The 225245-nt window shown below is 71.2% G+C and carries 216 protein-coding genes, 4 tRNA genes, 4 pseudogenes and 1 riboswitch (2 of these 225 cut by a window edge); of the genes and pseudogenes, 91 read left to right on the forward strand and 133 right to left on the reverse strand.

Translation table 11 applies throughout. The features are described from left to right. A protein-coding gene (locus tag HNP84_RS01970) for a sensor histidine kinase (RefSeq protein ID WP_312923412.1) crosses the window boundary here: on the reverse strand, nt 1–467 show its 5' end (the start). 1312 nt of this gene lie to the left of the window's left edge; 467 of the gene's 1779 nt are visible here — the first part of the coding sequence; it begins with the start codon at nt 465–467; the stop codon falls past the left edge of the window. Between the two features lies 1 nt (nt 468). Continuing rightward, complete coding sequence (locus HNP84_RS01975) at nt 469–1143, reverse strand: response regulator transcription factor (RefSeq protein WP_185047559.1); 675 nt, start codon at nt 1141–1143, stop codon at nt 469–471. A gap of 135 nt (nt 1144–1278) precedes the next feature. Here HNP84_RS01975 and HNP84_RS01980 point away from each other — a divergent pair, with 135 nt between their 5' ends. After that, complete coding sequence (locus HNP84_RS01980; RefSeq protein ID WP_185047560.1) at nt 1279–1734, forward strand: hypothetical protein; 456 nt, start codon at nt 1279–1281, stop codon at nt 1732–1734. Nucleotides 1735–1766: 32 nt separating this feature from the next. Here HNP84_RS01980 and HNP84_RS01985 read toward each other — a convergent pair whose 3' ends face one another. Beyond that, entirely contained in the window at nt 1767–2867 is a 1101-nt protein-coding gene (locus HNP84_RS01985) for an Rv3169 family protein (protein ID WP_185047561.1), read from the reverse strand. A 122-nt stretch (nt 2868–2989) separates the two neighbouring features. Then, on the reverse strand, nt 2990–3487 hold the full coding sequence (locus HNP84_RS01990) for a hypothetical protein (RefSeq protein WP_185047562.1): 498 nt from the start codon (nt 3485–3487) through the stop codon (nt 2990–2992). A 520-nt stretch (nt 3488–4007) separates the two neighbouring features. On the opposite strand from HNP84_RS01990, the gene HNP84_RS01995 reads away from it, so the two are divergent. Beyond that, entirely contained in the window at nt 4008–4544 is a 537-nt protein-coding gene (locus tag HNP84_RS01995; RefSeq protein WP_185047563.1) for a peptidylprolyl isomerase, read from the forward strand. Between the two features lie 188 nt (nt 4545–4732). Beyond that, complete coding sequence (locus HNP84_RS02000; RefSeq protein WP_185047564.1) at nt 4733–5617, forward strand: rhomboid family intramembrane serine protease; 885 nt, start codon at nt 4733–4735, stop codon at nt 5615–5617. Nucleotides 5618–5654: 37 nt separating this feature from the next. On the opposite strand, the gene HNP84_RS02005 is transcribed toward HNP84_RS02000, so the two are convergent. After that, nucleotides 5655–5900: a cell division protein CrgA gene (locus HNP84_RS02005; protein WP_185047565.1), complete on the reverse strand. Its 246-nt coding sequence runs from the start codon at nt 5898–5900 to the stop codon at nt 5655–5657. Nucleotides 5901–6052: 152 nt separating this feature from the next. Between HNP84_RS02005 and HNP84_RS02010 the strand changes: the two genes are divergently transcribed. Then, nucleotides 6053–6646: an anthranilate synthase component II gene (locus tag HNP84_RS02010; protein WP_185047566.1), complete on the forward strand. Its 594-nt coding sequence runs from the start codon at nt 6053–6055 to the stop codon at nt 6644–6646. Between the two features lie 104 nt (nt 6647–6750). Here the strand turns inward: HNP84_RS02010 and pknB are convergent, their stop codons facing one another. The 7 genes from pknB to HNP84_RS02045 form a co-directional block, all read right to left on the reverse strand. Continuing rightward, the gene (gene pknB, locus HNP84_RS02015; protein WP_185047567.1) at nt 6751–8628 is read right to left on the reverse strand and encodes a Stk1 family PASTA domain-containing Ser/Thr kinase; all 1878 of its coding nucleotides are present in this window, start codon (nt 8626–8628) and stop codon (nt 6751–6753) included. 82 nt (nt 8629–8710) lie between these two features. Beyond that, nucleotides 8711–10264, reverse strand: a complete 1554-nt coding sequence (locus tag HNP84_RS02020; protein ID WP_185047568.1) for a serine/threonine-protein kinase — start codon at nt 10262–10264, stop codon at nt 8711–8713. Further along, a complete protein-coding gene (locus HNP84_RS02025) occupies nt 10261–11718 on the reverse strand; it encodes a peptidoglycan D,D-transpeptidase FtsI family protein (RefSeq protein WP_185047569.1) in 1458 nt (485 codons plus the stop codon). The genes HNP84_RS02020 and HNP84_RS02025 overlap by 4 nt, the downstream gene beginning before the upstream one ends. Then, nucleotides 11715–13094: an FtsW/RodA/SpoVE family cell cycle protein gene (locus tag HNP84_RS02030; protein ID WP_185047570.1), complete on the reverse strand. Its 1380-nt coding sequence runs from the start codon at nt 13092–13094 to the stop codon at nt 11715–11717. Before HNP84_RS02030 ends, HNP84_RS02025 begins: the two co-directional genes overlap by 4 nt. Before the next feature lie 104 nt (nt 13095–13198). Then, nucleotides 13199–14563, reverse strand: a complete 1365-nt coding sequence (locus HNP84_RS02035; protein ID WP_185047571.1) for a Stp1/IreP family PP2C-type Ser/Thr phosphatase — start codon at nt 14561–14563, stop codon at nt 13199–13201. After that, on the reverse strand, nt 14560–15027 hold the full coding sequence (locus HNP84_RS02040) for an FHA domain-containing protein FhaB/FipA (RefSeq protein ID WP_185047572.1): 468 nt from the start codon (nt 15025–15027) through the stop codon (nt 14560–14562). Before HNP84_RS02040 ends, HNP84_RS02035 begins: the two co-directional genes overlap by 4 nt. Nucleotides 15028–15044: 17 nt before the next feature. Then, nucleotides 15045–15785, reverse strand: a complete 741-nt coding sequence (locus tag HNP84_RS02045) for an FHA domain-containing protein (RefSeq protein WP_185047573.1) — start codon at nt 15783–15785, stop codon at nt 15045–15047. Nucleotides 15786–15876: 91 nt separating this feature from the next. Here HNP84_RS02045 and HNP84_RS02050 point away from each other — a divergent pair. Next, nucleotides 15877–15959 (forward strand) — tRNA-Leu (locus HNP84_RS02050). An 805-nt stretch (nt 15960–16764) separates the two neighbouring features. Here the strand turns inward: HNP84_RS02050 and HNP84_RS02055 are convergent. The 3 genes from HNP84_RS02055 to HNP84_RS02065 are packed head-to-tail and all read right to left on the reverse strand — an operon-like array spanning nt 16765 to nt 20968. Further along, nucleotides 16765–18549, reverse strand: a complete 1785-nt coding sequence (locus HNP84_RS02055; protein WP_185047574.1) for a sialidase family protein — start codon at nt 18547–18549, stop codon at nt 16765–16767. Between the two features lie 5 nt (nt 18550–18554). Continuing rightward, on the reverse strand, nt 18555–19589 hold the full coding sequence (locus HNP84_RS02060; protein WP_185047575.1) for a CNNM domain-containing protein: 1035 nt from the start codon (nt 19587–19589) through the stop codon (nt 18555–18557). Next, complete coding sequence (locus HNP84_RS02065) at nt 19586–20968, reverse strand: hemolysin family protein (protein WP_185047576.1); 1383 nt, start codon at nt 20966–20968, stop codon at nt 19586–19588. Before HNP84_RS02065 ends, HNP84_RS02060 begins: the two co-directional genes overlap by 4 nt. Nucleotides 20969–21714: 746 nt before the next feature. Between HNP84_RS02065 and HNP84_RS02070 the strand changes: the two genes are divergently transcribed. The 5 genes from HNP84_RS02070 (at nt 21715) to HNP84_RS02090 (ending at nt 25474) form a co-directional block, all read left to right on the forward strand. Further along, complete coding sequence (locus HNP84_RS02070) at nt 21715–22815, forward strand: LCP family protein (protein WP_312923420.1); 1101 nt, start codon at nt 21715–21717, stop codon at nt 22813–22815. A gap of 110 nt (nt 22816–22925) precedes the next feature. Then, a complete protein-coding gene (locus HNP84_RS02075) occupies nt 22926–23486 on the forward strand; it encodes a DM13 domain-containing protein (protein ID WP_312923422.1) in 561 nt (186 codons plus the stop codon). A 62-nt stretch (nt 23487–23548) separates the two neighbouring features. Beyond that, nucleotides 23549–24160 carry a TenA family protein gene (locus tag HNP84_RS02080; RefSeq protein WP_185047577.1) on the forward strand — a complete coding sequence of 204 codons (612 nt, stop codon included), beginning with the start codon at nt 23549–23551 and terminating at the stop codon, nt 24158–24160. A 94-nt stretch (nt 24161–24254) separates the two neighbouring features. Next, complete coding sequence (locus tag HNP84_RS02085; RefSeq protein ID WP_185047578.1) at nt 24255–25133, forward strand: Fpg/Nei family DNA glycosylase; 879 nt, start codon at nt 24255–24257, stop codon at nt 25131–25133. A gap of 17 nt (nt 25134–25150) precedes the next feature. Beyond that, complete coding sequence (locus HNP84_RS02090; RefSeq protein WP_185047579.1) at nt 25151–25474, forward strand: rhodanese-like domain-containing protein; 324 nt, start codon at nt 25151–25153, stop codon at nt 25472–25474. Nucleotides 25475–25835: 361 nt separating this feature from the next. Here the strand turns inward: HNP84_RS02090 and HNP84_RS52455 are convergent, their stop codons facing one another. Beyond that, entirely contained in the window at nt 25836–26135 is a 300-nt protein-coding gene (locus HNP84_RS52455; RefSeq protein ID WP_246517703.1) for a hypothetical protein, read from the reverse strand. On the opposite strand from HNP84_RS52455, the gene HNP84_RS02095 reads away from it, so the two are divergent. Continuing rightward, nucleotides 26124–26384, forward strand: a complete 261-nt coding sequence (locus HNP84_RS02095) for a UTRA domain-containing protein (protein WP_312923564.1) — start codon at nt 26124–26126, stop codon at nt 26382–26384. The genes HNP84_RS52455 and HNP84_RS02095 overlap by 12 nt on opposite strands. On the opposite strand, the gene HNP84_RS02100 is transcribed toward HNP84_RS02095, so the two are convergent. Next, nucleotides 26363–26791, reverse strand: coding sequence for a hypothetical protein (locus HNP84_RS02100; RefSeq protein ID WP_185047580.1), 429 nt, complete (start codon nt 26789–26791; stop codon nt 26363–26365). The genes HNP84_RS02095 and HNP84_RS02100 overlap by 22 nt on opposite strands. A gap of 608 nt (nt 26792–27399) precedes the next feature. Between HNP84_RS02100 and HNP84_RS02105 the strand changes: the two genes are divergently transcribed. Then, entirely contained in the window at nt 27400–27792 is a 393-nt protein-coding gene (locus HNP84_RS02105) for a RidA family protein (protein ID WP_185047581.1), read from the forward strand. Between the two features lie 4 nt (nt 27793–27796). Here HNP84_RS02105 and HNP84_RS02110 read toward each other — a convergent pair whose 3' ends face one another. The 4 genes from HNP84_RS02110 to HNP84_RS54675 all read right to left on the reverse strand — a co-directional run bounded on the left by HNP84_RS02110 (nt 27797) and on the right by HNP84_RS54675 (nt 30212). Further along, the gene (locus HNP84_RS02110) at nt 27797–28789 is read right to left on the reverse strand and encodes a DUF5937 family protein (protein ID WP_185047582.1); all 993 of its coding nucleotides are present in this window, start codon (nt 28787–28789) and stop codon (nt 27797–27799) included. Between the two features lie 162 nt (nt 28790–28951). Next, a complete protein-coding gene (locus HNP84_RS02115) occupies nt 28952–29188 on the reverse strand; it encodes a DUF6289 family protein (RefSeq protein WP_185047583.1) in 237 nt (78 codons plus the stop codon). 386 nt (nt 29189–29574) lie between these two features. Further along, nucleotides 29575–30027, reverse strand: a complete 453-nt coding sequence (locus tag HNP84_RS02120; protein ID WP_185047584.1) for a DUF6463 family protein — start codon at nt 30025–30027, stop codon at nt 29575–29577. Next, nucleotides 30024–30212 (reverse strand): DUF2867 domain-containing protein, encoded by a 189-nt coding sequence (locus HNP84_RS54675; RefSeq protein WP_312923565.1) that lies wholly within the window; start codon nt 30210–30212, stop codon nt 30024–30026. The genes HNP84_RS02120 and HNP84_RS54675 overlap by 4 nt, the downstream gene beginning before the upstream one ends. A 75-nt stretch (nt 30213–30287) precedes the next feature. Between HNP84_RS54675 and HNP84_RS02130 the strand changes: the two genes are divergently transcribed. Further along, nucleotides 30288–30836 (forward strand): TetR/AcrR family transcriptional regulator, encoded by a 549-nt coding sequence (locus HNP84_RS02130; protein ID WP_312923425.1) that lies wholly within the window; start codon nt 30288–30290, stop codon nt 30834–30836. A gap of 160 nt (nt 30837–30996) precedes the next feature. Here the strand turns inward: HNP84_RS02130 and HNP84_RS02135 are convergent, their stop codons facing one another. The 3 genes from HNP84_RS02135 to HNP84_RS02145 form a co-directional block, all read right to left on the reverse strand. After that, on the reverse strand, nt 30997–32385 hold the full coding sequence (locus HNP84_RS02135; protein ID WP_185047585.1) for an MFS transporter: 1389 nt from the start codon (nt 32383–32385) through the stop codon (nt 30997–30999). Then, nucleotides 32382–33470, reverse strand: a complete 1089-nt coding sequence (locus HNP84_RS02140) for a MerR family transcriptional regulator (RefSeq protein ID WP_312923427.1) — start codon at nt 33468–33470, stop codon at nt 32382–32384. The genes HNP84_RS02135 and HNP84_RS02140 overlap by 4 nt, the downstream gene beginning before the upstream one ends. Before the next feature lie 69 nt (nt 33471–33539). Further along, complete coding sequence (locus HNP84_RS02145; RefSeq protein WP_185047586.1) at nt 33540–34019, reverse strand: hypothetical protein; 480 nt, start codon at nt 34017–34019, stop codon at nt 33540–33542. A gap of 141 nt (nt 34020–34160) precedes the next feature. Then, nucleotides 34161–34272, forward strand: a riboswitch (TPP riboswitch). Between HNP84_RS02145 and HNP84_RS02150 the strand changes: the two genes are divergently transcribed. Both HNP84_RS02150 and HNP84_RS02155 read left to right on the forward strand, forming a co-directional pair. Continuing rightward, nucleotides 34263–35624 (forward strand): purine-cytosine permease family protein, encoded by a 1362-nt coding sequence (locus HNP84_RS02150; protein WP_185047587.1) that lies wholly within the window; start codon nt 34263–34265, stop codon nt 35622–35624. Its footprint overlaps the riboswitch before it by 10 nt. Before the next feature lie 84 nt (nt 35625–35708). Then, nucleotides 35709–36068 carry a DUF4190 domain-containing protein gene (locus HNP84_RS02155; protein WP_185047588.1) on the forward strand — a complete coding sequence of 120 codons (360 nt, stop codon included), beginning with the start codon at nt 35709–35711 and terminating at the stop codon, nt 36066–36068. Between the two features lie 121 nt (nt 36069–36189). Here the strand turns inward: HNP84_RS02155 and HNP84_RS02160 are convergent, their stop codons facing one another. Then, nucleotides 36190–36960, reverse strand: a complete 771-nt coding sequence (locus tag HNP84_RS02160) for an SGNH/GDSL hydrolase family protein (protein ID WP_221335738.1) — start codon at nt 36958–36960, stop codon at nt 36190–36192. Between the two features lie 111 nt (nt 36961–37071). On the opposite strand from HNP84_RS02160, the gene HNP84_RS02165 reads away from it, so the two are divergent. From HNP84_RS02165 to HNP84_RS02175, 3 genes are read left to right on the forward strand one after another with little or no spacing between them, the layout of a single operon-like run. Continuing rightward, complete coding sequence (locus tag HNP84_RS02165; RefSeq protein ID WP_185047589.1) at nt 37072–37746, forward strand: response regulator; 675 nt, start codon at nt 37072–37074, stop codon at nt 37744–37746. Continuing rightward, nucleotides 37743–39134, forward strand: coding sequence for an ATP-binding protein (locus tag HNP84_RS02170; protein ID WP_185047590.1), 1392 nt, complete (start codon nt 37743–37745; stop codon nt 39132–39134). The genes HNP84_RS02165 and HNP84_RS02170 overlap by 4 nt, the downstream gene beginning before the upstream one ends. Further along, nucleotides 39131–39613 carry a hypothetical protein gene (locus HNP84_RS02175; RefSeq protein WP_185047591.1) on the forward strand — a complete coding sequence of 161 codons (483 nt, stop codon included), beginning with the start codon at nt 39131–39133 and terminating at the stop codon, nt 39611–39613. The genes HNP84_RS02170 and HNP84_RS02175 overlap by 4 nt, the downstream gene beginning before the upstream one ends. On the opposite strand, the gene HNP84_RS02180 is transcribed toward HNP84_RS02175, so the two are convergent. After that, complete coding sequence (locus HNP84_RS02180; protein WP_185047592.1) at nt 39614–40864, reverse strand: acyltransferase family protein; 1251 nt, start codon at nt 40862–40864, stop codon at nt 39614–39616. A 148-nt stretch (nt 40865–41012) separates the two neighbouring features. Further along, nucleotides 41013–41567, reverse strand: a complete 555-nt coding sequence (locus tag HNP84_RS02185; protein WP_185047593.1) for a methylated-DNA--[protein]-cysteine S-methyltransferase — start codon at nt 41565–41567, stop codon at nt 41013–41015. A 209-nt stretch (nt 41568–41776) separates the two neighbouring features. Here HNP84_RS02185 and HNP84_RS02190 point away from each other — a divergent pair, with 209 nt between their 5' ends. Next, nucleotides 41777–43585 carry a PAS domain S-box protein gene (locus tag HNP84_RS02190; protein WP_312923434.1) on the forward strand — a complete coding sequence of 603 codons (1809 nt, stop codon included), beginning with the start codon at nt 41777–41779 and terminating at the stop codon, nt 43583–43585. Nucleotides 43586–43765: 180 nt separating this feature from the next. Further along, entirely contained in the window at nt 43766–44215 is a 450-nt protein-coding gene (locus HNP84_RS02195; RefSeq protein WP_185047859.1) for an ATP-binding protein, read from the forward strand. 61 nt (nt 44216–44276) lie between these two features. Here HNP84_RS02195 and HNP84_RS02200 read toward each other — a convergent pair whose 3' ends face one another. The 3 genes from HNP84_RS02200 to HNP84_RS02210 are packed head-to-tail and all read right to left on the reverse strand — an operon-like array spanning nt 44277 to nt 45549. After that, the gene (locus tag HNP84_RS02200) at nt 44277–45011 is read right to left on the reverse strand and encodes a YidC/Oxa1 family membrane protein insertase (protein WP_185047595.1); all 735 of its coding nucleotides are present in this window, start codon (nt 45009–45011) and stop codon (nt 44277–44279) included. A gap of 56 nt (nt 45012–45067) precedes the next feature. Further along, the gene (locus tag HNP84_RS02205) at nt 45068–45355 is read right to left on the reverse strand and encodes a DUF6412 domain-containing protein (RefSeq protein ID WP_221335739.1); all 288 of its coding nucleotides are present in this window, start codon (nt 45353–45355) and stop codon (nt 45068–45070) included. Nucleotides 45356–45381: 26 nt separating this feature from the next. After that, the gene (locus HNP84_RS02210) at nt 45382–45549 is read right to left on the reverse strand and encodes a hypothetical protein (protein ID WP_185047596.1); all 168 of its coding nucleotides are present in this window, start codon (nt 45547–45549) and stop codon (nt 45382–45384) included. A 154-nt stretch (nt 45550–45703) separates the two neighbouring features. On the opposite strand from HNP84_RS02210, the gene HNP84_RS55815 reads away from it, so the two are divergent. Together HNP84_RS55815 and HNP84_RS02220 are read left to right on the forward strand one after the other, a co-directional pair. Next, nucleotides 45704–46423, forward strand: coding sequence for a response regulator transcription factor (locus tag HNP84_RS55815; RefSeq protein ID WP_185047597.1), 720 nt, complete (start codon nt 45704–45706; stop codon nt 46421–46423). A 30-nt stretch (nt 46424–46453) separates the two neighbouring features. Then, nucleotides 46454–47572, forward strand: a complete 1119-nt coding sequence (locus HNP84_RS02220; protein WP_185047598.1) for a sensor histidine kinase — start codon at nt 46454–46456, stop codon at nt 47570–47572. A 45-nt stretch (nt 47573–47617) separates the two neighbouring features. Here the strand turns inward: HNP84_RS02220 and HNP84_RS02225 are convergent, their stop codons facing one another. Beyond that, on the reverse strand, nt 47618–48073 hold the full coding sequence (locus tag HNP84_RS02225) for a hypothetical protein (protein ID WP_246517705.1): 456 nt from the start codon (nt 48071–48073) through the stop codon (nt 47618–47620). A gap of 235 nt (nt 48074–48308) precedes the next feature. Here HNP84_RS02225 and HNP84_RS02230 point away from each other — a divergent pair, with 235 nt between their 5' ends. The 3 genes and pseudogenes from HNP84_RS02230 to HNP84_RS57030 all read left to right on the forward strand — a co-directional run. Further along, nucleotides 48309–48659 (forward strand): STAS domain-containing protein, encoded by a 351-nt coding sequence (locus HNP84_RS02230; protein WP_185047599.1) that lies wholly within the window; start codon nt 48309–48311, stop codon nt 48657–48659. A gap of 22 nt (nt 48660–48681) precedes the next feature. After that, nucleotides 48682–49407: a glycosyltransferase family 2 protein gene (locus HNP84_RS02235; protein WP_185047600.1), complete on the forward strand. Its 726-nt coding sequence runs from the start codon at nt 48682–48684 to the stop codon at nt 49405–49407. 481 nt (nt 49408–49888) lie between these two features. Then, nucleotides 49889–50944: pseudogene (locus HNP84_RS57030) on the forward strand (MptA/MptB family glycosyltransferase); the annotation flags it as partial. Nucleotides 50945–51134: 190 nt separating this feature from the next. Here the strand turns inward: HNP84_RS57030 and HNP84_RS57035 are convergent. After that, nucleotides 51135–53471, reverse strand: coding sequence for a hypothetical protein (locus HNP84_RS57035; RefSeq protein WP_246517706.1), 2337 nt, complete (start codon nt 53469–53471; stop codon nt 51135–51137). A gap of 51 nt (nt 53472–53522) precedes the next feature. On the opposite strand from HNP84_RS57035, the gene HNP84_RS02245 reads away from it, so the two are divergent. The 4 genes from HNP84_RS02245 to serS all read left to right on the forward strand — a co-directional run bounded on the left by HNP84_RS02245 (nt 53523) and on the right by serS (nt 57711). Continuing rightward, nucleotides 53523–54845, forward strand: coding sequence for a glycosyltransferase 87 family protein (locus HNP84_RS02245; protein WP_312923439.1), 1323 nt, complete (start codon nt 53523–53525; stop codon nt 54843–54845). Nucleotides 54846–54870: 25 nt separating this feature from the next. Further along, the gene (locus HNP84_RS02250; RefSeq protein ID WP_185047862.1) at nt 54871–55311 is read left to right on the forward strand and encodes a DUF4446 family protein; all 441 of its coding nucleotides are present in this window, start codon (nt 54871–54873) and stop codon (nt 55309–55311) included. Between the two features lie 156 nt (nt 55312–55467). After that, nucleotides 55468–56388 (forward strand): prephenate dehydratase, encoded by a 921-nt coding sequence (gene pheA, locus HNP84_RS02255; protein ID WP_185047602.1) that lies wholly within the window; start codon nt 55468–55470, stop codon nt 56386–56388. 60 nt (nt 56389–56448) lie between these two features. After that, nucleotides 56449–57711: a serine--tRNA ligase gene (gene serS / locus HNP84_RS02260; protein ID WP_185047603.1), complete on the forward strand. Its 1263-nt coding sequence runs from the start codon at nt 56449–56451 to the stop codon at nt 57709–57711. Here serS and HNP84_RS02265 read toward each other — a convergent pair. Then, on the reverse strand, nt 57708–58910 hold the full coding sequence (locus HNP84_RS02265; RefSeq protein WP_185047604.1) for a beta propeller repeat protein: 1203 nt from the start codon (nt 58908–58910) through the stop codon (nt 57708–57710). The genes serS and HNP84_RS02265 overlap by 4 nt on opposite strands. 52 nt (nt 58911–58962) lie before the next feature. After that, nucleotides 58963–59511 carry a TetR/AcrR family transcriptional regulator gene (locus HNP84_RS02270; RefSeq protein WP_185047605.1) on the reverse strand — a complete coding sequence of 183 codons (549 nt, stop codon included), beginning with the start codon at nt 59509–59511 and terminating at the stop codon, nt 58963–58965. 81 nt (nt 59512–59592) lie between these two features. On the opposite strand from HNP84_RS02270, the gene HNP84_RS02275 reads away from it, so the two are divergent. After that, nucleotides 59593–60852 (forward strand): FAD-dependent oxidoreductase, encoded by a 1260-nt coding sequence (locus HNP84_RS02275; RefSeq protein WP_221335740.1) that lies wholly within the window; start codon nt 59593–59595, stop codon nt 60850–60852. A 128-nt stretch (nt 60853–60980) separates the two neighbouring features. Here HNP84_RS02275 and HNP84_RS02280 read toward each other — a convergent pair whose 3' ends face one another. Then, nucleotides 60981–61184: a cold-shock protein gene (locus HNP84_RS02280; protein ID WP_185047606.1), complete on the reverse strand. Its 204-nt coding sequence runs from the start codon at nt 61182–61184 to the stop codon at nt 60981–60983. Between the two features lie 219 nt (nt 61185–61403). Between HNP84_RS02280 and HNP84_RS02285 the strand changes: the two genes are divergently transcribed. Next, entirely contained in the window at nt 61404–62210 is an 807-nt protein-coding gene (locus HNP84_RS02285) for an HAD family hydrolase (RefSeq protein ID WP_185047607.1), read from the forward strand. A gap of 14 nt (nt 62211–62224) precedes the next feature. Here HNP84_RS02285 and HNP84_RS02290 read toward each other — a convergent pair whose 3' ends face one another. Both HNP84_RS02290 and HNP84_RS02295 read right to left on the reverse strand, forming a co-directional pair. After that, the gene (locus tag HNP84_RS02290; protein WP_185047608.1) at nt 62225–62761 is read right to left on the reverse strand and encodes a bacterial proteasome activator family protein; all 537 of its coding nucleotides are present in this window, start codon (nt 62759–62761) and stop codon (nt 62225–62227) included. 15 nt (nt 62762–62776) lie between these two features. Then, nucleotides 62777–63733 (reverse strand): NAD(P)H-quinone oxidoreductase, encoded by a 957-nt coding sequence (locus tag HNP84_RS02295; protein ID WP_185047609.1) that lies wholly within the window; start codon nt 63731–63733, stop codon nt 62777–62779. A 224-nt stretch (nt 63734–63957) separates the two neighbouring features. Between HNP84_RS02295 and HNP84_RS55820 the strand changes: the two genes are divergently transcribed. Then, nucleotides 63958–66123, forward strand: a complete 2166-nt coding sequence (locus tag HNP84_RS55820) for a MinD/ParA family ATP-binding protein (protein ID WP_312923444.1) — start codon at nt 63958–63960, stop codon at nt 66121–66123. Nucleotides 66124–66172: 49 nt separating this feature from the next. On the opposite strand, the gene HNP84_RS02305 is transcribed toward HNP84_RS55820, so the two are convergent. Beyond that, nucleotides 66173–66541 carry a TetR family C-terminal domain-containing protein gene (locus HNP84_RS02305; RefSeq protein WP_376771811.1) on the reverse strand — a complete coding sequence of 123 codons (369 nt, stop codon included), beginning with the start codon at nt 66539–66541 and terminating at the stop codon, nt 66173–66175. A gap of 18 nt (nt 66542–66559) precedes the next feature. Here HNP84_RS02305 and HNP84_RS02310 point away from each other — a divergent pair, with 18 nt between their 5' ends. After that, a complete protein-coding gene (locus HNP84_RS02310) occupies nt 66560–66928 on the forward strand; it encodes a VOC family protein (RefSeq protein WP_246517767.1) in 369 nt (122 codons plus the stop codon). Between the two features lie 108 nt (nt 66929–67036). Here HNP84_RS02310 and HNP84_RS02315 read toward each other — a convergent pair. Continuing rightward, nucleotides 67037–67126 (reverse strand) — tRNA-Ser (locus HNP84_RS02315). 326 nt (nt 67127–67452) lie between these two features. Between HNP84_RS02315 and HNP84_RS02320 the strand changes: the two genes are divergently transcribed. Beyond that, on the forward strand, nt 67453–68925 hold the full coding sequence (locus HNP84_RS02320; protein WP_185047610.1) for a BtrH N-terminal domain-containing protein: 1473 nt from the start codon (nt 67453–67455) through the stop codon (nt 68923–68925). A 514-nt stretch (nt 68926–69439) separates the two neighbouring features. Here HNP84_RS02320 and HNP84_RS02325 read toward each other — a convergent pair. The 3 genes from HNP84_RS02325 to HNP84_RS02335 form a co-directional block, all read right to left on the reverse strand. After that, entirely contained in the window at nt 69440–70318 is an 879-nt protein-coding gene (locus tag HNP84_RS02325; protein WP_185047611.1) for a TIGR03943 family putative permease subunit, read from the reverse strand. Between the two features lie 5 nt (nt 70319–70323). Beyond that, nucleotides 70324–71475, reverse strand: a complete 1152-nt coding sequence (locus HNP84_RS02330; RefSeq protein WP_185047612.1) for a permease — start codon at nt 71473–71475, stop codon at nt 70324–70326. 97 nt (nt 71476–71572) lie between these two features. After that, on the reverse strand, nt 71573–72442 hold the full coding sequence (locus HNP84_RS02335; RefSeq protein WP_185047613.1) for an NUDIX hydrolase: 870 nt from the start codon (nt 72440–72442) through the stop codon (nt 71573–71575). A gap of 45 nt (nt 72443–72487) precedes the next feature. Here HNP84_RS02335 and HNP84_RS02340 point away from each other — a divergent pair, with 45 nt between their 5' ends. Beyond that, entirely contained in the window at nt 72488–73759 is a 1272-nt protein-coding gene (locus HNP84_RS02340) for a hypothetical protein (protein ID WP_185047614.1), read from the forward strand. Here HNP84_RS02340 and HNP84_RS02345 read toward each other — a convergent pair. The 6 genes from HNP84_RS02345 to HNP84_RS02370 all read right to left on the reverse strand — a co-directional run bounded on the left by HNP84_RS02345 (nt 73692) and on the right by HNP84_RS02370 (nt 77892). Next, complete coding sequence (locus tag HNP84_RS02345) at nt 73692–74261, reverse strand: hypothetical protein (RefSeq protein ID WP_185047615.1); 570 nt, start codon at nt 74259–74261, stop codon at nt 73692–73694. The two genes, HNP84_RS02340 and HNP84_RS02345, sit on opposite strands and share 68 nt — an antisense overlap. After that, entirely contained in the window at nt 74258–74827 is a 570-nt protein-coding gene (locus HNP84_RS02350; protein WP_185047616.1) for a hypothetical protein, read from the reverse strand. Before HNP84_RS02350 ends, HNP84_RS02345 begins: the two co-directional genes overlap by 4 nt. Next, nucleotides 74824–75417: a hypothetical protein gene (locus tag HNP84_RS02355; protein WP_185047617.1), complete on the reverse strand. Its 594-nt coding sequence runs from the start codon at nt 75415–75417 to the stop codon at nt 74824–74826. Before HNP84_RS02355 ends, HNP84_RS02350 begins: the two co-directional genes overlap by 4 nt. Nucleotides 75418–75761: 344 nt before the next feature. Further along, nucleotides 75762–76031: a hypothetical protein gene (locus tag HNP84_RS02360; protein ID WP_185047618.1), complete on the reverse strand. Its 270-nt coding sequence runs from the start codon at nt 76029–76031 to the stop codon at nt 75762–75764. After that, nucleotides 76028–76429, reverse strand: coding sequence for an ATP-binding protein (locus HNP84_RS02365; protein ID WP_185047619.1), 402 nt, complete (start codon nt 76427–76429; stop codon nt 76028–76030). The genes HNP84_RS02360 and HNP84_RS02365 overlap by 4 nt, the downstream gene beginning before the upstream one ends. A 275-nt stretch (nt 76430–76704) precedes the next feature. Beyond that, a complete protein-coding gene (locus tag HNP84_RS02370) occupies nt 76705–77892 on the reverse strand; it encodes a helix-turn-helix domain-containing protein (RefSeq protein WP_185047620.1) in 1188 nt (395 codons plus the stop codon). 470 nt (nt 77893–78362) lie between these two features. Between HNP84_RS02370 and HNP84_RS50935 the strand changes: the two genes are divergently transcribed. Next, entirely contained in the window at nt 78363–79547 is a 1185-nt protein-coding gene (locus tag HNP84_RS50935) for an HNH endonuclease (protein WP_221335741.1), read from the forward strand. A 46-nt stretch (nt 79548–79593) separates the two neighbouring features. On the opposite strand, the gene HNP84_RS52480 is transcribed toward HNP84_RS50935, so the two are convergent. The 3 genes from HNP84_RS52480 to HNP84_RS02390 form a co-directional block, all read right to left on the reverse strand. Beyond that, on the reverse strand, nt 79594–79863 hold the full coding sequence (locus HNP84_RS52480; RefSeq protein WP_246517707.1) for an ankyrin repeat domain-containing protein: 270 nt from the start codon (nt 79861–79863) through the stop codon (nt 79594–79596). Between the two features lie 125 nt (nt 79864–79988). Further along, the gene (locus tag HNP84_RS55825) at nt 79989–80699 is read right to left on the reverse strand and encodes a M15 family metallopeptidase (RefSeq protein WP_312923452.1); all 711 of its coding nucleotides are present in this window, start codon (nt 80697–80699) and stop codon (nt 79989–79991) included. A gap of 88 nt (nt 80700–80787) precedes the next feature. Further along, nucleotides 80788–81711 carry a helix-turn-helix domain-containing protein gene (locus tag HNP84_RS02390; protein WP_185047623.1) on the reverse strand — a complete coding sequence of 308 codons (924 nt, stop codon included), beginning with the start codon at nt 81709–81711 and terminating at the stop codon, nt 80788–80790. 44 nt (nt 81712–81755) lie between these two features. Between HNP84_RS02390 and rplK the strand changes: the two genes are divergently transcribed. Both rplK and HNP84_RS02400 read left to right on the forward strand, forming a co-directional pair. Then, nucleotides 81756–82184 (forward strand): 50S ribosomal protein L11, encoded by a 429-nt coding sequence (gene rplK, locus HNP84_RS02395; RefSeq protein WP_185047624.1) that lies wholly within the window; start codon nt 81756–81758, stop codon nt 82182–82184. A gap of 375 nt (nt 82185–82559) precedes the next feature. Beyond that, nucleotides 82560–83741 carry an ATP-binding protein gene (locus tag HNP84_RS02400; RefSeq protein WP_185047625.1) on the forward strand — a complete coding sequence of 394 codons (1182 nt, stop codon included), beginning with the start codon at nt 82560–82562 and terminating at the stop codon, nt 83739–83741. 1063 nt (nt 83742–84804) lie between these two features. Here the strand turns inward: HNP84_RS02400 and HNP84_RS02405 are convergent. Together HNP84_RS02405 and HNP84_RS02410 are read right to left on the reverse strand one after the other, a co-directional pair. Further along, nucleotides 84805–85647, reverse strand: coding sequence for a MauE/DoxX family redox-associated membrane protein (locus HNP84_RS02405; RefSeq protein WP_185047626.1), 843 nt, complete (start codon nt 85645–85647; stop codon nt 84805–84807). Between the two features lie 8 nt (nt 85648–85655). Next, a complete protein-coding gene (locus HNP84_RS02410; protein ID WP_185047627.1) occupies nt 85656–86687 on the reverse strand; it encodes a hypothetical protein in 1032 nt (343 codons plus the stop codon). A 385-nt stretch (nt 86688–87072) separates the two neighbouring features. Here HNP84_RS02410 and HNP84_RS02415 point away from each other — a divergent pair, with 385 nt between their 5' ends. Together HNP84_RS02415 and HNP84_RS02420 are read left to right on the forward strand one after the other, a co-directional pair. Continuing rightward, nucleotides 87073–87786 (forward strand): SigE family RNA polymerase sigma factor, encoded by a 714-nt coding sequence (locus HNP84_RS02415; RefSeq protein WP_312923570.1) that lies wholly within the window; start codon nt 87073–87075, stop codon nt 87784–87786. 82 nt (nt 87787–87868) lie between these two features. Further along, nucleotides 87869–89506: a long-chain fatty acid--CoA ligase gene (locus tag HNP84_RS02420; RefSeq protein WP_185047628.1), complete on the forward strand. Its 1638-nt coding sequence runs from the start codon at nt 87869–87871 to the stop codon at nt 89504–89506. Here HNP84_RS02420 and HNP84_RS02425 read toward each other — a convergent pair. Further along, a complete protein-coding gene (locus HNP84_RS02425; protein WP_312923456.1) occupies nt 89487–89996 on the reverse strand; it encodes a MarR family winged helix-turn-helix transcriptional regulator in 510 nt (169 codons plus the stop codon). The genes HNP84_RS02420 and HNP84_RS02425 overlap by 20 nt on opposite strands. A 105-nt stretch (nt 89997–90101) precedes the next feature. Here HNP84_RS02425 and HNP84_RS02430 point away from each other — a divergent pair, with 105 nt between their 5' ends. The 3 genes from HNP84_RS02430 to HNP84_RS02440 all read left to right on the forward strand — a co-directional run bounded on the left by HNP84_RS02430 (nt 90102) and on the right by HNP84_RS02440 (nt 91600). Then, a complete protein-coding gene (locus tag HNP84_RS02430) occupies nt 90102–90665 on the forward strand; it encodes a YceI family protein (protein WP_185047630.1) in 564 nt (187 codons plus the stop codon). A 175-nt stretch (nt 90666–90840) separates the two neighbouring features. Continuing rightward, nucleotides 90841–90930, forward strand: a tRNA-Ser gene (locus HNP84_RS02435). A 181-nt stretch (nt 90931–91111) separates the two neighbouring features. Beyond that, nucleotides 91112–91600, forward strand: coding sequence for a hypothetical protein (locus HNP84_RS02440; RefSeq protein WP_185047631.1), 489 nt, complete (start codon nt 91112–91114; stop codon nt 91598–91600). Nucleotides 91601–91640: 40 nt separating this feature from the next. Here HNP84_RS02440 and HNP84_RS02445 read toward each other — a convergent pair whose 3' ends face one another. Continuing rightward, nucleotides 91641–92486, reverse strand: a complete 846-nt coding sequence (locus HNP84_RS02445) for an NAD(P)H-binding protein (protein ID WP_185047632.1) — start codon at nt 92484–92486, stop codon at nt 91641–91643. An 82-nt stretch (nt 92487–92568) separates the two neighbouring features. Between HNP84_RS02445 and HNP84_RS02450 the strand changes: the two genes are divergently transcribed. Further along, nucleotides 92569–93171, forward strand: coding sequence for a TetR/AcrR family transcriptional regulator (locus HNP84_RS02450; RefSeq protein WP_312923459.1), 603 nt, complete (start codon nt 92569–92571; stop codon nt 93169–93171). A gap of 14 nt (nt 93172–93185) precedes the next feature. Here the strand turns inward: HNP84_RS02450 and HNP84_RS02455 are convergent, their stop codons facing one another. From HNP84_RS02455 to HNP84_RS02465, 3 genes are all read right to left on the reverse strand, one after another. Continuing rightward, nucleotides 93186–93899 carry a DUF8817 family protein gene (locus HNP84_RS02455; RefSeq protein WP_185047634.1) on the reverse strand — a complete coding sequence of 238 codons (714 nt, stop codon included), beginning with the start codon at nt 93897–93899 and terminating at the stop codon, nt 93186–93188. A 70-nt stretch (nt 93900–93969) separates the two neighbouring features. After that, the gene (locus HNP84_RS02460) at nt 93970–94557 is read right to left on the reverse strand and encodes a PadR family transcriptional regulator (RefSeq protein WP_185047635.1); all 588 of its coding nucleotides are present in this window, start codon (nt 94555–94557) and stop codon (nt 93970–93972) included. Nucleotides 94558–94684: 127 nt separating this feature from the next. Beyond that, complete coding sequence (locus HNP84_RS02465) at nt 94685–95059, reverse strand: hypothetical protein (RefSeq protein ID WP_185047636.1); 375 nt, start codon at nt 95057–95059, stop codon at nt 94685–94687. A 386-nt stretch (nt 95060–95445) separates the two neighbouring features. On the opposite strand from HNP84_RS02465, the gene HNP84_RS02470 reads away from it, so the two are divergent. After that, nucleotides 95446–96057, forward strand: coding sequence for a hypothetical protein (locus HNP84_RS02470; protein WP_185047637.1), 612 nt, complete (start codon nt 95446–95448; stop codon nt 96055–96057). A 145-nt stretch (nt 96058–96202) separates the two neighbouring features. Here the strand turns inward: HNP84_RS02470 and HNP84_RS02475 are convergent, their stop codons facing one another. The 6 genes from HNP84_RS02475 to HNP84_RS02500 form a co-directional block, all read right to left on the reverse strand. Continuing rightward, entirely contained in the window at nt 96203–96490 is a 288-nt protein-coding gene (locus tag HNP84_RS02475) for a hypothetical protein (protein WP_185047638.1), read from the reverse strand. Next, a complete protein-coding gene (locus tag HNP84_RS02480) occupies nt 96490–96840 on the reverse strand; it encodes an ArsR/SmtB family transcription factor (RefSeq protein WP_185047639.1) in 351 nt (116 codons plus the stop codon). The genes HNP84_RS02475 and HNP84_RS02480 overlap by 1 nt, the downstream gene beginning before the upstream one ends. 225 nt (nt 96841–97065) lie before the next feature. Next, nucleotides 97066–97671, reverse strand: coding sequence for a hypothetical protein (locus tag HNP84_RS02485; protein WP_185047640.1), 606 nt, complete (start codon nt 97669–97671; stop codon nt 97066–97068). 180 nt (nt 97672–97851) lie between these two features. Further along, nucleotides 97852–98322, reverse strand: coding sequence for a protein-tyrosine phosphatase family protein (locus HNP84_RS02490; protein WP_185047641.1), 471 nt, complete (start codon nt 98320–98322; stop codon nt 97852–97854). A 1067-nt stretch (nt 98323–99389) separates the two neighbouring features. Next, nucleotides 99390–100007, reverse strand: a complete 618-nt coding sequence (locus HNP84_RS02495; protein WP_185047642.1) for a TetR/AcrR family transcriptional regulator — start codon at nt 100005–100007, stop codon at nt 99390–99392. A gap of 379 nt (nt 100008–100386) precedes the next feature. Then, nucleotides 100387–102342 carry a hypothetical protein gene (locus HNP84_RS02500; protein WP_185047643.1) on the reverse strand — a complete coding sequence of 652 codons (1956 nt, stop codon included), beginning with the start codon at nt 102340–102342 and terminating at the stop codon, nt 100387–100389. Between the two features lie 1204 nt (nt 102343–103546). Here HNP84_RS02500 and HNP84_RS02505 point away from each other — a divergent pair. From HNP84_RS02505 to HNP84_RS02515, 3 genes are read left to right on the forward strand one after another with little or no spacing between them, the layout of a single operon-like run. Next, a complete protein-coding gene (locus HNP84_RS02505) occupies nt 103547–104083 on the forward strand; it encodes a SigE family RNA polymerase sigma factor (protein ID WP_185047644.1) in 537 nt (178 codons plus the stop codon). A gap of 58 nt (nt 104084–104141) precedes the next feature. Next, nucleotides 104142–105860, forward strand: coding sequence for a hypothetical protein (locus HNP84_RS02510; protein ID WP_185047645.1), 1719 nt, complete (start codon nt 104142–104144; stop codon nt 105858–105860). Nucleotides 105861–105870: 10 nt separating this feature from the next. Next, complete coding sequence (locus tag HNP84_RS02515; protein WP_185047646.1) at nt 105871–106365, forward strand: MaoC family dehydratase; 495 nt, start codon at nt 105871–105873, stop codon at nt 106363–106365. Here HNP84_RS02515 and HNP84_RS57040 read toward each other — a convergent pair. The 3 genes and pseudogenes from HNP84_RS57040 to HNP84_RS02530 form a co-directional block, all read right to left on the reverse strand. Then, nucleotides 106311–106526, reverse strand: a pseudogene (locus HNP84_RS57040) (response regulator transcription factor); the annotation flags it as partial. The gene HNP84_RS02515 and the pseudogene HNP84_RS57040 overlap by 55 nt on opposite strands. Before the next feature lie 702 nt (nt 106527–107228). After that, nucleotides 107229–107687 (reverse strand): annotated as a pseudogene (locus tag HNP84_RS02525) (response regulator); the annotation flags it as partial. Continuing rightward, on the reverse strand, nt 107680–108870 hold the full coding sequence (locus tag HNP84_RS02530; protein WP_185047647.1) for a sensor histidine kinase: 1191 nt from the start codon (nt 108868–108870) through the stop codon (nt 107680–107682). The pseudogene HNP84_RS02525 and the gene HNP84_RS02530, both read right to left, overlap by 8 nt. 173 nt (nt 108871–109043) lie before the next feature. Between HNP84_RS02530 and HNP84_RS02535 the strand changes: the two genes are divergently transcribed. After that, nucleotides 109044–109116: transfer RNA gene (locus HNP84_RS02535), tRNA-Arg, on the forward strand. Here the strand turns inward: HNP84_RS02535 and HNP84_RS02540 are convergent. The 8 genes from HNP84_RS02540 to HNP84_RS02570 form a co-directional block, all read right to left on the reverse strand. Beyond that, nucleotides 109082–110224, reverse strand: coding sequence for a site-specific integrase (locus HNP84_RS02540; RefSeq protein WP_221335742.1), 1143 nt, complete (start codon nt 110222–110224; stop codon nt 109082–109084). The two genes, HNP84_RS02535 and HNP84_RS02540, sit on opposite strands and share 35 nt — an antisense overlap. Next, nucleotides 110221–110406, reverse strand: a complete 186-nt coding sequence (locus tag HNP84_RS02545; protein WP_185047648.1) for a helix-turn-helix domain-containing protein — start codon at nt 110404–110406, stop codon at nt 110221–110223. The genes HNP84_RS02540 and HNP84_RS02545 overlap by 4 nt, the downstream gene beginning before the upstream one ends. Beyond that, the gene (locus HNP84_RS02550) at nt 110403–111737 is read right to left on the reverse strand and encodes a replication initiator (protein WP_185047867.1); all 1335 of its coding nucleotides are present in this window, start codon (nt 111735–111737) and stop codon (nt 110403–110405) included. Before HNP84_RS02550 ends, HNP84_RS02545 begins: the two co-directional genes overlap by 4 nt. Nucleotides 111738–111873: 136 nt before the next feature. Next, nucleotides 111874–111996 carry a hypothetical protein gene (locus HNP84_RS54680; RefSeq protein ID WP_281395992.1) on the reverse strand — a complete coding sequence of 41 codons (123 nt, stop codon included), beginning with the start codon at nt 111994–111996 and terminating at the stop codon, nt 111874–111876. A 4-nt stretch (nt 111997–112000) separates the two neighbouring features. Continuing rightward, entirely contained in the window at nt 112001–112162 is a 162-nt protein-coding gene (locus HNP84_RS02555; protein WP_185047649.1) for a hypothetical protein, read from the reverse strand. A gap of 126 nt (nt 112163–112288) precedes the next feature. Beyond that, the gene (locus HNP84_RS02560) at nt 112289–112870 is read right to left on the reverse strand and encodes a DUF2637 domain-containing protein (RefSeq protein WP_185047650.1); all 582 of its coding nucleotides are present in this window, start codon (nt 112868–112870) and stop codon (nt 112289–112291) included. 18 nt (nt 112871–112888) lie between these two features. After that, on the reverse strand, nt 112889–114208 hold the full coding sequence (locus HNP84_RS02565) for an FtsK/SpoIIIE domain-containing protein (protein ID WP_185047651.1): 1320 nt from the start codon (nt 114206–114208) through the stop codon (nt 112889–112891). After that, on the reverse strand, nt 114201–114530 hold the full coding sequence (locus HNP84_RS02570; protein WP_185047652.1) for an SCO3933 family regulatory protein: 330 nt from the start codon (nt 114528–114530) through the stop codon (nt 114201–114203). The genes HNP84_RS02565 and HNP84_RS02570 overlap by 8 nt, the downstream gene beginning before the upstream one ends. 91 nt (nt 114531–114621) lie before the next feature. Here HNP84_RS02570 and HNP84_RS02575 point away from each other — a divergent pair, with 91 nt between their 5' ends. Then, entirely contained in the window at nt 114622–114990 is a 369-nt protein-coding gene (locus HNP84_RS02575) for a GntR family transcriptional regulator (RefSeq protein WP_185047653.1), read from the forward strand. On the opposite strand, the gene HNP84_RS02580 is transcribed toward HNP84_RS02575, so the two are convergent. Continuing rightward, nucleotides 114950–115141, reverse strand: coding sequence for a hypothetical protein (locus HNP84_RS02580; protein WP_185047654.1), 192 nt, complete (start codon nt 115139–115141; stop codon nt 114950–114952). The two genes, HNP84_RS02575 and HNP84_RS02580, sit on opposite strands and share 41 nt — an antisense overlap. Further along, nucleotides 115138–115353, reverse strand: a complete 216-nt coding sequence (locus tag HNP84_RS02585) for a hypothetical protein (protein ID WP_185047655.1) — start codon at nt 115351–115353, stop codon at nt 115138–115140. Before HNP84_RS02585 ends, HNP84_RS02580 begins: the two co-directional genes overlap by 4 nt. Before the next feature lie 152 nt (nt 115354–115505). Between HNP84_RS02585 and HNP84_RS02590 the strand changes: the two genes are divergently transcribed. The 3 genes and pseudogenes from HNP84_RS02590 (at nt 115506) to HNP84_RS02600 (ending at nt 117282) form a co-directional block, all read left to right on the forward strand. Beyond that, nucleotides 115506–116240 carry a helix-turn-helix domain-containing protein gene (locus HNP84_RS02590; protein ID WP_185047656.1) on the forward strand — a complete coding sequence of 245 codons (735 nt, stop codon included), beginning with the start codon at nt 115506–115508 and terminating at the stop codon, nt 116238–116240. A 3-nt stretch (nt 116241–116243) separates the two neighbouring features. Beyond that, nucleotides 116244–116719: pseudogene (locus HNP84_RS02595) on the forward strand (NUDIX domain-containing protein). A gap of 68 nt (nt 116720–116787) precedes the next feature. Beyond that, nucleotides 116788–117282 (forward strand): hypothetical protein, encoded by a 495-nt coding sequence (locus HNP84_RS02600; protein WP_185047657.1) that lies wholly within the window; start codon nt 116788–116790, stop codon nt 117280–117282. Nucleotides 117283–117290: 8 nt separating this feature from the next. Here the strand turns inward: HNP84_RS02600 and HNP84_RS02605 are convergent, their stop codons facing one another. From HNP84_RS02605 to HNP84_RS02615, 3 genes are all read right to left on the reverse strand, one after another. Next, nucleotides 117291–117854: an HD domain-containing protein gene (locus tag HNP84_RS02605; protein WP_312923471.1), complete on the reverse strand. Its 564-nt coding sequence runs from the start codon at nt 117852–117854 to the stop codon at nt 117291–117293. Between the two features lie 66 nt (nt 117855–117920). After that, a complete protein-coding gene (locus HNP84_RS02610; RefSeq protein ID WP_185047659.1) occupies nt 117921–118412 on the reverse strand; it encodes a GntR family transcriptional regulator in 492 nt (163 codons plus the stop codon). Between the two features lie 1681 nt (nt 118413–120093). Continuing rightward, entirely contained in the window at nt 120094–120564 is a 471-nt protein-coding gene (locus HNP84_RS02615) for a hypothetical protein (protein ID WP_185047660.1), read from the reverse strand. Between the two features lie 509 nt (nt 120565–121073). On the opposite strand from HNP84_RS02615, the gene HNP84_RS02620 reads away from it, so the two are divergent. Next, a complete protein-coding gene (locus tag HNP84_RS02620) occupies nt 121074–122144 on the forward strand; it encodes a hypothetical protein (protein WP_185047661.1) in 1071 nt (356 codons plus the stop codon). Here HNP84_RS02620 and HNP84_RS02625 read toward each other — a convergent pair. Both HNP84_RS02625 and HNP84_RS02630 read right to left on the reverse strand, forming a co-directional pair. Beyond that, nucleotides 122084–122596 (reverse strand): hypothetical protein, encoded by a 513-nt coding sequence (locus HNP84_RS02625; RefSeq protein WP_185047662.1) that lies wholly within the window; start codon nt 122594–122596, stop codon nt 122084–122086. The two genes, HNP84_RS02620 and HNP84_RS02625, sit on opposite strands and share 61 nt — an antisense overlap. Before the next feature lie 249 nt (nt 122597–122845). Then, on the reverse strand, nt 122846–124720 hold the full coding sequence (locus HNP84_RS02630) for a DUF2075 domain-containing protein (protein WP_185047663.1): 1875 nt from the start codon (nt 124718–124720) through the stop codon (nt 122846–122848). Nucleotides 124721–125182: 462 nt separating this feature from the next. On the opposite strand from HNP84_RS02630, the gene HNP84_RS02635 reads away from it, so the two are divergent. Both HNP84_RS02635 and HNP84_RS02640 read left to right on the forward strand, forming a co-directional pair. Continuing rightward, nucleotides 125183–127048: a DNA/RNA helicase domain-containing protein gene (locus HNP84_RS02635; RefSeq protein WP_185047664.1), complete on the forward strand. Its 1866-nt coding sequence runs from the start codon at nt 125183–125185 to the stop codon at nt 127046–127048. Between the two features lie 174 nt (nt 127049–127222). Then, a complete protein-coding gene (locus tag HNP84_RS02640) occupies nt 127223–127990 on the forward strand; it encodes a DUF6461 domain-containing protein (protein ID WP_185047665.1) in 768 nt (255 codons plus the stop codon). 1 nt (nt 127991) lies between these two features. Here HNP84_RS02640 and HNP84_RS02645 read toward each other — a convergent pair whose 3' ends face one another. Further along, nucleotides 127992–128372, reverse strand: coding sequence for a hypothetical protein (locus HNP84_RS02645; RefSeq protein ID WP_185047666.1), 381 nt, complete (start codon nt 128370–128372; stop codon nt 127992–127994). Between the two features lie 238 nt (nt 128373–128610). Here HNP84_RS02645 and HNP84_RS02650 point away from each other — a divergent pair, with 238 nt between their 5' ends. Then, a complete protein-coding gene (locus HNP84_RS02650) occupies nt 128611–128799 on the forward strand; it encodes a hypothetical protein (protein WP_185047667.1) in 189 nt (62 codons plus the stop codon). Nucleotides 128800–129003: 204 nt separating this feature from the next. Here HNP84_RS02650 and HNP84_RS02655 read toward each other — a convergent pair whose 3' ends face one another. Continuing rightward, nucleotides 129004–130110: a CPBP family intramembrane glutamic endopeptidase gene (locus HNP84_RS02655; protein WP_185047668.1), complete on the reverse strand. Its 1107-nt coding sequence runs from the start codon at nt 130108–130110 to the stop codon at nt 129004–129006. Continuing rightward, entirely contained in the window at nt 130107–130658 is a 552-nt protein-coding gene (locus HNP84_RS02660; protein WP_185047669.1) for a PadR family transcriptional regulator, read from the reverse strand. Before HNP84_RS02660 ends, HNP84_RS02655 begins: the two co-directional genes overlap by 4 nt. 144 nt (nt 130659–130802) lie before the next feature. Here HNP84_RS02660 and HNP84_RS02665 point away from each other — a divergent pair, with 144 nt between their 5' ends. The 3 genes from HNP84_RS02665 (at nt 130803) to HNP84_RS02675 (ending at nt 134899) form a co-directional block, all read left to right on the forward strand. Then, nucleotides 130803–131561, forward strand: coding sequence for a 3-hydroxybutyrate dehydrogenase (locus tag HNP84_RS02665; protein ID WP_246517708.1), 759 nt, complete (start codon nt 130803–130805; stop codon nt 131559–131561). A gap of 47 nt (nt 131562–131608) precedes the next feature. After that, entirely contained in the window at nt 131609–133471 is a 1863-nt protein-coding gene (locus tag HNP84_RS02670) for a helix-turn-helix domain-containing protein (protein ID WP_185047671.1), read from the forward strand. Nucleotides 133472–133570: 99 nt separating this feature from the next. Further along, nucleotides 133571–134899 (forward strand): MFS transporter, encoded by a 1329-nt coding sequence (locus HNP84_RS02675; RefSeq protein ID WP_185047672.1) that lies wholly within the window; start codon nt 133571–133573, stop codon nt 134897–134899. Between the two features lie 71 nt (nt 134900–134970). Here HNP84_RS02675 and HNP84_RS02680 read toward each other — a convergent pair whose 3' ends face one another. The 4 genes from HNP84_RS02680 to HNP84_RS02695 all read right to left on the reverse strand — a co-directional run bounded on the left by HNP84_RS02680 (nt 134971) and on the right by HNP84_RS02695 (nt 138802). Next, nucleotides 134971–136617, reverse strand: coding sequence for an amidase (locus HNP84_RS02680; protein ID WP_185047673.1), 1647 nt, complete (start codon nt 136615–136617; stop codon nt 134971–134973). Continuing rightward, nucleotides 136614–136913, reverse strand: coding sequence for a hypothetical protein (locus HNP84_RS02685; RefSeq protein WP_185047674.1), 300 nt, complete (start codon nt 136911–136913; stop codon nt 136614–136616). Before HNP84_RS02685 ends, HNP84_RS02680 begins: the two co-directional genes overlap by 4 nt. A 107-nt stretch (nt 136914–137020) precedes the next feature. Next, nucleotides 137021–137638, reverse strand: a complete 618-nt coding sequence (locus HNP84_RS02690; RefSeq protein ID WP_312923479.1) for an SRPBCC family protein — start codon at nt 137636–137638, stop codon at nt 137021–137023. Nucleotides 137639–138436: 798 nt separating this feature from the next. After that, the gene (locus HNP84_RS02695) at nt 138437–138802 is read right to left on the reverse strand and encodes a winged helix-turn-helix transcriptional regulator (RefSeq protein ID WP_185047675.1); all 366 of its coding nucleotides are present in this window, start codon (nt 138800–138802) and stop codon (nt 138437–138439) included. A gap of 72 nt (nt 138803–138874) precedes the next feature. On the opposite strand from HNP84_RS02695, the gene HNP84_RS02700 reads away from it, so the two are divergent. Beyond that, nucleotides 138875–139540: an NAD(P)-dependent oxidoreductase gene (locus HNP84_RS02700; protein WP_185047676.1), complete on the forward strand. Its 666-nt coding sequence runs from the start codon at nt 138875–138877 to the stop codon at nt 139538–139540. A 94-nt stretch (nt 139541–139634) separates the two neighbouring features. Here HNP84_RS02700 and HNP84_RS02705 read toward each other — a convergent pair whose 3' ends face one another. From HNP84_RS02705 to HNP84_RS02745, 9 genes are all read right to left on the reverse strand, one after another. Continuing rightward, nucleotides 139635–140165, reverse strand: coding sequence for a hypothetical protein (locus tag HNP84_RS02705; protein ID WP_185047677.1), 531 nt, complete (start codon nt 140163–140165; stop codon nt 139635–139637). 29 nt (nt 140166–140194) lie between these two features. Further along, nucleotides 140195–140845, reverse strand: a complete 651-nt coding sequence (locus tag HNP84_RS02710; RefSeq protein WP_185047678.1) for a response regulator transcription factor — start codon at nt 140843–140845, stop codon at nt 140195–140197. Further along, complete coding sequence (locus HNP84_RS02715; protein ID WP_185047679.1) at nt 140836–142074, reverse strand: sensor histidine kinase; 1239 nt, start codon at nt 142072–142074, stop codon at nt 140836–140838. Before HNP84_RS02715 ends, HNP84_RS02710 begins: the two co-directional genes overlap by 10 nt. A 71-nt stretch (nt 142075–142145) precedes the next feature. After that, nucleotides 142146–142826, reverse strand: a complete 681-nt coding sequence (locus HNP84_RS02720) for a dienelactone hydrolase family protein (protein WP_185047680.1) — start codon at nt 142824–142826, stop codon at nt 142146–142148. 14 nt (nt 142827–142840) lie between these two features. Then, entirely contained in the window at nt 142841–144151 is a 1311-nt protein-coding gene (locus HNP84_RS02725) for an erythromycin esterase family protein (RefSeq protein WP_185047681.1), read from the reverse strand. 70 nt (nt 144152–144221) lie between these two features. Continuing rightward, nucleotides 144222–145220: a LacI family DNA-binding transcriptional regulator gene (locus tag HNP84_RS02730; RefSeq protein WP_185047682.1), complete on the reverse strand. Its 999-nt coding sequence runs from the start codon at nt 145218–145220 to the stop codon at nt 144222–144224. Nucleotides 145221–145254: 34 nt separating this feature from the next. After that, a complete protein-coding gene (locus HNP84_RS02735) occupies nt 145255–146133 on the reverse strand; it encodes a carbohydrate ABC transporter permease (protein WP_185047683.1) in 879 nt (292 codons plus the stop codon). Nucleotides 146134–146136: 3 nt separating this feature from the next. After that, a complete protein-coding gene (locus HNP84_RS02740) occupies nt 146137–147027 on the reverse strand; it encodes a carbohydrate ABC transporter permease (protein WP_185047684.1) in 891 nt (296 codons plus the stop codon). Beyond that, entirely contained in the window at nt 147024–148340 is a 1317-nt protein-coding gene (locus HNP84_RS02745; protein ID WP_246517709.1) for an ABC transporter substrate-binding protein, read from the reverse strand. Before HNP84_RS02745 ends, HNP84_RS02740 begins: the two co-directional genes overlap by 4 nt. A gap of 169 nt (nt 148341–148509) precedes the next feature. Here HNP84_RS02745 and HNP84_RS02750 point away from each other — a divergent pair, with 169 nt between their 5' ends. The 4 genes from HNP84_RS02750 (at nt 148510) to HNP84_RS02765 (ending at nt 153631) form a co-directional block, all read left to right on the forward strand. Then, entirely contained in the window at nt 148510–150561 is a 2052-nt protein-coding gene (locus tag HNP84_RS02750) for a beta-galactosidase (RefSeq protein WP_312923486.1), read from the forward strand. Between the two features lie 16 nt (nt 150562–150577). Next, nucleotides 150578–151699 carry a glycoside hydrolase family 53 protein gene (locus HNP84_RS02755; RefSeq protein ID WP_185047687.1) on the forward strand — a complete coding sequence of 374 codons (1122 nt, stop codon included), beginning with the start codon at nt 150578–150580 and terminating at the stop codon, nt 151697–151699. A gap of 94 nt (nt 151700–151793) precedes the next feature. After that, nucleotides 151794–152870 carry a winged helix DNA-binding domain-containing protein gene (locus HNP84_RS02760; RefSeq protein WP_185047688.1) on the forward strand — a complete coding sequence of 359 codons (1077 nt, stop codon included), beginning with the start codon at nt 151794–151796 and terminating at the stop codon, nt 152868–152870. A 2-nt stretch (nt 152871–152872) separates the two neighbouring features. After that, nucleotides 152873–153631, forward strand: a complete 759-nt coding sequence (locus HNP84_RS02765; protein WP_185047689.1) for an SDR family NAD(P)-dependent oxidoreductase — start codon at nt 152873–152875, stop codon at nt 153629–153631. On the opposite strand, the gene HNP84_RS02770 is transcribed toward HNP84_RS02765, so the two are convergent. After that, nucleotides 153561–154496, reverse strand: coding sequence for a DMT family transporter (locus HNP84_RS02770; protein ID WP_185047690.1), 936 nt, complete (start codon nt 154494–154496; stop codon nt 153561–153563). The two genes, HNP84_RS02765 and HNP84_RS02770, sit on opposite strands and share 71 nt — an antisense overlap. 69 nt (nt 154497–154565) lie before the next feature. Between HNP84_RS02770 and HNP84_RS02775 the strand changes: the two genes are divergently transcribed. Continuing rightward, entirely contained in the window at nt 154566–155465 is a 900-nt protein-coding gene (locus HNP84_RS02775; protein WP_185047691.1) for a LysR family transcriptional regulator, read from the forward strand. On the opposite strand, the gene HNP84_RS02780 is transcribed toward HNP84_RS02775, so the two are convergent. The 4 genes from HNP84_RS02780 to HNP84_RS02795 all read right to left on the reverse strand — a co-directional run bounded on the left by HNP84_RS02780 (nt 155408) and on the right by HNP84_RS02795 (nt 159152). Next, nucleotides 155408–155860 carry a lamin tail domain-containing protein gene (locus HNP84_RS02780; protein WP_185047692.1) on the reverse strand — a complete coding sequence of 151 codons (453 nt, stop codon included), beginning with the start codon at nt 155858–155860 and terminating at the stop codon, nt 155408–155410. The two genes, HNP84_RS02775 and HNP84_RS02780, sit on opposite strands and share 58 nt — an antisense overlap. Nucleotides 155861–155947: 87 nt before the next feature. Next, on the reverse strand, nt 155948–156757 hold the full coding sequence (locus HNP84_RS02785; protein ID WP_185047693.1) for an alpha/beta fold hydrolase: 810 nt from the start codon (nt 156755–156757) through the stop codon (nt 155948–155950). A 53-nt stretch (nt 156758–156810) separates the two neighbouring features. Then, a complete protein-coding gene (locus tag HNP84_RS02790; RefSeq protein ID WP_185047694.1) occupies nt 156811–157305 on the reverse strand; it encodes a DnaJ family domain-containing protein in 495 nt (164 codons plus the stop codon). Nucleotides 157306–157394: 89 nt separating this feature from the next. Beyond that, nucleotides 157395–159152, reverse strand: a complete 1758-nt coding sequence (locus HNP84_RS02795) for a SpoIIE family protein phosphatase (protein WP_185047695.1) — start codon at nt 159150–159152, stop codon at nt 157395–157397. A 187-nt stretch (nt 159153–159339) separates the two neighbouring features. On the opposite strand from HNP84_RS02795, the gene HNP84_RS02800 reads away from it, so the two are divergent. After that, the gene (locus HNP84_RS02800; protein ID WP_185047881.1) at nt 159340–159588 is read left to right on the forward strand and encodes a hypothetical protein; all 249 of its coding nucleotides are present in this window, start codon (nt 159340–159342) and stop codon (nt 159586–159588) included. Here the strand turns inward: HNP84_RS02800 and HNP84_RS02805 are convergent. Then, nucleotides 159577–160722 carry an ROK family transcriptional regulator gene (locus tag HNP84_RS02805; RefSeq protein WP_246517710.1) on the reverse strand — a complete coding sequence of 382 codons (1146 nt, stop codon included), beginning with the start codon at nt 160720–160722 and terminating at the stop codon, nt 159577–159579. The two genes, HNP84_RS02800 and HNP84_RS02805, sit on opposite strands and share 12 nt — an antisense overlap. A 142-nt stretch (nt 160723–160864) precedes the next feature. Between HNP84_RS02805 and xylA the strand changes: the two genes are divergently transcribed. The 4 genes from xylA to HNP84_RS02825 all read left to right on the forward strand — a co-directional run bounded on the left by xylA (nt 160865) and on the right by HNP84_RS02825 (nt 166826). Then, a complete protein-coding gene (gene xylA, locus HNP84_RS02810; RefSeq protein WP_185047697.1) occupies nt 160865–162016 on the forward strand; it encodes a xylose isomerase in 1152 nt (383 codons plus the stop codon). 10 nt (nt 162017–162026) lie between these two features. Then, nucleotides 162027–163415, forward strand: a complete 1389-nt coding sequence (gene xylB, locus HNP84_RS02815; protein ID WP_185047698.1) for a xylulokinase — start codon at nt 162027–162029, stop codon at nt 163413–163415. A gap of 148 nt (nt 163416–163563) precedes the next feature. After that, on the forward strand, nt 163564–164259 hold the full coding sequence (locus tag HNP84_RS02820; protein WP_185047699.1) for a DUF998 domain-containing protein: 696 nt from the start codon (nt 163564–163566) through the stop codon (nt 164257–164259). A gap of 32 nt (nt 164260–164291) precedes the next feature. After that, the gene (locus HNP84_RS02825) at nt 164292–166826 is read left to right on the forward strand and encodes a nitrate- and nitrite sensing domain-containing protein (RefSeq protein ID WP_185047700.1); all 2535 of its coding nucleotides are present in this window, start codon (nt 164292–164294) and stop codon (nt 166824–166826) included. Here the strand turns inward: HNP84_RS02825 and HNP84_RS02830 are convergent. From HNP84_RS02830 to HNP84_RS02845, 4 genes are read right to left on the reverse strand one after another with little or no spacing between them, the layout of a single operon-like run. After that, complete coding sequence (locus HNP84_RS02830) at nt 166820–167395, reverse strand: GTP-binding protein (RefSeq protein WP_185047701.1); 576 nt, start codon at nt 167393–167395, stop codon at nt 166820–166822. The genes HNP84_RS02825 and HNP84_RS02830 overlap by 7 nt on opposite strands. Beyond that, entirely contained in the window at nt 167376–167747 is a 372-nt protein-coding gene (locus tag HNP84_RS02835) for a DUF742 domain-containing protein (RefSeq protein WP_185047702.1), read from the reverse strand. Before HNP84_RS02835 ends, HNP84_RS02830 begins: the two co-directional genes overlap by 20 nt. Then, the gene (locus tag HNP84_RS02840; RefSeq protein WP_185047703.1) at nt 167744–168148 is read right to left on the reverse strand and encodes a roadblock/LC7 domain-containing protein; all 405 of its coding nucleotides are present in this window, start codon (nt 168146–168148) and stop codon (nt 167744–167746) included. The genes HNP84_RS02835 and HNP84_RS02840 overlap by 4 nt, the downstream gene beginning before the upstream one ends. Continuing rightward, a complete protein-coding gene (locus tag HNP84_RS02845) occupies nt 168145–171123 on the reverse strand; it encodes a sensor histidine kinase (protein ID WP_185047704.1) in 2979 nt (992 codons plus the stop codon). Before HNP84_RS02845 ends, HNP84_RS02840 begins: the two co-directional genes overlap by 4 nt. 173 nt (nt 171124–171296) lie before the next feature. Between HNP84_RS02845 and HNP84_RS02850 the strand changes: the two genes are divergently transcribed. Continuing rightward, a complete protein-coding gene (locus HNP84_RS02850; RefSeq protein WP_185047705.1) occupies nt 171297–172097 on the forward strand; it encodes an SDR family NAD(P)-dependent oxidoreductase in 801 nt (266 codons plus the stop codon). 725 nt (nt 172098–172822) lie between these two features. Here the strand turns inward: HNP84_RS02850 and HNP84_RS56670 are convergent. After that, the gene (locus HNP84_RS56670) at nt 172823–172993 is read right to left on the reverse strand and encodes a FitA-like ribbon-helix-helix domain-containing protein (RefSeq protein WP_376771813.1); all 171 of its coding nucleotides are present in this window, start codon (nt 172991–172993) and stop codon (nt 172823–172825) included. 87 nt (nt 172994–173080) lie between these two features. On the opposite strand from HNP84_RS56670, the gene HNP84_RS02855 reads away from it, so the two are divergent. Together HNP84_RS02855 and HNP84_RS02860 are read left to right on the forward strand one after the other, a co-directional pair. Next, a complete protein-coding gene (locus HNP84_RS02855; RefSeq protein ID WP_185047706.1) occupies nt 173081–174163 on the forward strand; it encodes an acyltransferase family protein in 1083 nt (360 codons plus the stop codon). Between the two features lie 36 nt (nt 174164–174199). Next, nucleotides 174200–174814, forward strand: coding sequence for an HD domain-containing protein (locus tag HNP84_RS02860; protein WP_221335745.1), 615 nt, complete (start codon nt 174200–174202; stop codon nt 174812–174814). Between the two features lie 32 nt (nt 174815–174846). Here the strand turns inward: HNP84_RS02860 and HNP84_RS02865 are convergent, their stop codons facing one another. Further along, nucleotides 174847–176724 (reverse strand): FAD-dependent oxidoreductase, encoded by a 1878-nt coding sequence (locus HNP84_RS02865; protein ID WP_246517711.1) that lies wholly within the window; start codon nt 176722–176724, stop codon nt 174847–174849. 173 nt (nt 176725–176897) lie between these two features. On the opposite strand from HNP84_RS02865, the gene HNP84_RS02870 reads away from it, so the two are divergent. Continuing rightward, nucleotides 176898–177098 carry an NfeD C-terminal domain-containing protein gene (locus tag HNP84_RS02870; RefSeq protein WP_185047707.1) on the forward strand — a complete coding sequence of 67 codons (201 nt, stop codon included), beginning with the start codon at nt 176898–176900 and terminating at the stop codon, nt 177096–177098. A gap of 29 nt (nt 177099–177127) precedes the next feature. Further along, nucleotides 177128–178498, forward strand: a complete 1371-nt coding sequence (locus tag HNP84_RS02875) for an SPFH domain-containing protein (protein ID WP_185047708.1) — start codon at nt 177128–177130, stop codon at nt 178496–178498. Nucleotides 178499–178615: 117 nt separating this feature from the next. On the opposite strand, the gene HNP84_RS02880 is transcribed toward HNP84_RS02875, so the two are convergent. The 3 genes from HNP84_RS02880 to wecB form a co-directional block, all read right to left on the reverse strand. After that, nucleotides 178616–179536, reverse strand: a complete 921-nt coding sequence (locus HNP84_RS02880; RefSeq protein ID WP_185047709.1) for a DUF1707 SHOCT-like domain-containing protein — start codon at nt 179534–179536, stop codon at nt 178616–178618. Between the two features lie 150 nt (nt 179537–179686). Next, complete coding sequence (locus HNP84_RS02885; RefSeq protein ID WP_185047710.1) at nt 179687–181723, reverse strand: glycosyltransferase family protein; 2037 nt, start codon at nt 181721–181723, stop codon at nt 179687–179689. A gap of 78 nt (nt 181724–181801) precedes the next feature. Continuing rightward, nucleotides 181802–182938: a non-hydrolyzing UDP-N-acetylglucosamine 2-epimerase gene (gene wecB, locus HNP84_RS02890; protein WP_185047711.1), complete on the reverse strand. Its 1137-nt coding sequence runs from the start codon at nt 182936–182938 to the stop codon at nt 181802–181804. Between the two features lie 118 nt (nt 182939–183056). On the opposite strand from wecB, the gene HNP84_RS02895 reads away from it, so the two are divergent. From HNP84_RS02895 to hisC, 6 genes are all read left to right on the forward strand, one after another. After that, nucleotides 183057–184661: a glycosyltransferase gene (locus tag HNP84_RS02895; protein ID WP_221335746.1), complete on the forward strand. Its 1605-nt coding sequence runs from the start codon at nt 183057–183059 to the stop codon at nt 184659–184661. 115 nt (nt 184662–184776) lie between these two features. Then, on the forward strand, nt 184777–186039 hold the full coding sequence (locus HNP84_RS02900) for a nucleotide sugar dehydrogenase (protein ID WP_185047713.1): 1263 nt from the start codon (nt 184777–184779) through the stop codon (nt 186037–186039). A 12-nt stretch (nt 186040–186051) separates the two neighbouring features. Next, nucleotides 186052–187140 carry a glycosyltransferase gene (locus HNP84_RS02905; protein WP_185047714.1) on the forward strand — a complete coding sequence of 363 codons (1089 nt, stop codon included), beginning with the start codon at nt 186052–186054 and terminating at the stop codon, nt 187138–187140. Between the two features lie 55 nt (nt 187141–187195). Further along, the gene (locus HNP84_RS02910; RefSeq protein WP_185047715.1) at nt 187196–189004 is read left to right on the forward strand and encodes a DUF4434 domain-containing protein; all 1809 of its coding nucleotides are present in this window, start codon (nt 187196–187198) and stop codon (nt 189002–189004) included. A gap of 78 nt (nt 189005–189082) precedes the next feature. Further along, nucleotides 189083–189742 (forward strand): NUDIX hydrolase, encoded by a 660-nt coding sequence (locus tag HNP84_RS02915; RefSeq protein ID WP_185047716.1) that lies wholly within the window; start codon nt 189083–189085, stop codon nt 189740–189742. Nucleotides 189743–189763: 21 nt separating this feature from the next. Next, complete coding sequence (gene hisC / locus HNP84_RS02920) at nt 189764–190825, forward strand: histidinol-phosphate transaminase (protein ID WP_185047717.1); 1062 nt, start codon at nt 189764–189766, stop codon at nt 190823–190825. 111 nt (nt 190826–190936) lie between these two features. On the opposite strand, the gene HNP84_RS02925 is transcribed toward hisC, so the two are convergent. Further along, on the reverse strand, nt 190937–191875 hold the full coding sequence (locus HNP84_RS02925) for a hypothetical protein (RefSeq protein ID WP_185047718.1): 939 nt from the start codon (nt 191873–191875) through the stop codon (nt 190937–190939). Nucleotides 191876–191882: 7 nt separating this feature from the next. Next, a complete protein-coding gene (locus HNP84_RS02930; RefSeq protein ID WP_185047719.1) occupies nt 191883–192443 on the reverse strand; it encodes a peroxiredoxin-like family protein in 561 nt (186 codons plus the stop codon). A gap of 143 nt (nt 192444–192586) precedes the next feature. On the opposite strand from HNP84_RS02930, the gene sigJ reads away from it, so the two are divergent. Beyond that, nucleotides 192587–193456 carry an RNA polymerase sigma factor SigJ gene (gene sigJ, locus HNP84_RS02935; RefSeq protein WP_185047720.1) on the forward strand — a complete coding sequence of 290 codons (870 nt, stop codon included), beginning with the start codon at nt 192587–192589 and terminating at the stop codon, nt 193454–193456. A gap of 76 nt (nt 193457–193532) precedes the next feature. On the opposite strand, the gene HNP84_RS02940 is transcribed toward sigJ, so the two are convergent. Beyond that, nucleotides 193533–193970, reverse strand: a complete 438-nt coding sequence (locus HNP84_RS02940; RefSeq protein WP_185047721.1) for a helix-turn-helix domain-containing protein — start codon at nt 193968–193970, stop codon at nt 193533–193535. Nucleotides 193971–194044: 74 nt separating this feature from the next. Between HNP84_RS02940 and HNP84_RS02945 the strand changes: the two genes are divergently transcribed. After that, nucleotides 194045–194887, forward strand: a complete 843-nt coding sequence (locus tag HNP84_RS02945; RefSeq protein WP_185047722.1) for a class I SAM-dependent methyltransferase — start codon at nt 194045–194047, stop codon at nt 194885–194887. An 81-nt stretch (nt 194888–194968) separates the two neighbouring features. Here the strand turns inward: HNP84_RS02945 and HNP84_RS02950 are convergent, their stop codons facing one another. Together HNP84_RS02950 and HNP84_RS02955 are read right to left on the reverse strand one after the other, a co-directional pair. Further along, nucleotides 194969–195169: a DUF397 domain-containing protein gene (locus tag HNP84_RS02950; protein ID WP_185047723.1), complete on the reverse strand. Its 201-nt coding sequence runs from the start codon at nt 195167–195169 to the stop codon at nt 194969–194971. After that, nucleotides 195160–195987, reverse strand: a complete 828-nt coding sequence (locus tag HNP84_RS02955; RefSeq protein ID WP_185047724.1) for a helix-turn-helix domain-containing protein — start codon at nt 195985–195987, stop codon at nt 195160–195162. The genes HNP84_RS02950 and HNP84_RS02955 overlap by 10 nt, the downstream gene beginning before the upstream one ends. Before the next feature lie 323 nt (nt 195988–196310). Between HNP84_RS02955 and HNP84_RS02960 the strand changes: the two genes are divergently transcribed. Continuing rightward, on the forward strand, nt 196311–196754 hold the full coding sequence (locus tag HNP84_RS02960; protein ID WP_185047725.1) for a hypothetical protein: 444 nt from the start codon (nt 196311–196313) through the stop codon (nt 196752–196754). 201 nt (nt 196755–196955) lie between these two features. Continuing rightward, a complete protein-coding gene (locus tag HNP84_RS02965; protein WP_185047726.1) occupies nt 196956–197435 on the forward strand; it encodes a hypothetical protein in 480 nt (159 codons plus the stop codon). 11 nt (nt 197436–197446) lie between these two features. Here HNP84_RS02965 and HNP84_RS02970 read toward each other — a convergent pair whose 3' ends face one another. From HNP84_RS02970 to HNP84_RS02985, 4 genes are all read right to left on the reverse strand, one after another. Then, nucleotides 197447–199417 carry a hypothetical protein gene (locus HNP84_RS02970; protein ID WP_185047727.1) on the reverse strand — a complete coding sequence of 657 codons (1971 nt, stop codon included), beginning with the start codon at nt 199415–199417 and terminating at the stop codon, nt 197447–197449. A 31-nt stretch (nt 199418–199448) separates the two neighbouring features. Beyond that, complete coding sequence (locus HNP84_RS02975) at nt 199449–199757, reverse strand: hypothetical protein (protein ID WP_185047728.1); 309 nt, start codon at nt 199755–199757, stop codon at nt 199449–199451. Nucleotides 199758–200881: 1124 nt separating this feature from the next. After that, nucleotides 200882–201067, reverse strand: a complete 186-nt coding sequence (locus HNP84_RS02980) for a DUF397 domain-containing protein (RefSeq protein ID WP_185047871.1) — start codon at nt 201065–201067, stop codon at nt 200882–200884. 205 nt (nt 201068–201272) lie between these two features. Continuing rightward, nucleotides 201273–204476 carry a DEAD/DEAH box helicase gene (locus tag HNP84_RS02985; RefSeq protein ID WP_185047729.1) on the reverse strand — a complete coding sequence of 1068 codons (3204 nt, stop codon included), beginning with the start codon at nt 204474–204476 and terminating at the stop codon, nt 201273–201275. Between the two features lie 485 nt (nt 204477–204961). Here HNP84_RS02985 and HNP84_RS02990 point away from each other — a divergent pair, with 485 nt between their 5' ends. The 3 genes from HNP84_RS02990 to HNP84_RS52495 are packed head-to-tail and all read left to right on the forward strand — an operon-like array spanning nt 204962 to nt 206615. After that, nucleotides 204962–205153 carry a hypothetical protein gene (locus HNP84_RS02990; protein ID WP_246517712.1) on the forward strand — a complete coding sequence of 64 codons (192 nt, stop codon included), beginning with the start codon at nt 204962–204964 and terminating at the stop codon, nt 205151–205153. After that, on the forward strand, nt 205150–206397 hold the full coding sequence (locus HNP84_RS52490; RefSeq protein WP_246517713.1) for an ATP-binding protein: 1248 nt from the start codon (nt 205150–205152) through the stop codon (nt 206395–206397). Before HNP84_RS02990 ends, HNP84_RS52490 begins: the two co-directional genes overlap by 4 nt. Beyond that, nucleotides 206361–206615: a hypothetical protein gene (locus HNP84_RS52495; protein ID WP_246517714.1), complete on the forward strand. Its 255-nt coding sequence runs from the start codon at nt 206361–206363 to the stop codon at nt 206613–206615. The genes HNP84_RS52490 and HNP84_RS52495 overlap by 37 nt, the downstream gene beginning before the upstream one ends. Nucleotides 206616–206631: 16 nt before the next feature. Here HNP84_RS52495 and HNP84_RS03005 read toward each other — a convergent pair whose 3' ends face one another. The 9 genes from HNP84_RS03005 to purD form a co-directional block, all read right to left on the reverse strand. After that, the gene (locus HNP84_RS03005; protein WP_185047730.1) at nt 206632–207867 is read right to left on the reverse strand and encodes a TIGR02679 family protein; all 1236 of its coding nucleotides are present in this window, start codon (nt 207865–207867) and stop codon (nt 206632–206634) included. Further along, entirely contained in the window at nt 207864–211946 is a 4083-nt protein-coding gene (locus HNP84_RS03010; protein ID WP_185047731.1) for a TIGR02680 family protein, read from the reverse strand. Before HNP84_RS03010 ends, HNP84_RS03005 begins: the two co-directional genes overlap by 4 nt. Continuing rightward, the gene (locus HNP84_RS03015; RefSeq protein WP_185047732.1) at nt 211946–213097 is read right to left on the reverse strand and encodes a TIGR02678 family protein; all 1152 of its coding nucleotides are present in this window, start codon (nt 213095–213097) and stop codon (nt 211946–211948) included. The genes HNP84_RS03010 and HNP84_RS03015 overlap by 1 nt, the downstream gene beginning before the upstream one ends. Next, nucleotides 213094–214626, reverse strand: a complete 1533-nt coding sequence (locus HNP84_RS03020; protein WP_185047733.1) for a TIGR02677 family protein — start codon at nt 214624–214626, stop codon at nt 213094–213096. Before HNP84_RS03020 ends, HNP84_RS03015 begins: the two co-directional genes overlap by 4 nt. Nucleotides 214627–214764: 138 nt before the next feature. Further along, nucleotides 214765–215718: an EamA family transporter gene (locus HNP84_RS03025; protein ID WP_185047734.1), complete on the reverse strand. Its 954-nt coding sequence runs from the start codon at nt 215716–215718 to the stop codon at nt 214765–214767. Nucleotides 215719–216291: 573 nt separating this feature from the next. Beyond that, nucleotides 216292–217581, reverse strand: a complete 1290-nt coding sequence (locus tag HNP84_RS03030; protein ID WP_185047735.1) for a GTP cyclohydrolase IIa — start codon at nt 217579–217581, stop codon at nt 216292–216294. 198 nt (nt 217582–217779) lie between these two features. Beyond that, nucleotides 217780–219048 carry a UDP-N-acetylglucosamine 1-carboxyvinyltransferase gene (murA, locus tag HNP84_RS03035; protein WP_185047736.1) on the reverse strand — a complete coding sequence of 423 codons (1269 nt, stop codon included), beginning with the start codon at nt 219046–219048 and terminating at the stop codon, nt 217780–217782. A gap of 172 nt (nt 219049–219220) precedes the next feature. Further along, entirely contained in the window at nt 219221–220057 is an 837-nt protein-coding gene (locus HNP84_RS03040) for a phosphoribosylaminoimidazolesuccinocarboxamide synthase (RefSeq protein WP_185047737.1), read from the reverse strand. A gap of 52 nt (nt 220058–220109) precedes the next feature. Then, complete coding sequence (purD, locus tag HNP84_RS03045) at nt 220110–221372, reverse strand: phosphoribosylamine--glycine ligase (RefSeq protein WP_185047738.1); 1263 nt, start codon at nt 221370–221372, stop codon at nt 220110–220112. A 118-nt stretch (nt 221373–221490) separates the two neighbouring features. Between purD and HNP84_RS03050 the strand changes: the two genes are divergently transcribed. Both HNP84_RS03050 and corA read left to right on the forward strand, forming a co-directional pair. Further along, the gene (locus HNP84_RS03050; protein WP_246517780.1) at nt 221491–222360 is read left to right on the forward strand and encodes a TIGR04222 domain-containing membrane protein; all 870 of its coding nucleotides are present in this window, start codon (nt 221491–221493) and stop codon (nt 222358–222360) included. Nucleotides 222361–222812: 452 nt separating this feature from the next. Beyond that, nucleotides 222813–223949 carry a magnesium/cobalt transporter CorA gene (gene corA / locus HNP84_RS03055; protein ID WP_185047740.1) on the forward strand — a complete coding sequence of 379 codons (1137 nt, stop codon included), beginning with the start codon at nt 222813–222815 and terminating at the stop codon, nt 223947–223949. Between the two features lie 99 nt (nt 223950–224048). Here the strand turns inward: corA and HNP84_RS03060 are convergent, their stop codons facing one another. Both HNP84_RS03060 and HNP84_RS03065 read right to left on the reverse strand, forming a co-directional pair. After that, nucleotides 224049–224978 (reverse strand): glycerophosphodiester phosphodiesterase family protein, encoded by a 930-nt coding sequence (locus tag HNP84_RS03060; RefSeq protein WP_312923506.1) that lies wholly within the window; start codon nt 224976–224978, stop codon nt 224049–224051. A gap of 67 nt (nt 224979–225045) precedes the next feature. Beyond that, nucleotides 225046–225245: the 3' portion of a phytanoyl-CoA dioxygenase family protein gene (locus HNP84_RS03065; protein ID WP_312923509.1), read on the reverse strand. 517 nt of this gene lie beyond the right edge of the window; 200 of the gene's 717 nt are visible here — the last part of the coding sequence; its start codon lies off the right edge, out of view; its stop codon occupies nt 225046–225048.

Genomic DNA, 225245 nt, shown 5'->3' on the forward strand with positions numbered 1-225245 from the left:
AGGCCGGGGATGCCGGGCAGCAGCAGCTTGTTCAGGGTGGCCAGCGCATCGTAGGAGGGGGCGAGGGAGGACCTGGCCTCCACCGCGAGCGCCGGCTGCCAGGCCGTGCCGGCCGGGAGGGGCAGCGTGGCGGTCACGAACCCGTCCCGCTCGGCGGTAGCGGGGGTGGGGGCCGCCTCGGCGCCGGCCACGACACGCACGTCCGGATCGACGAGGGTGATCGAGCTGACGAGATGAGGGTACGCGGGGGTCGCCGGGTGGGCGGTGCCGGGAGCCATCGTGGTCGCGACCTGCACGGCCGCCTCCGCGCGGCGTACGGCCTCCGCGCCGGCGCTGTCGTGCAGGCTGCCGCGCAGGGCCAGCACCAGCACGAGCGCCGAGACGCCCAGGGCCGCCGCGACCACCAGCGTGGCCGCCACCGTGGCACGCAGCCGCACCGACGCGTGCGAGGGCAGGGGGAGCCGCACGTCAGTTCCCCGCTTCCAGCCGGTAGCCGGCGCCGCGCACCGTGACCAGGGAGTTCCGGCCGAACGGCACGTCGATCTTGCGGCGCAGGGCGCTGATGTAGACCTCCACGATGTTCGGGTCGCCGTCGTAGGCGAAGTCCCACGCCTGGGCCAGCAGCTCGCTCTTGGACACCACCTCGCCCACCCGCCGGGCCAGGCCGTGCAGCACCGCGAACTCCTTGGGCGTCAGCGGGATCTCCACCTCACCGCGGCGGCAGCGCATCCCCGCCGGGTCCACGGTGAGGTCGCCCACGCTGATCGAGACCGGGCGCTCCCGGCCGCCGCGCCGTACCAGGGCGCGCAGCCGCGCCACCAGCACCACGTAGGAGAAGGGCTTGGACAGGTAGTCGTCGGCGCCGGTGTCCAGCGCCTCGGCCTCGTCGTACGCGCCGTCCTTCGCGGTGAGCATCATGATCGGCGTCCAGTTGCCGGCCTCGCGCAGCCGCCGGCACACCGCGTACCCGTTCAGCCTCGGCAGCATCACGTCCAGGACGATCACGTCGTAGTCGTTCTCCGTCGCCATCCACAGCCCGTCGCGGCCGTCGTAGGCGAGGTCCACCGCGAACCCCTCGCCGGCCAGGCCGCTCTTGACCAGATCGGCGAGCCGGCGTTCGTCCTCGACCAGCAGTACACGCATGGCGCAAGACTGCCGCAGCGTACCTAAAGCGAACCTGAAGACGATCTCGGCCGCGTTCAGCCCCGCTTCAGGTGCGCCCCGGCAGGCTCGGCCCCGTTCGGCACATCCATCGCCTTTTTCACAGGAGGACGAGACATGCTCAAGCGACGTGTGGCCGCGGTCGGCGCGGCGGCCGGGTTCCTGCTCATGACCGTGCTGGTCGGCGCGAGCGCGGCCAGCGCCGACCCTTCCCCATCCTGGGCCAAGACGGAGACGGCCGAGATCGTCTGCGTGGACCAGGACGGCAAGAAGGTCGAGCCGTCCGTGACGGTGGCGCTCCCGTCCGGCGAGCACGGCGAACTCGCCAAGGCCGGCGAACTCGCCAAGGCCGTCGAGCCCGGCAAGGCTGTCGAGGCCGGCGAGGCCACGAAGGTCGTCATCGAGGACGGCGAGGCGGTTCCCGACGCCGTCCAGGCGGTCCCCGCCGTCCCGGCGACCCCCGGCGAACCGGGCCGGGCCGGTGAGGTCGAGCCCTCCAAGACCATCCCCACCGACGAGCCCGTCAAGGTCGAGCTCAAGAAGGGCATCGCCTGCGTGGCGGCGAAGAAGTGAACCGGCGCTGAGACCGCGCGGCGGGCCGGGGGTCAGCCTGCGGGGAAGGACGGGTGCGGGCCCAGCGCCCAGTACTCGTACAGGCCATGTCCCACCAGGCCGTCGTACTCGAACCGGCCCACCGCGTCCACCATGCCCCACATGCGCGCCGCGTCCTCGGGGAGCCGGTACGTGACGCCCTGCACCACCGGCTCCGGACCCTGCCACATGCCGTGCCGCCAGTCCTGCTCCAGGCCGTAGCCGGTGCCCACCATGAGGTGCACCGGCAGGATCGGGGTGCAGTGCACGTCGAACGGCTTGCCGCCGGGCGGAGTGAAGGTGATCACGGCCGAGGTGACGTCCCTGGTGCCGGGCGCGTACTCGGGGCGGTACTCGGGACGGCCCAGGTACTCGGTCTCGTAGTCGGTCTCCTCGCGGCCGGTGCCGAACCCCCACACGCGCACCGCCTCCTCCAGCAGCCGCCTGCCCCGGTGGTCCTCCTGGAGGATGCACAGGATCGCGTGGTCCTCGAACTGCATCGGGGCGTAGAGCCAGTAGAAGGTGCCCGGGTCGGTGGCCTGGATGCCGGGCGGCTCGGGCTCGCCCACCGGGCGTACGCCCCAGGAGCGGTCGCGCGTGCCCCACCAGCGGTCGGGGGTGACCTCGAAGCGCCGTTCGCCCACCTGGATGGTCCCGGTCCAGGTGCCGGTCTGCGCCAGGCGTACCGAGTCGAAGATCACTCGTTCCCGGCGGCGCAGGAAGTGCCGCGGCTCCAGCGTCGCCGGGATCGCGCCCTCGAAGGTGAGGTCGAAGGCCAGACCGTGCTCGGTGGGCTCCAGGACCACTCGGAGCCGCCTGAGCCCTTCCAGCACCTCGACCCGGAACGGGCCCACGCGGGTGTCCATGCGGTCGGGGCCCAGCTCGCGCGAGGCTCGTACGACGCGGTGCAGATCGGCGGTCCGTACGCAGGCGAAGGCGTCGGTGACCCCCAGGTTCGGGTACTGGCCGAGGCCGACGATCAGCATCAGCTCGTCGGAGCGGGGGTGGCAGTTGAAGTAGTACCGGTCGTAGAAGTTGCGGTCGGAGGTCGCCACGTGCCGCATGACCTGGGCCGTCTGGTGGATCGGGTGGTCGTCGAGCGGTGACAGCGTCATCGGTGCTCCACAGGTGGGGGTGTGGCACCGGTTCTAACAAGCGCTTGGTGCGGAGTCAACGGGGGCCCGCACGAAAGCGGCCCGCGGTCCATTCGACCGGCGGGCCGCCTCGCGCGAACCGATCAGGACATCTTCTTGGAGATCTCCTCGGCCTGCCGATCCGCGGCCGTTCCCGCCGTCTCGGCCTTCTCGGAAATCCGCTCCCCCGTCTGCTCGGCCTTCTCGCCCATCCACTGGGACGCGTCGGCCGCGCTGTCCCTCATCGTGTCCGTCCACTGCTGGGCGTTCTTGCGGTACATGTAGAAACCCGCGGCGCCCAGCGCGAGGCCGCTCAGCAGGACCAGCATCGGCCACCGCCTCGACCTCACCGGTTTCGGGTCGATCCGCCTCGCGGCGTCGGCCAGCATCGCGCTGACCCGGGGGGCGAGCTGTTCCTCGACCGTGTGCGCCGCCCGGTCCAGCCTGGGCGCGGCCCAGGATCTGGCATTGACGATCCGCTCCGCGGCCATGTCGCGAGCGTCCGAGGCCATCGGCCCGACCCGCTCAGTGGCGTGCGCCATCCGTTCGGTGGCATGCGCCATCTGGGCCTGCATCCGGCCCAGCCACGTCTTCGGTACCATCACCTCGACGCGGCGATTCCTCATACTCAGGGACACGACAACCTCCCCTGTCGTTGGGGCCCCGCATCGACACCTTCCCCCTAGAAAGGGAAACACACGCGTGCTTATGGCGCATGCTCCGCATGCGCGGGGCTTGGGCGCCTCCAGGGTCGTGTCTTCCCTCGTCGGTCGCGAACCCTCCTTCGTCGGGTTCACGCCCTCCTCAGTCCAGACACGACCCGCGCCCAAGCCCCCACAACCCACCTACCTGAACCTGACTCTGGGGCGCCCAGGTGACCCCCTCACCACCCGCCTGCCTCAACTGGGGTGGGGCCCGCCTGGCTGAACTGGGGTGGGGCCCGCCTGGCTGAGCTGGGGTGGGGTGCTCGTGTGGCATCCGCAACCTGGCGAAGGTGCTCGCGGGCCCGCGGTGTGGGTAGGGCGCGTGGGAGGATGACGTGAGCGGTCGAAGGCCGCACTTGTAACACAACCATTACAGCCTGCGCGATCAGGCGAAAATCTCAAAGGGGGCAGCCTCCCCGTGGCTGACAAACTCTTCGCTACGCTCCGCACCAACCACGGCACCATCAAGGTCGAGCTCTTCCCGAACCACGCGCCCAAGACGGTGCGCAACTTCGTGGAGCTGGCCGAGGGCACGCGGGAGTGGACCCACCCCGAGACCGGGGTGAAGAGCACCGACAAGCTCTACAACGGCACGATCTTCCACCGGGTGATCTCCGGCTTCATGATTCAGGGCGGCGACCCGCTGGGCCAGGGCATCGGCGGGCCGGGCTACGAGTTCGACGACGAGATCCACCCCGAGCTGTACTTCAACCGGCCCTACCTGCTCGCCATGGCCAACGCGGGCAAGCGCATGGGCCACGGCACCAACGGCTCGCAGTTCTTCATCACCGTCGTGCCGACCCCGCACCTCAACGGCAAGCACACCATCTTCGGCGAGGTCGTCGAGGGCGCCGACGTCGTGGACCGCATCTCCAAGGTCCCCACCGGCCGCATGGACCGCCCGGTCCAGGACGTGGTGCTCGAAGAGGTCACCATCCAGCGCACCCAGGCGTGACGCCGCCGGGTCCCGGCGCGCCGCGGCACGGCGTGCGCGCCGGGACGGGCCGCACCGCCGACCCGGCCGCGCCCCGGGGCGCGGCCGAGGGGCGTCGCCGGAGCGGCGCGGCATGCGCCGTTGGCGAATAGGCTGTGGGAGGACGACGCACGGGCCGAACGCCCAGCCGAAAGGGCCATGAGCACGCGATGACCACCCAGCCACCCATGCCGCCGGCGCAGCCCGAGCAGCCCGACGCGGGGGCCGTGCCGACCTGCTACCGGCACCCCGACCGCGAGACCTACGTCAAGTGCCAGCGTTGTGAGCGGCCGATCTGCCCCGACTGCATGCGCGAGGCCGCGGTGGGCCACCAGTGCGTCGAGTGCGTGCGCGAGGCCAACCGGGGCGTGCGGCAGGCCCGCGCGGTCTTCGGCGGCGGCCACGTCACCAGCCCCAGGGTCACCTACACCCTGCTGGCCGTGAACATCCTGGCCTACCTCGCCGAGGTCGTCAGCACCGACTGGGTGCTGAACACCTTCGCCATGCAGTCCTACCGCGTCGGCCTGCTGGGCGAGTGGTGGCGGCTGATCACCAGCGCGTTCCTGCACGCTCCGCCCACGGGCGGCGGCTTCGGCCTGACCCACATCCTGTTCAACATGTGGGCGCTGTACGCCGTCGGCCCCGAGCTGGAGCGCCGCCTCGGCGCGCTCCGCTTCGCCGCGCTCTACCTGATCTCCGCGATCGGCGGGTCGATCGGCGTCTACCTGCTGGGCATCAGCGCCGTCGGCGCGTCGGGCGCGATCTACGGCCTGTTCGGCGCGCTGTTCGTGGTCAGCAAGCGGCTCGGCTACGACCCGCGCGGCGTGCTGTGGCTGATCGGCATCAACGTGGTGCTCACCTTCCTACTGCCCGGCATCAGTTGGCAGGGCCACCTCGGCGGGCTGGTGACCGGCTCGCTGGTGGCCGTGGCCTTCGCGTACGCGCCGGAGAAGAACCGCTCGCTGGTGCAGTGGGGCGGCGCGGGCGCGATCCTGGCCGTGCTGGTGCTGCTCGTGGCGGTGTTCCCGCCCTCCCTGTTCCTGGTGGGCGGATAGAGCTTCCCCAGGGTGTGGATAAAGTCTGTGGAAACCACTAACGCCAGCGGGTGGAAAGCACCACACCGAAGATGATGAAAGCGAACCCGACCGCGAGGTTCCAGTTGCCCAGGGAGCTGATCCCGGGCACGTTGGGCGCCACGTAGTACGTCGCGATCCACAGGATGCCGATGATCCACGCCGCCACCATGGTGGGCGCGAGCCAGCGGGGGCTGACCTTGACCTGCTGCGACTTCTGCGGCGGGGTGTAGACCGCCTTCTTGCGAACCTTCGACTTCGGCACGGGGTGACTCCTGGTATGGGCCAGAGGGACCCGGATCGCCCTCTCGGCTCTGTCAGCTAGCGTAATCGCTGTATGCGAAGACCGCTGTAAGGATAGTCGCCGCAGGTGGCCTGTGGCGATCCCACCCGGGTGTCGTGGTGTCGGAGGGGCCGATGAGCAGGGTGCTGGTGGTGGACAACCACGACAGCTTCGTGCACACCATCGTGCAGTATCTGCGGGCGCTGGGGGCCGAGTGCGACGTACGCCCCCGCGATCTCGTCGCGGTCGCCGACGCCACGGCGTACGACGGGGTGCTGGTCAGCCCGGGACCGGGCGCGCCCGAGGACGCCGGGGTGAGCGTGCCGCTGGTGACCGCCTGCGCGCGGGCCGGGGTGCCCCTGCTGGGCGTGTGCCTGGGCCACCAGGCCATCGCGGTCGCGTACGGCGCCACCGTCGCGCGGGCGGCCACGCTGATGCACGGGCGCACCAGCCGCATCTCCCACGACGGCGAGGGCGTCTTCCGCGGCCTGCCCTCACCCGTCACCATGACCCGCTACCACTCCCTCGCGGTGCGGGCCGGCACCGTGCCCGGCGAGCTGGCCGTGACCGCCGTCGCCGACGACGGCGAGATCATGGGGCTGCGCCACCGCTCCGCGCCGATCGAGGGCATCCAGTTCCACCCCGAGTCGATCCTGTCGGAGCACGGCCACACGCTGCTGCGGAACTGGCTGAGCGAGATCCGCGAACCCGTCGCCGGAAAGCTGTAACACCCGGCCCCGCCGAAACGACATTGTGGTGAGGGCCTCCGCCGTTGCCCCCGAGCGGCGGAGGCCCTCTCGTCGTCTCCAGAACCTGTCAGAACCCCGTCAGGCTAGAACCCGAGGTCGCCGCCGTCGCCGCCCGGGTTGTCCAGGTCGCCGCCCGGGTCCTCGAAGGTGGGCTCGTCGGTCGGCTCGGTGAAGGTGGGCTCGTCGGTGGGCTCGCCGAAGGTCGGCTCCTCGGTCGGCTGGGTGGGCTGCTCGGGGCCGGTGGACACGATCACCGTGATCGTGGTCCTGCCGCTGAGCTTGCTGCCCGCCGGCGGGCTGGTGGCGATCACGTTGCCCTGGGGCACGGTGTCGCTGGGCTGCTCCTGGGTGCGGACCCGGAACCCGGCGTCCTCAAGGAGCTGCTTGGCGTCGTCCAGGGTGTAGCCGGTGACGTCGGGCACCTCGATGCGGTCGGCCGGGACGTAGATGCGCACCGTGGCGCCCTCGTCGGCCTTCTCGCCGGGCTTCGGGTCGGTCTGGTAGACCCGGTCGGGGGTGCGGTTGACCGCCCGCGTGACCACGGTCACCTCGAAGCCCTTGGCCTTCAGCGCCGCCTCGGCGTCGGCGGGACTCTGGCCCACGACGTTGGGCACCTCGACCTGCTTGACGCCCTTGGAGACCTTGAGCTGGACCTCCGAGCCCTTCTCGACCTCGGTGCCGGCCGCGGGCTCGGTGCCGATGACCGTGCCCTTCTCCACGTCGGAGTTGAACTCCTGGACCACGGTGACCTTCAGCCCCATGTCGACCAGGGTCTTCTCGGCCGCCGCGGCCTGCTGCGTGGTCAGCACCGGGATCTTCACCTTCACGCCGCCGGTGTCGCCCGGCGAGCTGAGGAAGGCGTAGCCGACGCCGATGAACGCGCCGATGATCAGCAGCGGGATCAGGATCCACGCCGCGGTCTTCACCGCCGTGTTGCCGCCCGACGCGCGCCGCCGGCCCCCGCCGCCGCCCGCGACGCGGGTGCCGGTGTCCTCGGGGCCGTACTGGTAGTCGGCGATCGCGCCGGTGCGCTGGGTGGCCGGGCCCGGGGCGACCATGGTGCGGGTGGCGTTGGCGTAGGAGTTGTTGTTGCTGATCGCCATGGTCTGCGCGTCCACCGGCATGCCGGACATCGCCCGCTGCAGGTCGGCCCGCATCTCGGCCGCGCTCTGGTAGCGGTGGGCCGGGTCCTTGGCCATGGCCTTGAGCACGATCGCGTCGGCCCACTTGGGGATCTCGGGGTCGATCTGCGAGGGCGGGATCGGGTCCTCGCGCACGTGCTGGTAGGCGATGGCCACGGGGGAGTCGCCGGTGAACGGCGGCTGCCCGGTCAGCAGCTCGTACAGCACGCACCCGGTGGAGTAGATGTCGCTGCGGGCATCGACCCGCTCGCCGCGCGCCTGCTCCGGCGACAGGTACTGCGCGGTGCCGATGACCTGGGCGGTCTGCGTCATGGTGGCGGCGGAGTCGGCCATGGCGCGGGCGATGCCGAAGTCCATCACCTTGACGTCGCCGTTGCGGGTGAGCATGACGTTGGCCGGCTTGATGTCGCGGTGCACGATGCCGCCGCGGTGGCTGTAGTCGAGCGCCCGCAGGATGCCGTCGACCAGCTCGCCGGCGCGCTCGGGCAGCAGGCGGCGGTCGGCGCGCAGCAGGTCGCGCAGCGTGCGGCCGTCGACGAACTCCATGACGATGTACGGCACCGGCGTGTTGTCCATCATGTCTTCGCCGGTGTCGTAGACCGCGATGATCGACGGATGGTTCAGTGACGCCGCCGACTGCGCCTCACGACGGAAGCGGGCCTGGAAGGTCTGGTCGCGGGCAAGGTCCGAGCGGAGCGTCTTGATCGCGACCACTCGGTCCAGGCGGATGTCCCGGGCGCGATACACCTCGGCCATGCCGCCGCGCCCGACCACGCCGTCGAGCTCGTAGCGACCACCGAGAAGCCGAGGCTGAGTCATTTCCTGCACAGTCCCTTACCGTTCATCTTGGGTGCCGGCGCGCCCACGGGCCACCGGTGTCCATCATCGACCCCGCGTCGCATCACGTCTCCCCGTTCGGCGGGTTGTTATCACCCGGGTCCGGAGTGGTGCCTGGTGTCATGCTGGGCGATTGGGTCTGTGTGGGCGTTGGTGTCGGGGTCGGGGTGGGGGTTGGCTTGCGAGTCGGCGTCCGGGTGGGGGTAGCCGACTTGCTTACGGTAGCCGAACGCGACGGCGAGGGACGCGGCGACTTGACCGGAGGAATGGAGGTCCTCGTCCGCGAAGGCTTGGCCTTGCTCGGCTTCGGCGACGGTGACCTGCTGATACGCGTGGCCGGCGACTCCTCGGGCCCGCTGCCGCCGCCCGCGGGCGATGTGGGCAGACCCGTCATGGCGAGTGCGCCGAGGCCGACCGCCGCGGCACAGCCCGCCGCGGCGAAGATCACGGTCGTACGCCGCCGCCTGCCGCGCCTGCCGGCGGGCTCGGGGGCGTACGAGGGCTCGGGGGCGTACGAGGGGGAGGGCTCCCGGGGCGCCTGGACGCGCGGCATCGGCGCCGTCTTGGCCACGTTGCCGGTCACCTCGGGGGCCGGGACCGGCGAGGGGCGCCCAGGGGGCAGAGGGGGCACAGGCGGCGTCGGTGGCACCGGTGGCACCGGCGGCACCGGGGGCACCGGGGGCGTGGCCGGCCGGGAGCCGGTCTCCGGCTGCGCCATCGGCCGGTCGGTCGTCGCGGGGCGGCGGATCTTCCACCCGGAAGGGTCGGTCAGGTTGCTCAGATCGACGCCGCCGCCCGTGGCCAGCGTCTCGCGCAGGACGTACGCGCGGTCGGCCATCTCGCGCGCGCTGCCGGGCCGGCTGCCGGGGTCCTTGGCCAGCGCGGACATGACCAGCGCGCGCACCTCGGCCGGCACGTCGCCGGGCAGCGGGGGCGGCGGCTCGTTGAGGTGCTGCAGCGCGATCGTGACCTGGTTGTCGCCCGGGAACGGCAGCCGCCCGGCCAGGCACTCGTAGGCCACCACGCCCAGTGAGTACAGGTCGGTGGCCGGCGTCAGCGGGTAGCCCGCGGCCTGCTCCGGGCTGACGTACTGGGCGGTGCCCATCACCGTGCCGGTACGCGTGACCGGCGCGGCCTCCATCGACCGCGCGATGCCGAAGTCGGTGATCTTGATCAGGCCGGTCGCGGTCACCAGCAGGTTGCCCGGCTTGATGTCGCGGTGGATGATGCCCGACGCGTGCGCGGCCTGGAGCCCGCTGGCCGTCTGGTGCAGCACGTCCAGGGTGACCTCGGGGCTCAGCCGCGGATTGCGCGCCAGGATCGACGACAGCGGCTCGCCGGGCACCAGCTCCATCACGAGGTACGGCACCCCGTCGTGCTCGCCGTAGTCGTAGACCTGCGCGATGCCCGGGTCGCTCAGCCCCGCAGTGATCCGCGCCTCGGAGCGGAACCGCTGACGGAACTCCGGGTCGCCGGCGACGTGGCGCCGCAGCACCTTGATCGCGACCTCGCGGCCGAGCAGCTCGTCCCTGGCCCGCCAGACCTCGCCCATACCCCCGGTCGCGATCCGCGCGACCAGGAGGTATCGGTTCCCGAGCAGGGGGCCGGGCGAGGTCATCGATTCAGCACCGCCTCCATGACACTCTTGGCGATGGGCGCGGCGGTGACGCCGCCGGAGGCGTCGGTGCCCGCGCTGCCCGACTCCACGATGACCGCGACCGCGACCTTCGGGTCCTCGGCGGGGGCGAAGGAGATGAACCACGCATGCGGGGCCTGGCCCTCGGAGGTCTCGGCGGTGCCGGTCTTGCCGCCGACCTGCACCCCGTTGATCTGGGCCGCGGTGGCGGTGCCGTTCTGCACCACGCTGACCATCATCTCGCGCAGCTTGGCGGCGGTCTCCTCGCTGACCGCCTCGGTCCACTCCTCGGGCTCGGCGCTCTCGACCTCGCCGCCCTCGGCGTCGGCGATCTTGTTCACGAGGTACGGCTTCATGACCACGCCGTTGTTGGCGATGCCGGCGGCGACCATGGCCATCTGCAGCGGCGTCGTACGGTTGCTGCGCTGGCCGATCGACGCCTGCGCCAGCGCCGCGTCGTCCTCCTGCTTGCCGAAGTCGCTCGCCACGACCCCCATCGGGATCTCCAGCCGCTCGCCGCCGACGCCGAACTTCTCCGCCTGCGCCACCATCGCGTCGTACCCGAGCTCCATGCCGATCTTGCCGAACGGCGTGTTGCACGAGCGCTCCAGGGCGAACACCAGCGTCACCCGGCCGGCGCCGCACGCCGCGCCGCCGGAGTTGGGCAGGTCTGCGGTCGTGTTGGGCAGGTCGAGCACCTGCGGCGCGTCCACGATGGTCTGCGGGTCGCGGCTGTCGTCGTCCTCCAGATACGCCGCGGCGGTGACGACCTTGAACGTCGAGCCCGGCGGGTAGGTGCGGTCGATGGCCCGGTTGAGCAGCGGCTGGTTCTTGTCCTCGGCCAGCCTGTCGTACAGGCTGAACACGTCCTTCTTACTGGTCGTGGACAGCTTGTTCGGGTCGTACGACGGCAGCGACACCATGGCCAGGATCGCGCCGGTCTTCGGGTCGAGCGCCACCACCGCGCCGCGCTTGCCGCTGGCCCGCAGCGCGTTGTACGCCGCCTCCTGCGCCTTGGGCAGCAGGGTGAGATCGACGTTCGCGCCCTTGCTCGCCTTGTTGGTGAACAGGTCGATGCTGCGCCGGATCAGCAGGTCGGGGCTGCTGCCGTCGAGGAGCTGGTCCTCCGTCTGCTCGATGGCCGACTCGCTCTCGGGCGAGAAGAAGCCCGTGACGTGCGCGTACATCGGGCCCTCTGGGTAGCGCCGCTGGAAGCGGAACCTGTTGTCGCCCGTGTCGACGGACTCGGCCAGCACCTTGTCGCCCGCCGTGATCCGGCCGCGCTCGATCTCGTAGCGGGCGTAGAAGTTGCGGGTGTTGCGCGCGTCGTCGCGCAGGTCCTCCGCCCGCACCGCCTGGAGGTAGTTGACGTTGATCATCAACAGGCCGAACATCACCAGGCAGGCCACTGCGGCGCGCTTGAGTGGGCCGTTCATCGCTGAAACACCTGCGTCAGTCCTTCGTCCTGGATTGCCTGCGGCGGGGGCCTGCGGGCCGCGTCTGACATGCGTACCAGCAAGGCGATAAGAATCCAGTTAGCCAGCAGCGCGGAGCCGCCCTGCGACATGAACGGCGTGACCAGGCCGGTGAGCGGGATCAGGTTGGTCACGCCGCCCACGATGATGAAGATCTGCCAGGCCAGGATGAACGACAGGCCGCCCGCGAGCAGCTTGGAGAACGGGTCGCGGGCCGCGATGGCGGTGCGCAGGCCGCGCTCGACGATCAGCGCGTAGACCAGCAGCAGCGCCATCAGGCCGGTCAGGCCCAGCTCCTCGCCGGCCGCGGTGAAGATGAAGTCGGAGAACGACAGCGGGATGGTCTCGGGGTGTCCCTGGCCCAGGCCGGTGCCCAGGATGCCGCCCGAGGCCATCGCGAACAGGCCCTGCATGAGCTGGAAGCTGCTGCCGTACGTGCGCTCGTACAGGGCGGGGTCCTCGGGGTTCAGATAGACCTCGAAGCGGTCCTGCACGTGGCTGAACGCGAGCCCGGCCAGGATCGCGCCGCCGACGAAGAGCAGGATTCCGATCAGCACCCACGAGGTGCGCTGGGTGGCGATGTAGAGCATCGCGATGAAGGTGCCGAACAGCAGCAGCGACGAGCCGAGGTCCTTCTGCAGGATCAGCACGCCCAGGCTGACCGCCCAGGTGATGAGCACCGGGCCGAGGTCGCGGGCGCGGGGGAGGTCGATGAACAGCAGGCGGCGGCCCGCCAGCGCGAGCACGTCGCGCTTGGCCACGAGGTAGCCGGCGAAGAAGACGACCAGGGCGAGCTTGGTGAACTCGCCGGGCTGCAGGGAGGAGAAGCCCAGGTTGATCCAGATGCGCGCGCCGTTGCGCTCCTCGCCGATGAACGGCAGCAGCGGCGCGATCAGCAGCGCGAGGCCGACGAATCCGGCGGTGTAGGTCATCCGCTGCAGCGCGCGGTGGTCGCGCAGCACGATCAGCGTGACCGTGAACATCACGATGCCGGCCCCGGTCCAGAAGAGCTGGGTGCTCGCCGAGGCGAGGTCTTCGCCGCCCTCCTGGATGCGGTAGATCATCACCAGGCCGATGCCGTTGACCAGGGTGACCAGGGGGAGGATCAGCGGGTCGGCCCACGGGGCGAACTTCGCCAGCACGAGGTAGGCGGCGAGCATCAGGCCGCCGAGGCCCAGGCCGTATCCGAGCATGCCGGCGGGGATCTGGTCGTCCAGGGCCAGGCCCACGTTGGCGTAGGCGAGCATGACGATGCCGACGGCGAAGGCGAGCATGAGAAGCTGCGCCCCGCGCCGCTTCGCGGGCAGCGGGACGGGATTGCCGCCGACGGCGCTCATCGGCGCCCTCGCCCGGCGCGCTGGGCCACGCCTCGGGGCGGCGTGTCCGCGCTCGTTCCTGTTGTCGTGGTCTCGCTCGTCGTCGCTCGGTGCACCGAACTCACCTAGGGGGACCTCGTCGTCTGGGGGTCGGGGCTGGCCACCTGCTGCTCGGCCTGCTGTTCAGGCTGCTGCTCAGCCTGCTGTTCGGCTTGCTGCTCGGCCTGCTCGGCCTGCTCGTTCTGGCGCCCGGTCGGCTGCTTGGGGGCGGGGCTCGCGGACGCCTTGAGCTCGTTTATCTTCTTCAGGCCCTCATCGACGCTGGTGACCGGGATGCCGTCGCGCACCTGGCCCTGCTGGAAGGCGCTCAGGGCCGAGACCGACTGGCCGGTGGCGCGTACGACCTGGAAGAACTGCAGCGGCCCCACCTCGGCGTCGATGCCGCGGAAGACCACGATCTCATCGCCTTTGGTGCCGATGAAGAACTGGTCCTGGGTCCACTGGTAGCCGAAGTAGCCCCCGACGGCGACCACGGCGACCGCCAGGCCGAAGACCGTCGCCAGCACCGGCCAGACGCGGCGGCGCCGTCTGACCGGCCGGGCGGCGACCGCCTCGGCCATGGGGGATTCGAGGTCGTCGTCGGTGATCACCGGTTGCGGCGCGGTGATCGTGGCGGCGCGGGCGCCCGGGAGGTCCGGTGGTCGCAGCCGGTTGGCGCCGGCGGCGCCCACCACGGCGGCGTCGCCGGTGGTCATCGGCGTGCCGTCCTCCACCTCGATGACGTCGGCCACCACGCAGGTGATGTTGTCGGGCCCGCCGCCCCGGTTGGCCAGGTCGATCAGCGCCCGCACGACGTCTTCGGGCTCGTCGAGCGTGGTGAGCGTGTTGTGCAGGGTCTCGGCGCTCACCACCCCGGACAGGCCGTCGGAGCACAGCAGGTAGCGGTCGTCCACCTGGGCCTCGCGCAGGGTGAGGTCGGGATCGACCTCGCCGCTGCCGTCGAGCGCCCGCAGCAGGATCGACCGCTGCGGATGCGTGGCGGCTTCCTCGGGCGTGATCCGGCCGTCGTCCACCAGGGACTGGACCAGTGTGTGGTCATGGGTGATCTGGTACAGCTCGCCGCGTCGCAGCAGGTAGGCGCGCGAGTCGCCGACGTGCACGAGCGCGACCTGGGTGCCGTTCCAGAGCATGGCGGTGAGCGTGGTGCCCATGCCCTTCAGGCTGGGATCCCGGCCGACCATCTCGTGCAGTTTGCGATTGGCGTCGCGCACCGCCGCTTCGATGGCGCTGAGCAGATCACCCCCGTGGGTGCCCTCTTCCAGAGAGGCCATTGCGGCGATGGCGACCGAGCTGGCCACCTCACCGTGAGCATGCCCGCCCATGCCGTCGGCGACGGCGAGCAGGCGGCCGCTTGCGTACGCCGAGTCCTCGTTCCCTTCGCGGAGGAGGCCGACGTCCGAGCGGGCGGCGTAGCGGAGTGCGATGGTCATTTGCGCAATTCAATGACGGTCTTGCCGATGCGGATCGGAACACCGAGCGGCACCGGGGTCGGGCGGGTGACTTTGGAGCGGTCGAGATACGTGCCGTTTGTCGAACCGAGATCTTCCACGATCCACTGACCGTCCTGAGGGAAGAGCCGGGCATGCCGGCTCGAAGCGTAGTCGTCGCTGAGAACCAGCGTGGCGTCATTCGCCCGGCCGATGGTGATGGGCGTCTCCGTGAGATTGATGATGGTGCCCTGCAGGGGGCCACCGGTGACCACCATCTGCCGTGGCTCCCCCTTCTTGGGCTTGACGGTGGGTCGCGCGGCGGCCTTGGCCGCCTTGCGTGCGGGTGCGGTCGCGGTTCGCGGTCCGAACAAGTCTGTCCGGATCACACTGACCGCGGCAATCACAAAGAACCACAGCACCGCCAGGAAGGCGAGCCTGATCAGCAGCAGCGTGAGCTCGGACATGGACCGTTTGTCTACCTCTAATCGCGCCGGAAAACCAGAGTCGTGCGCCCCAACGTCACGCGAGTGCCGTTCTGGAGCTCGACCCGGCGTACCGGCTGGCCGTTGACGAAGGTGCCGTTGGTGGAGCCCAGATCGACGAGCGCGACCTGCTGCCCCTCCACCCGCAACTCCGCATGATGACGGGACACGCCTGGATCGACCAGTCGAAGATCGCAATCGGTGCCGCGCCCGAGCAGAGTCACCGGCGTGGTGAGCTCGAACGAACGCTGCCCCTGCGGGTCGTCCTGCGTGGACACGAGCAGCCTGGGCCGCCCGTTGAAGGCGTGGGAGCGACCCTGCGGCACGTCGCTCACCGGCTGGCGGATCTCGTCCTGCTCGACCGTCGCTCCGCGGATCACCCCCGAGCGGATGCGGAAGAGGCCGACCGCCAGGTCATCCGCGGTCTCGAACCGGACCCGGACCGGTCCCACGAAGGAGTAGCCCTGCTCCTTGGCGTACTCCCTGGCGAGGTTGGCCAGCTCGTGGCTGATGCTGTCGGCGTACACCTCCAGCCGCTCGCTGTCGGTCGTGGACAGCTCGACCACGAAGTCGTTGGGCACGAGCGTGCGCCCCTGAGCCACGATGGCGGCCCGCTCGTCCATCTCCCGCTGCACCGCGCTGGCGACCTCGACCGGCTGAAGGTCAGATTTGAACGCCCGCGCAAAGGCCCCCTCAACCAAGCCTTCGAGCCGTCGCTCGAAGCGCTGAAGGACTCCCACCGGGTACCTCCCTTCCTCCATCGTCTGTAGGGATCGTATCCGGGTTCAGCACCATCGGCGGTTCCGTGCTACTGTTTCTCAGCACCCACAAGGGCGGGTGGCGGAACGGCAGACGCGCACGGTTCAGGTCCGTGTGTCCGAAAGGACGTGAGGGTTCAAATCCCTCCTCGCCCACTCGAATGTAGCCCCGGCGTCCGGGAAGCCTCGCTTCCCCCGCCGGGGCATTCTCGTTCCGTGACCTGGTGCGCATCGCCCGGGTTGGACGTCCGGGCCCCGTGCTCAGGTTCCCGCCGCACGCCGGCGCGCCGTACACGCCCGGTGGCGGCGGGGCCGCAGTTACGTCCGGGACCACGGTCGAGATCGGCGCCCAGATCCGCACCGAGATTTGACGTGCCGCCGGGCCGCGCGTGACCGGAGGGCGCGTGATCGGCCGTTGCGCGACCGGCGCGACCGGGTAGTGCGGCGCGACCGGGTGGCGCGGTGCGACCGGGTGGCGCGGTGCGACCGGGTGGCGCGGTGCGACCGGCCCGCGCCCGGCCGCCCGTTGCGCGGCCGGGCCAGGCAGGGGGCCGAGGGCTCCCGGCAGGGCGCCGGGGGCTCCCGCGGGCATTCTGCGGGCTCGCAGGGGCGCGCGGAGGCCGATGGGGCGACCCCCGTACGCCGCCGCGTGGCCCCGCCGCCGGGGTAAGTTGCCGGCGGGGCTGGGCTGTGCGGGCGGCGGGGTCATGTCGGCGGCCGTTCGCGGGTGACGGGGTGGGGGGTGGTGCGATCGTGGATCAAGGTAGTGCGTCGGTCCCTATGTTTGAAGCCCCGGACGGGTCCGTACGGGGCCTGATTTTTTGGTGATGGCCGGTCACTGCCACCTTTCACGGTCTTTGTAACGTAAGTCGCTTGAGTCGGGCTTTCGGATCGCTTGCAGCACACAGTGATCGCGCTGTGCCGGCCCGTCTTCGTTACGCCCATAGTGAAACGGCGCCGGTCACGGCGCGCCGGTGGCGGCCGAATAGAGCTCGATCTCGTTCAGCATCGCGCACCGGGGGCCGATCTCCGCGTCGCACGGGGTCGTCGCAGTGGTTATGATCTTGATGTGCCGGATCGCCCGTGATCGGGGTGGTTCCGGGGTGAAGTAGTCCATGGCGTAACCCGTGTGGGCCTTCACCGTCACGACCGGCCGGCCCCAGTGCCCGCCATCGGCCGACACGTAGACCTCGGCGTCCGCCGGATGCCCGGGGCGCAGGCTGAGCCCGATCCGGCCGAGTGCGACCCCGCGGCGAAGGTGCAGCACGACCTCACCGCGTGCCGTCGCGCCGACCGCGCTCGACCAGTACTCCGTGCTGCCGTCGAACGCGCCGCCGATCCCGGTGCGCGGGCGCGCCGCGGCGGCGGGCGTGCCCGGGGGCGGCCACGTCATCGTGGTCTCCACGGTGAGCCCGCCCCGCCGGAGCAGGCCGGCGAGGTCGATCCTGGCGGCCGGAGGGCCGGCGAAGGGAGTGTGGACGCGGACGTGCCGCCGCAGGATGCCGTACGCGGTGCCGTGCTCGAAGCGGCCGTCGCGCGGGCACATGCGCTCGTCCGGCCGCCCGTCGTGCCGCAGGCCGGGCAGCTTGCAGTTGTCGAACACCTGGATCAGCCGGTGCGGCCCGAGCGGCGCGATCCCGCTGTAGCCGGACGTGCCGTGCGTGTCCCGCACCCCGTCCCGGTTGTGGTACGTCACCCGCTGCGGCTCCCAGCGCTCGCCCGCGCCGTCCGTGGAGACCGCCAGCCAGACGTCCGGGCGTCCCGCGCTGAGCACCAGCACCCCGTTGGGCATCAGCAGCAGCTCCGGGTCCACGCCGGGGACCAGGCAGGAGCCGTCGTCGAAGACGAGCGGCGCGGGCGGCGTCCAGGTGGCGCCGCGGTCGCGGGAGCGGGTGGTGAACAGCGCCGAGTACGCCCCGCCGTCGCGCCGCAGCACCGCGAGCAGGCTGCCGTCGGCCACCTGGGCGACCGTGGCCTCGTTGTACTCGTAGCCGCCGCCCGACACCGCCAGCACGCCGCGCCTGGTGAAGGTGCGGGCGCCGTCGGTGCTCGCGTAGACCTCCGGCTGCTGCAGCGCCGACCCGGCGTACCGGGCGTAGAAGGTCTGCAGCAGGGTGCCGTCGGCGAGCTGGACCGGCGAGCCGTGCGCCACGCCCCAGCTCGACAGGGTGCCCGGCGTCGTCAGGACGGCCTGGCCCGGCTGCCAGGTCCTGCCGTCGTCGGACGAGACGCTGACGCCCAGCCTGTTGGTGTGGGCGTCCACGGCGGTGGAGTAGTAGTCGGCGGCCAGCAGGCGGCCGTCGTGCAGCCGCACGGGCGCGTTGCGGAACGGCGACCCGCGTACCGGGCCGAACGTCTCCCCGCCGTCGTGCGACACCGTCATGCCGCTGACCTGGGGGACCACCGAGTCGGCGTTCCGCGAGAACGACGCGATCACATCGGTGCCGCGCGTGCCGTCGGGACGTACGACGCCGATGGCCGCGACCCCGGGGAACCCGGCGTACCCCTCCGGCTCGGCCTCGGCGATCCAGCGGGGGGAGTTCTCGGCCGAGAGGGCCTGGCCGTCCTCCGTGCCGGGAACCTCCGGGCCGACCGAGCAGTACGCCCGCGGCTCCGCCCGCGCCGGCACCGGGCGGGCCGCGTACGCCGCGGGCAGGCACAGCAGCACGGCGGCGGCGTACGCGGGCACGACGCGGGGTGGCACCGAGCGGGGGCGGGGCGGCAGGGCGCGGTAGCGGGTCGGCACGGGCGTCAGCGGGTCGTGGCGGCCGAGGTGTCGAGCAGCTCGCCGAGCAGGTCGGTCAGGCTCACCATGCCGACCACCGCGCCCGAGGCGCCGGTGACCAGGCCCAGGTGCGCGTGGGCGTCCTGGAGCACGGTCACGGCCTCGGGGATCGGCGTGCCCGGCTGGATCGACGGGATCGGCCTGGCCAGCGCGGCCGGGTCGGCGCCCGGCTGGGTGAGCGCGTCGCGCACGTGCAGCACGCCGATCACGTCGTCGGGCCTGCCCCGGTTGACCAGCAGCCGCAGGTGGCCGCTGCTGCTGGCGACCCGGCGCACGGTGGCGTGGGCGGCGCCCGCCGGGACGGCCGCGGCCTCGGCGATCGGCAGCATCAGCCGGCCCACCGGCTGCTGCTGCACCCGCAGCGCCCGGGTGAGCAGGTCGTGCTCGGCCCGGTCCAGCAGGCCCATCCGGCCCGACTCGCCGACCAGCATCGCGAGCTGCTGCGGCGTACGGGTGGTGGCCAGCTCGTCGCGCTGGTGCACCCCGAACAGGCGCAGCAGCGCGTTGGTCGAGCCGTTCAGCAGCGCGATCAGCGGCCGTACCGTCCTGGTGAAGGCGCGGAACGGCAGCGCCAGCCACAGCACCGCGGTCTCGGGGTGGGTCAGCGCCCACGACTTGGGCGCCATCTCGCCCACCACCATGTGCAGGAACGTGATCAGCGCGAGCGTGATCGTCAGCGAGATCGGGAGCTGCAGCGACCCGGGCACCCCGGCCGCGGCGAACACGGGCGCGAGCGCGTGCTCGATCGCGGGCTCGGTGACCATGCCCAGGCCGAGCGTGCACAGCGTGATGCCGAGCTGGGCGGCGGCCAGCATGAGCGAGAGCTGCCTGCCGCCGCGCGCCGCGGCGCGGGCGGCGGCCCTGACCAGGCGCCCGCCGCCGCTCGCGGTCTCCTCCAGCCTGTGCCTGCGGGCGGAGACGAAGGCGAACTCGGCGGCGACGAAGAAGGCGTTGCCCGCCAGCAGCAGCACGCCGAGGAGGATCGCCGGCATGAGGCTCATCGGCGTGCTCCCGCCGCGCTCGCGGCCTCGACCGGCACGGCCGGTACGGCCGGGGCCAGCCGCACCCACTCCGGGACCCGCCGGTGCACCGACAGGACGGTGAGCTCGGCCCGCTGGGCGGGCGCGTCGTCGTCCTCAAGCGGGTCGGCGTCGGGGGCGAGGGTCACGGTGAGGGTGTCGCCGGGCTCGGGCATGCGGCCGAGCAGGGCCAGCACCAGGCCCGCGACGGTCTCGTAGTCGTCGCTCTCGGGCAGCGACAGCCCGGTGGCGCGCTCGACCTCGTCCACGCGCAGCGTGCCGGGGAGGTCCCAGGCGCCGTCGTCGCGGCGGGCGGGGCCGGGCGGCTCGGGGTCGTTCTCGTCGATCAGCTCGCCGACCAGCTCCTCGGCGAGGTCCTCGACGGTGATCACGCCGGCCAGGCCGCCGTACTCGTCGATGACGCAGGCCATGTCGTCATGGGCGGTGCGCATCCGGTCGAGCACGGCCGGGAGCGGCAGCGTGGCGGGCACCAGCAGGGCCGGCCGGGTGATCTCGGCGACGGGGGTGCCGTCGGGCACGCCCTCGGGGCGCGCCAGCAGCTCCCGGACGCCGGTCACCCCGGTCACGCCGTCGTCGCCGAGGACCGGGTAGCGCGAGTGGCCGGAGACGCGCATGGCGTCGAGCAGGTCGGCGACCGTGGCCTCGGCGCGCAGCAGCACCACGCGGGGGCGCGGCACCATCACGTCCTCGGCGGTGTGGTCGCCGAACTCCAGGGCCCGGCCGAGCAGGTCGGACAGGCGCGGCGGCAGCTCGCCGGACGCGCCCGACTCGGCGATGATCCGCGACAGCTCCTCGGGGGTGGCGCCGTGCTCGATCTCCTCCACCGGCTCGACGCCGACGCGGCGCAGCAGCCGGGTGGCCGAGGAGTCGAACAGCCGGATGACCGGGCCGGCGACGGCCAGGTACACCAGCGTGGAGCCGGCCAGGAACTTCGCGACGGGCTCCGGGCGGGCGATGCCGAGGTTCTTGGGGGCGAGCTCGCCGAGCACCATCTGCACGGCGGTCGCGACGATCACGCCGATCGCCACGGCCACGCCGGTGACGGCGGCGGACGGCAGGCCCCAGGCGGTCAGCCACGGGCGTACGGCGTCGGCCACCGCGGGCTCGGCGAGGAAGCTCACCAGCAGCGCGGTCACGGTGATGCCGAGCTGCGCGCCGGAGAGCATGAACGACAGGCGCTCCGTCACCTTCAGCGCGCGTGCGGCGGAGGAGTCGCCGGCCTCCGCCTGCTCGCGGAGAATGCCGCGGTCGGCGGCGACGAAGGCGAACTCCTGGGCGACGAAGTAGCCGGTGGCGGCGGTGAGGAGGAGGAGGGCCAGCAGGCCGAGGGCGATGCTCACCGGAGGCGCACCGCCATGTGAGGCGAGAAATCAGATGATCTAGGTCCCGTGCGCGCGCACGGGCAGGTACTCCACGGGTCCTGACTGGACACGAGCGTCCTTCCACTGGGTGAACACGTCGCCGGAGCGACGGCTGGGTCTCGCCAAAGCTAACGAGGCGGACCGCCGCGGTTGTTTCCGCGCCGCCGGTGTTTTCCCATGCGAGGGTCGCGCCGGGGCCTCAGGTGACCGTGGCGGGCCGCGGATGGCGTGATGAAGGCGGGTTGCAAGCGCTCTGCGTACTTTTGCGTTGGAAAGACTTTGCCGACACGCGAGCGTCGGAGACCGGGCCCGCGTAGCGTCGAAGTGACGGCGGGTTTCGCCACGTGCGCGGAACGTCGGACTTGCCGGGACCCTTGCGTATTGTCGGAATCCTTGACTGAAAGAACGGGACGGAAGACGTGGCTGACTGGCGGGAGAGCGGGCGGCGGTCGGGTGAAGACGACCGCACGCGCAGAATGCGCGCGCCGGAGCCCGGCATCGGGCTGCCGGCCTATCCGGTCCAGGGCCCGGCGGGTCCGGGCGGGCGTTCCGGAGGACCGGGCGGAGCCGGGCGTCCGGCGCCGGAGGCGGTCGCGCCCACGGTGGTGCAGCCGGCCTTCCCGGGCCCGCCCCCGTCGCAGGTCCCTCCCGGCCCGTCCGGCCCTCCCGGCCCTCCCCCCGGCCCTTCCGGCCCCGGCAGAGAGGCATTCGATGACGGACGGCGCGTGGCGACCTCGCGCGTGTACGGCAAGGAACGTTCCGGGCGCAGCCCGGTGCGGCCCCTGCCCGGCCAGGGCGGCCCGCCCGAGGCCGGCGCGTTCGGGCCCGCCGGCCCCGGCGCGGGCGGCCCGGTGAGGCCGCGCAGGCGGCGGCGCCCGCTGCGGATCGTCGTCACCGTCGTCGCGGTGCTGCTCGTGCTGCTGCTGGTCGGCGCGGTCGGCGGCTACTTCTGGATCAACTCCAAGCTGGTCTCGATCCCCGGCGTGCTCGACGACTACGAGGGCCGGCCGGCCGACACCCCGGGCACCAACTGGCTGCTCGTGGGCTCCGACAGCCGCAAGGGCCTGTCGGCGGCCGAGCGCCGCAAACTCGCCACGGGGCGCGCGGCCGGGCAGCGTACCGACACGATGATGCTGCTGCACATCCCCGAGGGCGACGGCCGCCCGACCCTGGTCAGCCTGCCCCGCGACTCGTACGTGACCATCCCCGGCAAGGGCCGCAACAAGCTCAACGCCGCCTACGCCTTCGGCGGCTCCCGGCTGCTCGTGCAGACCGTGGAGACGGTCACCGACATCCGCATCGACAACTACATGGAGATCGGGTTCGCCGGGTTCGTCGACATCGTGGACGCGATCGGCGGGGTGAACATCTGCGTCAAGCAGAACATCAAGGACCCCAAGGCCGGCATCAACCTCAAGAAGGGCTGCCAGGACATGGACGGCGGCACCGCGCTCGGCTACGTCCGTACGCGCGCCACCGGCGCCCTGCCCGACCTGGACCGCACCCAGCGGCAGCGGCAGTTCTTCGGCGCGGTCGTGAAGAAGGCCGCCAGCCCCGGCGTGCTGCTCAACCCGTTCACCTCGCTGCCGCTGGCCTCGGCCGCGGCCGACTCGGTGACCGTGGACGACGGCACCGGCGCGTTCGACCTGCTCTCGCTCGGCCTGGCCATGGGCGACGGCCCGGTGACCACCGCCGTGCCGGTCGGCTCGACCCCGACCCTGCCCGGCGTCGGCTCGGTGGTGCAGTGGAACCGCGAGAAGGCCCTGCGCCTGTTCGAGGCGCTGGAGAAGGATCAGGCCGTGCCGAAGGACGTGCTGAACAACTAGCCGCTCGCGAGCGTCCAACAGACGTAAGCATCACGTAATCGAGACAGGGAGCCGGCGGCGCCATCCGCGTGCTGTTGTAGTCCCAGGGTCGCGTCCATGGAGGGGTTACCGTGAACAGCATCAAGGTGATGGCCCGTCACCCGATCACCTGGGCCGTGCTCGTCATCCTGGCGGTGGCGTTGGCCGTCGCGCTCTACCTGTTCCAGCCGTGGCGGCTGTTCACCACGGTCGAGGTCAACGAGGCGCTGCCGGTCACGGGCGGCAGCGCCGAGCCCGCGGCCCCCGGCGAGTCGGCGCCGCCGTCGCCCGAGCCCGCGGCCAAGCTCAAGACCCTGTCGCAGGGCGAGTTCATCTCCCACGAGCACCGCACCTCCGGCGTGGCCAAGGTGATCGAGCTGCCCAGCGGCGAGCGGGTGCTGCGGATCGAGGACCTCGACACCTCCGACGGCCCCGACCTGCGCGTGTGGCTGAGCGACCAGCCGGTCAAGGAGGGCACCGACGGCTGGTTCAACCTCGACGACGGCAAGTGGGTCGAACTGGGCGAGCTGAAGGGCAACCGGGGCAACGCCAACTACCCGATCCCCGAGGGCACCGACCTCGACTCGCTGAAGAGCGTGACGATCTGGTGCAAGCGGTTCAGCGTCTCCTTCGGCGCCGCCACGCTCGCGTAGCGTCCGGTGTCGTCCGGGCGGAGGTCTTGGGCACCAAGACGATCATCTGAGAATCTTGGTGTATGCGCCTATCCGAGGAATTGCACGCGATCGGCCGTCCGTTGCTCGGCGCACAGCTCGCGCATCCCACGGTCGCCGGCATCGCCCGGGGCGACCTGCCCGAGGCCGTCTTCCGGTCCTGGCTGGAGCAGGACTACCTGTTCCTGCTCGACTACGTGCGGGTCTTCGCCAGGCTCGCCTGGCAGGCCCCCGACGCCCACCTCGGCGACCTGGTGGACCTCGCGCACGCGACCCTGCACGAGGAACTGGACCTCCACCGGTCGCTGTCGGCCGAGTTCGGGGCCGACCTGGAAGGGGCGAAGAAGGGGCCGGCCTGCGCGGCGTACACCGAGTTCCTGCTCACCGCCGCGGCCGACTACGGGGAGGGCCTGGCGGCGCTGTACCCGTGCATGTGGGGCTACTCCACGCTCGGCGGCATCCTGATGGAGGCCCCGCCGAACGAGCCGCGCTACCGCAGGTGGGTCGATACCTACGCCGACCCCGGCTTCGCCGCCCTCGCCGCCCGCATCGGCGAGATGATCGACGAGGCCGCCCCCGACCCCGACCGCGCCAAGTCCCTGTTCCGCTCCGGCATGGCCCACGAGCTGGCGTTCTGGGACGTGCCCCGCCCGTAGCCCCGCCTTCCGCGCTCCCGCCCCCGATCACAGGGAGTGGCGGACCGAGCCGGTCCGTACGAAAGCGCCGGACCGGCCGACATATCGTGGAGGAATGCCAGAACTCCCGGAGGTGGAGTCGCTCGCCGACTTCCTGCGCGCCCACGCCGTCGGCCAGACGGTCGCGTCCGTCGAGGTCGTGGCCTTCCAGGCGCTCAAGACCGTCGATCCCCCGGTGACCGCCCTGGGCGGGCTCACCGTGACCGGCGTCGCCAGGCACGGCAAGTTCCTCGACCTCGACTGCGACGGCCTCCACTTCGTCACCCACCTCGCCCGGGGCGGCTGGCTGCGCTGGCGCGACGACCTCAGCGCCGCCAAGCCCGTACGCCCCGGCAAGGGCCCCCTCGCCGTCCGCGTACGCCTCGCGCCCGGCGACGACGGCAGACAGCCCGGCTTCGAGCTGACCGAGGCGGGCACCCAGAAGCGCCTGGCCGTCTACGTGGTGGGCGACCCCGCCGAGGTCCCCGGGGTGGCCTCGCTCGGCCCCGACCCCCTGGCCCCCGACTTCACCCCCGACCGCCTCAAGGCGATCGTCAGCGGCAACCGTACGCAGATCAAGGGCCTGCTCCGCGACCAGAAGGTCATCGCCGGCATCGGCAACGCCTACTCCGACGAGGTCCTGCACGCCGCGAAGATGTCCCCCTTCAAGATCGCCTCATCGCTCACCGACGCCCAGATCGCCGACCTGCACGAGGCCATCGTCACCACCCTGCAAGACGCCGTGGAGCGCTCACGCGGCCTGGCCGCAAAGGACCTCAAGAGCGAGAAGAAGTCCGGCCTGCGCGTCCACGGCCGTACCGGCGAGCCCTGCGACGTCTGCGGCGACACCATCCGCGAGGTCTCCTTCGCCGACTCCTCCCTCCAGTACTGCCCCACCTGCCAGACCGGCGGCAAGCCCCTCGCCGACCGCCGCCTGTCCAAGCTCCTCAAGTGACCCGGGAAAATAGACCCATGAACATCCCAGAGGTGCCCGCCGCGGGCGTCCCGGCCGACGCGTACCTGCTCGACGTACGCGAGCTGGACGAGTGGCAGGCCGGCCACGCCCCCGGCGCCACCCACATCCCCCTGAGCGAACTCCAGCACCGCGTGGGCGAGATCCCCCAGGACACCGAGGTCTACGTGATCTGCCGAGTAGGCGGCCGAAGCGCCCAGGCGACGATGTGGCTCAACCACCTGGGCCACCAGGCGCTCAACGTGGAGGGCGGCATGCAGTCCTGGGCCGCCGCCGGCCGCGAAATGACCAGCGAAACCGGCACAGACCCCTACGTCGCCTGAAGCCCTGTCACCGCCGGCGCGCTCCGCGCGGAAACCGCCTTCGCTCCGCTCACCCGCCTTCTCCAGGGTCGGGCTTCGCCCGACCCCCACCCGGTGCCCCTCCACCCACCACCCGCCTGGCGCCCACCCGGCCCGCGCGCTGACGCGCGCGGCAATCGCCTTCGCTTCGCTCAACCGCTCTTATCAGGTCGGGCTTCGCCGACGCTCGCGCCCCAACCCGAACGCCTACCCCAAGAACCGGGGCTAAGGAAGCGACAGAAGACCCCGAACGCGGCGAGCCACAAGGCCACTCGCAGTGACACACCGATCAGGCACCGTCGGCAGCGGCACAGATCGGAGCCGCCTCGCAGTGACGCACAGGTCAATGCCCCCTCGCCGTCCCGCCGAGCGAAGGCACCCCCAGTGACGCGGCCACCATCCGTCGTGCCCAGGCGGTGAACTCCACGTCCTCGCGGCTTCCGGCGTCCGCCTCGCTCATCAGCATCGCCGCCTGCCGGATCTCGGCCAGTGCGACATCCGTGACGGCCCGTACCACGATCGGCTGCACGTCCTCCGGGGCGATTCGCGGATCGTCGGTCCGCAACCCACCGGCCGACCGGCCCAGAGCGCCGACTCCTACTTCCTCGCCGCCCAGGTCGAAGGGACGCGAATCGCCCGTCATGAGGAGATCCCGGGCGGCGTGCACACCGAACTCGCCGAGGCTCTCGGCACCCCGCTCACCGGCGCGGTGGAGGAGCTCGTCTCGCGCATGCCGACACCGGCCGAGACCGAGCTGCTGCACCTGCCGCCCGGCACGCCGGTCGTGGAGCTGACCCGGGTGATTCACGCCGGCGAGCGTCCTGTGGAGGTCACCCTCTGGTTGTTCGACGCGTCGCGGCACAGGTTCGTCTATGAGGTTCCCATCGACTGACCGGAGCCTCGTCGCGGGACTGCTGGGCACCGGTGTCGTACGTGCCTGTTCGGGCAGCACACGACGCCGACCGTGATGAACCGGCCGCCCGTCAGCCACTCGCCCCACTGCACGTCCACCCCGCGCGCCAGCAGGTCGCGCGCCTGCTCAAGCCGCTCGTCCAGCCCGATCCGATCCGGATGCAGGAACAGCCCTTCGGCGGCCTTGTACTGTTCGGCCAGCCACGCCGTCGCGTCCTGGACCTGGCTGAAGGTGCCCGCGATCCGGGAGGCGGGCTTCACCAGCCAGTCCCCGGTCCGCATCGGCGGCAGCGGGGAGGTCGCGAACTCCGGCGAGTCCGGACGGCGTTCCGCCTCCCTGCCGCGGTCGTCCCCGGGGCCGATCCAGGTGTAAGCATGCCAGTGCATGGGACGGCGCTCCCGTACAGTCGTAGGGGGCGGCCCCTGCTTGCCATCATCAGGCGGGGACCGCCCGGCAGTGGATGATCGCTAGACGGTCAGCCCGGCGGCGCGCAGCTCGTCCCCGATCAACCGCAGCGTCCCGGGTTCTTGCTGTCGCGCAGCGCGAACGCGTCGTCGAGACGGCCGGCGGCGCGATTTCCACGCAGCTCTCCATCTCCTCCTCGTCCTGGTTGCCCCCGCACAGGCGGCGGAAGCGCCCAGGCGTGGTGTCAGGCTGGTAAAGATCCCGCATGGAAATCTCCTCTCGATTCGGCTCCGGTCCCGGAGCGGCGGCGCGGCCCCAGGCGCGGTCACGCCGGGGGAGCTTTGGCGGCCGGTGTAGGTGCGCTCACCCAGGGAGCCGCGCGGCCGGACGCCGGGCCGACGCGACCGGCACTTCGGGGTCTTCAGTCCTGTGCCACAAGCGCACCGGACCGGGGGGCGCAATTGCGCCGAGAGCGCCTCGGATTCCCTGGTGCCTTTGCCGGGCCACCTGGGACCGGGCCTCCCCGAACGATTTGATGAATCCTCACAGTATTTGTGAATGGTGTGGCCGCGTATCTATCGTCGCCGCCATGGAAACGTCCCTGATACAGCCGATCGATCCCGCGACGCTCCCCGACGCGACGGGCAACTACGCGCATGGCACCTTGGTGGCCGGTGTCCGCCGCGCTGTGTTCGTCAGCGGTCAAGTCCCATGGGCCGGGCAGGGCGCGGTTCCCGAGGACTTCGACTCCCAGTGCCGCTTGACGTGGCACAACGTTTTCGCCGTACTGGCCGAGGCCGATATGGGCGTACGAAACCTCGCCAAGGTCACGACGTATCTCTCCGACCGCATGTACCGGGAAGCCAACAGTCGCATCCGCCAGGAGATTCTCGGAGACCACCGTCCTGCTCTCACCGTCGTCATCGCCGGCATCTATTCCGAAGAATGGCTGCTGGAAATCGAGGCGATCGCGGTCGAGTGACCGATTACCCGATGTGCGCGTCCAGCAGGTGCCGGCCCAGCGGAGTCAGCTCGTGCCGGGCCGTTCGTGCCACCCGGGTGGTGACGACCAGCCCGGCACGTCGCAGATTCGCCACATGTGTCGAGGCGGTTGCCGGCGTGACGCCTAACGCGGTGGCAAGGTCCGTGGTGCCGCAGCCGGGGCGATCGGCGAGAGCCCGCAATACCGCCGCCCGGCGCTCACCGATCGCCCCGGCCAGACGCCCATCCGGCCAGCCGCGTCCACCGGTGTCACGCCAGAACGCCCCGGCCGTGCGCGCCGGATAGAAGAGCATCGGCTGCTGCCGGTCGTTGAGTTGCCGGTGCACACCATCGGTCAGGAACATGCTCGGCACCAAAACCAGCCCGCGACCGCCGAGGGCGAAATCGGGCGCGCTCGGCCCGTCGAATCCCAGATGCGGATACTCCCAACGCACATGTGGAGGGCACAAAGTGGCGAGCATGGCGTCCAGGCCATGCTGCGCCGCGAGCCGTGCGCGATAGGCCACATCCGCCGCCAACTGGGCGTGCAGCCGTGGCCAATCGGCGGCCAGCACCGCTTGGTGGAACGCCGTGAAAGCGTGCCTCAACGTTCGCCGGCCGCGGTCGGGATGGTGCAGCAGCGTGTGGACGACCACCGGAACGGTCTCCAGTACGCCGGCGAACGCGGCCGTGTCCTGTTGCACCGGCACGGATGGGTCGTCAAGCGCCGCGTGGAGTTCGTCCTCGAACGACATCGGGTCGTTAGCAGGCTGCGGCGTCAGAAAGTCCGGCAGATGCCGGGTGTGCGCCGAGCACAGTGTCACCACCGGCCGAGCCGCCGCGGGCAACCCCGCACGACTGGCATGACGCCAGGCGGCCAGGCCGGGCGGCGGTTTCGGCAGGCCGAGGCCACGCGCCGCTTTCAGCGTTTCCTGAAAGGGCAGGATGGCGAATCGGACACGACCGAGGTCCGAGTCGGAGAACACCAGGCGCGGCATACGGCGGAGATTAGCGACATCCTTGTCGCGCAACAGCGGGAACTCGGGATGCCGTCGTCCGGGGACGATCCGCTGGACGAGCCGAAGCCCAAGCCCAAGCCCGCCACGCCGTCGCCAGGGAGCCGGCAGGGCCGCCGGTCGTGCCCTGCCGGCTGTCCTTCGTCAGGCGCAGGGGCTCGCGGACCACGTGATGTAGCCGGTGACCCTGCCCCAGGTCGAGACCTCGCCGTCACAGAACTCCGTCTTGACGCCGACCAGGTTGGTGCGGGCGGGGTCGGAGAAGTACTGGGTGTTGCACATGTAGCCGGCCCGGCAGATGGGGGCGGCCTGCGCGGCGGTCGGTACGGTGGCGAGCACGGCACTCGCCAGGGCGGCGACGGCCAGCACACGTCGGATCATCGATGGTCCTTCCTGAGTACTGAACAGCACCAAGGGTTCGCGGCTTCGTGGGCGCCCCAGCCGATGATCAAAATATGCGTCGTGCGCGAAGAAAAGGCAAGAGGGGCTCGTATTCGTCAGGTCCATATTGTTCTGCATGGACATATCCGGCCGGCCGAGCGTGCATCACAGCAGCTCAACGCTTACTTCGGCGACTCTCCGGGTAATTCGGGGCGTCACAAAGTGATTTTCGTGCCCCGCCGGACACGGTTTTCGGCTCAGCCTCCCGCGCCACGGTCATCGCATTATGCAGACAATCCCGCCACTCCTCCTCGCGGCGTCCGCGCCTACCCCGGCATCGGCGCCTGCCACGCCTCGAAGTGGGCGGTGGAAGGGCTAAGCGCGGCTCAGGCGTCCAAGCGGCGGCGGGCGGACGCTCGCGGCCGATCCTTCTGTCGTGCCGCGACGATGATGAGTGCCCCGGCGACGATTCCGGCGAAGAACGGGGATGGCACGAGAAGGACGCCGCCCACCGCACACCATGCCGCGAGGCCCCAGCCGATCGCGGCGGGCACGGCCACCCCGCGTCCGGCGAGGTGCCAGGTCAGGCAGCCCAGGAGAATCAGGGGCACGGCGAAGCTTCCCGGGCCGGCCCAGAAGGTGACCTCGTTCTGCAAGAACTCCGCCGTCCGTGCGGCGCCCTCGTCCGCGAGCACGAGCGGGACGGCCGCCCATATCCCCCGGTCCACCCAGCCGCTGATGTCGTCCCAGGCGACGAGGGCCAGCAGGGTCGGGTGCCCTATGCCCAGCACGAGCATGATCCCGCTCGCCCAGCGGAGCAGCCGCTTCGTGGAGTTCATCGTGACGTCCCTTCTCGGTGCTCCGCCCCCGCCCGGTCGCGCCAGGCTCGTTCCCATTGCCGGGTCAGGGCCGGGTAGACGATGAGGTGCCGGAAAGGCGCGATGGCGGCCATGTAAAGCCGTCCGAACCAGGCAGGCGGTCGCGGAGCGAGGCGAGTCGTGGCACGGTTCGACCCCTCATCTATACGGTGCCGTACATTTCGTTATGTACGGTAACGTATAGATCGGACGCGATCAACGGAGGTGGCCGGATTCCTGCTGTGGCGCGCACGACACGAGCCCGCTGGATAGAGGCGGGCCTCGAAGCCCTCGCCGAGGGAGGACCCGACGCCGTTCGCGTCGAGGTGCTCGCCGCCAAGCTCGGCGTGACGAAGGGCGGGTTCTACGGGTACTTCGACGGCCGTCCCGCGCTGCTCGCCGAGATGCTCGACGAGTGGGAACGCCGCTGCACGAAGGAGATCATCGCCCAGGCCGACGCCGAGGGCGGCGACGCCGTCGCGAGGATCCGGCGCGTCGGTCAACTGAGCTTCTCCGAAGACCTGCACCGGATCGATCTCGCGGTTCGGGCCTGGGCCCGCCACGATCCGTCCGTCGCGGCACGCCTGCGCCGTATCGACAACGAGCGGATGGAGTTCCTGCGCAGGATGTTCGGCGCGTTCATCACCGACCCCGACGAGGTCGAGGCACGCAGCATCCTGGCGTTCGCGCTCGCGATCGGCCGCCACTTCATCGCCGTGGACCACCCCGGGCACACCAAACGGGAAGCCATCGAACTCGCCGGAGCACACCTGCTGCGCCCGCAGGCGTGACCGCCGGGCGCATCCCCGCGCGGGAGGAGGCGGCGGGACGACGTGGCGGGATGACGTGGCGTTCGCGCAGGTTCCGGCCCCTCCTCAGCCCCGCCTTCACCCCCTCAAGGAGAGTGGGCGGGCATGGCGGCGAAGGCCGGCCCTGGGCGGGTGGGCGGGGTCAGGCGTAGCGGCGCAGTTCCGGGGACGCCCATGCGATCGCGGCCACGGTCACGATGGTCAGCAGGCCGCCGGCGCAGATGACCGGCTGGGGGCCGAGGATCGGGGCCGCGGCGCCGTGCAGGAGGTTGGCGATCTGGGGCCCGCCGATCGTGACGACGGTGAGCGAGCCCTGGATCCTGCCGCGCATGGTGTCGTCGGTGTGCGCCTGGGAGATGGCGTTGCGGAAGGTGCTGAGCATGAAGTTCGCCGCGCCGCCGAGGACGAGTGCCGCGAGGGCGAGCCACAGGTGTGCGGCGAGGCCGAGGAGCACGACGGTGCCGCCCCAGGCCGCGGCGGCCGCCGCCATCAGGGCGCCGTGGCGGCGGGCGCGGGTGAACGTGCCGGACAGCAGGCCGGCCGCGAAGACTCCGGCCGGGTAGGCGGCGTAGAGCAGCCCCAGCTCCGGTCCGCCTTCCGGTGGGCCGCCGTAGGTGTGCTGGGCCAGTTCCGGGAACAGGGCTATCGGCATGCCGAAGACCATCGCGGCGAGGTCCACCGCCAGCACCGCCACCAGCAGCCGGCTGGCGGCCAGGTAGCGGAAACCGGCCAGTATCCGGTTGAGCGGGGTGCGGTTCGGGGCGGTCGGTACCTGGGCGCCTTGCGGGGTGTGGCTCGGGGCGGTCGGTACCTGGGCGCCTTGCGGGGTGTGGTTCGGGTCTGCCTGTACTCGCGCGAGCGGGGTGTGGTCTGGGGCGGCCGGGGATCCCGGGTGGGGTGGCATCGGGGGCAGTTTGGCGACGGCCCATACGGCGCTCAGCAGGGCGACGGCGTCCAGCAGGTACAGCGTGCGGAGCCCGGCGACCGGGATCAGGACGCCGGCCAGCACCGGTCCCAGGATCGCCCCGGTGTAGCGGACCAGCGAGCTGAGGCTGTTCGCCGCCGGGAGCAGTTCCGCCGGGACGAGGCGGGGGACGGCCGCGCCCATCGTGGTCATGATGGCGCCGAAGGTCAGCCCCTGACAGGCGACCAGCACCATCAGGAGGGGAACGGAGCGGGCGTCCAGTGCCGCCTGGGCCCACAGCGCCGCGTACGTCAGGGCGAGCCCGCAGTGGGCGGCCAGCAGCACCCCGCGCCGGTCCCCGACGTCGGCGAGGACGCCGCTCCACAGTGCCGCCACGACCAGCGCGACGAGCGACACCGCGGCGGAGGCGCCCACGGCGGCCGAGGAGCCGGTCATCATGAAGAGCTGCGTCGGTACGGCGACCACGCTGAACGAGCCGCCCACCGCGCAGATCGCCGAGGCCGCCCACAGCCGCCGGTACGCCGGGACGGCCAGCGGGCGGCGATCGACCGTATAGGCCCCCAGCGACCGGGCCGCCCCCCGCGATCGGGCCGTCGGCCCGTTCATGTGGCCCGCTCCAGGGTCACCACGTCGGCGACCACGCAGGCGATGTTGTCCGGCGCGCCCGCGGCGTACGCACGGGAGACCAGCTCGTCGAGCACCTGCTGGGGGCCGCCCGGCCCGGCCAGCACCTCGCGCAGCGCCTCGGCCGGCACGACGGTGGACAGCCCGTCGGAGCACAGCAGGTACCGGTCGCCGGCCTCCGCGCCGTGCAGCGACAGGTCCGGTTGCGTCGTGCCCGCGCCGGTCAGCGCCCGTGCGAGCAGCGCGCGGAGCGGGTGCGAGGCCGCTTCCTCCGGGGTCAGCCGGCCCTCGTCCACCAGCGACTGCACGTAGGTGTGGTCGTGGGTGATCTGGAACAGCTCCCCGTCGCGTACGAGGTAGGCCCGGGTGTCGCCGATGTGCACCAGTGCCAGCCGGGAGCCCGACCACAGCAGCGCGGTCAGCGTGGTGACGGCCTCGCCCGAGGGCGTCGCCGCGGCGATCTCGCGTATCGCCCGGTCCGCCTCGCCGACCGCGTCGGCGAGCGCGCCGAGCAGTTCCTCGGCCGGCACGGTGAGGGTTTCCAGCGGTTTGAGCGCGTCGATGGCCGCCGCGCTCGCCAGGTCACCCGCGAAGCCACCGGCCCCGTCGGCCACGGCCAGCAGCCGAGGCCCGGCGTACGCGGTGTCCTCGTTGCTGGTACGCACCAGCCCCGACTCCGAGCGGGCGGCGTACCGGATGCCGAGCGTGGCCGTGGCCTCGTCCACGGTGCTGCCCCTTCCCGACAGGTAGTCGACGAGGAAGGTGGCCAGCTCCCCTCGGGCGGCGGTCTCGGCCAGCACCTGCTCCCAGTAGCGGGATATCTCCTGGGCCGCCGCGGCGGCCGGGAGGTCGCACACGCGCCGGATGCGCGCCAGCGGCATGCCCAGCCGCCGCAGCCAGGCGATCAGCCGGGCCCGCTCCAACTGCGCCGGATCGTAGAACCGGTATCCCGACTCGCTGTCCACCGCGGCCGGTCGCAGCAGCCCGAGCTCGTCGTACAGCCGCAGGGCCTTCGGTGACAGCCGCGCGGCGCGGGCGAACGCCCCGATCGTCAGCAACTGCCGCACCGCTCCTCCTCGTCCCCCGGCCTGCCGTGGCCGGTGCGGACGATCCTGCGGCTTCCCCCAGGGGCAAGGTCAAGCCCCGCGCCCGGAGCGCCGCGGCGTCAACGGGGCGCAGTCGGTCAGCTTGCCGGTGCCCGGCTCCCAGTTGCAGACGGAGAAGCGGATGTCCCTCACGGCGGGCTCGACCCAGATGAAGGTGCTGCGGTCCAGGCCCTTCTCCTCCGGGTCGTACGGCTCCTGCCGGCCGATGATCTCCTGCTGGCGGATGTCGTCGCCTTCCGCGTCGCAGGTCGCGTACGTGACCCGCACGGCGGCGCCGATGGCGTCGCCGCCGTGCCGGTCGCTGACCTGGCCGCTGATCGTGGCCGTGTACCGTCCGAAGCACAGCCCCTGCGGGGTCGCCTCGTAGATGGTGTGGATGCCCTCGGCGTAGCTCGCACGGTCGGTGCTGTGGCCCGCCATGGTGAGCGTCGTCGCGCTCGCGGGTGGTGCGGTCAGGACGACGCAGGACGCGGTGGCCACCAGGCAGGCCAGGATGATGCGTGAACGCATGACACTCCTTCCGGGATCGCTGGGGGCCGCTCCCTTGCTACCACCGTGGACGGGATCGTCCCTAGTACGGTCGCATCCATGGAGATTTAGCCCTCTATCGCCTTTTAGGGACTTATGGGGCATCATTAAGCCAGCCATCCATAAAACGACCGCGGGAGCTCGGGGCAACCGGGCTGAGAGGGCAGCTATGCCGCTGCCGACCGCATGAACCTGTCCGGATAATGCCGGCGTAGGGAGCGTGTGATGACGTCTGACGTCGTTTCCCCTGGCAGCACCGCATCTTCTCGCGGCGGCACGGAAGCGCCGCTCACTCTCGACCAGGCGCCGCCCAAGACGCTCGGCGCGCTCGACCAGGGGGCCTTCTGGGCCAATCTCGGGGTGAGCCTGCTCGGGTTCTCGGCCGCCGCCGCGCTGCTCATTCCCGTCCCCGGCAGTCCGTTGAGCCTGGTCGCGGCGGTGACCGCGGCGATCGTGGGCAGCCTGATCGGGACGACCATGATCGGGCTGTCGGCCATCCCGGGGGTGCGGACGGGCGCGCCCGCGATGGTGCTGCTGCGAGGGCTGTTCGGCACCCGGCTGTCGTACGTGCCGACCGTGCTGAACATGATCCAGATGCTCGGGTGGGGCGCGTTCGAGCTGTGGGTGATCGCCACCGGCGCGCAGGCGATCTTCGGGGACGGCGTCCCGTACGCCGTGTGGGTGATCGCCGCCGGGGCGCTCACGATCGTGCTCACCATCTGGCCGCTCGGCTCGATCCGGGTGCTGCGGCGGTTCGTGACCGCGGGCGTGGTCGTGTCCATGATCTGGCTGTCGGTCGCGCTGTTCCGGCAGGGGCCGCCGCTGACCGAGGGCTCCTGGCAGGCGTTCGTACCGGCCGTGGACTACGTGATCGCGCTGTCGGTGTCGTGGGTGCCGCTGGCGGCCGACTTCGCCCGGCACTCCCGCTCCGGCAGGGCGGCCTTCGCCGGGGTGGTCGGCGGGTACACCATCGCCCAGGTCGCCTGCCTCACGCTGGGCATCGTGGCGCTCGCGCTGGCGGGGTACCAGAGCCAGAAGGTGATGGACGTGTTCGTGGCCGCGCCGCTCGGCGCGCTGTTCTTCGGCATCCTGGTGCTGCGCGAGGCCGACCAGTCGTTCGCCAACGTCTACTCCACCACGATGTCGCTGCAGAACCTGGTGCCGAGGGTGGACCGGCGGATCATCTCGGTGGCCGTCGGGGTGCTGGTCACCGGCGTCGCGCTGGTGGTGGACGTGGACTCCTACACCGCCTTCCTGGGCCTGATCGGCGGGGTGTTCGTGCCGATGTTCGGCGTGCTGGCCGTGGACTACTTCCTGCTCGGCGGCGCCGCCCGCTGGGACGTCTCCGAAGGCGCGCCCTCCCGGTGGCTGATGGTCGTGCCGTGGGTGCTCGGGTTCGTCACCTGGTGGCTGCTCGCCGCGCCGTCGGAGGTGGGCTGGTGGGCGGCCGTCTGGGACGGCCTGCGCGATCTGCTCGGCGGGTTCACGCCCGCGCCGTGGATGAGCGCCGCGCTCGGGGCGTTCCTGGTCTCCGGCCTGGCCACGCTGCTCATCGGCAGGCTCGCCCCCCGGCGCCGCCTCGGCTGAGGCGGCCCGGGCGCGGGCCCTTGTCCGGCATCGGGAACTGAGGGATCGTGACGGCCTGGGGGCTCATCCAGGATCGGAGACCTCATGCACTCTCCCCACGGGGGCAACGACCCCTATTTCCCGAATCCGGCGGGTCAGCAGGCCACCTCGGGCGCCGCCGTGGCCAGCCTCATCTTCGGGATCATCGGCATCTTCGCCAGTTGGTGCCTGTTCGGCATCCCGTCCATCCTGGCCATCGTCCTGGGCCATGTGGCCGCGGGAAAGACCAGGCGCGGCCTCAGACCCGGGCACGGCATGGCGGTCGCCGGGCTCATCCTGGGCTACATCGTGGTCATCCCGGCGATCATCCTGATCGCGCTGGTCGTCGTCGGCGCCGGCCCCGAATCGCTCGCGGAGTGGGTCAACGACGGTTTCGGGTGGATCGACTCGCTGCTGAACTCCTAGAACCCTCCGGCGAACGACGAGGCCGAGGCCGTCGTGGCCGGACCGGGCGGGCCGGGAACCGGTCCGTCCGGCCTGGAAGACGGTGCGCCCTCGCGGGCCGGTTCCGGCTCGGGCGGCCTGGTCAGCAGCCCTTGAAGCGCTTGTCCGCGGACCAGCCGGTGTTGGCCCAGGACTGCGGTGGCGCGGGCGTGAAGCCCGGGTACAGCTTCGCCAGCTCCTTCAGCAGCCAGTTGGCGAAGCGGGCGGCGCCCTGCGGGCAGGTGTGGATGCCGTCGGCGCTGCGGTCGGCCACGCCGTCCTTGACGCGCTGGTACGTGTCGCCCCACACGGCGCCCGCGTCGAGGAAAGTCGCCTTGCCGGCGGAACCGGCCGCGACCTGCCGGGCGACGCCGGGCGCGCGATTCAGGTCGGCCATGTGCGGCTTGTAGAAGTCGCCGGGCTTGATCGGTGGTGAGGTGACGAAGATGAGCTTCGCCCCGGCCCCGGCCACCGTGGTCAGGAGCCTGTCGTAGGCGGCGCGCTGCTCCTGCCGGCTGCCCCAGTCGTAGGTGGTGAGCTGGTAGATCACCACGGTCGGCCGGGCGGAGGTGATCTGCCCGGGCAACTCCTTCCAGCGCCTGTCCGAGGCGGGGCCGACGACGTTCCCGCCGCCGTCGGAGGCGATGGACGTGAAGCCGACGCCGCTGGCCTTGAAGGCGGCCGCCAGGGGCAGCGCCTCGCCCGCCGCGACGGAGTCGCCGAGGAAGAGCACCTTGGACGGTCCCGGCCCGGCGGACGCGCTGGTCTCGGCTCGGGCCGGCGTGTCGCTCGCACCCGACTCGCCGGCACAGGCGGCGGTCAGCAGCAGCAGCAGCCCCGCCATGCCGAAGGCGAGGTTCCGTGTCTTGGTCATGACTTCGACAGTGCCGCCGCAGTGTCGCGGCACCTCCACCGGCATGTCGCCGTTGTGTCGCAAGTGACCACCGATACGCCCAGGTCGGCGGGCGGTGGCAATACTGGACGGGTGGCTTCGATTCTGCTCATCGAGGACGATCCTCTGGTCCGGCGCGGGCTGCAGCTCGCGTTGCGCGGGCACGGCCACGACGTCCGCACGGCCGACACCGGCGAGGACGGGCTGCGCGAAGTCCGCTCGTCCGCGCCCGACCTGGTGGTGCTCGACCTGATGCTGCCGGGCATCGACGGGGTGGAGGTGTGCCGCCGCGTCCGCGCGGCCGGCGCGGTCCCCGTGATCATCCTCACCGCGCGCGGCGACGACTTCGACGTCGTCGGCGGCCTGGAGGCGGGCGCGGACGACTACGTCGTCAAACCGGTACAGCCCACCGTGCTCGACGCGCGGATCCGCGCCGTGCTGCGCCGCGCCACCGACGCCCCGGACGGCGTTCGCGTACACCGCGACCTGCGCATCGACCTCGCGGCGCTGACGGTGACGGCGCACGGCGAGCCGGTGTCGCTGACGCCGACCGAGCTACGGCTGCTGCTGACCCTGTCCGGGGCGCCCGGCCGGGTGTTCACCCGGCAGCAACTCCTGGAAGAGGTGTGGGAGCACGACTACCTCGGCGACTCCCGGCTCGTCGACAACTGCGTGCAGCGGCTGCGGGCGAAGATCGAGGACGATCCGGGCGCGCCGGAGTACGTGCAGACCGTCCGCGGGTTCGGCTACCGGTTCGGGCCGCTGTGACCTGGCGGCCCTGGCCGCGCGGGCTGCGCGCCCGGCTGGTGGTCGCCGTCGTGCTGGTGACCGTGCTCGGTGCCACCGCGGCGGCGTGGGCGAGCGCCCGCTCGGCGCGGTCCGCGCTGGTCGACTCGGCCCGGCAGCGGCTCGCCCAGACCGTCGCCGGGCAGATCGGCGCGATCGCCCCGGAGCTGACGTATCCGCCGGACCAGGGCACGCTCGACCGGCTGCGCGCCGCCGTCGGCCCGAACACGCTGGTGACGTACCGGAATCTGCGGTCCGCCGACGACACCGGCACCGAACCGGTCACGGGCGCGCTGCGCTCGGCCGTGCGCGCCCGGCACCTGATCGCCACGCAAGTGGTCACCGCCGGCGGCCGGCCCTTCCTGCTGGTCGGCACGCCCATCGTGATCACCGCGCCGGACGGCGCGCGCACCTCGTCCGGCATCGAGGTGTACACCGGGCGCGACCTCACCGACGTCGAGGGACGGGTCGACGACCTCACCCGGTCGGCCGCCTACACCGCCGCGCTGGCGCTGCCGCTGGCGGTGCTGCTCGCGCTGCTGGCCGCGCGCAGCGTCCTGCGGCCGGTGCGCGAGCTGCGCGATACCGCCCGCCGGCTGGCCGCGGGCGACCTCGGCGCCCGCTCACCGCCCCAGGGCGCCGACGAACTGGCCGACCTCGCCGTCACCGTCAACGAGATGGCCGAGTCGCTGCAGAGGATGCAGGCTGACGCCAGGAGGTTCGCCGCCGACGTCTCCCACGAGCTGCGCACCCCGCTGAGCACGCTGATGGCGGTGGTGGACGTGCTGGCGACCGCGGCCGCCGGGATGGATTCGGACGCCCGGGAGTCCTCGCAGCTGGCGATCGCCGAGACGCACCGGCTGGTCGCGCTCGTGGAGGACCTGATGGAGGTGTCCCGCTTCGACGCCGGCACCGCGCGGCTGCGGTTGGAGGACGTCGATGTGGCGGGTGCCGTGCGCGGCTGCCTGCGCGCCCGCGGCTGGCTGGACCGCGTCGAGCTGGTCGCACCGGACGGCGTCGTCCTGCGGCTGGACCCGCGCCGGCTGGACGTCATCGTGGCCAACCTGGTCGGCAACGCGCTGAGTCACGGGGAACCGCCGGTGCGGGTGCAGGTCTCCGTGTCCCGCGACCAGGTGCGGATCGAGGTCGCCGACAGCGGGCCGGGCCTGCCCCAGGACGTGCTGCCGCACGTCTTCGACCGCTTCTACAAGGCCGACACCGCCCGCCCCCGCACGCCGGGCAGCGGGCTCGGGCTGGCGATCGCGCTGGAGAACGCCCGCCTGCACGGCGGCGACCTCACCGCCGGCAACATCGCCGGCGGCGGCGCGCGGTTCACGCTGCGGTTGCCGCGGAACCAGGAGGACGGGTGAAGCGGATCTGCGCGGTGCTGGCGGTGCCGGCGGTCCTGCTGCTCGCGGGCTGCGGGATCCAGCCGTCCGGCGTGACCGGCGGCGGCCAGGCCCCGGCCGGCGTGGCGCCCGGGGTGACGCTGTACTTCATCGACGCGCACAGCAGGCTGCAGCCGCAGTTCCGGCAGACCGGCCGCCTCGGGTCGATCTCCGAGGCGCTGGCCCTGCTGCTGACCGGGCCCGGCTACTCGGGCCTGCGCACCGGGATCGCACCGACCACGGTCACGCGGGTCGGGGTGGCCACCACACCCGGCGTGACCGAGATCCACGTGCCCTTCACGGCGAACGAGATGACCTCGCTGGGCATCGACCAGATCGTGTGCACCGCGCTGGGCGTCCACGTCCAGAGCGGCGGGTCGAGGAGCATGAAGGTGCGGATCATCTTCACCCAGAGCACCCCGGAGTCGAACAAGCTGCGGACCTGCCCGCTGATCAGGTGATCAGCCCAGCTTCGTGACGTCGATCGTGGCCGGGGCCGGTGCGGGCAGCGCCGCCCACAGCACGGCGAGGGCGATCATGACCGCGGCGAACGCCGACAGCCCGCTCCGCCCCCTGGCCCATCGGGCGCGGAACCGGATCGGATCCTCGATCAGGTACTTCGACAGCGCGGCCAGGCCGATCGACACGCCGGCCACCATCGCCGTCCACGACCATCCGCCGAGGCCCGACCGCTGCTGGGACAGCAGCACGATCACGGGCCAGTGCCACAGGTACAGGCTGTAGGAGATCAGCCCGCACCACCGCAGCGGCCGCCACGCCAGGGCCCGGGCGACCATCGCGTGCGGCGCCCGCACACACAGCCCGATCAGCAGCGCGGCGGCCAGCGAGTGCGCGAAGAGCCCGCCGGTGAACAGCCACGGCGAGTCCGTCCCGTCGGCGAGCAGCCACACCGCGCCGATCCCGACCACCGACACCGCCGACGCCACCGACACCGCCGACACGGCACCCGCCCGCCGGTCTATGGCGCGGGCCGGCGCGGCATGCACCGGACGCGTGGCGACCAGGGCGCCCAGCAGCAGCGAGAACGCGCGCGTGTCGGTGCCGGTGTAGACCCGGCTCGGGTCCGCGGGATCCAGGAGGACGATCATCAACACCAGCGAGCCGGCCGAGACCAGCGTCGCCACCACCGCGCCCCAGTGGTCCACCCGGCCCACCCGCTGTGCGCGCCGCGCCCACCACGCGATGATCGCCAGGAGCGCCGGCCACACCAGGTAGAACTGCTCCTCGACCGCGATGCTCCACAGGTGCTCGAACACCCGCTCCGACCCGAACCTGTCCCAGTAGCCGGCCGACTCCACGAGCAGGTGCCAGTTGACCAGATTCGACTGCACCCACGGGCCGTCCGAGAGCGTCGTCCGCACCAGGTCCGGCGGTCCCACCGCCCAGACCAGCACGGTGACCGAGGCGAGCATGCCCGCCAGCGCGGGCAGCAGCCGGCGGACCCGCCTGCCCCAGAACGCGGCGAGCGAGACGGCACCGGTCACCCTGACCTCTCGCAGCAGCAGATCGGTGATCAGGTAGCCGGACAGGGCGAAGAACAGGTCCACGCCGAGGAACCCGCCGGGCAGATGGCCGGTATGGAACAGCAGCACCCCGATGATCGCGACGCCCCGCAGCCCGTCCAGGGCGGGCAGATGCGGCCTGCGTACGCTGGCCGGCGCGGCCTCCTCGGTCGATTGAGCTGGCGTCATGGCGCCGAGCGTGCCGTTCCACTGTCCGGGCACCGTCCGCATGAGGTCGCAGATGTGTCGCAACGGACCACGCCGGACCGGCGGGGAAGCGGGAATCGATCCGGTTGATCGGCAGTCCGGCGCCGCCTGCGCTGAGGCGGCTGAACCCCTAGCCGGCCTCCAGGGCGAGCAGGTGGCGCTTGGCGTCGGGGCCGCCGGCGTACGGGCCGGGGGTGCCGGGCGAGTCGATGACGCGGTGGCAGGGCACGATCACGCAGACCGGGTTGACCGCGAGCGCGTTGCCCACCGCGCGCAGGGCGCGGGGACGGCCGATGCGCTCGGCCACCTCGGCGTACGTGGTGGTGGTGCCGTAGGGGACGGTGGTGAGCATCTGCAGCACCGTGCGCGCGAACGGCGTGGCGAGCTGCAGATCGACCGCCACGGTGAAGGCGCGCAGCCGCCCGGCGAAGTACGCCTCCAGCTCACGCCGCACCGGGTCGATGCGGCGCGGGTCGGGGCCGATGAACCGGCCCACCGAGCGGGTGATCCGCTCGAACACGGTGTGCTCGTCGTCGTAGCTGCACGACACCACCCCCCGGCCGGTCACCGCGACGACGAGGGAGCCCACCGGGCTCTCGACGGTGCCGAAGGCGATGTCGGGGGGCCCGTCGCCGCGATACGCGGGCGAGGTCACCCGCACCAGGGCGTCTAGGTCGCCGGACACGGGCGCTCCCCCTCTTTCGCATGCAGACAGCGCTCACCGCAGCGTATCCGACGGATCGCCACATCGGCGCCGCCCGGCCGGGCGCGCCAGGAATCCATGGGGCGACCCGGAACGCTCCGGCGAAAACGCCAAGATCCGGCCGGGAAAACGGGCACTATGGGAGGGTGGGTGACGAGAGGGCCGCGAGTGACGATGACATCGCACTGGCTGTGCTCGAAAGCTCACCCAATGCGATCGTCGCCCTCGACCGCGATCAGACGGTGCTGGTGTGGAACCCCGCGGCCGAGCGGCTGTTCGGCTGGAGCGCCGCCGAGATGGTGGGCCGGCGCTCGCCGATCGTGCCCGACGAGCTGACCGCCGAGCACAACGCGGTGCTGGAGCGGGTGCGTACGGGCGGGGAGGTGTCGCTGCGCACCAAGCGGTTCTGCCGCGACGGCCGGCTGCTCGACGTGCGGGTCGATACCAGCGCGCTGCGGGTCGGCTCGGGCACGGTCGTGGGCTATGTGTGCGTGCACCACCTGCCGCAGGACGACGCCGACGCCCGCGACTGGGGCGCCCACCGCGACCGGCTGGTCCGCCGGCTGACCGACGTGGTGGGCGACATCAACGCCGAGCTGGAGCTGCCGTCGGTGCTCGACCGGATCGTGTCCGGGCTGACCGAGCTGACCGGGGCCGACGCGAGCGGGTTCGTGCTGCTCGAAGGCGAGCGGCTGCGGCTGGTCAGCGCGCACGGGCTGCCGGCGTCGCTGCGCGGGGCCACGGCCGAGTTACACACGAGCCTGGTCGGCAAGCTGCTGCGTACCGGCAAGACCGTGATGCTGGAGACCAGCGAGCTGGACGACCTGATCTGGTCCGAGCTGCCCGGCCTGCACTCGATCGCGCTGGGCATCGCGGCCGTGGGCGGGCGGCCGTACGGCGCGCTGTACGCGCTGTTCGCCAAGCGCAAGGCCGGTCACGTCGAGCTGGAGCTGCTGGAGCTGCTGGCCGGGCACGCCGGGATCGCGGTCGGCAACGCGATGGCCTACCAGGACGCGGTGCGCCAGCGCGCCCACGAGCGCGCGGTCTTCGACGCCAGCGCCGACGGCATCGCGGTGCTCGACGGCTACGGCCGGGTGTTGCAGTGGAATCCGGCGGCCGGCGAGCTGACCGGCTACCACGCCGACGACGTGATCGGCGGGCCGCCGCCGTTCCCGCTGCCCGAGCCGGGCGAGAAGCTGAGCTTCCAGCTCGACAACGGCCGCTGGCTGGACGTCGTGTGCGCCGAGATCCCCGAGACCGGCGAGATCGTGGTGGATTTCCGCGACATCACCCGGGCCAAGGAGCTGGAGGAGGCCAAGGACCTGTTCCTGGCCACCACCAGCCACGAGCTGCGCACGCCGATAACGGTGGTGCGCGGCTTCGCCAGCATGCTCGACTCGCGCTGGGACAAGCTGGCCGACGCCGAGCGCCGCGCCGCCGTGCACACGATCGCCGAGCGGGCGCGCTCGCTGGGCTCGCTGATGGACCACCTGCTGCTGGGCTCGCGCGCGGGCGCGGAGGAGCTGGCGGTGCGGGTGGAGCCGTTCGACCTGGCCGCCCTGGTACGCGGTGCGACCCTGGGCCTGCCGGTCCTGTCCGACCGGCACCGGGTCGAGGTGGACATCCAGGACGATCTTCCCCTGGTCAGCGGCGATGCGCTGGCCACCGACATCGTGCTCGGCCAGCTCCTGGAGAACGCGTTCAAGTACTCCCCGAACGGCGGCCTGATCCGGGTCGAGGCGTGGCGCGAGGGCCAGAGCGTGGTGGTCGTGGTGGACGACGAGGGGGTCGGCATCGCCGCCGCCGACCGCGAACGCGTGTTCGAGCGCTTCGTCCAGGTGGAGAGCGGCGACCGGCGCAGGTTCGGCGGCGTGGGGCTGGGTCTGTACATCGTGCGCAGCCTCGCACGCGCTCAGGGCGGCGATGTTAGCGCCCATCCTCGCCCCGGCGGAGGGACCAGGATGAGAATGTTCCTCCGAGTGGCGGAATCCTCTACCTGACGCGAAACTCCGGCGTGGTAACGAACCGGTAACGGATAAACTGATCTATTGTCCGATGTGTACAAGCCGTAATCGGCCGGCGGTTTCCTCGACCGGCTAACGGGGCATTTCGGTCGTAGTGGGGTTGCTCCTCAGGGGGGCTTCGGAGTGCAGGGGGAGGTGAGTGCGTCGAGCGCCGTGATGTTGCCCTACGAGTTGTCCAGCGTTGCGGTCGCCCGTCAGCGCCTGTGCTCTGACCTGGAGAAATGGGGAGTGTACGAAGCCGCGATCGACGATGCGGTCCTCGTCGTGAGCGAGCTGCTCAGCAACGCGTTGCGGCATGCCCACCCGTTGCCCTCGGGCGGGGTGGGGGTGGCTTGGCGCTGGACCGACGGCCACGTGGAGGTTGCGGTGAGTGACGGAGGCGCGGCCACCGAGCCGCGGGCCGGCCGTCCCACCCTGTCCTCGCTCGGCGGGCGTGGCCTGGGCATCGTGGAGTTCCTGGCCGAGAGCTGGGGTGTGCGCCACGAGGGCGACGTGACCACGGTGTGGGCCGTGCTGCACTGTCCTCAACCCACCGTGAACGGCCACCACAGCGCGTCGGGCGGATCGGGCAACACCGAGGTGGCCGCCCTGCGCGAGTGCGGCTGACCGGCCGGGCCGTGCCCGGCCGGTCGCACCGGACGCACCGGAGCTGCTGAATCTGCCGCGCCTACTGTACCGCCGCGACTGGCTTGGGGTAGAGCAGCGCGCGCTCGCCGACCGTCCACGCCGTGGAGGCCAGCAGGTACAACCCCGCGCCCAGCGGCATCACCGCCGCCGCCAGCACCGAGCCGAACGGCAGCAGCGGCATGATCCGCCGCATCGAGTCGGCGACCCCCGCCGCGATCTGGGGCTCGCCTCCACCCGGGATGGCCGGGACCGCGAGCGCGGTGGCGTCCAGCTTCGCCCGGCGCGAGGACAGGTACGCCACCACCGTCAGCAGCGCCAGCAGCACCACGAAGACCAGCACCGGCACGCTCAGCGGGCCGAACGCGGCCACGGCCCCGGCCAGCGGCTGGCCCAGCGGCGCCCCGAACAGCACATGCGTGCTCGGCGCGGTGGTCACCTGGTACAGCAGTGCGAAGAACGGCAGTTGCGCGACCGAGGGCAGGCAGCCCGACAGCGGCGAGGCGCCCTCGCGGGCGTACAGGGCGAGCGACTCGCGCTGCAACCGCTCGGGGTTGCGGGCGTAGCGCTTGCGCAGCTTGGCCAGCTCGGGCGCCAGGCGCATCTTGGCCTTCGCCCCGCGCGCCGCCATCAGGGCCAGGGGGAGCAGCAGCACGCGTACGGCCAGTGTGAACAGGATGATCGCCACCGCGGCGGAGTTGGCCCCGGCCAGCGGCGAGATGAGGTCGGCGGTGGCGGCGAGCAGCCCGGACGCGAACGAGATGATCGAATCGAACATGGCGGACGAGCCCTTCTGTCGATAGGGGGACAGGACGACAGAACGGCGCCCGCGCGCTACGCGGGCGCCGGGCCCGCCGAGGGGGCTCTGGGGCGGGGACGGCCGGCGGCGTCGGGATCTCGTTGCCGGACGAACGTGGTACGCCGGGCGCGGTCGCGCGCCGACAGGGGCGTCCACGGATCGGCGCGCGGCTCGGCACGCAGGGCCCGCGCGGCCCAGGCCAGCAGCAGCACGCTGAGCCCCGCGACCGCGGCGCCCGCGAGCATGCCGCGGGGATCGCCGGCCGCTCCGCCCAGGACCGCCACGGCCAGGAGGAGCAGCAGGTACAGACGCGGGGCGTGCACGTTCAGCTCACCGGTGGTCGCGTGAGCTACTTGGACAGCTTGCCGTAGAGCGTGACTCCGGCCACGACCACGACCCCGATCACCGCGACGATGACCAGCAGCTTGAGCATGCCGATCAGCGCGGGGATCACCAGCCCGAACACCACATACAGGGCGAGCAGCACGCCGAGGACGGCGAGAACGATACGAGCCATGTGCCTACCGTACGTCCCACCGCCCTCCGCCGCGACGCAGATCGGCTAACGATCCACTCACTTCGGACCCTGCTTACGGAACGGTGACGACAGGACGGCACGCGGCGCGCCGGCCGTACCGTTGAGTAGGGAAACACCCGGAGGGCGGTGAGCGGTGAGCACGAGTTCGGCGGCCCGCATTCTCGTCGTGGACGACGATCCCACGGTCGCGGAGGTCGTCGCGCGCTACCTTGAGCGCGACGGGCACGATGTCGAGTGCGTGGGCGACGGGGCCGAGGCGCTGCGCCGGGCGCTCGCCGACCCGCCCGACCTGCTGGTGCTCGACCTGATGCTGCCCAAGATGGACGGCCTTCAGGTGTGCAAGAAGCTGCGCGAGCGCTGGCCGGTGCCGGTGATCATGCTGACCGCGCTCGGCGAGGAGATCGACCGCGTCGTCGGTCTGGAGACCGGCGCCGACGACTACGTCACCAAGCCGTTCAGCCCCCGGGAGCTGGCGCTGCGCGTGCAGTCGGTGCTGCGCCGGGCGCGCGGGGCGCCGGTCATGACCGGCACCGGCGTGCTGCGCGACGCCGACCTGCGGGTGGACATCGGCGCGCACGAGGTGCGCCTGGGCGACCAGGAGGTCATGCTCACCGCGCGCGAGTTCGACCTGCTCGCCTACCTGATGCGCAACCCGCGCCAGGCGTTCAGCCGCCAGGCGCTGCTCGACCAGGTGTGGGGCTGGTCGTTCGGCGACTCCTCCACCGTGACCGTGCACGTGCGGCGGCTGCGGGAGAAGATCGAGCCCGACCCGACCGCGCCGCGGCGCATCGTCACGGTCTGGGGCGTCGGCTACCGCTACGAGCCCATGGCGGCCTCCATGGACACGACGTGACCGTGGAGACGGCGTGATCCTGGAAACCACATGATCCTGGAGATCATCGCGGTCACCGCCGGGCTCGGCGTGCTGATCGCGGCCCTCGGAGTGGCCGCGATGCGGCTGCTGCGCGAGCGCTCGATCGGGGTCATGCTCGCCGTCGTCGCCGTGGTCACCGTGCTCGCCACCATCGCGGGGGTGGTCGGAATCACACTGGAGATGCTGATCGCCGACGCCTCGCGCGACATCGTGCTCAGCGTGGTGGCGGTGGGCGGCCTGGTCGGGCTGGGCGTCGCGCTGGTGCTGGCGCGCCGCGTCGTGGCCGCCAGCCGCCGCCTGGTGGACGCCGTGCGCGACGTGAGCGACGACGGCGGCTTCGTGGCCCCCACCGGGCTGCCCGCCGAGCTGGCCACCATCGCCAGCACCCTGGACGAGGCGTACGCCCGGCTCCGGCTCGGCCACGAGCGCGAGCGCGCCCTGGAGAGCGCCCGCCGCGAGCTGGTCGCCTGGGTCAGCCACGACCTGCGCACCCCGCTCGCCGGCATGCGGGCCATGGCCGAGGCGCTGGAGGACGGCGTGGTGGCCGACGAGGCGACCGTGCGCCGCTACCACGCCCAGATCCGGCTGGAGGTGGATCGGCTCTCGGACATGGTGGACGACCTGTTCGAGCTCTCGCGCATCCACGCCGGCGCGCTGCGGCTGTCGCGGCGGCGGGTGGGCCTCGGCGACCTGGTGGCCGACGCGCTGGCCGGCGTGGAGCCGCTGGCGCGGGCCAAGGGGGTGCGCCTGGGCGGCGAGGCCGACGAGGTGGTGCCCGTCGAGGCCGACACCGCCGAACTGGGCCGGGCGCTGCGCAACCTGGTGGTCAACGCGATCCGGCACACCCCCGCCGACGGCGCGGTCTGGGTGCGCGCACACGTGCACGACGGCCGGGCCTGCCTGTCGGTGACCGACGGCTGCGGCGGGATACCCGAGGACGACCTGCCGCGGGTGTTCGAGATCGCGTTCCGGGGCGAGGCGGCCCGCACCCCCACCCCCGAGGGGGGTGGGGCCGGCCTCGGTCTGGCCATCGCCCGCGGCATCGTGGAGGCGCACGAGGGCGACATCGAGGTGGTCAACGAGGGACCCGGCTGCCGCTTCGACATCCGCCTTCCCCTGTCGCAGTGACCCGGACGCCCCCTTTGTCCACAGGGGGGTGGCCACGGACAGAGGTTATCCACAGAGATTCTGTGGATAATCGGGGGGTGGGGTGCGCAGCGCGATGCTCTCCTCGGCGTCGGCCCGGCGGTGCCACCACGGCACGTCGATCGACTCGGCGATGGCGCGGAACGTCGGGCACGGCCAGCGCCACATGCAACTGCGGCAGCGCAGTATCGGGTTGGCCGGGTCGCTGGTGATCCCGCCCGCGTCGCGCGGCTGGTGCAGGTCGAGCAGGCGCAGCCCCAGCTCGCTCAGGCCCAGCAGCTCGTCTCGGGCGATTTCGAGGAAGTCGAGATCGTGGCCGGCGAGGCGGGCCCGGATCGGCACCACGCCCTCGCGGTTGATCAATGCCCGAAGCGGCAGCGTCGCCTCCCGCCACGACGTGGCCTTCTCGGTGAGGACCCGGATCACCTCCAGTCGCTCCCGCAGCCGCTCACGTTGTGGGTCCTCCGGTCTTTCGCTGTGCATCGGTGTCGTGTGGACCACCCGCCCGGACGCCCGCGCCACGCCTGTGGAGACGCCGCCGGGCACGGGCGCGGCGGCCCTGCCCCCTTTCCGGTCACGCCGGTGTCGCATACAGTAAAGCTTCGCGCACTCACCGTTTCCCTGTACTCCAAACGGGGGAGAACGGCCGAGCGACTCCGGGAGCGGGGATCTGCGAGAGAACGTGACCCGGAGCCTGAGCGGCGCTAGTGTGCCCGCTGTGGAGCTCAAGGTCTCGACTCGATCACATGCCGGGAACGTCGTAGTGGCGGTCGCCGGTGAAATCGACCTCTATACCGCCCCCCGCCTCCAGGCCGAGTTCACTCGGCTCCTCGGAGACGGGCCGTCGCGGGTGGTCATCGACATGTCCGGCGTGGACTTCTGCGACTCGACCGGAATGAACGTGCTGCTGTCCGCGCTCAAGCGGCTCAAGGAGCGCGGCGGCGCGCTGGAGGTGGCGGCCCCGCGTCCCGCGGTGCGCAAGATCCTCCAGGTCACGGGCCTCGACTCGGTGTTCGTCGTGCACGAGACCGTGCCCGAGGAGTTGCTGATCTCCGAGTCGCAGGGGTAGCCGGCGGCTACCATCGATCACCATGGACACAGCGGTGATCATTCCGGCGAAGGACGAGGCCGAGCGGATCGGCGCGACGGTCACCGCCGCCCTCTCCCTGCCGGGTGTCGATCTCGTCGTGGTCGTGGACGACGGTTCGGGTGACGCGACCGGCCGTGTGGCGAGGGCGGCCGGCGCCCGCGTGATCCGCCACAGCCGCAACCGCGGCAAGGCCGCCGCCATGGAGTCCGGCGCCGAGGCCGTGCGCCTGCTCGACCCGCCCCCCGCGGGCGACGGCGGAGCAGTCGAGGCCAGGCACCTGTTGTTCCTGGACGCCGACCTGGGCGACACCGCCCGCGCCGCCGCGGCGCTCATCGAGCCGGTGCGCAAGGGCGCCACCGACATGTCCATCGCGATCTTCGCCAACCGGGTCAGGCTCGCCGGCCACGGCTTCGTCGTCGGCCTGGCCGCCGCCGGGATCAAGCGCGCCACCGGGTGGACCCCCGTCCAGCCGCTCAACGGCCAGCGCTGCCTCACCCGCGCCGCCTTCGAGGCCGCCCGCCCGCTCGCCCACGGCTTCGGCGTCGAGGTCGGCCTCACCATCGACCTGCTGCGCCGCGGATTCCGGGTCAGCGAGGTCGAGGTGGACATGGCCCACCGCGCCACCGGCGCCGACTGGCACGCGCAGCTCCACCGCGCCCGCCAGTTCCGCGACGTGGCCCGCGCCCTCCTCGCCCGCGGCGCCCTCACCTCGATCCCGAGCATCTGACGCGCTCGGGCGTCCGACCCGCTCGGGCAACTGACCCGCTCGGGCAACTGACCCGCTCGGGCAACTGACGCGCTCGGGCAACTGACGCGCTCGGGCAACTGACGCGCTCGGGCATTCGACCTGCTCGGGCATTCGACCTGCTCGGGCATCGACCCGCTCGGGCGTCCGACCCGCTCGGGCGTTCGGCCGCTCGCGGCGTGGAGTCCGGCCCTGGAGGGTGCCGGGCTCCACGCGCGAGGCATCGCCATGGGGGGTTACCGTGATCATAACCTCCCGTGGCCGGATGATTGCTTACCGTGCGGTGACGCTTTGATGAGCGTCCCCGGCCGGCCGGAGCGCCGGCCACACAGCGCCGGTCACAGCGGCGACCAGAGCGCGGGGTGGGGGCGGGGTGTGCTGGAATGCGCTGGTGGGTTTCGAACGTGCGGCGTGGCCGGTTCGCGTGTGGGCGGGCGGCGTCGGGGGGAGCCTGGCGCTGACGGTGGCCATCGGGCTGCTCGGCCCGTCGGCCATGGTGCCCGCCCTGGACGGGGAGGCGTGGCAGCCGCCGTACTCGCTGGGCGTGCGGCCCGACGGGCATCTCGTCGTGGCGATGGCCGCGGCGGCGATCCTGCTGGGGGCCGTCGGGCTCGGCGCGGGGCTGCTCGCGCTCAGGCGGCGGGTCCCCGCGGGCGGGCTGTGGGACGCGCGGCGGCTGCTGGTGCTCGGGTGCGCGGTCGCGGGGGTGCTGGCGTTCCTGCTGCCCTCGGGCTCGGCCGACCACCTGAACTACGCCGCGTACGGGCGGATCGGCGCGCTCGGCCACGACCCGTACGCGACCACGCCCGCGATGCTGCCCGCCGACCCGGTCGCGGGGGCGGTGGAGGAGTGGGTGAACACGCCCTCGGTGTACGGGCCGGTGGCGACCGCGGTGCAGGTGGCGGCGAGCCTGGCCGGGGGCGAGTCGGTACGCCTGACCGTGTTCGCGCTCGCGCTCGCCAACGCCGCCGCCTTCGCCGGCACCGCGCTGCTGCTGCACCGCTTCACCGGGGGCGACCTGCGGGCGGCCCTGCTGTGGACGGTGAACCCGCTGGTCGTCTACCAGCTCGCGGCCGGCATGCACGTGGACACGCTGGCCGTCGTCGCCGTGGTCGCCTCGCTGGTGGTGCGGCACCGCGGGGTCCTGGCGGGGGTCCTGCTCGGGGCCGGGATCGCGGTGAAGGTGAACGTCGGGCTGGTGGCGCTGGGGCACGCCTGGGAGCTGCGCCGCTCCCGCGCCCGCCTGGCGGTGGTCGCGGCGACCGCGACCGCGACGGTGGCGGCGGCGTACGCGCTGGCGGGGCCCCACTCGCTGGACCAGATCGGCCGGGCGAGCCGGTCGGTCTCGCTGGCCACCCCGTGGAACATGGTCCAGGACGCGTTGCAGCGGCTCATCGGCCCCGGCGGGTACGTGATCTGGATCCAGGCAGGCTCGCTGGCGCTGCTCGCGCTGCTGGCCTGGCTGCTGCTGGCCGGTATGGAGCGGCACGGCGCGCCGGAGGTGGCGGGGGCGATCGTGGTCGCCTACCTGTTCGCGGCGCCGTACGCGCTGCCGTGGTACGACGGGCTCGCGTTCGCGCTGCTCGCGCTGGCCCCGGCCTCCGCGCTGGACGGGTTCCTGGTGGCCCGGCTGACCGCGCTCTCGCTGGCGTACCTGCCGGCCCGGGTGCTGGACCAGCCGCCCGACCTGCTGTGGCTGCGCGAGGTGGTCAGGGTGCGGGTCGCGCCGTGGGTTCTGCTGGCTCTGACGGTGGCTCTGGCCGTTTGGGCGTGGCGGCGGATGCGCCGGGGCCGGCGGGAGCCGGGGCGGCGAGCTGGAGCGCCCGGACCGACGCGGCCAGCGTCAGCGGCACCGCGACCGTGAGCGCCATCGCCGGGATCGCGATGCCGGAGTCGTTGGCCAGGAACCCGACGAGCGCGGTGGTCAGCACGCCGAACAGTCCGGCCCGCAGCGTGGGCGCACGGCCGTACGCGAGGGTCAGCGCCGCCGCGCCCCAGCGCGAGGGCCGGGCCAGGATCAGGTAGAGGAACGCCAGCGCGACCAGCGACAACACGGTCAGCGGCAGGTTGCCCAGCGTGCCGACCATCGCCGCCACCTTGCGGCCCAGCACCGGCCACGCCTCGCCGTCGAGCACCTGCTGGAAGAACGCCCCCAGGTGCGTACGCTCCCCGGCCGGGCGCAGCCAGTCGGCGAAGCTGATCGCGCCGATGAACGCCGCCGCGGCCACCCCGACCAGCACCAGCCGCGCCGGCGAGACCCGCCTGCCGGTGAGCAGCATCAGGAACACCGCCAGGCCGGGCACGAACGCCAGCACGCCGCCGAAGTCGGCGCCCCAGGCGGGCCAGCCGTCGGCGAAGACCGCCAGCAGCCCGTACGCGGCGCACAGCCCGGCCGCGAGCGCGCGCCTGCCCCGGGCGAGCAGGGGCCCGGCGACCCCGGCCAGGAACATGATCGTGGAGGTGGCGAACACCGCGAAGGCGATGTTGCCGAAGCCGTAGAACCGGGCGCCGGTCACCGGCTCGTACCCGGTGACCGCGTTGACCTGGAGCCGCGAGCCCGTCATGACGTCCAGCAGCAGCGCCAGCGAGGTGATCGCCGCCACGACGGTGAGCGGGCCGAGGACCGCCGAGCGCCACGGCCCGGCGAAGGCGAGCCCCGCGATGGCCCCGGCGAAGCCGAGGATGGTGGCGATCAGCCCGGCCATCGGGCTGCCCCAGCTCCACCACGGCACGAGCTGGGCCAGGAACGTCGAGATCGCGATGGCGCCGCTGACCACGGCCACGACCTGGGTGGCGACCAGCACCCGCGAGCCGCCCCAGCGCCGGCGCACGGCGACCGCGGCGAAGGCGTAGAAGAGCACCTGCACGATCACCAGCGCCAGGAAGAACGGGGCGCGGACCTCGCGCAGCACCTGGCTGGCCAGGTCGGAGTCGGCCAGCTCGGTCACGGTGGCCTGCGCGCCGCCGGGGCCGGCGCCGCCCGGGACCCACTGCCTGCCGACCACGCCCTCGGGCGCGGTCACGCCCAGCGTGCCGAGCGTGGTCGCGGTCAGGTCGGTCAGCGTGACCAGGGCGTCCTGGCGGGTGGAGGAGGCGGTGAGGTGGCCCTGCGGGTACGGCGCGCCGCTGGGCGAGGGCCCGGTCGCGATGGCGACGTGCAGATGGGCGGATGTGGAGATGTCGGAGATGCCGGCGACGAGGACCGTGGTCCGCGCCGGCAGCCGCGCCAGCAGCGCCCCGATCCTGCGGTCGGTCTCGCTCGCCGCCGCCTGCCGGGCCTGCTCGGTGGGCGGGATCGGCTCGCCGTCGCCGTCCACGCCGCCGCCGATCCACGCCTTGGCGAGGTTGTCGGCCTCCATCACGATCAGCGTGTACGGCGACAGGTCGCCCAGCGCCTCGGGCGTGGCCGCGTAGCGGGCGACGGTGCCCGACCGGTCGGCCGCGCCCAGCGCCGCGCCCGGCCCGATCGCCGCCACCCGGCCCCCGGTGTCGGCCACCGCCTGCCCCAGGGCGCCGATGGACGCGCCGAAGGACTGCTCGCGGTTGAAGCCGGCCAGGTTGCTCCAGCCCGGCACGGTGGCGCCGCCGCCGGGTGTGGCCTCGGGCAGCGGCGGCAGCCCGCACGAGGTGCCGGGCGCGCCCGCCCGCTGGCCCGCCGAGACGGTCAGCCAGCCGGCGATCGGGCAGGTGATGCTGCGGTCAGGGGGCGGGATCGCCCGGGTGGACATCGCCGCCGCGCCGCCCTCGCCCGCCAGGCGCCACAGGTTGGGCGTGCGCTCGCGGTCGATGTCGGACCACTCCAGGCCCGGCACCCCGACCAGCGCGACCCGCGCTGAGGGTGCGTGCCCGGTCAATGCGCCGCCCGAGGCGTGCGTGCCCGAGGCGTGCGTGCCCGAGGCGTGCGTGCCCGAGGCGTGCGTGCCCGAGGCGTGCGTGTCCAGGGCATGCGCGGGCAGGGCGTGCGTGTCCAGGGCGTGCGCGGGCAGGGCGAACAGGGCCGCGCCGAGCAACGCGGCGACGACCGACAGCGGCCACCATCGGCTCATGCGCCCGCGCAATCCTTGCCACCCACAGGCTCCACGGTAACCTCCGACCTCGTGACGACTGGCTCGGTACCGACCGGCCCGGCCCCGGCCGGCCCGCCGCCCGCCTCCCGGAACCCCGCACGGGCCTGGGTGTGGCTGCCCGCGCTGCTGCTCGTGGCCGCGGCGGTCGCGCCCCTGGTCGCGTACTGGCTGGGAAATCCCGACGATCAGCGGCTCGTCGATCTCGATGTGTACCGTACCGGGGGGAGGGCCCTTCTGGACGGCCGTCCGGTGTACGACTTCGTGACTCCGGCGCCGCAACTGCTGCCGTTCACCTACCCCCCGGTCGCCGCGATGCTGGCCGCGCCGCTCGCCTGGCTGTCCTGGCCCGCCGCGCAGTGGGTGTGGACGATCGGCGTCTTCGCCGCGCTCGCCGTGGCGGTCGCCTTCGCCTTCCGCCCGCTGCTGGAGGGCGTGCGCGAGCGCGGGGCCGCCTGGGTCCCGCTGCTGTTCGCCGCGCTCATGATCGCCTGCACGTACATGATGCCGGTACGCGACCAGGTGCGCTTCGGCCAGGTGGACATCCTGCTGGTCGCGCTGTGCCTGGCCGACTGCTTCGCCCGCCGCCCGTGGTGGCCCCGCGGCATGCTGATCGGCCTGGCCACCGCGGTGAAACTCACCCCGGGCGTGTTCCTGATCTACCTGCTGGTCACCGGCTTCGGCCGCGACGGCGACCCCGAGCAGCGCCGCACGCTCTACATGGCCACCTTCACGGCCACGCTGCTCACCGTGCTGCCCTTCCTGGTCATCCCGGCCGACGCCGCCGACTTCTGGTTCGGCGCGCTGCTCGACACCGGCCGGGTCGGCGCCAACAACGCCACCACCAACCAGTCCATCAACGGCATGCTGCTCCGGCTCTACCTGCCGGGATGGCTCACCACCGCGATCTGGGTCGCGCTGCTCGCGGCGGTCGCCTGGTACGGCTTCCGCCGCGCCCGCGCCGCGTACCTGTCGGGCGACCCGGCCACCGCGGTCGCGCTGACCGGCCTGATGGCCGTGCTGCTGTCGCCCGTCGCCTGGATCCACCACCTGGCCTGGATGGTCGCGGTGCTCGGCGCGCTGGCCGGGGCGGGCCGCGACCGGGTCAGGCTCCTGGTCGCCGCCGGGGCCTGGCTGTACTACGTGCTGACCATCCCGTGGTGGGGGGTCACGCTCCGGGCGGCCGAGATCCCGGTGCTCAGCCCGGTCGCGGGCCGCATCGTGCAGAACGCGTTCGGGCTGGGCGCGCTGGCCCTGGTCTGGGTGCTCGGCTCCTGGCTGCCCCGGCGCCGCGCGTCCGTGGAATCCGCCGATGCGCCCCGCGGCCGAGCCCGCGATTCGGCGGCGCCGGGCTGACACCGTCGTTACTCTTGGTAATGTGATGGTGACCATATGGGTGATCGTTGGCATGCTCGCGGGCGCGACCGGCATCGCCATCGGCCACTTCGCGCTGCGCGAGGCCAGGGCGGCGGTCGAGGAGTTCACCCGGGCCGCCTCCCGCCAGGCGGCCGAGGGCGCCAAGGCCGACCTGCGGGCCATCCGCGACGTCGCGGTGTGCCGCTACGACGCCCTGGAGGAGATGACCGGCCGGCTGTCGTTCTCCGTCGCCATGATCAACGGCCTGGGCGACGGGATCGTGCTGACCTCCATCAACGGCCGCTCCGAGACCCGCACGTACGTACGCCCGGTGCGCGGCGGGCGCGGCGTGCAGCCGCTCTCGCCGGAGGAGGAGCACGCCGTGCGCGCCGCCCGGCTCGGCCTGGGCCCCGAGGTCACCCCCGGCGCCCCACCGGCCACGCACGCCGCCGGAGCGGTGACATGAGGCCGGGGTGAGGTGAGGCCGGGGTGACATGAGGCCGGGGTGACATGAGCCGGGGGTGAAGTGGCGCCGGGTCGCAGATGAGGCCCGGGTGAAATGACCGGCCGCAGCGTGCCGAATGCCACAGACCCGGTGGGCACAGTGCCCTACCCTGGTGGTATGTCAAAACTCGCCTATCTGGGACCCGAAGGGACCTTCAGCGAGGAAGCCCTGCGGGCCCTGGCGCCGGAGGCCGAGCGTCTGCCGTGCCCCAACATCGGGGCGGCGCTCGAAGCCGCCCGGCGCGGTGAGGCCGACGGCGCCGTGGTCCCGCTGGAGAACTCGCTCGAAGGCGGCATCACGACCACCCTCGACGAGCTGGCCGGCGGAGAGCCGCTGCTCATCGCGGCCGAGCTGCTGCTCCCCGTGCGCTTCTCGCTGCTGGCCCGCCCCGGCACCGAGCTGGGCCACATCAAGCGCGTCATCACCCACAACGCCGCCCACACCCAGTGCCGCGGCTTCCTCGCCCGCGAGCTGCCCGACGCCGTCGTGATCGCCGCGGCCTCCACGGCCGGCGCGGCCCAGGAGGTCTCGCTGCCCGGCTCCCCGTACGACGCGGCCATCGCCGCCGCCATCGCCGGAGAGCACTACGGCCTGCACGAGGTCGCGGGCGGCATCGGCGACCGTGACGACACCGTGACCCGCTTCGTGCTGGTCCGCCGGCCCGGCCCGCTGCCCGAGCCCACCGGCGCCGACCGCACCTCCCTGGTGGTCTTCCTCGCCGACGACCACCCGGGCGCGCTGCTGGAGATGCTGACCGAGTTCGCGGTGCGCGGGGTCAACCTGACCCGCATCGAGTCGCGCCCCACCGGCAACGGCATCGGGCAGTACTTCTTCCACTTCGACTTCGAGGGCCACGTCGCCGACGCCCGCGTGGGCGAGGCGATCTCGGGCCTGCACCGCGTGTGCACCGACGTCCGCTTCCTGGGCAGCTACCCCCGGGCCGACGGCGTCGCCCCGCAGATCAGGCGGGGCACCGCCGACGCGGAGTTCGCCGAGGCCGCCCGCTGGCTGGCCAAGGTGCGTTCCGGCGACGTGTGAACCGGCGCGTGGCGGAATAGATGCGCGCGCCGGGGGCGAGCACGGGTAGCCTTTCGACCTGTGATTGACCTGCGTACCCTTCGTGAGGATCCCGACCGGCTGCGGGCGTCCCAGCGCGTCCGCGGCGCCGACAACTCCGTCGTCGATGTGCTGCTCGACCTCGACTCGCGCCGTCGCAGCGCCCTGAGCCGCTTCGAGTCGCTGCGCGCCGAGCAGAAGAGCGTCGGCAAGTCGGTGTCCCGCGCCTCCGGCGAGGAGCGGGCCGCGGTCCTGGAGCGGGCCAAGGAGCTGGCCGCGCAGGTCAAGAGCGCCGAGACCGAGGCCGACAAGCTCGGCAAGGAGCTCGACGACCTGCTGCTGACCGTGCCCAACATCGTCGAGGAGGGCGCCCCGGCCGGCGGCGAGGACGACTACGTCGTGCTGGAGGAGGTCGGCGAGCGCACCACGTTCGACTTCGAGCCGCGCGACCACCTGGAGCTGGGCGAGATGCTCGGCGCCATCGACATGGAGCGCGGGGCCAAGGTCTCCGGGGCCAGGTTCTTCTTCCTCACCGGCGTCGGGGCCCGGCTCCAGCTCGGCCTGCTCAACATGGCCATCCAGCAGGCGATCGAGAACGGGTTCACGCCCATGATCACGCCGGTGCTGGTCAAGCCCGAGTCGATGCAGGGCACCGGCTTCCTCGGCGCCCACGCCAGTGAGGTCTACCGGCTGGAGGAGGACGACCTGTACCTCGTCGGCACCTCCGAGGTGCCGCTCGCGGCGTACCACGCCGACGAGATCCTCGACGCCGCCACGCTGCCGCGCCGCTACGCCGGCTGGTCCTCCTGCTTCCGCCGCGAGGCCGGGTCGTACGGCAAGGACACCCGGGGCATCATCCGGGTGCACCAGTTCGACAAGGTCGAGATGTTCTCCTACGTGCGCCCCGAGGACGCCCACGAGGAGCACCTGCGCCTGCTGGCCTGGGAGAAGGAGATGCTGGCCAAGGTCGAGCTGCCCTATCGGGTGATCGACACCGCCGGCGGCGACCTCGGCACCAGCGCCGCGCGCAAGTACGACTGCGAGGCGTGGATCCCGAGCCAGGGCCGCTACCGCGAGCTGACCTCGACGTCCAACTGCACCGACTTCCAGGCCCGCCGGCTGAAGGTCCGCTACCGCGACGCCGACGGCAAGCCGCAGCACGTCGCCACGCTCAACGGCACCCTGGCCACCACCCGGTGGATCGTGGCCATCCTGGAGAACCACCAGCAGGCCGACGGCTCGGTCGTGGTGCCCAAGGCGCTGCGCCCCTTCGTCGGCCTGGACGTCCTCGAACCCGTCCGCTAGGGGTGCCGGCGGCGCCGCCACGTCATGATCGCGAAGGCCGGCGCGAGCGCCGCCGCCACCCCGGCCGCGATGAAGGTCGCCCGCTGGAACGGCGAGTGCCTTTCCAGCGGCGTGGCGGCCTCGGCCGACAGCGGCACCGGGTCCTTCTCGTCGGTGAAGCCCAGCCGCCGCCACGTGCCCGCCGTGTCGCGCACCGCCACGCCGTCACGCCGGTTCGCCACGACCACCACGTGCCCGCCCCCGGGCCGCGCCTGCACCGCCACGGACGCCGAGTACGCGTACGCGCCGTAGCCGTCGTAGACCTCCTCCACGAGGTATCGCTGCCGCTGGGGGGAGATCTCCCACACGGTCGTCCAGGTACGGCCCCCGTCGCGGCTCTCGGTGACCCGCAGCCGCTGCTCGCCCACCCGGTAGCAGTGGGCTGGCTCATCCGGCACGCACGCCCTGGTTCGGGGAACGGCGCGACGCCACGTCTCGCCGAGCGCCTCCTTCCGCGCCCAGGTCACGCCGCCGTCCCGGCTGGTCACGAGCCCGCCGTAGGTGTCGGCCACCAGCACGATCTCGCCGTCGTCGCGGACCTCGACGTGACTGGCGTCCATGAGCAGAGGCGCGGCCGTGGCGGTCACCGCGAGCACGGCCGGCGGCACCAGGAGGACGCCCCGCCGCCCGAAGGCCCGCCGGGACGCGCCGCCGCCCCGCCGTCCGCCCGCGCCGTCGCCCTGTCCGCCGGCGGCGGGGATCGAGTCCCGTGCGGCCCACCAGGCCGCCAGGAGGGCCGTGAGGGCCACGAGGTCGGTCGGGTCGGCGCGGACCCCGGAAGGCCCCACGAGCGCGCTCCAGGCCCACGAGGCGAGGGCCGCGCCGTCCTCGCTCGCCTTCACGGCCGCGAAGGCCGCCCCGACCGTGAGGATCGCCCCGGCCGCCAGGGGGCGCTCCCGTACGCGCCCGCCGAGCGGGAGCGCCATGAGCACGGCCAGCAGCGGCGGTGCCAGCACCAGGCCGGCGAAGTCGCTCAGCTTGCCGGTGACCGGCCCCGGCCATGCCTGCTTGAGCACGTGATCGTTGACCAGCAGCACGGCCAGCCCCGCCACGGTCACCGGGTGCCCCAGCCACTCCAGCGCCGCGCCCACGGCCCCGCGCCGCCCCGAGACCCCGCCCAGGGGCGTACGCCGCTCCACGTTCCGGTCGATGCCCGGCAAGTGGTCAAAGTTCCGGCAGGCGGCGCATCGTGGCGTACTCGTGATGTGCGCCTCAGGCGGTCAGGTAGCGCTGGAGGGTCGGGCCGAGCCAGGTCACGATCTGGTCGTGGGTCAGGGCCGCGACGGGCGGCAGGCGCAGGACGTACCGGCACAGGGCCATGCCGAGGATCTGGGTGATGACCAGGCCCATGCGCAGCGCGGCCTCCTCGGGGTCGGGCACGAGCCGGCGTACGACCGGGGCGAGCTGCTCGGCCATGATCTGCCGCATCCGCTCCACGGCCACCTCGCTGGTGACGGCGGTGCGCAGCAGCACCATCATGCCCTCGTCCTCCTCCCAGCGGAGCAGGAAGTGGCGGGCCAGGGTCGTGCCGACCTGGTCGCGGGGGAGCGCGGCGACGTCGGGCAGGCGCAGGTCGAAGTCGGCCGCCGCGGTGAACAGGCCCTCCTTGTTGCCGAAGTAGCGCATCACCATCGAGGGGTCGATCGCGGCGTCCGCGGCGATGGCCCTGATCGTGGCGCGGTCGTAGCCCTCGGCCGCGAAGCGCTCGCGCGCCGCGGCGAGGATCGTCGCCTTCGTCTCGGCTGAGGATCGTCGTGCCATGCCAACGAGTGTAGGCCAACGTCTGTTGACTTTCGGACCGATGCCAACATATGTTGGCCAACAACCGTTGGCATACACATCGTGGAGGTCGAGATGCTTCCGGAGACCACCGACGTCCTCGTCATCGGCGCGGGCCCGACCGGCCTGGCCGCCGCCTCCGCGCTCCTCCAGGCCGGGATCGACGTCACCGTGGTGGACGCCCAGGCCGAGGGGCGGAACACCTCCCGGGCGGCCGTGGTGCACGCGCGCACGCTGGAGGCGCTGGAACGGCTCGGCGTGTCGGAGGAACTGGCCGCGCGGGGCCTCAAGCTGTCCCGGTTCAGCATCAGGGACCGCGACAGGGTGCTGATCCCCGTCGGCTTCGGCGGGCTGCCGACGCGCTACCCGTACACGCTGATGATCTCCCAGGCCGAGACCGAGGCCATCCTGCTGGAGCGGTTCGAGAAGCTGGGCGGGCGGGTGCTGCGGCCGTACCGGCTGGTGCGGGCCGAGCAGGACGCCGCGGGCGTGACCGCGACCTTCGCCGGCGGCGGCACCGTGCGCGCCCGCTACCTGGTCGGCGCCGACGGCATGCACAGCACCGTACGCGAGCAGGCCGGCATCGCCTTCGAGGGCGACAGCTACCCGCAGTCGTTCGTGCTGGCCGACGTACGCCTCACCGGCGGGGCGCCGCGCGATGAGGTGACGCTGTACTTCTCACCCGCGGGTCTGGTCGTGGTCGCCCCGCTGCCCGGCGGCGTCCACCGGATCGTGGCCACGGTGGACGAGGCCCCGCAGGCGCCCGACATCCCGTTCGTCCAGGCCCTGCTGGACGCGCGGGGGCCGGCGAAGGAGCCCGCGGTGGTGCGCGAGATGGTGTGGAGCTCCCGGTTCCGCATCCACCACCGGGTGGCGGCCTCGCTGCGCGCCGGACGGGTGCTGCTGGCGGGCGACGCGGCCCACGTGCACAGCCCCGCGGGCGGGCAGGGGATGAACATCGGCATCCAGGACGCCCTGGCCCTCGCCGACGCCCTCGCCACCGCCCTGGAGGAGCCAGAGGCCGTCACGGAGGCCCACGTGGCCCTGGAAGGGGCCCACGCGGCGTCGAAGGGGGCCCAGGCGGCGTCGGAGGGGGCCCGCACGGCGGCCCTGGAGGCGTGTGCGGAGGCCCTGGAGGCGTACGCGGCGGCCCGCCGCCCTGTGGCGCTGAAGGTGGTCGCGCTGGCCGACAGGCTCACCGGGCTGGCCACCGTGGACGCCCGCGTGCGTCCGCTCCGCAACCTGGCACTGCGCCTGCTCGCCCGCGTCCCGGCCGTGCGGCGGCGGCTCGCCTGGAACCTGTCCGGGCTGGTCTACCGGTGAAGACACGCAACCGGTGAAGACACGGAACCGATGAGGACACGCGGCCGATGAGGACACGCGGCCGATGAAGACACGAAGGCGGGGTTCGCCCGAAGCGAACCCCGCCTTCTGTGTGTCAGTGGCTGACGTCAGAGCGCGCGGACCTGCGAGGCCTGCGGACCCTTCTGTCCCTGCGTGATCTCGAACTCGACTCGCTGGCCGTCCTCCAGGCTGCGGTAGCCGCTGCCCACGATCTCAGAGAAGTGCACGAAGACATCCGGCGCGCCGCCGTCCGGCGCGATGAAGCCGAAGCCCTTCTCAGCGTTGAACCACTTGACGGTTCCCTGAGCCATTAAAGCTCTCCCTCAGGATTTGAATCTTTGGGACTCACACCTCGTGAATCCCGGTGTGTCGTACAGCGGGGCCCCGGGGTGGCTCAGACAGTCAAGCTGGTTTTCACAACGGGATCAGCTAATACAACGCCATCACATCTAACACTATCCGGCCGCCTGGTGTTCCCGCCATCGGGAAGATTCCTCGACACGGGATCACAGGGCAGACTGGAACCTGTTATGGCACCACCGCGTATCGTCGCCACCGACCTGGACGGCACCGCGCTCCGCTCCGACGGGAGCGTCTCCGCGCGCACGGCCGCAGCCTTCGCCCGTGTCGAGCACGCGGGCGCCCTGCTCGTCTTCGTCACCGGACGGCCGCCCCGCTGGATGAAGGCGGTCGCCGACGCCGTGCGCCATCGCGGCGTCGCCATCTGCGCCAACGGCGCCCTGCTGTACGACCTGCGCGCCGAGGTCGTCATCGAGTCGCACCTCATCGAGGTGGACGTCCTGCGCGAGGTCGTCGAGTCGCTGCGGCGGCACGTGCCCGAGCTGGCGTTCTCGGTGGAGTACGAGGGCGGGTTCGCGCACGAGTCGGGCTTCGCGCTCGACGGGCTCGACCGCAACGCCGTCGCCGGGCTGCGTGTGGGGAAGACCACTCTCACCTCCCGGCCATGCGCCAAGCTGCTGGCGTTCCACCCGCGCATGGACGCCGACGCGCTCCAGGCCATCGTGGACGAGCTGGTCGGCCATCTCGTGCACGCCACCCACTCCAGCGGGCGCGGGCTGATCGAGATGAGCGCCCAGGGTGTGACCAAGGCGTCGGCGCTGGCCGCGCTGGCGCGGGCCAACCAGATCCCGCCGGACGATGTGATCGCCTTCGGTGACATGCCGAACGACCTGCCCATGCTGGCCTGGGCCGGCACCTCGTACGCCGTCGCCAACGCCCACCCGCGCGTGCTGGCCGCCGTCGACCACGTGACGACGGCCAACAACGACGACGGGGTGGCCCGGGTGCTGGAACGCCTGTACGCCGCGGCCTCCTGACCCTCTGCGGGCGCCTACAGGTAGGGGCCGGACGCGCGGGGGGCCTGGTGGTGCTGGTCGTCGCCGGCGGGAGTCATCCCGCCCGGCAGGGCCCGGCGCATCTGCTCAAGCTGCGCCCTGGCCGCCATCTGCTGGGCGAACAGGGTGGTCTGGATGCCGTGGAACAGCCCCTCCAGCCAGCCCACGAGCTGAGCGTGCGCCACCCGCAGCTCGGCGTCGCTCGGGGGAGTGTCGTCGTCGCCGGTGAAGGGGAGTGAGAGCCGCTCCAGCTCCTCCACCAGCTCGGGCGCCAGGCCGTCCTCCAGCTCCTTGATGGAGCTCTGGTGGATGTCCTTCAACCGCTTGCGGCTGGCCTCGTCGAGGGGCGCGGCCCGGACCTCTTCGAGAAGCTGGCGGATCATGCTGCCGATGCGCATCACCTTGGCGGGCTGCTCCACCAGCTCGGTGACCGAGCGCTCGTCATGCTCGCCGCCGTTGTTGTTCTCGCCACCGACCGCGACCCCCTGTGGCCCGACGACCACGATCTGCGGGGTGCTCTCCTCAGCGTTCATGAATCTCAACCTAACTCACCGAACCAGCAGGATCTTTCCGATGTGCTCCCCGGATTCCAGCACTTCGTGGGCTCGCGCGGCGTCCGCGAGCGGAATCCGGGAGTGGATCACGGGGCGGATCGCGCCGGCGCTCACCAGCGGCCAGACGTTGTCCACCACCCCTCGTACGATGACGCCCTTCTCGTCCACCGGGCGCGCCCGCAGGGTCGTGCCGTGCACCGAGGCACGCTTGCGCAGCAGCGCGCCCACGTCCAGCTCACCGCGGGTGCCGCCCTGCAGCCCGATGACGACCAGCCGGCCGCCGGTATTGAGAGCTTTGATATTTCCTGCGAGGTATTTCGCGCCAATGATGTCCAGGATGACGTCTGCCCGAATTTTCTGGGAAAAGTCGTCAGTGCGGTAGTTTACGCCCTCGTCAGCGCCCAGTTCCCGGCAGCGGGCCAGCTTCTCCTCCGACCCCGCCGTCACCGCGACCCGCGACCCGAACGCCTTGGCGAGCTGGATCGCCATCGTGCCGATCCCGCTCGCCCCGCCGTGCACCAGCAGGGTCTCGCCGCGGCGCAGCCGGGCCAGCATGAACACGTTCGACCACACCGTGCACGCCACCTCGGGCAGCGCCGCCGCGTCCTGCAGCGACACCCCCTCGGGCACCGGCATGAGCTGCTGCCACGGGACCGCCACCCGCTCGGCGTACGCGCCGCCGCTCAGCAGCGCGCACACCTCGTCGCCCACCTTGTAGCCCTCGACGCCCTCGCCGACCTCGCTGATCACGCCCGAGCACTCCAGCCCCGGGTACGGCGACGCGCCGGGCGGCGGCTCGTAGAACCCCTGGCGCTGCAGCAGGTCGGCCCGGTTCACCCCGGCCGCGACGACGTCCACGACGACCTCGCCCGGAGCGGGCTCCGGATCGGGGACCTCCCGCCAGGCGAGCACCTCGGGCCCGCCCGGCTGTGCGATGGCGATGGCATGCATGCGGTCACGCTATCCCCCTCGTCGGCCCCCGCGCGCGGGGCGTAGAGTGATTGCCGCGCCCCGCCGACGCGGGCACCCCTTCGACGCCGCCCCCGGTGCCGAAGTGCTGCCTGACGTGCTCCTCCGTGCCAACTTGGCGGTTGCCCGCGTTGACGTCACCGCGGGACGATAATCTGCATTGTGTTTGCTGCACCTTTTATGCCCAGCCCCTAGGGGGAAGCGCGGTGGCACGACACGATCGTGAAGATCCCCATTCGCTCGAAGAACAGCTCGCCTGGCTCGACGCGATCAAGGAGAACGAGGAGGCGCCGACCGGCTCGGTGACCGCCACGTTGGACGACACCGTGGTCTCGCCGTACCCGAAGGACCCCTGGGGAGCCATCCCCGCCGAGGCCGACCCCTCGCCCCCGCCCCTGTTCCGCGCCGCGGCCGACTCGGCGTACCCGGCCGCGGGCCCGGCCGAGACCGCCCCCGGCGGCGTACCGGCCGAGGAGCCCGCCCCCGAGGACGCCGACGCGGCGGAGTGGCGCGAGGCGTCCTCCAACCCCAGGGGCGCCTTCAGCACCCCCGAACCGCCCGCGCCCACGCCCTCGGCGTTCGGCGAGTCCCGCGGCGCGTTCGGCACAGAGCCCGCCTTCGGCACGGAATCCGCCTTCGGATCAGAATCCACGAGCGCCTTCACCACCGACCCCAAGGGCGCGTTCGCGATCCCCGAGCCCGGCCCCTCGGCCACCACCGGCTCCGGCACGACGACGTCCCCCGGTGACGACGCCTTCCTGGCGCCGCTCAAGCCGCTGCCCCGCCAGGAGCCGACGCGGCAGGAGACGACCGATCCGTCCCTCGCCCGCAGCGCTGCCACTGCGGCCCAGGAGCAGCACCAGCCCGCGGCGCCCAAGGCCCCGAGCAGGGGCCTGTTCGAGGAGCCGCTGCGCGAGCAGACCCCGAGCGCCCCGGCCTCCGACCCCATGCCGCCCGCGGCGTCCGCCGAGGAGCGGGGACACCTCACCGACCCGCCCGCCACCGAGTACGGTCGCGGCCGGGGCGCCGCCCACGAGGACGTCACCCGCGAGGACCTGAGCCGCGAGGCCCGCAAGGTCCGCGAGTCGCTGGGCGAGCCGGTCACCCGGAGCTGGGAGCCGGCCCAGCCCGAGGCCGGCGAGCCCGACTGGGGCCGCACGTCCCCCCGTCTCGACCCGCCGCAGCAGCCGGCCCCGCTGCCCGCCGCGCAGGCCGAGCCCACCACGCCCGCCGTACCCGCCGTGCCCAAGCCCGCCGCGCCCGCCCTGCCCCAGCAGCCCGCCGTGCCGCAGCAGGTGGAGCCGGAGCGCGAGCCGTACCAGGCCCGCCGCAGGCAGGCACCGCCGCCGCAGCAGGCGTTCGGCGCCCCGGCGCGGCAGGGCGGCGGCCGGAAGGCCGCCAAGGCCGACCTCGTCGGCGCCGGGGGCACCCCCACGGCCGACAGCCTCGACCCCGAGAGCCTGCTCCGCGGTCGGCGCAACGGCCCGTCGCGCGGCTGGCGCAAGCTCGTCTACAAGGCGTCCGCGGGCATGATCAAGCCGGGCGAGTCGCCGGAGGTGCGCCGCCGCCGTGAGCTGATCGCCCGTGCCCGCACCCCCGTCGCCACCGGGCACCACCGCGTGGCCGTGCTCAGCCTCAAGGGCGGCGTCGGCAAGACCACCAGCACGGTCGGCCTCGGCGCGACCCTCGCCCAGGTGCGCGGCGACCGCGTGATCGCCGTGGACGCCAACCCCGACCGCGGCACGCTGTCCGACAAGGTGGTGCTGGAGACCTCCGCCACCGTGCGCGACCTGCTCAACGAGCGCGGCCAGATCAAGCGCTACGTCGACATCAGGGCCTTCACCTCGCAGGCCCCCTCGCGCCTGGAGATCCTCGCCTCCGACCGCGACCCGTCGGTGTCGGAGGCGTTCAGCGCCGCCGACTACCAGGCCGTGGCGCAGGTGCTGGAGAACTTCTACTCCATCTGCATCACCGACTGCGGCACCGGCCTGCTCCACTCCGCGATGAGCGGGGTGCTCGGCCTGGCCGACCAGCTCGTCCTGGTCAGCTCCCCCTCGGTGGACGGCGCCCGCGCGGCCTCGGCCACCTTGGACTGGCTGGAGGCCCACCACTACGGCGAGCTGGTACGCGCGGCGACGGTCGTGCTGTGCAGCGTACGCCCGCGCTCGAAGTCGGCCGTGGACATCGACAAGCTGGAGGCCCACTTCGCGGCCAGGTGCCGCGCGGTGATCCGCATCCCGTACGACCCGCACTTGGAGGAGGGCGCCGAGATCGACCTCGACCGCCTCCAGGAGGCCACCCGCGACGCCTACCTCAAGCTGGCCGCCTGCGTCGGCGACGGCTTCGCGGCCCCGGCCCTGCAACCCCGCTAGCCGGTCCGGACCTTCGGGCGGTGGCGTCCGCAGCCACCGCCCGAGGCGTTCACGCGCCGCGCAGCGACTCCAGGATCCGGGTCAGGGCGGCCATGGTCTCGGGAAGGTCCTGAGGGTCGTCCGACTCGGCCAGGAACAGCGCGGCCTCGTTCACCGCGCCGGACAACAGGTGCGTCAACGGCCGTACCGGGCGGCGCGCGATGAGGCCCTGGTCCATCAGGCCGGTGAGGGCCTCGGCCAGATGGCGGGCGGAGGCGGCCTCGTCCATGGCCCGCCACTCGTTCCAGCCCAGGACCGCCGGGCCGTCGATGAGCATGATCCGGCGCACGTCCGGATCGGTGCTGGCCGTGAGGAAGGTCCGGCATCCCGCGGTGAAGTGCGTCCAGGGGTCGTCGTGCGCGTCGGCCGCCGCCGCCACCTTCCTGCCGATCTCGTCCTGAACCTCCCGCAGGACGGCCCGGAAGAGGTCCGCGAGGTGACGTTCGAGGCCGACTGGTACGTCAGCCTGCGCCGGCCGGGCGACCCGCCGTACGAGCTGGCCCTGCTCGACCACGGTCACCCGACCGTGCCCGAGGCGTACCGCAGGCCGGTCCAGGGCGTCCTGTTGAACTTCGAGGTCGAGGACGTGGACGCCGAGTGGGAACGTCTCGTCCTGGGCGAAGGGCTCACGGCCGAGCTGGATCTGCGCACCGAGGAGTTCGGCCAGCGGCACTTCATCGTGGCCGACCCCAACGGGGTGCTCATCGACGTGATCAAGGAGGTCCCGCCCGCCGCCGCGTACGCGGACAACTACGTCACGCGCTGACCACAGGGCGGCGCGGTGCTCCGCGGGGCTGGAGACCGGCCGCCTGCGACCCGGTGCCCTGAACCTCGAACTGCGTTGGACCTGTCGGGACCTGTCAGATCTCCAACGTGGCGGAGGGTGTGGGATTCGAACCCACGAGACCATCGCTGGCCTGGCCGCTTTCAAGGCGGCTGCACTAGTCCACTATGCGAACCCTCCGGGCACGACAGCCACTCTAGCGCCGCGGCGGCGGTTGTGAGGTCGGGCTGTTGCGGATGAGTCGGCTTTTGCCCCGGATGGCGTGAGGGCATACCTCCCCAAAGCTCGCCAAGCATCCTGCTGACCTGCATAATGGGCGATGGCGCGGCCCCGCGCCCGACCTCCTGACCGTACGCCCACGCCGTACGGCCCAGCGGAGGCAGAGGGGATCGATGTCCTCGGGGCGCCTGCCAGAGCGGTGATCGGGTGACATCCGGCTCTCCACGGGCGGAGCGTGTGCACGGGCGTGGGCGAGTGCGTACGCGTGCCGCCGTGACGGAGCGAAGATGACCGACCACAAGCACCTCAAGCGCCGCGTCCGCGCCCGCATGGCCAAGACCGGCGAGTCCTACACCACCGCCCACCGCCACGTGACGGCCCCACCCGCCGGCCATCGCGAGTCGTCCCTGCTCGCCCGGCTGCTCACCCGCTCCGGCGTCCACGCCTACGACGAGACGACCCTGTACGGCCTGGGCGGCGGCATCGGCTTCATGTACTTCGTGTTCGAGTACCAGGGCATGCACCCGTCACTGACGATCGTCGCCCAGGCGCACCCCGCCCCCATGATCCCCACGGCCCTGTCCCGCATCGGAGTGCCGTACGAGATCAAGCAGACGGGCTCAGCCCGGGTCGCCGAACGCACCCTCCGCGAAACCCTGGCCGAGGGCCGCCCCGCCATCTGCACCGTTGGCGCCTTCTCCCTGCCCTGGCGCCCCCGCCTGCCCTACCCGGACCCGCTGGACGTCGCCGTCCTCGCCCTGGAGGAACAGGACGGCACCACCGTCGTCCACCTGGACGACCCCCTCCCGGGCACGACGACCCCCACGAAGTGGACCATCCCCCTCCCCGATTTCATGACAGCGTGGTCGGCCCCCAAGAAGGACCGCCACCGCCTGATCACCATCCCCACCACCCCGGACGTCACCCCCGGCCCGAACGCCGCCCACGAGGCCGTAGCCGACACGGCCGCCAAACTCACCGGCCCCGTCCTGGGCAACGCCTTCGACGTGAACTTCGGCCTGTCGGGCATGGCCAAACTGGCCACCCACCTCGCCGACCGCCGCACCAAGGAGGGCTGGACCCGCAGGTTCTCCGACCCGGAGGCGTTCTTCACGGCGATGACCCGCCTGCACGCCTGCCTGGAAACCGACCACACCGCCCCCGCCGCCGGCCGCCCCCTCTACGCCGCCTTCCTGGACAGACTCGCCACGCACTCCGGCCCCACCCAAGCCCTCCACACCAACGCCCCTTCCTCTCCCGCCGCCACCCCGGAAAACACCACCCCGCCCCCACCCACACCCCGACCGGCAGGCACCCCCACGCCCTCACCGGCAGGCACCCCCACGCCCCCAACCCCCAACGCACTCCCCCCAACCCCCGCCGCACCCCCCGGGCCCGCCCGAACCACCCCCGCGCCCCAGCCCTCCTACCAGGCCGCGGCAAGGCTCTTCCACGAGGCCGGCGCCGTGTGGTCCGACATCGCCACAACCGCCATCGCCCACGAGGCGTTCACCCGATACCGCACCCACCTGGCTGAATTCCGCCAGTTCCTTCGCCAGCCCGGCACCCCGCAGCCCACCGCCGTGGCGCGCGCCCAGGACCTCTACACCCACCTGTTCGCCACAGCCGCCGCCGACGCCCACCTCCTGGCGTCCACCGAAACCCGTGCCACCATCCTGGCCACCCTCGCCGAGAAGGTCGCCCAAGCCCACCACCTTGAGTCCCAAGCCGTGGAACTCCTCGCCCCCCGCGTCCCCTGAGATCCCCGCACAGCGCCCCACGCACCGAGGCGAGGGCGGAAGATCGCCACCCCGCCCTCACCCGGACCTCGTCCACTCCCGGGCGCAGTAAGGGCAGGCGAACGGTGCGCCCGCATGCCCCTTGAGACGACCAGGACCAGCCACGAGTTCTCACGGCCTCAGGTCCGACGCGTTGCCCGCCGCCCGCCCGGCCTCACACAGCGGCAAGGACGGGCGGCCCCGCTACCGCCTTCGTGCACGCACAGGTGTTGCTCGCCCCGTGCGAGGCCACGCCACCGTCATCGTGCTCCCGGAGGCGCTGTTCGCCCCGTACGAGGTCCTCGCCATGGCCTCGTGCTCGCGCAGGTGTTGCTCGCCCCGTGCGAGGCCACGCCACCGTCATCGTGCTCGCGGAGGCGCTGTTCGCCCCGTCCGAGGTCCTCGCCACGGCCTTCGTGCTCGCGCAGGCGTTGCTCGCCTCGCGCGTCGCCACCGGTTGCTCGGCCAGGCAGGTCGCCCCCAAAAAGCCCACACCTCACTCGTACGGCTCGCTGGGCGCCTGGATCGGGTCCACGCTGATGGCGGAGATCTCCGGTGGGACCGTGCCCAGCGGCACGTTGTCCGACTTCGGGGGAATCCAGGTGCCGGTCACCTCGACCCAGGTGTCCGCAGGCGGCTGGTTCGCCCCTCTGACCGTGACCTTGAGCGGGAACGCGTCAGCCGCGCAGCACGCCAGTTGCATGCGGGTCACGTACCACTGGTTCTTCTTCTTGGCCGGGACCACGAACCCGGTGAGACGCACCTGCCGGCCGGTGAGGGTCTTGTTCTTGTCGCCCCAGGCGCGGCCGATGAACTCCCCGACGGTCATGTCGGTGGCGCGGTCGGCGGGCAACGGCTGGTACGCGACCGCCTCCGACGCCGCCGGGGGCGGGGGCGCGGTGTCGACGCGGGCCGCGGCGTACGAGCCGAGCGCGGGTGGTGAGATGAGGAACAGCGCGAACACCGGCAGGCACAGCAGCCACGCCACCTGCGGCACATGTGAGTGGTCGTGCCCCCCATGCCCGGCATGAGAGCCGGGGCCAGAAGCGGACGCGGAGGCGGAGACGGACGCGGCCGCCGAGCCCGACGTGGAGGCAGGAGCGGACGCGGAGGCCGAGTCCGACGCGGAGGCAGGAGCGGACGTGGAGACCGAGTCCGACGTTGAGGCCGTGGACGTCGCGGTGGATGCTGTCGTGTCGGCGGGCCGGCGCCAATCCCGGATCAGGCCGACCACGCCCAGCACCACCAGGACCGCCCCCGCCGCGATCAGAAAGGGCCGGAAGCCGGGTTTGACGTAGTTCAGATAGGTCGTGGAGAACGCGGAGATCCGCAGCACCGTGCCTCCGAGCAGCATGAGCACCAGGCTCTGTGACATGCGCTTCACAGCAGCACCCACCCCACCACGGCGCTGACCAGGACCGCGAGGCCGAAGGTCAGCGGAACGAACCTCACCGCGAACGAGCGGCCGAACGTGCCGATCTGGAGTGCGATGAGCTTGAGGTCCACCATCGGGCCGACGACCAGGAAGGCGAGCTGGGCCGTGGGCGAGAAGGTGTTCAGCGAGGCCGCCACGAAGGCGTCGGCCTCGGAGCAGATCGACAGCAGCACGGCCAGCAGCGCGAGCACCAGGATCGACAGCCACGGGATGCCCGCCACAGAGTCCAGCCACTCGCGCGGCACCACCACGTTGAGCGTCGCCGCGGCGAGCCCGCCCACCATCAGGAACCCGCCCGCGTGCAGCAGGTCGTGCCGCATGGCCGCGGCGAACACCGCGAGCTTCGACTCGCCCTCGTGGGCGTGCGGCCGGTTGCGCAGCCAGCCGGCCTTGCCGAAGCGCAGCCAGATCCACCCCGCGAGCACGGCCACCGCCAGCGAGGCGGCGAACCTGCCCACCACCATCATCGGCTCGTTCGGGAACGCCACCGCGGTGGCGACCAGCACGATCGGGTTGATCGCGGGGGAGGCCAGCAGGAAGGCCAGCGCCGCCGCCGGCGTGACGCCCCGCGCCATCAGCCCCGACGCGACCGGTACGGACGCGCACTCGCAGCCGGGCAGCACCGCCCCCGCGACCCCCGCCACCGGCACGGCCACCGCCGGCCGCCTGGGCAGCGCCCGGGTCCAGAACGAGGCGGGCACGAACGCGGCGATGGCCGCCGACAGCGCCACCCCGAACACCAGGAACGGCAGCGCCTGCACGCAGATCGCCACGAAGATCGTGGCCCAGGTCTGCAGCGCGGGCGAGGTCAGGTACGGCGCGAGCACCCACCGCCCGGCGAGCAGCACCACGATGACCGCGACGAACGCCCACGGGACGGCCACCCCGGCCGCCTCCCGCCGCCCCCAGTCGGCCGGTGGCACCGAGTCGTCGTCCCAGCCCCCGTCGCCCGCCCCACGCCCCGTACGCGCCCCCGACTCCTCCTCCGCAGACAGGGGCCGGCCGCCGGGACCGCCGGTGGAGCCCGGAACGTCAGAAGCACCAGGACCGCCAGAAGAGTCGTCGGGCGGCCTGTCGATGGTCACTCTGCCGGACATGCGCCTCATCCTGACAGAGCTTCGTCCCGCCCGTCCGGGAACCGACCGTTCCTGTGGATAACCCGCGCGCCCCACACGTCCCCTGTGGATAAAGGCGCTAAAGCTGGCTCAGCAGCCACCTGGGCCCGGTGACGCTGACGGCCGGGCCCACCGCGGTCACGCGCTCGCGCAGCTCCCGGTCGGCCGTCACCACCAGGACCCGCTCCCACGGCCGCCGGTCGCGCACCGCGGCCACGATGGCGTCGTCCCCGCTCCGCGGGGCGGAGATCACGCTCACCCCGTCAGGGGACTCGGCGTCGCGCGCGGCCCCCTCCACGACCGCCACGAAACGCGGATACCACGGATCGAGGGCCGCCATGTGCTCGGGCGGGGTGCGCAGGCCGTACCGCGCCAGTGCGCTCACCTCGGCGAGCAGGCGGGACGCCGCCCCCGCCCGATCCCGCCACCACCCGTGCTCCGCCCGCGCGCCCACGATGTTGGCCATGTCGAGCACGATCACCAGCGGGCACAGCAGCGGCCGGATGGCCGGCCACGTCTCCGCGAACCCCGGGTGCAGCCTGCGCTCGGTCACCTCGGCGAGCGGAATCCACCGCATCTCGGCGCTCTCGGCGTTGGCGGGCGCGGCGTCCAGCAGCGTCTGCGCCTCGGCGATGACCGTGCCGAACGACCAGCCGCCGTGGTCGTCGAGGTAGACGCCCTGCACGCGCAGCCCCTCGCCGCCGAGCGCCGCCTCCTCGCGCGCCTCGCGCAGCGCGGAGGCCACGACGTCCTCGTGACTGTCGCGCGCCCCGCCGGGCAGCCCCCACGTGCCGCCGTGATGGCTCCACCAGGACCGCTTCTGCATCAGCACGTGCGGCGTGCCGTCGTCGTCATGGTGCACCGCGAGCAGGCCCGAGGCGCCGTGCAGACCCCAGTGCCTGTGCCCTCGCCCGCACATGGCCCATCCGTCGCCGTCCTTGGCCGCCATGAATCCATCTTGCCGCAGCCAGGGCTTGGCTACGATGCATCCGGGATGGACGGCTCGCTCTCGCCGTTACGGCTGCCGTACGACGCCTTGCGGCTGGCGGCCGGGTTCTTCCTGCCCCTGGCCTTCTTCTACGCCCTCGCGGTGCTGGCCCACGACGCCGTGATCCTCCTGGCCGTCTACGTGGCCGAGCCGACCGGCTGGCGGGCGTACGCGGGATTCGGCGTGCTGAGCTTCGCGGTGCTGTTCACGCTCATGGGCTACATCGCGATGCTGAACACGCTCGGCCGCCGCGAGCTCGTGACCGAGACCTCCGTCCTCACCCTGGACGAGCGTGAACGCCGCCTCGTCGAGGCCCTCTCCCACACGCTCCTGCCGTTCCTGATCTTCTACGGCGCATGGGGCCTGTTCACCGACGACGTCAGGCGCTTCTACTCACTGTCGGTCGAGCTGGGCCCGCTCCAGGAGAAGGACGTCGTGGCCGAGGCCGAGACCCTGCTGCGCCTTTTCGACATCAACATCCTGATCGTCGTGCTCACGCTGGTCATCTTCCTGCTGAAGGTCGCGGTCGAGCGCCTGTACGCCGCCCGCCCGCTCAAGGTGCTGGGCGTGGCCACCAGCTCCCTGGAATGCCTGTGGATGTTCTACGGCATCATCTCGATCGGCAACTGGCTCGGCGAGATCCCCGGCTGGCTGAGCACCCGCGCGGCCTGGCAGGCGGCCCTCGGCCTCATCCCCGCGCAGGTCACCGAGGCGTGGCAGGCGATCACGCCGTACCTGCCCGACCCCAAGGACGGCCTGGTCCTGCCGCTGCTGTGGCTGGCGATCACCGCCGTCGTCTACAGCTCCGACGTCACCCGCGACGAAAAGGTCATCGAGGGCACCAAGGTCGAGGGCCGCGTCTCGGGCCTGTGGAACAAACTGCCCGCACACCTGCAAACGGCGACGGAGTTCCTGTCGCGCGGCATCCGCGACAAGTACGTCCCGCTGCTCAACGGCCTGCGCTTCGCCCTCGGCTCCGGCGCGGTGTTCTGCCTGACCTTCTGCGCCCTGTACGTCGCCCTCGACGCACTCGCCGACCTCGCCTTCCTCGGCGTGACCAGGCTGATCGGCCCGCACGAGATCCTGTGGTGGCAGATGTGGAACGGCGCCGCCGGCCTGCCCGTCGCCCTGGTCTTCGAGGTGCTGCGGGTGTGCCTGCTGGCCGCGGCCTTCGACCTGGCGCTCCAGCGCATCGCCGTACGCCGCGGGTCTACCGGTTCAGCCGAACCAGCCCCTGCTCCCACGTCGACACCCGCACCTCAAGCCCAAGAGACCTGAGCGCGTCCTGCGGCACGACGAAGACGGCCCGGATCGTACGCTCCTGGTTCAGCGGCAGCGGCACGTTCTCGTCGCGGTCCTTGACGATCACGCACCCGTACGCGTGCTGCCCGTCCTCCGGCACCAGATCCCGCCGAATCGTGGCCTTCCACCTGCGCCCGAGCCCGTCCACGGCGACGGCCGGACACGCGAGCCCCGCCTTGGGGTCGTCGAACCACTTCACGGCCTGCGCGGTGACCGGCTTGACGGAGTAGACGGCCACGGCGACCTTCGTACGCGGCGGGATCGGCCGGGCGCCTTGCTGCGGCACCCCCTCGGTGATGCTCTTCAGCCGCCACTCCATGCCCGCCATCACCGCCGCCCGTCCGGCCGAGGCCGTCACGATCTCACTGGCGGTCTTCGTGGAGACCTCGTACTTGTGCCGCCACGGCAGCACCCGCAACGCCACCAACGCCGGCAGGACCAGCAGCAGCCCGAGCGCGAACGCCAGATTCCGCTTCACAGCTCCCGCGTCCCCCCGATCACCAGCGCCGGCGCCGGGGCAGGCGTCCCCTTCACCCCCAGATCGATCGACGTGCCGCCGCCGAGCCACCGCAGCCCACGCTGCCCCTGCGTGAACACCTTCAACGTCACGCCCGCCACGGCCTGCGGCGGCACCTCGAACAGCAGCGGCCCGTGCACCGGCATGCCCGGCTGAAGCTCCACCTTGTCCAGCGTGCCGAGCGCGTCACTGGCGGCGTACACACTGCCCTCCGCCGTCTCCACCTCAACGCCTTGCAGTCGCAACGCCTCGGAGGTGGCCGCCGCGGTCGCCCAGACGACCATCCACACCCCCGGTGTGGTCATGGGCTCGCCCACGAACCCCAGCTCATCCTTGAACTGCACGGCCCGGGCGAACGCCACCCGCTCCGCCCGTACCACGAACTCCTCGGTACGCACCTGGCTCCCCAGCCCGCCCGCCGTCGTGATCGGCGCGTACTGCTCGGCCGGCCCCGGCGCCACCCGCTGCACCACGGCGATGACCGCCAGCAGCCCCACACACGCGACGACCCGCCACACCCGCGTCACCGCCGCACCCGCCCCGAGACGACCGCCAGATCCTCCCCGGGCCGCCACTCCGGCAGATCGGACCCGAACCCGCCCGTGTACTCCTCGTCCCGGACCCTGACGTCCACCCGCTCCGGCACAGGCACCCGCTCCGGCACCTTGTAGACGACCCGCACCGACTCCCCGAGCCCCGGATGAAGCTGCGAGCGCGAACTCCGCCCATCCCGTACGACGGTGGCGCCGCTGATGTCCCCGAACCGATTCATCTCATAGCCGCCGACCCGGACGAACAACGACGCGGTCAGATCCCGTACGGTCGCGGGCAGCCGCGACACGTTCTCCACCTTCAGGTCGAGAACCAGAAACCGCCCCGGCTCCGGATCGCCAAAGGAGGGCAGCGGGTCCACGGTGGCATAAGCCGCCCCGCGCACATCAAGCGCGAACCGCTGCCCTTCGACGATCGTCCCGAACCCGATCCGATCGACCTTCTCGGCCGCGGCCTCCAACCCACCCGCCCGCCAGACGATCGTGACCCCGACAGCGAGCAGCAGCGTCAAAGCCGCACCGACGATCCACCGCCGGCGCGAGCCACCGCCCTCCGCAGGACTCACGCGCGGCATAGTAACCGCCCACCCACTCACACCGACAAGAAACCCGCGCGCCCTTGCGCGGCCGCGTGGTGGTGCGGGCTGCTGACCCACCCGCCACCCCCGCCCTACCGGGCGGGCCCCTCACGTCCGTCGTGGCTGGGGTGCGGTGGGCGGCTGCGGGTCCGTGGCTCCGGACAGGCGTGGGCCTTTGTCCCGGCGGTCAAGCGCTCTGAGACCGTCGAGCACCCGGATGTGTGAAAGGGCATGAAAGAGCCCCGCCAGGCGCCACCTCAAGACCCTGGCGGGGCCGGCCACCCACAGCCGCGGAAGACGACACGCGGTCCATATGGGGGCGTTTCGGGGGCTCAGAGGGCGGCAGCCGCCCGGCGAGCGGTCCGGTCCTCGGTGCGCAGCTCCATCACCAGCTCCACCGCGCCCGGCCGGCCGATGATGTTCCGCAGCCCGGCGGCGCGCTGCCGCGGGGGCAGCGGATCGAGGCGGACGGCCCACCACATTGGCCCCGGCGTGATGATCCATCCCGGCCACGTCCCGCTGATGAGGTGCAGGTACAGGGCTTCCTGACAGCTCAGCGGGACCGCCCGAGGGCGGGGCATCGCGAGCAGTCCCGGGCTCATGAGACCGTCACCGCAGCCCACACCGTACGCCGATCGCGGGTGATGTAGTGCCCCCACCGGTCGGCCAACTCCTCGACGAGAGCGAGCCCATACCCGGACTCCTCCACCCGCGGCCAGCGCTTGACATACGGCCGCTGCTCGGAGCCGTCGTCGGTGACTTTCACCCCGGCGAACGCAATGCCATCGAAGTCGGTCCCCTCCACCACGGTCACCGCCACCCGTCCGCCCGGACGCTTGGAGTGACTGTGACGTACGGCGTTGGCAATCAGCTCGCTGGTGATCTGTACGAGGTCGTCGATTCGCGGGTGGCCGGCCAGCGTCTTGGCGACGAACTCGCGTCCATCACGGGCGGCGAGCGGCGTACCGGCGAACTCACACCTGCTGACGCTCACCGGCATGACGCCCTCCGCCTGAGCCGCGCCCGCACCTCGGCGAGGCTCGGCGCAGTCACGCCCTGCCCACCCCTCTTGGCCGTCCAGCCCCCGGCCGGGACGGGAGCAAAGGCCCAGTCGGGGAACTCGGCGCGTGCCTCTGAAACAAGCCGCTCCATGACCGGATCGGACTCGTTGTCAATCAGCGGAGTCATGCGTGGAACCGTACGGCTACTCACAGTAAGTGAGCCGAACAGCCCTCGAAGAACTACCGGTTCACGGCTACCGAACCCCGAGTTCGGTCAGAGGAGAATGTTGTGCCGCTGCGCAAGGAAGCGAACTTCGGGTGCCCACGAAGGGCGAGCACGACGAGCGAGGGCGTGAACCATCTCACGCAACAACGGCTTGTGATCCAGTTCCTCGGGACACTCCCGCTCGATGCGCATGAGGTAGACCAAGCTGGCGGCATCGTCCCCCAGGTCCTCGCACGCGCGTGCCACCTGTGTCAGATGGGTGGTGCGGCGCTCCAGGCTCGGCGTCGTCTGGACATCTATGTCGTCGGCGACGGTGAGCACGGCCTCCGGGTGTCCGGTGTCATGCTCGACACCGGCCATGTGGATCGCCACATTCGTTGGACTGAAGAAGGCCGGATCGTAGACGGAAGACGCGTCCACGCGGTCGGCGAGTTGCCTTGCCCTGCCGCGCAGGATCTCTCGCGCCTGGTCGTCATCGCCACCCCGGGCAGCCGCGACGGCGGTGAGCAGGTGCAAAGCACCAAAGGCCCGGATGTGCCGCTGGTCGCCGTCCCCCACGGCGGGCTCGAACATGGCGATGCCACGCTCTCCGATCTCGCGCGCGATCGTGTGCATGTCATCGCTCAAGGCCGCCTGGCCCCAGTTCCAGTGCGCCCATGCCAACATCAGCGGGTCAGCCGCCGCTTCCGCGTACCGCATCGCCCGGTCGGCGGCCAGGTGCGCGAGATCGACGCGGCCCAGATGTTTGAGCACCCCGCGAGCAAGGATGTAGGCGTCCGCGGCGGTCCGGTAACCCTTCCGCGTGCCGGCCAGGCTCACCGTCTCCGCATCGCTGATGATGCGGGGCAGATCCTGCATCAGCATCGAGTAACGGCGAGTCGAGCCGAACCAGGCGTCACGGGCGGCGGCGATGCGCTCGGCCAACTGTTCGACGTCCGGCGGCTCGGAATCGGACGAGACGCCGCGGTAGGTGAACAGGGCACGCTCGATACCGCTGATCTGCGGTCTGCCGGGCTCGTGGGTCTCGCGCGGGGCCTCGCCGAGCAGAACGGCAGTGCGTACGCCGAGCACCTTCGCGATCTCGCGAAGCATCGGAAGCGACGGGGTCCTCTTCCCCTGCTCGATGAGTTCGATGTGGCGGCTCGTGCAGCCGGTTCGCGTGGCGAGCGCAGTGGTGCTCATTCCACGCCGTTCGCGCTGCAATCGGATCATTTGCCCGGTGGTGCCCTCGGACATAGGCCCTGGCCTTCCTGAACGTCTCGTCAACGTCAGGGTATGACGCAGGACTTTGCATCGCCATCAAACGCTTGGGAGGCCCCGGTGATGACCTGACGGGAACCGTGGCCGGAAGCGAGATTAAGGACGCGGAGCCCTCGGGAACTCACCCGTACGACAGCCGCCCTCCTAAGCGAGTGCCGCAATTTCGAATCCTGCCGGCGCACTCTTATCCACCAGGCATTTTCCTCTGACCTGCGCTTTCTCTACTGTATCCCTACGGGCATGAACGGCGTCGGGCCACGATCGGCGAGCGTGAAGTCCAACGCTGATCCGAGCTTGAGTAACCGCTCGCTGTTCCACCTCTCGAATGTGACTTCGCTGAGGTAAGCACCCCCACGCCGGACCCTAACCCGCCAAGGCCGCTGTCATAGCCATCCGGTTTGCCAAGTACCCCCGAGACTGTCAGTCTCCGGACATATCATGATCCAATGGCTTTGTCCGACCTTGATCGCAAGATGGTCTTAGAGGCCATCGAGGAGTACGACCAGTTGGGCCGCGATGCCTTCCTGGAGCGGTATGGCTACCGGGAGGCGCGCGACTACTTCGTGGTCCACAACGGGCGTCGATACGACTCCAAGGCCATCGCCGGCGTGGCACACCGTGGTGTCAGCGGTCGTCCGCTTCGCCCATCGGAGTTCTCTGGAGGGGCCGCAACGGTCGGCAGGATCCTCGGCCACCTCGGGTTCCTCGTCACTCGGCAACGGGATGCGTCGCCTGCCGAGGTGTTCCTTGAGAAGATCAGGAATCTTGACACTGCCGTCTCAAACGGTCGATCCAAGCGGCACCAGCCCCTTACGCTGCTGTGGGCCCTCGGCCGCGCCGCGCGTCGAGAGAAACGCCTCGCTCCCTGGGATGTCAGCCATACTGAGATCAGTGCTCTCATCAGGGAATTCGGCTTGGACGGCGACAGGCCCAATCCCGAGTACCCGGTCTTGAAGCTCACGCACTTCGAGTTATGGACTCTGCCTGAACATCGGGAGCCGCCCCGGCCCAGTGGCAGCGCCCTTCTAGGGTGGATGCGCCGAAACCAGCCGATTTCCGGTCTACGCGAGTGGGTGTACGACCTGGTGGCGGAGAACGAGGCGGTACGGTGTCAGGCGATCGCATACCTCTTGAGCACCTACTTCCAGGACAAGGACCAAAACGCGCTGCTCACGCGCGTCGGCCTGGGGGACGTCGACAACGAGCCACCTCCGCTGCCGCAGCATGTTCGCACTCCGGACCGCCGCCCGACCACGGTCAGGAGGATCATCCGGGACAACGCGCTCTCGCGGCTGATCAAGACCTTGCACGATTACACATGCCAGGTCTGCGGAACTCGGCTGCTGCTCCCCCAGGGCAAGTACGCCGAGGGAGCTCACATCCGCCCGCTCGGCAGCCCGCACGATGGTCACGACGTGGCGGGCAACCTCTTGTGCCTCTGCCCCAACGACCACGTGCTCTTCGACCAGGGCGCGATCATCATCAAGAACGACCTCACGGTGATCGACCGGCTCACGGGCGCGCCGAGGGGCACTTTGCGCATCATCGCCGGCCACGACATCGATCCGCAGTACCTGGCGTACCACAGAGACATGTACCGAGGCGCCGCATCGCTCTCGCCTGTCCTGTGAAGACGTCGAGGAGGGATGAAGGTCGTCACTGGAGCGCAGGTAGAGGTTAGGTCTTACCAGAGTCGCGCTTGGCAAGGCGTTGGCGCTCAGCGGCCAAGACCTCTCTGACGAGTTCCGCCTCGGTGAGGTCCACCGCCTCGGGACTGGAGTCAGTCATGGCGCTGACCCGGGCGAAGTCGTCGAACCAGCCGCCCATCATCGGTCGCCAAGGATCGGCTCCGGCCGCGATGAGGGCACGGGCGTTGTCGGGACAGTTGGCGAAAACCGCCTCCCAGAGCGCGGTACGGCCGTTGTGCTCGGCGTCGACATCGTCCACGTGCCGCCGGAGCGGTCTCCTATGAGCAGGGCAGCACATTGGCGGTGCGAGGCACCAGGGAACGTTGAGAGCTGTCGAGTGACGAACCGTGACTCAGGGCCAGGGCGGTGACATTGGCCCAGGTATCAGCCGCCGCCCTTGCTGAAGTGCTGGTAGTCCTTGGTTCCCGACCAGTAGCCGCCCCATTCCCAGCCCTTCGAGGCGAAGAGTCGCACGACGCGGTCGCCGGGGTTGATGACGCCCGCGGCGTCCACCGGGCGGTCGGCGAACTTGCGGGCGTTCTTGTGGGCAACTGAGCCGTCGGCGCTCACGTACGGGTTCTCGCGCGGGTTGATGTCGATCGCCAGCCCGTACGCGTGCTTGGACCAGCTACTCGAACCCGTGGCGGCGCGGCAGTTGAAGGCGGAGGTGTTGTTCGCCTCGATGGAGTCGAAGTCGTCGCCCTTGTACTTGTCGACGAGTTCCATCTTGTAGATGGGGAAGCGCCAGGCGTACAGGCGTTTGAAGACCGACTCGATGTCGTCGGTGACGTCCTCATGGACGACCAGTTCGCCGGTGTGGGCCTTGTCGTCGAAGCCCCAGTACGTCAGCGTGACCAGCCTGAGGTCGTCGAGGCCCACCGGGCAGCCGGGGCGCCAGGAGTATCTGAGCTGGTCTCGGGTGACCTTGGACACCTTGGAGGTGAAGGCGGGCGGGCCCGTGCGGGTGGGGCTGGGTGTCGGCGTCGCCGTCGGTGTGGGTGTGACGGCAGGCGTTGGGGTGGTCTGGGTGGTGGCGCTCTGTGTGGGGGCGCAGGCGGTCACGGTGGTGGCGCATCCGAGCGCTAGGAGGGTCACAGCGCTCCTGCGGGCGGTGTGCGCCCGGGCCGGATTCGGTGTTCTTCCTCGTGAGGCCATACGTCAGCATATGCGACCGGTGAGGCGATCACCTCTCTGCGTGATCGTGGTGGCGGAGCGCGGCGCCGATCCAGCGGTGCGCCAGGGTCTCCTTGGGGGGCCAAGGGGCGTCCTGGATGGTGGCGATCAGCTCCCAGTAGCGCTCGGCGCGTTGGTCGTGTTGGTCGTAGTTGTCGCGCATGCCCTTTCTGAACGCGGCATCGAGAGGGACGTGGTACGTCTCGGCCAGGGTGGTGAGGATCTGCTCCAGTACGGGGGCCGCGGCGGGGGAGTCGGGCGGGATGCCGGCGTCCAGGGCCGCCAGGGCGTACTCCATGATCCGTGCGTTCGCCGCCTGCCACGTCGTCGGGTTCAGATCGTCGGACTGGGACCAGAAAGCGGCGCTCTGGTCGCGTAGCCGCGCCCGGAAGTCGTCGTCCGAGAGCAGCGCGGTGAGCTCCAGCCAGGCGTCGAGCTGGGCGACGGTGGGCTCGTCGGGGAGGTCGGGGACCATCGCGGCGCGCAGGCAGCGCATCCACTCCCTGGCCGCCTGGTTGCCGGCCGTCACGTCGTCCACGAAGTCCTCCACCAGCGCGGCCACCTCGGCGGCGCCCATGCGGCCCAGGGCGTTGAGGCGGTGCAGGTCCTCGTCCGTGGGGTCGTCGTGGTCGAGGATGGCGCGGAGCACGGTGCGGGTGCGTTGCAGTGACTTGATCTGGGTCTCGACCGTACGCAGGTGCAGCGCGAGCACCTCGCGCAGGTTGCGGTCGCCGAGGGCCTTGATGGTCGCCAGGTCGACGCCGATCTCCCGCAGGGCGCGGATGGCCTCCAGGCGTACGCGGTCCTCGTCCTCGTACAGGCGGTAGCCGGCGGCCGTGCGCTCGCGCTCGGGGAGCACGCCGGTGTCGCTGTAGAACCTGATCGTCTTGACGGGCAGGCCGGTCAGGTCGGATAGCCGGCCGATCGTGTACATAATCGCTTGAGCCTCCAGTAACGGGAGACTTTACCGTCCCAGGCATGGCGACGAAGAAGAAGATCAGCCGAGTTGTGAAGTTGCAGGTACGGGCGGGGGAGGCCAGCCCGGCGACGGTGGGCAAGGACCTGGGGCCGCTCGGCGTCAACCTGATGGAGTTCTGCAAGCAGTACAACGCGGCCACGCAGGAGTTGCGCGGGTTCGTGGTGCCGGCCGTCCTGACCGTGTACGAGGACCGGTCGTTCGAGCTGGAGACCAGGCAGCCCACGACGGCGTCCCTGCTGCGACACGCGGCGGGGCTGCAGGGCGGGAGCGCGCGGCCGGGGCACACGGCGGCGGGGACCATCACGCGGGAGCGGCTGCGGGAGGTCGCGCGGCGCAAGATGGCCGACCTGAACACCGCCGACCTGGACCAGGCCGAGAAGATCATCGCTGGTACGGCGCGGTCGATGGGGCTGCGGATCGAGGGCTGACGGGCGGGGCCGGAGGGGGATATATGCCGATCTTGCCGGGCGCGCAAGATCTTTAACCGGGCTTTTTGCGGAAACTCTCGCGCGCATGTTCGATGCCGCGCTACAGTCGAACGCGTCGGATCGAACAAGGGTTCGGACCACAAACGGCCTGGTGAGGGGTGTGCCATGACGGCGATCGCGTCCGAGCGGACGGTATTCGTCCCTGTGGTGCCCGCGCCTCGCGAGGCCGAGCGGGGTCCCGTTCGACCCGTGGCCCCCTCGCTTGCCCCGCCGGGAGCCACCCGGCGGGAGGAGTTTCGGAAGAAGGCGACACGCCGTAGCTATTTCTACGGAAATCTACGACGGCCGCTATACCCCGTCATAAAGTCCGAGAGCGTGGACCCCGTGCGCAACCCCTATGCCCCCGGTGCCGGGCAGCGGCCTCCCGAGCTCGCCGGCCGTGATCGTGAGCTGCAGCAGTTCGAGGTCGTGCTGGAGCGGGTCGCCCGCGGGCGGCCCGAGCGCAGCATGGTGCTCACCGGGCTGCGCGGCGTCGGCAAGACCGTGCTGCTCAACACGTTCAAGTCGATGGCCATGCAGCGGCTGTGGGGCACCGGCAAGATCGAGGCCCGGCCCGACCAGTCGATCCGGCGCCCGGTCGCGGCGGCGCTGCACATGGCGGTCCGGGAGCTGGCGCCCCGGCATCGCGCGCCCGAGCGCATCGAGGAGTTCCTGGGCGTGCTCAAGGCGTTCGCCATGCGCGACCCGTCGGCGGCCAAGGGCACCTCGCACTGGTCCCCGGGCATCGACGTGCCGGCCAGCCGCGGCCGCGCCGACTCCGGCGACCTGGAGATCGACCTCACCGAGCTGTTCGTCGACGCCGCCTCCGTGGCCACCGACCTCGGCGTGGGCATCGCGCTGTTCATCGACGAGATGCAGGACGTCCAGCCGCCCGACGTCTCGGCGCTGTGCGCGGCCTGCCACGAGCTGTCCCAGAGCGGCGGCCCGCTGATCGTCGTCGGCGCCGGCCTGCCGCACCTGCCGAGCGTGCTCAGCGCCAGCAAGAGCTACAGCGAGCGGTTGTTCCGGTACGCCCGCATCGACCGGCTCGACCGCGCCGCGGCCGACCTGGCCCTGATCGCCCCCGCCGAGCGCGAGGGCGTCGAGTTCACCCAGGAGGCCCTCGACGCCCTGTACGAGGCGGCCGACGGCTACCCGTACTTCGTCCAGGCCTACGGCAAGGTGGCCTGGGACCTCGCGCTGCGCAGCCCGATCACGGTGGACGACGTGAAGCTGGCCGCGCCCGAGGCCGAGGAGGAGCTGGCGGTCGGCTTCTTCGGCAGCCGGTACGAACGCGCCACCCCGGCCGAGCGCGACTACATGCACGCCATGGCCTCCATCGGCGACGACCCGGTGGCGACCGCCGAGGTCGCCGAGGTGCTGGGCCGTAAGCCCTCCAGTCTTTCCCCGGCCCGTGACAGTCTGATCAAGAAAGGTCTCATCTACAGCGCCGAACGCGGGCTGATCGCGTTCACCGTGCCCCACTTCGGGAAGTTCCTGCGGGCCCAGCCGGTCTAGGGCGGGCTGAGTTCAGCTCGGCATGGCTCGGCTGGGTCTGGGCTGGCTTGGCCTGGCCTTGCCTGATCTGGCCTGGGCGATGGCCTGGTCTGGCTGGTTCCGGCCTGCGCTCTGCTCAGCCCGGCTTGGCGGGTCTCCGGCTCCGGCTGGGGCCCTGGCTGGGCCTGGCTCGGCTTGGTCGGGCGGGGCTTGGTTTGGCGGGTCTCCGCTTCCAGGGGCTCCGCCTGGCAGGGCTCCGCCTGGCAGGGCTCCGCCTGGCAGGGCTCCGCCTGGCTGGCCCGGCCAAGCTGTGCGGCTGGTCCGGCGCGGCCGAGTTGATCCAGACCGGTCGGCTCGGCCGGTGGTCCAGACCGGTCGGCTCGGCCGAGTTGGTCCCGGCTGGCGTCGGCTGGTCCGGCTGGCGTCGGCTGGTCCGGCGCGGCTGGTCCCGGCCCTGTCGGGCTGGTCCGGCCACACCGGACCTGGTCGGCCAAGCTGGCCGCGGTCGGGCTCTGGTCGGCTTGGCCTGGCGTTTGCCGGTCGGTCGGCGGAGCGGCGCCTGCGGGAGCTTCTCTGCTACATATCTGGCGCCTACCGGCGGCCAGCGGGCGAGCGAGTGTGGTCGCTCCTGGTGCTCGTAGCGCTGTCATAGACCTCTATACGGCTTTCTAGAGGGGAAGCTAGAGAGCCGTATAGAGCTAAATCGTGTCCGATGCGGCTCGTGCTCACGGCCACGGGCCGCGCGGGCCGCCCGCGTGGGGCAGCCTCCCGCTGGGCCCCGCGCGGTTGGCACCGGTGCCGACAGCCCTCGCCCGGGCCCGCTCGGGCAGCCCTCCGTGCGCGCAGCACCGGCGCGGGCGGCACCGGTGCGGGCGGCACCGGTGCGGGCGGCACCGGTGCGGGCGGCACCGGTGCGGGGAGCCTGTGAGGGCAGCCCTGCCCGGGGGCGCGAGGGCAGTCCCCGCGCGGGCGGCGCCGACGCGCGCAGCACCGACGCGCGCAGCACCGGCGCGGGGAGCCTGTGCGGGCAGCCCCGCCCGGGCTCGCGCGTGCCGTCGATCGGGTTTTATATGCGCATCTAGCTTCAGGCCGATACCGGGATAGATTCCGCCAGATTCGTCACCGGCTCGCCGTCCGCCGTCACCATGGCCACCCGTACCGGCGGCCGGCGTCCGCTCAGGTACAGCGCGAACACCACGTCCACCATCTCGCCGTCCGGGGTGCGGCCGGGGAAGGAGAAGAACCGCCAGCACAGTTCGCGCCAGATGTCTGTCGGCTGCTCCGACAGCAGGAGCGGGGCGTGCGCGCGCCATGCGGCCGTGCCGCGGAGGCGGGCCAGGCCGGCCGCGGGTGGGAAGGGGCGCTGCTCGCAGGGGGCGCGGTAGCGGAGGCGGGCGATGGTCTCCTCCAGTTCCGGCGACAGGGCGGCCAGGAGCAACAGGGCGCCGCCGACCCCTGTGGCGAGCAGCGTCCACGACAGGCCCGGCGTGGGGATGAGCAGCGACAGCACCGAGGCCGGGGACCACGTGGCGGCCACCGCCATGCCGGTCAGGGCGATCGTGCGGCCGATCGAGCGCAGGCCGATCGGGCGGGCGCTCACCTCGCCGAAGCAGCCGCAGCCCACGTCGGGCCGGCGGCGGCGCAGTTCCAGCAGCACGTACGTTGCCATGGAGAAGAAGGCGATCGTGGCCCAGCGGAAGATCGGCAGCTCGGTGAAGATCAGTCCGAGGGCCAGGAGCAGTTCGCCCGCCGCGCAGCAGTACATGGCCGGGGCGCGCCAGCGTTCGCCGACCAGTACGGCCGGGCCGAGCCGGGCCAGCGCTCCGGGCTCGGCGGCGCCTCGGGCCGTGGCGATCTTCGCGATGGTGCCCATGAGCAGGAGCAGCGCCAGCACGAACACCTGCGCCGACGCGATGGTCTCTAACACGTGTGCCCTCACCCCAATCCGACCAGGGCGTTGAAGCAGCCCTTGGTCAGGTCCCCACCTAGTTCCACGAAAGAGATCGGTGACAGCTCCGCGATCCTGCCCCGCGGTGACGTGTCACATTCCACGCAGCGATCACAGAAACGTCCGGCCAGGCAGCCGCAGGCGACGATGGGCACCGTCGCCGAGCGGTCGGCGCAGACGTTCCTGATGGTCAGCATCGACCCCAGAGAAAGGTACGGGAGGCCGGTGCAGGAGATCTCGGAGTCGGCGCACCCGGTGTCGGATCGCTCCAGCATCGGGTAGCTCGCGCCGTGCTCCTCTTCATCGAAGGTGTCCGCCCAGGTGACCGCTCCGGAGAGCCGGGACTGCGCGCCGCCGTACACAGGAGGGGGTGAGGGCACGGCGGTGGCCCGGTAGGCCGGTTGCGACGTGGCGGGCAGGTACGCGATCGCGCCGTGCTCACCGCGCACGCCGATCGCGTCGAACAGGTAACCGGGCTCGAACTTCGGGTGGCGCACCTGGATGCGTCCCGAGGCCCGGTAGGGAATCCGGATGCTGCGCCGGCCCCGATGCGGGCCGCAGTCCAGCTCGACGACCTGGTCCTTGCCGTCGGCCACGATGGACAGGATGGTGCCGGTGATCCGGGTGATGTCGGACCAGATCTGCTCGGCCACCTTGCCGTCGCGCAGCGTACGGATGATCACACCGGCGCCCTGCGGCAGGTCCGCCGGAGCGATCTTGGCGCCTCGCCACGCGGTCGCCCACGGGGCGATGACCAGGCGTTCCTCGTGACCGTCCGGGGTCTCCACGATGATCAGGTGCGGGCTGACGTCCCGCACCTCCCCGACGACCGCGCGCACCGGCGCCGGGTGCGCCCGCGTGCCCTCGTCCGTGCCGGCGCTGACGCCTGCGTCACCGTACGCAGGCGCCGCGCCGCGCCGATGGACGCCGCCGGAGACGACCTCTCCGGACGTGTGCGCATTTCGGCCAAGCGCGGCTGCCGCCAGTACGCGGCGCCGGTCGGGGGTCGGGTACGTCATCGCCTTCCCATCAGGTCGCGTGGCTCCTGACATACAGCCTCACATGGCGATCCGGCGTCCCCCACCGGTATTCCCCGAAAATTGCCCCAGCAGGTGGAGGTGGTAGCAAAATACACATCCCTGGTACAAGCGGTGTCTACCGGTTTCCAGCCGTCTGGACCGAAATCGCCGCGTGGGGGTGACCGCGGACGGGGAGGGCGGCCCGTCGGTCCCGCCGCCACCGAGCTTGCGTCTTCTTTGCCGTCGGTGGGACGAAACCTGGATTCCGGATCAGCCGAATTATGGCGTGCGGCTGCGATTCTGGCCACTAGGAGTGCTCTGGCGGGGAGCCGAACGGGCGCGCCGCGAAGCGCACGAACAGACCCCTCATGACTCGGTGATCGCGATGGACCTGGACTGTGATGAGTTCCGCGCATATGTCAAGACACGGGGGCCCGCCCTGCTCCGCACCGCGTACCAGTTGACGGGTCATCCCGCGGACGCCGAGGACCTGCTGCAGTCCGCGCTGGCCAAGACGTACCTGGCCTGGGACCGGATTCAGGACCGGGCCGCGCTCGACGGGTACGTGCGGCGCGCCATGGTCAACATCAACATCTCCTGGTGGCGGCGGCGCAAGCTGGAGGAGTACCCGTCGGAGGAGCTGCCCGAGCCCCCGGCCCACGTCGCCCCGGGCAACGAGCCGATCCACGAGCGGCTGGAGGAGGCGCTCGACCGGCTGCCCGACCGCATGCGCGCCGCCATCGTGCTGCGCTACTACGAGGACATGACCGAGCCGGAGATCGCCAAGACGCTGGGGATCAGCGTGGGGACGGTCAAGAGCACGGTTTCGCGGGCCATGGCCAAGCTGCGCGGCGACCTCATCGTCCCGGGGCCGTCCAAGCCGGCGACGGCGACGATCCCCGAGCAGATCCCGCCCGTGCCGGAGCAGCGTACGCCGGACGAATCCTCCGAAAACGTGCGGTTGGCCGCCGATGCCGCCGAGGGCGTACGGTTGGCCACCGCATCCCCCGAGGGCGTACGGCTGCCTGCCGAATCCCCCGAGGGCGTACGCGTGGACGCCGATCTGAGCGGCGCCGCCGCGCCCCGCGTCCGTGGCTGACGGTTGTCCACAGCCTGTGGACAACCGTCGTATTGTCCATACGGCATTCCCGGGTGAGACTCGGATACCGGAGGTGTAGCCGATGCTCCCCACGATGCCGGACTTCCCCCTCACCATCACCGCGATCATGCGGCACGGCACCGGGCTGTTCCCCGGCCACGAAGTGATCACCTACACCGGCTCCGGTTTCCGGCGGCAGTCGTACCGCGAGCTGCGGCGGGACGCGGAGCGGCTGGCGTACGCGCTGCGCGATCTCGGTGTCACGGGCGACCAGCGCGTCGCGACCTTCATGTGGAACAACGCCGAGCACCTGGCGGCGTACCTCGCGGTGCCGTCGATGGGGGCGGTGCTGCACACGCTGAACATCCGGCTGTACCCCGAGCAACTGATCTACATCGCCGCGCACGCCGAGGACGAGGTGGTGATCGCCGACGCCACGCTGCTGCCGGTGCTCGGCCCGTTGCTGCCGCAGCTCAAGACCGTCAAGCATCTGATCGTGGTGGGGGAGGCCGGCGACGCGCTGGACGCGGCCGCGGCCGGTGTGGAGGTGCACGACTACCACGCGCTGCTCGCCGGGGCGCCGGACGCCGCGTTCGACTGGCCCGAGCTGGATGAGAACACCGCGGCGGCCATGTGCTACACCAGCGGCACGACCGGCAACCCGAAGGGCGTCGTCTACAGCCACCGGTCGACGTACCTGCACTCCATGTCCGTCTGCACCGGGAACGCGATGGGTTTGTCGGCGAATGACCGGGTGCTGCCGATCGTCCCGATGTTCCACGCCAACGCGTGGGGCTTGCCGTACGCCGCGCTGCTCGCGGGCGCGTCGCTGATCATGCCCGACCGGTTCCTCCAGGCGCCGCACCTGGCCCGGGTGATCGAGGAGGAACGGCCCACCGTCGCGGGCGCGGTGCCGACGATCTGGGGGGATCTGCTGCGGTACGCCCGGGAGCACCGGCCCGATCTGTCCTCGTTGCGCCTGGTGCCGTGCGGCGGCTCGGCCGTACCGGAAGCGCTGATGCGGGCGCTTGAGACCGAGTTCGGGGTCAATGTGGTGCAGGCGTGGGGAATGACGGAGACCTCCCCACTCGCCTCGATGGCCCACCCGCCGCAGGAGGCGGCCGACCCGTGGGCGTACCGGACGACGCAGGGGCGGATACTGGCCGGCGTCGAGGCGCGGATCGTCGGCGACGGCGACAGCCCGCTGCCGAACGACGGCGTCTCGGTCGGCGAGCTGGAGGTGCGGGGGCCGTGGGTGACCGCGTCGTACTACCGCGATGAGGACACCGAGCGCTTCCACGACGGCTGGCTGCGCACCGGCGACGTGGGGCGGCTGGACGATCGGGGCTTCGTCACGCTCACCGACCGCGCCAAGGACGTGATCAAGTCCGGCGGGGAGTGGATCTCCTCGGTCGAGCTGGAGAACCTGCTCATGGGCCACCCGGACGTCGTGGAGGCGGCGGTGATCGGCGTGGCGGACGAGCGGTGGGGCGAGCGTCCGCTCGCGTGCGTGGTCGTGGACGGCAAGACGAGCAGGGACCGGGAGGGCGCGGCGAGGCTGCGGGCCTACCTGGAGGGCCGGGTCGCGGCGTGGCAACTGCCGGACCAGTGGGCGTTCGTGGACGAAGTGCCCAAGACGTCGGTCGGCAAGTTCGCCAAGCGGGTGCTGCGGGTCATGGCGGGGGAGGGCGAGCTGACGGTCATCCGCCTGCGCCCGTAGCCACTTCTTCCTCCGTACGCTCCACGTGCTCGGCGCCCGCGGTGGCGGACGGGCGTACGACGTCGCGGATGATCCGCAGTGCTTCCAGCAACTGGTCGAGCTGCTGGGGCGTGAGCAGGCCGGTGAACCACTGTTCGATGTCCGCGATGTGCGTGGGCAGCACGCCTTCGAGCCGGGCCGCGCCGGCGTCGGTCAGCACCGCGTACGAGGCGCGGCGGTCGGTGGGACACGCCTGGCGGCGTACCAGGTCGTCACGTTCCAATCTGTCCACGACCCGGGTCACCCCGCTCGTGGACAGGTTCGTCTGCGCGGCGAGATCGCTCATGCGCAGCCTGCGATGCGGCGACCGGGCCAGCCGCAGCAGCGTCTCGAAGTCGATCTCCGACATCCCCGCTGCGACCAGGGCCGGAGTCGTCTTCGCGGTCAGACCCGCGTGCACCTCGCTCAGCAGACCGATGGCGGTCAGTCGCGGGTCGTTAAAGGGGATCACGTTCACAGTCTAGATGACGTTAGTTGACGAGCGGAATATTCCTCATGTAGAAATCTGTTGGCTCAACCATCTGCAGGACACCCACCTCTGCCTGGAGGCACAGACATGTCTACCCGCGCCTGGGAAGGCCTCACGATCCCGACGGCCGGCACCTTCAACCTTGACCCGGCCCACACCCGCATCGGCTTCGTCGTGAAGCACATGATGGTGAGCAAGGTGCGCGGCAACTTCGAGGAGTTCTCGGGGAGTGTCGTGATCGCCGAGAACCCGCTGGAGTCCAGCGCCGAGCTCACGATCAAGACCGCGAGCATCAACACCCACGCCGCCGACCGCGACGGCCACCTCCGCAGCGACGACTTCCTCGCCGCCGAGAAGTACCCCGAGATCACCTTCCGCAGCACCCGCGTCGTGGGCCACAGCGACGACGAGTTCACCGTCGTCGGCGACCTCACCATCCGCGACGTCACCAAGGAGATCGAGCTCAAGGTCGAGTACGGCGGCGCCGGCACCAACCCGTGGGGTGCGGAGCTGTTCGGCTTCTCCATCTCCGCCGAGTTCGACCGCGAGGAGTTCGGCCTGACCTGGAACCAGGCCCTGGAGACCGGCGGCGTACTGGTCGGCAAGAAGGTCAAGGTCGAGATCGAGGGCGAGGCCACCCGCCAGGCCTGAAACCGGCCATCTGACCAGCCCGAACGCGGTCATCCACAGGTTTACCCACATCCGTTGTCCACAGCCTGTGGACAACGGATGTGCCTCGCCTCACACCGCCACACGCCACCTGGCCAATCCGCTTTGCCGCACGGCGCGAAGGCCGGTACGCTGTCGTGAGCCACATCGGCTACCAGGAGGCTTCGCCTAGTCAGGTCTATGGCGCCGCACTGCTAATGCGGTTTGGGTTTACCGCCCATCCGGGGTTCAAATCCCCGAGCCTCCGCTCGACGAAGGCCCTCTCCCGGGTTCGGGACGAGGGCCTTTTTGATCTTCTTGTGTCGCCGCCCCGTACCCGCGACCGCGCGGTCCACCCCTCCCACTCGTGGGAGGACGGAAGGGTGTTGTCCCGCCAGGGCGTGACATACTCCTGCACCCGACATGATCGACGTAGTCAGGAGACTCACGTGCAGTCAGGTGCATGGCGATTACTCGCCGCTGTTCTCGCTTTACTGCCGACCATGTACTCCCCGTGCGGCTGGGACGCCTCGCCCGGTTACTGCACCATCGAACATCCGAAATCCGGGGTGGGGTTCACCGCCCTCGCGCATCTCGTTCTCGGCAACGAATCACCGACACTCTGGCCGTCCGTCTTCGAGAGCGCACTGCTCGTGCTCGCCATCCCGTTGCTGCTCGTAGCCGCTGCGATCAAGCTGCGCAGTCGTCATGCCGGCCTCGTCGCGGTCGGGGTGTTGAGCGCGTTCGGGCTGGTGAATGTCCTGGCGAACGCTCTCAGCAAGATGATCGGTGGATCGGACTACGTTCGCTACGTCCTGGGGCTTGAAACGCATGCCGTAGCAGCACCGTCCATATGGATTGGTTTGTCGATGCTCGGTGCGGCGTACGCACTCCGGCGGGCCGCCCGGCAACCTCAGGCGCAGGAGGCGCGGGCCTGACCTGCGCCGGAGCGGCCCCGGGCGGCGAGGTGGGGGCGGGTTACCGGAATGCCGCGGTGTTGCGGTGGGCCCAGGCGGCGTAGGTGTGGGGCGGGCGGCCGAGGACGAGTTCGACGTCGGGGCTGATGCGCTGTTCGGCGGGGGTGGGGGTGCCGAGGATGGCGAGGGTGGTCTCGGCCACGGGTTCGGGCATGAAGTGCAGCATCTGCGCGCGGGCCTGGTCGCGGGTCTGCTCGACGAACCGGACGGGTTCGCCGAGGGCGTCGCCGATCGCTTCGGCCTGTTGCCTGGGCGTGATGAGGGCGGGGCCGGTCAGTTCGTAGATCTGCCCGGCGTGGCCGTCCTGGAGGAGGGCCGCCGCGGCGACTTCGGCGATGTCGAGCGGGTCGATGGTCGGCAGGCCGACGTCGCCGAACGGTGCGGCGACGGTTCGCGTCGTACGGATGGATTCGGCCCAGGCGTAGGTGTTGGAGTTGAAGCCGCCGGGCCGCAGGATCGTCCACGCCATGCCCGATTGCCGCACGGCATCCTCGATGGAGCGCATGAGGGTCCCGTGGGAGGCCGACTGCGGACGGGTCGCCACCCCCTGGGAGGACAGCAACACCACCCGCTCCACGCCGCCGGCCTTGGCGACGTCGAGGATGTCGTGCGGGCTGAGCGAGTGCGCGCCGGCCCCGCCGCTCTGGAGGAACAGCGCGTCGGCGCCCTCGACGACGGGGCGCAGGCTCTCGGGCTCGGCCAGGTCCGCCCGTCTGTGCCCGACGCCCGCCGGGACGTCCGCCGGCGAGATGCCCCGGGAGGTCGCCGTCACGTGCTCGCCGGTCGCGGCGAGTGCCTGCACCAGCGAACGGCCGACGTTGCCGGTGGCTCCGGTCACCACGATCATGTCATCCTCCGAATTAGTTAGTTAGCTGACTGAGATGGAGAACATAGCACGGCCCGACGGTCGCTTGTCTATAGTCAGTCAGGTGACCAACTCAACCAGGGCGTCCGCGCGAGGGGCCGGCAAGCGGCGGCGACTGACGGCCGCGGCCGCCCGGGTCCTGCACGAGCAGGGTGTGGAGCGCACCACCATCGCCGACATCGCCGCCGCCGCCGAGGTTCCCGTCGGGAACGTGTACTACTACTTCAAGACCAAGGACGAGCTGATCCAGGCCGCCCTCACCGAGCACGCCGGGCACCTCGCCGAACTCACCGGCGAGCTCGACAAGCTGCCCGATCCGCTCCAGCGCCTCAAAGCCCTGGTCGACGCGTGGGTCGGGCAGCGCGACATCGCTGCCCGCTACGGCTGCCCGACCGGCACCCTGGCGGTCGAACTCGACAAACGTGCCGAAGGAGGACTCGACCTGGAAGCGGGCAAGGTCATCCGGCTGCTACTGGACTGGACGGAGCGGCAATTCCGTGAACTGGGCCTGCCCGACTGCGGCGATCTCGCGCTCACGTTCGTCGGCGCCTACCAGGGCATGTCCCTCCTGGCCAACGCCCTGCGCGATCCGGAGATCATGACCCGCCAAGGAGCCCGCCTGACCCGCTGGCTCGACTCCCTCGCCGACCGCGACGTCCCGCTATAGCTTTCGGTCCCAGGTCATGACAGGGCCGCCTCAAGGTCGGGCACGCCGGACAGTGGTTCGGCCAGGCGCTCTCGTTCCGAGGCGCTCAGGGGGATCTCGCGGACGCGGGTGAGCAGTTCGCGCGCCCGTTCTGGGTCGGAGAGGGTCAGGGCTATCTCGGCGCGGTAGAGGAGCGCTTCGACGAGGTCCACGTTCGGGGCGTCCTTGGCCCGTGCCAGCGCGCCGTCGAGGATCTTGGCGGCCTGCCGGTGATCGCCGTGGGAGTCGCCCATGACGACCGCGTTCTGCAGTGCGGTGGCGAGCTTGCTCGTCGCCGGTTCCCGCCCGCCGGCGTCCTCGTCGGAAGGGAAGATCCGGATCCAGTTGCCGCCCGGGTCGACGATCGTGAAGCCGGTGAGGTTGTCGACGTTCTTCCGCTTCCGGGGCCTGGTCATCCGCGGGATGCCGGAGACCAGGAGCTTGCCGTACGCCGCTCGCATGCCCGCCGCGAAGGCGCGGAAGAGCTCTCCGGTGTCGGGGACGAGGACGATGCAGGTGCCGTAGGACTCCTCCGGGTTGAAGTCCGGCATGCCGAAGAAGTGCAGGTGGATGTCTTCCCGCTGGAGGGCGAGGTACGGGTTCGGGCGGGATTGGCGATAGGTCCTGGTGAAGCCGAGTGCGGTGTAGAACTCCTCGACGTCGTCGATGGACTGGCAGGGCAGCGCCGGCACGGTCTTCTCGTTGGCCATCTCGCTCCTCGGGAGCAGTAGTCAAATTTTACTAGCTCGCGCTTCGAGTGTACTCACGGATGGCTCGTGGTCAGCGGTTGGTGCTGCCGGACGGTGCCGGTTCGGCGTCCTCGCGGTGCGTGCCCCGTTCCAGGCGCTGGATCAGGCCGCGGGTCCATTCGGCGCCGCTTGCCGAGAAATGCGTCCACAGGCGCATGATCTCGGTGATCGGCTCCCAGTCTCCGGGATCGGCGTCGTCGGGCGTCCAGTGCCGAGCGACTTCGGCCCGCCAGCCGTCGAGCGCCGTCACCCGCTCCTTGAGCAGCGCGATGGCCTCTTCGCGGGGCAGGCTGTCGAGAAAGCCGACCGCGGCCGTCAGCTCGTCGATCTTCTGGTCGTGCCTGGACAGGGCCGTACGCAGCAGGCGCAGGAACTCCGCGTCGCCTTCGCCGGTGAGCTCGTACTCCACGCGTGGCGGGCCCGCCGGGCTCGGCTCAATGTCGTGGGCGCGCAGCAGCCCCTGCTTGGCCATCTGCCTGAGGGCGTGGTAGATCGAGCCCGGCTTGGCCGTGGACCACTCGTGCGCTCCCCACGCCTCCAGGTCGCTGCGTACCTGGTAACCGTGCGCCCGGCCACGTTGCCGGATGGCCCCGAGCACCAGCAGCCGGATGGCCGACACCTGCGCCCCACCTCCACGTATCGACGGTTCGTCACCAACGGTACGCCGGATGCCCCCGGGCCCCGCACCGCATCGCCCCGGTCCGCTCGCCGAGGGGTTCGGGCGGAGCGATGCGCGCGGAAAGGTCTCAGCAGGCCCCGATGCAGTCCTTCTCGCCGAGGTTCTTGCCGTCGAAGGTGAGCGTCAACTTGCCCTTGACGACGCCTTTCTCGGGATCGGCGGACGTGACGGTCCCCGTGATCGTCGCCTTCTTGCCGTCCTGGGTCTGGCCGGAGCATTCGATCGGCGTACCGCCGTCGCTCGACGCCGATTCGGACGTGCAGTCGAGTTCGCCCGCGAGTTTGGCTCCGGACGCCTCTTCGAGGGCCACCTGACCCAGTACGCTCAACGTCCCTTCCGCGGTGCCCTGCTGTACGCCTTCCTGGACTCCCTGCTGGATACCGGAGCAGCCCGCCGTCATCGTGACGGCAAGCAGGCAGAGGCCGGCGAAGGTGAGTCTCATGTTCGCCCTTCTGTGAGTGATCGTCCGATGAGGGTGATCATCATAGCGACTCATAACCGGAAAAAATCCGGATTTGTGGCACTGGTGGGGCAGCCGCCCCTTCCGCCCGTCATCATGGCGCCGAGCGTACGGAAGCGGTCCGCGCGACCGCCTTTCCCGTGATTTCACCATCGCTTTCCCTTGGCGGTGAACTGCGGGACCGCGCGCCTGCACCGGTCGATTCCGCGTTTCTGTAAGGATCGCCACTGTCACGCCCGTATCGCCCGGACAAACGGGTCCGACCCGGGTTGCGGCAAGGATTCAGGCGCGGCCGTCGGCCGCGTTCCGGAAGGAGCGATAGCCACATGTTCACAGCCGGCACAAAAAGGTGCGCAACCTCCTGGCGCGTGCGGGGAACGAGTGCGCTCACGGGCCTGGCCGTGGCGGGGCTTTCCGCGGTTCTCGTACTGGCGCCGGCCCCACCCGTGCTCGCCTCGGCGGGCGGCACCCAGGCTGTGGCCACTCCGGACGACGACAACAACAACAAAAAGCGGAAGCGGTGCCGGCCGGACTTCTTCGTCAAGCTCGACGACCTGTCGCCGATGAATTTCTTCATCCCGCGGACCCGGTTCATCGACGGCCCCGGTGGCACGATCACCGCGACCGTGGAACGGGAGACCCGCGTTTACGCGGAAATCGAGATCGAACGCGAGCAGCAGCCCGAGCTGACCCGCAGGGACATCATCCGCAGGTTCCGCCTGATGATCAACCCGCTGCTCGCTGAGGAGCACGTGGTCAGGGCCGGCCACCAGTACACACACGAGATCAGCAAGGGCAAGTACGGCAACCTGTGGTACCGCGTCTTCGGTTACCGGGTCGGATTCACGGCCTGGCGGCAGCTCGGCACCTGCCGCCTCCACAGGGTGACCAGCGGGGTCGCCAGTGTTCCGGCCCGGGTGGAGGGCTGGAAGTACTGGGAGACCGACCACCCGGTGTTCCGCGGACGCAGACTCCACTGACCCTCGGACAGACCTTCGGCGGAGGTCACCGGCGAACGGGCGGCTCACCGCCCGCGGCCGTACGGGCCGCGTCGCCGGCGCTCGGCAGGGCGCCGGACGCGGTGGTGCTCAGGTCGCGGCGGGGTGCGGCCGCCCGTTCGCCCTTTCATTCCACCGTTCGCAGTATCTGCTCGATCGACGCCGTTCGCGCCCGCAACTCGGCCAGATCGGCCGCCATGCGCTCCTGGGTCTCGTTGCTGTTCTCCGCGAGCTGCTCGAATCGGCGTACGAGCTGCCGCAGCTCCTCGGTCTGAGCGGCGCCGAGCTTCAACTTGCGCGCTTCGAGCAGCGTCACGATGATCAGAGCGATCAGAAAAGTGCCCACGACCAGTACGGCGATGAGCAGGGCCGTCTGCGGCCAGGAGGTGGGCCCGGCCGGGGTGAGCAGGTTCATCAGGAGTGCTCCTTGGGTCCGGGACCCTGATCCGGGTCCGGCCGGGTGAGGGTCTTGGCCGCCTCGGCGAGCACCGATGCGTTCACACGCAGGTCGAAGCCGGTGACCTCGTAGTACTTCATGGCCTTGCCATCAGGGGAGAGCTCAAGGCTGCCGACGATCAACCCCGCCGCTTCGAGACGGCGCAGGTGCATGTGCAGAAGCGGACGGCTGACCCCGATCTCGCGCGCCAGGTGACTGACGTAGTCGCGCCCACCGGCGAGCGCGGCGATGATCCGCAACCGCAACGGGTTGGCCAGGGCCGCCAGCATCTCGACCAGGTCATCACCGGTCGGCCCGTCGTCCGTCACGCTTCCCCTACATATGTAAGCTTCTTGTTACACGAGGAACCGTAGCATCGCGCCGCGGACATTGACAACGGCGGGAAGGGCGGGGGATCGCGCCGCTCGGAGTCTCGGGAGAAGGGCGCGGTGCCTGGGACGGCCGGGGAATCGGCATGTGGGGAAGCACCACCGCTCTCGGGGCGGTGAATGCGTCAGAAATGGGGGGTGGGGGGTTGGGTGGATTATTCGGGGCTATGAGGTCGTGTTGGTGGGCGGGCAGAACACTCTTGGGTTCCACGGCTCGAAGAGGCCGCGCGGGTTGTTCAGGAACAGCCAGAGGTGCATCTCGTAGTGGATCGGCATGCCGTTCTCGCGAGGCTCGATCGGGCCCTGGAATTCGCGCCCGAACAGCTTCGGCCGGTCGTCCGCGGTGGCGATGCGCTGGTCGCGGTCTCTCTTGATGTATTCGACCGCGCCGAGCCTGCGCCCGCCGTTGTACGGGACGTAAACCAGGGCCTCAGGCCGGTACGGGTCCAGCTCCGGGTCCTCGACGAGCCGCTCGTTGACGTAGTGGTAGCCCATCCCTCCGATGCGCTCGCCGTTCTCGCCGGTGTACGGATACTGGGCGCACACGTCGGTCCGCCGGTAGCCGAATCGCTCCGCGACCCTGGGGTCGTCGAACTTGGACAGCGCCTTGCGCAGCTTGTACAGCCACTCCGGGGGCTTGGGGGTTCGGGTCTCCTGGATGACCGGCTGGGACTGCGGCTTTCGGTCCTGGGGTGCGGCGGACGGCGCGGCGGTGAAGGCGGCCGTTCCCGCGCATGCGGAGGCGAGCAGCAGAGCTGCGATTCTTCTCATGCCTGAGTTTTTCAGCCGACTTCGATCGGCACAAACGTCAGGACGGACCAAGATTTCGCCGCCGATACGGAAGGGCGGGGTTATTCGGAAAGCATTTCGCGCTATGCCGATTAATGCGGCTTGATGCAGGCTAATACAGCCTAATGCGGGCTAATGTAGGCTAGTGCGGGTTGATGCAGCCTATTGCTGGTGTTGCAGAAGCTGGTGGAGGAATCGGTGCTGTGCCCGGGTTTCCACTGCTTTCGCATCGTACGCCGTGCGCACCCACGTGACCGCGTCCGCCGGCGCCGTCCCCTGAAGCACGGCGAGGGCCGCCAGTGCCGTCCCCGTACGCCCGCGCCCGCCACCGCACGCGATCTCCACTCGCTCGCCGCGCTCGATGCGAGCCAGGGTGTCACGGAGCCCGGCCGCCGCCTCTTCCGGGCGCCGGGGTGGGGAGAAGTCGGGCCAGTCGATACGCAGATGTGGCCAGCCCGGTGTCCATGGCCGCAGACCGACCAGTAGCCGGGCGTACAGGTTGGGGCGGTCGAGAGGGTGGCCCAGCAGATACACCCCGAACTCCGGCGGCGGCTCCGGCAACACCCCGGCCCGCAGCCCCCGGGCCAGCACTTCACCACCGGCGGGCAGCGTCACGGTTTTCGGGCCATTCATTGGGCCGATGTTACCGGCGCCCGGATGCCCAGAGCGGACCTTTGGGAGGGCTCGGGCGGGCCCGCTGGTTGTGCGGCGGGCCCGTGGTTTGGGTGGCGGGCCAATAGGCGGGCCGCCGCGGTCCTGGGTGGGGGAGCACGACCTCTGAACCGCCTCCGCCGGGCACCACCGCCGTGCCGTCGGCTGACCCCCGGGTACCGCCGTTCTGCCGCGCTCCTGTACCGCCGCGCCTACGCATTCCCACACCCCCACCTCTGCACCGCCGTGCCGTCGCCCCTACGCATTCCTGCTCCGCCGTGCTGTCGGTTGACCCTCGGGTGCCGCCGTCCTGCCGCGCTCCTGTACCGCCGCACCTGGCATTCCTGTACGGCCGCACCCCTGCACCCCGTGCCGTCGGCTGACCCCCGGGTGCCGCCGTCCTGCCGCACTCCTGTACCGCCGCTCCTACGCACTCCCGCACCCCCTCACCTCTGCGCCGCCGCCCCTACGCATTCCTGCACCGCCGCGCTTTCGGCTAACGCCGGGTGCCGCCGTACGCCTGTACCGCCGCACCCACGCCCCCACGCACCCACGCACCTCTGCACCGCCGTGCCGCCGCCCCCACGCATTCCTGCACCGCCGCGCTTCGGCTAACCCCGGGTGCCGCCGCACGCCTGTACCGCCGCACCCACGCCCCCACGCACCCACGCACCTCTGCACCGCCGTGCCGCCGCCCCCACGCATTCCTGCACCGCCGCGCTTCGGCTAACCCCGGGTGCCGCCGCACGCCTGTATCGCCGCACCCGCGCACCCACGCACCCCTGCGCCGCCGTGCCGCCGCATCTCTGCACGGCAGCGCCGCCGTACCCCTGCACCCCGTGTCGAGCGCTGGGGGTGTCGGCTGGGGTGGTGTGGCTCACCGGGGGCTTGTGCTCCCCGCGCGGGTTTGCCTCCGCGCGCGGTCTTGTTCCCCGTGCGCGGCCTTGCCCCGCCCGGCTTGCCCGGGTTGCCCCCGCGCGGGTGCCCACCCTGCCCGTGCGGGGGAGTACGGGTTCTCCCCGGTGAACCTGCTGACCTCCGTGGCTTGGCTAGGGCGTGCGTGTGGCGGCTCCGGTGCGGGACTGGGGGGTGAGGGCTCCGGTCAGGAAGATCGCGGTGATCGCGGCGCTGGCCTGTTCGACGCCGAGTTCCCTGCCCGCCGACAGGGACGCGACGCCCTCGACCAGGCCGACGTACACCTTGAACAGTGCCTGTGTGGGGAGGTCGCGGCGGAAGGCGCCCTCGCTCGCGCCGCGTTCGAACTGCCGGCGCAGTGGCTCGATGAGCCGCCGCTCGGCCGCCGACGCGCCTGCGGGTGGGGGGTCTTCCAACGCCTTCTGGAACAGGGCGAGGCCCTGGTACTTGCTGATCGTGGCGACCACGGCCCGGGTCATGCGCGCGATGGCCACCTCGACCGGTACCTCGTCCAATTTGGCGTCCGCGATCCGGCCGGCGAGGTCGGTGAGCGCGGTCTCGGTCAAGGCCCGGACCAGGACGTCCCGGTTGGGGAAGTAGCGGTACAGGGTCGCTCTGGCGACGCCGGCCGCCGCGGCGATGTCGGCCATGCTCGCGGCCTCGCCCCGCTCGGCGAGGACGCCCGCGGAGATCTCCAGGATCCCGGCCGCCACGTGATCGCGTAGCGCCGGCCGTCTGCTGATCGCGGCCAAGCTAGAGCACCACCGCTGTCATCTGCATGTCCGTCGTGCTCTCCTCCGATCGGCCGCGGATCGGGGCAGGCGGTCACCGCCGGCGCGGCGCCGGCACGGCGGTCGCGTCGCGGGTGGTGCGAGGACCCGTGGGAAGGGGGATACGCGCACGGGGATTCCTCCGTTCTGGTCGAACGTGTGGACGAGGGACGGTGGATGCGGCGGGCACATCCCTTTCTAGTCTTACTCTAAGTCGCCGATCAGACACGATCTGTTGCACGATCGGGTGAAGATTTTCGGAGGCGGGGGCGGCCGCGTACGTACGAAAACGGCGGAGGCGGTCATATCACCCGCCTCCGCCGTCACGTCCCGCGCTCAATGCGCGGGCGCGAGTACGCGCTCAGCGCCGGCCGCAGTCGTTCGCCCGCGTCCGGTCGCCGAACCGGCTCGCGAACCAGTCCGCGACCTGCATGGCCTGGTGGAACTCGTGCATCGTGCCGCCTGTCTCGCGCTGTGGCTCCTCCTGCCGGACGTCCACCTCGGCGCCGCACAGCTTCGACCCGATCGCCTGGGGCGACAGCTCGCGCAGTTTCTCCAGATCGCCCGCCTTGTAGCCGTCCTGTAGGTACATCGACGTACCCTGCGGCTGCTCGTAGCGGTTCAGGATGGCGTTCACCGTCTCATCGACGTGCCGGAGGCCGGAGTCCTGGACGGACGGCGAGGCCGCGCCGGCGCCGGTCGCGAGGCGGGCGTCGCCGGTGGACATGTCCATGAACTGCGGCGTCCGTCCCACCTGCGCCGGGCATCCGGTACGCGCGGCGCCGATGACGACGAAGTGGCGGCCGAGCTCAGGCGCGTACGCGCGCTGGAGCATCACCGGCCACCACGGGCTCAGGGAGCGGTAGTAGTAGTACCCCCACAGACCCCATGGACCGTCGAACGGGATGAACGGGTCGCGGGGCTGGGCGTCCGCCTGGGGCCTCTGTGTGCCGAGGCCGAGGCCGAGGTCGAGGCCGAGGTCGAGGTTGAGCAGCGAACGCGACGCGGTGGTGAGGGCGGCCGAGGCCGCCGAGGTCACCGCCGCCACCGGGCTCGTCGGCGCCTCGGCCGCGGGAGCCGCGGAGGCGGAGAGAGTCCGGCTGAGCTGGCGTGCGGCGCGTACGGCGTCGAGCGCGTTCAGGCCGCTCGTCGCGTGCTCCACGGTACGCGGTGCGGCCGGGCGGCCCGGCTCGGACGCGGTCACGGTGACCGGCTCGTCCGGGATGACCACCGCGAAGCCCTTGTTCAGCAGCGCCGACACCTGGAGCGTGTCCGCCATCCGCGCACCGTACGACCACATCGGCGTCGAGGCCGTCATGGCGCCGGCGCACTCGGCCGCGTTGCCCCTCGTGTACACGACGAGCGGACGCGTGGTGGTCGGGTAGGGCGCCTGCGGCACCAGCACCTGCGCGGTCGCCGGCACGTACCTGATCTGGAACCGCCGGGATTCGGTGATCCCCAGCGGGTCGGTGGCGATCGGCTCGGCCACCCGGCTGCGGTATCTGATCAGATACACCTCCGTATCGGGGTACCAGCGCGACTGCTGCGTGGCGGCCGTGAGCATCATGGCGAGCGTGTCGGGGCGCAGCATCGTCAGCGCCTCGATGAACCGTGCCGTCTCGGGTCCGAGCAGGACGGTGAGCAGGTCCATGGGCAGGTCCCGCGCGACCGACCCGAGAGTCCGGGCCGATGCGGCGTTCTGGGCGGACGCGAGCCGCTGTGCGGACCCGGTGCCCTCGGCCGTTGCGCGGCGCTCGGCCGTGCGGTCGTCCGTGCCGGAGTCGTCGTCCGCCGGGTCGCCGCCCGGGATCACGTCCTGGACGACCTTCGTGGTCTCCTCCAGCATCGACATGACGCGGTCGGCGAACCCGCCCGTCTGCCCGCCCGCGGCCCTGGTCGCGAGCAGCCTGTCGAGCAGGGGCGCGACCGTCTTGGCCGCCTCTACCTCCGACTGAGTGGTGGTGGGGCCGGCGTTCGCCTTACGTCCCGATACGGAATGGTCCGAGGTGACCTGGCCGGACTGGCCGGACTGGCCGGGCGTTCCGGACTCGACGGCTTCCTGGAACGCGGGGTCGGCGACGATCTGGCTGATCGTGCGCGACTTGACGATGTTCTCGCGGTTCCGGCCGTCCTTGCTCCGAGGGCCCCAGAAGTCCAGCAGCTCGCCCAGCGGCCCCTGCTTGAAGGCCGGGTCGGCGGCCGGGTCCCACCTGTAGAAGGGGGTGATGTCGGCGTTCCCCCCTACGGTGGAAACGGGCGGCTCGTACGAGGCCGCAACGGCAGATGACGGATATGTGGTGACAAATGTCCCCGCCATTACCGTGCTCGTCACAACCATGGCGACCCCCCACACGGGAAGGCGTCGCGGGTGTATCATGTATCTCCTCCGGGACTGAGAATGGTCAAGCACGAAGCGGCCGTAGTCGAAAGCCTGATCACCCAATTCGACCCGAAAACGAGTGCTGTCTCGCACATCCTCCGAGTGACACTTACAGCCTAGAAAGCATTCGCGGTCACTTGTGCCGATTGTCCGCCTTGTCGTGATGGCAACGAGCGGCTGACGTGCGGAAAGCGGGCGTCCTGCCGAAGCGTGCGGTTCCTCGCGACATGGCGTTCGCGACTCCGCTTCCCAATGCCACTAATTTTGGCATGCGGGCGCATGGAGTCGCGATCCTGGCATACCTCAATTGATGCGGATTAACCCCAAACAGTTTTCCTGATATCCCCAAGAAGCAGCCTTAAGTGCCCGCTTCGGCCGCCTGTTGGTCCGCTTATTTGTGCAAATGACCCGAAATTTCGTGTGCGGTCAGGCGGGCGCGAATGTGGTGGCGGCGGGCGTACGAATGCGGGCGGCTCACGCTCAAATCCACCAGCGCATGCAATATGCCCAACTGTGCCGCCGACAACCCGAAAGGCTTGATGTCGCCGATGTCCTGATGTCCGCGCGTCCGCCCGGTCCGGGCGTCCGCGGCTCTCGATGGCGGACTGAGTCCGTACGTACCCGCCTGCGGCCGTACGAGTCAGACCGCTTCTGGTGGGCTGAAGGCGCCCGGAAGGTGCCCGAAGGCCGCCGGATGGCGCCCGAAGACGCCCGAAGACCCCCGGAATGCGCCCGGATGGCTCCCGAAGGCGGCTGAAAGAGGGCTGAAGGCGGCCGGAGGGAGGCGAGAGCTTCAGAAAGCCGTACGAACCGTGAAAGAGTCCCCGCACCGAGAGGAGCGCAGCCGCCGGATCCCCGTCCCCCGAGCCCCCTGCCCCAGGTCCCCCCTCGTAGGACCTGGGGCCCGTCCTAATCGGCGGCTAGTTGTTCGGCCTCCTCGTGCAGCGCCCACGTCAGGAGCAACTCCAGCCGGAGCTCCGCATCAAGGAGGTCGGTCACGAGGTCGCGCATCGTGGCCTCCCTGACGGAGGTTGGGCCTCCCTGGCCAGTAGGACGTGCGGGGGCCGATACAGGTTGACCGAAACCGCCAAACCGCTGGGGCCCAAGTTGCGCCCGGTGGAGAAGGTGAAATCCGATCGCGATGCAACAGAACCGACCCCACGAACGTCCTTGGGGCGTGGATTTCGAGGAGTTCGTGCGAGCTCGCGGAAGCGCGCTGTACCGCTACGGGTTCGTGCTGACCGGCAACGCCGAGGACGCAGCCGACCTCGTTCAGGAGGCGTTGCTCCGCCTGAGCGACACGTGGTCGCGCGTGCGCAGGAAAGACGATCCCGAGGGATACGTACGCACGATCATGGCGCGGCAGCACATCAGCTGGTGGCGCCGCCGAAAGCGCGAGCACCTCGTGGCCGCGGTGCCCGAAGGCACCATGACCGACGCCGGCGTCGATCGCCTCGCCGCCGACACCGGCCTGTGGGCCGAGCTGGCGGCATTACCCAGGCGGCAGCGTGCCGTCCTGGTCCTCCGCTACTACGAAGACCTGTCCGACCAGGAGATCGCCAAGATCCTCGGCATCTCGTGCGGCACCGTGCGCAGCCAGGCATCCAGAGCCCTGGCGGCACTCCGCGTACGCTCGGCGGCCCACGCCGCCGTGCTCCAGCCGGGAAAGGCGTCATGACCGACCGAGCTCCAACCGAAGCAGCCACCACGAACCGAGCTTCAGCCGGGAACGCACCATGAGCCACGACCACGACCACGACTACGACGACGAACACGACAGACACACCCAGGGCAGACGCGACCGCCCCCTCAACGGCCACGACCATCCTCACGACGGAAGCGGCCGCCCCCACAGCGGACACGGCCACGACGTCCACGACGGCCACGTCCATGACGGAAGCGGGCGCGATGGACGCGACCGCGCCGGAGACGGGCGCGACAGATACGACAGAGGCGACCGCGACGGAGGCGGTCGCGACAGGCGCGAGCACGACAGGCACGAGCACGACAGACGCGAGCACGACAGATATCGCCACGACAGCACCGAGGCCGAGCTGGTCCGCACTTTGGCGAGGGCCGCCGAGGCCGCTCCCGAGCCCATCGGCGACCTCGCGGCCATGGTGGCGGCCCGCCGCAGGACGCGTACGCGTCGGCGTGCGCAGTCCGCGCTCGCGGTCGCCGGGGTGGTCACGGTCATCGCGGCGGGCAGCGCCGTGACGGGAGTCTTCTCCAACAGGGGCGGAGAAGACCACGTCACGGCCGCCGACAAGTCCCGTACGACCGCCACCGCCACGGTCACGCCCACCGCCACGGCCACTTCCACAGGCAGCGGCGAGCTGACGGCCACCATGAGTCCTCCGCCTGCCGACGGCGCCGATGCGTCCGTCCCCAAGGCCGCCGAGGTGTGGCCCGGCGCGGTGTCCACGATCCCGGCCGCCGCCGGAGACGGATGGCGCTACCGTCCGGTGGACGCGTTGAGCCCGACCCAGATCCTGCTGTCCGCCGAGTCGTCCTTCGAGAAGGCGGGCCGGCTGGAGGTCTACGACACCGCCGCCAAGCGGGCCACCGTGCTGACGGAGCTGCCCGCGCCGGAGGGCGTCAAGGGCTACTTCGTCCAGCGCACCGAGGTGGGCCCCGGTCACATCGCCTGGTACGGCACGACGCCCAACGACGACACCGATTGGGCCGACGTGTGGGTCGTCCCCCGTTCGGGAGGCGAGCCGACCCGGCTGGCCGAGCTCACCGGCGCCCGCTCGCGGATCGACGCCATCGGCGTGTCCGAGGGCCATGTCTACTGGTCGGTGGCCTCGGGCGGGATCTACCGTGTCCCGATCTCCGGTGGCACCCCCGAGCCGGTCGCCGGCACCGAGGGGCTGCACCTGCGGGAGTATCCGTGGGCGAGCGACGTGTCGGAGTACGGCGACTTCGACAAGAACCAGACCTTGCTGGTCAACGTCGAGACCGGCGAACGGCGCCAGATCGACGCCGTGGGCCGGACCAACGTGCGGTGCGGCTCCACCTGGTGCGTCGGGACCGAGGCCGGCAGGAAGGCCGTCGCATGGCGCCTGGACGGCTCCGGCGCCCGTTCCGTGCCCGGCACTTCCCCGTTCGGCCAGGGGATCCACCTCGGCCGGTTCGTGCCCCTGAGCACCACCGGCATCTACGATCTGGCGACCGGCACGCAGGCGCGGATCGGCGCGACCCGCGACGACGGCGGGACCAGCCTGGGCCACGGCACGTCCTCCTCGCCCAGCGCCATCTTCTACTGGGAGGCCGGCACGGTGAAGACCAAGGAGGTCTGCCGCACGATCAGCGAGCGCGAGGTCGAGCAGATGGAGCTGCCCGAGGGCGCCAAGGGGCCGACCCCGGGCACCGAGGAGTGCCACCGAGAGGAGGCGCAGAAGCCGAAGGAGTACGAGGTCCTCAATCTGGCCGCGGTCCCACCGGCGGAATAAAGTTCGGGTTATGAGGATCTTCAAGGATCTGGCCGAGCTCAAGGCGGCCAAGGGCGAGCATCTCGGCTACACCGAGTGGCGTACGGTGAGCCAGGAGCAGGTCAACCAGTTCGCCGACGCGACCGACGACCACCAGTGGATTCACGTCGATGTGGAGAAGGCGAAGTCCGGCCCGTTCGGCGGCACGATCGCCCACGGCTACCTGAGCCTCGCCCTTCTCCCGTCGTTCATGACCGAGCTCTTCCGGGTCGGCGGCCTGAAGATGGGCATCAACTACGGCCTGAACAAGGTCCGGTTCCCGTCCCCGGTGCCCGTGGGCTCCCGCATCCGCGCCGGCGCCGAGATCCTCGACGTCAAGGGCACCCCGTCGGGCACGCTCTCCATCCTCCGCCTGACCGTGGAGGTCGAAGGCGCCAAGCGCCCGGCCTGCGTGGCCGAGTCCCTGTCCCTCTACGTCCCCGCCGACGACGACCCCTCACCGGAATCCGCGACAAGTTCGGAGTAGTAGATGGCCGCCTGAACCCGGCTGCGCAGCCCCAGTTTGTTCAGCACCCGGCTGACGTGCGTCTTGGCCGTGGCCTCCGCCATGTTCAGCTCGCGAGCGATCTCCGCGTTGGACAGGCCGCGTCCGACGCACGCCAGCACCTCCCACTCCCGAGGAGTGAGCGCCCCGGCCGCCCCGGCCTGTTGCTGCGCCATGCCCCCGGTGATTGCGGACGGTACGGCGGCGTCGCCATACGGCTCACCTGCCCGATATGTCCCGGTCTCGCCGTGTGAGCCGTAAGGCGGATACATGCTGGTATCGCCGGGTGTGCCGGCGGCCGGATGCATCCTGGCGTCGCCGGGTGTGCCGGAGGCTGGATGCATCCTGGTGTCGCCGCCTGTGCCCGCGGCCGGATACGTCCCGGTCTCGCTACCTGAGTCGGCGGCCGGATGGGGCCCGGCCGTGGGGCGCGCGGGAGCACCCGGTGCGGACCCGGCATGAGTCGTCCCCGCTTCCGGGCGCGCCGCGGACCCGGATGGAGGTGCACCCCCCGCCGGCGTCGCGGACCCAGATGGAGCTGCACCTCCCGCCGGCGTCGCGGCCCCAGATGCGTCCGCGCCCCCCGCTGACGCCGCCGCCCCAGATGCGCCCGCGCCCCCTGCCCGCGGCACGGATCCCGAAGCGGCTCCACCCCCTGCCGGCGCCGTGGACCCGGAAGCGACTGCGCCCCTTGCCGGTGTCGCGGACTCCGGTGGGACCGTGGCCTTCGCCGGTGCCGCGGCGCCCGGGGCCGGGCTGGGCCTCGATGCCGGGCCGGGCCTCGACACCGGCGTGGACCTCGGTGGGATCGCGGATCCAGGCAACGCCGTGCCGACACCCGCAGGTCCTGAACGCGGGCCACCCGCCCCTCTCCCTCGCTCCGTGGCGAACGCCTTGATCAGCCGCCGGGTCACCGACGGCGAGACGATGCCGTCCCCGCGCGCCACGACACGTACGGCATCGATCAGGGCCTGTGCGTCGGTGTTCTTGAGCAGGAAGCCGGCCGCCCCTGCCCGCAGCGCCCCGAACACGTACTCGTCCAGGTCGAAGGTCGTCAGGATCAGCACGTCGGTGATGCCTGCGAGCCGCTGGGTGGCCGAGATTCCATCCATCCGGGGCATCCGGATGTCCATCAGCACGACATCGGGGCGCAGTTCGTTCGCCATGGCGACCGCGGCCTCCCCGTCGGCGGCCTCGCCCACGACCTCGATGTCGTCGGCACCGCCCAGGATCAGCACGATCCCGGCCCGCACCGCCGCGTGATCGTCCGCCACCAGCACCCGTACGGGCGCGTTCTCACTCACCGGAACCACCCCTGGCGCCGCCGAGCCCCCAGAGCCCGTCCCCGCCGTCCTGAAGCGGCAATTCCCCCCGAACCCGCCACCCGTCCGAGCACGGCCCGGCCTCCAGGGTGCCCCCTACCAGCGCGGCCCGCTCTCGCATGCCCACGATTCCGGCGCCCGCTCCGGGCAACTCCCCGGGGGCACCGGCCCGGCGCACCGGATTGGCCACGGCCACCACCACGCTCCGCTCCCGGTACTCCACGATCACGCTCGCTTCCCTGCCGTCCCCATGCTTGAGCACATTGGTCAGTGCCTCCTGCACGATCCGATAGCCGGCGAGGTCCACGGCCGCGGGCAGGTCGCGGGGTGTGCCGGTGACCTCCAGGCGCACCTCGACCCCGGCCAGCCGGGCCCGCTCCACCAGTTCACCGACATCGGCGACGCGGCGCCGTACGACATCGGCGGAAGCGTCGTCGTCCCCCTCCTGCCGGAGCAACTGGATCATGGACCGCATCTCCGCCATCCCCTGAACGCCGTTCTCCCGGATGCTCTCCAGCACCTTCCGTACGGTCGCGGCGTCCAGGTCGGATCGCGACAGGACACCCGTGGCCTGTATGGCGATGGCGCTGAAGTGATTCGCGATCAGGTCGTGCAGCTCGCGCGCCATCCGTGTACGCTCCTCGTTCACCGCCGCCCGCCGGTCGAGCTCCGCCAGCCGCGCCACCTGCTCCGCCCGCGTCCGCTCGGCCTCCGCCTGCTCGCGATGTTGCCGAATGATCACCGCCGTCAGCACCGGCGTGGTCAGCACCAGCCCTGCCTGCACCGCTGCGACGGCGAGCACCCGCCAGTCCCCGGCGACCACCCAGGCCCCGGCGCCCACCACCACCGCGAGCACGGCCGTGATCCTCAGCATCCACCGGACGATCGCCCGCGGCCCGTACAGCGTGGCGGCGTACAGGTTGTCGGTGAACACCAGCACCGTCCCCAACGACGGCCCGACCACCAGATCCCCGCTGATCCCCACGAGCCCCAACCCCAATGCCACCAGCGGCGCCCGCCGCCGCACCGCGACCGCCGCACACACCGCCACCAGCGGTGGCACCAACATCCACTCCTCGACCCCGCGCCGCATGTAGGCGTCCCCCGCCAGCAGGACCAACCCCCCGGCAAGACATCCCAGGGCCAGCCACACGTCCCGCTTCATGCCTCCACCCCATCACGCCCCGGGACCACCCCGCCTCCCCACCACGCACGATCCCGCTACACCGAACGATGTACGCCGACCGGGGGCCGGCAGCAGTTGGCTCTACCACCTGAGCGCATGCGGTACAGTTGTCTTCGTCGCCCCGCCACCCAGGCGAAGGCAACACACCACCAGCGGCCGTAGCTCAATGGATAGAGCATCTGACTACGGATCAGAAGGTTAGGGGTTCGAGTCCTCTCGGCCGCGCACAGCAGAAAGGCCCGCTACTAGGGGAAACCTGGAGCGGGCCTTCGTGTTTGTCAGGACACAGGTCGTGCAGCCGGGCATGCGGTAGCGGCGCGTCCGGGTGGGCCTTGTTGTAGCGCTTGATCAGGATCGGGAAGAGCGAGCTGACCGTATCGGGATGGATCGGCTCGCCCCAGGCGGTCGTGAACACGTGGTCATCGGCTCCACGCCACTCGGGGCCGACCGCGAGTTTGTCGGCGGCCTGCATCCTGCGCTGGTCGCGGAGGACCCGGACCGTGCCGTCGTCAAGGCTGACGATGCGTTCCCTGCCGCTCTTGGTGGTCCCCTCGACGCGCTCACCGTCGATGAACGCGGCCGACCCCGTGATGACCAGCTGCTTGCCGTCGAGGTCCACGTCCGACCACCGCAGGTGGAGAAGCTCGCCGCGACGGGCCCCGGTGTAGGCCGCCAGATGGAGGAATACCCATAGCCGGTGCTCACGGGCGTGCAGGAGAAAGGCTTTGAGCTGGTCCGTCGTCCAGACAGTGCCAGGCTCGTGCGTCTCACGGCGGGGACGCTTGGCCCTCTCGACCGGGTTGGACGGAAGCAGCTCGTCGACGTTCACCGCGTCGCGGAACGCCTTCCGGAGGACGGCGTGGACGTAGTCGATGGTGCGGGAGGAGAGCGGCCGGCCGTTCCTGCCGCCACCGGCCATGAGGTCCCTGTACAGCTTCGTGATCGTAGAAGGGCGCACGGCCTGAAGGCGGAGGTCACCGACGCGCGGCTTGACGTACCGGTCGAGCAGGTACCGGTAGTCCGCGAGCGTCTTGGGCTTGATCTCGACGGCGTGAGCCTCGATCCACTCGGTGAGGTATTCGGCGACGGTGATGGTGTTGCGGTCGATGTACTCGCCGCGCCTGGCCTTGACCCGCGCCTCGTCACGGGCGGCCTTGGCGTCGTCCTCCGTGGCGAAGCCGCCTACCCAGCGGGGCCGGCTCTCGCCGGTCTCCGGGTCCCTGACGCGGACGACGTAGGACCAGGTGGTTCCGCGTTTCACCACGCCGTCGCGGAGCTTCGGGGTCTTCTTGCGGGGACGCTTGTCCGGGCTGTCTGCGGGGGTGCTGGTCATGCCGCGTCCTCCTTTTCCACGAGGCGGGTGATGTAGTCGGTCAGGGCGGTGACGGGGATGCGGCGGGAGCCGTCGATGCGGATCGAGGCGAGAGCGCCGGTGGCGAGCAGTTGGTAGAGCTTGCTGCGGGAGATGGCCAGGGCGTTGGCCGCCTCAGGGACGGTGAGGAGGAGTCGCGTCATGGGCGGCCCCCGGGCAGCGGGGTTCCGGTGAGCGCGGCTGTCAGGAGCAGGTCGCCGGCGGAGTGGCCCTTGCCGGCGTACTGCCACTCGCTGATGACCAGGACGGTGTCCTCGTCGAAGAGCGGGAGGCGGCCGGTGGTGATGTCGTCGGTGCGGGCGTGGTGTTCGCGGGCCGCTCGCAGGTCGCCGAGGGTGGGGCCGTAGTGGCGGGAGCGGGTGGAGAAGTGGCCGCGGAAGCCGAGCATGTGGGCCCACTGGGTCAGGCGGAGGTCGGCCAGGGCCTCGATGGCGCCCAGGCGGAGGCATTCGGTGATGAGGCGGCGTGCGTGGTCGCGCAGGTTGTAGGCGTCGAGGTTGTCGAGGGGGTTGACGCGGCGGTCCAGGGTGCCGACGCATTCGGCGGCTTTGGTGGCGTACTTGGCGATGTAGCCGGCGACGGCCTGTTCGGTGAGGTCGCCGGTCAGCGTGATGGGGCGGGTGTCGAGCTGGGTGCCCCACTTGAACAGGCGGGCAGGCTGGCCCTCGTGAGCGGGGACGAGGGCGCTGACGACGCGGGCGGCGTGGTGGACGGCGTCGGTCAGGGTGTCGGTGGTGGCCCAGGGCGGTGGTGGTGCGGTGGGGCCGCCGGGGCCGTCGAGGCGGATGACGGCGTGGAAGTGGACGGCGCCGCGCCGCTGGTACTCGGCGACCTTGGCGAAGGAGACGGTCAGGTGATGGCGCAGATCCTTGAGGGGCAGCCCGCCGGCCTTGGCCAGGTGGCGGCGGAGGGAGTCGGCGAAGCGCTTCCACAGCAGCGGGGCCAGAGCGTTGAACAGGACCGAGCCGGTGTAGTCGTAGCAGTCGGGGCAGAGCGGTTCGCCGAGGCGCGGGTCGTCGGGCGCGTGCTTGGTCGTGCAGGACAGCGTGTGGCCGTGCGGGCAGGTGGCGGCGTCGCGGCGGGGGTGGCAGGGCAGGGCCTTGCCGTTCTGCTCGCGGCGTGCGTGGACGGGGCCGAAGGAGGGGGCGGTGAGGGTGACGAACAGGGTCGGGTGTGCGGTGACGGTTTCCGGGACGCCTTTGCCGCCGATGAGGCCGGCGCGGATGAGGTGGTAGGTGTCGGCGCGGTAGACCTCGGCGCAGGACGGGCAGCGGGAGGCGCGGCGGGTCTTGCAGGGCAGGCGCAGAACGCCGTCAGGTTCGGTACGGGTGGTGTAGCGGTGCAGGAGCCGGCCGGTGGCCTGGTCGTAGTGTTCGACCTTGCCGCGTAGGTGGATGGGCTGGCGGCAGCCGCCGGTGCGGTGGACCTGGGCGGCCCAGCGGTCGTAGTCGGGGCTGTTGAGCCGGGTGATCATACCCGTGAGGGCGTGCGGGTTGGTGGTGCGGGCGGGCAAGATGGAGACCTCCTTTCACTCGTTCGGGTGAGGGGATGGCCCCCGACCTGGCGTTCGTCTTGGCGGATGTGCGGCCAGGCCGGGGGCGCCGCGCGTTTCAGGCGCCGTAGTCGTCGATGCCGGTGCCGTCGCAGTCGCGGCACCGCTCGCGGTCGTCGTCCAGGCCGGTGCCGTTGCAGGTGCAGCAGCGGTAGCGGATCACCGGCAGGGGTTCGGGCACGGGGTTACCTCCTTTCGCGTGGGCGGGTGGTCAGGTAGACGCGCCAGTGGTGGGGCCTGCCGCGGTCGGGGTAGACGCGGGAGACGGCGCAGATGGTGAAGTGCAGGCGGAGCCGGAACAGGGCGTCGATGATCTCGGCTCGGGTGCCGTCGATGCGGATACGCATGATCGGGTTCTCCGTTCGTGGTCAGGTGGCGGGTGCGGGATCGGGGTGGGCGTCGAGGAAGTCGGCCAGGGCGCGGAGGCCGGTGATGATGGCGGTGCGGTCGTCGGTCATGTGGGTCTCCCTTCGTCAGGTGGTGCGCAGGGTGTGGAGCAGGTCGGTGGCGAGCTGGTCGGAGACGCCGAGGCGGGTGCGCAGGGCATCGCCGGTGATGGGGGTGCCGTGCCGGGCGTGGTGTTCGTCGGCGATGCGGCGGGCGTAGTCGATCAGGGCCGGGGCCGGTCCGCTGCGGCGTTCGTTCTGGGGGACCGGAGTGGGCGCGGGGTGGGGAGTGGTGGCGCGGCGTTCCAGCATCGAGACGGCGATGAGGAAGGCGGCGGCCGGGGTGGCGCCGGTGATCCAGCCCCATACCGTCGGGTCGGCTTGTTCGAGGTTGGCGGCCAGGGACAGGGCGATGCCGCCGGTCAGGACGAGGACGGGCCAGGAGATCGGGCCGTTGCGCCGGCGGCCGGTCTGCTTGTCGCGTTGGCGTTCGCGGGCGGCCATGACGCACGTCAGGTCGATGCAGATGGCGACGGCCCAGGACATCCAGCCGGTCTGGCCGTGTTCGGTGGCGGTGTCGCGGATGTGGGTGAACGATCCGGCGCCGGCGATGGCGGCCAGGACGAGCACGGGGCCGGTGTCGAGGAGCCAGCGGGTGATGCGTCGCATCGTGCACCCTCCTTTCGGTCAGGCGTGGGCGTGTTCGGGCAGGTGGGTGGTGATCTCGTTCCAGGACGGGGTGAGGTGGGCGTGGGTGTGGGTGGCCTGTTCGGCGGTGTGCTCGGTGACGTGGAAGGAGCGGGCGCGGTACCACTGGCCGTCCTGGGAGGCGACGATGGCCACGCCGGGTGTCTCGGCGGGGATGGCGCGGGCCGAGGCGAGGGCGGCGGGGTCGAGGTCGTCGAGGGTCATGGTGGCGGTCTCGGGGTCGTTGACCCGGTGGCAGATCCGCCCGGAGCACTGTGCCCGCAGGGCGGTGACGCCGGGGCCGAGGTCGGAACCGATGCGCTGGCCGCAGCAGAACAGGTAGATGCCAAACGCCCGCCCGAGTTGGGCGACCCGGAGCAGCGCGGTCGAGGTGCGGGCGATCTCGTCCTTCTCGCTCTTGTCGGCCATCAGGTACAGCTCGGCCAGCTCGTCGACCAGGACCACGACGGGCACCGGTCGCAGCGCGGGCGGGAGTTGCCAGATGTTGCGGGCGGCGGCCTGTCGGCACACGCCCATCCGGTCGAGCATCAGCGCGACCAGGTCATCCAGCAGCCGCCCGGCTTCCTCGCGGCAGGTGGCCAGGGCCGACAGGCGTGGTGCGTACGGGGTGAACTCCACGCCGCCCTTGAGGTCGATGCCCACCAGGGCGACCGGTTGTGGGGCCAGGCCGACGATCAGGGCGTTGGCCAGATTGGACTTGCCGGACTGTGTTGCGCCGGCGTTGAGCCAGTGCGGCACGGTGCGGAAGTCGATCATCCAGGGCCGGCCGGTTTCCAGTCGTCCCACGGTGACCTTGAGCAGGTCGGTCGAGGGCGGGAGCTGGTTGACGGTGACGAGTGGGTCGCGCATGGTCGCCGACAGGACCACCCGTCCGGGGCCGGGTGAGGAGACGCGGATGGCGTGCACGCTCCAGGAGTGGGCGAGGCGTTCGGCGGCGTCGGTGTAATCGCCGGGGGTCTGGCCTTCCAGGGTGTGGAGGGTGACGCGCCAGCCGTGCCGGGTGGGCCGTGGCAGCCACATCAGCGGTTTGGTGTCCACGGCGACCCGCTGGAAGCGGCGCCTGACGCGGACGATGCCGGTCGAGGCGATCAGGCCGGGGACGGTGGTGAACCACCAGCGCTGTCGCTTCTTGGTCAGCCCGCACCCGAGCGCCACCCGCCGCCAGGACGCCCGCACCGACAGGGCGACGAGCGGGAAGGCGGCGATCAGCCAGAACGACGGGTAGTGCCAGCGGCGCCAGGCCCACAGCCCCGCCCCGATCAGGGGAAGAGCCGCGAGCCAGGCCGGCAGGTCAGGCATCGGCGGCCTCCCGCATCGGCAGGAGCGCCGAGGCGCGGTAGGAGATGCCCCAGCGGCCGGCGATCTCCCAGACGTAGCCGAGCAGGCCGACGGCGTTGATCGGGTCGCCGGCGGTGATGGGCGGTTCGCCGGTGGTGCCGATCTTGACGAGTTCGATGCGGCCGGACTCGTCCTCGACCGAGACGGTGACCTCGTAGACGGTGTTGCCGTTCTTGTCGGTCTTGATCTCGCCGGTGTCCCGGTTGAGGACGCGGGGGCGCGGGGCCTTGACGCAGGTGATGGTGAGCTTGCCGGTGTCCACCGGGATCGGGATCGTACGCATGGCGTGATGACCTCCTTGTTCGTCCTGGTCAACATAGTTAACCTAGTTGGATCAGTTGGCGTGGCTGTCTTGGTGTGGTGAGATTGACGCGATGGTCAAGCACACCGGGCGGCCCGGCTACCTCCAGATCGCCGACGATCTCCGCGCCCAGATCCGAGGCGGCGCCCTCGCGCCCGGAACCCCGCTGCCCTCCACCGCCCAGCTCGCCGAGCAGTACGACGCCTCGCTGAGCGTGGTCAAGATGGCCGTCGGCATCCTGCGCAACGAGGGCCTGGTCATCGGCCAGCAGGGCAAGGGCGTGTTCGTCCGCGACCAGGCCGACGCCTCGGCCGGCAGCGACCTGGCCGACGAGGTCGCCGAGCTGCGCACCGCCGTACAAGACCTGTCGGCGCGCCTGGCGAAGGTCGAGGAGCAGCTTGCTACGTCCACGACACGCCGTTCCGCACGTGGCAGCCGGTGACCCTGCGGGCCAGCGACGCCGGCACCCCGTCAGCCTGACGGCGCAGGGTCATGCCCCTGTCCTCACGGCGGATGCCGACCAGCACCGTCACGTACCCGGCCAGCAGCGCCACCCCGAACACCCCGGCGACGATCAGCGGAAGCCAGCTCACGTCCAGCTCACCCTCGCCGCCACGACGGTACGAGGGCCGCGCGGAGGACGCCTGGACTCGGCCCGCCGCCGCTCGCGCCGGTTCCTGGCCCGCCGCCTGTTCGCCCAGCGCTCCCGCGCCAGGCACTTGGAGCACTGCGCCTGCCCCTCGGCCAGCGCGTTGCCGCACCAGCACGAGGGCGCCCCGTCCGGAAGCTTGATCTTGCCTGTCATCGTGCGTCCCCTCCTTCTGTCGGAAGCCGTTGTGGCTGCGTGCAACCGAGAATGCGGCGGAGCGTGAGGACGAGATCACTACACGACGGGACATGTTCAAGACGTTCGGCCTACGATGTTGCGGTCTCCGGACGTCCCCACTGGCGGGTGAGATGGCGAACGAACGGCTACGCGCGGCGCTTCTGCGGAAAGGCGTGACCATCGCCGACCTGGCCGAGGCGATCGAGGTCGATCCCAAGACCGTCGAACGCTGGATCACCAAAGGCCGCGAACCGTACCGCAAACACCGCTTCGCCACGGCCTCGTACCTGGGCGTGGACGAGTCCTACCTGTGCCCCGACGCGTTGTCCCGCGACCAGGTCGCCGCGGCCTCGCACAGCGAGGTCATCGCCGTGTACCCGCACCGCTGGACCGTTCCCCGGGACGTGTGGGGACGGCTGTTCGGCGGGGCGTCCCAGGAGATCGGCGTCCTGGTCTACAGCGGGCTGTTCCTGGCTGATGACGCAGGCCTGGTGCGGCTGTTCGCCGACAAGGCGCGGGAGGGGGTGCGGGTGCGTATCCTGCTCGGTGATCCCGACTGCGCCGAGGTCGCCCAGCGTGGCGCGGATGGGGGTGTCGGCGACGGCATGGCCCCGCAGATCCGCAGCGCCCTGGTCCTGTACCGGCCGATCACGGGGCTGGAGAACGTCGAGATCCGGCTCCACGACACGATCCTGTACAACTCGATCTACCGGGCCGACGACGAATTCCTGGTCAACACCCACGTGTACGGCGCCGGCAACGCCGCCGTCCTGCACCTGCGCCGGGTGGCCGGCGGGGACATGGTCGCCACCTACGCCGAAAGCTTCGAAAGGGTCTGGGAGCGGGCTGTCCCGGTAGGGTCCTGAGCCATGGGCCGGCGCATCGACTTCCACCACGACCCCGACGCGCCCAAGGCCAACAGCCTGGTCCCGTCGGTGAACGTCATCGTCACCAACGACGCCGGCGACCTGCTGATGATCCACCGCACCGACAACGACAACTGGGCCGTCCCCGGTGGGGCCATCGACCTGGGCGAGTCCCTGCTGCAGGCCGCCGTACGCGAGACGCTGGAGGAGACCGGCATCACGTGCGAGATCACCGGCCTGTCCGGCACCTACACCGACCCGGGACACGTGATCCTGTACACCAGCAACGGCGAGGTTCGGCAGGAGTTCTCCATCGTCCTGATCGCCCGAGCCGTCAGCGGCACGCCGACCCCGAGCAGCGAGTCACGCGAGGTCCGCTGGGTCCTCGTGATCAGGTGCTCGGCCTCCACATGGACCGGTCGATGCGCATGCGGATCGAGCACTACCTGGCCGGTGTTGGCCTGCCGCATATTGGCTGATCGCCAGCAGCACCGCCATAGTTGACGCGTCCGGCACCTGTCACCACGAGATGCCGCGGGAGCGTCGCATGCAAGGCTGGTGGGCGAACTTGTTACAAGGCGCGCTCTCTGCGGTCATCGGCGGCATCGTGGCCGCAATAACTGCTTGGGCCGTGGTCACAGCGACAAGGCGCCACGAGAGACGAGCCGCACTTGAGATCGAGGCCCGTACCAGCGCGATCGAGTTCTTCCTTCTCCTTGCTGACATAGACACCCAGCTGACCAAGGCCCTCGACAACCAGGCCACAGTGCCGCACATCACCGACAGCAAGGAATGGACGCTCAAGGCATTGAAGGCTGAGATCGCCATGTTCTCTCTCGGGCAGGAGGTGGGCAACGCGTTCTCTCAGAAGATCGGCGATCTCAGGCGCGCCCTGGAGTTGGCAGAGGGAGATAACCCTCCTAAAGAGCAGCTCGTGACGGCCTCTCTGGAGGCGCTGCATGCATGCGCTGATCATCTTGCCGAGTGGCTCATGCAGGGACGCCACAGGTCGGAATCCACGCCGACCAAGGCCAAGCTCTAACACATTGATCACGCTTTCTGGTCACGGCTGCCCTTCAATGCGGCGCTGACGCTTCTCACCGCCGCGAGGATGCACGGGGTCGCTGCGGTGATCGAACGAGAGACGAGATGCTCGGCACCGTAGCGAGAGTGGATCTCCGCCAGCCGGTCGCGTACGTCCACGCGCCGGCCGTCCGGGCTGGTGGTCATGTCGCAGTAGGTCAGCGCCCGCGCCAGGTCCGGCCGTTCGGTGTCGAACTCGGCCGCCAGCACCTCGTACAGATCCCGTTGCCGTGCCTCGTTGTCCGCGCACGAGTGGTAGGCCACCAACCGGCACAGCCGTTCCTCGGCACCGGCCACGTCACGCAGGTACCGGGCGCCGTCGAGCTGATGCATGCCCGTGTCCACCAGGTCAGGGGCGTACCCGATGTCATGCAACAGACAGGCGGCGATCAGGGTGCCGGTGTCCGGGCCGAGGAGCGGCGCCAGGCTCTCGGCCCGTTCGGCGACGCCTTGGGTGTGCGCCCAGCGCCGGGGCAAGGCGGTCTCCAGCAGATCCTTGGCCAGCCCGTACGCCCACTCAACCTGTCCCACACGCCACACAATAGGCATCCGGGACCGAACCGGGTCAGACGACGCGGCCAGACGTCCCAGGACGTCTCACCCTCGCTGCTCGCCCTGCTCACGGACGAACCGGCCACGGCCATGCTCGGCCACCACCAGGCCCTCACGCTCCAGCACGGCCAGCGCTTGGCGCACCGTGTTGCGCGAAGCGGCGAAGCGCCGCCGCAGCGCGGCCTCACTGGGGATCGGGGCGCCGGCCGCGAGCGTTCCGCGCTCGATCTGCTCGCGGAGCGTCTCAGCGATCACCAGGTATCGGTACGGCGCCGCCGGCGCGGCCCCGCACACGATCCGCCCCTTGGCGGGGATGGTGACCAGCAGGCCCTCGTCCTCCAGGATCGCCAGCCCCCGCCGGACGGTGTTGCGCGCCACCCCGAAGGCGCGGCCCAACGCCGCCTCCGAGGGCAGCGCGCTGCCCGGCGGGAACTCACCCGAGGCGATCCGCTCCCGGAGCCGGTCGGCGATCTGCGGGTAGATTCGCCCTCCGGTCAGCCACCGGCCGGAAGCCGCCGGTTCAGCCGCGGTAGGCATCGACCATCTTGCTCAGATCGATGCGCAGCTCACCCTGCTCGCCCTCGCGCCACTGCGCCTCAGTCTCTCTCGAGCTCCGCTCGATGCTCTACATCTACCTTGGACGGATTTAACTTCTGAGTAAAGGAGCCACTCGCAGCTTCCGGATCGCCTGAACGCTTGAGGTAGCGGGTGCAAGCGACGCGAGTAGCACGTCAAGGACGAGGCGCTCCCACAGAACCGGAGTCTCAATCAAATTGCCAGCGAAAATCGGTACCAACCTCGCTTCTTATTCCACGCTATTCCGGTCTTGTGCCACGGTGCTGGGATGAGCCATAGGTGCGTTATAGGGGCGACAAGAGTAGGAGGCATCGTAGGGACAGTAGCGAGCTCTGTGTGATCTTCGAGAGATCGCCATACAGGCCAATCAACGCTGTTCATGTGTGCGTAAACAGCTAGATGCGCCTCGACGCTCTCCGTAGAAGCGAGTTTCGATCGGTTGTCCTGATTGGCTGTATCCGCCATAAAGGCGTCTATCCACTGCACTACAGCGTCGGCTGACCAATTCCAGACTCCACCGCCGAGCTCCATCATCAAGCCGATCCGCGGGCCATAGGGTCCTATAGGTATCGCATCAGCGCTACGGACTCCCAGAGCGCGGAGTCGGCGAGCAGTGTTGGCGCGGTGCTGAGCCCCTACTACTCCATGACGACGGTCGACATCCCATGTCTGCACCTGACACTCGTCAAACCTCGAAACGTTCCATTTTTCTAGAGTGGACAAGAGGCCTTCCGCCTGTTTGTGCAAAAGCTTCAACGGTGGCTTCGAGATTGTATGAAGAATCCACGAGTTACGCAGGCTAGATGCCTCCCAAAAGCCATCATCAAACTTTGGAAGGCTATTCAGGGTCCCAAGCGCTTCACCGTCCACATCGGAAGTGACTTCGACGGGGGCGGGCGGGCGGTCCGGGTAAATGATCTGCAAGTCGTGCATGCTTGTTCTGGACTGATCATCATGCTGGACTACCGGAACCCCGAGGGTTTGCTCAATGCTAGCTCTGGCAAGTTCTTCTGTAGGAGATAGCTGAATACGCTTCTTTGGCATGACCAAATCATACAGCATATTTTTGAAATCGCTCATCAAAACATAGCGACATTCCACGCGTAGTGGAGGAATCAGGGGGAAATCTGAGCCATCAAACAGGAAGGTGACAGATGGTGGTATTCGGACGATTGCTGACTTCGACTCTGATCAAACCATCGGTGGCAAGGTCGTAGCGACAGTAACGTCCTCACGCGCCGACGCATCGCGCCACCATCCGCACTCGCCTGACTATGGCCTCGACTAGCTGAGCAGGACGATTGCTCCGACAGGAAAGCGGACGGTCGGGCTGCCGCGCCGCTTCCGGTGCTCGGGCCTGGCGGCCCTGCGCTCCGGGTCGGCTTGCCACCGGATACGCGGGTTGCTGTGGTCTGCTGTACAGCAGGGAAGTACAGCAACGCCGCCTCACACGGCCTGATCGTCCCGTACGGCGTTACACGGTTGAGCAGCGGCGCCGACTCTCGACCGCGGCCCTCCGCTTGACTACGGATCAGAAGGTTAGGGGTTCGAGTCCTCTCGGCCGCGCAACAGAAAAGACCCTCCGGGATCATCCCGGAGGGTCTTTTTGATCTCCGTGCGGCAGCCGCATGCAGCAACGTCCTCAAACGATCCCGCAGGCGTCGCCCGGACCCTCGTCGCAGCCCTCCGGCTGACTCGGCCGCAGATCAGCGCCGCCCTCAAGCGCCACGGCCGGATCTACCACCTGCAAGTCTGGACCGAGAAGATCCATGCCGGGCTGCGCGCCGAGCACCTGCGGTAACCCGGCACCCAGGCCCTGGTGCTGCTGGCCGTGCTGGACGCCGCCTGTGCGTCGGTCACGGCGCCGGAAGAACCACCATTGCCGCCTGCGCGCACGCGACGACGCGCTCATCGCCAGCTTCCCGGCTGGGATCTGACCGGTGCTCGACTGGTCGGCGATGTCGGCGACGACCGTTTCGCCTCGCCCTCGTCCGGATCGTGATCCCGGCGGCCAACGTTCATGGGGCACTTCCTGGCCTGCTCGGCTTTCTGGCAGCGTCACCAGGCTCGCGCGTTGATCAGCCGCCACCGCCGACGCGACCCGATCTCTCAAGGGTCGAATGTATGACTCGCGTTGGAAAGATCAACCGCCATCAACACGAATCTCCACAATCGTGGTGCCACTCGACAGCCTGGCCTCACCGGAGTAGTTGCCGATCTCGTTGATCGGAAGTTCGCGAAGGCGTTTCCTTCATGCGCTGCACGATGAAATTCGCCTAGCCCGAGTGAGTGGCCTGGACGGTGGCGAGCTCTTCCGCCGGCGGGTCGAGTCTCAGCACTTCATCGCCGCGCCCTTCGATGCTTGTCCCGACCATTCTCGTGCCGCCCTCACGATCGCACTGCCGAGGGCATCCGCGTGCGCCCGTTTCGGCCTGTCCGCTGACCGTGGCGTCGATGGAAGCGGGCCTTCGGGCAATCGCACACAATGCGTTCTTCCTCAGGAATCGCCCCTCGCTTCAGAACACTTGACAGTGACTTGACTAGTGAGTGGGCGGACGGTCACCGTCAGAACGGATCGGGGATGTTCCCTTCTTCGGCGAGGGATGGAAGGGCTAGATCGCAATGAGCACCACCGATGCCAGCAAACGGTCCGGAGATCGTGATCGTGGCCGATTCGATTTGACCAACCGGCTGCTCACACAGGTCCCGGCTGACCGGGCAGGAGAATTCTGGTCGATAGGCGCCGACGGCGACGGGGGAATCGTGGTGAGCGGGGCTGAGGCTCTGATCGCCGCATTCGGGAGAGTGCGAGAGATGACCCGGCCGGTCCTGGCCGATCGGCGTCGTTACGCGGCGAACAATCGGCCGCGCGGGACGGTGCGGTTCGATCCTTGCTGGTTGGAGAGCCAGCGTGAACTGAATACGGCGACCGTGCTCACCGACTCCGGGTACATAGGAGAAGGCGATCAGGAGGCCCTGGTCGCGATCCTGGAGCAGGCGGCACGGGCCGGGGACAACGTCTGCGCTGTCTTACCTCTGCACATCTCCTGGCTCGCGGATCCGGGTGTGAAGCTATTGACCGGCGAGGTGAATCAGCACGAGGTTCCGGTGGCGCTCGTCCTGGAACACGCCCGTGACCCGCTCGGCACTCGGTACGCGGTCAGCGGGCTCAAAGACCTGCTCAGCCAAACGCAGGTGCCGGTCGGTCTCCTGTGCACGGACATCTCCGGCCTGGGGGCTATCGCCCACGGCGCGATGTGGGCCGCGGTCGGGGTTACTTCCGCCTTACGGCATCTGTACCCAGCCGACAGGAAGGGGCCTCCTTTCACAGGGGTGCGAGCGCGGCACGCAATCGTCCCGCGGTTGATGACGTTCATGAACGTTGAGCGGATCGCCGAAGGCTGGGCGCAGGTCCAGCGCCGCGACGATGTGGATGAGAACATGTGGCGCTGCTACTGCGTCGAATGCGGAAACCGCACCATGGATCGGTTCGCGGCCTGTACGGATCTCAGCCTCGCCGCCCACAACATCAGCATCCTGGACGACCTTCACCAGCAGATCACCAGCCCAGCCTCATGGGAGCGGGCGATCAGTGACGCACTGGGGTGGTACCACTGGATTCAGAACGAGTATCACCTCACCTGGGATCCACCCGCTTTCATGAACGCCTGGCTGCCCAGGTCCCGGCGTTGAACGGTCTGCTGCGACAACAGGGCGTCGTAGACGATCTCCTCCACGAGGCGGTGGGCCCATGTCCGCTCGACGCTGACGTAGGCGTCCGGGGCCTGGATCACCTCCTGGGGTTTCTCTGCGGCCAGCAGACCAAAGCCGTGATAGATGCTCTCGGCCCGTACGGCATCCCGGTGTGCGACCTTCGCGGGCAGGACGGCCACGCGGGCGCCGAAAGCGGCGAAACCCGCTAGGTTCGCCCGTGCCGACCGCCACGAGGCTCGTACGGCGACAGCTCCGCGGATACGCACTGGTGACGGCCGTTGGAGGAACGAAGGAGCGACATGTGCTCGGCAGTGCAGCAACAGAGCGTCGGCCGTAGGGATCAACCCGGCTTTCTGACGCCTGGCGTGCTCGGGCTCGTCCAGCTCGCACACCACCACCCGAAGGGTGCTGAGCGCGCGCACCGTGACCACCTGGCAACCCTGCCACCCCAGCGCGGTAAGTACGCCTGGTAGGACGCTTTGCGTGAGGGATGCAGGCTGGGGCGTCATAGCCCACCACCCTGCCCACTCCTCCAGGGCGGCGCGCCGGGCGTTGCCCAATCGTCACCTCGTTGCCGCCGGGTGGACCAGCGGCGCCCCGGCAGACGGTCAGGCGGTGCTGCTTCAGGGCAGTCGTGGCAGACGGCGAAGCGGCGGGGGAGTAGATGGCCCACGCCATTTTCACCTCTCGAGGACAGGGACGCCCAAGTCGATCAGTAGCTGGTTGGTCGCGGGGTCGACGGAGTGGAGGACGGCTCCTCGCATACCGCGAGTCGCCAGCACCCGGTAGGTGTTACGGATCACTGTGTAGAAGTCGTCTGCGTTGATCTGGTCCGGGTCCCGGTTGTAGCGGCGTTCGGCCCGCCACCCGTTCCGCCACACCAGGTCCCGCCCGATGATGACGCCGGCGTAGTCATACTCGAACCCTTGGGCGCTGTAGATACAGCCGATCTGGCCGAAGCCTGCCGGGTCGGTGGCCCATAGCCATGATGGCGGGATCCCCTTGATGTACTCGTCGGCTCTGGAGTTCCATGGGCGTCGCCAATCGCCGATGACGACGTCGTCCGGGAGCGTTCCGTCGGGATTCGGCTTGCTCCATGGCCAGCAGAATCCCGCGGCGATGCGGGCCTTGTAGTTCTCCGCCACGCGCGCTCTCAGGTAGTTCTCCATCGCCAGCGGCGTGTGGGCGACATACAGCGTGAAGTTCTCCAGTGGCTGCCAGATCGGTCGCCCTTGGCTGGGGGCGAGCATGAGCAGCCGCTCGACCCAGTCGACGTACTCGGGCGAGCCGGAACAGCGGAACTGGTGCCGCAGGTTGATGACACGCATTGTGCAGCCGAGCTGTTCGGCCCTGTTGCGGATGAGTTCGAGTGATCCCACTTCGCCACGGCGCACGACTTGGTGCTCGTCAAGCAGGAACACCGGTACGCGGGCCGCGCGGATGAGTTCGTCGATCTGCGGCGGCGGGTCGCGTAGGTCGTCCTCGTCCATCCGATCACGCGAGGTTTTGCGGATCCGGTGCGCCTCATCCGCGATGATCACTTCTATGTCGCCCGGCGTGGCGTCCGAGAAGGTGTTGAAGTAGGTGAAAGCGCCCCGCTGATTACCGGAGAGGCCCGCGTACCTCCACAGGGTCCGTGTGAAGGATCGACTGCCGGTCGCGTGGATGGCATGTACCCTCTGGCGGGTCAGTGTGCCGAGCAGTTCAACAGCGATCACGCTCTTGCCGGTGCCGGGGCCGCCGACGATGACCACGACCTCCTTGGGGGCACCCTGCCTGCTCAAGGCCACCGAGCGACGCACGTAGTCGTAAGCCTCCCGTTGTTCCTCGAGCAGCGGGAATACCGTACGTTCGCGCACGCACTGGGAGACGCGGGCCATCAGCCCTTCAGCGGGTCTGACGGGTGCCTGCAGCAGGATTTCGGCCTGTTGCGCGGCCTGCTCGCCCGACAGCCGCCGGCGAAGCAGGTCCTTGAGTTCCTGGCGGTGCTCCCCTGCACCGTACAGCTCCACCCATCTCTGCACCACGTCCTCCAGGCCCTGCACCTTGGGCCTGACGGCGTGAACCATGAGGGCGGGAGCGTTGTGCAGGTTGACGATGCCGCACAGTTTCTCATCGCGGAGCGTGGACACGTAGCCGCGTAACACCTGCAGGTAGCCCCACACCTGATTGGCCGGGTGGAGCTGCGGCGCTCCGTCGTCGCTGAGTCGCACCATGCCGGCGTCCGGCCTGACCCAGCGCCACTGCTTGTTCTCCACTACCACAACCGACATGAGGTCCGTTTGCGGGAAGGTGCCGACCAGAACCATGTCCATGCGGACGTCGGTGATCGGGGCCTTCAACTCCAGCAACACCTGCACGTCCCCGAGGCCGGCCTCTACAAGCAGGTGGACGACGGTGGGAATGCTGTTGGCCCAGGAGCGCACCTCTCGCTTGTCGGGCCTCTCCCAGAAGACTTCTCGAAAGCGTTTCTCCAGGTCGTCGCTGAAGCCGCCGCGAGCGATGGCAGCGGCGAGCTCGCCGGCACTGCTCTGATAAAGGCACTGCAACGCCACGAAAGCGCTCCTTCGAGACGACGCCGGCCTGAGGCCGGCAGGCGAGGGGGACGAAGGATGGTGCGACTATTACTTTAGTGGCGTTTGATCACTTTGAATGTGACCGATCCTGATTCGCGGTGCTCGCCCGATGAGGGGGATTCGCCGACTATGGGCGGGTCATAAGTCGGTCATCTGGGCTGGATCTATGGCTTCCGACCGTCAGCGGCGGTGAAGTCGCAGCCAGATGAGGGCCGCTCGGCTACTCGCCGCCGGGACGCTCGGAGGTGGCAGTCCCTCGGCGGGACGGCGAGATCCTGCCGCGCCTCGTTCGCTGCATCTGGTTTTCCGAGGGAAACCGCCTCCGGTAGCCTCTTGACGACCTTGTTGCGGCCCGACGGGCTTCCGCGCTTGGACGGCTGAGCGCCGTAGTGGATACGCCCCCACCCGCGCGACTCGATTCGTGCTGCCTGGGGGAAGCCTGTGACGGCATTGCGGCTGTCCGTCGAGAATCTGCTTGCCTCGCCGAACGAGGCGGTGCTCGCCGAGGTGATCAGCGAGCATGTGCGGAGGACCACCGGCCGAGGCCCCTCGCCCGCAGAGGTACGAGCGTGGGAACGCAGTCTGCCTGCCCTCGCCCGTGATCTGGCCGACGCCGGCCTGACGAAAGTCGAGATGCTGGTCGAGTACAAGCTGCCCCTGACGAGCAGGCGGGTGGACGTGGTGCTCGCCGGCGTTCATCCGCACACCGGCGACGACTCCTACGTGGTCGTGGAACTCAAGCAGTGGAACCGCGCTGAGCCGTCAGAGCAGGGTGAGCATCTGGTCATCGTCGAGGGCATGCCGGGTCGAGAGATCCTGCACCCGGCCGAGCAGGTCCGCCGGTACTGCGAGTACATGTGCGACTTCCTCGGAGTGCTCCGCGACAGGCCGCAGGCGGTGCACGGTGTCGCCTACCTGCACAACGCCATGGAACTCGACATCGATGGCCTGCGCGACCAGGTACGTGACGAACGTGCCAGGCTCTTCACCAAACAGCGCCGTGGCGAGTTCCACCGGTACCTGCGTGAACGCCTGGCCGACAAGCCTGGCGCCGAGGCCGCCGATCGTCTCCTGGAAAGCGCTGTCGCGCCGAGCAAGCAGCTCATGGCGCATGCGGCCCGGGAGATCCGGGAGCGGGAGCAGTTCACTCTGCTGGACGAGCAGCAGGTCGCGTACGAACTCGTCATGCGCGCGGTCGAGAAGGCGCGCAGGTCCGACTTCAAGCACGTCGTCATCGTCACGGGTGGCCCGGGCAGCGGCAAGAGCGTGATCGCCCTTTCGCTGCTGGGCGAGCTCTACCGCCAGGGCAGGACCGCGCTGCACGCGACCGGCTCCCAGTCGTTCACACAGACCATGCGCCGCTACCCCGGCCGTGGAAGCACCCGCGTCAAGAACCTTTTCATGTACTTCAACAGCTTCACCGCGGCCGAGCGGAACGGCCTCGACGTGCTGATCTGTGACGAGGCACATCGCATCCGCGAGACCTCGACGAACCGCTTCACGCCCGCTGCCAAGCGCACCGGCCGGAGTCAACTGGACGAGCTGATGGCGGCCGCCCGGGTGCCGGTGTTCCTCCTCGATGAGCATCAGGTGGTGCGGCCTGGTGAGATCGGCACCGTTCACGCCATCGAGACGTATGCTCGGTCGCAGGGCTACGAGGTCAGCCGGGTGTCCCTGGACGAGCAGTTCAGGTGTGGCGGCAGCCGCGTCTACGAGCAATGGGTGCTTCGCCTCCTCGGTCTCGCGGACGGAGGCCCGATACCGTGGAACGGCGACGACGACTTCGAGGTACGCCTCGTGCACTCGCCCCAGGAACTCGAGGCCGCACTGCGCGCCAAGCCGGGGACAGCCCGCATGACCGCCGGCTACTGCTGGGTCTGGAGCGAGCCCCGCCCGGACGATTCCCTGGTGGACGATGTCGTCATCGGGGACTGGTCACGGCCCTGGAACGTCAAGAAGGACCGCGCGGTCGGAGACGCCCCGCCCAGCATGCTGTGGGCCACCGAGCCGAGCGGTTTCGGTCAGGTCGGATGCGTCTACACCGCCCAAGGGTTCGAGTACGACTGGTCCGGCGTGATCCTCGGGCCGGATCTCAGCGTTCGGGATGGACGGCTGGTCACGGTGCGTGAGAACAACCGGGACCCCGCTTTCAAGAGCAAGAAGACGGTGCCGGACGCCGAGTTCGAGCGGCTGGTCCGCAATGTGTACAAGGTACTGCTCACGCGCGGCATGCGCGGCACCGTGATCTATGCGGTAGACCCGTCGCTCCGCGACTTCCTGCAGCGTCTTATCCCTGCCGAGACCTGAGCCGGTCGTCTCCCTGTCAGGCGCGCGCATCTTCTGCAGCAGGCGGTCCCGGAGCGCTGCCCGCGCGGCTGTCGGTCGGGCTCGAACGCGAGGGCTGCGCCGGTGGGTTGTCGCCGTGCTCGCGCTTGTCCTGCTGGCGGGTGGCGTGGTGGGGAGCTGGACTGGGAGGTGACTGTGACGCGGGAGGAAACGGGAGTGCGGGGGTCGGAGCGGCTGTGGCATCTTGTCCGGTCCTACGGCATGGGCGAGTGGTTCATGGCCGCGTGGGTGGAGGGCCTGGAGGTGTGGGAGGCCGCCAGGCGTCTGGGCGCGTCGGTGGCGGATGTGGACGACGGGGTCGTGTGCGCATGGACGGACGCCGTGCGTGGGCGGCCTGCCGACGGTGACGCGGGGATCGTCTGGGCCGGGCCGCTGACCGCGGGGTGGACGCAGATCATCCAGGTGCGCGGGGCCGACTGCGAGACGGGCCTGCGGGAGCTGTCGTACGGCGGGCGGGCGCTGCTGGTGAGCTGGGGCCTGAACGGGCCGCGTGATCTCGAATACGCGGTTGACGGCGAGTACGTCACGGGGCTCAGCGTGACCGTTCCCGGCGAGCGCTGGGGGAGCGACCCTCACGCACTCGACTCCTACGCCCAAGGGCTGCGGTTCGATCTCAGCGACTCCGGTTGGCGGAGCGACCCGGAGTTGCCGCCGGGGTGGCTGGAGTACTGCGCGTGGGAGGAGGCTCGGCTGGAGAACGGGGAAGACCACGGCGAGGAGGACATGCCCGGCGAGTGGCAGGACCTCGTCGCGCTCGCCTGCAACGGGTATCACCCGCCCATGGCGACGTGCCTGACGTCGGCCCTGGCGCTGGTCGGCAGGGTGACGGGCAGGGAGATCGACCGGGCCTGGATGGACCAGGCCCACACCCGCTACCTGATCCGCGGGGCGTCGGTCCGTTGACCTAGGCGCTGTCGGACTTCAGCAGGCGGTCGATGCGGCGGCTCAGGCCGCCCACCTCGCGCAGCAGGGCGTCGAGCGTCGCCTGGATCTCGGCGCGGGTGGCAGCGGACTGTTCGCGGAGCTGCCAGCGTACGCCGGCGATCTCGACGGTCACGGCCTCGGACTCGTCCTTCATCTCGGCCCGGACCTGGGCGACGTCGGCCCTGACCTCGGCGAGGCCCAGGGACAGCGCGGCCATGCCGAGCTGCATGCCGTGCATGCGATCACGGATCTCGGCCAGGAGGTCCGCCGGCGGGCCGCCCGTCTCGAAGCCGCCGAGCCCCGCAGCTTCCAGGCTGTTCATGCGGAGCTTCAGGTCGGCGACCTCTGCCTCTACGTCCACGTACCCCCGCCTCGGTCATTGACCCTACTGTCTGTGAGCACATGGTCGCAGACGAATCATGATCCTGGTGAGTCTCGGGCCAGGTCCGGGTAGGGAATTTTGCTTGGGCCCTCTTCGGTTGGGTGGGCCGGGGCGGTGGGGAAGTGTGGCCGCTCGGCAACCATTGCGTGTCGTGACTGATTTGCTACGGAGAGTGACTATGGGTGGTGCGCATGTCACCCACAGGAAGGAGAATCCCATGCGTACCCCCATCAAGATCCTCGTGCTCGGATGTGCCGCCGCCGTGGCGGTCGTCGCCGCGCCCGCCGCCGCGTCGGCGCAGGCGATCGTCTGCACCGGCAACGTGCTGAGCGACGTGGTCTCGGTGAACGTGCCGATCGTGTCGCCCGGCGCCAGCGAGTGCTCGCAGCTCACGCAGGCCGTCTAGCCGAGCGTGATCGGGTCGCCGGCGCAGCGCACAGCCGGCGACCTCGTCAGCAGCGGGGTTGGTGGGGCGTGGCATCGGGTGGCATCGCATGGCACGGCGTCGGTGGGGTGTGGCATCGGAGGGTGTGGCGTCGCATGGCGCGGACTTGGAGGGTGTGCGTTGGAGGGTGCCGCCGCTGGTGGGCGACCTTCTCGCGTGGCGGCGCTACTTGCGGGGGCTCAGGGCGTACGCCGCCGCTCCGAAGATCAGCATGCAGGCCGCCGAGGCCGGGGTGATGCCCAGCAGGGCGTCGGAGTGGCCGGTGTAGTGCAGGTGGCCGTTGAAGAGGAGCGGGGCCGAGACGGCGTTGCTGATGGTGTGCAGGACGATGCCGGGCCAGATGGAGCCCGTACGGATGCGCAGCTCGCCGAAGAGGGCGGCCAGCGGGACTATGCCCACGAGCAGCCAGGGCCAGGGGAGGGTGGTGGACGCCCGCAGGTCCGCCTCGGGGGTCCAGGCGAGGTAGAGGGGGATGTGCCAGAGCATCCAGACCAGGCCGACCAGGGCGTGCGCGGCGAGCCGGGGGACGCCCAGGGCCAGGGCGGTGCGGGTGCCGTAGCCGCGGAAGATGAACTCCTCCAGGAGGTTCTTCAGCAGCAGGGCGGGGATCGCGGTCGCGATGGCCGCCAGGAGGGGCGGTTCGCCGGGGGCGGGGGCGGCGGAGAAGGAGGCGGCCGTGGTCAGGACGGCGGCGGCGGTCGTGACGACGGCGGCGGCCGGGTAGAGGACCGTGGCGAAGGCAAACCAGCGTACGGGGTGGGCGATGCGGAGCGTCAGGCCCAGGGGGCCGGCGCCGTCGCGGTGGAGGTAGTGGAGGGCTAAGGCGGTCAGGGCCGGGAGGAGGATCCACAGGCCCTGGGCGGACGAGGCGTCGCCGAACGTCATCAACGGCCAGCCCGCGCCTGCCGCGATCACGGCCCAGACCGCGAAGTTGATCCGGGCTCGGCGGCGGGAGGCCGGCGTGGCGGCCGGTGGCGGCGCGGTGGGTGGGGGCGTGGTGGCCTGCGGCGTGGTGGCCTGCGGCGTGGTGGCCTGGGACGTGGTGGGTGGGGGCGATGGTGTGATGGGCGTGACCGGTGGGGGCGCGGTGGGTGGCGGCGTGACGGCTGAGGACGTGGTGAGCGGGGGCGTGGTCGGCGGAGGCGTGGTGGATGGGGGCGTGGTGAGCGGGGGCGTGGTGGATGGGGGCGTGGTCGGCGTGGTCGGCGCGGGCGTGGTCGGTGTGATCGGCCGCGGTGTGGTCGGCTGCGGCGTGTTGGGTGGGGATGTCATGGGGTCGCCTTCTTGGTGGCGGGCAGGAGGGCGAGGGCCTCGTCGGCCCAGCCGATCGTGGCCTGGGCGCCGTGGCGGCCGGCCGCGATCGTGATCAGGTTGTAGGGCAGGTCGGGGGAGTCGGCTTCCTGGGTGGTGACGGTCCTGGCCAGGGCGTCGTAGTCGGCCAGGCGGCGTTCCGCGTCGGCCCTGGCCTCTTCGATGAGTTCGCGGCAGCGGTCCTCGCCCAGGGTGCGGCCGAAGAACAGGCGCAGCAGGAGGCCGTTGCGCGGGGGTGTGGTGGTGATGGGTTCGCTGAGGAGTTCGTGCAGGCGGGCGGCGCCCGATTCGGTGATCTCGAAGATGGACGAGCCCGCGCGGGGGCCCTCGCGGCGGCGTACGTGGCCCTTCTCTTCCAGGGCGTTCAGGGTGGGGTAGATCTGGCCGAAGCTCTCGCTCCAGAAGTGCCCCAGTACGTCGCGGATCGCCTCGCGCAGGGCGTACGCGGTCATGGGCTGCATGCTCAGGCCGCCGAGGATCGCCATCTCGCTCTGGTCGCGTCTCGCCATGGGAGTCCCTTCTATCTGACAGATATATATCTAGCAGAGATGTTTTGATGTTGGCCAGGGTGGCATGGGCCTATATAGGCGGAGTCTCGGATGTGGGGACCTGCCACATGGGGAGAGGGGCGGCCGGTGCCTAGATTCGGGGACATGAGTGAGCTGGCGGAGCGGCGGGTGCTGGTCACCGGGGCCGGGAGCGGGATCGGGCGCGCGTGCGCGCGGCGGCTGGCCGCCGGCGGGGCGCATGTGATCGTCGTGGACGTGGACGGCGAGGCCGCGGAGAAGGTGGCGGCGGAGGTCGGCGGGACGGCCGTCGTCGCGGATCTCGGGGCGGACGGGTTCGTCGAGGCGTTCCCCGAGGGCATGCTGAGCGGCGTGGACGTCCTGGTGAACAACGCCGGGTTCCAGCACGTGGCGCCCATCGAGGAGTTCCCGCCCGAGGTGTTCTCCGCGATCATGCGGGTCATGGTGGAGGCGCCGTTCCTGCTCACCCGGGCCGTGCTGCCCGGCATGTACGAGCGCGGCTGGGGCCGGATCGTGAACATCTCCTCCGTGCACGGGCTGCGGGCCTCGCCGTACAAGGTCGCCTACGTGACCGCCAAGCACGCGCTGGAGGGGTTCTCCAAGGTCGTGGCGCTGGAGGGCGGCGGGCGGGGGGTCACCTCCGTGTGCGTCAGCCCGGGATACGTGCGCACCCCGCTCGTCGAGAAGCAGATCGCGGCGCAGGCCGAGGCGCACGGGATCGAGCCCGGCGAGGTCGTGGAGCGGATCATGGTGGCCCCGGCGGCGATCAAACGGCTGGTCGAGCCGGAGGAGGTGGCCGAGCTGGTGGCGTACCTGTGCGGGCCGCACGGGGGGTTCGTGACGGGGGTGTCGCTGCCCGTGGACGGGGGATGGACCGCTCGGTAGCACCGCGCCGCGGCGAGAACGGCGGGAACACCGGCGACAATGGCCGTATGAGCGCCCGGGTGTTTCTTGAGCTGCTGGCCAGAGAGGCGTCGGCGGTCGAGTTCGAGGGGCCCGTGCTGGCGGCCCGTACCTCGGGGGCCGATCCGCGGGAGCTGGCCGAGCTGGAGGAGGCCAAGCTCACCGCGCTCAAGGTGCGCACCCTGCTGCGCCGCCGGGCGCGGCGGGAGGCCGAGCTGTCGGCGCTGTTCGACACCGCCGGCGACCTGGCCGCGCTGCGCGACCTGGACGCGGTGCTGGAGGCCATCGTGCACCGGGCGCGGCAGCTTCTCGGCACCGACGCCGCGTACATGACGCTGCACGACCCCGACCGGGGCGACACCTGGATGCGGGTGACCGACGGGTCGGTGTCGGCGAAGTTCCGGGCGCTGCGGCTGGCCATGGGCGCCGGGCTCGGCGGGCTGGTGGCCCAGACCGCGACGCCGTACTCCACGGCCGACTACTTCGCCGACGAGCGGTTCCGGCACACCCACGACATCGACGACGCCGTACGCGAGGAGGGCCTGGTCGCCATCCTCGGCGTGCCGCTCAAGCTGGGCGGGCGCGTGATCGGGGTGCTGTTCGCGGCCAACCGGAGCGTGCGCCCGTTCACCCAGGACGAGGTGGTGCTGCTCGGCTCGCTGGCCGCGCACGCCGCCGTCGCCATCGACAACGCCCGCCTGCTGCAGGAGACGCGCAACGCGCTGGAGGAGCTGAGCGAGGCCAACCGGCGGCTGAACGCGCACAGCGCGGCCGTGGAGCGGGCCGCGCTCGCCCACGACCGGATGGCGGGGCTGGTGCTGCGCGGTGGCGGGGTGCAGGACGTGGCCGCCGTGGTGACCGAGGTGGTGGGCGGGTCGCTGACCGTGCTCGACGACGCGGGGCGGGCCGTGTTCGGTGACCTGGGCGAGGACCCGGGCGGGCTGGCCGAGGCGGCGCAGTCGTCGCGGGCGCTGGGTCGCACGGTGCGGCGCGGCGACCGGCTGGTCGCGTCCGTGGACGTCGGCGGCGAGCCGCTGTGCACGCTGGTGCTGCGCGCCGGGCGGGAGGTCGCCGACACCGACCAGCGCATCCTGGAGCGGGCCGCGCTGGTGACCGCGCTGCTGCTGCTGTTCCGCCGCACGGTGGCCGAGGCCGAGGGCCGGGTGCGCGGCGAGCTGCTGGACGACCTGATCACGCGCCCGGGGCTGGCCGGGCTGGCCGAGCGGGCCCGGCGCGTGGGCGTCGATCTGGACGCCGACCACGTCGTGATCGTGGTGCGGCACGACGGCTCGCGCGAGAGGGGCGCGTTCTGGGCCTCCTCGCGGGCCACCGTGGAGCACGGGCTGGCGGCGCAGCGGGGCGATGAGGTGGTGCTGCTGCTGCCGGGCGCCGATCCCGGGCTGCTGGCCAAGCGGGTGGCGGGCGAGCTGAGCGCGTCGCTGGGGCGTCCGGCGACGGCCGGGGCGTCGGGGCCGGTGCGGGGCGCGGGCGCGGTGCCGGCGGCGTACCGGGAGGCGCGGCGGTGCGCCGACGCGCTGCTCGCGCTGGGACGCGCCGGTGAGGGCACGAGCGCCGCCGAGCTGGGTTTCGTGGGACTGCTGGTCGGGGAGGGACGCGATATCGAGGGATTCCTCGGCTCGGCCCTCGGCCCGGTGATCGAGTACGACGCCCGCCGCGGCACCGCGCTGGTCGAGACGCTCACCGCGTACTTCGGGGCGGGCGGCTCGCTCGCGCGCACGGCCGAGGTGCTGCACATCCACGTCAACACGGTCACCCAGCGCCTGGACCGGATCGGACGCCTGCTCGGCACCGGCTGGCAGGCTCCGGAGCGGGCGCTGGAGATCCAGCTCGCGTTGCGCCTGCACCGGCTCACGGCGAAGACCCACATATAGGACGCCATGGGTGTGGGGGCGGCCACCATAGGAGCCGCGTCGATGAGTACGTACGGTGAGCCGACATCCCCCAACCGCGACTCCTTCTGGTGAGTGAAGATGGCACAGAAATCCTCGGGTACCCCAATCGGAAAGATCGTCGGTGCCAGCCTGATCGGCACCACGATCGAGTGGTACGACTTCTTCCTGTACGGCTCCGCCGCGGCGCTGGTCTTCAACACGCTGTTCTTCCCCGAGAGCGACCCGCTGACCGGCACCCTGCTGGCCTTCCTCACCTACGCGATCGGCTTCGTGGCCCGGCCGCTGGGCGCGCTGGTCTTCGGCCACTTCGGCGACCGGCTCGGCCGCAAGAAGCTGCTGGTGCTCAGCCTGCTGCTGATGGGCGCGGCGACGTTCCTGATCGGCTGCCTGCCCACGTACGCGTCCGTCGGCGCCCTGGCCCCGCTGATGCTGACCGCGCTGCGGCTGGTGCAGGGCTTCGCGCTCGGCGGCGAGTGGGGCGGGGCCGTGCTGATCGTCTCCGAGCACGGCGACGCGCGGCGGCGCGGCTTTTGGGCCTCCTGGCCGCAGGCCGGGGCGCCGGGCGGCAACCTGCTGGCCACCGCGGTCCTGGCGCTGCTGGCCGCGGTGCAGTCGGACGAGGCGTTCCAGAGCTGGGGCTGGCGGGTGCCGTTCCTGCTGTCGGGGGTGCTGGTGCTGATCGGGCTGTGGATCCGGCTGAGCATCGCGGAGTCCCCGGTCTTCCAGCAGGCCGCGGCGGCCCAGCCGGAGCGGGCGTCGCTGCCGATCGTGGAGGTCTTCCGGCACCACTGGCGCGACGTCATCGTGGCGATCGGCGCCCGCTTCGCGGAGAACGTCTCCTACTACGTGATCACGGCGTTCGTGCTGGTGTACGCGACGGAGCAGGCCAAGCTGGACAAGGGCTTCGTGCTCAACGCGGTGCTGATCGGCTCGGTGGTGCACTTCGCGTCGATCCCGGCGTGGGGCGCGCTGTCCGACCGGCTGGGCCGCCGCCCGGTCTACCTGCTCGGCGCGGCCGGGGTCGGGGTGTGGGCGTTCGCGTTCTTCCCGCTGATCGACACCGGCAACTTCGCCGCGATCACGCTGGCCGTCACGGTCGGCCTGGTGCTGCACGGCGCGATGTACGGCCCGCAGGCCGCGTTCTTCTCCGAGCTGTTCGGCACCCGGATGCGCTACTCGGGCGTGTCGGTGGGCGCGCAGCTCGCCTCGATCGTGGCCGGCGGCCTGGCGCCGCTGATCGCGGTGGCCCTGCTCCAGGCGTACGGCTCGGCGCTGCCGGTCATGCTGTACGTCGCGGGCGGCGCCGTGCTCACGCTGATCGCGGTCTACGCGGCCCGGGAGACCCGCGGCCGGGACCTGGTCACCCTGGCCGACGCCCCCGACGTGGCGGAGCGGGTCAGGCCCTGACGGCGCGGGGCCGTCAGGGCAGGGCGCGGGGCGGCCGGCCCACGCCCGCGCGCCGCGGGCGCCGAGGACGATCACTGTGCCTGCTCGGCGGCCTCCTCCGCGGTGATCCGGCCGCGCTCGGGCGCGGCGGTGCGGGCCTGGGCGGCGGGCGGGTCGGCGGGCCGCCGCCAGTGCCAGTCGGAGACCTGCTGGTACGCCGCGACCACCGACAGCAGCCGGTCCTCGGCGTACGGCAGGCCGCCCAGGATCGTGCCGATGGGCTCGCCCGAGGCGGTGAAGCCGATCGGGAAGCCGATCTCGGGCAGGCCGATGGCGTCGAACGGGGTGGGCGAGGTCTGCACGACCACGTCGCACCGGTCGAAGATCTGGTCGAGCACCCGTTCCAGGAGCAGCAGCTTGGCCCGCTGCCCGGTGACGAACTCGTTCGCGCCGAGCAGCGCGCCCTGCAGCCAGCCGATCACCGACACGCCGAAGCCGCGCAGGTCGCCGCGGAGGTAGGGCATGAACGGCTCGCTGCGCTCCGGCAGGCGTACGTTGTTGAACTCGTTGCCGGTGAGCAGGTCCCACTCGTCGGGGAACGGCACCTCCACCAGGGTCGCGCCGCGGACGCCCGCCATGGCGGCCAGGAACGCCTTCCTGGCCCGCGCGGTCTCGGAGGCGCCGTCGGCGTAGCCGGGCAGCACGCCGATCCGGGTGCTCCAGCGCAGCCTGAGCCGGTTGCCGGAGTACACCGGGGTGGCCGCGTCGATGAGGTTCGGCACCTTCGGCAGGCCCTGGGTCCGCGGGTCGTTGGCGTCCTCGCCCGCCATCGCGGTGAGCATGATCGCCGCGTCCTTGGCGTCCCGGGCCAGCGGGCCCGGGTGGTCGCGGGTGTAGCTGAGCGGGATGATCCCGTGCAGCGAGACCCGGCCCATGGTGGGCTTCAGGCCGGTGAGGTTCTGCGCGTTGGAGGGGGCGGTGATCGAGCCGCCGGTCTGGGTGCCGGTGCCCGAGGCCGCCATCCGCCCGGCGACCGAGGTGGCGGTGCCGGTGGACGAGCCGCCGGGGTTCACCTCGGGCCGGGTGGGCGTCCAGGCGTTCACGGTGGTGATCACCCCGGCCGGGGTCGTGGCCCGGGTGGTGGCCAGCGGGCCCATCTGGGTCTTGCCCAGCACGATCGCCCCGGCCGCCTTGAGCCCGGCCACCGCCGTCGCGTCGAACGCGGGCACGAAGTCCTGGAACAGGTAGGAGTTCGCGGTCGTGCGCACCCCGGCGGTGAAGTAGTTGTCCTTGATCGCGAGCGGGATGCCGTGCAGCGCGCCGCGCGGTGACCGTCTGCCGGCGGCCCTGGCCGCCTCGCGGGCCGCGTCGCCGAGCACGGTGTTGAACGCCTGGTAGGTCGCCTCGTACGCGTCGATCCGGGCCAGGTACGCCTCCGTCAGCTCCAGCGGCGAGATCTTGCGGTGGCGGATCATCCACGCGGCCTCGGCCAGCGTCAGCTCGGTCGGGTCGGCCATGGCGGCGGCGCGCGGTTTGGCGTAGGCGTTGGCGGAGTCGAGCCCCGGCCCGCCCCTGCCGTGGCCGTTGGAGCCGGAGGAAGCCCAGGCGGGGGCCGCCGCCGACACTGCCGCCGGCACCGCCGCGCCCGCGGCGCTCACCGCCGCGACCCTGGCCAGGAACGCGCGCCGGTCGAAGGCGCGGTCGAGCGGCTGGCCCTCGTTCTCGGGGGAGGCGGTCATCGGCGCCACTCCGTCGCGATCGACGGGTAGAGCATCGGCGCGCGCTGCTGCGACAGCGCCGGCTCGCCGGCGGGCCCGGTCCCGTCGGGGGCGGGCAGCCGGTACGCGGCGAGGGTGGCGACGGTGCCGCGCATGAACGAGCGCAGGGAGGCCAGGACGGTGTCGCGGCCCGGCGCGCCGGTCTCCGGATCGGCCGCGGTGCCCGGGGGGAGCTGGTCGAGGTCGATGCCGAGGACGGCGAGCCGGGCCCTGATCGCGGCGTCGAGCTCCGCGTCGGTCGGTGCGGGGGGTGTCACGAATGTTCTCCAGAGGAAAGTCCGCTTTGAGAGCACTTCACAACGGGCTCATGTCCCGGAAATCACATTCGTGTGAAACTGGAGTGACGAAAGTTGCCGATGTGTCGTTATATATCCCCGTTCTCGATGGCCGCCTTCAGCCCGGCCTGCGTCGCCTGGTGCGAGGCCACCCCGTTGGTCACGGTGAAGTCGATGAGCAGCACGCTCGCCTCGAACGTCAGGTGCTCGGTCACCCGCGTACGCCCGCCGCCCAGGTCCTGGAACACGATCCGCTGGTGCGTGACCACGTTCGGCAGGGTCCAGGTGTCGGTCTCGTAGTACAGCTCGTCGCGGTGGATGCGCTGCTGCGCGTGGGTCCGGCTGGTCACCGGGACGCCCGCCACCGGGATGTCCTCGATCGCGGTGAAGTTCACATAGCGCGTGGCGCCCTCGGTCCAGTCCTTGTGCGTGACGATCCGCTTCAGGAACGAGTGCATCCCGATGTGGTTGTTGACGTCGGAGTACGCGTCGAAGACGCGCTGCACCGGGGCGTCGATGTCGATGGAGATGTCGCGGGAGACCCGGCTGCGGCCGTCCCACGGCAGGGGCTCGGTCACCCACTCGTAGAACCGGTAGGTGTCCCAGGCGACCTGCCACGCGAGCGCCAGCGCCGCGTCGTCGTCGCTCTCGGCCCGCGCCGGGGCGGAGAACGCGGTGAACACCAACGTCAGGGCGGAGAGGGGCACGAGAAACAGCCGGGATAAACGTGAAATATGCACAATGATGGCATATATCCCACGGGACCCAATTGAAAAGGCCCTCGATCACGTGACCGGAACAGGTCGCGGGCGTGCGGTTCCCGGGCCGCACGGGGGGTGGGCTGTGGGGGTGGGGTCATCGGGATGGTGTTCAGGCGGGGCGCCGCTGGCTCGGAACAGGTCGCGGGCCTGGGGTTCCCGGGCCGCACGGGGGGTGGGCTGTGGGGGTGGGGTCATCGGGATGGTGTTCAGGCGGGGCGTCACTGACTCGGAACAGGTCGCGGGCCTGGGGTTCCCGGGCCGCACAGGGCGCGGGTCGCGGGGGTGCGGGGTCACCGGGGCCGTTCCAGGCGGAGCCCGACCGGCTTGTTCCGTGCCACCGGATTGTTCCGCGCGACCGGGTTGTTCTGCGCGACCGGCTTGTTTCGCGCGACCGGCTCGTTCCGTTTCCGCTCGCTCGCGACCTGGATGATCCTGGCCGGGTCCACGCCCGGGGCGAGGGTGAAGGAGTCGCCGGTGCCCTTATGAGCTCCGGCGTCTCGGCCGGGCCGGCCATCGCGTCGCTCAGCCTGTGGAAGATCGCTTCGGTCACTTCGCGCCGCCGACGCCTCGGGATGGGTGCGCGACTCGCTGACGAGGTCGGAGCGGGGGCCGGGCGGTCGCGGGGGCGCGCACCGTGTACGCCGGGGGTGCCCATGGCATGGACCCTGGCCCTTTCGATCACATGCGGTGGACCCGTCAGTGGTGTCTCGCCGCATCGGCCGGTATGGGGCCGCGGTGGCGGGGTCAGGAGGCGTCGTAGGCGGCGCGGGCGGAGGTGAGGGCGGGGAGGTGAGTGCGGTTCCACTCGCAGGCCACGGCCATGGGGGTGAGGAGGGAGCGGCCGAGGGGGGTCAGCTCGTACTCGACGCGGGGCGGGATCTCGTCGTACGCGGTGCGGGTGACGAAGCCGTCGCGTTCCATCGCGCGCAGTGAGGCGGTGAGGACCTTGGGGGTGATGCCGCGCAGCGGGACCAGCAGCTCGGTGAAGCGCCTCGGGCCGTCGCGCAGGCAGATGATGATCTTGCCGGTCCACTTGTCCCCGATCCTGATCGGGACGCTGGAGACGGGCCGGCAGTCGGCGAACATGTCGGGGTCGAGAGGCTCGCGCACGGCGTCATGCTACGCGCCGCCCGCCTCGGTATCGTTGCGGAAACCGACATCTCACCGCATACCTTCTGCCGCATGACAGATGAAGCGAACGGCATCGTGGTGTTCGGCGCGGGTGGCCGCGCCGGGCGGCGGGTGGTCGAGGAGGCGGCGGCGCGGGGGCGGCGGGTCACCGCGGTCGTCCGTGATGTGGCGAAATATCGGGATTTGGGGCGGTGGGGCGCCGTGGTGGCCGGGGACGTGACCGACCCCGACAGCGTCGCCGCGGTGGCCGCGGGCCACGCCGCCGCGGTCAACGCCGCCGCCCGGCTCGACGTGCCCTCCGCCGAGTTCTTCGTGGGGGCCGCGCGGGCGCTGCTCGCCGGGCTGGAGCGGGCCGGGGTCGGGCGGCTGGTCACCCTGGGCATCGGGACCACGCTGGAGACCGCGCCGGGCGTACGGGGGCTGGACGACCCGGCGCTGCCGGAGGAGGCGCGGGCGTTCTCGCTCGGGCACGCCGAGGAGCTGGAGGCGTACCGGAAGGCGGACACCCCGATCGACTGGCTGATGCTCGTGCCGCCGCCGGCCCTGCTGGACCCCGACGCGCCGCGCACCGGCCGCTACCGGATCGGCGGGGAGCGGGTGCTGGACGGGCCGCCGCTGCTGCCCGGCGCGTTCGCGTACGCGGATCTGGCGGTGGCGGTGGTCGATGAGATCACCGCCCCCCGGCACCACCGCGCGCAGGTCGCGGTCGGGTACTAAGCCCTTCCCGGCGCCGGCGTATGCACGGCTCGCGGGTCGCGGTCGGGTACTGAGCCCTTCCCGGCGCCGCCCTCCCTGCACCGCCACATGCGGGCTACTGACTGGTCGCGGCAGGGGTGGCGCAGCTCTGTGGGCGGGAGACCTCGCAGGCCGTCGCGCCGCCGACGGTTTCGGTGTGGACGCGGGTGCCGGGGGGCACGGTCAGGTCGTACTCGACCCGGCACGTCTCCGCGGGCAGGCCCGGGGCGGCCGGCTCCGCGGCCTCCGGGCAGGTCAGGGAGACGCCCATCTTGGCGCCGTCCTTCCACCACTCCGACAGCACCGGCTTGCTCAGGCTCCAGGACATCTGCCGCCGCACCCCCAGCTCCTCGGTCTCGCCCTGCCGGATACGCACCGTGACCTCGCCCTCCAGGTCCAGGTAGAGATCCTTCCCGGTGAACGCGTAGGAGTAGCTCGTCGTCTCGGTGGTCGCGCGCACCCGGGCCTCGGCGTTGGGGAGCCAGTGGAGGGCGCGGCTGCGTTCGAGCTGGATCTCCGCCCAGATCGTCAGGCTGATGACCGCCACGGTGACCACGCCGAGCGTGCCGCCGGCCACGCGCCAAGCCCTGCGTACGTTGCCGTGCATCGTTCATGCCTTTCGAGGTCGGGGCCGGATCAGGACGGGGAGATGTTCAAAAAGCGCAGGACGGCCAGGACGCGGCGGTGGTCCTTCTCCGCTCCCGAGAGCCCCAGCTTGGCGAAGATGTTGTTGATGTGCTTGCCGACCGCGCCCTCGGAGATCGTCAGGGCGTCGGCGATCCCCGCGTTGGAGCGGCCCTCGGCGATCAGCGACAGCACCTCGTACTCGCGCGGGGTCAGCAGGTCCAGCGGGTCGCTGCGCCGGCGCACCAGGAGCTGGGCGACGACCTCGGGGTCGAGCGCGGTGCCGCCGGCCGCGACCCGGCGCAGCGCGTCGATGAACTCGGTGACGTCGGCCACCCGGTCCTTGAGCAGGTAGCCGATGCCGCGGGTCTCGGTGGACAGCAGCCGGGTGGCGTACCTCTCCTCGACGTACTGCGACAGCACCACGATGGCCAGGCCCGGGTGCTGGCGGCGCAGCACGAGCGCGGCGCGCAGGCCCTCGTCGGCGTGGCCGGGCGGCATGCGCACGTCGGTGACCACCAGGTCCGGGCGGTGCTCGTCCACCGCGCGCAGCAGTCCTTCGGCCTCGGCGACCGCGGCCACGACATCGATGCCGGCCGAGTCGAGCAGCCGGATCAGACCCTCGCGCAGCAGCACGGAGTCCTCGGCGAGCACTACCCGCACGGCAGCACGGCCTCGATCGTGGTGGGCCCGCCGGCCGGGCTGTCGATGGTCAGCACGCCGTCCACCGAGCGCACCCGCTGGGCCAGGCCGCGCAGGCCGGTGCCCCGCGCGGGGTCGGCGCCGCCGCGCCCGTCGTCGCGGATCGTCACGCGCAGCCCCTCCACCTCGCGCAGCACGCTGACCTCGGCTCCGGACGCGCCGGAGTGCTTGGCGACGTTGGCCAGCGCCTCCGACACCACGAAGAACGCCACGGCCTCGACGGTGGGGGAGGCGCGGCCCGCGGCGTCCACGGTCAGGCGTACGGGCAAGGGGGCGCGCGCGGCGAGCCCGGACAGGGCCGCGTCCAGGCCCTCCTCGCTGAGCACGGCCGGATGCAGGCCGCGTACCAGGTCGCGCAGCTCCTTGAGCGCCTGCTTGGCCTCCTCGTGCGCCTGGGCGATCACCTCCCGGGCCGGCTCCGGCAGGTCCTTGAGCCCGGCGCGGGCCATGCCCAGGTTCATCGCCAGCGAGACGAGCCGCTGCTGCGCGCCGTCGTGCAGGTCGCGCTCGATCCGGCGGCGCTCGGCGTCGGCCGCGTCCACCACCTCCGCGCGGCTCTCGCGCAGGCTCTCCACCCGCTGCGCCAGCTCCTCGGCGCGGCTCGGCCCGAGCAGCGCGCGGGCCGCCAGCACGTCCAGCGAGGCCAGCCAGCGGGCCGGCCACGGCCCGGCCGCGAGCAGGGCCGTGCCGAGGACCGCGAGCGCCACGGCGAGCTCGGTCTCGCCCCGCGCCTGCACCGCCGCCGCCGACGCGAGCGAGATCAGCGCGCCGCACCAGATGCCGACCACCACGCCGAAGGAGGCCACGGCGATCGGCAGCGACAGCAGGTGGTAGCAGAACTGCCGCCAGGTGCTCCCGCTGCGCATCCGGACCAGCAGCCACTTCAGCGGGTTGCGCTGCCGGGCCGGGCGCGGCACCGGGGGGATGTCCACATCGAGCAGCGCCGAGAACCGGGCCCGCTGCACGGCCGTCAGCAGGGGGATCGCCCACAGCAGCAGCGGCACCCCCACGATCGGCACGATCAGGGTCCACACCAGCAGCAGCGAGGGCGTGATCAGGGCGAACAGCACCGCCCAGGTGGCCAGCGCGATCAGCAGGCCGGTCACCGCGTGGGCGGTCCGCATCAGCGTGAGCATGCTGTAGTGCTCGCGCACCCGGTCCCACGGGGTGGTCAGCTCGGCGTAGGTCATACCCCAACCGTAGGGAAATCCGGCGGGGGCGCGACATGAGTGAGCCATCCGGACCGATGGTGAGGCTGGCTTTACTCCCGGGGTGGCCCGCCCAGGTGGTCGCGGAACCATCCGGCGGCCAGCTCGGCCACCCTCTCCAGCGCGCCGGGCTCCTCGAACAGGTGGGTCGCGCCGGGCACGATCTCCAGCCGGGTCTCGCCGGGCAGCTTGCGCATGGCCGCCCGGTTCAGCTCCAGCACCACCGGGTCGTTCTCGCCCACGATCAGCAGCACCGGCGCGCGTACGCGGCGCAGGGCCGCGCCCGCCAGGTCGGGCCGGCCGCCGCGCGAGACGACCGCGCGCACCGGCGAGGGCTCCTCGGCCGCGGCGACCAGCGCCGCCGCCGCGCCCGTGCTCGCGCCGAACAGGCCCACCGGTCCCCCTACGCCCATGGGCCCCTCCACCCGGTCGCCGCCGCCGGCCCAGTCGGTCAGCGCGGCCACGCGGTGGGCGAGGCGGTCGATGTCGAAGCGGAACTCGGCGGTCTCCAGGTCGATGCGGTCCTCCTCGGCGGTCAGCAGGTCGGCCAGCACCGTGGCGAGCCCGGCGCGGGCCAGCTCGCTCGCCACGTACCTGTTGCGCGGGCTGTGCCGTCCGCTGCCGCTGCCGTGCGCGAAGACCACCGTCGCGTACGCGCCCGCGGGCACGGTGACGTCGGCGTCGAGCACCACGCCACCGGCCGGGAGCCGTACGGCCGTCGCCGGGGCGTTCACCGGCCCCACCCCCCTCACACGCTTGACGGATACGTCACGGGCGGTTCCTCGGCCGCCCAGCGCGCCGTGCGCTCCAGCGGCTCCACGGCGCGTGTCTCGTCGATGTGGATCACCGCGTCGAACTGGTCGGCGACGCGGGCCACGAAGTAGTGGCTCTGCCGCTCGGTGCGGGGCCGGTAGACCACGCCGATCGCCCGCTCCAGGCGGGGGGTGCGCAGCGCCTCGGCCGCCCGGCTGCCGCGCTCGAAGGTGAGCATGAACTCCTCCTGCTCGGCGTCGTGGAACAGCTCCTCCACCGAGTCGTTCAGCGCCGGGTTCACCCGCTTGAGCTGTGCCGGTCCGCCCCACTCGTCGGCCGCCGTGACCGTGCCCGCCCAGGTGGTGAAGCCGATGAGGCGGCACCGGCGCGGGTGGCGCTCGCGTACCAGCCGGCCCAGCGTGGTCTCCCCGGACGCCCCCAGCTCGGTCGCCGCGGCGTCGCCGACGTGGGAGTTGTGCGCCCACACCACGATCCGCGCCGGGCGCCCGCGCCTGCGGCCCAGGTGCGCGGCGAGCGCGTCCAGCGTGTCGGCCATGTGCTCGTCGCGCAGGTTCCAGGAGGAGACGCGGTCGCCGAACATCGCCCGGTAGTACTCCTCGGCCGCCTCGACGGTGCGGGCGTTGCGCTCGGCGTAGAACAGCTCGTCCTCGGCGGCGGCGCCGTCGCCGCCCACGTAGTCGATCGCGTGCCGGCGCAGCTCGATCAACTGCTCCACCGCCTGGTCGCGGCACTGCTCGCCGGCGCCGAACGCCGCCCTGAGCCCGTACGCCTGCCCGTCCTCCTCGTGGTCGTAGTGGTCGAAGCAGGCGTACCGCTCCCTGGCCCGGTCGGCGGCGGCGCGATCGACCCGCTCCAGGTAGGCGATGACCGCCCCGATCGACCGGTGCAGGCTGTAGAGGTCCAGGCCGTAGACGCCGGCCTTGTCCTCCTCGCGGTCGGCGCGGTCGTTGCGGGCGCGCAGCCAGCCGGTGAAGTCGAGCATGGCGGCGTTGCGCCACATCCAGGTCGGGAAGCGCCGGAAGCCGCGCAGCGCCTCCTCGGCGTCGGTGTCGCCCTCCTCGCCGCGTACGTACCTGTTCACCCGGTACGCGTCGGGCCAGTCGGCCTCCAGCGCCACCGCGTCGAAGCCGAGGCCGTCGATCAGCCGCCGGGTCATCGCGGCACGGGCGGCGTAGAACTCGTGGGTGCCGTGCGTCGCCTCGCCGATCAGGACGAACCGGGCGTCGCCCACCAACTCGAAGAGCCGCGCGTCCGACGGCACGCCTCCCGAGGTCGGCACGATCATCACAGCTCACCCCCTTACCGCGCGCCCTACCCCGGCGTGCCCTCCCCATGCGCCGGGCCAGGGGGCGTGGTCAGGTGGACTCGCGGATCACCAGCGTCGTGGGCAGTATCACCGGGCTCTCGGGGCGCTCGCCGTCGATCTGGGCGAGCAGCAGGCGTACCGCGGCCTCCGCGACGCGGGCGAGCGGCTGGCGGATCGTGGTCAGCTCCGGGTGCGTGGAGACCGCCACCGAGGAGTCGTCGAACCCGCCCACCGCGACGTCCTCGGGCACCCGGCGGCCCGCCATGCGCAGCGTGGACAGCGCGCCCGCGGCCATCAGGTCGGAGGCGACGAACACCGCGTCGATGTCGGGGACGTCCTGGAGCAGGCGGGCCATGCCGCTCTCGCCGCTGAGCCGGGTCCAGTCGCCGTGCGTGATCAGCTTCTTGGACGCCTTGCGGCCCAGCACGTCGGTGAAGCCCTCCAGGCGCTGGATGCCACCGGGGGTGTCCATCGGGCCGGTGATCGTGGCGATCCTGCGCCGGCCCTGCTCGACCAGGTAGCGGGTCATCTGCCGGGCGCCCTCGCGGTCGTCGGCGGCGGCGTACGGGATCTGCCGCTCCCGGCCGACCACCGCGCCCACCGCGACCGCGGGCACGCCCAGCTCCACCAGCACGTCGGCCATGCGGTCGCCGGCGTGGGTGGACAGCAACACCACGCCGTCGGCGTGGCCGCCGCGCACGTACCGGATGACCCGCTCCCGGTCGCCGTCGTCGCCGGCCATCATCAGCACCAGCGACACGTCGCGCTCGGCGAGCATGCGGATCGCGACCCGCATCGTGGTGCTGTAGTTCGGGTCCTCGAACAGGTGCTCCTGCGGTTCGGACAGCACCATCACGACCGAGCCGGTGCGCTGGGTGACCAGGCTGCGCGCGTTGCGGTTCACGACGTAGCCGGTCTCGGCGATGGCCCGCTCGATGGCGACCCGGGCGGCCGTGCTGACGTACCGGTCACCGTTGAGCAGCCGGGACACGGTCCCCCGCGACACCCCCGCAGCCGCCGCGACATCATGGATGGTCGGCCGTTTCATGCTTCGGATTCTCCCCGACTCACGAGTGAATCTTTTACTTCAGCGCCCCTCCCGCGAGGTCGGTGCGCCAGTAACGCTGCATGGTCAGGAACAGCGCGACCAGCGGCACGATCGAGACCAGCGCCCCCGTGATGATCAGGTTGTACAGCGACGGCTGGTTGGCCCCGGCCGCGAGCAGGGTGTACAGGCCCACGGTCAGCGGGAACTTCTGGTCGTCGCCCAGCATGATGAACGGCAGCAGGAAGTTATTCCAGATCGCTACGAACTGGAACAGGAAGATCGTCACCATGCCCGGCAGCATCAGCGGCAGCGCGACGCGGCGCAGCAGCAGCCAGTGCCCCGCCCCGTCGATCCGCCCGGCTTCGAGCAGCGCGTCGGGCACGGCCGCGGTGGCGTAGATCCGGGCCAGGTAGATCCCGTACGGGTGCAGGATCTGCGGCAGCAGCACCGACCAGTACGTGTCCGCCAGCCCCACCGCCGACATCAGCAGGTACTGCGGCACGGCCAGCACGACGGCGGGCACCAGGATGCCGCCGATCAGCATGTTGAAGACCAGGTTCCGGCCGCGGAAGTCGTACTTGGCCAGGGCGTAGCCGGAGATCGTGGAGACGGCGGTGGACAGCAGCGCGCCGCCGCCGGCGTACAGGAAGGTGTTGCCGAGCCACAGCCAGAACACGCCGTCGCGGTAGGCCGCCAGGTCGGCCAGGTTGGACAGCAGGCCGGTGCCGGGCGCGAACGCGGTGGTGGAGAACAGCTCGGCCTTGGACTTGGTGGCCGCGACCAGCACCCAGCTCACCGGCAGCAGGCAGTAGACCGCGCCGAGCAGCAGGATCGCGGTCGGCGCGATCCCGTACGCCCGCCGCCCGCGCGGGGCGGCCCGGTGCGCCGCCGTGCGCACAGCCGTCGTCGCCATGGCTCAGCCCTCCCCGAAGGCGCGGTCGCGCACGACGCGCAGGAATCCGAACGACAGCACCAGCGAGATCGCCGCGATCACGATCGAGGTGGCCGCGGCCGAGTAGATGTCGCCGGTCACGAACGCGTCCCGGTACACCTTCATCAGCGGGCTCCAGGTCGAGCTGATCGTGTTGGTCAGCGGGCGCAGGGTGGTCGGCTCGGTGAACACCTGCACGGTGGCGATGATGGAGAACACCGTGGTCAGGATGATCGCCGGGATCAGGATCGGGATCTTGATCCGGAGCGCGATCTGGACCTCCGAGGCGCCGTCGAGCCGGGCGGCCTCGTAGTAGTCGCGCGGCACCGCGCGCAGCGCCGTGTAGAGCACCAGCATGTTGAACCCCACGCCGCCCCACACCGCGACGTTCGCCATCGACAGCACCACCGTGCCCGAGCCGAGCAGGTCCACGTCGAGCACCTGGCGGATCGGGCTCAGGCTGGGCAGGTACAGAAAGCCCCACAACAGCGTGGCGGCCACGCCCGGCACCGCGAACGGCAGGAAGATCGCGATCCGGGAGAACCTGGCCAGCCGCACGTGCGCGGAGTCCAGCAGCAGCGCGAACAGCAGGGCCAGGCCGAGCATCACGACCAGCACCAGCGTGCCGTAGCCGAGGACGCGCAGCCAGCCGGCCCACAGCTCGCCGTCGCCGATCGCGGCGGCGTAGTTGTCCAGCCCGGTGAACACCTCCTGCCGGGCGCCCTTGCCCAGCCCGAGTCCGCTCACCTTGGTGCCGCGCAGGCTGAGGTAGACCGTGTAGCCGATCGGGATCGCCAGGAACAGCCCGAACAGCAGCACCGCCGGCGCCAGGAACAGGTACGGCGCCGGGGTGCGCCGGGTCGAGAGGGTGCTCATCGGGCGAGCTGGAAGCCGGCCTTGCGCATGTCCGCGACCGTGGCCTCCTGCATCGCGGCGAGTGCGGCGGAGAAGGATGACTTGTCCTGCACGGCCTTGTCGAAGGCGTCCTTGAACGCGCTGTAGGCCACGTTCACGTTCGGCCCGAAGGTGAACCCGCGCGCGGTCGCGGCGATCCGCGTGGCCTGCTCCCAGAAGTCGGGCTGGTTCTCGAAGTACTCCGGCGTGTCACCGAGCAGGGTGCCGCCCTTGGTGGCGGCCGGGTAGATCGCGGCCTCCCTGACCAGCAGCCCGAGCGCCTCGGGGTCGGTGTTCAGCCAGGTGGCGAACTTCACGGCCGCGGCCCGGTGCGGCGACTTCTCGCTGACGGCGGTGGAGGAGCCGCCCCAGAACCCGCTGTGGTTCTCACCGGCGCTCCACTGCGGCAGCGGGGCGATGGCCCACTTGCCCTTGCCCTTGGGCGCGTTGCTGGACAGCACGCCCGGACCCCACACGGCCGAGGGCCAGGTGAGCAGGGTGCCGTCGTTGAGGGCCTTGTTCCACTCCGGGGTGAAGTACGGCTGGTCGTCGATCACGCCCTCCTTGACCAGGTTGCCCCAGTAGTCGGCCACCTTGACCGTCGCCGGGTCGTTGATCGCGACCTTCCACGACTGGCCGGAGATCGACCACCACTGGGCGCCGGCCTGCTGGGCCAGGCCCGCGAACGAGCCGGGGTCCTTGCTGGAGAACGTGCCGAGGAACACCTTGGGGTCCTTCTCGCGCACGGTGCGGGCGGCCTCGGCGTACTCGTCCCAGGTCTTGGGCACCTCGATGCCGTACTTGTCGAACAGGTCCTGCCGGTAGTAGAGCATCATCGGGCCGCTGTCCTGCGGCACGGCGTACACGCCCTCGGTGCCCAGCGTGACCAGGCCCCAGATGCCCGGGGAGAACTCGCCCTTGATCGCGGCGGTCTCGGCCTTGATGTCGGCGACCGCGTCGGCGGCGACGAAGGAGGGCAGCATCTGGTACTCCGCCTGGACCAGGTCGGGCGGGTTGCCGGCCTTGGCGGCGGTGAGGAACTTGGCCGCGGCGTCGTCGCCGCCCGCCTGCTTGCTGATGGTGACCTGGATGTCGGGGTTCTTGGCGTTCCACACCGCCACGACCTTGTCCATGTTCGGGGCCCAGGTCCAGTAGGTCAGGTTCACCGGCCCGGCCGAGCCGGGGGCGGCCGGCTCGGCGGAGGAGGCGGTTCCGGTGCTGCCGCCGCCGCTGGAGCAGCCGGCGGCCAGTGCGGCGGCGAGAACCGCGGTCGTCGCGACCGCGAGACGGCTCATGCGCATACATTCCTCCGGTGGGGGTGCCGGGCATGGTTCTGTGAACGTTCACAGACTGAAATCCCGGAAACGCGGTGTCAATGCCCGTTACAACCTCGTTAACTGCCAGCGCCGAACCGGACACTGTTCCCAATCGCGTGGTCATGGTCTACTGTGCACGTTCACAGAAGTGCGTCACGAGGGGGAACGGTTGCCCGGCTATCCCGAACTGCCTGAAGGTCTCGCCTACGGCGGCGACTACAACCCCGAGCAGTGGCCGGAGGAGGTCTGGCACGAGGACGTGCGCCTGATGCGCGAGGCCGGCGTCAACCTGGTCAGCCTCGGCATCTTCAACTGGAGCCAGATCGAGCCGCGTGAGCGGGCCTTCGACTTCTCCGCCCTGGACCGGATCGTGGAGCTGCTGCACCGGGGCGGGGTGCGGATCGACCTGGCCACCCCGACCTCCTCGCCCCCGGCCTGGTTCCGGCGCCGCTACCCCGGCGCCCGGCTGGTGGACGAGGAGGGCCGGGTGGCGGGCGGCGCCTCGCGGCACACCTTCTGCCCCAGCTCCCCGGAGTACGCCGCCGCCTCCGAGCGGGTGGCCGGCGCGCTGGCCGAGCGCTACGGCGGCCACCCGGCCGTGGTCATGTGGCACGTCCACAACGAGTACGGCTGGGCGAACGCGCTGTGCTACTGCGAGACCTCCGCGCTCGCCTTCCGCGCCTGGCTGCGCGAGCGCTACGACGGCGACGTGGGCCGGCTCAACGCCGCCTGGGGCACCGCCTTTTGGGGCCTGACCTACGGCTCCTTCGAGGAGATCGAGCCGCCGCGCGCCGGGACCGTGGGCCGGCTGACCGGGCTGCAGCTCGACTACGCCCGCTTCTCCGTGGACGCCCACATCGCCAACTTCCGCCGGGAGCGCGAGGCCATCCGCCGGCACAGCGACCGCCCGGTGACCACCAACTTCATGATCCCCAACTGCAAGCCGATGGACTACTGGCGCTGGGCCGCCGAGGTGGACGTCGTCGCCAACGACCACTACCTCGACGCGGGGCGGACCGACCCGCACATCGAGCTGGCCATGGCCGCCGACCTGACCCGCTCGGTCGCGGGCGGGCGGCCGTGGATGCTGATGGAGCACTCCACCGGCGCGGTCAACTGGCAGCCGCGCAACCTGGCCAAGCGCCCCGGCGAGATGCGCCGCAACAGCCTCGCCCACGTGGCCAGGGGCTCGGACTCGGTGCTGTTCTTCCAGTGGCGGGCCTCCCGGCAGGGCGCGGAGAAGTTCCACTCCGCGATGCTGCCGCACGCCGGCACCGACTCCGAGCTGTGGCGCGACGTGGTGCGCCTCGGGGCCGACCTGCGCGGGCTGGCGGGCGTGCGCGGGGAGGAGGTCCGCGCGGAGGTCGCGCTGCTGTGGGACTGGGAGGCGTACTGGGCGCTGGAGCTGGAGTGGCGGCCGTCGGTCGATCTGGCCTTCCGGGAGCGGATCGAGGCGTACTACGAGGCGCTGTGGCGCGATCACGTGACCGTGGACTTCGCCCACCCGTCCGCCGACCTCTCGGGATACCGGGTGGTGGTGGCGCCCAGCTCGTACCTCCTCACCGAGGCCGCCGCGAAGAACCTGCACCGGTACGTCGAGACCGGCGGCCACCTCGTCGTCTCCTACTTCTCCGGCATCGTGGACGAGCACGACGTGATCCACCCCGGCCCGTACCCCGGGGCGCTGCGTGACGTGCTCGGCCTGTGGGTCGAGGAGTTCCACCCACTGCCCGAGTCGGGCACGGTCCTGCTGGACGGCACGGCTCTGCCGGACGGCACAGCTCTGATGGATGGCACGGCCCTGCCGGACGGGGCCGTCGCGGGCCGGATCTGGTCCGAGCGCGTACGCCCCGCCGGCGCCACGCCCGTGCACGCGTTCGCCACCGGCCCCGACGCCGGGCACCCCGCCGTCACCCGGCACGACCTCGGCGCGGGCGAGGCGTGGTACGTCGCCACCGCGCTCGACGGCGCACCCCTGCGCGCCCTGCTCGGCCGGGTCCTCGACGGCGCCGGCGTGACCAGGCCCCGCGGCCTGCCCGACACGCTCGAAGTCGTACGCCGGGGCGCGTACACCTTCCTGATCAACCACGGCGACGCCCCGGTCACGGTGCCCGGCGTCGCCGGAACCGCCGTGCCGGAAGGGGTCCCGTTCGACGGGACCGTCCCGGCCGGCGCGGTCACGGTCGTGCGACACCACTGATCCGAAAGGGGATGTCATGCGAAAGATCGCGACGGTGCTGGCGGCGTTATGCGCGGCCCTGACGCTCGTGCTGCCCGCCGGCGGCACGGCGTACGGGCAGGCCGGGCCGGGCAGGCTCGCCGTGCGCGGGGCCGACGTGTCCAGCCTGGCCAAGTCGGAGGCCCTGGGCGGCGTCTACCGCCACGCCAACGGCAGGCGGGGCGACGCCCTCGCCATCCTGCGCGACGCCGGGGTCACCCACATCCGGCTCAAGGTCTGGGTGAACCCGGCCGACGGCTACAACACCAAGACCCAGGTCCTGGCCGTGGCCAGGCGGGCCAAGGCGCTCGGCATGGGGCTTCTGATCGACTTCCACTACTCCGACTCCTGGGCCGACCCCGGCAAGCAGAACAAGCCGGCCGCGTGGGCGTCGCTGCCGTTCGACCAGCTCAGGCAGGCCGTCTACGACCACACCTTCGACGTGCTCGGCGCGCTCAAGGCGCAGGGCACCACCGCCGAGATGGTGCAGATCGGCAACGAGCTCAACGGCGGCCTGCTGTGGCCCGACGGCCGCTACGACAACTGGCCCGGCATGGCCGCGCTGCTCAACGCCGGCTACGACGCCGCCAAGGCGGTCTCCTCCGCCACCAAGGTCGTGCTGCACCTGGCCGACGGCGCGGACAACGGCCTGTACCGCTGGTGGTTCGACAACGCCGCCGCCCACGGCATCCGCTACGACGTGATCGGCCTGTCCTACTACCCCTACTGGCACGGCACCCTGGAGGCGTTCCAGGCCAACCTGAACGACGTCGCCGCCCGGTACGCCAAGCCGGTGCTCGTCGCCGAGACCGCCTACCCGTTCACCACCGGCGACGACGACGGCTGGACCAACATCATCACCTCCGCCGAGCCCTACCCCGGCTACCCCGCGAGCACCGGCGGCCAGTCGGCGATGACCCGCACGATCATGGACATCGTCCGCGCCGTCCCCGGCGGCCGTGGCCTGGGCGTCTTCTACTGGGAGGCCACCTGGACCGGTGTCCCCGGCAACGGCTGGGACCCCGCCGACCCGTCCTCCGGCAACGGCTGGGAGAACCAGGCCCTGTTCGGCTTCGACGACCGCGCCCTGCCCGCCCTGCGCACTCTCGGCACCGGCTGACCCGTACCGGCCGCCTTCGCCGTCATGTGGGGATGTCGTCATGTGGGGATGTCGTCATGTGGGGATGTCCTCATGTGGGGATATGGTCGCGTTTGTGCGTGTTCTCTCCCGGCGTGAGCTGACCGTCGCCCTTCTCGCCCGGCAACTGCTTCTTGATCGGGCGCGGATGCCGGTGGAGGCGGCCGTACGGCATCTGGTGGCGTTGCAGGGGCAGTACTCGCCCTCGCCCTACATCGCGCTCGCGGCGCGGCTGGACGGTTTCCGCATCGAGGATCTGGAAGCCGCGCTGCGGGCGGGGTCGGTGGTGAAGAGCTCGCTGATGCGGGGCACGCTGCACCTGTGCGCGGCGGCCGACTACCCGGCGTACGCGACGGCCTGCATGCGCGACATGCGCATGGCGATGCGGGCGCAGAACCGGGAGGCGGCGCCGTACGAGGAGAAGATCGTTGCCGGGGTGACCGAGTACCTGGCCGAGCCGCGCACCACCGACGAGATCCGGGAGCGGGTGCGTGAGCTGAGCGGCGGCACGGTCAAGGAGCATCGGCTGCTCGACTACGCGCGGTTCCTGGTGCCCGCGGTGCACGTGCCACCGTCAGGGTTGTGGGACCGGCACGGCAAGTTCTCCCTGGTCGCCTGGTCCGGCCCGCCGCTGCCGCCGGAGCCGGAGGCGATGCGGGTGCTCACCGAGCGGTACCTGGCCGCGTACGGGCCCGCGACCCGCGACGACATCGCGACGTTCGCCGGGGTGCGCCTGGGCGCGGTGGACGCGGCCCTGAAGGAGCTGGAGCCGGCGCGCTACACCGACGCCGACGGGCGCGACCTGTACGACCTGCCCGGCGCGCCGCTGCCGCCCGAGGACACCGCCACCCCGGTACGGCTGTTGGCGCGGCTCGACAGCGCCACGCTCGCCCACCGCGACCGCACCCGCATCCTGCGCCCCGAGCACCAGGAGCGGCTGATGGACATGGCCCGCGCCAAGGTCGCGCCGTACCTGGTGGACGGGCTCGTCGCGGGGATGTGGACCTATACCGCCGGGCGTGAGTCCGCCACGCTGACCGTCATTCCGTTCACCGGGCCGCCCCCCGCCGGCCTGGAACCGGAGGCCGAGCGCATGCTCGCCTTCGTCGCCCCGGCCGCCCGTGTCCGCGAGATAACCGTTCAGGAGCAGTGATCGTGCCACGCCGAGCCCTCGTCACCGGAGCCGCCCGAGGCATCGGGGCGGCCGTCGCCGCCGCCCTCGCCGCCAGGGGCGACGTGGTGGCCGTCCATTACCGCACCGACCCCGGCAGGGCCGCCGAAGTGGCCGCCGCGCTGCCGGGGGCGGGCCACGTGGCGCTCCAGGCCGACCTGACCGACCCGGACCAGGTGTGGGCCCTCGTCGCCGACGCGGTGGCCGCGCTCGGCGGCGTGGACGTCCTGGTCGTCAACGCCGGGATCTACGGCGACCACCCCATCGCCACCACCTCCTACGCCGACTGGCAGGCGCAGTGGACGGCCATCCTGCAGACCAACCTGGTCGCCGCGGCCAACCTTGCCTGGTGCGTCACCCGGCACCTGCTCGACCGGCCCGAGGGGCCGCGGGGCGGGCGCATGGTGATGGTGGGCTCACGGGGCGCGTACCGGGGGGAGCCCCGGGTCCCCGCGTACGGCGCGAGCAAGGCGGGGCTGCACGCCCTGGCCCAGTCGCTGGCGGTGGAGCTGGCCCCGCACGGGATCGCGGTGGCCGCGGTCGCCCCCGGCTACGTCGCCACCGAGATGGTGGCCGACGTGATGGCGAGCCCCGAGGGCGAGACGATCCGGGCGCAGAGCCCGTTCGGGCGGGTCGCCGAGCCGGAGGAGATCGCCGGCGCGGTGGCCTGGCTCACCTCGCCGGAGGCCGAGTGGGCGAGCGGGACGGTGCTCGATCTGAACGGGGCGTCGTACCTGCGGTGACGGGGGCCCGCCGCCGGGTGAGCACGACGCCGCCGGCCACGAGCAGCCCGCCCGCGACCGTCCGCCAGCCCAGCGGCTCGGCGAGCAGCGCCGAGCCGATGACGGTGGACCACAGCGGGGTCACGTACGTGACCGTGGAGGCCACGGTGGGCCCGGCGGCCCGGATCACGCCGAGGTTGAGGATGTAGGCCAGGCCGGTGCCGAGGGCGCCCAGCGCGACCAGCGCGGCGGCGGCGTACGGGCCGGGCCAGTGCGGGGCGCCCGCGAACGGCAGGACGACGGCCAGCTCCAGGGTGGCGCACCCGATCTGCAGCGCCGACAGCGCGGCGGCCGACTCGCTCCGGCCGGAGAAGAACCGCCTGGTGTAGGCGAACCCGGCCCCGTAGCAGATCGTGGACCCGACGCAGGCCAGGTTGCCGGCCAGTTCCCCGCCCTCCGGCAGCCGCCACACCCCCAGCATGACCAGCACGCCCGCGAACCCGGCGGCCAGCCCGAGCAGCCGCGGCGCGGTCGGCCGCTCGCCGGGCACGAGCGCCAGCGCGAACGCCAGCGTGGCCAGCGGCGTCGTGGCGTTGAACACGCCCGCCACGATGGAGCTGACCCGGGTCTCGCCGTAGGCCAGCAGCACGAACGGCACCGCGTTCAGCAACGCCGCCACCACGGCGGCGTGCCCCCACGCCTTCAGGTCGCGCGGCAGCCCGGTACGGGTGACCGCGCACACCGCCAGCAGGGCCGCCGCCCCGAAGAAGCACCGCCAGAACGCGACCCACACCGGCCCCACGCCCGCGTCCACCCCGACCTTGATCAGGGCGAAGCTGGACCCCCAGATGGCGGACAACGCGACGAATCCCGGAACCCACTTCATGCCGGAATGCTCGGTGAACCGGGAAAATGAGTCCAACAAGTAGCGACTCACGATCTATGAGCAGATCTCATGACGATGAACATCGCCCAGCTCCGGGCCTTCGTCGCGGTCCTGGACGCCGGTGGCTTCAGCGCCGCCGCCGACGAGCTCGGCATCACCCAGTCGGCGGTCTCGCACGCGGTGGCGGCCCTGGAGCGCACGCTCGGCGGCCCCGTGCTGACCCGGCACGGCCGCCCTCGCCCGACCCCCTTCGGGGAGGAGGTCCTGCCGCACGCCCGCGCGGCCGTGGCCGCCGCGAGCGCGATCCGGGCGGTGGCGGAGCGCCGCGACGGCCTCCCCTCGGGCACGGTACGCCTCGGCGCCCCGCCCAGCGTGTGCCAGGGCCTGATCCCGCGGCTGATGTCCCGGTGGAAGGCGGTTCACCCCCGGATCGACGTCGCGGTGTTCGAGGGCGAGGACGACGAGGTGGCCGACTGGCTGGCCCGCGGCACGGTGGACCTGGCCGTCCTGGTGGACCCGCCGTCCGCGGGCGGGGTCCCGCTGACCCGCGACGCCTTCCACGCCCTGCTGGCCGCCGACCACCCCCTCGCCGGCGAGCCCGAGATCGGGGCCGCCGACCTGGAGGACGACCCCTTCCTGCTGTCCACCGGCGGCTGCGAACGCCATGTCCGCGAGGTCTTCCGCCGCGCCGGAGTCCGCTTCGCCCCGGCCCATCGCATCCGCGAGCTGGCCACCCTGCTGGCCATGGTCCGCACCGGCGTGGGCGTCTCCATGGTCCCCGGCCTGACCAGGGCGATGCTGACCCCCGGCCTGGCCATGGTCCCGCTGACGGAACGCGTGACCCGCCGCCTCGTCCTCACCGCCCCGCCCACGACCCCGTGCCACCCGGCCGCGAGCGCCCTGCTGGAGGCTCAGAGACAGGACACCGAATCAGGCCCCGAACTCGCGCTCACGTCCCAGGAGCAGTGATCGATCCGCTTGCGCCCGGCGTTGTAAATCGCCGCGGTGTCCTCGTCGTTGTTCCACACATACCACTTGCGGCCCCAATACAGGGTGGTGGCGGTATCGCTGCCCTGACCGCTGCGAATGGTGAGCCGCTTGCCCGGCTTGAGCACCACGGCGCCGAAGACGTATTTGAAGCCGTTGGCGTCGCGGAGCAGGTATCCGTCCAGATTGATCGCCGTCCGCGTGGTGTTGCGGATCACGACGTACTCGCCGTTCAGGCTGGTGTTCCCGCCCCGGTCGCTCCCGGGGCTGTCGAAATACGCCTTCACGAACTGCACCTTCGGCGGCGCGGCGGCGTACGCGGGCGCGGGCGCCGCGCACCCGAGTACGACGACGAGCGCGAGGAGAAAACGGCGCACGGGGGAGCCTCCTTCGATCAGACGTCCCCCGAGTCCGCAAACTAAGACGCGATACGCCAAACCCCGGTTGTCACATATTTCACGGAATTATTCGGCGAGCACCTTGCTCAATACCGGGGCGAACTCCGCCGTGTGCGTGACGAAGCCGCCGTGGTCGCCCGGGAACTCGACCGGGGGCGTGCCGAGCAGCTCGGCCAGGGCCAGGGAGGTCCGGTAGGTGAGCAGGTGGCCGGAGGTCGCGCCCACGCCCACGACGACGCGCGACGGCCCGGCGGTCAGGGCCGCGACGTCGGGGACGTAGCGGGTGGTGCCGCGCAGCTCGTGCAGGAAGAAGTGGGCCGAGTCGGCCAGGTCCTGCTCGGAGGGCTCCTCGGGCCCGGCGGGGGCGTCCTCGGCGCTCAGGTCGTAGCCGGCGGTGGTCATGAACTGCACCCAGGCCGCCCCCGGGCCCTCGCGCCGGTAGGTCTCGATCATGTCCTCGACCCCGGCGCGCAGGTCGGCGGCGTCGGGCAGGAGCTCCAGCAGCGGCGGCTCGTGCGCGACCAGCGTACGGACGCGGTGCGGGTGCCGGGTGACCAGCGCGAGCCCGGTGACGGCGCCCCCGCTGCTGCCGAACACGTCGGCCGACTCGGCGCCGAGGGCGTCCAGGATCAGGGCCACGTCGTCGGCCCGCAGGTCGGGGGTGGAGTCCTGCTCGGGGTCGTCGAGCACGCTTCCCCCGACTCCGCGCGGGTCGTGGGTGACGACCGTACGCTCGCCCGCGAGCGCCTCGGCCAGGGGCGCGAAGGCCGTCGCGTCCATCGGCGCCCCCATGACCAGCAGCAGCGGCCCCGCGCCGCGGACCTCGTAACGAAGACGCCCGCCCGGGACGTCGATGGTGTGGGTGGTGGCGGTCATTGCCGATCCTTCCTGTTCGCTGACACACAAGGGACCGCCGCCGCCCGCCGAACTCATCGCTCCCGGCGAGATTTCATGAAAAATCTGAACAAGGGACGTCGCCTGGGGGCCGGGGGCTCCGGCTCCGGCTCGGCCGGCTCGGGCTCCGGCGGACGCGACGCCCGCCACTCCGCCAAGAACTCCTCGATGTCGTACGGCATCAGCGTGAGCGGCGGCCCGGACATCGCCTTGCGGTGCCCCTCGACGATCTTCTCGTTGATCTCGGTGAGGATCGCCCGCACGTCGTCCTCCGAGCGCGCCCGTCTGGCCGCGGCCAGCGCCTGCTCGGCCTCCTTGCGCAGCGCCAGCGTGCCCGGCAGCGGGAACGCCAGGTTCTCCTCACGCAGCTTGCGCTTGACCCACCACATCTCGTCGAACGGCTCGCCCTGGTCGGGCAGCGGCTTGCCGGCCCCGGGCAGGTCGTCGAACGCCCCCCGCTCCATGGCCTCGCGTATCTGACGGTCAGCCCAGGTCTCGAAGCTCATCCCCGGCGGCTTGCGCTTGGTCACGGACCGGCCCCCTCACACCCGGATTCGAGGACCCTTCGATGGTAGCCAGGCTCGGCGCCGCCCCCGCGGGCCAGGGGGTGAACGCGTTCTCAGCGGGGAGCCGGTACGTCCGGGACGCGGGCGTCGCCGGGCAGGCGCAGGACGAGCATGGCCACGTCGTCGTTGTTGTCGTCGGGGCGGACGTGGGTGAGCAGCAGGTCGCAGATGGCGTGCAGGGGGTGGTGGGGCAGGGAGGCGGCGTACTCGCGCAGCCGGGACAGCCCCGCGTCGATGGAGCCGCGGGGTGACTCGATCAGGCCGTCGGTGTAGAGCACCAGGGTGGAGCGCGGCGGCAGTTCGGTGACGGCGTCGGCGCGGGCGGTGGGGATGCCGGTGCCGAGCAGCATGCCCTGCCCGGCCTCCAGGAAGCGGGCCCGGCCGTCGTGCTCGACCAGGAGCGGCGGGGGATGGCCGGCGTTGGTCCAGCGCAGCCGCCACCCTTCGTCCCGCGTGAGCTCCACCCGGGCGAAGACGGCGGTGGCCATCGTGGTCTCGGCCATGCGCGCCATCGCCTGGTCGAGATGGTCCACGATGGTGCTCGGGGGCTCCAGCTCGGCCCCGGCGTAGGCGCGCAGCATGTTGCACACCTGCGCCATGCCGGCCGCGGCGTCGAGGTCGTGGCCGGCCACGTCGCCGATGACCAGGGCGGTCGCGCCGTCGGACATCGTGAAGGCGTCGTACCAGTCGCCGCCGACGTGCGAGGACCGCGGCGCGGGCACGTAGCGCGCGGACATCTCCAGCCCCGGTACGCGGGGGAGGCGCGGCAGCAGGTGGCGCTGCATGGTCTCGGCGACGCGACGCTGCCGCTCGTACAGGCGGGCGTTGCTGAGCGCCAGCCCCGCCCGGCGGGCGATGTCCTCGACCAGCAGGAAGTCGGGCGTGGTGAACGCCCCGGGCCGCTCGGAGCGGCCCAGGGTGAGGGCCCCGACCACCTCCCGCACGCCCCGGATCGGCGCGATGCTCGCGGAGTGCATGCCGGTCACCCGGAACAGCTCCCGCTGGACGACCGCGATGTCGGAGTCGGGAGGCCCCTGGTACGTCTCGGGGCCCGCCAGGGTCGCGGTGACCCCGCGCAGCGCCCGCGACAGCGGCATCGAGGACTCCTGCGGCACCGGCGGCATCGGCCCCTCCAGGTCCTTCCGGCGCACCACGGCGCCGTTCTCGTAGTGGGCCACGGTGGCGCGCGACACCTCCCCCTCCTCGGTGATCAGGTCCACCACCACCCAGTCGGCCAGCAGGGGCACCACCAGCCGCACCAGCTCGCGCAGCGCCTGCTCGACGTCCAGGGTGGAGGTGAGCGTCGTGGTGGTCTCCGCGAGCAGGGCCAGCCGTTCGAGCTCCGACATCGACGTCGCCGGTGCCACCGGCCCGTGCCGGCCGGCCTCCGACGCGGCGCTGTCGGGGACGCCCTCGTGGAACAGCACCAGCGCCCCCAGTCTCCCCATCGGGAGCCGGCAGGGGGCGATCAGCCAGGCCAGCGGCGTCAGGGAGCCGTCGCCGCGCTCGAACCAGCCCTCGTCGCCCTGCACCGTACGGCCGGTGAGGGCCGCCCGTCGCAACAGGCACCGGCTCCGCGGCAGGGCCTCGCCGTACCTTCCCCGGTGCAGCAGGTCGTGGGGGTCCTGGCCCAGCAGGTCCGCCGCGGCCCGGCCGAGCAACCGCTCGGCCCGCGTGTTGGCGTGGACGATCCGGCCCCCGTCGTCCAGCAGGAAGACGCCCGCGTCGAGGAGGTCCGGCAGCGGCCAGGGCTGCTCGGCGCCGGCGGACGAGCACCGTTCGGCGTCTTCCGCGCCGTCCGAGATGATCATGGCTGGGTGTCCTCCCTTTCCCCCGGGTCCCGGCCTCCTACCCAGCCCGCTCGGGTGCGACCTATGTCACGCCGTTGCGCTGCCGGGAAATGTCGGTGGCCGGGCGTACGGTGTGGCGGGTACCGGTGTGCGTGGGGCCGAGCAAGGGGGATTCAAGGGGATGTCGAGGGCCGATCTCATCCGCGGCGTGATCCATGAGGGTGGCGTCCATGAGGGTGGCGTCCGCGGCGGCGGGCGCGACAACGCCGAGCACGAGGCCAACATGGCGCTGTTCCGGGTCGTGCACGAGATCGCGACCCGCTTCGCCGGGCGCCCGGTGCCGGTGGTGCTGGCCGAGCTGCGGGCGCGGGTCCCGGCCGCGCCCGGCCTCGACGGGGGCGAGCTGCTGCGCATCGCCGAGGAGATCAGCGTCGGGCGCGACCCCTCAGGTCTGTAGCCCGGCCGTCGCGCGCGGCATGTGTCCGGCGGGGTCGGCGATCACCTGCTGGATCACCTGGCCCGCGCCGCCCAGCACGGCGGCGTCGGGGCCCGCCTCGGCGACCGCGAAGTTCGGCACCACGTGCCTGATGTGCCGCAACGCCTCGGCGGCCGGGCCGCGCAGCCAGGGGAAGAGCGGGGCGAAGATGCCGCCCAGGATGATCGTGCCCGGGTCGAGCAGGTGCACGGCCGAGGTCAGGGCGGTGCCCAGGGCCCGGCCCGCCTGCTCGCAGGCCGCGCGGGCGCGGGTGTCGCCGGCGGTGAGGCGGCGGATCAGGCCGTCGAGCAGGCCGTCGGGGGCGGCGTCGAGCAGGGCGTCCTGGCCGGCGTAGCGCTCCAGGCAGCCCCGGCCGCCGCAGCGGCAGTCGGGGCCGCCGGGATCGACGACCACGTGGCCCAGTTCGCCGGCGAAGCCGCGGGTGCCGCGGAACAGCGCGCCGCCGAAGACGAGCCCGGCGCCGATGCCGATCTCGCCCGACACGTAGAGGAAGTCGGGCATGCCGGAGCCGAACCACAGCTCGCCCAGCGCGGCCAGGTTGGCCTCGTTGTCCACCAGGACGGGGAACGGCAGGTCGAGCAGGTCGGCGGGGCGCACGTCGCCCCAGCCGAGGTTGGGCGCGCTGTGCACCAGGCCCTGCGCGGGGTCCACCGGGCCGGGCACGGCCAGGGCCGCGCCCGCCACCGACAGGCCCGCGGCGGCGGCTTCGTCCACAGCCTGGAGTGCCAGATCGCGCAGGTTGCGCACCACGTCTGTGGATGACGAATCGCGGTTGTCCACAGCCTGTGTACGACGCAGCCGCACCGTCCGCGTCAGGTCCATGACGCACACCGACAGGTAGTCGACGTTGATCTCCAGCCCCAGGGCGGCCACCCGGTCGCCGCGCAGCCGCACCGCCACGCCCGGACGCCCCCGGGAGCGGTCGGCGTCGGCGGGCGGGGGCGACTCGGTGACCATGCCGGACTCCAGCAGGTCGCCCACCAGCTTGGAGACCGTCGTCTTGGTCAGTCCGGTGATCTCGGCCAGGGCCGCCCTGGTCACCGGGCCGTTGCGGCTCACCTCGCCGAGCACGAGGGCGAGGTTGCGGGCCCGCATGGAGTCGTGTCGTACGGCTTGGGCCATGGGCGGTGCCCTTTCATGGAGAAGTCGGGCAAATAGTAGACGCCGGGACTTGACCGGTGCCCCACGGCGTCCGAGTATTTAGTCCACAACGTAGACTAAATCAGGAGACGTGCTCATGGACGCCTTCACTCCGAAGCCCGAGGACAAGTTCACCTTCGGCCTGTGGACGGTCGGCTGGCAGGCGCGCGACCCGTTCGGTGACGCCAGCCGCGCCCCGCTCGACCCGGTGGAGAGCGTGCACAAGCTGGCCGAGCTGGGCGCGTACGGCGTGACCTTCCACGACGACGACCTGCTGGCCGTCGAGCCCGACCGCGACCGCGCGATCGAGAAGTTCAAGAAGGCCCTGGCCGACACCGGCATGAAGGTGCCGATGGCCACCACCAACCTGTTCACCCACCCGGTGTTCAAGGACGGCGCGTTCACCAGCAACGACCGCGACGTGCGCCGCTACGCGATCCGCAAGGTGATGCGCAACCTGGACCTGGCCGCGGAGCTGGGCGCCCGGACGTACGTCTGCTGGGGCGGGCGCGAGGGCGCCGAGTCCGACGCCGCCAAGGACATCCGCGCGGCGCTCGCCCGCTACAAGGAGGCGATGGACATCCTCGGCTCCTACGTGATCGACAAGGGCTACGACATCAGGTTCGCCATCGAGCCCAAGCCGAACGAGCCCCGCGGCGACATCCTGCTGCCCACCGTCGGCCACGCGCTGGCGTTCATCAACGAGCTGGAGCACTCCGACCGGGTCGGCCTGAACCCCGAGGTCGGCCACGAGCAGATGGCCGGGCTGAACTTCGTGCACGGCATCGCCCAGGCGCTGTGGCACGGCAAGCTGTTCCACATCGACCTCAACGGCCAGCACGGCCCGAAGTACGACCAGGACCTCATCTTCGGCCACGGCGACGTCAAGAGCGCCTTCTTCCTGGTGGACCTGCTGGAGAACGGCGGCTACGACGGCCCGCGCCACTTCGACTACAAGCCGCTGCGCACCGAGGACGCCGCGGACGTGTGGGTCTCGGCGGCGGCCAACATGCGCACGTACCTGATCCTGAAGGCCAAGTCGAAGGCGTTCCGGGCCGACCCGGAGGTGCAGGAGGCGCTGGCGGCCTCGCGCGTCGGCGAGCTGGCCGAGCCCACGCTCGCCCCCGGCGAGACCCTGGACGACCTGGCGCGCGACGACTTCGACCCGGACAAGGCGGCCGAGCGCGGCTTCCACTTCAGCCGGCTCAACCAGCTCGCCCTGGAGCACCTCCTCGGCGTGCGGGGCTGAGGCGGGCCCGATGACCCTCGTCGCGGGGGTGGACTCCTCCACCCAGAGCTGCAAGATCGTCATCAGGGACGCCGAGACCGGGGCGCTCGTCCGCGAGGGCCGGGCGGCCCACCCCGAGGGCACCGAGGTCCACCCCGACGCGTGGTGGACGGCGCTGAACGCGGCGATCGAGCAGGCCGGCGGCCTGGACGACGTGGCCGCGCTCGGCGTCGGCGCGCAGCAGCACGGCATGGTCTGCCTCGACGAGGACGGCCGGGTCGTACGCCCCGCGCTGCTGTGGAACGACACCCGCTCGGCGGGCGCGGCCCGGGACCTGATCGGCGAGCTGGGCGGCCCGGAGAAGTGGGCCGACGCGGTGGGCAGCGTGCCGGTGGCCTCGTTCACCGTCACCAAGCTGCGCTGGCTGGCCGAGCACGAGCCGGACAACGCCGCCCGTACGCGGGCGGTGTGCCTGCCGCACGACTGGCTCACCTGGAAGCTGGCGGGCGCGCCCGGCCTGGACGGGCTGCGCACCGACCGGGGCGACGCCTCGGGCACCGGCTACTGGTCGCCCGCCACCGGGGCGTACCGGCCGGACCTGCTGGAGCTGGCCTTCGGCCGGGTGCCGGTCCTGCCCGAGGTGCTGGAGCCGGCCGGTGAGGCCGGCCGCCACGGCGGCGTGCGGCTCGCGGCGGGCACCGGCGACAACATGGCGGCGGCCCTCGGGGTCGGCGCCCAGCCGGGCGACGTGGTCGTGTCGATCGGCACCTCCGGCACCGCCTTCGCGGTCGCGGAGACGCCCAGCGCCGACCCCAGCGGGCTGGTCGCCGGGTTCGCCGACGCCACCGGCCGCTACCTGCCCCTGGTCTGCACCCTGAACGCGGCCAGGGTGCTGGACGCGGCGGCCCGGATGCTCGGCGTGAGCCTGGACGAGCTGGGCGAGCTGGCCCTCGCCGCGCCCGCGGGCGCGGGCGGGCTGGCGCTGGTGCCGTACCTGGAGGGCGAGCGCACGCCCAACCTGCCCGACGCCACCGGCTCCCTGCACGGCCTCCGGCTCGACAACGCCACCCCCGGGCACCTCGCGCGGGCGGCGATCGAGGGCCTGCTGTGCCACCTCGCCGACGCCTTCGACGCGCTCGGGCTCGCCCCGGAGCGGGTGCTGCTGATCGGCGGCGGGGCCCGCTCCGAGGCCGTGCGCCGGATCGCGCCGACCGTGTTCGGGCGGCCGGTGGTCGTGCCGCAGCCCGGGGAGTACGTCGCCGACGGCGCGGCCCGGCAGGCCGCCTGGCTGCTCTCCGGAACGCCGGAGCCGCCCGTCTGGACCTCGGCGGGCGCCCGGCACTACGAGGCCGAGGTCACCCCGGGCGTGCGCGAGCGCTACGCCGCCGCGCGCGACCGGGAGTACCCACCGGCCTCCTGATCGCGTCCGCCGAGGGGCCTCGGGGGGCCTCTCGGCGGACCCGCCCCCGCCCCCTGCCGGCCTCTCAGGGATCTCGGGGACGGGGTCAGGGGTTCCTCAGGGATCGCGCCGGATGTCCGGTACGCGGCTCCGGCGCGATCCTGGGGACATGCTTCACCTCAGCAGGTTCACCCGCGTCTATCCGCTGCTCGCGGCGGCCGGGATCGCTCTGGCCGCCGCGGCATTCGTGTTCGGCGCGCTCACCGCGAACTCCCACCTGGACACGCTGAACCTCACCGTCAGCGAGTACGCCGTGGCCGATCGCGGGGGCGCCACGGGGTTCGCGATGACGGCGCTCGGCGTGGCGGCGTTCGCGCTGACGGCCGGGCTGCGGGCGGTGGGCGCTCCGGTGCGGGGGGCACCGGAGCGGCTGCTGCTGGGGTGGGGCTCCGCCATGGCCGTCGCGGGGCTCGTGCCCGCCCTCCTGGGCGGCGCGGCCCCGGGCCTGGCGGTCGAGGCGCACCGGTACGCCTCGATCGCGGCCTTCGTCGGCCTGCCGGTCGCGGCCGGGCTCCTCGTGGGCCGCTTCGGCGCCGACGAGCGGTGGCGGCCGGTGGCCAGGCCGTTCGAGTGGCTGGCCCTGGCGGGCGGGTTCGGGCTGCTGGCGATCACGTACGCGGCGCTGCCGGGCGACGGGGTCATGGTCGGGCTCGCGGAGCGGGCGCTGCTGGCCGTCGAGACCGGGATGCTCGCGGTGCTTGTGGTGCACGTGGTGCGGATCACTTGGGGCCCGCAGATCCGGAAATTGCTCGACAGGGGCCCATCAACCATGGCAAATCCGGTGCTATTCTCGCGGCGGTCTTAGTCAGGTCGTCAGCGGGATGAATGGGCGGTGTCATGGCGTCGGGCAGGTCCATTCGGGTCAGGATCTCGGGCCTGGTCGCCGTGCCGGCCTTGGCGCTGGTCGCCGTGACCGGCTACGTCGCCGCCGACGCCGCCGGTGAGGCGTCCCGGCTGCGGGCCGCCGCCACCGCGCACGCCGTCCTCGGCGACGCCGCCGGCGGGCTGATCGTGGCGCTCCAGCGCGAGCACCTGGTCACCGCCGAGTACCTGGCCACCCGCTCCGACCGGGGCCGTACCGCCCTCATCCAGCAACGCGCGCGCACCGACCGCGCCCGCACCCACCTCCGCGACCGCTCGGCCGCCCCGGAGACCCGCGCGGCGATGACGGCGGAGGTCAAGGCCGCCCACGACGCCCTGATGCGCGAATCGCGCCGGGTGGACGCGCTGCGCGCCTCCATCGACGAGACGCGGGAGGCCACCGGGGGGACCGACGGCGGCACCAAGACCCGAGGCCGCGGCGACAAGACCAGGCCCAAGGCCCCCGCAACGACCGCCGACACCACCACCGCCACCGGGACGACCCGCCCCGTGCCCACCGCCACGACCCGCCCCGTGCCCACCGGGACGACGCGCCCCGTGGCCACCGACACGTCGCGCCCCGCGGCCACCGACACGACGCGCCCCGTGCCCACCGGGACGACCCGCCCCGCGGCCACCGGGACGACGCGCCCCGTGGCCACCGACACGTCGCGCCCCGCGGCCACCGACACCGCGACGACGCGCCCCACCGCGCACGCGGCGGCGCGTGGTGAGGAGCGGGCCGACGGCTCGGGCACGCAGGTGGCGGCTGCGGACGACGGGCGGGCCGGTGGCTCGGGTGTGCGGCGAGCGGCGCGCGGTGAGGAGCGGGCCGGGGGGTCGGCCGTGCGGCGGGTGACGGGGGCCGAGGGGATCGCGCTGGCGGCGCTGGCGCCGGAGTTCGGCCGGGTGACCGAGGCCGGGCAGCGGCTCGTGACCGCCGTGATGATGTCCACCGACCCCGCCCTGTACCGGCAGGCGCGCGCCCTCGCGACGCTGGCCCAGGCCAAGGATCTCCTCGCCGGGGAGCGGGCGCTGGCGGCCGGGGTGCTGGCGGCCGGGCGCCAGATGACCCCCGCCGAGCAGCGCGCCTTCGGCCGGCTCGCCGGCACCCGGGCCTACCTGTACGAGCAGGGCGTGGCGGAGCTGGAGCCGGCGCTGCGGGCGCCGTTCCAGCGGGCCGGGGCCGGGGAGGCGTACCGGCGGTTCGCCGCCGCCGAGGACCGGCTCGCCGCCGGGAACGCGCTGCGCGTCTCGCACCCGGAGTGGCGGACGTTCGGCGACCAGGTGGACGCGGCCTACCAGAAGGCCCTGGACGAGTCCGGCAAGGCGCTCGCGGCCCGGATCGGGCCCCTGGCCGACGAGGCGCTGCTGCGGGCCGGGCTCGCCGCCGCCACCGGGCTCGCCGCGTTGCTGATCTCGGTGCTCGTGGCCCGCAGGGTGGGCCGGGGGGTGGTCCGGGAGCTGGGCGTGCTGCGTACGGCGGCGCGCGAGCTGACGGCCGTACGCCTGCCGGCCGTCACGGCGCGGGTGCGCCAGGGCGAGGAGGTGGACCTCACCACCGCCGTGCCCTCCTTCGTCTCGCCCCGGCACAGCCGCGAGGTGCGCGAGCTGGCGCACGCGCTCGACGGGCTGCGCCGCACCGCCGTCGAGGCGGCGGCCGAGCGCGCGGTGCTGCGCGCCTCGGCCGGACAGGCGCTGCGCGGCGTGGCCAAGCGCAGCCAGTCGATGCTGCAGCGGCAGCTCCGGATGCTCGACGTGATGCAGCGCCGCACCAAGGACGCCAGGGCGCTGGAGAACCTGGTGCGGATCGACCACCACACCACCCGCATGCGCCGGTACGCCGAGAGCCTGATCGTCCTGTCCGGCGGCTCGCCCGGCCGCTCCTGGCGCCGCCCGGTGCCGGTGGCGCACGCGCTGCGCGCCGCGGTGGCCGGGATCGAGGAGTACGGGCGGGTGCGCGTCTACCCCATGCCGGAGGCCCGGATCGCCGGCCCGGCCGTCGCCGACGTGGTGCACGTGCTCGGCGAGCTGATCGACAACGCCGTCGCGTACTCGCCGGACAACACCGAGGTCTCCGTGCGCGGCGAGGCCGCCGGGGACGCGTACCGGATCGAGGTCGAGGACCGGGGCGGCGGGATGGCCCTGGGCGAGCGCAAGGCCGCCAACCGGATGCTGGCCGGCCCGCCGGAGGAACTGGACCTGGCCGGCATCGACCGCCTCGGCCTGCTCGTCGCCGGGCGGCTGGCGGTCAAGCACGGCCTGCGGGTCGAGCTGGCGGCTTCGCCCTTCGGCGGCACGACGGCGGTGGTGCTGATCCCCGGCTCGCTGGTCACGCTGCCACCGGCCGCGCCCCCGGCCGAGACCGGGGACGAGGAGCGTACCGGTGAGCGCCCCGACGCGCGGCCCGGCCGGCGCCCCGGCGAGGCCGCGGCGGCGGAGGAGGCCGGGGGCGCCGGGGAACTCGTCGGGGGCCAGAAGGTCGGGGGCCAGGTGGCCGGGGATCAGTAGCGGCTGGTGGTGATCTTCTTCAGGGCGTGCTCGACCAGGGTGATCAGCACGGTCTTGGCCGAGGAGCGCAGGCGGACGTCGCAGTTGAGCACCGGCACGTCGGGGTCGAGGTCGAGTGCGATCCGCACGTCCTCGGGCTCGTAGCGCGCCGCGCCGTCGAAGCAGTTGACCGCCACGATGAACGGCGTGCCGCGCTGCTCGAAGTAGTCGACGGAGGGAAAGCAGTCGGTCAGCCGCCGGGTGTCGGCGAGCACGACCGCGCCCAGCGCGCCGTAGGACAGTTCATCCCACATGAACCAGAACCGCTCCTGGCCCGGCGTGCCGAACAGGTAGACGACGAGGCCCTCCCGGATGGTGATCCGGCCGAAGTCCATGGCGACCGTGGTCGTGGTCTTGCCCTCTACGCCGCCGAGGTCGTCGATGCCGATGCCGCGGTCGGACAGCACCTCTTCGGTGCGCAGCGGCCGGATCTCGCTCACGGCGCCGACGAGCGTGGTCTTGCCCACGCCGAAGCCGCCCGCGATCAGAATCTTGAGCGCGACGGGTTCGTCAGAGGGCCCGAAGTCCATTGATCACTTCCTTGAGAACGCGCTCGCTCGCGCGCGGCGTCGCCATGGCGGCGGGCGCGCGCACGCTGATGAGCCCTTGATCCTTCAGATCCCCGAGAAGTACCCGGACGACGCCGAGTGGCAGGTCGAGGTCCGAGGCGATGTCGGCCACGGACACCGCGCGCCTGGAGATGTGGAGGATCCGCTCCTGCTCCGGGCCGAGCACCAGGCCCTGCGGCCGGCGTTCGCCGGTCGCGGTCACCATGGCGATCACGTCCATGTCGTCCGCGGAGGACCTGGCGCGCCCGCGGGTCAGCGCGAACGGCCGGACCACCGGCCCGGCCTCGTCGTCCAGCCACTCGGGGCCGCTCATGACAGCGCCCGCGGACTCGTCGAGATGTGCTGCCCGACCCGCTTGACCAGCATCGCCATCTCGTACGCGATGTGGCCCACGTCGGCGTCGGAGCTGCTGAGCACGGCCAGGCAGGTGCCCTGGCCGGCCGCGGTCACGAACAGGAAGGCCGCCTCCATCTCCACGATGGTCTGCCGCACCTCGCCGCCCCCGAAGTGCCGCCCGGCGCCGCGGGCCAGGCTCTGGAAACCGGCGGCCACGGCGGACAGATGCTCGGCGTCCTCACGGGTGAGTCCCCTGGAGAAGCCCACCGCGAGCCCGTCCGTGGACAGGATGACCGCCTGGCGCACGGCCGCCACCCGTGTGGTGAGGTCGTCCAGCAGCCAGTTCAGCTCGCCGGTGTTGCTCTGATGCCCGGTCATTCGTCCCTCTTGTCGCCTGTCGTGTGGTGTACGTAGTCGGAAGCTTCCTCGCGTCCGCGGCGTACTCCCTGCTGGAAGGCGGAGAACAGGGCGCGGACCTCGTCGGGGGAGCGTTCCGCCGAGGGCCCGCCGGAGCCCTCGGAGCCGGTGTGCTCGGGCGGTTCAGAGTACTCGACCTTGTGGTCGGCGCGCGCTTCCCCGCCGGTGCGTTCTCCCTCCCGCTCCCCGTCGGCACCGTCGGACGCGTCGGCGCGCCCGGGCGAGGCTGCGCTGCCGGACACGTGGGCGCTGCCGGGCACGTCGGCGCGCTCGCCGGCGTCGGGGCGGTCGTGGGGTGTCTTGCGGAGCTGGGGGGCCATGTGGGCCTGACGTACCCGCTTGGGCAGCCCGGCATGCGCGCCGGCGGCGGGGGCGGAGCGGACGGGCCCGTGCGGCTCGCGAGCGGCGTCCTCGTCGTCCGTGCCCGCCTCCGCGGGCTCCTCGGGCTCCGGTTCGGGCGTGCCGTTCACGACGGTCAGCGCCACACCGCCGCGCCGCGACGGCAGCGGCGGCGGGGGGGAGCCGTTCTCCGGACGCCGGTCGCCGTCGTCGGAGGCGTGGGCCGTGCCCACCGCGCCCTCCAATGCAGCGGAGTCAGCGGAGTCCGCGGAGTCCGTGGCGTCCGTGGCGTCCGTGAAGTCCAGGGCCTCGGCGGTGGTGGGGGCGGCCAGCGGGCCGGGCGTCCCCGGGGGGCGCAGCGGCGTGAACGGCGACCGTTCGGCGGGCGGCGCGGCCGGCGCGGGCGGACGCTGGGCGGGCCGCGGGGTGAACAGGTCGGAGTTCGAGGGCGTCAGGATCTCCTCGCCGCCGTCACCCGCCGGCCGCGGGCGCCGCGCGTCCGGGTCGGCGGCCCGCCGTACGGCCGGGCGCTCGGCCCTGCGGGGCCGGTCGGCGCGCTCGGTCCGCCTGGGCCGCTCGGCCCGCCGGGGCTGCCCGGCGCCGCCGCGATCGGTACGCTGCGGCCCGCCCCGGTCCGTACGCTGGGGCAGTGCGGTGGCGGCGATCGTACTCGGCCCGCCGTGCGGCCCCGGCCCCTGCGCCGGGCCGGGGCCCGCCGCGATGGCGGCCGGGCCCGCGACGGGGTTGTCCAGATCGGCGACGAGCGTGCGCGGCAGCAGCACGATCGCCGTCGTGCCGCCGTACGGCGAGGCGCGCAGCATGACCCTGATCCCGTGCCGGGCGGCCAGCCGGCCCACCACGAACAGGCCCAGGCGGTCGCTGTCGGCCAGGTCGAACTCCGGCGGCTCGGCCAGGCGGGCGTTGATCGCCGCGTACTCCTCCGGGTGCAGCCCCAGCCCGCGGTCCTCGACCTCGACGGCGAAGCCGTTGGCCACGGTGTCGCCGCGCACGGTGACCGTGCTGCCGGGCGGCGAGAACAGGGTCGCGTTCTCGATCAGCTCGGCCAGCAGGTGGGTGACGTCGGCGACCGCGGAGCCGATGACGGCCGCGGCGGGTGCGGGCAGCACGGTGACCCGGGTGTAGTCCTCGACCTCGCTGACCGCCGCCCGCAGCACGTCGATGACCGGCACCGGCCTGCGCCAGGCGCGGCCGGGCACCGCGCCGGACAGGATGATCAGGCCCTCGGCGTGCCTGCGCATGCGGGTGGTCAGGTGGTCCAGCCGGAACAGGTCTTCCAGGGTGTCCGGGTCCTCGGTGCGCCGCTGCATCCCGTCCAGCAGCGTGAACTGCTTGTGCAGCAGGGTCTGCTTGCGCCGGGCGAGGTTCACGAACACCTGGCTGACACCCCGGCGCAGCTCGGCCTGGCCCACGGCGGCCTGGATCGCGGTGCGCTGCACCGAGGCGAACGCCTGGGCCACGTCCCTGATCTCGATCGAGCCGGTCGCCTTGATCGGCGGGGCCTCGGCCTCGATGTCCACGGGCTCGGCGCGGCGCAGGCGCTCCACGACGCTCGGCAGGTGCACGTTGGCCAGGTCCATCGCCGTACGCCGCAGGCCGGCCAGCTCGCGGGCCAGGCGGCGGCCGAAGCGCACCGAGATGATGATCGAGGCGACGACCGCGATCAGGCCGACGCCGCCGGCGATTGCGATCCGGACCAGGATGCCGGTGGCGATCGAGGTGGCCCGGTCGGTGAGGATCGCCGAGGACGACGCCCCCAGCCTGTCCAGCGAGACCGAGACGCTCTGCGCGGCGGCCCGCCACCGCTCGGCGTCGGCGTCCAGCCGGCCGTTCGCGGCGTCGGTCTCGGTGATGATCTGCCGTTCCAGGTCGGCGAACTGCTTGAAGGTGCTGGAGTAGAGCACGTTCTCGTACGGCCGGCGCAGCTCGGCGTCCAGGGCCGACAGGCCGCGCGCGTGCAGGAGGCGCCGGTTGGAGACGTACTCGGTGAAGGCGATGCGCTCGCCGGGGGTCAGGCGGCGGTCGATGAGCGCCCCGCTGATCAGCGCGTTCTCGCGGGCGATGTACTCATAGGCGTTGCCCATCGCCTGCATGGCCGCGGCCTGCTGGAAGATCGACAGGTCGGGGACCGCGCTGAGCTGGTCGTACACGCGGAAGACCTGGTCCAGGATCTCGTTGTAGTCGGTGAGCGCGGTGAGCCGGTCGCTGGTGCCCTCGTCGATCGCGGTCCGGATCTGCGGCAGGCGGTCGAGCTGGTCGAGCAGGGCGTTGAGCGGCACCCGCATCTCGTCCGAGACGGCCTCGGCGGCGTCCTCGCCCAGCGCCGCCTGCCGGAAGCGCTTGACCGAGGCGTCGGTCCGGGTGCGCTGGGCGGCGAGGTCGCTGGGGATGACCCGGGAGCTGATCGCGACCGCGGAGCGGGCGCGCTCGTCCTGAAGCTGGAGCCCGAGGTCGGTGGAGGTGACGCCGATGGTGTTGTAGAGGGTCTCCGCCCTGAGCAGGGCCGCTCCGTCGCCGACGGTCAGGTTGAGCACGAAGCCCCAGAGGGCGCTCAGGGACAGGAGCGGCAGGAGCAGCAACAAGAAGATCTTGAACCGAATCGACCGGTTTCCAGAACCCATGCCCACTCGTCCCAACTTCTGAGTGTGTGGAGGCTCGTGCCTAGATCTCAGTGATTTATGCGTAAATGTGCCTCCAGAAGATCGCACAGGAGACTAGCACTGAATAGGGTTTCGGCGCAGTGGAGGCGCGGATGATAACTGTGATTACCGGTGTGGGGACCGGCATCGGCGGAGCCGCGGCACGGGCCCTCGCCGAGCGCGGTCACCAGGTCGTTCTCGTCGGCCGCACCCCGGCGAAGGTGGCCGCGGTGGCGGCCGGGCTGGCCGGGACCGGACGCCCGCCGCTGACCTTGACGTGTGACTACACCCGGCTTGACGATGTGCGCAAACTGGCGGCGGAGATCCGCGAGCGGGTGGATCGCATCGACGTGCTGGTCAACAACGCGGGCGTGATGACCACCAGGCGCACGCTCACCCCCGACGGGCACGAAACCATGATCCAGGTCAACCACCTGGCCCCGTTCCTGCTGACCACCCTCCTCCTCGACCACCTCGCCGACGGCGGCCGGGTGATCACCACCACCTCCCGCGCCGCCAAGACCGGCCACCTGGACCTCGCCGACCTCGACCGCGAACGCCGCCGCTGGAGCGGCTGGCTCCAGTACGGCGACACCAAGCAGGCCAACATCCTGTTCACCGTCGCCCTCGCCCGGCGCGGCGTGGCCGCCACCTGCTTCCACCCCGGAGTGATCAAGACAGAGTTCGCATCTGGAACATTCTTCATGAAGGTTGTCCATAACCTACCTGGCTATGGCAAATCCCCCGAAGAGGGAGCAAAGACCCTAGTCCACTTAGCAACCACCGAAGACGGCAAAACAGGCAAAGGGCACTATTTCACAAAATGCCGCCAAGCCCCGCTACCCGCCCGCCTCACTGACCCCACCCTGGCCGAATCCCTCTGGCAAACCTCCACGACCCTCACCCGTCCCTGAGCGCCCCCGCCCGCCGGAGCGCGGTCGCCCGGCCCGCACGCGACCCGGGTCCCGCGTGTCGTGGCGCGGTCGCGCATCGGTGCCGTCTGCGGCCCCACCCACCACCCCCCGCCCTTCCGGGCGGCCCCCTCCCCGCGATGGTCACCGCCCGCGCGCCCGCGCCGGCCGAACCCACGGGCATGCGCCGCTAGATCAAGACGGCGGCGCTCCACGCCACCGCACGTCACGGAACGACCGGCCGCCCTCGTCACGGCACCGGACTGACCACGGCCTTGGCGGCCGATCCCACGCCGTGCCCGATCCCGCGCCACGCCCGATCCCGCGCCGTGCCCGATCCCGCGCCGCGCGCCGCGCCCGATCTGGCCGCCGTTCTGGCTGGGACCACAAGGGGCAGGCCCAGGCACTGGCCACCTGCCTGAGCTGGACGGCGGAGACTCAGGATGGATCGAGGGATCAGAAGAGGTCGATGCCGATGTACGTGCAGGCCCCAGGCGCGATCGGCGGTCACGTCGTCGGCATGACGACTGAAGGGCAGTCCCGCCTTGACGATCCGGGCCCCCTCGGCGCGGGCCTCACTCATCTTCCCTCCGAGTGGCAGGCCGCGCATGGCGTTGCTGAGCCTCGACGAGCGCCGAACCGTCGATGACGATCACGACTCGCGGATCTTCCGGATCTCGGTCACGATGTCGTCGTGGCCAGCCCCGCCGCCGAGCGAGCGGAGCGCCTCAAGCCGCTCTCCGATCGTGTCTGGGGGCGGGAGTGGCGGCGACCTCGGTGAGGATGCCGGCCACATACGCGGACGGCGACATGCGCTTGCGTGCAGCCCGCGCCTTCAGCTCGGCGACCACTTCCGCGTCCAGCCCTCTGACCTGCAAGGTGGCGTGAGATGCGCACACCGCTACCGCCGCGGCTCCTGGGGGTTCTCGGGGTGTTCACCTGGTGTTTCGGGGGTGGTCGGGTGAGGGGGGTACGGTCCCGGGTTCGTGGATACGGAGTCTCGGGCGGGCGGGCCGCGTACGTTCCGGGCCGGGGAGTCCGTCGCGGAGCCGGCTCCCGGGGCCGTCGCCCCGAGCGGGAAGGTTCGCGATCCGTTCTTCGACAACGCCAAGTTCCTGGCGATCATTCTGGTGGTGTCGGGCCACCTGATCGAGGACCTGCGCGACGTGGCGGCCGCGCACGCGGTCTACTTCTACGTCTACCTGTTCCACATGCCGCTGTTCATCGTGCTCAGCGGCTATCTGTCGCGGAACTTCACCTTCTCCTCGGGTAAGGCCCGCAAGCTGATCAGCGCGCTCGCCGTCCCGTACGTGCTGTTCGAGATCGCCTACAACATCCCCAGGATCCTGCTGTACGGCACCTGGAGCATCAGCCTGCTCGACCCGTACTACCTGACCTGGTTCCTGATGTCGCTGTTCCTGTGGCGGCTCTCGACGCCGGTGTGGCAGCAGCTCCGGTGGCCGTTGCTGATCGCCGTCGGGCTGTCGGTGCTGTCGGGGATGAGCAACCTGCCGGACGAGCTGTCGATGAACCGCACCCTCGGCCTGCTGCCGTTCTACGTGCTCGGGCTGATGCTGCGGCCGGAGCACTTCGAGTTCCTGCGCCGCCGTCCGGTGCGGATCGCCGGGGCGGCGGTGCTCGCGGGCGGGCTGGCGGTGGCGTTCGCCGTGCACGCCGAGATTTCCACCGAGTGGATCCGCTGGCGGCACGCCAACTCCGTGATCGGTGTGGACGACCTCACCGGCTCGGCGATCCGGCTCGGGCTGCTGGCGGCGGGGGCGCTCCTCGTGGCCGCGTTCCTCGCCGTCACGCCCAGCCGGACGACCTGGTACTCCGGGCTCGGCGCCGCCACCATGTACGCGTACCTGCTGCACGGCTTCGTCGTGAAGGTCTTCGAGAGGTTCTACGGCGACTGGGCCGAGACCCTGCCCGGCGTGACCGCCGTGGCCCTGTCGGGCATCGGCATCGCCGCCGTCCTGTGCTCCCCGCCCGTACGCCGGGTGACCCGCTGGGCGGTCGAGCCCGAGCTTCAGTGGGCCTTCACCCGTATCCGGCGTCCCGCACGGTGACGCGCGTACGCCTACTGTGCGACTTATAGTGCTTGCATGACTTCGTACAGTAAGGGGGCTCCTGTGGCGGACGAACTGGCGGGACTGGCGGGGCTGCTGTACGAGCTGGGGCTCCTCAAGCGGTATCGGCGCACCGGGTGGCTCGTGGCCGGGGTGCGCGACCCCGAGAGCATCGCCGACCACTCCTTCCGCGCCGCCGTGATCGCCAGCGTGATCGCGGTCCTGGAGGGCGCCGACCCCGAGCGGGCGGCGTTCATGAGCCTGTTCCACGACACTCAGGAGACCCGCACCACCGACGTGCCCCACCTGGCCAAGCGCTACCTGACCACCACGCCCAACGAGCGCGTGACCGAGGACCAGGTGCGCGGCCTGCCCGAGCCGGTGGCCGCGATGCTGCGCGGCGCGGTCGGCGAGTACGAGGAGAAGACCACCCCCGAGGCCGTCTGCGCCCGCGACGCCGACAAGCTGGAGTGCCTCATCCAGGCCGTGGAGTACCGCGAGCAGGGCCACCAGAACGTCCAGCCGTGGATCGACACCTCCCTGGCCGCGCTGCAGACCCCCTCGGCCAAGCGCCTGGCCGACGAAGCCCTGCGCACCGGCTCCCTGACCTGGCTTCCCCGCGCCCTCAACGGCGGACACGCGGCGCACTGAGCGCCCGCGCCCGGCTGGGCGTCCGCTGAGCGTCAGCGGGTGAGCGCGTCCACGGCGCGGTAGGCGGCGGTTATGGCGGCGTCCACCGAGGGCGACGGCACGGCGTCGGCGTTGGCCATGGCGATCCGGCCGAAGGGGCGGCGGGCCGTTTCGGCCGGGGTGGGGGAGTCGGGGTGGAAGGGGTGCCACGGGCGGGTGTAGTCGGGGGCGTAGCCGTGGCCCCAGCGGTTGACGACGATGGCCTCGATGTCGCGGGCCGGGTCGAAGCCGGCCGGGGCGAGCAGCCGGGCGAGCTGCTCGCGCAGGGAGTATTCGAGATAGTCGTACGGCGTGCGGATCAGCTCCCGGCGTCCGGCGGCGGCGCCCTCGGCGGGCGGCAGGCCGGCGACGGTGGGCACCCGGGTCAGGTGGATGACGGCCGGGTCGCGGGGGTCCGCCGGCGGCCGGTACGCCCCGGCGGCGACCGGCGTGGCCAGCTCGGCCTGCTGCCAGTACGCCCCCGTGAACCGCACCCGTGAGATCCCCCGCTCCAACCAGGCGGTCCAGTCGCGCACCTGCACGCTCGCCGAGATCACCGGCAGCTTGACCGCCTGGCGCATGGCGGCGCGCTGGTCGGCGGGCAGCCCGGAGATCAGGTACGGGATCACCATGTGCCAGCAGGCCATGATGGCCGCCGCCGCCCTGACGGTGCGCACGCGGTGGCCGTCGAAGTAGCCGACCGTTACCGTGCCGCCCGAGTCGTTGCCGGCCATGACGACCGGGCTGGACAGCCGGATGCGCACCGGGTTGGCCGGGCGGTCCAGCGCCTCGTAGTTGTACTCCGTCGCGTCGTCGGCGCAGGCGAAGCCGGGGACCATCCGCGAGACCATCAGGGCGACCAGGGCCTGCGCGCCGCCGGGGGCGTGGACGGTCAGGGGCTCCTCCCAGCGGGCCCTGGCCAGCGAGGAGAGGTAGCGCGACGGCTTGCCCCGGTCCAGGCCCAGGCCGTCGAAGCCGGGGTAGCCCATCGCCCAGGCGTCCAGCGCGCCGAGCGCGTCGGCGCCGTAGCCGAACTCGGCGCTGGGCATGGTCCGCACGAAGCGGAGCACGTCGGGGTGGACGCCGCACACGTCGCGCAGGAAGCCCGCGTACGTCATGCCGGCCAGCCGCTCCTCCTTCTCCGGCTCGGACAGGCCGGGCAGCCAGTCGGGCGGGCCGGCGTACAGGCGGACGATCTCGCGCCGCGCCCGCTCGGCCACCGGCAGCTCGGCCGCCCACAGGCCCACGGCCCGCTCGGGCGACAGGACGACCAGGTGCTCGCGGCCGAAGCTCTCCCGGTCGCAGTAGACCCCGTCGTGCATGCCGAGGCCGGGGTAGAGGCCGAAGTCGGGCTCGCCGGAGCGGATGCCGAGGTCGCGCAGCAGGTCGCGGCCCTCCGGGCCGTACACGGAGAAGGCGCCGCCCTCGCGGGAGCCGCCGGGGGCGATGAGCGGACCGGCGCGGCCCTGCGGCCGGAACGTGTTGCGCCGCGCCTGCCCGCCGATCTCGTCGTGGTTGTCCAGGATGAGCACCCGCGCGGCCGGGTCGCGGCGCAGCCACCGGTACGCCGACGTCAGCCCGCTGATCCCGGCCCCGACGACCACCAGGTCGTACTCCTCGCCGGTGGGCTCGGGGGTGCCGGCGTACGGCCAGAAGCGCCCGTCGCGCAGCGCGTGCGGCACCGCGACGGCGTCCGGCGTACTGCCGCGCACCTCCAGGGCCGGAGGCGGCGCGTGCCGTTCCGGGACCGCCCGCGGCCTGCCGGAGCCGGACTCGGGGGCGAAGCCGGGCAGCCCGAAGGTGGTCGCGGCGGTGGCCGTGGCCACGCCGTCGAGGAAGTCCCTCCGCGTGATCGGGCGGCTCATGCCGAGTTCCCGCGACAGATCGGTCATGACGCCGATCATGGTCATCTCGGCGAATCACCCCAGGTCCCCGCGCGGCGGGCACAGGAACATTTTGCGCACCCTATTACGGCGCTATTCGCAGACCGCCTCGCTGTGCGAGGCTTGGATCAGGTGGAGTGCGAACGGCTTGCGCCTTTACGGGGAGACACGGGGAGACGCGCGTGGTCGGTAAGCAGGGCAGGGTCACCGGCCGGATAGGCCCCGGCCTGGTCGGGGAAGTGATGGTGCCTGTACGCGGGGGCGTGGAGGCGTTCTACGCACATCCCAGCATTCCGGACGAGGAGATCTCCGTCGGGTCGATCGTGGTCGTGGTCGAGTACTTCCCGCCCCGCACGGTGTACGTCGCACGCGCCGTCGTCTGACCCACTCTCCCGACCTGTGGAGGCTCCGCATGCCAACGGAGTTCATCGTCATCGGGGGCGTCGTTCTGGTCGCCCTCTTCGTCCTGATTCTGGTGTTCAAGGCCGTGTGGCGCGTCGCCGAGCCCAACGAGGCGCTGATCATCTCCGGCCTGGGCGCGCGCGGGCGCTCCGACGTCGCCGACTCCCTGGGCTTCAAGATCGTGACAGGCAAGGGCACGGCGGTGGTGCCCGGCTTCCAGACCGCGCGCCGGCTGCGCCTGGACAGCCGCGCGGCCAACCTCCAGGTGTCCTGCGTGACGCAGCAGGGCATCCCGGTGCACGTGCGCGGCGTCGTGATCTACAAGGTGGGCGACGACTTCCACTCGATCGCCAACGCCGCCCGGCGCTTCCTGGAACAGCAGGACTCCATGAACGGCGCGATCCACGAGCTGTTCACCGGCCACCTGCGCTCGATCATCGGCAACCTGACCGTCGAGGATCTGATCCTGAACCGCGAGCGGCTGACCAGCGAGACCCGCAGCAGCGCGGCCGACGAGATGAGCAAGCTGGGCCTGGTGGTCGACTCGCTGCAGATCCAGGAGATCGACGACGAGACCGGATACATCATCAACCTGGGCAAGCCGCACGCGGCGCGGGTCGCGGCGGCGGCGCGCATCGCCGAGGCCCAGCGCGACCAGGAGGCGACCGAGGCCGAGCAGGCCGCGGCGGCGCGCAAGGCGGCGGCCGTACGCGACGCGCAGATCCAGCAGGCGGGCTACCAGGCCGAGGTGGACCAGGCGGCGGCCAAGGCGCGCCAGGCCGGGCCGCTGTCGGAGGCCACGGCCCGGCAGGAGGTCGTGGTGCAGGAGACCCGGGCGGCCGAGCTGGAGGCCGAGCTCGCCGAGCAGCGGCTCCAGGCGGAGGTGCGCAAGCCCGCCGACGCCCGCGCGTACGAGACGGTGAAGATCTCCCAGGCCGAGCGCGACGCCCGCATCGCGCACGCCGAGGCCGAGGCGCAGGCCGCCAAGACGGTCGGCCTGGCCCAGGCCGAGGCCGCCAAGGCGCGGGGCCTCGCCGACGCCGAGGCGGCTCGGGCGAAGGGTCTGGCGGAGGCCGACGCGATCCGGGCGCGGGCCCAGGCGCTGGCGGAGAACCAGGAGGCCGTCATCGCCCAGCAGCTCGCGGAGAACTGGCCCTTCATCGTGGAGTCGGCGGCCAAGGCGTTCCACAGCGTGGACCACATGGTGGTGCTGAACGGCGCCCAGGGCATGGAGGAGATGCTGGCCAAGGCGCTCACGCTCGGCGGCACCGGCCTCGGCCTGGCCCGCACCCTGCTCGCGGGCGCCACCCCGGCCCCGGCTCCGGCCGCGGCCGCCGGGAGCCCCAACGGCGCCGAGGCCAAGGAGCGGCCGGTGGAGTAACCGGCGGCGCCTGTGCCGAGGGTGGCGCTCATGGCACGGCGCTCGTGCCGGGGGCGGTGGGTCACGCGCCGCCCCCGGCGTCGGGTCAACCCCGGACGGGGCTGATCCGACGCGGTCTCAGTCGAAGTCGTAGTACTCGGCGCGGCAGCTGCCGTCGCTGCCCTTGGGCGCGGTGTCCTTGGCGACGATCCGGCCGTCCACCGTGATGGTGCAGGTGATGGGCGAGAGCGACTTGCCCTCGTCGTCGGTCTCGGCCTGCGCGATGACCGCGAGGTCGTCCGCCTCCGTCACGTCCTGCACGGTGGAGTGGAACGGCGCCGGCACGTCCTCCTCCAGGCTCTCCTGGTAGTCCACCCGGGTCTCGACGCTGGTCAGGGTGGCGTCATCGCCTCCGACGACCGAGAGCTCCACGGTGTGGGTCCGGGTGTACTCGTACTCCTCATCGGGGTCGGAGCCGGCCGCGGAGAAGATCAGCCCCAACAGCACGAGCGTGCCCAGGATCGAGGCGAGCAGGACCGCGGTGATCCGCCCGCCCACCGGGCCGACGGTGCCCCGCTTGCGGTCGTTGGACGCCATGACGGCCAGGACCGCGGCCGGGGCCCAGGCCAGGCCGCAGGTGAAGAAGCCCAGGCCGAAGCACACCCAGGCGGCGCTCTGCAGCTTCTCCGCCGAAGAGGACGGCCGCGGCGGGGCGTAGTGCGCGAGCGGAGGGGGCGGCGGTGCGTAGCGCGGTGGTGGGAAGGCGTGGGTCGCGTAGGGCCCCGGGGGCGGCGCGTACGCCGTCGGCGGCGGCGGAGGCGCGGGAGGCATGAACGCGGCGGCCGGAGGCGGGGGTGCGGCCGGCTCCAGCGGCATGCCCGGGATCGGCGGCAGGTCCCGCATCAGGTCGTACAGGTCGCCCCAGGTCACCGCCGCCTGCGCCGCGCCCACCCGCGTCGGCAGTTCCTGCGAGTTCAGCCGCCCCAGTGCGTAATGCTCGCGGAGGATCGCACAGGCGCGCTCTCGCTCGGCATCGGAGACCCGGATATGCGGCTGCACGCCCACCTCCACGCAGGTCGATCACGGTACCAACAAGCTATCCCAGAAGCGGCGAACACCGGGCAGGTTTCCCTAATCGCCCAGAAGGAGTCAGGAGGGGTGTCGAGGCCGCGTTCGTCCGGGAGCCCGAGCCACCGGGTGCGGCGCTTTTCAGATCATGACGTGGGCGTCCGGGCGTCCGACGAAGGAGAACTGGGCGTTGCGGGCCAGTTTGATGTCGTCGGCCTGCCAGGTGTGCATGCTGGTGTCGCCGCTGCGCCAGTAGACGAAGTTGAACCGGTCGGCGGAGTAGATCTTGACGCCGTCCTCCTTGAGGCGGCGGACCAGGCGGGTGTCCTCGCCGCGGGTGACGTCCTCGAACGGGTAGGCGCGGAACATCTCGGCCTTGCCCAGGAACGAGCCGCCCTGGACCAGGTGGGCGTAGCGGTGCTCCAGGCCGGGGAGGCGGAGCATCGTGGTGTTGGTGCCCTCGAAGTAGGTGTAGTGGGCGCCCTTGCCGACCAGCTCGGCCTCGGAGTAGTCGAAGGCGCGGGCCAGGTCCGACAGGTAGTGCTCGCCGTACAGGTTGTCGTCGTCCATCTTGGCGATCAGCTCGCCCTCCGCGGCGGCGATGCCGAGGTTGAGGCAGGCGCCCAGCGACAGCGACTTGTCGGCGGGGAGCACCACCACATCGGTGATCCCGGCCATGCGGGCCTTGTCGGCGACCACGATCGGGTCGATGTCCAGGCCGTGCAGCACCATGACGAGCTGGAGCGGGCGGTGGAGCTGGCGGGCCACCGAGGAGATCGCGTGCTCGATCTGGGCGGAGCGGTTGGTGGGCAGCACCACCGAGATCGGGCGGGAGTGCGGCTCCACGCGGTGGCCGAGGACCTGGAGGATCTGGTCCACGCGGTGGGTGAACAGGTGCTTGTCGAAGACCTCGCGCATGGCCAGGTGGCCCTGCCGGGCGCGCAGCTCCGGGCTGTTGATCAGGTGCAGCACCAGGTTGTACGCCTCGACCGGCTCGCGCGCGATCGGGATCAGGTCGCCGAAGGTCTCCTCGATGGCCCGCGACCAGCCGGAGACGACCGAGGTCGAGCAGGCCGACAGCTCGAACACCCGGCGCGCGCACATCGTGGGCGAGTCGAGCACCGAGTTCACGTTCAGGAAGACCTTGTACAGCTTGTACGCCGCGAGCATCTGCTCGTACGGCAGCTCGCCCACGATGTGCGGCCGGTACTCCTCCGGCCAGGCGTACTTCTCGTCCACCTCGCCGTTGCGCGCGAAGATGTGCAGGCCCAGCTCGCGCACCGGGGCGAGCACGGTCTCCATCTGCTCGCGGCGCTCGGGGTGCTTGTCGCGGAAGTACATGCCCGCGAACACCACGTCGTGCAGCCGGCCCTCGCGCGACTGGATCGGGTTGTGCACCCTCGGCTGGGCGGCGAACTGCAGCACGTCGATCCGGTCGTGGCCGAGCTCCTGGCGGTAGCGCGGCACCATGTCGCCGTCGCAGGTGAAGACGTAGTCGAACAGCTTGGCCGTCTCGATGAAGAACTCGAAATTGGGCGGGTCCTCCTTGTTCCAGAAGACCGTGGGGATGCCCTCCTGGTTGAACCAGGCCACCAGGTCGCGCAGCTCCTGCTTGGGCGCGTTGGTGCCGGTCATCTGGTAGCGCCAGCGGCCCTGGTTGCCGTGCCAGGCCGACTCGCAGAACAGCAGGTCGGGACGCTTCTCGGCGAAGATCTCCGGCCAGTTCTTCTGCCCGAACTCGATCTGGTCCCACTCGTAGCGGAAGGCCATGCGGGAGAAGTCGTCCAGGATCACCGCGACCTTCAGATCGGGGCGGACGATCGGCCCGTCGGGCCACTTCACCGTGGGCACGGTCACTTCCGGCCCGCGCTTGCCGACCCGCTCGATGACCTCGGAGACCGGGGGGGGCGGCTCGGGCGCCTTGTCGCGGGAGCGCACCGCCTTGACCAGCCCGCCCGGGTTCTTCGCGGTCAGGGCCTCCCCGACCTTGTAGGCCCGCTTGGCCTGCATCGCGTCCAGCTTCCAGGCCGCGTACGCCGCCTTGGCCTCGGCGATCTCCAGCCTGCGCCGCAGCTCCCGGATCTCGGCCTCGTGCCGCTCGACGACCTTGCGCTCCTCCGGCAGCCAGTTCACGGGGCCGAGCCGGGTGAAGGACGGCTCCTGCGGGGTTTCGGCCATGGTGGGACGCCCTCAATTCGCGCACGGGGTCTCGGGGTCTGTCATCGTACGGCGCTGGCCGTACCGAAAGAGGGTGTTTTAACCCATTTGCTGGGGCACACCCTGCGCGGCCGGGGAGAGGTTGTCGCCCTTGAGCCAGGACGCGATCACGCGCGCGATGCGCGGGCCGGCCGCGCCGTCCCACAGCGGCGGCAGCTCGCCGCTCGGCGTCGCCGCGCCGTCGGCCAGCGCCTTCTCGGCGGCGGCGGGGAGCAGGGCCGGGGTGACCAGGCGGTTGGTGCCGTGGGTGATGGTGATCGGGCGCTCGGTGTTGGGCCGCACGGTCAGGCACGGCACGCCCAGCATCGTGGTCTCCTCCTGCACGCCGCCGGAGTCGGTGACCACCAGCTTCGCGCCGCGGACCAGCGACAGGAAGTCCACGTAGCCGAGCGGGTCGATGATCGTCATGGTCTCGCCGCTGACCAGCCCGGCCTCGGCGAGGCGGGTGCGCCCGCGCGGGTGCAGCGGCACCACGACCGGGATCTGCCGGCTCACCGCGAGCACCGCGTCCACCAGCTCGCGGGCCGACTCGGGGTCGTCCACGTTGGCCGGGCGGTGCAGGGTGGCGACGGCGTACGCCTCGGGCAGGCCGAGCCGCGCCCGCACCGGCTCGGGGTCGAGCTTCGGCAGCGCGGAGAACAGGCTGTCGATCATCGGGTTGCCCACGAGGTGCACCTTGGCCGGATCGACGCCCTCGTTGGCGAGGTGCGACAGCGCGTCGGGCGAGGTCGCGAACAGCACGTCGGCCAGCGCGTCGGTGACGACCCGGTTGACCTCCTCGGGCATGCCCCGGTCGAAGGAGCGCAGCCCCGCCTCGACGTGCGCCGTCGGCACGCCGAGCTTGGCGCAGACGAGGATGGCGGCCAGCGTGGAGTTGACGTCGCCGTACACCACGACCAGGTCCGGGCTCTCCTTCAGCACGACCTCTTCCAGGCCCACGAGCAGCGCCGCCGTCTGCTTGGCGTGGCTGCCGGACCCGACCCCCAGGTTGGCGATCGGCTCGGGCAGGCCGAGGTCGGCGAAGAACACATCGGACATCAGCGCGTCGTAGTGCTGGCCGGTGTGGACGATGCCCTGCCGGACCCCCAGGTCGGCCAGGCCGCGCACAACGGGTGCCGCCTTCACGAAGTTCGGCCGAGCGCCGAGCACGTGCAGGACGAGGGGGTTGTCGCGCATGACCTCGCCTTTCATATGAGGGTGGGGCAAACGTTGCCTATGGTACGGTCACCGCGTGGTATCTGACGCCAGTCGGCCAGACTCCTCGAAGGTTTCCGCCAACACGGCTCGCGCCGGTTTGCGCCGGTTCCTCAAGGGATTCGCGCAGCACCCCGTCATCGTTTCGCGGATCGTCGCGAGCCGCGTCAAGTCGGACCCCGTACGCGTCGCCCAGGCCGCCGCCGACACGCTGCCGCCCCGGCTGCGCCCCGTCGTGGGCAGCGTCGCCTGGCCCGCCGCCCGGCGGATCAAGTACATCGCCCGCAAGCTGGGCATGCGCATGGCGCGCGGCCCGTGGAACGAGGCGAAGGCCCACTTCGACGCCGGACGGCTGACCGAGGCCGTCGCGGTGCTGGAAGCGCACACCAAGTACCCGTTCATCAAGCGCCGGGCCGCCTACTACGCGGGCGAGCTGGCCGCGATCAAGCCCGACCCGATCCCGCCCCGGGACAAGGTCATCATGGGCGAACGGGTCGAGGGCCGCATCCTGCACTGCGTCACCAACGCGCTGCCGTACACGCAGGCCGGGTACACCGTGCGCACGCACCGGATCGTCACCGCCCAGAAGGCCGCGGGGCTCGACCCGCACGTGGTGACGAGCTGGGGCTGGCCCATGATCCAGGGCCACACCGACGCCGAGCCGTACGAGGAGATCGACGGCATCCCCTACCACCGCCTGCTGCCGCACGGCGAGGTGCCGACCGAGATGCGCGGGCGCATGATCCGCGGCGCGGCCGAGGTCACCGAGCTGGTGCGCAAGCTGCGCCCGCAGGTGGTGCACGCCGCGACCGACCACCGCAACGGGTCGGTGGCGCTGGCCGTGCGCGACCGCACCGGCACGCCGTTCGTGTACGAGGTGCGCGGCTTCCTGGAGGAGACCTGGGCCTCGCGCAACCCGGTGCGGGTCGGCAGCGAGCGGCACGTGCTGCAACGCGAGCGCGAGGCGTTCCTGATGCGCTCGGCCGACGCGGTGGTCACGCTGGCCGAGACCATGGCCGCGGAGATCGTCGAGCGCGGGGTGCCGCGCGAGCGCATCTACCTGGCCCCGAACGCGGTGGACGACTCGCTGCTCACCGCCGACTACGACGGCGCGTCCTTCCGCGCCGCGCACGGCATCGCCCCCGACGAGGTGGTGGTCGGGTCGGTGTCCAGCATCGTCGCCTACGAGGGGTTCGCGACGCTGCTGAACGCCGCCGCGCTGCTGCGCGACCAGGGCACGCCCGTACGCGTGCTGCTGGTCGGCGACGGCGCCGAGCGTCCGGCGCTGCTGGAGCAGGTCGAGGAACTGGGGCTGCGCGATGCGATCCTGCCCGGACGCGTCGGGCCGGACGAGGCGTTGCAGGCCCAGGCCGCGATCGACATCTTCGTCTGCCCGCGCGAGGACCTGCGGGTCTGCCGGCTGGTGACCCCGCTGAAGCCGGTCGAGGCGATGGCCCTGGGCAAGCCGGTCGTGCTCAGCGACCTGCCCGCCCTGTCGGAGCTGGTCGGCTCCGACGGCGCCGGGATGCTGGTGCCGCCGGGCGACCCCGCAGCGCTGGCCAAGGCCCTGGCCGGGCTGCGCGACGACCCCGCGCGCCGGGCCGAGATGGGCGAGGCCGGCCGGGCGGAGGTGGCCGCGAAGCGCACCTGGAGCCGCGTTGCCGAGACCTACCGCGACCTCTACCGAACGCTTGCGGTGCGATGACGTCTCCGTTTCCTGGCAGATGGGATGCGTTCATTCGCATTAGGCGTGCCTCGTGCCGAACTGAGATAGCCTTTGCGACCATGAGTTGTTGTTCCCGGCTCCCCAAGGGTGAGAAGTGAACGAGTTCGATCTCGCCGTCATCGGCCTTGGGTACGTCGGTCTGCCGCTGGCGAAGGAAGCCACGGCGGCGGGGCTGCGGGTGGTCGGATACGACGTCGATCCGGTCAAGGTGGACGCGCTCAACTCGGGCCGGTCCTACGTCGACGACCTCACCGACGCCGATCTCGACCGCATGCTGGAGAGCGGTTTCACCGCCACGCTCGACGAGTCGGTGCTCGCCCGGAGCAACACCATCGTCATCTGCGTGCCGACCCCGCTGGATGAGGACCACCGCCCCGACCTGTCCGCGGTCGAGGGCGCCACGAAGGCCGTCGCCCGCCACCTGACCGCGGGCACGCTGGTGGTGCTGGAGTCCACCACGTGGCCCGGCACGACCGACGAGGTGGCCCGCCCGCTGCTGGAGTCCTCCGGGCTCGTCGCGGGGCGCGACTTCCACCTCGCCTTCTCGCCCGAGCGCATCGACCCCGGCAACCCGAAGTTCGGCCTGCGCAACACCCCGAAGGTCGTCGGCGGCTACACCGAGGCGTGCCGCGACCGGGCCTGCGCCTTCTACGCCCGGTTCGTGGAGCAGGTGGTGCCGGTCAGCGGCACCCGCGAGGCCGAGATGGCCAAGCTCCTGGAGAACACCTACCGCCACGTCAACATCGCGCTCGTCAACGAGATGGCGATCTTCTGCGACGAGCTGGGCATCAACCTGTGGGAGTCGATCGAGGCCGCGGCGACCAAGCCGTTCGGCTTCCAGAAGTTCCTGCCGGGGCCGGGCGTCGGCGGGCACTGCATCCCGGTCGATCCCAGCTACCTGTCCTACACCGTCCGCAAGCTCGGCTACCCGTTCCGGTTCGTGGAGCTGGCGCAGGAGATCAACGAGCGCATGCCGGCGTACGTGGTGAACCGCGTGCAGCGACTGCTGAACCGGCATAAGAAAGCCGTTAATGGCTCCAAAGTGCTTCTTCTCGGCGTAACCTACAAACCCGACATCGCTGACGAGCGTGAGACTCCGGCGGTCCCGGTCGCGCGCGCCCTGCTCGAACTGGGAGCCGAGCTCGCCTTCGTCGACCCTTACGTCAAGGAGTGGCACGTGGACGGCATGGGTGTGCCGCGCGAGGAAGACCTCGCCGAGGCGGTCGCCCAGGCGGACGTGTCCCTTCTGCTCCAGCAACACGCCGCCTTCGACCTGGAAGTCGTCGAGCGGCGTGCCCGGCTCGTGCTCGACACCCGCGGCGTGCTCGCCGAGGGCGAACGCGTCGAGCGGCTGTAGGGGGTTCGGCGCGTGCACGTGCTGGTCATGACGGTGGTGCATCACCCCGAGGACGCCCGGATCCTGCACCGCCAGATCCGCGCGCTCGTGGACGCCGGTCATGAGGTCACGTACGCCGCGCCCTACACCGCCCGGGGCGTCGTGCCGCGGCCCTGGGTCACCGGCGTGGACCTGCCCCGGGCCGCCGAGCGCAAGCGCATCGCCGCCGTACGCGCGGCGCGCGACCTGTTCAAGCGCATGCGCAACGACGTGGACCTCGTGCTCATCCACGACCCCGAGCTGCTGTTCGCGGTCGTCGGCGTGCGCAAGCGCCCGCCCGTGGTCTGGGACGTGCACGAGGACACCCCGGCCACGCTCTCGCTCAAGCCCTGGCTGCCGGCCTTCCTGCGCCCGCCCGTACGCGCGCTGGCCCGGCTCCTCGAAGGCGCCGCCGAGCGCCACCTCCACCTGCTGCTCGCCGAGACCGCGTACGCCGGCCGGTTCAAGCAGGCGCACCTCGTGGTGCCCAACGAGACCTGGGTGCCCGACACCGTCACCCCGCCCGGCGACGACCGCGTGGTCTACCTCGGCTGGCTGTCCGAGGCCCGCGGCGTGCGCGAGGCCATCGACGTCGCCCGGCTGCTCCAGCCGTACCGGGTGGCCGTCGAGCTGATCGGCTACGCCGACCCGCAGACCCGGCCGCTGCTGAACCAGGCGGTCACCGAAGGCGTGCTGGAGTGGCGCGACTTCATGCCCAACGACGAGGCGCTCAAGCGGCTCGACGGCGCCCTGGCCGGGCTGTCGCTGCTGCACGACGAGCCCAACTACCGGCACTCCATGCCCACCAAGATCGTGGAGTACATGGCGCACGGCATCCCGGTGATCACCACGCCGTCGCCGCGCGCGGTCGAGCTGGTCGAGCGCTACAACAGCGGCGTCGTCGTCCCCTGGGAGGACGCCAAGGCCGTCGCCCAGGCCGTGCTCACCCTCAAGGACGACGAGCGCGAGCGGCGCGCCCAGGGCATGCGCGGCTACTCGGCGGCCCGCGCCAACCACCACTGGCCCAACTCCGCCCGCAGGTTCGTCGCGCAGTTGGAGGCGTGGTCCGGAGTCAAGGACTAGACCGTTCCCACTGCGCTTACGTCAACTTGATCTCTAGGGCGGTAGGCTCCTGAAAGTGCGTCTGCTCACCGTTCTGCTGGGAGCGGCGATCATCGCCGCGGTGGCCGCCGTGGTCATCGTCCTGCCCGACCCGCCGTCCGACCAGCGCAGCGCGGCCGAGAGCTCCCCGACCGAGAACGCATCGCCCTCGGCGACCGGCAGCGCGTTCACCGACCCCTGCGGCACCTTCGACACCGGCATGCGCACCCCGTACGCGGTGACCGGATACTGGCTGCGCCCCACCAGCGACCCGTGCACCTGGCGCAAGCAGCTTGAGGCCATCCACAAGGTCGGCGGCGACACCGTGATCCGGCTCGGCACCGGCCTGCAGGCCCGCGCGATCGACGAAGAGGGCCGCATCCTCGACAGCGAGCGCCAGATCGACAGCCGCTACGCGCCCTGCGAGGAGCAGGGAGTGCCCTGCGCCCTGGCCGCCGAGCAGGACCTGCAGAAGGCCAACCCGAACAACCGCGTCACCTGGAACTACGTCTACCGCACCGACGAGCACTTCGGCCCCGACATCTTCCGCTGCCCCGGGCTGGAACGTTCGATACCGGTCGGCAAGACCGTCTACTACCGGCTCATCGCCCCCGAGGACGGCACCGACGACCCCGGCTGCGACTTCACCACCAAGGCCGGCAACTACCACGTCATCCTGATCGCGGCGGCGGCCGAGGACAGCCTGACCACGCTGCTCGGCCTGGCCGACCGGTTCCACATGAAGGTCTTCCCCGCACTGCCGCTCGCGCCCCGCGACCCCGCCCAGCCCACCCGCGCCGACCCCACCCACATCGGCACCCTGACCACCCTCACCCGGCGCATCCTCCAGGACTACGGCGTCAGGCTCGGCCGGCGTGACTCCCTCGGCGGCGTCTACCAGCCGTTCGAGCTGCAGATGCGGCAGATGACCTACACCGGCGGCGGCGAGGAGGACCACCCCACCCTCACCGTGTACGCCGAGCAGCACGAGATCGTGGAGCAGGAGCTGCCCGGCAAGCCGATCCTGGTCAGCCCGTACCTCGACGCGCGGAAGAAGGTCTCCTTCGGCGCCACGCCGCAGCAGGTCGCCCAGGGCTTCGAGGCGCTGGCCCGCACCGGCGTCGGCATCATCGCCCCCCAGGACAGCCGCGGCACCGGCAAGGTCGGCCTGTTCTGGCCCGACGAGCGCGACGACCCCGTGGACGACCGGCTCAAGCCCGTCGTCGGCGAGACCACGTACGGCACCGCCTACCACGGCTCCACCCGCGACTACTACCGGGCCATGGCCCAGGCGCGCGAGAAGATGGTCCAGCAGGGCCACCAGGTCGAGCTGTGGGCCAACGTCGAGGCGTTCGAGCCCTCCGCCACCCAGCCGTGCGGCGCCCAGGGCACCCGCGGCGCCACCGACAAGGACCGCCTCGACACCGCCGTCACCATGACCGGCCGCTACGTGTCCAAGGTCATCTCCTACATGTGGAGCGACTTCTTCACCTGCGGCGCCCCGCCCCTCGCCGACCAGATCGCCGGCGACTGGAACCGCCCCATCCCGGTGGACGGCATCCACAAGGGCCGCGGCATCCAGGACGGCCTGGAGATCCGCGGCTACAACCTCGGCGCCACCAGGATCAGCCTCTCCTGGGAGGGCCTGCCCGCGCCCCGCGTCCTCGACGTCGCCTCCGTCGGCTGGTACGACCCCGCCGCGGTGCCCGGCCTGCCCGTGGGCATACAGACCGTATGGGTGCCGGTCGACTGGGCGGAGGTGCCCCAGGACGCGTGGATCCGCGTCGAGATCACCTCCGCCGACGGACGCGCGGCGGCCGAGCCGCTGCACGTACACGCGACGTGATGCCCGGTGAACAGCAGGACCGGTGCGACGCCCCGGTGAACGCCCCGGCCATGTCAGGATCGGTGTAACGTGCCTGCCATGGTGCCGCGCATCCCGGTCAGCGTGGATCTCGTCGTCCTCACCGTGCGCGGCCAGGCGCTCAGCGCGCTCGTCTGGCGGCGCGACCACCCGCCGTACGTCGGCCGGTGGGCGCTCTCCGGTGGCTTCATCCAGCTCGACGAAGACCTCCCGGCCGCCGCCGCCCGCGTCCTGGCCGAACGCGCCGGCATGCGCGGCGCGCCCGTCCACCTGGAGCAGCTCCAGACGTACGGCTACCCCGACCGCGACCCCCGCCAGCGCGTGCTCAGCGTCGCCTACCTCGGCCTCGCCCCCGACCTGCCCGCCTCCACCGAGGCCCACATGAGCTGGCAGCCCATCTCCGCGCTCACCGAGATGGCCTTCGACCACCGCCGCATCATGCTCGACGGCATCGAACGCGCCCGCGCCAAGCTGGAGTACACCTCGCTCGGCGCCGCCTTCTGCCCGCCCGAGTTCACCGTGGCCGACCTGCGCCGCGTGTACGAGATCGTCTGGGGCCGCCCCCTCGACCCGCGCAACTTCCACCGCAAGGTCACCAAGACCGAGGGCTTCCTCGTCCCCACCGGCCACACCACCACCCGCGACGGAGGCCGCCCCGCCAAGCTCTACCGCCGCGGCCCCGCCGAACTCCTGCACCCGCCCATGCTCCGCAAAGAGTAACCAGGGCGATATCGTGTGCCCATGCCGCGTTTTCGCACGATTCTGGACACCGTTCCCGCCTACAAGCCGGGCAGGGCCGTGGTGTCCGCAGATGGCCGGTCGTACAAGCTGTCCTCCAACGAGACCCCGTACGAACCGCTCCCCTCGGTCGTCGAGGCGCTGGCGGTGGGCGCGCGCGAGGTGCACCGCTACCCCGACCCCGCGGCCGTCCGCCTGACCGAGGCCCTCGCGGCCCGCTACGACGTCCCCACGTCGCACGTCGCCCTGGGCGCGGGCTCGGTCACCGTGGCCCAGCAGCTCCTGCAGACCGTCGGCGAACCCGGCGTCGAGGTCGTCTACGCCTGGCGCTCCTTCGAGGCGTACCCGCTGCTGTCCGACCTCGCCGGGGTCACCTCCGTACGCGTCCCCCTCGTGGACGAGACCCACGACCTGGACGCCATGGCCGCCGCGATCACCGACCGCACCCGCCTGGTCTTCGTGTGCAACCCCAACAACCCCACCGGCACCGCCGTCCGCCGCGCCGAACTTGAGGCGTTCCTGGACCGCGTGCCCGAGAACGTCCTGATCGTCCTCGACGAGGCGTACCGCGAGTACGTCCGCGACGCCGACGTCCCCGACGGCCTCACCTTCTACCGCGACCGCCCCAACGTCGCCGTCCTGCGCACCTTCAGCAAGGCGTACGGCCTGGCCGGCCTCCGCGTCGGCTACCTCATCGGCCACGAACCGGTGGCCGCGGCCGTCCGCAAGGTCATGGTCCCGTTCGCGGTCAACAGCCTGGCCCAGATCGCCGCCATAGCCTCCCTGAAGGCCGAGGCGGAACTCCTGGAACGAGTGGACACCGTGGTCAAGGAGCGGACCAGAGTGAGAGAAGCCCTTCTGGCCCAGGGCTGGGAGGTCCCCCCGACCGAGGCCAACTTCGTCTGGCTGAGGCTGGGCGAGGACACGACGGCGTTCGCGGAGAGGTGCGCAGCCGACGGCGTGGCCGTACGCCCGTACCCGCCGGATGGCGCGAGGATCAGCATCGGCACCCCCGAAGCCAACGACACCTTCCTCAACGCCGCAGCGGCGTTCAAGTCCAGGTAGGCATCCCGCACAACGGCCCTCGCCCCGCTCGGCCGTTCCCCGCCGGCGTCGGGCTGACCGGGGCCGGGCGGCGATCAGTGGCCGGCCCCGGTCGCTCGTTCCGGCACCGGGTCATCGCCTGCTGAGGGCTCCCACATTCAGCAGGAAGGCGGACGTGACACCGTCACGCCGCACGGTGCCGTTCATGATCGACGCCTGGTGTTCTCCGTCGCTCGCCACCTGCCAGAAGTCGAGCGTGACGGTCTCACCGGGGCGCCGGCAGACCTGGCCGGGTGGGTCCAGCTCGGCCGTGTTCCCGCGCGCCGCCAGGGTCCATCGGCACCCGTCGGAGGTGCGGGCGGCGATCGTACGATCCGGCTGCACCACCATGTCGACGACGCCGCGCTGCTCCGATCGGCCGCTCTGCCGCCCTGTCCGGTGCACGACGATGTTGATCAGCCGCGACGGGTCCGCCGGGACGTACTCCCACCGGCCCGTGAAGCGCCGCGCCGCCTTGATCCACGGCTCCGTCCGGACTTTGGTCCGGGCCCCGTGCTGCAGCAGGAAGCGGTAATCGCCGTTCGGATGGTGGCTTATGCCGTCGATGGTCTCCCTCTCGTGCCGGCCCGAGACGGTCACCGACCAGCGGGTTATGGTGTAGCTCGAATTGATCACCCGGTTGACGCAGCGCTGGGACGGCGGATCGAGCTGGAGGTAGTCCCGTTGCGCTGTGAACCGCCAGGTGCAGCCCCGGTCGGTGCGCCCCACGACCTTACCGCCGGCCTCCTTGGTGAACACGATCCGGCCGATCTGGGGAATCCGCATCGGCGTGCCCGCCGGCGCACCCGGGATGGGGCTCTCACAACCGGGCTGCGTGTCCAGGCACCCGATCTCCGCGATGTTCCGCATGCTCTCGCGGTCCGGCTGGTCGTAGTTCCACTCGCCCAGGTATGCGTCCACCTTGCCGGGCACGGCGGCCACCGTGCCGGCCATGGCCGGGGCACCCGCCATACCGGCGATCAGCGCCGAGGCCACCGGCAACAGCCGTGCCGGCGATCGGTCCGGCTTCATCGCCGCGTCACACCCTTTCCGCGCTCAGTCGCAGCAGCTCGTCAACGGACCACTGGTCGGCCGCGTGCCTGCCGTACTTGACCGCCAGCACGATCCCGTCGGCGTCGATCAGGAAGTCGGCGGGCAGACCGAGCGCGGTGTCGCCACGCGGCGGCGCCGGAGAGCCACCGGCGCGCAGGCCCCGCGTGATCGCGGCGTAGGTCGTCGCCTTGAACGGCGCGGCCAGCGCCTTGGGGTGGAGCACCGCGCGGGGCGAGGTCTCGACGCCGAAGTCGCGGTACAGCTCCCGATCGGGGTCGGCGACGACGGCGAACGGCAGGTCGCCCTGGTGCGGGCGCATGGCCTCGGCGCTGGAGTGGAACACCGCGATCTCGGTGATCCCCGCACGAAGCAGATCGGCGTGCGAAAGGCTGATGGAGCGCAGGTGGGTGTTGCAGATGGGGCAGCCGGCGTACCGGCGGAACTGCAGGTGGGTGAGCCCGCTGACGGCGGGAAGCCGGATGCGTTGCGAGCGGATGGTGAGCAGTTCGCGCACCGGGACGGCGTCGCCGGGTTCGTAGCGTGTCATGGCCCCTGAGACCGTGGGCCGGACCGCGAAAGTGACATGACCGGCAGCGCTGTGACCTGTTTCACACTCTCCGTGCGGCTGTCACACTTCGCCATGCCGAGTCGCTCTCAGGTGACGATCGCCTAGCGTGAGGAGTATCCCCGATGGCCGACGCGACGCAGGTGTTCGCCGATCACCGAGAGCTGCTGTTCTCCATCGTCTACGGCATTCTCGCCAGCGTCGCCGACACCGAGGACGTGCTGCAGGAGACCTGGCTGTCGTGGGCGTCACGCGACCACGACACGATCGAGAACGCGCGGGCGTACCTGGTGCGCATCGCCGTCAACAAGGCCCTGACCCAGCAGTCGCTGCTGCGGCGGCGGCGCGAGACCTACGTCGGCCCCTGGCTGCCCGAACCTCTGGTCGCGGCGGACGGCGCGGCAGTTGCCGTCGAGCGCGCGGAGGCGATCTCGATGGCGCTGCTCGTGGTGCTGGAGTCGCTCACCCCGACCGAGCGCGCGGTGTTCATCCTGTACGAGGTGTTCGGCTACGGGCACCCCGAGATCGCCGCGATGCTGGGCCGTACGCACGCGTCGGTACGGCAGATCAGCCGGCGTGCCCGCGCCCACGTGCAGGCCCGCAGGCCGCTGAACGAGGTCGACCCTCAGGTGCGGCAGAAGGTGACCGAGCGGTTCGTCGCCGCCACCTTCGGCGGCGATCTCGACGGGCTGCTGGAGATGCTCGCGCCCGAGGTGACGCTGTGGACCGACGGCGGCGGCAAGGCGCCGGCGGCTGGGACGCGTCCGATCCACGGCCGGGACAAGGTGGCCAGACTGCTGATCACCCGCGGCGCGAACGCCGCCGGCCATCGCCTGTCGATCCAGTACCGATACGTCAACGGGGACCCGTCGGCCGTGGTGTTCGCCGACGATTCGCCCTTCGGCGTCATGGTCATCGACCTGACCCACGACGGAACCCGGATAGGCGACATCTACGTCATCACGAACCCCGACAAGCTCTCTCACATCCCATAGGAGAACGAGCCGAGACCGCCGTGCCCGATCACGCAGAGCAGGATAGGGGCGCGATCACGTGCGCTCCCGAGGAATGTCACGATCGCTGCGGAGCCCTCTTCCTGTTCCTGGGCACGGCGATGACGCCGGAAGCGGCGTCCAGGAGAAGGCGGCGGAAGGTCGGGCATTCCATGTGGCTCGGCGCGGGGCAGGCGGCGGCATGGCGGAGGGAGTCGCGCAGGACACTGAGATCGCGAATCGTCCTGTCCAGCTCGTCCGCCTTGCCGGCGAGCATCTGCCGGTCGATGCGGGGCTGCCCGTCCGGCGCGAACATGGTCGCGATCTCATCGAGCGAGAAGCCGGCGGTACGCCCCAGCGCGATCAGCGCCAGCCGTTCCAGCACGGCGGGATCGTACTGGCGGCGCAGCCCCCGCCTGCCGGTGGAGGCGATCAGCCCCTTCTCCTCGTAATACCGCAGCGTCGAGGGCGGAACGCCCGTACGCCGCGCCACCTCGGAAATGTCCAGGTCCGTCATCCACTTGACCTCAAGTCGGCTTGAAGTAGCACAGTGGCATCTCAACCTCGTGAACGCAAGCCCAGGAGACGACCATGGATGTCACCCGCACGACCGACGACGACCACAAGGCACGCTGGAACGGCACCGCCGGCAACGCCTGGGTCGAGGCACAGGCGGTGCTGGACGAGCTGATGCGCCCCTTCGAGGACCTGCTCCTCGAAGCGATCTCCCCCGGACGCGGAGGCCACGTGCTCGACGTCGGCTGCGGCACGGGCGGCACAACGGTCACCGCCGCGCGGCGACTCGGCGAGCAGGGCCACTGCGTCGGCATCGACATCTCCGAGCCGATGATCGCCGCCGCCGAGGCCCGCGCCGCGCGAGCGGGCGTACAGGCGTCCTTCATCCGCGCCGACGCCCAGGACCATGCCTTCGAGCCCGCCACCTTCGACGCGATCATCTCGCGCTTCGGCGTCATGTTCTTCGACGACCCCGTCCGTGCCTTCGCGAACCTGCGACGCGCCGCGAAGAGCGGCGCCGACCTCCGGTTCATCGCCTGGCGCAGCGCCACCGAAAACCCGTTCATGACCACAGCCGAACGCGCCGCCGCCCCCCTCCTGCCGAACCTCCCCACCCGCCGCCCGGACGGCCCGGGCCAGTTCGCCTTCGCCGACCGATCCAAGGTCCACCACATCCTGGAGGAGAGCGGCTGGACCGAGATCGCCATCCACCCGATCGACGTGCCCTGCACCCTGCCCGAACGGGAGCTGGTCGGCTACTTCACCCGACTGGGCCCGGTTGGCCTGGTCCTGCATGAGGCGGACGACCGAACCCGGGCGCAGGTCATAGAAACGGTCCGCGCCGCGTTCGAGCCGTACGTGCACGGCGAGGAGGTCCGCTTCACCGGGGCCTGCTGGCTGGTCAGCGCCCGCGCCTGATCGCACACTGCCTGCCAGGGAAAGGCTCACCAAGGCCGGTGAGCCCGAACCCCGGCAGGCGCTTCCCTTCTTCTGAACCTGCTACAGGTCGAACTCGCCGGACTTGACGCCCCCGATGAAGGCTTGCCACTCGGCAGGGGCGAACAGCAGCTTGGGGCCGTCCGGGTCCTTGCTGTCCCGGACGGCGACGATACCGGGCAAGTTGACGGCGACCTCGACGCACTGGCCGCCATTTCCTGAGGATCGCGACGACTTCTGCCACACGGCGGCGCTCAGGTCCATTCGCGTCTCACTTCCTCGACCATTCGGAGGGATACGCGCTCAGGATAAGCCCACAGCCGTATCGCCTCATATCGCTCCTGAATGGCAGCCGCATGTTCGCGGTCGGCTGTGACATGTCCTTGCGCAGGTGAGTCCGCGTGGACGGTGAGCGGCTGCCCGTCCGGAAGCTCGGCAATCATAAAGGCGCCTGCCAGGCCGGGAAGGCACTCTGGATCGACGACCTGGATGGAAACGGATGGGTGTCTGGCGACCTCCAGCACGCGATCGAGCTGTTCGCGCATCACTTCAGGCCCGCCGACCCGGCGGCGCAACACACCCGCGTCGAAGAGCACGAGAACAAGCGGAGGATCGTCCCGGTCGAGAATCCGCTGCCGCCGCATGCGCGCCTCGACTCGTTCCTCAACTGCCTCGGGAGTGGCCCGCGGTTCCAGGGTGAAGATATGCCGGGCATAGGACTCTGTCTGGAGTAGGCCGGGGATCAGCAGTGGGTCCCAGGAGCGGATCACTCGGGCGGTGGGTTCGATCTCCTCGGCCCAACTCCGAAACCAGACGGGGCCGCCGGGCTGGGCGATGATGCGCTGGTACAACCGGGTGAACGACACGCCCCCCGCCTCGCCGAAGAGCCTGTCCAGCCGCTCGGCGTCGGACCTCGACGGGGTGCGGGTGGCCTTCTCCAGGCGGCTCACCTGGGTCTGGGTGCAGCCGAGCCGGGAGGCCACCGCCGCTTGGGAGAGCTGCGCGGCCTCCCGCAGCCGGCGCATCTCCGCGCCGAACCGCACCCGAGGCGACCCAGGATCGAGAGACGGCACAACGTCCATCGCATTTCCCTCCGAATCAGAGAAAAACGGACTTTCTCTTCGGCTGGCGATACCACAACCAGACCAGGTAAGACCGGCGCCGGTCATTCGCCGAACTCACCTGGAGTGCCGATACGATCACGCATTCGGCCCTCGGAAGGCATTCTAAGCACATGGCTTGCGCTACGGGTGGTAGGAAAGGCATTAATAAAATGACTCCGAAATGGGGTTCGGCTTCCCGTCGGAGGTGTGGCATACGCGCCGTTGCATTGCTAGTCACCGCTTCGGCGCTGACGGTCGTGACATCGGGATGCGGCGCGTCAGATCTTCATTTGAAGACCGCCGTGACCGAACTGGAGAAGGACGTATGGCGTCTGGAGACCGACGACGTCTTCAAGAATCCGCTGAAGAAGCTGCGGATCATCCAGCGCCCGGATAAGGACATCGCCTGCGATAAGGGCAAGTTCAAGAGAGCGATGCGCGCCACAGCAGACTACAAGCGCGTCAGTGACTCGCTGATAGACCACCTGGACCTGGCCGAAGATCTGAAGCTGGCCACGCTTCGTCGGCATCTTGGCTACAAGCTGGAGTTCGACTTCAGTCAGAGCGACGCTGAGGAGGGACGGTTCGTCTATGGAACAAAGGAACATGTGGGGGTAAAAATGACCGTATATGTGGCTCCTGAGGCACCGACATGGCGACTGCACGGCCAGACTGCCTGCTTGCCACGGAAGGGCAGTGTCCCCAAGGAGGAGAGATTCTTCCCGGACAAGCCAGGTGACGAATAAGCATCCCCCACTCCGACGCTGACGCGTAGTCTGAGGGATGGATGACCTGACCTATGGACCGTCCACGCGCCGAACGGCCGACTCCGACCGGCCGCCGGCGTTCCGAGGGCCGCGTTGCCATCTGGCGCAAAGCATGGCGACAACGGTCCGGGGGGTGAAGATCGGTGTGGCTCGGTGTCTGATCGTCCTTGGAGGTGGATCATGCGCGTCGTCGTCTTACTGGCTACCGGGTTAGCCCTGATCGTGGTGGCAGCGGGGTGTGGTGCTTCTGAGCCTTCGCTGCAGACCGCCGCCGCAGAACTACAGAAGGACACTCAACGTTTGGAAACCGACGACGTCTTCAAAAATCCTACATACAAGTTGCGTATCCTGCAGCGGCCGGACAAGGACATTCCGTGTGACAAGGATAAGTTCAAGCGCGTGATGAGGGCAACGGCGGATTATGCGCGTATCGATGAACCACTTTTTCATCACCTGGACCGAGCGCAGGGGTTGATGGAAAACCGACTTATCCGGGCTTTAGGATATGAGTTGGATTTGGATATCACTCAGAGTGATGCCGACGAAGGTCGATTCATCTATGGCATGAAAGGCGACTCCGGGGTGAAGGTGACTGTATATGTAGCCCCAGAGGCTCCTACATGGAGGATACACGCTCAGACCGCTTGTCTGTCAAAGTAGAGGCAAATGGATCAGTCCCAAATTCTCAACAAGTCCTTTGCTGTATCGTTGGCCTGATAGGTCGAGGATGGCTCGACTTTCGTGTCGAAGTCATCATTACTGTCCATCCAGCGCTCGTACGGTACCAGCTTATCGCGCAACACCTTTTCCCATGTCTTGTCGGGCGTAGCTTCGCGTTTCGCCTCGGCAAGAAGCTCATCGTAGGTTTTGAGATCACCAGTGCTCTTGCTGATGAGTTCACCGGGTGGATCACTTGCTGGAAAGCTGGCTTCATGCAGAATGTGGGCCATGTCGTACTTCTGTCGTATGGCAAAATCCGACCGGGCTCCGGTGGCCTCCTCAACCCGGGTCTCAAAACTGTCGGCCCAGCCATCCAGGAGAGCGCTGGCACCATATGCCTTCGTCAGTTCCCAGCCAACTTTTGCAGCGGTGCCTGCGACAGGGATCGCGTCAACCCCGAGCGCGAGAGTGTTCTTGGTGATGTCAAGGACCAGGTCGTCCGTAGCGTCCCGCTCGCCGCGCATGTCCAGTACAGCCTTGAACTCGACGCCGCCTAGGTCACCAAACGCTCTCGCTGCGTCCTCGAAGTGCCGAGTATCGCCCTGCGCGTCCAAGCGCGCAGCCGCAACGAGTGTGTCATGCCGGAACTGTCCAGCGACCGCGTCAAAGTCGTGAGTAAGGTCCTTGTCACCGGAGAAAGTTGCTAAAAACCGATATGTGTCCCCCGGGCTCAGATAGAAGGACGGGGTGATACCGGGAATGACTATCCACCGTTCCGGTGGCGTCAGACCGGAGTCGCGGTAGACCGCCTTGTCGAAGCGGGCGCCCGTCGCTAGTTCGTGGATGTACGACTTGGCGATGGCGACCATGGAGGGTCTGGCGAGGTCCGGTATGTCGTAGCCGAAGGTGCCCGCCGCCATCATCACGTCCAAAGTGAAAGCGGCAGCGCCGGAGCTGTGCTGCCCCGGCTTCTCCGTGGCGACCTCGGCGCCTGCCTCCACGGCCCGTCCGAAGGCGGTGGCGACGTCATCCCCAGTGCCCATTGCTTTGGCGTAATCGAGGAACAGCTTCATCTTCTGGGGCTGGGTCAGCTTGACCTCCCCGCCACCCATCTTGCTGAATGCGTCCCGTACCGCCGTGCCGTCCGAGCCCAGCACGTCCAGCCCCAGCGCGACCAGGTCGGGCGACAGGCCGTATACCCCCAACTCGGGAGATGTTCCGGCGCGCCAGTCATTCCGGGGCTCTTTTACGAAGTCGTCCAGGATCAGGGCGCGGGCCGCTGCGCTGCGCACGTCCGAGGGGGCGTTCGCGCCTTTGAGCAGTGCGAGACGATTCCAGGCGACAACTATGCTCTCGGTCGGTTTCACCAGTTCGCTTCTGATTTTGGCGAATGCAGGCAGGAGCGTGGGCGCGCGCAGTGCCGCGCCGAGGGCCTTGCTGAAGGCGGCGAGGTCCTGCTTGGCGGTCTTGCTGCCTGTGGCGGCTATGAGGTCGGGCAGCGCATCGCGCACCTTCGGTGACAGGAGGGCGAAGAACGCGGCGGCGGCCTGAGGGTTCTTCGCGAGTGCCTCGATCTCGTCGGTGTGCTCGTGGATGAGTTTGCCCTGGAGCTCACCGGAGAAGTTCACGAAGATGTCCTGGCCGTACATCGTGGCCAAGGCTCGGGCGCTTTCGTAGCCTGCCAGTTCGTCGGGCAGGTGGATGAGCCCTTGGCCGCCGAGGGGCTGCGGTGCCGAGTCGCCTGTCGAGTTCAGGCTCTGGATCAGCTCGGCGCGGCCGTCGAGCATGGTGGCCTGCTCTCTGCCCCACTCGGCGATGCCGTTGATCCCGGCCAGGGCGGGCGTGCTGATCTCGTGCCGGCGCAGCTTGAGGCCGAACTCGTGGGTGAAGGCGGTCAGCTTGTCGGCCGCCCCGCGCATTGACGCGGCCATCTGGCCCATCTCGTCCGGGTCGATGCCGCAGAAGCCGTCGATGGGTGCCACGATGCGTCCCCCTTCACAACCTGAGTGCCGGTCACCAGCGGCCGGCCAGTTCGCGGCGTATGGCGTCGGCCTGGGACTGGGGTACCAGGGCCGGGTGCCGGTGCATCTCCTCGTCGATCGCGTCCATCACCCGCTGCGCGAGCTGTCCCAACTGGTGGATCTGCAGCGCCAGCTCATCGGTCCACTTCTCGGCCGTGGGCCCTGTCCACACCCTTCGCGACCGCATCGCGTTGAAGGCGCGCTGGTACGCCTGCCGCACCTCGTGCGACCTCTCCTCGGCCTCCGCGAGCAGCAACTTCAACCTCGCGTGCCGGGGATTGGGCACCATCGGCTCGCCCACTTCCCCCATCCTCTCCGGCACTCCGCGAGCGAAATGGTGGTGTATCACCCGAGATGCCGATGATTTACGCGAACAGTATTCGGGCCTCGGTGGGAGCGGAAAACTCGGCCGAGGTCCACAACCTCCCTGACCTGGAGTGATGGTCGGTCGGATGCAACTTGTGGAACTGCGCTTTATATTAATGCACTTCCCATATCCCTGCGCGGACGTGTTGCGTCGCGGTACAGGTTTCGGGGGGGCAGCGGGTCTCTGTGCTGGAGTCGCCGGTCGAGACCGACGGATACAGCGCCACCAGTGACAAGTCGTAGTCGAAGCTGGTGCTGCACGCGGGCGGCCGATAGGCGCAGATTGTGAAGGACCGCCGGTTATGGACTGACGTGGGTGGCCGCGGCGCGGGGAGCGACGAAGCCACTTATCGAGGCGATGGTCGTTCCCTAGGATCTGGTGGTCTCGCGTGGTGATCGCCTTTAGACGCGCGAGAGGAACAGGATGATGAGCGAATTCGCCGCATACTCTGCCACAGCGCTCATTGCCTGAGGAAGGAGCTCGCCTCCCCACTGTGCGAGACATACAGTGCGTTACGGGCTCGGGTGCAGGCCACGAAGAGCAAGAGCCGTTCTCGCTGTAGCTCCTGCCGGTGCGTCACCGAGTCCTCTTCCTCCACCGTGACCGCCGACGGGGACGGCAGGACGCCGTCGTCCGCGCGACCACGGAGACACAACGGAATTCCAGGCCCTTCCTCCGGTGCATCGTTTCGACGCGGACCGACCGGGGAGAGACATCGGTCGCGGCGAGCGGATGGTGGTGATCCCCGCGGCGCGGAGCGCGTCGCCAAGCTTCAGTCGGTGGCTGTGGCCTCGGACGGCGATGCCGAGGCTCGCCGGCGACACCCGGCTGTCGTAGATGCGCTGGTGGCGAAAACCGAAAACGGGCATCCGCCGGAAGTCAAAGAGGGTCACTCGAACAGCGAAAGCGGGCCACCCCTGCAAGCACAGTCCCCATGGCCCTCACGGCATCGGCAGAGAACCGTAGGGAAAGTCCGAAGCCGACGGCGAGCGGGGGAACTGACTCGTTCTTCCAGGACGGCCTGTTCCCCCCGGGACGGCGCTCTCTTCTGAGACTCGCTACAGGTCGAACTTGCCGGTCTTGGCGCCGGCGAGGAAGGCTCGCCACTCGTCGGGGCTGAAGAACAGCTTGCCTCCGTCCGGGTCCTTGCTGTCGCGGACAGCAACCACCCCCGGCAAGTTGGAGGCGACCTCAACGCACTGACCACCGTTCCCACTGGAGTGGGATGACTTTCGTCCACTGATCGATCATCTGTACCTTGCCGAGACCGCACTGGAGAATACTCTCGCTCGCGAGCTCGGATACCACATGGAGTATGACTTCAGTCAGTCGGACGCGGGTGGAGGGCCGCTTCATCTACGGCACGAAGGAGGATTCAGGACTGAAAGTCACCGTGTACGTGGCCCCTGAGGCGCCCGCGTGGCTCCCGGCGTATGGCATCGGCCTCGCTCATTCCCACATCCACGTGCGGGTGTTATGCGGGGCCGACGGCCAGGAGAGCTCCGCTTCTATGGACGAAGGTGGGGAGTCGGGGGCTGCGGGGGGGAGCGTTCGACGCGGGAGGTGGCTGGCCAGGACGTCCAAGTAGCGCTGGCGCGACCATTCGGCTCGGTCACCGATGACATACAGGCGACGTTTGGCACGGCTGACGGCGACGTTCAGCAGGTTGGGCCGTTTGGCGGCCCAGCCCTTGGCTCTGGGTCTCCGCGGGTCGCCTCCGAGTACCAGGATGACGACGTCGGCCTCCTTACCCTGTGTAGTGTGGACGGTCCGCGCCGTGAGACCGGGGAACTGGCGGATCACCTGCCCAAGGCCCCGCACGACATCGCGGAAGGGACTGATGACGAAGATGTCGTCGGGTGAGACCTCTTCCCTGGCGAGCCGGCGCAGGACACGTACCAGGGCATCGCCTTCCTCGGGGATCCAATGGCCTCCGCCGCTCGTGCCGGCCACGTCTATCCATGTGCTCTCGGGCAGTTGAAGGGGCGGTTGCTCGGGCTTGCCGTACACCATCAGGCCGTCGTAGGCGATGGCGTTGGAGACGTCGAACATCGGCTGATCGCAGCGGCGGTGGACACGGAGTGGGGCGCCGACCCACACGGGCTCGTCCTCTCCCGGCAGATACGTCCCGTACCTGTTGGCACGATCGGCGAGTTGTTGGACGGACGTCCGCCCAGGCAGCCATCGCTCGTCGCGCACGCCGTACGTCCGGCGAAGTGCCTGCTGCGCGGCGAACGGCAGAGTCACCACCGGCTCAAGCTGGAGCGGGTCTCCCACCACCACGACTCGCCGCGATCGCCAGATGGCGCCGGCCGCGAGCTGAGGGGCTGCCTGGCCCGATTCGTCGATGAAGAGCCAGCCCAAGGCCTCCTGGGTGAGGTGCGAGAAGACGCGGTCGAAGGAGGCGCATGTCGTCGAGACCACGGGGACGAGGAAGAAGAAGCTGTGCCAGGCGGCCCGGATCGCCTCCTCGGGGGCATCCCTGGGCGCGGCACCGGAGACCACGTCCATAGCGGCTTGCAGGCTCCTGCGCATGCGCGTGGCCTCGGCGCGAAGAAACGCTTGGTGGAGCCGCAATGCCTCAATGAACAGGTCGGCGCGAGCTCGGTTCCACTCCTCGTCCGTCCACAGCGTGTGCTGCTCCCGTTGCTCAGCGCTCGCCCACCACTGGTCGTCGGGGAAGAAGCGACCGAGATCGGCTTGGTGGTGCGTCGAGTGGAACTGGAGTTCGGTGAGGCGGGTGTGCAGCCTGCTCAGTTCGGCCCGCTTGCGGTCACGCTCTTGAGCAACGCTCGCGGCGGTCTCTCGAAGGCTCTTCATCCGCACGGTGGCATCGTCGAGCGCTGCCTGCGCGGAGCGGACCTCCAAGGCGAGCGTCTTGTTCTCCGCCGCCCACTCGCGCGACGCCTTGCCCAACGTGAAGATCGCTGTGGTCACGCTCGGCTGGAACCGCTGATGCTCTGCCCGCTTGGCGGCGCGCTGCGAAAGCTCACTCTGAGCCTGTTCCGTGAGCCTTTGGGCGCGCTCGAAGTCATGGCTGAGAGCATCGAGCCGGTTCTCCGCCGTTCTGATCTCCGTGGTCGTGCGATCGATCGCCTCCTGGACGGCGGGCACTTCACGCAACACCTGGTACGCCTCGTCCCGTTCACGCTGAAGCGCTTGCACACGCTCGTAAGCGAGGGTGAAGGACTTGACAGCGGCCGACCAGTCAACGGCTCCGTCGTCCTGCTCCCACTCCTTCAATATGGCCAGGATGCCGCGCTCGCCCGCGGTGCCATACCAGGCTTCGCTGACGAACTCGATTCGGTTGGACTTCCTCCCCAGCTTGGCGGCCACCAGACCCCAAGCGGGCTCTCCGAGGACCCGGCTCGCCACATCGTCGAAGTAGCCCGCGGTTTCCCGCCACGGTGTGTCGATCGCCTTCCGGCCGGGGATCTCGGTGGTGACGTTCTCGACGGCGCCGTTGTTCGCCGAGGTCACCACCATCTCGAAGCCCGTGAGATCCTCACGCCACAGGCTCACCACGCGCGTGCGGTCGCCGGTTTTCCAACGCCTTTCTCCGGTGAACGCCGCAGCGGTGTGAGGGATCTTGGACAGCCGCCGCGCCCGTTCCACCACGTTCGCCGCGACCAGGTCGCGCAGCATCGTGGTCTTGCCCGTGCCCGGTGGCCCGTTGACGGCGAAGAGCCCCGATCCGGAAGCCAGCGTGCCCATGATCGTGTTGACGGCGAACTGCTGGCTCAGCGCGAGAGGCTTGTCCGGAGCCTGCGGCCAGCGTCCAGCGGGAACCAGGCCCGGAGCTACGTGCTCGAATACCACTCGCGGGTCTTGCCGTAGATCGACGCGCGCCGGCTCGCTCACCGCGAGATAGGCATCGAGGGCCGCGCCGTACGCTCCGCGGCGGACAGCGGACGAGACCCGCTCGAGATCGTGGACGATTAAGCTGTTGAGGAAGTCGGTGGTCTCGTCGGTCGAGTGCTCACGGCGGCGGGAGACCTGGACGCTCTTGACCAAGAACCCGTCTGGTTCCAGCACACCGGCGACGCCGAAGCGCTCTGTCGTCAGCCTGACGAGCGCAGCCACATCCCCGTATGCCAGGGGTCGCCCGACGTGGACGTCCTTGCGCCGAAGCTCGGCGGCCTTCTGGTCGTATTCGAACGCGGCGACACGGGACTCCGCGGCCGTGGCCAGGGTACTGCACGCGATGTCGAACCCCTCCAGCCATGCCGCGCTCGCTGGCCCCGGCGGCGACGAGGTGCGGCCCACGGCCCACGCGGCGCTGGAGAACTCCCACGTCTTCAGGAGAGGCCTGCCTTCCTCCGTGAGGATCATGGCGAACAGTGCGCTGGTTCCCTGTGGCGCCCGGTCGAAGTTCTCGGGGTCGGCTCCGAAGACCTCTTCCAGCAGCACACGCATCCGGTCGAGCTGGAAGATGCCGCCGTAGAGTATGTGCCGCCAGGTCATGGTCGGCTTGATGCGCCTGTGCTGTAGCGGATGACCAGGTTCCCAGGGGAGCAGCCCTCCGGGCTCGATGAGGAAGACCGGCTCGCGCTCGTCCCTGGGATTGACCCTCGGGATGCTCTGCGGGCTGAAGAGCTCGCAGGCCCGCCAGAATTCCATGATCCGGGAACGGCTGTCGTTCAGGTGGTTCACGGCACTCCTTCCTGGGGTGGCTGGCGGAGGGAGACGGGGCGCTACGACAACATAGCCGTTGTCACCGTGGCGTCGCCGTGGCGGAGGACAAGGACCATAATATTTCCCTTCGAATCCATGAAAAGCGGACCATCTGGTTGGCGGCCATGCCGAATCCATGCCACGCCATGCCGAGGATCGTCATCGACGGATCTTCACTGGCCTGCTGAACCGGTTGTCGATACATGTTTCTCGACGGCATTCTGAGCACGTGCCTTCCTTTCCATGTGGTGGCGGAAAGGAAGGTCGGGCTACTGTCCCGGCCGGGAACGAATCGGACCGCGCGTCAATGACGCGGCATTGTCAACCGCCCCGGCCACGGGCATCGGAAAGCATCCGGGAGGCGGGGCGATGACGGCGGCGCGCGGTACGAGAGGTTCGATCACCTGGTCCGGCTGGGCTGGGACCTGCACAATCTCGGTGTTGCGAACTCGCTGGTCCTGCCCGTGGCCGGTGATCCGGTCCTGGAGATCAGATCGGCGGCCGGCATCGCGATCCATATCACCGTGATCAGACGGTACTGCGGCTGGGTGTTCACCTGGCGGCCGTGGTGGGTGCGGCTGTGGCGGCGGGACAAATGGGTGGTCGCCTACGCCGACAACGCCGCCGACATCATCTTGGCGGAGGTGAACGCATGAGAGGACGCCTCTGCCGCTACGAGCCGCCGCGGGTGATATCCGGCGAGTGGTGGCGGCAATTCCCGGGGACGACGATATCGGTTCCGGCGGCCAGGGAATGGGTGCGCGGATTGCTGGCCGGACGGATCGCGGCGGCCCTTCTCGATGACATCTCGCTGCTGCTGACCGAGGTCGTCGCCAACGCGGTCACCCATTCCGACTCGGGACGTACGCCCGACGGCCAGGTGGCGGTTCGGGTGATGTGCGGCCCCGACGGCGTCCGGGGCGAGGTGAGCGACGCGGGATCGGATCGCAGCAAGCCGATCCTGCGTGAGCCGGGCCTCGACGACGACGGCGGGCGGGGCCTGCGGTTGGTGGACCTGCTCGCGACGGCCTGGGGATGCCATGGCGACGAGGCCGGCGGATCGGTCTGGTTCCGGGTGGCGGCGCCGACGGTGGGCGATCGCATGGAGACGCCGGTGGACAAGCCTGATGTGATCTTCGATCGCGACCGCGAGTGGGCCGTGCTGTCGCGCTTCGTCACCGATCCGCGGCCGGGTGCGACGCTGGGCGTGGTCTCCGGGCGGCGCCGCCACGGCAAGACCTTTCTGCTGCACGCGCTGTGCACGGCCATGGGAGGGTTCTACTTCGGCGCGACCGACGCCACGAGCGTCGAGTCGCTGCGGCGGATCGGCGCCGCGCTCACCGCGTACGGCTCGCCGGGCGCGCCCTGCCGCTTCACGGACTGGTGCGAGGCCGTGGACGCGCTGCTCGACCTGGGACGGGACCGTCCGGTGCCGGTGGTCATCGACGAGTTCCCGTACCTGGCCAGGGCCGAGCCGGCATTGCCCGGGATCATCCAGCGGGCGCTGCGCGGAGATCGCTCGCGGACCCGCCTGCTGCCGTGCGGGTCCACGGCCCGGCACCTGCTGGCCGAGGAGCCCGAACTGCGCGACCCCGGCATGTACCACGCGGTGCTCGCCGCGGTGGCCGAGGGCAACAGCACCCGCAGCGGCATGGCCCGCTACCTGGGGCGGAAGCGGGCCAGGACCTCGCGTATCCGATCAACGTCCTGGAAGGCGTGGGACTGCTCCGCCGTGACGCGGACGTCTTCCGGGACAACCGGCCTGCCTTCGATCCGGATCTCGTGGGCGGTCCCCTTGCACGGGTCGGACACGGCGTCGTTTACGATCTTGCCCGCCGTACCGGGCACGAGATCGACGTCGCCGTGGCAGGGGAAGGGCCCGAGCCGCCCCTTCTGCTGATCGGCGCGGCCAGGTGGGACGACGTCATGGGGCCGGAGCACCTGGACCGGCTGCGGCGCCTGCGTTCGCTTGTCGCGGGCGGAGGGAGATATGACACTACCTCGACCCTGCTGGCCTGCTTCAGCGGTGTGGGGTTCAGCGACGAACTGCGGGCCTGCGCTCGGCAGGACCGCGACGTACTGCTCGTGGGCCTCGCCGATCTGTACGGCGGACTGTGATCACAAGCGGCGTTTTTCAACGACTGGCCAGGTCGGCGAGTAGGTCTGCGAGGACGAGTTCCTCTTCGACGCGTACACCTCGGTGGGTCATCGCCTTGGACAGTTCGGGGGCCCAGGGGGTCGGGCGGGGGCGGCCGGTGAGGGGGGCCGAGGAGGGTACCGCCTCGTAGGAGGACGCGTCGTAGCGCCAGGGCACGAAGCCGATCCGCTCGTTGACCGCGGTGGCGATGGCGATCCCGCCCCAGTCGAAGTCGCCGTGGTAGGCGAAGGTGGCGCCGCCGGAGGCGAGGAGGTCCAGCAGGCGCCAGACGGCGGCCGATGGACTGCCGCCGCCGCACACCAGGGGCGGGCAGGCGGGGCCGAGTTCGTCGGCCGCCGCGGCGATGACGACTGGGTTCTCGCAGATCCTGACCAGGCCGGCGGTGAGCGGGGTCTCGTGGCGGTGGAGCTGGCGCAGGGTCAGTACGCAGGGCTCGCCTGCCGCCGTGGCGGCGCTGAGCATGCGTCCGGTGGGCGTACGGTCGTCGCCGGGCAGGCCCAGGCACAGGACGAGGGAGGACAGGTCGTCGAGGTGGACGCCGACCGCGGCCCACGCGGCGCGGCGCGCGTCGGCGCCGCCTTCGCCCGCGTACGGCAGGCCGGCCAGGGCGCGGGCCGCGGACAGGGCCAGCGTGGCCAGCGGGCGTCCCTCGTCCAGGGCGTGCGCGTCCGCGCAGGTCTCGGCGGCCAGGCGGCCGAGCGGCACGCCCCGCGACGGCAGGCGATCCAGTACGGCGGTCAGCCGGTCGAGCAGGGCGCGGGCGTCCTCGGGATCGGCGGCGAGTCTTCGGACCAGTCCGGTGGCCTCCAGCCAGGAGCGCCATCCGGCCAGTTCGGGGCGCGCGGTGACGAGGGCGTCGATGCGCGCGAAGGCCCGGGTCCAGGCCGACGCCAGGGCCGCCTTCTCCCCGGCCAGGTCCCGGATCGGGCCGCGCAGGCGTACGACGGCCTCGGCAAGCCCGCCGGCGGCGACGCCGCTGGACCGCACGATGTGGTCCACATCGCCCAGGGAGACCGACAGCGACGTGCCCGCTCCCGCCCGGCGGCCGAGCAGCACCTCCACAGCGCGGCGCTGGGCCGGGGTCGCGGCCGTGAGGGTCACCGTTCCGATCAGCGGCTTGCCCTGTTCCATGCGGCGGCGCGCCCGTTCGACCAGCCAGGCGATCTCCTCGCCGCCCAGCAGCCGCAGCAGCCGGTCGTTCTCCCCGGTCATGCGAACAGGCCGTCCTGTGCCACAGGTGGGGCGGCAGCGGGTGTGGGCACCGCGGCGGCCGGGCGCTCGGCCCGGCGGCGTTCGCGTCCGTCCCAGCGCCAGGGCGTCACCAGGACCGCGTCGATGCCGTCGCGGCGGGAGAGCTGGCAGATCGCCAGTCCGGGTACCTGCGGGTAGCAGCCCCACTCGCGTTCGCTGGTCATCACCACGTCCATGTCGAACGTGGCCAGCAGGCCCAGGCACTTGGCGCGGGAGTCGTCATCGACCCCGGCGAACGCCTCGTCCAGGGCCACCAGCCGGGGCGCGTACGGGTTGCCCGCCGACTTGTAGTGGGCCGACGCGGCGGCGAACAGCGGCACCGACGCCGCCAGCACCCGTTCGCCACCGGAGGCGGGCCCGGTCGCGGACCGCCACTGCCCGTCCTGGAGCCGCTGGATCGCGAACTCGTGCCAGGCCCGGTAGTCCAGGGCCCTGGTCAGGGCCTCGGTCCAGCCCGCGGCCGGGTTGTCGGCGTGCTCACGGGCGATCCGTTCCTGGAGGAACGCGCCGACCGCGGACCGGTCGGCGACGGACCAGGCGTCCACGGTCTGCCGGAGCTTGTCCCGGACCCGGTCCAGCCCTTCGGGGGCGTTCCTGGCCGGTTTCCAGACCAGGCGCAGGCGCATGCCGGTGGACGTGGGGCGGGACTCCAGCTCGGCGTTCATCTCGCGGACCTCGGACTCGGCCGCGGCGATCAGTTCGTGCAGCGTCCCGGCGACCTCGTTGAGCAGGTGGTTCTCCAGGACCTCGCGTTCCTTGGCCGACAGCAGCCTGGCCCGGTGCTCGGTCTCCTCCGCCAGCGCCGCGGCGAGCCCGGGAACGTCCCTGCTGCGCCCCTGGAAGACCACGTCCACGATCATCACGCCCTCGCGCAGGGTCAGCCCGACGGAGTGGCCGTGCCTGGCCATGGCGTCGGACAGCAGCTTGTGCTCCTCGGCCACTTTCTTCTGGACCCGGTCCCACGGGCCGTCGCCGTCGTCCACGGCGTCGAGTTCGGCGTTGACCGTCCTGGCCAGGAGTACGGCGGGCGTGGCCGCCCACTCGCCGTCCGTGCCCGGTACCTCCAGGTCGGCGAGCGCGACGTGGAGCAGGCCCGTGGCGGCGAACGCCTGGAACTCCCCTACGGCGCGGTCGCGTGCGTCGGCCGCCTCCTTGATCTGCTTGCTCAGAGTCTCGCGTTCACCCTCGGCCTTGCCGCGTTCCGTCAGGGCGTTCTGTTCCCGCCGGCGTGCGGCCCGTTCGGCGTCGTTGCGCTCGCGCAACTCGCGTTCCACCGCATCGAGCCGGCGGTACAGCTCCTCGACGGCGGCGCCGGCGGTCTCGGCCAGGGCGCGGTAGGTCTCGGCCGCGGTCTCGGCCTCCGCGCGTGCCGTCGCGGCACGGTCGGCGGCGTCGGCGAGCCGGTCCCTGGCATCCCGGAGATCTTCCTCGGCGTCCTTGACCGCCTCGTACGCATCCCGCCAGGTCCGCACGGCGGGCCACAGCCGTGCCAGGGCCAGCCGGTAGCCGGCGACCGCGGCCTTGACCTCGCCGAGTGCGGCAGGGTCGGCGGGCAGGCCGACGTCGGTTGCGAACTCCTCGGCCCGCCGGGTCGCCTCTCGTAGTTCCTCCTGGCGCTCGTGCAGGACGCGGGTCGCGGCGGCGTGCTCGGTGTCCAGCTCGTCGCGCCGCTTGTACTCGGTGGCGCGCTGGACGTGCGCCTCGCGCAGTGAGGTGTCCGGCGGCAACGCGCGGTGTTCGGCGGCGAGCCGTGCCCGTCGTGCGTCGAGTTCCGCCCGTCGGGTGTTCAGGCCGTCGATCCGCTCGCGAACCTGGTCCCGTTCCGCGCGCAGCGCAGCAAGCCGGGTACGGCGGGCGGCCTCGCGCGTGCCCTCGCCGATGTAGCAGGCATCCGGTTTCCGCCAGGAGCCGGTGAGCACGCCGTTCGCCCACCGGCCGTCCACGGTCACCCACGCGCGGCGGCCGGCGCCCGGTCCGAGGCCGATCCCCTCGATGACGGCCTGGACGGCGGCGTCGGGCAGCGCGGCGGCCTGCTGATCGGCGCGGTCCACCGCCGGGCGCAGGACGGCGGTGCAGGACGTTCCGGCGGCAGGTGCGCCGGCCACGATGATGCTGTCCTCCTCGGCCAGCAGCCGTCCGTCGGGCGTCACCCAGGAGTCCAGGATGCCCGCGGCCTCCAGCGCGGCCTCAAGCCCTGCCCGCTGGTCGGGCGGCAGCGCGTCGGCGAAGTCCACCACCTTCCACAGGGGAGCGCCGGGACGGCCGAGACGGGCGGCGGGGTCGCGGGTGTGCGGTGCCGGCGGTGCGTCGTGGCCGCCCGCCTCCAGCCGGGAGATCTCCTCCGACAGCGTCGTGGCGGTCTGATGTGCCACCCGCAGTTCGGCGTCCACCTCGGCGCCCAGGCGGCCGAGCGCGTCAACGGCCGCCCTGGCCGCGTCGTCCACCGCCGCCGCGGCCGGGTTGGGGCCCTCGGCCGAGACCGCCCAGGACTCCAGCGCCGCGACGACCGCGTCCGGATCGTCCAGCCGCAGCTCGGTCAGGCCCGCAAGATAGAGACTGTAGTCGCGCACGAGCCCCGCGACGGCCTCGCCCACCGCCTCCTCCGCGCCGGCGATGCGGTCGGCGGCGGCCTGGAGCTCCCTGGTCAGCCGGTCCACCTCCGCCCGTGCGGAGGACACCCGGTCCTGAGCGCGTCGCGTGTCGCCGATCAGCCGTTCCAGCTCCCCGACGGCCCGCTCCTGGCGGTCGGCCAGGGACTCGGTCGTGCGCTGGGCCTGGACGGGATCGGCCTGCTCCGCCACAGTGAGGTGATCGCGCTCGCACCGCGCCGCCCGCGCGGCGGAGACGGCCAGCTTCTTGGCCTCGTCCAGGCCGCGAGCCGCGATGTCGGCCTTGCCGCGTGCCGTCGCGGTTCGCCGCTCGTGGCGCTGCGCCTGACCGGCCAGGTGGTCGCGATCCCGCTCGCAGCGGCCCGCGTGGTCGCTCAGCCGCTTGGCCTCCTGGCCGGTCTGCTTGAGCCGTTCCGCGTCGCGCATCTCCGGGCTGCGCCGGAGGGCGTCGCGGCGCGCCTCCAGCACGGTTCGCCGTGCCTCCAGCTCGTCCAGCGCCTGCTGGGCCGCCTCCACCTCAGCCCGGGCCGCGGCGTGGCGGCCGTCGGCCTCGCCCAGGTCGCGGCCCAGGTGCTCGTACCGGCTGTGCGCCAGGCGGAGGACGGCGGCCTTGCGCTTGGCCGCTATGGCCGCGTAGCGCCGGTAGTGGACGAGGAAGTCGCCCGCGGCCCGCTGCGCCTCCTGCAGCCCGCGCAGCGCGTCGCGTTCCTCGTCCAGACCGCGGAAGGCGTCGGCGACCGTGGCGATCAGAGCAGGGCTGAGCGGCGGCAGCGCCTCGGTCAGGGCGCGGGACAGCAGCTTCTCGTCCGGCTTCTTGGAAAGCTGGGGCTGGCGCAGTTGGATGAGCAGGTTCACCAGCGCCTCGTAGCGGTGCTCGCCGAGCCCGAACAGCGCCTCGTCCACGGCTCTGCGGTAGTCGGCGGCCCGGTCGTAGACCATGCCCTGGCCCTCCACGGCCTCGCGCAGCTTCTCCCGGGTGAGCACCACGCCAGTGGCGGAGACCAGGTCGAGCCCCGCGCCGATGCGCTGCGGGGTCAGGAAGAACCAGTGCCGGACGATGCCGCGGTCCTTGACCGCTTTCAGTCCGCAGCCGATCGTGCGGAACTCCTCGGTGCCGTCCGGAGCCCGGCGGCCGAACTCCATCCACGTGTAGCCCAGCCGCTCGGGATGCGGGTGCTTGCCGCCCAGCAGGAGGTTCCACTCCATCCGCTTCTGCCGGTCGCCGTCGGGCTCCACCCGGTGCGGCGCGAGCTCGCCGTCGAGCAGGAACGGCAGCGTCAGGGCCAGGACCTTGGACTTCCCGGTGCCGTTGTTGCCGCGCAGCAGCAGACGGCCGTCGTGGAAGTGGAACTCCTCCACGTCGTAGTAGAACATGTCGACGAGCCCGGCACGCAACGGCTTCCAGCGCTCGGAGGTGGGGGAAGGCGGCATCACTGTCCCTTGATGACGGGTTCGTCCAGCGTGTAACGGGCGATGGCGGGAAGTCCCACGGCCGACCCGCCCGTGAGGCGGACCAGCCGCAGTGCGGTGAGCTTGGCCAGCGCCGTGGCCAGCAGGCCGTCTTCGGCGCCCGGCTCGGTCACGCCCTTGCGCCAGAAGGCGGCATGGTCGCGGGCGGCCTGCCGGACGAACGCCTTCAGCTCCTCCAGCGTGGCCTCCCCGCGGGCCGCGAGGTGCTCGGCGACCAGCAGTGTGACGTGGCCGTCGGTACGCTGCTCCGGCATGCGCACGTCGGTCAGCTCGTCGTCGGGGTCCACCATCGCGATGCCCTCGGCCCGTATCTCGGCCACCAGCCCGGTGGCCTCCTCTATCCGCCGCACGACGGCGTGCCGCTGCGAGGTCAGGTAGGCGCGCTCGGCGTCGTCGAGGTCGGCGAAGTACACCACCGGGTCCTCCAGCAGCTTGCGGGTGAGCCTGCGCCGCAGCGCCTGGTTGCGCAGGTCGTCGGTGTCGGCGATCGGCTCCGCCGTCAGCTCGGCGAGCCGTTCCTCGAACGATCCTGCCGTGATCGTGGAGGGGCCCCTGGTACCGGTGAGCAGCGCGGCCAGGACCGGCCTGCGCACGTCGTACAGCACGTCGCCGGTCGCGCTGAGATAGGCGTCCTCGTCACCGGCGACCCTGCGCAGCACGCCCCAGTCGAGCAGCGTGCGCACCACGGCCACGAGGTCGGCCCGCTCGGCCCGGCTGCCGAGGGTGAAGTCGAAGTCCAGCTCCGGCTCGGCCGCGGCCGACAGCACCTCCTCGGCCAGCCGGCCGAGCGTGGTCTGGGCGTCGGCGCGTTCGAGCACGGCCAGCGCCAGGCAGAGCAGCACGTAGCGGTGTCTGCCGTACGGCTCTCCGGCCCGGCCGCGAGCGGGATGGGTCGCGTCGCGGGTGTCGGAGGCGGTCTTGAACAGCCGGGCCGTGCCGGAGTCCACCATCAGCCGCCAGCCGGTCTCGCGGGTGAGCCAGTGGCGCAGCTCGGTCTGGTGACGGCGGACCAGCACCAGTCTCTCCGCGTCGTGCTCGTCGGTCAGCAAGGGCTTGGCCAGCAGCGCGCGCAGGGCGGTCCGCCGTTGGGCCCGCTCTTCCTCGGGCGTCACGGGGCCGCCATCAGGTCGGTGATCTCTATCGTGTGCTCCGGCCCGGTGAGCACGCCGTCGTGGGTGTGGATCTCGGCCTCGCCGCCGCCGGGGACGAGGACCAGGCGCACCTCCATCGAGCCGTCGGCGGTCACCGTCTTCACCTCGGTCTCGCCCGGCCGCCGGGCGGCCAGCGCGTCGCCGAGCAGGCCCAGGAACAGGCGGAACGCCCGCGTGTCGAGCACGTCCAGCTCCGAGAGCAGGACCGAGCCGTCGGTGCGGAGCGCCGCGCGTGCCGCGGCCGTCTCGGCCGCCTCGCGCTCGGCCTGCTCCAGCAGCAGCGCGCGGGCCCGGCTGCGATCGGCCACCCGGTTGGGCTTGCCCCGCCGCTCGTAGGAGCCGGTACGGCGAAGCTGAGGCGAGATCCTGATCGGCGGGGCCTCCCGCCAGGGAATCCCCGCCGGAACCTCCTGCCACTCCGCCAAGGTGGCGGGCGTGACCGTCAGGTGCCGGGCGGGGGTCAGCCCGAACGCCGCCCGCCACAGCCGGTGCGTCGCCTCCTCGTCCGGAGCCTCGGCGAACCAGCGGGCCAGGGCGCGGAAGTCGGCCGACCGGTCCGATCGGCCGGACCGCCGCTCGTTGAGCAGGCCGACCGTGTCGACGAGCTGCTTGATCGCGGTGATCGCCGCCTGCCGCAGCAGCCGCGCCTGCGACGGACGCTCCACGCCGGTGGAGACGAACCAGTCCTGAAGGCCGCGCCAGCGATTCAGCCAGGACTCGAACGCGCTCTTCTCGGCTCTGGCGTACGCCTCCGCGGCGTCCTCCTCGTCGGGCACCGCGTCGGCCGCCTCCCGGCGCGCGGCCAGCCTCAGCAGGTCCTCGTGTCCGCACACCTGCAGCTCGCCAAGCAGGGTGGCGATCTGCGCGCCGGAGTTGGCCAGGTCGGCGATGAAGCGGTTGATGTAGTCGATCAGCCGCTCCTTGTAGGCGATGAACGCCTCCACGTCACCGTCGGAGAAGTCGATCGCGCGGCGCAGCGAGGCCATGAATGCCTGGGCGTTGTCGGCGAGCGAGGAGAACCGCTCGGTCAGGGAGAGCAGCAGCAGGTGGACCCGGGCCGGGTCGGGATCGGACTCCCGGGCCAGGACGGCCAGCGACTCCAACTGCTCGGCGATGTCGCCCAGCGCCACGGACTGCAACGCCCCGCGCCGCCCGATCGCCTCCTCGTAGAAGGCGATCGCCTGCTCGGCCGCCTGCCCCGCCGGGGTGAGCTGGAACAGATACCGCTTGCGGTGGAAGTCCTCAACGGACGTCACTCTGCCGGTATCGGCGTCGGCCCGTAAATTGCCCCATTCTCGAAGCCGGTCCAGGGCTTGCGCGAGTGAGTCGTCATTGTCCCGGCGCAACTCGGCCGCCACGTCCTCCGGCCGCAGGTGCACGATGAAACGCTCCTTCGCCCGCGCGAAGGCGCGCAGGATCGCCCGGTACAAGGCGGCATTGGGCGCGCTCAGGTGCGCGAAAGGCTGGTGCTCCTGAGACGGGGACGTCATACCGATAGTTTCCACGTTCAACAGGAGCACGGTGCGCGATATCCAGATGAGGTCATCGGGGACGACGCGAATCTCCCCATGTGGCCACTTTCTCCATGTGGCCACGCCTCGCCCCTCGCGGTGCGGCGAGGGCCTGGTTCAGGTGTCGCCGGTTCTGGCGAGAGCGGGCTCCTGGCGGTCCGGGGCGGGCCTGCGGCGGCCTTCGGTGGAGACGACGAGGGCGACGCCGATGACGATGATCAGGCCGGCGGCGGCCATCTGGGCGGTCACCTGCTCGTTGACGATCAGGGCGCCGAGGATCACCGCCACCACCGGGTTGACGTAGGCGTAGGTGGAGACCAGCGAGATCGGGGCGTTGCCGAGCAGCCAGATGTAGGACGTGAAGCCGATCAGGGAGCCGACCAGGATCATGTACGCCAGGGCCAGCCAGGAGCGGGTGGTGACGTCCTCGACGATCAGGCGTTCGCCGGCGGCGAGGCCGATCGCGGTCATGGTCACGCCGCCGACCAGCATCTCGATGGTGCTGGCGGTGAACGGGTTCTCGGGCATCGGGAGTTTGCCGGACAGCCAGGAGCCGAGCGACCAGGACACTGACGCCAGCAGGATCGTGACGATGCCGGTCGTGGAGGAATCGCCGGTGCCGCCGGTGAGCGAGAGGGCGGCCACGCCGGCGAAGCCGACGAGGACGCCGGTGAGGGTGAGCAGGCGCGGACGGTCGCGGGCGGCGATGCGGAAGATCACCAGCCACAGGGGCACCGAGGCGACCAGGAGTGCGGCCAGGCCGCTGGAGATGTGCTGCTCGGCGACCGCGACCATGCCGTTGCCGCCGGTGAGCAGCAGGACGCCGACCAGGGCCGCGCTCGCGACCTGCTTGCCGGTGACGCGGAAGGCGGCGGGGCCGCGGCGGAGGAGGAGGACGAGGCCCAGCACCAGGCCCGCCGCGAGGAACCGCATCGCGCCGCTGATGAGCGGCGGCATCGACTCGATCATGATGCGGATGCCGAGGTAGGTCGAGCCCCACACGATGTAGACGGTGATGAGCGCGCCCCAGATCAGGGCGCCCTTCCGGCGGTCAGCATCGTCGAAGCCCATAGGTCATTACCTTAGCCCCTGTGGATGTCGGGCGAAGTGGCGCCTTTCGGACCTGGTGTCGAGGGCTCTTTCGGATCTTGTGTCGGGGCCCTCCCGGTTCGGATCTGTGTCTGGGCTTTTCGGATCTTATGTCGGAGCTTGGTGGGGTTCGGGTTCCTGTGTTTGCCCACCTTGGGTGGGTTTGCGGCACGGTGTTCGGTCCACCGGTGGTGAGGTCGGTGGTGTTCGCGCCGCTCATTGAGTGAGGTGCCTTCTGTACGGTGCGTGGTGTTCGGTTCTCTGCCGCGTGTGTGGGTGGGTGGACGGTGTTCGGGGAGTTCTGCGGGTGGGTGGGTGGAGGGGTTCTGAGGGGCGGGCGGAGGGCCGGCTTTGCGGGGTTCCGGTGGGTGGGGGTGATCGGGTGGTGCGGGATTTGGGGTGGGCGGGCTTACCCGATTTTCGGTCCCCTGTGCCGCCTATAACGCCTTTGCGTGATCCCGTCGCCACATATTGTCGCGAAAAACGGAAAAACCGCTATCCCCATGGTGGTTCCCGGTGCGGCGGGAGCCCCCGTGGGGATAGCGGGGTGGCCGGCTAGCGCGTGCCCAGTTTTTCCACGATCAAGCGGTAGAGCTGGCGGGGCCGCCCGGGTTGCGGGGTGCGGTTGGGCGGGAGCGGCCACGCGAGTCCCTCGTCCACCAGCGTGCGCAGCAACCGCCGGGCCGTACGCGGGGTGACGCCGAGCATGCGGCCGGCGCTTTCGGCGTCGACCACGGTGTCGCCGCCCTCCAGTTTGGCCGCCAGGCGGGCCAGGACCTCGACGCCCTTGGGCTTGATCGGGCCGGAGCCGGTAGGGGGCATGCGGGGCGCGGGGATGAGCGCGCGGCCCTCGCGGTCCACGGCGAAGCCCTGGGCCTGCTTGCCCGCCTGGGTGCGGGCCAGGGCGGCCCTGGCGTGGCTCTCGGCGTCGTGCGTGGTGCGGCCCATGCCCACGCCCACCTCGACCGCCAGGCCCAGCTCGTCGCGGATGCGGCCCGCGAAGGGCAGCACCCGGAAGCCGTCGGTGGCCGAGGCGATGGAGCCCCTGGTCGCGGTGATCAGGTAGCTGTGGTCGTCGATGGGCCAGACCGTGGCGTTGATCCGGTTGGCCTCCTGCACGAGCAGGCGGTGCAGCGACAGGCGCAGCTCGTCGCGCCAGTAGCGCGGCGCCGCGCGGCGTACGGGCTCGCGCAGTGTCGGCACCTCCACCACGACCACGGTGAGCTGCGACTCCTCCAGCCGGTGGTGCGCGCCGAGGAGCGCCGCGGTGTGCAGCGCCGTCCGTACGGCGGCCGAGGTGGGCCTGATCCGGATGACCGGGATCGAGGCCGCCTGGAGCCGCTCCGCGACCGCGGGCAGGCACGTCAGGGCGCCGCTGGTGGCGCCCTGGCGGGCCAGACGCTCGTGGTACGCGGCGATGGTGCCGGTAGCGCCAGGTTCGTCACGGCTGTGCACCTCGGCGCTCGCCAGGCCGAGGTCGGAGTACGCCTCCTCCACGTCGGCCCGCGTGAGCACGTCGATGCTGACCCGCTGCGGGTCGATGCGCTCGTCCAGTGCGGCCTTCGCCAGCGCCGCGACCAGCGCGGCACCCCCAAGCTGTACGTACGTGGCCGGCATCGTCAGCACACCCGACCGTCTGGCCAGCTCGTAGGGCACCGGGCTGGCGAACAGGCATGCGTCCACGCCCGGCCCCAGCCGTGTCACCTTGTCAGCGGCCTCCTGCTCATCCCTGTACGCGGCCGCCACCAGGCGGCATGGCAGGGGAGCCGCGGCATGCCCCATGAGCATCACGCGCTCGACCAGATCGTGTGGCCCCACCACCCCGATGGTGAGGTCCGGCGTCATTGTGCCCGGGCGTGACACTCGGGGTGTTTCCTCGCCCCGCTCGACCAATGTTCGTCCCATCCTGCCGTCCGTTGCAGTGCTCTCTTTTGGAACGATCGCTCGCGAGGGCCATAATGTCACGCCCGGATTTTCCGGAATACGGTTCTGCGAGCGTTGGGTGCCGGTAAAGCTACTGGTCAGCCCGGTAAAGTGGCCATATCAAGGAGTTGAAATCTCCCGACGCACATCAGCCCCAAGAGACTGCATGCGCTCGGCCAGGTGGGCGTGCCCCCGGTCGATGAGATAACCGTTGGAGATCTCGGTCTCACCCTCCGCGGCCAGACCGGCGAGCACGAGCGCGATTCCGGAGCGCAGATCGTGCGCCTGTACCTGGGTGCCGCGCAGCGGGGTGGGCCCGTGCACGACGGCCCGGCTGCCCTCGACGTTGATATTGGCGCCCATCCGGTTCAGCTCGCCGGCCAGCGCGAACCGGCCGTCGAAGATGCGCTCGTGGATGTAGCTGGCGCCGTCGGCGAGGCAGGCCACGGTCATGATCGGCGACTGCAGGTCGGTGGCGAAGCCGGGGTAGGTGTCGGTGATCACGTTGATCGGGCGGAGCGGGCGGTCGCGGCGCACGTGCAGCACCGCGCCGTCGTCGTAGAACTCCACGCCCATCTGCTCCAGCTTCCAGCGCACCACGCCGAGGTGGTCGAGGTCGGCCCCGACGAGGTGCACCTCGCCGCCGGTGATGGCCGCCGCCATGGCGAACACGCCGGCGTCGAGCCGGTCGGGCATGACGGTGTGCTCGACGGCGCGCAGCTCATCGACGCCCTCGACGGTGATGAACCCGGTGCCGCCGCCGCTGATCTTGGCGCCCATGCGGGTGAGCATGTCGATGACGTCGAGCACCTCGGGTTCGAGCGCGGCGTTCTCGATCACGGTGGTGCCCTTGGCGAGCGCCGCGGCCATGATCAGGTTCTCGGTGCCGGTGTGGGAGGGGGTGTCGAGGTAGAGCGGGGCGCCGGTCAGGCCCGCGGCCTTGACGTTGATGACGGTGTCGCCCTCGTCCACGATCGCGCCGAGCCGCTTGTAGCCCAGGTAGTGGAAGTCGAGGTTGCGGCTGCCGAGGTTGCAGCCGCCCACGCCCTCGATGACCGCCTCGCCGAGCCGGTGCAGCAGCGCGGGCACGAACAGCACCGAGCCGCGGAAGCGGCGGGCGATGGCGGCGGGGAGCACCGGGCTGTGCACGCCGGAGGCGTCGATCACGAGGGTGCGCTCGGGCTCGTGCAGCTCGACGCGGGCGCCCACCGCCTCGGCCAGTTCGACCGCCCGGCGTACGTCCTCGATGATGGGCACGTTTCGCAGCACGGTGCGGCCGTCGGCAGCCAGCAACGCCGCCCCGATCATCGGCAGCACGGCGTTCTTCGCACCCTGGATGAAAGCGGTCCCACGGAGTGCGTTGCCACCGCGCACGCGGTAACGGATCATTTCGCGTCAAGCTCCTTGGCAGTTGCGGATGTGATCTCGACGAACGAGCGGCTGCGGAGGGGTTGTCTCGTTCGGCGAGCGAGCGCCAGGCGGGTCGCCGCGCTCACAGTAGCCCCTGTACGGCGCTGAGCCGGTCGTTTCGCGAGGTACGGGTCGTCCCGCTACCCCTGGGCTAGGCGGTGAAACTGAGACCCGTGAGACGCTCGTAGGCGTCAACGTAGCGCCGCCGGGTGCGCGCCACGACATCTTCGGGCAAACTCGGCGGCGCTTCTCCGGAGGCGCGGTCCCAGCCCGACTCGGGCGACAGCAGCCAGTCGCGGACGAACTGCTTGTCGAAGGAGGGCTGCGACCTGCCCGGCCGCCACTCGTCGAGGGGCCAGAACCTGGAGGAGTCGGGGGTCAGGACCTCGTCGCCCAGGGTCAGCACGCCCTCGGAGTCCCAGCCCAGCTCGATCTTGGTGTCGGCGACGATGATGCCGCGCTCGCGGGCGATCTCGGCCCCGCGCTCGTAGACCGCGAGCGTGATCCGGCGCAGCTCGGCCGCCGTCTGCTCGCCGACCATGGCCACGACCTGCTCGTAGGTGATCGGCTCGTCGTGCTGACCCTGCGGCGCCTTGGTGCTGGGCGTGAAGATCGGCTCGGGCAGCCGCGAGCCCTCTTCGAGACCCGGGGGCAGGGGGACGCCGGACACCTCGCCGGTGCGGCGGTAGTCGGTGAGCCCCGACCCCGCGAGGTAGCCGCGGGCCACGCACTCCACCGGCACCATGCGCAGCGGCCGGCACACCACGCTGCGCCCGTCGTCGCGCGCCGCCACGAGGTGGTTGGGCACCACATCGGCGAGCTGCTCGAACCACCAGGTGGACAGTTTCGTAAGGATCACACCTTTGTCGGGGATGTCGGGCGTGAGCACATGATCGAACGCCGAGATCCGGTCGGACGCCACCATCAGCAGCAGGCCGTCGTCCGTCTCGTAGAGGTCGCGGACCTTCCCCGAATGCAGGTGTTTCACCAGCCCATTCTGGCAGGAGAATCGGGGACCCCCGGACCGGGCCCCCGCCCGCTCACAGGGTGCCCTGGGTCTCCTGGCTGCGCGCGGCCTCGGCGGCGATGTCGGTGCGGTGGTGCGAGCCGCGCATGCGGATCGCCGACACCAGCTCGTACGCCACCGCCCGCGCCGCCGCCAGGTCGGGCCCGGTGCCGACCACGTTCAGCACCCGGCCGCCCGCCGAGACCAGGCGGCCCTCGGCGTCGCGCGCCGTGCCCGCGTGCAGCACGTAGCCGTCCTCGGACTCGGTGTCCAGGCCCTCGATCACGTCGCCCTTGACCGGCTGGGCCGGGTAGCCCTCGGCGGCGATGACGACCGTCACGGCCGCGCCGCCGCGGTAGGTCAGCGGCGGGAAGCCGGCCAGCTCGCCGGTGGCCGCGGCCATCAGCAGGGCCGAGAGCGGGGTGGCCAGGCGGTCCAGGACGACCTGGGTCTCGGGGTCGCCGAACCGGGCGTTGAACTCGATCACCTTCGGGCCGTCGGCGGTGAGGGCGAGGCCGGCGTACAGGACGCCGACGTACGGGATGCCGCGCGCGGCCAGCTCGCCGATCGTGGGCAGCACGATCGTGTCCATGACCTGGTCGGTCAGGCTGGGCGGGGCCCACGGCAGCGGCGTGTAGGCGCCCATGCCGCCGGTGTTGGGGCCCTCGTCGCCGTCGTAGGCGCGCTTGAAGTCCTGGGCCGGGCGCAGCGGGACGGCGGTCGTGCCGTCGCAGATCGCGAACAGCGAGACCTCGGGGCCGTCGAGGTACTCCTCCACCACGACGCGCTCGCACGACGCGGCGTGGGCCAGCGCCGCCTCGCGGTCGCGGGTCACCACGACGCCCTTGCCGGCGGCGAGGCCGTCGTCCTTCACGACGTACGGGGCGCCGAACGCGTCGAGCGCCGCCGCGACCTCTTCCTGTGTGGTGCACGTGCGCGCCCGCGCCGTGGGCACCCCGGCGGCCTCCATGATCTCCTTGGCGAACGCCTTGGAGCCCTCGATCCGGGCCGCCTGCGCCGACGGGCCGAAACACGGCACGCCCGCCGCGCGCACCGCGTCGGCGACGCCCGCGACCAGCGGCGCCTCGGGGCCGATCACGACGAGGTCGGCGCCCACGCCCTTGGCCAGGGCCGCGACCTGCTCGGGGTCGGTGGGCGAGATCGCGTGCAGCGTCGCCACCTCCGCGATGCCCGCGTTGCCCGGGGCGCAGTGCACCTCGGTGACCTGGGACTCGGCCTCCAGCGCCCGGCACAGGGCGTGCTCGCGGCCGCCACTGCCAATCACAAGTACACGCACGCCGACGACCCTATCGGCATCCTCGCGGTGCGGGCCGCGCGACGTCCTGATGGCTCCCTACCGGCGCGCGACGACACCTGGTGACAAGGGCGGTGCCTCGCCTCACACTGGTGGCGTGATGCAGGCTTCGTACCTCGTCGCCGTCGCGCTCGCCGTGCTCGTGGGCGTGTTGCTCCCGCCGATGCTGTGCTACCGGGGCCTGCTGGCCTGGCGGGCCTCCCGGCCGCGGGACCCGGAGCTGGACGCGTACGAGCTGGCGTGGCTGGCGGCGGGGTGGCGCCGCGCCGTGGACGTCGCCGCGGTGGGCCTCGTCGCGAAGGACGTGCTGCGCCGCTCGCGGTCGCGGACCTACACCCGGGTGGCGGGCACGAGCCTGTCCGGCGCCCATCCGCTGGAGGAGTCCCTGGCCGGGTTCGCCGGCGCCCGCCCCGGCGGGAGCTCGCAGCGCGAGCTGGAGCAGGCTCCGGAGCTGCGGCCCGTACGGCGGGCGATACGACGCAGGCTGGTCCGGCTCGGGCTGGTGCACCCGTGGGTGGTGCAGGGGGTGCAGGCCGTCGTCCCGATGCTGTTCCTGCCTGTGCTGTTCCTGGGCGGCTACGCGGCCCTGGAGTTCGTGACTCTGCTCTGGGAGGACGGGCCGCTCCCGGCGCGGACCGGCGAGATCCTGCTGCTGGCGTTGGCGTCGTTCGCCGGGCTGGTGGTGCTCGCGCCGCGCGAGGCGGATCGCGGCGACCTCAGCAGGGCCGGCCGCGCCGTCCTGCGCCGGGCGCGCTCGCGGTGGCCGGCGGACGGCGCGATGCTGGAGGCGTACGCGCTGCACGGCGAGTACGCGGGCGAATGGCGCGAGGCGGCCGGGATTCCGCAGCCCACGCCGCACGTCGAGCGGACCGCGCCCCCGGATCGCCCCGCGCGCTCCCGCAGGGACGACGGCGATGGCGGCGGCGCGGGCGGCTGCGGCGACGACGGATGCGGCTGCGGCGGCGAGTGACCCGCCCGAGGTGGCCTGACGCGCGTGCGTGCGCGGCCGGCACCCCCTGTGCGGGAGTGACCTCCGCGCGCGTGCGCGCGCGTACGGGAGACGCGTGAGCGGCCCTTCCGGATGACTCGGTGTGTCGGCAATTGGGTACGTAGTTCGTGCGGGGCTTTTGTGCACTTCTACGCGATCACCCCTTGTACGGCGGGGTAGGCTAGGTGTCTGGCGGTCGCCCTGTGGTAAATTGGGGCGGCTTTATGGCGTCTCGTGGCGATTGGAGGTGGTCCGGGATGAATCCTGGTGATCCCAGCAGTACGTGCTCGCGCGCGTACACCGTGTGCACCCCTGACCACTCCAGTTCGGTCGCCTGATCCTGCTTCACGCGCTCCTTTCTGCCGCTTTTCATGTTATTGAGGTGACGTTCAGTCGCGCGTGGATCGTGCCAGGTCAGGCGGGAAGGGACCGCCATGCGTTCGTCCATGCTCTTTCCCCGGATCAGCCGTCACCCTCGCCGCGTGCCGCACGCCCGAAGGACCCCGAACGGCGCTTCCGCCGCCGAGCGGATCACGGGTGCCTGCGTGCCGCCCAAGGAGTCGCTGGTCGAATACGCCGCCTACATCGGCGGCAAGAAGGTCTACGCCCTCGACATCGTCGAGGCGCTGCGCCTGGTGCGCGCCCACAACGAGGCCATCGGCGAGGACGCCAAGGCCCCCGCGTTCGTCTGGGTCGGGCTGCACGAGCCCAAGGCGCCCGAGGTCGAGTGGCTGGCGGAGGTCTTCGGACTGCACCCCCTCGCCGTCGAGGACGCCGTCAAGGCGCACCAGCGGCCCAAGGTCGAGCGCTACGGCGAGTCGCTGTTCGTGGTGCTCAAGACCCTCGCCTACATCGACCACGAGGTGCTCAGCGACACCAGCGAGATAATCGCCACCGGCGAGATCATGGTGTTCGTGGGCCCCGACTTCGTGGTCACGGTGCGCCACGGCGAGCACTGCCCGCTCACCGAGGTGCGCGCCCGGCTCGAGGAGAAGCCCAAGCTGCTCAACCGCGGCCCCACCGGCGTGCTGCACGCCATCGCCGACTTCGTGGTGGACAAGTACCTCACCGTCGCCGACTGCATGCAGGAGGAGCTGGAGGAGGTCGAGGCCAAGGTCTTCGCCGACGTCAGCTCCCGCGACATCGGCCGCATCTACCACCTCAAGCGCGAGATGATCGAGATGAAGCGGGCCGTCACCCCGCTCCAGGCCCCGCTCGGCGCGCTGCCGCAGCGCCGCATGATCCCCTCCGAGATGCGCGACTACTTCCGTGACGTGGGCGACCACCTCTCGCGGGTGTGCGAGCAGGTGGAGTCGTCCAACGAGCTGTGCAACTCGGTGCTCCAGGCGGCGCTCGCGCGCTCCAACGCCCTGGCCAACGAGGACATGCGCAAGATCTCGTCCTGGGTGGCGATCATGGCCGCACCGACCATGATCGCCGGGATCTACGGGATGAACTTCGACTTCATGCCCGAGCTGAAGTGGGTGTTCGGCTACCCGCTCGCGCTCGGCGTCATGCTCGTCGTCTGCACCCTGCTCTACCGCGGCTTCCGCCGCAACGGCTGGCTCTGACCCCGCGCGGGGCCCGCTGAGGGCCGCGCCCGCACGTGCTCACCCCGCACGTATTCAATTCGCACGTGCTCACCCCGCACGTAGTCGATCCGCACGTGCTCACACCGCCACGGACGGGCGCAGCGACGGCACCGGGGCCGGCACGCTCATGCCGCGCTCGGTCCACAGCTCCCGCATCCGGTCGGGGTAGTCGGTCACGACCCCCGACACGCCCAGGTCCAGCAGCCGCGCCGCGTCCTCGGCGCGGTTGACCGTCCACGGCACCACCGGCAGCCCGGCGCGGCCCGCCGCCGCCATGAACGCCTCGTCCACCAGGACGTACTCGGGCGAGACCGTCGTGCCGCCCGCCGCGGCGGCGGCGGCCGGGACGTCGCCGCCGAAGTCGGCCAGGTCGAGCCCGTCGAGCCAGGCGGGCGCCATCGTGTCGCGCTCGATCAGCGCGAACCGCGGCACCTGCGGCGCCAGCTTCGCCGCCGCGCGCAGGATCCGCCAGTCGAAGCTGAGGATCGCCGCCCCGCCCAGCCGGTGGTGCCGCTCCAGCTCGGTCAGCACCAGCTCGGTGAACATCTCGGGGTCGGGGGTCAGCTTCGGCCGCGTGGGGTCGGACTTCAGCTCCACGTGCAGCCGCACGCCGTCGGCGTCGTACGCGCCGACCAGGCCGAGCACCGCGCCGAACGTCGGCATCCGGGTGTCGGGGATCGGCACCTGCGTGAGCGCGAACGGGTCGTCGGCGTGGCGCGGCAGCCGCACGCCGCAGTCGAGCGTGCGCAACTGCGCCAGGGTCAGGGAGTTGATCGGCCGCCCCACGTAGGGGAACTGGGGGTCGGCCACGTACGCCGGACGCGTGTCGGCGCTGGTCACGGAGGAGACGGTCAGGTCGTGGGTCAGCACGAGCCGCCGGTCGGCGGTGAGGGCGAGGTCGAACTCCAGAGCATCGACGCCTATCTGAAGCGCGTGCAGCAGCCCGGGAAGAGTGTTCTCCGGGCGCAGCCCTCGGGCCCCGCGGTGTCCATGGATCTCGGCATGCACACCTGGGACCATACCGCCGCCGTGTCCGTATTCCGCGGCATGAGGCCGCGCCACGCCGCCCGGCCGCTCAGGCGAGCGCCCGCGCCAGCGCCGTATCGGCCGCCGGGTCCAGGGGCCCGGCCAGCATGAACGGCATCTGCGCCATGAACCGGGGCCGTTCGCCCAGGTGCTCCTGAGCCGCGTGCACGGTCAACGGATGCACCAGGTACGCGTCGCCCGGCGAGCCGGTCGCGAGCGCCACCGGCCGGTCGCGGCTCGCCTCCTCCA

The sequence above is a fragment of the Thermocatellispora tengchongensis genome, from assembly GCF_014202315.1.
Lineage (GTDB): Bacteria > Actinomycetota > Actinomycetes > Streptosporangiales > Streptosporangiaceae > Thermocatellispora > Thermocatellispora tengchongensis.

Excerpts from the sequence above, each read along its gene's own strand:
- HNP84_RS01975 (WP_185047559.1), bottom strand. The coding sequence starts at position 1,143 with ATGCGTGTACTGCTGGTCGAGGACGAACGCCGGCTCGCCGATCTGGTC.
- HNP84_RS01980 (WP_185047560.1), top strand. The coding sequence starts at position 1,279 with ATGCTCAAGCGACGTGTGGCCGCGGTCGGCGCGGCGGCCGGGTTCCTG.
- HNP84_RS01985 (WP_185047561.1), bottom strand. The coding sequence starts at position 2,867 with ATGACGCTGTCACCGCTCGACGACCACCCGATCCACCAGACGGCCCAG.
- HNP84_RS01990 (WP_185047562.1), bottom strand. The coding sequence starts at position 3,487 with ATGGTACCGAAGACGTGGCTGGGCCGGATGCAGGCCCAGATGGCGCAT.
- HNP84_RS02000 (WP_185047564.1), top strand. The coding sequence starts at position 4,733 with ATGACCACCCAGCCACCCATGCCGCCGGCGCAGCCCGAGCAGCCCGAC.
- HNP84_RS02010 (WP_185047566.1), top strand. The coding sequence starts at position 6,053 with ATGAGCAGGGTGCTGGTGGTGGACAACCACGACAGCTTCGTGCACACC.
- pknB (WP_185047567.1), bottom strand. The coding sequence starts at position 8,628 with ATGACTCAGCCTCGGCTTCTCGGTGGTCGCTACGAGCTCGACGGCGTG.
- HNP84_RS02020 (WP_185047568.1), bottom strand. The coding sequence starts at position 10,264 with ATGACCTCGCCCGGCCCCCTGCTCGGGAACCGATACCTCCTGGTCGCG.
- HNP84_RS02025 (WP_185047569.1), bottom strand. The coding sequence starts at position 11,718 with ATGAACGGCCCACTCAAGCGCGCCGCAGTGGCCTGCCTGGTGATGTTC.
- HNP84_RS02030 (WP_185047570.1), bottom strand. The coding sequence starts at position 13,094 with ATGAGCGCCGTCGGCGGCAATCCCGTCCCGCTGCCCGCGAAGCGGCGC.
- HNP84_RS02035 (WP_185047571.1), bottom strand. The coding sequence starts at position 14,563 with ATGACCATCGCACTCCGCTACGCCGCCCGCTCGGACGTCGGCCTCCTC.
- HNP84_RS02040 (WP_185047572.1), bottom strand. The coding sequence starts at position 15,027 with ATGTCCGAGCTCACGCTGCTGCTGATCAGGCTCGCCTTCCTGGCGGTG.
- HNP84_RS02060 (WP_185047575.1), bottom strand. The coding sequence starts at position 19,589 with ATGAGCCTCATGCCGGCGATCCTCCTCGGCGTGCTGCTGCTGGCGGGC.
- HNP84_RS02080 (WP_185047577.1), top strand. The coding sequence starts at position 23,549 with ATGCGCCTATCCGAGGAATTGCACGCGATCGGCCGTCCGTTGCTCGGC.
- HNP84_RS02085 (WP_185047578.1), top strand. The coding sequence starts at position 24,255 with ATGCCAGAACTCCCGGAGGTGGAGTCGCTCGCCGACTTCCTGCGCGCC.
- HNP84_RS02090 (WP_185047579.1), top strand. The coding sequence starts at position 25,151 with ATGAACATCCCAGAGGTGCCCGCCGCGGGCGTCCCGGCCGACGCGTAC.
- HNP84_RS52455 (WP_246517703.1), bottom strand. The coding sequence starts at position 26,135 with ATGACGGGCGATTCGCGTCCCTTCGACCTGGGCGGCGAGGAAGTAGGA.
- HNP84_RS02100 (WP_185047580.1), bottom strand. The coding sequence starts at position 26,791 with ATGCACTGGCATGCTTACACCTGGATCGGCCCCGGGGACGACCGCGGC.
- HNP84_RS02105 (WP_185047581.1), top strand. The coding sequence starts at position 27,400 with ATGGAAACGTCCCTGATACAGCCGATCGATCCCGCGACGCTCCCCGAC.
- HNP84_RS02110 (WP_185047582.1), bottom strand. The coding sequence starts at position 28,789 with ATGCCGCGCCTGGTGTTCTCCGACTCGGACCTCGGTCGTGTCCGATTC.
- HNP84_RS02115 (WP_185047583.1), bottom strand. The coding sequence starts at position 29,188 with ATGATCCGACGTGTGCTGGCCGTCGCCGCCCTGGCGAGTGCCGTGCTC.
- HNP84_RS02120 (WP_185047584.1), bottom strand. The coding sequence starts at position 30,027 with ATGAACTCCACGAAGCGGCTGCTCCGCTGGGCGAGCGGGATCATGCTC.
- HNP84_RS02135 (WP_185047585.1), bottom strand. The coding sequence starts at position 32,385 with ATGAACGGGCCGACGGCCCGATCGCGGGGGGCGGCCCGGTCGCTGGGG.
- HNP84_RS02145 (WP_185047586.1), bottom strand. The coding sequence starts at position 34,019 with ATGCGTTCACGCATCATCCTGGCCTGCCTGGTGGCCACCGCGTCCTGC.
- HNP84_RS02150 (WP_185047587.1), top strand. The coding sequence starts at position 34,263 with ATGACGTCTGACGTCGTTTCCCCTGGCAGCACCGCATCTTCTCGCGGC.
- HNP84_RS02155 (WP_185047588.1), top strand. The coding sequence starts at position 35,709 with ATGCACTCTCCCCACGGGGGCAACGACCCCTATTTCCCGAATCCGGCG.
- HNP84_RS02160 (WP_221335738.1), bottom strand. The coding sequence starts at position 36,960 with ATGACCAAGACACGGAACCTCGCCTTCGGCATGGCGGGGCTGCTGCTG.
- HNP84_RS02180 (WP_185047592.1), bottom strand. The coding sequence starts at position 40,864 with ATGACGCCAGCTCAATCGACCGAGGAGGCCGCGCCGGCCAGCGTACGC.
- HNP84_RS02195 (WP_185047859.1), top strand. The coding sequence starts at position 43,766 with ATGTTGCCCTACGAGTTGTCCAGCGTTGCGGTCGCCCGTCAGCGCCTG.
- HNP84_RS02200 (WP_185047595.1), bottom strand. The coding sequence starts at position 45,011 with ATGTTCGATTCGATCATCTCGTTCGCGTCCGGGCTGCTCGCCGCCACC.
- HNP84_RS02210 (WP_185047596.1), bottom strand. The coding sequence starts at position 45,549 with ATGGCTCGTATCGTTCTCGCCGTCCTCGGCGTGCTGCTCGCCCTGTAT.
- HNP84_RS02220 (WP_185047598.1), top strand. The coding sequence starts at position 46,454 with ATGATCCTGGAGATCATCGCGGTCACCGCCGGGCTCGGCGTGCTGATC.
- HNP84_RS02225 (WP_246517705.1), bottom strand. The coding sequence starts at position 48,073 with ATGCACAGCGAAAGACCGGAGGACCCACAACGTGAGCGGCTGCGGGAG.
- HNP84_RS02235 (WP_185047600.1), top strand. The coding sequence starts at position 48,682 with ATGGACACAGCGGTGATCATTCCGGCGAAGGACGAGGCCGAGCGGATC.
- HNP84_RS57035 (WP_246517706.1), bottom strand. The coding sequence starts at position 53,471 with ATGAGCCGATGGTGGCCGCTGTCGGTCGTCGCCGCGTTGCTCGGCGCG.
- HNP84_RS02250 (WP_185047862.1), top strand. The coding sequence starts at position 54,871 with ATGGTGACCATATGGGTGATCGTTGGCATGCTCGCGGGCGCGACCGGC.
- pheA (WP_185047602.1), top strand. The coding sequence starts at position 55,468 with ATGTCAAAACTCGCCTATCTGGGACCCGAAGGGACCTTCAGCGAGGAA.
- HNP84_RS02270 (WP_185047605.1), bottom strand. The coding sequence starts at position 59,511 with ATGGCACGACGATCCTCAGCCGAGACGAAGGCGACGATCCTCGCCGCG.
- HNP84_RS02280 (WP_185047606.1), bottom strand. The coding sequence starts at position 61,184 with ATGGCTCAGGGAACCGTCAAGTGGTTCAACGCTGAGAAGGGCTTCGGC.
- HNP84_RS02285 (WP_185047607.1), top strand. The coding sequence starts at position 61,404 with ATGGCACCACCGCGTATCGTCGCCACCGACCTGGACGGCACCGCGCTC.
- HNP84_RS02290 (WP_185047608.1), bottom strand. The coding sequence starts at position 62,761 with ATGAACGCTGAGGAGAGCACCCCGCAGATCGTGGTCGTCGGGCCACAG.
- HNP84_RS02295 (WP_185047609.1), bottom strand. The coding sequence starts at position 63,733 with ATGCATGCCATCGCCATCGCACAGCCGGGCGGGCCCGAGGTGCTCGCC.
- HNP84_RS02320 (WP_185047610.1), top strand. The coding sequence starts at position 67,453 with ATGACCGACCACAAGCACCTCAAGCGCCGCGTCCGCGCCCGCATGGCC.
- HNP84_RS02325 (WP_185047611.1), bottom strand. The coding sequence starts at position 70,318 with ATGTCACAGAGCCTGGTGCTCATGCTGCTCGGAGGCACGGTGCTGCGG.
- HNP84_RS02330 (WP_185047612.1), bottom strand. The coding sequence starts at position 71,475 with ATGTCCGGCAGAGTGACCATCGACAGGCCGCCCGACGACTCTTCTGGC.
- HNP84_RS02335 (WP_185047613.1), bottom strand. The coding sequence starts at position 72,442 with ATGGCGGCCAAGGACGGCGACGGATGGGCCATGTGCGGGCGAGGGCAC.
- HNP84_RS02340 (WP_185047614.1), top strand. The coding sequence starts at position 72,488 with ATGGACGGCTCGCTCTCGCCGTTACGGCTGCCGTACGACGCCTTGCGG.
- HNP84_RS02360 (WP_185047618.1), bottom strand. The coding sequence starts at position 76,031 with ATGAGCCCGGGACTGCTCGCGATGCCCCGCCCTCGGGCGGTCCCGCTG.
- HNP84_RS02365 (WP_185047619.1), bottom strand. The coding sequence starts at position 76,429 with ATGCCGGTGAGCGTCAGCAGGTGTGAGTTCGCCGGTACGCCGCTCGCC.
- HNP84_RS02370 (WP_185047620.1), bottom strand. The coding sequence starts at position 77,892 with ATGTCCGAGGGCACCACCGGGCAAATGATCCGATTGCAGCGCGAACGG.
- HNP84_RS50935 (WP_221335741.1), top strand. The coding sequence starts at position 78,363 with ATGGCTTTGTCCGACCTTGATCGCAAGATGGTCTTAGAGGCCATCGAG.
- HNP84_RS02390 (WP_185047623.1), bottom strand. The coding sequence starts at position 81,711 with ATGTACACGATCGGCCGGCTATCCGACCTGACCGGCCTGCCCGTCAAG.
- rplK (WP_185047624.1), top strand. The coding sequence starts at position 81,756 with ATGGCGACGAAGAAGAAGATCAGCCGAGTTGTGAAGTTGCAGGTACGG.
- HNP84_RS02410 (WP_185047627.1), bottom strand. The coding sequence starts at position 86,687 with ATGACGTACCCGACCCCCGACCGGCGCCGCGTACTGGCGGCAGCCGCG.
- HNP84_RS02415 (WP_312923570.1), top strand. The coding sequence starts at position 87,073 with ATGGACCTGGACTGTGATGAGTTCCGCGCATATGTCAAGACACGGGGG.
- HNP84_RS02420 (WP_185047628.1), top strand. The coding sequence starts at position 87,869 with ATGCTCCCCACGATGCCGGACTTCCCCCTCACCATCACCGCGATCATG.
- HNP84_RS02430 (WP_185047630.1), top strand. The coding sequence starts at position 90,102 with ATGTCTACCCGCGCCTGGGAAGGCCTCACGATCCCGACGGCCGGCACC.
- HNP84_RS02445 (WP_185047632.1), bottom strand. The coding sequence starts at position 92,486 with ATGATCGTGGTGACCGGAGCCACCGGCAACGTCGGCCGTTCGCTGGTG.
- HNP84_RS02455 (WP_185047634.1), bottom strand. The coding sequence starts at position 93,899 with ATGGCCAACGAGAAGACCGTGCCGGCGCTGCCCTGCCAGTCCATCGAC.
- HNP84_RS02465 (WP_185047636.1), bottom strand. The coding sequence starts at position 95,059 with ATGAGACTCACCTTCGCCGGCCTCTGCCTGCTTGCCGTCACGATGACG.
- HNP84_RS02475 (WP_185047638.1), bottom strand. The coding sequence starts at position 96,490 with ATGAACCTGCTCACCCCGGCCGGGCCCACCTCCTGGCCGCAGACGGCC.
- HNP84_RS02485 (WP_185047640.1), bottom strand. The coding sequence starts at position 97,671 with ATGAGAAGAATCGCAGCTCTGCTGCTCGCCTCCGCATGCGCGGGAACG.
- HNP84_RS02490 (WP_185047641.1), bottom strand. The coding sequence starts at position 98,322 with ATGAATGGCCCGAAAACCGTGACGCTGCCCGCCGGTGGTGAAGTGCTG.
- HNP84_RS02500 (WP_185047643.1), bottom strand. The coding sequence starts at position 102,342 with ATGGCGGGGACATTTGTCACCACATATCCGTCATCTGCCGTTGCGGCC.
- HNP84_RS02505 (WP_185047644.1), top strand. The coding sequence starts at position 103,547 with ATGCAACAGAACCGACCCCACGAACGTCCTTGGGGCGTGGATTTCGAG.
- HNP84_RS02510 (WP_185047645.1), top strand. The coding sequence starts at position 104,142 with ATGAGCCACGACCACGACCACGACTACGACGACGAACACGACAGACAC.
- HNP84_RS02515 (WP_185047646.1), top strand. The coding sequence starts at position 105,871 with ATGAGGATCTTCAAGGATCTGGCCGAGCTCAAGGCGGCCAAGGGCGAG.
- HNP84_RS02530 (WP_185047647.1), bottom strand. The coding sequence starts at position 108,870 with ATGAAGCGGGACGTGTGGCTGGCCCTGGGATGTCTTGCCGGGGGGTTG.
- HNP84_RS02540 (WP_221335742.1), bottom strand. The coding sequence starts at position 110,224 with ATGACCAGCACCCCCGCAGACAGCCCGGACAAGCGTCCCCGCAAGAAG.
- HNP84_RS02545 (WP_185047648.1), bottom strand. The coding sequence starts at position 110,406 with ATGACGCGACTCCTCCTCACCGTCCCTGAGGCGGCCAACGCCCTGGCC.
- HNP84_RS02550 (WP_185047867.1), bottom strand. The coding sequence starts at position 111,737 with ATGATCACCCGGCTCAACAGCCCCGACTACGACCGCTGGGCCGCCCAG.
- HNP84_RS02555 (WP_185047649.1), bottom strand. The coding sequence starts at position 112,162 with ATGCGTATCCGCATCGACGGCACCCGAGCCGAGATCATCGACGCCCTG.
- HNP84_RS02560 (WP_185047650.1), bottom strand. The coding sequence starts at position 112,870 with ATGCGACGCATCACCCGCTGGCTCCTCGACACCGGCCCCGTGCTCGTC.
- HNP84_RS02565 (WP_185047651.1), bottom strand. The coding sequence starts at position 114,208 with ATGCCTGACCTGCCGGCCTGGCTCGCGGCTCTTCCCCTGATCGGGGCG.
- HNP84_RS02570 (WP_185047652.1), bottom strand. The coding sequence starts at position 114,530 with ATGCGTACGATCCCGATCCCGGTGGACACCGGCAAGCTCACCATCACC.
- HNP84_RS02575 (WP_185047653.1), top strand. The coding sequence starts at position 114,622 with ATGGTCAAGCACACCGGGCGGCCCGGCTACCTCCAGATCGCCGACGAT.
- HNP84_RS02585 (WP_185047655.1), bottom strand. The coding sequence starts at position 115,353 with ATGACAGGCAAGATCAAGCTTCCGGACGGGGCGCCCTCGTGCTGGTGC.
- HNP84_RS02590 (WP_185047656.1), top strand. The coding sequence starts at position 115,506 with ATGGCGAACGAACGGCTACGCGCGGCGCTTCTGCGGAAAGGCGTGACC.
- HNP84_RS02600 (WP_185047657.1), top strand. The coding sequence starts at position 116,788 with ATGCAAGGCTGGTGGGCGAACTTGTTACAAGGCGCGCTCTCTGCGGTC.
- HNP84_RS02610 (WP_185047659.1), bottom strand. The coding sequence starts at position 118,412 with ATGCCTACCGCGGCTGAACCGGCGGCTTCCGGCCGGTGGCTGACCGGA.
- HNP84_RS02620 (WP_185047661.1), top strand. The coding sequence starts at position 121,074 with ATGAGCACCACCGATGCCAGCAAACGGTCCGGAGATCGTGATCGTGGC.
- HNP84_RS02650 (WP_185047667.1), top strand. The coding sequence starts at position 128,611 with ATGCGTACCCCCATCAAGATCCTCGTGCTCGGATGTGCCGCCGCCGTG.
- HNP84_RS02655 (WP_185047668.1), bottom strand. The coding sequence starts at position 130,110 with ATGACATCCCCACCCAACACGCCGCAGCCGACCACACCGCGGCCGATC.
- HNP84_RS02660 (WP_185047669.1), bottom strand. The coding sequence starts at position 130,658 with ATGGCGAGACGCGACCAGAGCGAGATGGCGATCCTCGGCGGCCTGAGC.
- HNP84_RS02665 (WP_246517708.1), top strand. The coding sequence starts at position 130,803 with ATGAGTGAGCTGGCGGAGCGGCGGGTGCTGGTCACCGGGGCCGGGAGC.
- HNP84_RS02670 (WP_185047671.1), top strand. The coding sequence starts at position 131,609 with ATGAGCGCCCGGGTGTTTCTTGAGCTGCTGGCCAGAGAGGCGTCGGCG.
- HNP84_RS02675 (WP_185047672.1), top strand. The coding sequence starts at position 133,571 with ATGGCACAGAAATCCTCGGGTACCCCAATCGGAAAGATCGTCGGTGCC.
- HNP84_RS02680 (WP_185047673.1), bottom strand. The coding sequence starts at position 136,617 with ATGACCGCCTCCCCCGAGAACGAGGGCCAGCCGCTCGACCGCGCCTTC.
- HNP84_RS02700 (WP_185047676.1), top strand. The coding sequence starts at position 138,875 with ATGACAGATGAAGCGAACGGCATCGTGGTGTTCGGCGCGGGTGGCCGC.
- HNP84_RS02705 (WP_185047677.1), bottom strand. The coding sequence starts at position 140,165 with ATGCACGGCAACGTACGCAGGGCTTGGCGCGTGGCCGGCGGCACGCTC.
- HNP84_RS02715 (WP_185047679.1), bottom strand. The coding sequence starts at position 142,074 with ATGACCTACGCCGAGCTGACCACCCCGTGGGACCGGGTGCGCGAGCAC.
- HNP84_RS02725 (WP_185047681.1), bottom strand. The coding sequence starts at position 144,151 with ATGATCGTGCCGACCTCGGGAGGCGTGCCGTCGGACGCGCGGCTCTTC.
- HNP84_RS02730 (WP_185047682.1), bottom strand. The coding sequence starts at position 145,220 with ATGAAACGGCCGACCATCCATGATGTCGCGGCGGCTGCGGGGGTGTCG.
- HNP84_RS02735 (WP_185047683.1), bottom strand. The coding sequence starts at position 146,133 with ATGGCGACGACGGCTGTGCGCACGGCGGCGCACCGGGCCGCCCCGCGC.
- HNP84_RS02740 (WP_185047684.1), bottom strand. The coding sequence starts at position 147,027 with ATGAGCACCCTCTCGACCCGGCGCACCCCGGCGCCGTACCTGTTCCTG.
- HNP84_RS02745 (WP_246517709.1), bottom strand. The coding sequence starts at position 148,340 with ATGAGCCGTCTCGCGGTCGCGACGACCGCGGTTCTCGCCGCCGCACTG.
- HNP84_RS02755 (WP_185047687.1), top strand. The coding sequence starts at position 150,578 with ATGCGAAAGATCGCGACGGTGCTGGCGGCGTTATGCGCGGCCCTGACG.
- HNP84_RS02770 (WP_185047690.1), bottom strand. The coding sequence starts at position 154,496 with ATGAAGTGGGTTCCGGGATTCGTCGCGTTGTCCGCCATCTGGGGGTCC.
- HNP84_RS02775 (WP_185047691.1), top strand. The coding sequence starts at position 154,566 with ATGACGATGAACATCGCCCAGCTCCGGGCCTTCGTCGCGGTCCTGGAC.
- HNP84_RS02785 (WP_185047693.1), bottom strand. The coding sequence starts at position 156,757 with ATGACCGCCACCACCCACACCATCGACGTCCCGGGCGGGCGTCTTCGT.
- HNP84_RS02795 (WP_185047695.1), bottom strand. The coding sequence starts at position 159,152 with ATGATCATCTCGGACGGCGCGGAAGACGCCGAACGGTGCTCGTCCGCC.
- HNP84_RS02805 (WP_246517710.1), bottom strand. The coding sequence starts at position 160,722 with ATGCGGGCCCGCAACCTCGCCCTCGTGCTCGGCGAGGTGAGCCGCAAC.
- xylA (WP_185047697.1), top strand. The coding sequence starts at position 160,865 with ATGGACGCCTTCACTCCGAAGCCCGAGGACAAGTTCACCTTCGGCCTG.
- xylB (WP_185047698.1), top strand. The coding sequence starts at position 162,027 with ATGACCCTCGTCGCGGGGGTGGACTCCTCCACCCAGAGCTGCAAGATC.
- HNP84_RS02820 (WP_185047699.1), top strand. The coding sequence starts at position 163,564 with ATGCTTCACCTCAGCAGGTTCACCCGCGTCTATCCGCTGCTCGCGGCG.
- HNP84_RS02825 (WP_185047700.1), top strand. The coding sequence starts at position 164,292 with ATGGCGTCGGGCAGGTCCATTCGGGTCAGGATCTCGGGCCTGGTCGCC.
- HNP84_RS02830 (WP_185047701.1), bottom strand. The coding sequence starts at position 167,395 with ATGGACTTCGGGCCCTCTGACGAACCCGTCGCGCTCAAGATTCTGATC.
- HNP84_RS02835 (WP_185047702.1), bottom strand. The coding sequence starts at position 167,747 with ATGAGCGGCCCCGAGTGGCTGGACGACGAGGCCGGGCCGGTGGTCCGG.
- HNP84_RS02840 (WP_185047703.1), bottom strand. The coding sequence starts at position 168,148 with ATGACCGGGCATCAGAGCAACACCGGCGAGCTGAACTGGCTGCTGGAC.
- HNP84_RS02850 (WP_185047705.1), top strand. The coding sequence starts at position 171,297 with ATGATAACTGTGATTACCGGTGTGGGGACCGGCATCGGCGGAGCCGCG.
- HNP84_RS02860 (WP_221335745.1), top strand. The coding sequence starts at position 174,200 with ATGACTTCGTACAGTAAGGGGGCTCCTGTGGCGGACGAACTGGCGGGA.
- HNP84_RS02865 (WP_246517711.1), bottom strand. The coding sequence starts at position 176,724 with ATGACCGATCTGTCGCGGGAACTCGGCATGAGCCGCCCGATCACGCGG.
- HNP84_RS02875 (WP_185047708.1), top strand. The coding sequence starts at position 177,128 with ATGCCAACGGAGTTCATCGTCATCGGGGGCGTCGTTCTGGTCGCCCTC.
- HNP84_RS02885 (WP_185047710.1), bottom strand. The coding sequence starts at position 181,723 with ATGGCCGAAACCCCGCAGGAGCCGTCCTTCACCCGGCTCGGCCCCGTG.
- wecB (WP_185047711.1), bottom strand. The coding sequence starts at position 182,938 with ATGCGCGACAACCCCCTCGTCCTGCACGTGCTCGGCGCTCGGCCGAAC.
- HNP84_RS02915 (WP_185047716.1), top strand. The coding sequence starts at position 189,083 with ATGGTGCCGCGCATCCCGGTCAGCGTGGATCTCGTCGTCCTCACCGTG.
- hisC (WP_185047717.1), top strand. The coding sequence starts at position 189,764 with ATGCCGCGTTTTCGCACGATTCTGGACACCGTTCCCGCCTACAAGCCG.
- HNP84_RS02925 (WP_185047718.1), bottom strand. The coding sequence starts at position 191,875 with ATGAAGCCGGACCGATCGCCGGCACGGCTGTTGCCGGTGGCCTCGGCG.
- HNP84_RS02930 (WP_185047719.1), bottom strand. The coding sequence starts at position 192,443 with ATGACACGCTACGAACCCGGCGACGCCGTCCCGGTGCGCGAACTGCTC.
- sigJ (WP_185047720.1), top strand. The coding sequence starts at position 192,587 with ATGGCCGACGCGACGCAGGTGTTCGCCGATCACCGAGAGCTGCTGTTC.
- HNP84_RS02940 (WP_185047721.1), bottom strand. The coding sequence starts at position 193,970 with ATGACGGACCTGGACATTTCCGAGGTGGCGCGGCGTACGGGCGTTCCG.
- HNP84_RS02945 (WP_185047722.1), top strand. The coding sequence starts at position 194,045 with ATGGATGTCACCCGCACGACCGACGACGACCACAAGGCACGCTGGAAC.
- HNP84_RS02950 (WP_185047723.1), bottom strand. The coding sequence starts at position 195,169 with ATGGACCTGAGCGCCGCCGTGTGGCAGAAGTCGTCGCGATCCTCAGGA.
- HNP84_RS02955 (WP_185047724.1), bottom strand. The coding sequence starts at position 195,987 with ATGGACGTTGTGCCGTCTCTCGATCCTGGGTCGCCTCGGGTGCGGTTC.
- HNP84_RS02965 (WP_185047726.1), top strand. The coding sequence starts at position 196,956 with ATGCGCGTCGTCGTCTTACTGGCTACCGGGTTAGCCCTGATCGTGGTG.
- HNP84_RS52490 (WP_246517713.1), top strand. The coding sequence starts at position 205,150 with ATGAGAGGACGCCTCTGCCGCTACGAGCCGCCGCGGGTGATATCCGGC.
- HNP84_RS03005 (WP_185047730.1), bottom strand. The coding sequence starts at position 207,867 with ATGACCGGGGAGAACGACCGGCTGCTGCGGCTGCTGGGCGGCGAGGAG.
- HNP84_RS03010 (WP_185047731.1), bottom strand. The coding sequence starts at position 211,946 with ATGCCGCCTTCCCCCACCTCCGAGCGCTGGAAGCCGTTGCGTGCCGGG.
- HNP84_RS03020 (WP_185047733.1), bottom strand. The coding sequence starts at position 214,626 with ATGACGTCCCCGTCTCAGGAGCACCAGCCTTTCGCGCACCTGAGCGCG.
- HNP84_RS03025 (WP_185047734.1), bottom strand. The coding sequence starts at position 215,718 with ATGGGCTTCGACGATGCTGACCGCCGGAAGGGCGCCCTGATCTGGGGC.
- HNP84_RS03030 (WP_185047735.1), bottom strand. The coding sequence starts at position 217,581 with ATGACGCCGGACCTCACCATCGGGGTGGTGGGGCCACACGATCTGGTC.
- murA (WP_185047736.1), bottom strand. The coding sequence starts at position 219,048 with ATGATCCGTTACCGCGTGCGCGGTGGCAACGCACTCCGTGGGACCGCT.
- HNP84_RS03050 (WP_246517780.1), top strand. The coding sequence starts at position 221,491 with ATGCAGGCTTCGTACCTCGTCGCCGTCGCGCTCGCCGTGCTCGTGGGC.
- corA (WP_185047740.1), top strand. The coding sequence starts at position 222,813 with ATGCGTTCGTCCATGCTCTTTCCCCGGATCAGCCGTCACCCTCGCCGC.